We start from the raw sequence: 185,019 nt of genomic DNA on the forward strand, positions 1-185,019 counted from the left end.
ACAATTGTGGCATCGCTTTGAGCAAGGAGTTGATCAGAATTCTTAATTCAGGGACAATGGAAACCATCCGCAAAACCCTGAAAACACGAACCAGACGCCCGATCAGGGCCATTTCTGAGTCTTCAATGGGTATCAGGCTGACCACCACAATCAACGTATCGAATACATTCCAGCCACTTTTGAAAAACCGTTTTTTATCATCACATGCGATGAAACGCATGGTGATTTCAGCCAGGAAAAACAAGGTTACTGCCCAGTCAGCATAAGTCAGAAAGTGCACCAGTGTGGGAGGTAAGTGGTAGGTTTTAGCACCGATCAGCAGGGCGGACAGAATGATCACTGAGACCACAGACCATTCGAATATTTTGTTTTCAGTGATGTTTTTCAAGGTGTTTTTCATGCGCGCCAGTCATCCATAAAATCTTCACCTTTATAAGGGCAATTGCGCCAGATACAATCGATTTCGCTGAAATAGCGACACAAAAAAACCGGCCTGAGTCCAGACCGGTCTGTGTTGCTCAGCTGCTTAACGGTTCAATGGCTGTGATCGTGACCGTCGTGGCTGTGTTTGGATTTGGCCGACAAGCCGTTGAACATTTGCTTGGTCATGCGCTCTGTGGTGATGAAACCCCAGTTCCAGTCATCATGGTATTTTTGCAGCGGCCTGGCTTCGAGAATTTGTTCAACTGTGAGACCGTTCTCGATGTGCTTGCTGATGATGTTTTTGGCATCAATTAACATATCAACGGCTTTTTGCAGGTCCTGTTTACTGGCCAGTGGGCCATGGCCTGGAATGATCTTGGTGTCATCGTCAGACAAGCTGATGATTTTCATTTGTGCATGGATATAGCCATCTACAGAACCACCGGAATCCAGGTCAATGTATGGAAACAAGCCATTGAAAAACACATCACCGGCATGAATGACATTGGCGCTGCTGAAATGAATGATGGCATCGCCATCTGTATGTGCTGCTGGTACATGTATGGCCTTGGCTGGCTGACCGTTGAAATGGAAAGTCATTTGTTCAGCAAAAGTTATGACCGGTAAAGCTGCTTTGGGTGCCGGTACCATGCCTTCGGCAGACTGTACGCCTTTATCCACCATGTGTCGTCGCAGGTTTTCATGAGCCACAATGTGGGTTTTTTGCTCGCCAAAAGCCGCATTGTTTCCGGTGTGATCACCATGAACGTGGGTGTTGATCAGAAAATCGATGTTGTGGTCAGTTAAACCTTTGATGGCTTGATTCATGATGTCCAGGTATTGTGGCATGGAATCATCAATCAGCACCACACCATCATCGCCGGTCAGTAATCCCAGATTACCGCCGGTGAACCCACCCTGACCGGCCAGCATATAAATACCAGGGCCGACTTCAGTGCTGGCAAAACTGATTTTGGGTTCATCTTTAGCGACTGCCAGGCCGGCCGTCAGCAGTGCTGTCAGGCAACAGATTTTTTTCATTATGAGGTCCTCTTAGAATTGATTAGATACTATAATCATCATAAGTCGTAATAATGTGAAGTGCAATCATGAAGGTCAGAAAAGCCAGGCTTGAAGACGTGTCCGTATTGGCGCCCTTGTTCGATGCCTACCGTCAATTTTATCATCAGGCACCAGATATGGCCGGTGCCCGGGCGTTTTTACATCAGCGCCTCAATCAACAGGAATCGGTTATTTTCCTGGCTGAGGATGATTCCGCAGTGTTGGGCTTCACCCAACTGTTCCCCAGCTTTTCTTCTGTATCCATGCAGCGTCTGTGGATCCTGAATGATTTGTTTGTGGCGGCAGATGCCCGGCAACGGGGGGTGGCCAATGCGCTGATGGAGTGCGCCAGACAATGGGCTGAAGACACCGCTGCCAAAGGCATCATTCTGGAAACGGACTGGGATAATGTGCAGGCTCAGGCGTTGTATCAGAAGCTGGGCTATGAGCAGCAAAACAGCACATACCATTATGCGCTGATGACTGCTCAGCGCCAATGATCAACTGGTTTTGAAAAATTGTTTCAGGTGCTCAAATGGGCCGGTCACTTCATAAGTGATCCCTCGGGATTGTCCGGCAGAAGGGCCGCGCTGTGAATTGAAATACATACGCGTACCATCATCAGTGAACGCCACTCCGGTGATTTCTGATTTCTGTTGATTTTCAATGTGTAACAAAGGTATGGCCACACCGGCTTCATTGAGCATCACAATTTGCATATTGCCACCATCTTCGCAGACAAATAAGGTGCCGTGATTGTCTACGGTGATGTTGTCCACGCCTGAAAGCACCGGGTATGCGCTGGTTTTGAAATCATAAATGACTTTGATGGTTTGTGTTTCGGTGTTCAATGACCAGATGCGGTTGTCACCTTTGGTGGAAAAATACACATGTCCGGCATAAAACCACAAGCCTTCTCCGCCATTGAATTCAGTGGCTTTTTTGACCTGAAAACGGGTTTCCAATTCGGGTTTAACCGGGTTGGGATCGGGTACATCGTGCCAGCTGACTTTGGCTGGTCCCTGCATGGGATCGCCCTGAACTTCTGCCACTTGCAAGCGGCCACCTGTATAACTTGGATAATTCGGCAGAACCGTGCGGTAAAAACAGCCGTTCTTTTCATCTTCGGTCAGGTAGATCACCCGATGCACCGGATCCACGGCACAGGCTTCGTGCTCAAAGGAACCCAGACAGTCAATGCGTTTGGCTGGATTCAAGCCAAAGGGATCGGTCTCCCACACCATGCCATAGGGGGTTTCTTCGGCTGACAACCAGGTGTTCCAGGGGGTTTTGCCACCGGCACAGTTCCATAGGGTGTTGTCCAGAATGCGATAGGCATCAATCACGTCCCCTTGTGCGTTGAATTTCAAAGCGCCGACACCGCCGGTTTTGCTTTCTTCATTACAGGCATACACCCAACCACCGTGGTTGCTGCGGCTGCGGTCTTTGAAAACGGCACCGCCATCGGGCAATTGATGCCAACGGTAGGAACTGTTGCTGCTGGGTTGAACGCCGGCTTGAGCGACGATGCGGGATTTAAAGCCGTAAGGCAACCTGATGCCATTGTGATCGGCCGGTAACAGGTGCCGCATGGCCTGTTGTTCTTTTTGGCCCGCCAGGCTGACGGCCGGGTAGGTCAGGCTCAAAGCTGAAATTTTAAGCAGGTTACTGACAAAGGTGCGTCGGTTGGTCATGTTGCTGTGTTAAATGATCGGACAGTAATTGTACTGATTTATTGTGTCAATCACATCAAAAGTCAACGCGATCAAAGCAATTTTTGTAAGATTTCATCACTCATCAAAAAGCCTTGTTCGGTCAATTGCACGCCTTGATCATCCAACAGATACCAGTCTTCAGGCACCTGCTTGTTAAAAACTGATTGGATGGCAGCAGCCGGCAAACCGGTTGTGTCGGTGAAACGTTGCCAGGTCAGGGGTGTTTTGATGCGCAGGTGATTCAATAAAAACTCAAATGTCAGGTCTGCAGGCTCCAGCACACGGGTTTCCACAATGCGCTGTTCATTGTGCGCTTTTTGGAGGTATGTTTGCGGGTGTTTTTGTTTGATTTGTCGTTGCACCTGACCTGAATGTCCCATGGTCAGTTTGCTGTGAGCGCCCGCACCGATGCCAAGATAATCACCAAATTGCCAGTAATTCATGTTGTGCTCACTCTGATGGCCATTGCGGGCATATGCCGAGACCTCGTATTGAGTGAAGCCATGTTCGGTCAACAGTTGCTGACCCTGAGCGAACATGTCGTGCTGCAATTCAGTGTCTGGCAGGTGCCGGGGTGTTTTAACTGCAAACAGGGTATTGGGCTCGATGGTCAGCTGATAATAAGAAACGTGGCTTGGTTCCATGTCCAGTAATTGCAGCAAATCCTCTTTGGCCTGTTGCAAGGTTTGCCCCGGCAGGCCAAACATCAGGTCCAGGTTGTAATTGTCATAACCACTTTGCCTGGCCATTTGCACCGCCTTACGGGCCTGGTCAGCGTTGTGTATGCGGCCAAGTTTGTGAAGCTGGTCATCATCCAGAGACTGAATGCCGAATGACAGTCGGTTGATGCCGGCTGTCAGGTAACCGGAAAAGTCATCGAATTCCTGGCTGCCCGGGTTGACCTCCATGGTGACCTCGGCATCCGGCCGCAGTGGTAGCAAGGCCCGCACCTGATTCATCAGGGTTTGCATGCTGCCGGCACCGAATAAACTTGGGGTGCCGCCACCCATGAAAATGCTGTTGACTGTGCGGCCCCAGACCTGGGGCAGGTCCTGCTGCAGATCACTGACCAGTGCTTCGATATAGGCTTGCTGATCCAGCTGGTTTTTCAGTTCGTGGGAATTAAAATCACAGTAAGGACATTTGCGCACGCACCAGGGAAAATGGATGTACAGACTCAGTTTGGGTGGGATCAGCATGTTATAACAGACTGGCCAGTTGCGGATGCAGTTGCCGGATGGCCTGGCCACGGTGAGATAATTGTTTTTTTTGTTCCGGCTCGAGTTCTGCAGCGGTGCACTTCAGCGACGGAATGAAAAACACCGGGTCATAGCCAAACCCTCCCTCTCCACTGGCCACCGTGGATATTTCACCGTGCCACAAACCTTTGGCGATCAGCGGATCGGGATCCAGGTGGTGACGCATGAACACCAGGCAGCAATAAAAATGCGCCGACCGGACGTCACTGCCTGCCAGTTCAATCAGTAGTTTATCCACGTTTTGCTGATCGCTGGCGTCATCTCCTGCATAGCGAGCTGAGCGCACTCCGGGTTGCCCCTGCAAGACGGGGACAATCAATCCGGAATCATCTGCCAGTGCCGGTAACCCGCTGAGCTGACTGGCATGACGGGCTTTGATGATGGCATTCTCTATAAATGTGGTGCCGGTTTCCGCCACCTCATAGGCAACTGTTTTTGGCTGTGGCTGTAATGCAATCCCCAGATCAGCAAAAGCCTGGCTAAATTCCTTGAGTTTGCCGGCATTGCCACTGGCGAGGATGATGTTCATGGTTATTTGGCCAGGGCCTGATTCTGATGATCAATCAATTGCCTGATACCGGATTCTCCAAGGTCCAGTAATTCATTGAGTTCATCACGGCGGAACGCGTGGCCTTCAGCGGTGCCCTGGACTTCGATGAAATGGCCACCGTCGTTCATCACGATGTTCATGTCGGTTTCGGCATTGGAGTCTTCCGGGTAATCCAGGTCAAGTACGGCCTGGTTCTTGAATATGCCGACGGACACCGCAGCCACCTGTCCATGTATCGGGTTATGTTTAAGGGTACCGTCTTTGACCAATGAGTCGATCGCATCATACATCGCCACATAGGCACCGGTGATGGAGGCGGTGCGGGTGCCGCCATCGGCCTGGATGACATCACAGTCGACAGTGATGACACGTTCGCCCAGGGCTTTCAAATCTACCACTGCACGCAAGGAGCGCGCAATCAGGCGTTGGATCTCCAGTGTTCGGCCACCTTGTTTGCCACGCGCTGCTTCGCGGCCCATGCGGGAATTGGTGGAGCGTGGCAACATGCCATATTCGGCGGTCACCCAGCCCTGTTTGCTGCCCCTGAGCCATCCCGGCAGGCGGTCTTCAATACTGGCATTGCACAGCACCTTGGTGTTGCCACAGCTGATCAGGACTGAGCCTTCGGCATGCATGGTGTAATGACGCTCAATGGTCACGGGTCTGAGTTCGTTGGCTTCTCTGGCAGATGGTCTCATTTCAATATCAGGGTGAGGAAAAGCTGCATTTTAACATTGGCTGTGGGTGATCCGATAGCGGTTGATGCCGGACGAGCAACGAAACATGAATCAGCCGTGTGGCAAAAGTGTGAACAGTTACCCCAATTGCAAGATGTGCCAACTGGCATCATGCAATTTAAACCGAGGTTTGCTAAAATCATTGTTTTATCACATTAAGAGGAGTCACCATGTCTTGGGTATTTTTAATCACATTGATTGCCCTGGGGTTGATCGCAGCCGCCGGGAAAGTGGGGGAATTGATTCCAGCCAGTAAAAACCTGACTGATTTTTTGAAGGATTCATCAGGTTGGGTGGGATTGGTTGCCATCTTTTTGGGCCTGTGGTGGGTGATCCGCCTGTTCTGGTACATCGGACCGATGCTCAAATACGCCTTCCTGACCTGGTTGATTGCCATGGCCAGCGCTTTGGTGATGCTGGCGCTGGGCTTGGTGTTTGCCAAAGGTCAGCTCAGTGAATGGACCAGTTCTAATGAAAAGATCAATGGGCCATTGAATAAAATATGGGCGGCTCTTGAGCCAAAGCAGGAAATGTTGGGCCTGGTGGCGTTGATTCTGGCCCTGGTATATTTAGGCAGAATCATCTGATTCAGATGAATAAAGAGCATAAAAAAACCCGCCATCAGGCGGGTTTTTTTGTGGCCGTCCACCAGTGATTTCAAGTCCAGTTCTCGATCACCTGCTTGAAGTGACTGAGGAAGTCATTGGTCTGGTAGGCATCCAGCGAACGGTGGTCAATGGTCAGGCTGACAAAGCACATCGGCTTGATGACCATCATGTCCTGGCCGTTGTGTTCTTCGACCACCACCCGTTTTTCCATTTTGCCCAAGCCGAGGATGGCAGATTGGGGCTGGTTAATAATAATTGGTGTGGCCACCAGCGAGCCGGAAACACCGTGGTTGGAAATGGTGAAGGTGCCACCCTGGGTGTCTTTAGGGGTCAGTCTGTTGTTGCGGGCTTTGTCGGTCAGCTCAGTCAACTGTTCAGCGATTTGTTCCAGATGGAGGTTCTGGCATTGCTTTATCACTGGTACGATCAGACCGTCATCACCCAGTGCGGTGCCAAAACCCATGTTGACGTGCTTGAAGACCTCCAGACCGTGCTCATGAAAGCGACTGTTGACCTTGGGCTGGTGCTTGATGGCCTGTACGGCGGCGGCCATGAAGTAAGCGGTGAAAGTCAGTTTGATGCCGCGAGCCGCCAGGGTTTCTTTGTGGGCTTTGCGGTGGCGGATGATGGCCGTTAGATCCAGATCAAAAACCGAAGTCACATGTGGTGCGGTTTGCACACTCATCTGCATGTGTTCGGCAATGCGTTGACGCATTGGGGTATGTGGAATCAGTTCACTGCCAGCTTCAATCGGTGTGACCGGTGCCGCGCTGGCGGGTTTGCCGGCCAGATGAGCTTTGATGTCACGGGTGGTGACCCGGTTGTTTTTGCCGGTACCAGAGATTTGGTTGATGTCCAGCGGATGCTGTTGAAGTAAACGCCGAACTGCCGGACTTATGAAGGTAGAAGGAGGATCGGGTTGTCCGGCAGTCGGGTCTTTACGAGGTAACTCGGTTGAAACCTGATTTGGAGTAGCAGTTTCTTCTGTATTTGTTTCGTTCGCTGCTTTGGACACTGCCCCGGTTTGAATGGTTCCCAATATTTTATTTTCTTCTGCAGGTTCCCCTTCAGTGACCAGAATTTCGTGCAGTACACCATCGGCAGGGGCGATCACTTCCATCATTACTTTATCGGTTTCCAGTTCAATGATGGGCTCGTCTTTAACCACCTGTTCACCGACTTGTTTCAGCCATTGGGCCACGGTGGCCTGGGTGCCTTCGGTCTGATCGGCATTCAGTTTGATCTCTGTCAGTTGGTTCATACCTGGTCCAGCTCCATAATGCGCCTGGCGATGCGGTCCGGATTGGGCAGCGCGTGTTCCATCAATTGAGGATCATGGGGATTACCAATGTCAGCAGTGGCCAGGCGTTCAATCGGTGCATCCAGAAAGAAAAAGGCTTCTTTGGCCAGCACGGCGGCAATTTCTGCCCCGAACCCTGCGGAAACATTGTCTTCGTGAACAATCAGGCAGCGACCGGTGCGCTTAACCGATTCCAGCACCATGTCTTTGTCCCAGGGACGCAGGGTGCGCAGGTCAATCAGTTCTGCTTCGACGCCGGTTTGTTCGATGGCGCTTTGGCACATGTGTACCATGCCGCCCCAGCTGACCACCGTCAGACGATCGCCGGATAAGATTTTTTTGCCCTTGCCGAACGGGATGATGTACTGATCACCCGGATAGGGGCGCCTGGCCCACATGTGGTCGAGCATTTTGCGGTGTTCAAAAAAGATGGTGGGGTTATTGTTGCGCAATGCATAGCGTAACAGACCCACAGCATCTTCGGCATTGGAGGGCATGGCCACTTGCCAGCCAATGGCATGTACCCATTTGACTTCAGCACACTGTGAATGCCAGGGATCGCCACAGCCAAAATAACCACCGGCCATGCGCACCACCATGGGTGCGGCAAAACGGTTGTTGGTGCGCCAGCGCATGGAGCCGGTTTCATTCAGTTGTTCTTCAGCCGGATCAGCGTATTTGCGGAATTGAATCTCTGGTACCGGTAACAGCCCGGCAAGGGCCATTCCCAGTGAACGACCAATGATGCCTTCCTCTGACAGACTGGTGTCGAACACCTGCGCTTCGCCATGTTTTTCCTGTAAACCCAGGGTCACTGCATGTACCCCGCCTTTGGCGCCAACGTCTTCGCCAAAGACCAGCATTTTATTGTTGTGGCTCAGTTCAAAATCCAGGGTTTTGCGGATTGCGGTGACCATATTAATGCGGCCTGGTTCGGCGATGACTTCTTCTGAGGCCGGTGGAAAAATTGGGCGTTCCAGATGAATACCCCCTTGCTGTTGCAGGATGGGCTGGCCTTGCTCATCAAATTCTTCGAAGGCATGGGTTTCCACTTCTGCCGGATTGGCATATGGTTGTTGATCCACGGCCTCAGCTGCCTGACGGGTCAGGTCTTTGGCATCCTGCTCCCACTGTTGCCAATCCTGTTTGCTGGCCAGGCCATGAGAAAACAGGTATTTTTGCAGTTTGGGTAATGGGTCGTGCTGTTGTTCAAAAGCAATCCGTTCCTCAGATTTATAACTTTGTGTGTCTTGTGCTGAATGGCCGTTCAGGCGGGGTACCGTCAACCTCAGTAACACTGGTTTGCGCTGATCGCGAACATGATCGTTGGCTTGCTGAATGAGATTGGCTGCCTCTTCGGGATTGGTGCCATCACCGGACAACAGATGTATGCCTTTGAAAGAAGCCAGGTTTTTAACGATGTTACCGCCAGGAGTCTGAAAACTGGAGGGCACAGAAATGCCATAGCCGTTGTCTTCGATGTAAAACAACATGGGTAATTGCAGGGTGGTGGCCATGGTCAGCGCCGACCAAAAACCATTGGTTGCCACAGAACCGTCACCGCCAAGTACCAGGCCCATGGCATCATCCCAAGCGGGATTTTTCAATTCCTTGCGGTGGTATTCAATGGCTTGAGCCCAGCCGGCTACCGGGGTGTACTGAGCCCCCACGCCGCCAGACATGGGCAGCACGCAAGCGCCGTCGTGATTGGGTTGATTGAACACCACGCCAATGTCACGGCCATTGGAAAAGCCCCCCTGACGCATCATGGTGGCTTGCAGAAATTGTTCCACTGGCAGTCCGAGTGACATCAACAGAGGGCGGGAGCGGTAGTAACCTGAAACAGCATCCTTTTTGCGGTCCAGCATTTGTCCAAGCATGATTTGTGCCATGTCGTGCCCCCGGGCAGAAAATTGATACAGGACTTTCTTTTGTTTGACCAGTTCAAATTCTTCCAGGTCATCCAATGCGCGGGAGGTGAGCAAGGTTTGGGCCAGTTTTTGCCAGTCGATGGTACTGGCTGAGTTGTGTTGATCTTTGATCAGTTGCATGGACGGGCTCGGTATTCAAACCAACCATTATCGGTGATCAGGATTAAAATGTGCTTGCCAAACCATGCGTGAAACATCTAACTGAAGCATAAATATTTCTTGAAAATAGTTATATATGAATATAAATTGTTTGACATGGACACATATGACAAAAAGATTCTAGTGGCGCTGCAAAAAGACGGCCGCATCACCAACAAGGACCTGGCCAGTCTGGTGTCGCTGTCGCAGGCGCCGTGCTGGCGACGGGTGGATGCCCTGGAAAAGCAAGGCTTGATCACCGGTTACACCGCCATTGTCGACCAGCAAAAGCTTGGTCTTAATCTGACGGCATTTGCTCAGATTTCCCTGGATAACCACCATCCGGATACGGTGCGACAATTTGATGAAGGCATTCAGCAGTGGCCGGAGATTTTGGAATGTCATGCCACCAGTGGTGAATACGATTACCTGTTGAAAATCGTCGCCACCGACATGCAGGCCTACAACCAGCTGATCTACGAAAAAATCCTCCGTCTGCCGTCCATTCGTTCGGTGAATACCAGTTTCTCGATGCAGGAGAAAAAACGCACCTCGCAATTGCCGGTGGTTGATTGAAGCTGGGTCAGCCAGCCCCCTGTGAAGCCTCCGGGTTTTGCTATTGTGATGATGGTGTGTGATCCGGGAAATGATCTGATTTTCAGGGATGGCTTTAATCTGAATCCAGGCCCCTGAGGTGAATCATATCGGTCCCATCATCGGGGTTTTGATTTCACCTGATTTGTACCGCAGTTTAAACGGCACCGACACCAGTTTCAGGCCGGCATTCACCTGGATGGCGAAATGCAGGTGAGGCCCGCTGGTGAAACCAGTGTTGCCTGATTTGGCAATTGGTTGTTGTGCCTCTACCCGTTGCCCCCTGGCCACTTCGACTGATTCCAACTGTAAATGGGCATAAATGGCCATAGAGCCATCATCATGCAGGATGCGGATGTAATTGCCCCTTTGCATATTGCGGCTGTCGGTGCCGCCATCATAAAAGTCTTCAGCGATGTCCATGACCACGCCCTCACGGGCCGCCAATACCGGTGTACCTTCTGGTAAAGAAATGTCCAGTGCGTAGCGGTTTTGTTCATCCTTGTGGCTGAATGTACCGCCAAAACCCTGGGTGATGAAGTGGTGCTGGTTACCAGGAAAAGGCAAGTGATAGGGGTGTTGGTTATCATGCACTGCCCCTGGGTCTCCAAGGGTTGATGATATGTTGTATTGAAAGGCCCAAGACTGATACCGATCCAGGGGTTTGATGGTGGCCAGGTACATGTCACTGTTGGCAGGTACCACATAATTGGCTGGCCACGGAGGGTCTGCTTCAACATTCTGGCGGCTGATAAAAGTCATCGCGACTTCTACCGGACCATGGTATGGATTAACGGCATAGTAAACCGGTGACTGTTTGGTGCCCCGGTTGACCACCGTCACTTCAAATTCAGTGTCTTCAGGCCTGACTTGCCAGCTTTCGAATTCTTCGGTGTCAGCCGGTGGTTGGTCCGAATAATGAATGATGCCGTTATCGTCAACATGCTTGTAGTATTTTTTGGCCAGGCTGTGTTTGCAGGTCAATAACGCCAGACTGACCGACAGCATCAAAAGTGTTAGCTTCATCACAAAAATTTAGCAAAATCCGCACATTTTATCAAGTGGCCATGAAAAGACTTGTTGGTTTATTTAAATTGTAATAATATGTATTTATTGTGTGCGTAGAGGCAGTGAACCTGACCTTCACTGAGAGCGAATTTGACCTGTTATAGAGAGGCGCACAAACCATGTTAGAACAATCAATTGCCAGAAAATCCATCGCCAGCATCCGCAATAAAAAAATCAGACTGAATCCCAATACAGAACTGACCGAACGGATCAAACTGCTGCAAAGAGAGATGGTGAAATTGTCATTTCAAAAGAACCGCAAAGAAGACATTGACCTCATTGTTGGAGAAATCAACAGACTGAGGTCACTGGTTAATCAGGCCAGTTAACGTCCACAACGTTCATCCATAAAAACCGGCTGATGGCACTGCGGTGTTGTCAGTCGGTTTTTGAATGCGCCAGATAAAATTCGCACAAATTGCTGGAAGAGGGCTGCACACTGACCAATTGGTCGCCATTGTCTTTGTCATGCAGGTCGTCATTCAAACATACCCCGGACGATGACTGTTTGGCGCAATTGATCACTGCTTGATAATTCAGCGCAGAATGTCTGGCCAGCAAGTTGGCCTGATCAATGAAACCTTTCTCGTAGAATGCCAGCAACAAAGCCCAGGGCGTGTGGGCATAACCCATGTCCTCCAAAGGTACACAGGGAACAGCATCATAGGTATTTTGTACCCTGAGGGTGTTGTGTGGTTTCAGTGTCTGTTCAAATAAATCAACAAAAGCCTGGTTGCCGGTGCGTGGGCAGGCAAAATTGATGTTGGTGGCGCGAATGTCCGGACGTGACAGTCCTACATCCAGGGAGAACAGGGTGCTCAGTGAAGAGCCCAGGCTGTGACCGGTGATCCATAATTCAGCGATCGGTTTGTCTGATTGCTGGTATTGGTCGAGCAACTCAAATAACTGCTGTTGCATGGGCTTAACGGTTGCTGTTTGTTCGGTATAAATGTCATAAAAGCCCGCTTCAGCTTCGACTTCTGAAGAGACGTGTTGTTTGGCATCATAGGGCTTGAACGAGCGGTGCTCTGCGCCCAGATCATCAAGAATATCGAGGATGGAAGCGGTACCGCGAAAAGCGAAAATATAGGTGTAAGGTGCTTGTTTGGAGCGAAACACCACGCCAAATATTTCTTCGGTTTTGTCGTGAGTAAACAGTGAGTCAATACCTGTCCAGCAAGTTACACAGACAAACCCTGCCGGTGGTTTGATGGCAGCAGACTGACAAACCGCCGGATGCTTATCACTGAAGGCATTGTATGCCTGCAGGCTGGCCGTCATGAGGGTGCTGAGTTTGCTGGTGTTGACCTGATGGATGTCCGTGATGTAATTCATGTGATTCCCCGCCGTTGTTTACTGGCCATTAAAAAGACCAATTTAATTATGATTATAGGTACATCATAGGGGAGCCGAGTCTGCTGCGCAAGTGATCCATACAAAGAACGGGGGCAATCAGATAACAAACAAGAGGAGTGTGCTTTTTTGACTTGAAAGAAAAGTCAGGGTGTTACATAACAATGGTGCCCAGGAGAGGACTTGAACCTCCACGACCTTGCGGCCACCAGCACCTGAAGCTGGCGTGTCTACCAATTTCACCACCTGGGCATAGACATCAGCAGTGTGAACTGCTGAGGGGCGATATTCTACTTGATTTTCCCAGGAAGAAAAGGGTTTTTTTTAACAATTTTGAATTCTTGCTGTGGTCAGACTGTTCCATAACTTCATCAGGTCAGAGATCAGCGTTTTCAAGGGGATGATCCAGTCCGGGCGGGTGTCTTCGGGATACCAGCTTGACAAGTCGGCACCACTTTCCTGCTCCATGATCAACCAATCCAGAATGGCATGTCCCTGGCCGGCAAACTCCCAGTCAATCAGGTAAACCGGTTTATGGCCGAGTAAATTACCAGGGTTCAGGTCGTGGTGGCACAGCCAGCGGCAGGCTGTCCAGAATTGCAGTTGTTCCAGTGTGTCGATACCCTGAGTCAGTCGCCTTTGCAAGTCAGCAGCCACCTGGGTTTGTGACAGATAATACTGAATGCGCCTGTCCAGTCTGGTGGGAGCTTGATCACAGGGTTGTAGATGGATGAGACGCAATTGATCAGCCAATTGGGTGATCCGTTGTGGATTGCTGAAATCACTTTTTTGCCAAACAGACTGTTCAATGAATTCAGTGATCAGATAACCGGCGCCGGGATCACAGTCAATCATCGTCGGTAGCCAGGCAAGATGCTGCAGTTGTTGCAACAGTTGTTGTTCAACAAGGCGGTCCACGCCAGGTATGCTTTGATTGAAACGAACCACCCAATGTCCTTGGGTGGTTTCGATTTTGAAATTTTGGTTGCTGCCTGGTTGCAGTGCTTGCCAGCCAAGTAAGCCGGCTTTGGCCACCACAGGGATGCTCAGTAAACGATCATGCCAAACGCTGTTGTCGATCATAATGCCGGTTCCAGTTGATCAGGCCAACCACAGTCAGGACCACATACAATGCAAACAGCGCAGCAGTCAGGGACAAAGATTTGGCCGCGAACAGGTACACCGAAGTGAGGTTGATGATCAGCCAGTAATACCAGTTTTCCAGCACTTTGTGAGCGACCATCACGGTGGCCAGAACCGCAAAGCAGGTGGTGAAGGCGTCCAGGTAAGGCATGCTCGCCCCCAGTTGACTGGTGAGGTAGCCCAGAATGGGCACCATACCGGCAGTGATGACTATCAGGGCGAGGTGTTTTTTCATCGGCCAGCTGATGATCTGACGTTCATGGTGATGGTCACCAAATCGCCATTGGTACCACCCATAAACAGCCATCAGCAGGTAATAAACATTCAGCAATGATTCTGACAACAGTGAAACCTGGTGAAACAGATAGATGTAGATGGCAGTGCTGATAAAAGCGAACAGCCAGCACCAAATATTTTCCCGGATGGCCAGCACCAGATAGGCGATGGCAGCGAGGACAGCCACCACCTCAAGCATTGACTGCGCCTGCCAGGCTGTCAGGATGTCTGTCCAGATGTCATGCATCCGGAGACAGGTCTCCATTCAATACCTTCATCACAAAGGCGGCTTTGGGCGTGTTTTGGTGGGTGCGCTGCATTTCCTGGCTGACCACTTCCAGCACCCGGGTATAGTCTCCGTATACCTGGGTGCTCATGGTGTTGCCAATCACTTCCAGTTCATCATATGCCGACAACCGATCGATGAATTCCTGGATGGGTGGGATGTATTGCTGATCCAGCGGATACAGACTGATTTCGACAGATACCTTCATGATCATGGCCTTTAAAAGTCAAACAATGCAGTGATGCCAAAATGCTGTGGATCACCCAGGTGTTGATACAGTGTATCAGCATAATCAGGTGGCTCCAAACCAAAGTAAAAACCACGCACTGCATAGGATTCATCCAGTACATTACGTCCCCATGCATAGACCGACCAATGGTCAGACTGGTAGCCGACTTTGAGGTTCAGGATGTCGCGTTTTTGGGCTTGTTGGTCATGCGAATCAGAAAAGTAAAAACCATCTGAACCATTCAGGTCAGCACGGGCAAACCAGCCCTGATCACTCAGGTAACTCAAACCCAGGTGATAAGTGTAATCGGGTGCATGGGCCTGTTGTCGGCCATTGAAATCATCGTCCACAGTGACATAATCATCGAAAGTGGCATCCAATAAGCCGATCGAACCGAACATTGACCAGTTGCGGCTGAGTTGATACAGCCAGTCAATTTCGATGCCTTGATTGGTGCCTTCAGCCGCGTTGCCGGTGAAAAACACAAAAGTCAATGGGTCGGTTGGGTCTTCCTGGACGGAGGTGCTGACCTGCATGTCGGTGCGTTCGCTGTAAAACGCACTGATGTTCAGACTCAGGCTGTTGTCCAACAGCAGGCTTTTCAATCCGATTTCATAATTGAGCAGGTATTCAGGGTCGTAGGCCCGGCGACTTTCAGGCAATGATGGGCTGAGGTTGAAACCACCGGCTTTGTATCCTCTGGAAAGTGTGGCATAAACCGTTTGCCCCGGGTTCATTTGATGTTGTAGCGAGAGCTGCCCGCCCCACATGTCATCTTCAGGGGATAAATCAAGGCCGCCATTGTCAGTGTAATCTGATTTTCGTTGCTCAAAACGCAATCCGGTGGTCAGCTTGGTGTTCGCTGTCAGGTGGCTGTCCAGCTGGGCGAATAATGCCAGATTAGTGGCTTCAAATGAGCTGTAGAAATCACGGTAAACTTCATCATTGAAAAAATCATTGATGACATTGTCTTCATCCAGTTGTGCGGCATAAAAGCCCACCAACCAGTCGGTTGAATCATTGAAGATCCGGGCGTCGGTATGAGATACCAGGCGAAATTCCTGGGTCAGGTGGTTGCGCTCACGGTCATTGTTTGACGTGAAATCATAGGGTGCGAACTCCCCCCAATAAGCATCATTGCCCCAGTCACCATCGAAAAAGTATTGAATGTCGGCATCGGTATAACTGCTGATGCTGATGAAATCAAAAGCCGTTGCCTCAACGGTGTTGCGGATGCTGAATCCAGTTGACCTTTGGTTGTCAATGCCCAGGTCATCGGAATGTGTGGTGAAGGTGTTTTCCGGGTTCCAGACATCAAAGCCATTGTTGATGTCGACCAGTAACAGGGTCAGGTCGGCGGTCCAGTGGTCAGTCAGTTGCCAGTTGATTTTCCCCCGGGTCATGAATTCATCTTTCTGATCGGTGTCATCACGGTTGAAAAAGTCATTGAAGCGAAAGCCGTCACTTTGAAACTGGTGAATGGCAAAGCGATATGCCGCCTTGTCACCATCGCCCAATGCGCCGGTGGCACTGAAACCGGCGGCATAAGTACCCTGGTCGGCCAGGGTGGTTTCCAGGTGATACGCCTGGTTGTATTCAGGTGCCTGGCTGCGGATGTGGATCAGGCCGGCCAATGCATTGGCACCATAACGGGTGCCTTGTGGTCCGCGCAGCACTTCAATCTGCTGAAGATCAAATAAAGTGGCTGCGCCACCGATGGCAGTGAAGTCCATGTCATCAATGATGAAGCCAACTGAAGGGTTGGGCGCGCCCTCATACTGCGAGCGTTCACCGATGCCGCGGATCTGGAAATAGCGGGGGCGACTGGTGGAACCTGCCCAGTTGAGGTTGGGAACCAGGCCCAGAACATCCTGAAAATGTTGTACCCCTGCTTCAGACAAGGTGTCTTCATCCAACACAGAGACGCTGGAAGCAATTTCTCTGATGGTGGTGTCATCACGCAGGTCAGCAGTGACAGTGAGGTCGGTGAGTTGTTCGGTTTCGTTGGCCTGAGCGGCAACGGTGAAACCGGCGAGCAGCAGCCAGGTGGCCGTTGGATATGATTTAAAGTTCATGGGATCTCTCATTACAATAGTTAACTAGAGACCCGGTTGTGGCGTGATGAATACCCATTCCTACGCCGGCATTAACCGGATCAGGTTCAAAGGGTTTGTCAAAAAGACATCTCAGGCCTGCCGGCCACCCCTCGGATGGCGCGCATTGTAGCAAACGGTTTGCGCGGTCTCAAGCAAAGCCGGTAGAGATTTTCAGGAGAAAGTTGGCAGTGTGGCAGTGAAAAAACTGTTAACTGAATCACTATATCCAAAAAAACCAGTAAATAGCATCGAAATCAGTTTCATCAGAGTCAAATGTGTTGCTATCATAATTGGCTGTGAGTTTATTTTTTTTGACCGGGGAGGAATCCATGAAATACTTGTTAACCATCTTGGCTGTGCTGTTGTCATTCAACGGCCTGGCTCAACAATCATCAGCCGCTGAGTTTGAACTGGGAGTGCTTGAAGCGTTGCTGGAAGAGCGACGCATCACACAACTGGAATTCAATTTACGCAAAACGAAACTGGATAAACAGATTCAGCAGCACAAACTCAATGAATTCCGGCAGCAGATGCAGCCTTCCGTCATTGAAACCGTGGCAGGCGGAACCGCTTCTGTCAGTGGCCAGGTCCAGGTGGGGGCAGTACCCACGCAAAATGTCAGTGTGACTTTATATACTGAATTTGGGGGCTGGGTTGACAATCAAGTTACCGATGCATCCGGTAACTATACGTTCAGCGGTCTGGTGGGCGGCAATTACTACGTTGCCACTGTAGACAGCATTGATGCCTATGTTGATGCCGTCTGGACCAGTGGTGGCACCGTGCAGTGTAACAACTGCCGTGATGTGGCCAACAACACCGTGGTGGTGGCTGATGACAGCGCCGTGGTCAATGGCATTGATCTTGACCTGGTGGTTGGGGCATCAATCTCAGGTTTCGTGTTTGAAGGTTCTACCGGATTAAGCGGTTTGTGGGTGCAGCTCAGAAGTGTCGGCAACAACGGCTGGTACGCTTCAGCCAACACCGATGGCAGTGGCAACTACACCATTCCTGGATTGCCTGCAGATGACTATTATGTGGTTATCAGTGATGCCCAGGACATCTATATTGATGCCATGTACTCAACCACTGGCACCGTACAATGTTCAAACTGTGTGCCGGATGCCGACAGTACCCTGACCCTGGCGTTGGCAGATGTGGTCGGCGGCATCGATTTTGATTTGGTGATTGGCGCCACCATCACCGGACAAATCGTTGATGATGCCACGGCAGCAGCCGTCGAAAGTTTTGATGTGCGCTTGGTGGATTCCACCGACTTCAGTAATCAATGGTACATACAAACGGTTTATGATGGCTCAGGTAATTACACCCTTACTGGCGTACCGGCCGGCAGTTACCGCTTGTATCTGGATCCCAGTATTGAGGCCAACGAGCACATTCCTGAGGTGTACAACAACATCCAGTGTAATGCCTGTTCCAGTCTGATTTTTGAAGACATTGGTGATGTCATCAATCCAGTGAATGGTGCGACCACAGCTGGCATCGATTTTGCGGTTGAATTTGGTGCCAGTATTGCCGGTGCAATTTTGGATAACGACAATGCCCCAGATACCATAAAACAACTTGGCTTAATTTATATTTTCAGTGATGATAACCGGGTGATGGCGACACAAATAATTTATGGTACTGACTTTGATATATTAAATGAAGGCCGTTACAAAGTTGGCGGCTTGCTACCGGGTATGTACTTTGTTCAGGGTGGTGATCTGGGCCGTGAATTTTATCAACGGGAATTGTTTGAGAACATCGCCTGTCCCTGGAGTGGTTGTGACCGTGGAGCCGGAGGTGATCCAGTGGTACTGGGTGCTCAGGAACAACGTTTGGGGGTTAATTTCCTGTTGAATTATGGCGGCAAAATCGCCGGTACGGTGACTGATTTCACCACCGGTTTGCCGATCGACACTGGCGAAACTGAATACGTACAGTTTCATAATGCTGCTGGTGCAGTGGCCGGGGGTTCAGAGGTGCGCCCTGATGGCACTTACCTGGCCAGACGTGCTTTGCCACCGGGCAGTTATTCGGTCCGTACCGGCACCATGTTCACCGGTACGTTTTTCAATGGTGCCGATGCATCTCCACAAAACTATGTGATGGAAAAATACGCACCGGGTGGCAACATCGATTGCCCGGGAGTGACCTGTGATCTGACCGCTGGTAATGTCAATGTGTTTGCTTTTGATCCATTGAACGCAGATCCTGAAGATGCAGCTACGGTTACTGGCATCGATTTTGCCCTGTCGGCAGGGTTTACCTTCTCCGGCACCATCACAGAACTGGGCTCAGCCAATCCGATTGAAGACGTGCATGTGCTGGTATATGACGATGCCGGCGAGTTTGCCAACTGGGCCACCACCGATGTCAATGGTGATTTCACCGTGCGTGGTTTGCCTGCTGGTACGTACTATGCCTTGACCAACAACGGTTCAAACCTGCCATTTCTGGGTTTGCGACAAACCGAAGCCGGTGGCTGGATTGACATTTTGTTTGATGGCACCCCATGTCCGGGTTCGGCTTGTGATGTGACCACCGGTGATCCGATTGTCCTGGGTGGGCCGACGCCTCCGGGCATCGATTCCATCCATGGTGCAAATTATGATTTTGGACTGAATGCCGGTGGTACCATCACAGGCCAGGTGAGGAATTTTGAAACCCAGCTGCCCGCCGGCGGAGTAATGGTTAATGTGTACACCAGCGCCGGTGTTTACTATGGTAGTTATGAAACCGACACCAGTGGAAATTACATGACGGTTGGCTTCCCTCCTGGCACCTATTTCCTGACCACTTCAAACAATGGTGCGTTGATAGATGCCAGGTATGGTGGTGGTTATTGTGTGGATGGGTCCTGTGATCCACTCACTGCAGATCCCATCGAGATCATTGGCAGCCAATCGGTTACCGGGGCTGACTTCAACCTGAGACCAGACTTTCTGTTCAAGTCAGGGCTGGACGGCACCAATTGATGCACAATAGCATTGCAGGAAAGGCCACTTCGGTGGCCTTTTTTATGTGCGCTTAAAACAGCTGGCAGATATATTTACTGGTTTGGGTGAGCTGAAATTTGTACAATGCACCTACTTCAACTCTGACATTGACACATGGTGACGGGTATTCTGAACAACATTCATTTCAATAACCTCAAAGGCGATCTGTTTGGCGGTCTGACCGCGGCCATCGTTTCTTTGCCTCTGGCACTGGCTTTTGGCGTGGCCTCTGGTGCAGGTGCAGTAGCCGGGTTGTATGGAGCAGTGTTTGTCGGCTTGTTCGCCGCCTTGTTCGGTGGTACATCAACCCTGATTTCTGAACCCACCGGGCCGATGACGGTGGTGATGACTGCGGTATTGACGTCACTGATCGCCACCAACCCGGATCAGGGTCTGGCGATGGCATTCACTGTGGTGATGATTGCCGGGTTATTTCAGATATTACTGGGAGTAATGAAACTGGGTAAATACATCACACTGATGCCCTACAGTGTGATTTCAGGATTCATGTCAGGGATTGGGGTGATCCTCATTTTATTACAACTGGCCCCATTTTTGGGTCAGGATACCCCATCAGGCGGTGTCAGTGCCACTTTGTTTGCCTTGCCGGATTTATGGAATAACATTCAGCCGGTGGAAACATTCCTGGGTGTACTGACTTTATGTGTGTTGTTTTTTATGCCCAAAAAATGGGCGCGCTATGCACCACCGCAGTTATTGGCATTGATCCTGGGAACAGCGGTTTCATTGTGGTTTTTCAGTGATGTGGAGATTCGCCGGATCGGAGAGATTCCATTGGGGCTGCCTTCATTGGTGATGCCCACATTCACTGCAGATCAAATTACCCGAATGATCCTTGATGGCATCGTGCTGGGCACGCTGGGGTGTATCGATGCCTTATTGACTGCGGTTATTTCAGACAGCCTCACTCGTCAGGAACACCGCTCTGATAAGGAGCTGGTGGGACAAGGAATTGGGAACATGGTTTCGGGTTTATTCGGCGGCCTGCCAGGTGCTGGAGCCACCATGGGAACGGTGGTGAATATCCAGGCTGGAGCCCAATCGGCCCTGTCAGGAGTCATCAGAGCCCTGGTTTTATTGGTGGTGATACTCGGCGCTGCCAGGCTCACAGAAAACATCCCGCTGGCTGTCCTGGCCGGCATTGCACTTAAGGTGGGGTTGAACATCCTTGACTGGAGTTTCGTGAAACGGGCACATGTGGTTTCCTGGCAGGCTGCTGGAATCATGTATGGAGTGATGTTGCTGACCATTTTTGTTGACCTGATTGTGGCTGTTGGCATAGGGGTTTTCATCGCCAACATCATCACCATAGAACAACTCAGTGCCCTGCAATCCAAAAACGTCAAATCCATCACCGATTCTGATGACCGGATTTTACTTAACGAAGAAGAAAAGGGCTTGCTTAAATCGCTGAATAATCAGGTACTGCTGGTTTACTTCAGTGGACCAATGATTTTTGGGGTTTCCAAAGCCATTGCCAGAGAGCATCGGGCCATTGAACGGTATGCCGCGGTTTTGTTGGACTTGAGTGATGTGCCACACATGGACACCACGGTGTCATTGGCCATCGAAAACATGGTCAAAGAAGCCGTTGAGCGAAAACGTGAAGTGTATATGGTTCGGCCTGGTAAACAGGCATTCGATACCCTGGAGAAACTTGGGGTGTTCGAAATGATGCCATTGGAATATGTGAAAGGCAGCCGCCTGGAAGCGCTGAAGCTGGCGCAGTCCAGAACCGTTGTTCAGTCCAGTTGATCTTTCACTTGTAACAACTGAGCCGCAATGCTGATGGCGATTTCAGCAGGGATGTCCTGTCCAACTGACAGTCCGATGGGACAGTGAATGCCTTCAACCAGCTGCTCAGAAACACCGGATTGTCGTAACTGTTTACGAATTCTGGCGGCTTTCGAGTCACTGCCAATGATGCCCACATAAGGCGGTTTACGCTCCTTCAGCAGCTGCGACAAAATGGCCAGATCTTCACAATGTCCCTGGGTAACGGAAATCAAAAAACAGGCCGCTGATAAACCCGTGACCGGAGCTGACCAGTCAGACAGCAGGTGTTTATTCAGGCGAGGGCTGTCCGGCAGTTGGTTGAGCCATTCCGGACGGTCGTCAAAACAGTGCAATCTGCAATCGAGGGTCAGTAACACAGGGATCAGTGACTGCGCCACATGACCGGCACCGAACACCGCCACTTCCCAGGCATTGGCCAGGTGTTTTTCGAAAAATAATTGCACCACACCACCACAAGTCATTCCCAGGTCGGTCTGCAGGTTCAAGCTCACATGTAAAGTGCTTGGGTGATCTGGATCGTTGAGTAAACTGAGGGCTTGTTTCAAGGCAAACCATTCCAGTTTGCCACCACCGACGGTACCACTCAATGGCCGTTCTGAAGAGGCCTTGGTGACCAGCATTTTGGCCCCGGGTTCTTGTGGTGCACTGCCAGCCATACTGACCACAGTGACCAGCACAAAATCTTCAGCAGACGCTTGCAATTTGACAATTTGCCGGTAGATGTCCTGACTCATTGTGATCCATCACTGAGCATGGTCAGTACCGCTTCATTGGTGGCAGGGATGTTCAGGGCACTGGTCTCACTCAGTCCGGCCTGGTGCAATGCGTCTTTGATGGCGCAGAACACACTCAAGCCCAATAGCAATGGCGGTTCACCCACGGCTTTACTGCCACGGATGTTTTTCAGGTTGTTGTGGTTTTCAATGAAATCTATGTTGAACTGCCTTGGGGTGTCATGAATGGCTGGAATTTTATAGGTGGTTGGTGAATGAGATAACAATTTGCCTTGATCGTCATAGTACAGCTGTTCGGTGGTGACCCAGCCAGCTCCCTGTACAAAACCACCGGCCGTTTGTCCATGATCGATGCCATCGGCAATGCGTCTGCCCAGGTCCATCAGCACATCGCTGCGCAGGATTTTGACCTCACCACTGTATCTGTCGATGCTGACTTCACTGGCTGCCACGCCATTGGTGTAGTACAGAAATGGCCGGCCTTTGCCGGTGGCTTTATCAAAATAAATGTCCGGAGTGCGGTAATGGGCATATTCACTGAGACTGATGCGATTCAAGTAAGCGGTTTTGACCAATGTTTTGAATGGCAATTGCTGATCTTTTTGATTGTTGTTGATCACCAGACCGCCTCGGAAAGTCACGGCGGAGGTGTTCAGGTCAGGATCAATGCTCAATTCATGGGTGTCATCAGGGACAAACCCTTGCCATAACTGAATGGCGATGTTGGCCAGTCTGGCAGTGATTTTGCGACATGCCAGATCTGCCGCGGCTCCATTGAGGTCACTGCCACTTGAGGCTGCAGTGGCCGAGGTGTTGGCATTCTTTTCAGTCGAGGTGGCCATGATGCGCACATCATTTTCTTCAATGCCCAAGGTCTCTGCGACAATTTTACGGATTTTGCTGTTCACTCCCTGTCCCATCTCAGTGGCACCGGTGGAAACCTGTACGGTGCCATCGGTGTGTACATTGACCAGGGCATTGCCCTGATTCAGAAACCGGGTGGTAAAGGAAATGCCAAATTTTACTGCCGTCATGGCCAGTCCTTTGACTATGTGCTTTGCTTGTTTGTTGTGTGTTGTGATGCGCTGGCGTCGGTGGCGGTATTCGCAGCTGTTGATTAAGGTGTCAAATAAACGGGGTAACTGATTGTCTTCAACCTGTTGTCCATACGGGGTCTTTTGTTCATTGCCCTGATAGCAATTGGCCAATCTGACATCCAACGCATCCATTTTCAGGTGCTGCCCGATGGTTTCCATGATGTGTTCAATCACGGCTGCGCCCTGCGGTCCGCCAAAGCCACGAAAGGCGGTGTGTGGATGGGTATGGGTTTTGGCCAGTTTTCCGCTGATGCGGGCATTGGGTAAATGATAGGCATTGTCGATGTGAAACATGGCCCGCTGTAAAATGGCCGGACTGAGGTCGGTAAATGCACCGCCATCGGCCACCAGGGTGGCTTGCAATGCCAATATCCGGCCATGTTCATCAAACCCCACCTGGTAATTGGTTTTGAAAGGATGTCTTTTTCCGGTGGCAATCATGTCTTCATCTTTGCTCAGCACCAGGCGGGCTGGTTTGCCGGTGTGATGGGCCACCAGTGCCGCCAGGGCAGCATAATGAGCAGACTGGGATTCCTTGCCCCCAAAACCACCACCCATGCGCTTCACAGTACATACCACCTGATGTTGTTCCAGCCCCAGGGCATGCGCCACCACATGCTGTACTTCAGTGGGGTGCTGTGCCGAAGCATGCACATGCAGACACTGGTTTTCCTCTGGATATACAATGGTGGCTTGTGACTCCAGATAAAACTGTTCCTGACCACCGCTGTGAAAATCACCATTGATGAGGTGGGGTGACCGGTTCAACTCACCGTCAGGGTCACCAGTCATCAGGTGCAGCGTTTCTCCCATGAAATGATGCTGAGAAATGGCTTCCTCAAGATGCAGCACGGCAGGCAGCTCAGTGGTGCTGAGCTCAATGGCCTCACGGGCCTCAAGAGCACTGGCCATATTGGTGGCAGCGATCACTGCCAAAGGTTCACCCACGTAATTGATGTCATCCTCTGCCAGTAATGGCTGATCTTGAATGATTGACCCCCAGCGGTTGTGTTGCAGGTCCTGATGGGTGTAAATACCAACCACGCCGGGCAATGTACGGGCTGTTGCTGTGTCGAGTAGATCAATGCGGGCATGTGCCACAGGTGAGGCAAAAACCAAGACCACCAATTCACCGGCTTGGCGGGGGCGGTCATCAATGAATTCAGACGTACCGGTGACATGGCTGTGAGCGGCATCATGAGGGCGGTCTTTAAAGGCCATCAGCAACTCCCACAGAGGTGGCGAGTTCAGCCACGAAACGACGGTAAAAGTTAGCTGCTAACTGACGTCTGAAAGATGCACTGCCACGGACATCTGTGAGCGGTTGGATGTGTTCGTTCAAAATGCTGATCAATTGTTGTTGATGTTCGCTGTCAAACAAAGCATCCCGGTGCTGGCTCACCAATAATTGTTCAATGGCTGGCAACCGCAATGCGGTGGCAGCCACTCCACCCAGGGCCACCGCTGCGCTGTTGATGTATTGCTGATCATCAAACACCAGATAAAAAGCGGCCGCCACACAACTGATGTCCAGATCACGTCGCTGGGAGGCTTTGTACAGTCGCATAAAACTGTTGGCAGGTTTGTGATTGATGGTGACATGGCTGATCAATTCATCGTCCTGCAAATCATTCTGGCGATAACCCAAATAAAAATCATTGATGCTCATCTGGCGTTGCCGGTCGGGTCCCTGGATGTGAATAAGGGCATCCATGGCCAGTAAAAACGGCAGGTTGTCACCAATGGGTGAGCCATTGGCAATGTTACCAATCAGGGTGCCATTATTTTTGATTTGTGGTGAAGCAAACACATGCATGAAATCAGCCCATTCAGGAAAACTGTTTTCCAGTTGCTGTTCCAGAGTGGTCAGGGTAACCCGCGCGCCGATAATGATCTGTTCAGGATGAATGGTAATTTGGTGGGCTTCAGGTATCAGGTGCAGGCTGATGACCTGTTGGTCCTGCCAGTGTCCTTTGTTGTGCTGAACCCCAAGGTCGGTAGCAGCTGCAAATAGACGGTGGCCGCTGTGTTTAACCTGGTGTGCTGCCTGATTGAAGGTGGCCGGTGCCTGATACCGGTGTTTATCATGCCTCACATCGACCGGGATTTCCAACTGGTGTAACAAATCCTGATGAACGTCAGCATGATGCCATTTTTCATGCACACTGTTAAAATCTTTGGGGTTGATGTGCAACATGGCTTCGATGATGGATTGGTAACCGGTACAGCGGCACAGGTTGCCAGTGAGGTGATTTTTGGCTTGTTGGGCATTGCTGGCTGGTTGGCCGCCATTGCCCTCCATCATGCCCGCTGCGGCCATCACAAAGCCTGGTGTGCAAAAACCACATTGGGTGGCCTGGGCTTCCACCATGGCTTGTTGAACCGGATGTAATGAACCATCATCAGGGGTGATGCCCTCGATAGTGATCAGGTGACAACCATCCAGGCCATGCATGAACTGAATGCAGGCATTGACCGGAAGAAACTGTAGTTTACTGATGGGCATTCCGGGCTTCACCGCTCCAAGTAACACCGTGCAGGCTCCGCAATCGCCCTCTGCGCACACCACTTTGGTGCCGGTCAGCAATTGTTCCTGACGCAGGTATTCAGTGACCGTTAGAAAGGCCTGTGCACCCTTCAGTTTCCTGGGCTGCCCATTGAGGTATAAAAAAATGTAATCTCTGAAATGCTGCATGTGGTATCGCGATGAAGTTAACCAGTTATTGTAATAATTTTTCCTGTTAATGTGGGTGACTGTTGCAAAGAATTATGCAATCAGCTTTTGAAATACACGGCACTGACGGCATAAAAGATGGCCATACAGCCAGAAAATAACGAACTGGCCAAAAAACGGTGTTTGATGGCAATGTGGTTTTGAATCAGATAATTGAAAACCGCCGAAACCGGCATGCCGTAAAGGAATGACTGCCAGGCGGAGTGCAGCACCCCCAAATCAATGGTCTGACCATTGAGCCAGTAAATGAAGCACATGTGTCTGGCGATCCATAGGGGATTGAAATAGACCACTGCCATGCCAGTTTTGAACAAGGCTTTTTGTCGTTGGCTCATGTGTTGACTGCGTTGTTCCAGCCAGGCAAAGTAACTGGGGATTTCAATGGCGTAAAATGTACCACCGACAGCTGCCATGCCGAAGGTTCTGAGCCAACTGAATTCCCCAAGCATCAGCGCCGCTGCGGTATCAAACAAGCCAAACAGAAGGGCCCCTTTGATGAGTTCGGATTTGATCAGCAATAATTTGAAGGCCATAGGAAGAACAGGATTGTTGTTGACAGGAGCTTGGTCAGGGAATGACTCAGTGTATGCGTTCTTTCACGCAGAAACAAGTGGTTGGTTTTTCTAATCAGTCAAAGCCATTACTGAAGAGCAATGCCGGCAAATTCAGTGTCAGGATCTGGTCAGCAGCGACCTGTTGCCAGACACCGGTTTGTCCGCCGGACCAGATTGCTTTGAGTGCGTCCACAACTTGAGCACCACCAAGGATCTGATGAAGAATGTCAATTGGGGAGTTTCCATTGATGAGTTTTGCAGCAGATTGAATGCTCAACTGTCTGGTACCTGAGTTGATCCTGTTAGGTATTCACGGGAGTCTATAGAGTCAGCCAGGGTTTTGGGGTGGGGTTGGGATCTTCATTTCATTGTTTATTAACCCTCAGGTATTTTCTATGGTTCAGTGGTATGAGGCAGTTAAGCCAGTGATGATATATGCGGTGCACTCAATGAGTGAAATGGGCTGATTAATGATGTAACAATGGGTTGACGGGGGTGCGGTCGATGCAGAAAAGCGCTGGCAAAACAAAGGGTATCAAGTGAGCAGTTGGCTCACTTGTATTGATGACAAAACCAGTCATTTGAGTTTTTGACAAACTCAATATTGTGGTTTTTGTTTATTCTGTGGTTTCTGTTTCAGCGTTCATGTTAATCAGTCATGAGGGTTGTTTGATGACCTCATTCATTGTTGCCACTGCATTTTGAACCATCCACATAGTTATAGGTGGCAGCATACCTGGAACAGGCACCAAAGGCGCCCTTGTTTTCAGAACATGATGTGGATTCGGGCATCATCCGGGTTTCAAGAACCTTCAAGTCTCCCTGAGCCCGGGTTAATTCTGGCGCCGGCAGGAAAGTCACCTCAGAGCTGGCCTCGTAACAGGCGTTGGCTCCAGCTTCTACATATCCTTTGAATTTACCTTTGGCGTCCACGCAAACCTTGATCTGTTCACCCTTGACTGACCCCACATCCCGATAGACCAATTGGATGATGTTGGCTGGTGGAAAATTACCCCACAAGTCGGTGTGTGTTTCTTTTTTTACGCAGGCGCAGGCCCGAACGGCTTTTTTCACCAACGGCACAGCACCGGCAGCCATGTCATTGTGGTTATACAGCTCAAAATTAACGGGTTTTTCAGAATAATTACATAAAGTGGCATCAACTTTGATGTCGGCATTGACTGAAGTGGACAAAATTAATATCACCAGCATCAGCAGGTAATGTGATTTGCTATGGTTCACAGCCATTATCCCTCATTTGAAAATATAATTGTTCATTATCGTATCACAAAAAGGCATTTGATGTATTAATTAAAGTGCATTTGTTCTTGACGATCTAGAATCATTGGTTGGTTTTGCGGGGGATTGAGTTTGCTGTGCTACTCCAGGCTGGACGTCTGCATCAAGGTGGTTGAGCCACACAACTGATCACACCAAGGCATGATTTATAAGTTTGCATTAAGTTAAGTAGGTGTTCATCGTCAAGAGTGCTGTGCAAAAAGAAGTTTAGCGAAGGTTTTTGCCGGCTGTTTTTCAATAAACTAAAGGGCTGTTACCCATTGTACGCTCAGCGGAGCGGGGATTCAAAACCATGAAAAAAAATCATTATTTGATGTTGTTGCTGCTTGTGATCTGCCTCGCGAAATTGCAGACGGGAGGCGCTGAACCACAACGACTGTTGTTTGTTGGCAACAGCCTGACTTATGTAAATGACCTGCCATTGCTGGTAGAGCAGGTGGCCGGCAACCGGGGGATTGAGCTGGTAACCACTCAGTTGGCCAAACCCAATTATGCGATTGTTGATCATTGGGCCGATGGTCAGGTACAAAACCTCATCAGCACCGGCAACTACGATTACGTGATCATTCAACAAGGACCATCTTCACAATCTGATGGTCATCACATGCTGGTCAATGATGGCCGTTTGTACCGTGACCTGACTCATGCCCATGGAGCACAATTGGCTTACTATATGGTGTGGCCTTCATTGTTGTATTACCATACTTTTCCGGGAGTCATCGCCAATTATACAGCTGGTGCTGAGGCCAATGATGCCATCCTTTGTCCGGTGGGTGAAGTCTGGAAAGCTCACTTTGATGCCACCGGAGACTTTTCTTATTACGGTTCTGATGGGTTTCACCCTTCCCTGACCGGCAGTCGGGTGGCTGCTGAAGTCATTGTGGATTCATTGTTTGGCGAGGAGTCAGCAGAGCAATCATTTCAGCAAGCCTGGATAACCGGTGTCGGTCACATTGAAGAGAATCAGATCATTGTGCCTCAATTACACATCACCCGGCATGGTGCTTTTGGTAATGACCATGAACCGGCAGATGTGGCCAGGGTGCCTTGGGGTCAGGCAACAATCACTTTTCACAGCTGTCATGAAACAACCATGTCGTATGTGTCAAATCGTGCGGTTAATGGCATGGCATTTGGGTCCGGCAGTCAGCCAATGCAGCGACTGGTCATGAATCAGGCAGGACAGTTGTGTGATGATCTGTCTTTTCCTCAGTTAACCGACAAGGCCTTTTTTTCAGGTACTTTTTTTGGCGGAGCAGAGCGGGATGGTGAGGGTGTACACATTGATTACCTTAATTCTGAGCAGGTCATCGTTACCTGGTATACCTACCTGCCAGCCCGCAGATGAGCCACTTCATGACACATCTGAACCTGTGACATGTATCTCATCAGCGGGTAAAAACGGTGCTGTGATTCAGACGCCAGCTTCGTGAGCCTGTACATCTGCATGGTATGAGCTGCGGACCAACGGGCCGGCTGCAATGTGCTTAAAGCCCAGTTCATAACCATAGGTTTCAATGGCTTTAAACTCATCCGGGGTCCAGTAGTTCAACACCGGGTGATGTCCTTGTGTGGGTTGCAGGTATTGGCCAATGGTGATCATTTCAACATCGTGTTCGGCCAGGTGACGAAGGGTTTCCTGAACCTGTTCGTAGGTTTCTCCAAGACCAACCATGATGCCGGATTTGGTGGGAATATCGGGGTGTTGCGCTTTGAATTTTTTCAATAAATCCAGCGACCATTGGTAATCTGCACCAGGGCGAACTTCTTTGTACAAGGCGTAAGCGGTTTCCAGGTTGTGATTAAACACGTCCGGTGGGCTTTGCGCCAGAATTTCCAGGGCTCGGTCCATGCGGCCTTTGCCACGGAAATCCGGAGTGAGTATTTCGATTTTAATGTCCGGGTTTTGCGCCCTGACAGCACTGATGCAGTCGACAAAATGCTGGGCCCCTCCGTCTTTCAAATCGTCGCGGTCTACGGAAGTGATGACCACATAGGTAAGCCCCATGTCGGCAATGGTTTGGGCGAGGTTGTCGGCTTCTTTGGGGTCAGGTGGAAGTGGGCGGCCGTGTGCCACATCACAGAAAGAACATCGTCGGGTACACACTTCACCGAGGATCATGAAAGTGGCGGTACCCTTACCAAAACACTCGTGAATGTTGGGACATGACGCTTCTTCGCAAACCGTGACCAAGGAATTGGTTCTTAATTTGCTTTTCAATTTCTGTACCGCATTACCGGTGGGAATGCGTACCCTGATCCAATCAGGTTTTCTCAGCCTTGGGGCATCGGTGTCAAATCCTGCCCGGTTACGACTGGTTTTGTTGGCGCCCAGTTCTTTCACTCCGGCAGCCTTTTTGGGCATTTCAATTCTCAGGGGTTGTTTTTCACTCATGCTTTATCAGCTGGGTTAAGCAGCGTTCTCGGTCTGTGCGGAAAAATTCAGTTCGTGGCAAAAAGCAGTCACCAGCTGTTGTTCAACAATGCCGATATCTACCTGGTCTGCCAACTGTGACAATTGTATGACTTTCAATCCAGAAAAGCCACAAGGGTTGATTCTTTGGAAGGGTTCCAGGTCCATGTTGATGTTAAAAGCCAGGCCATGAAATGAGCAGGCTTTGCGAATGCGCAATCCAAGTGAGGCAATTTTATCCCCCTTAACATAAACACCAGGTGCGTTGTCCAACCTGTTGGCTGTAACGCCGTAGAGCCCAACGGTGTCAATGATGGCCTGTTCAATGCCATGGACCAGGGATTTAACCCCAATGCCATGTCGTCGCAGGTTGATCAAAGGATATGCCACAATCTGCCCCGGACCATGGTATGTGACTTGTCCGCCACGGTCGACCTGAATCACGGGTATGTCACCTGCAGCCAGGACATGTTCTGCCTTACCGGCCAGGCCCTGGGTAAACACCGGGGGGTGTTCAACAAGCCACAATTCATCGGTTGTATCTGCGTCCCGCTGATCGGTGAACGCCTGCATCTCCCGCCACACCGGTTCGTATTCACGACGTCCCAGGTGACGAACAATCAATGGTCGGTTTACAGGGTCCATACCACTTCTTCTACCTGTCGTATTTCCTGGTAGATGTTGATCAGATGGTCTTTGGAATGGGCATAAACCAGAACGGTAACTGACTGGTATTTGCCAGACGAGCTTTTACGGCTGTGGACTGAATTCCTGGAAACCTCGGGTGCATGTTGTTTAACAATTTCGGTTATCTTTACCACAAATTCTTCGGTGTTTGGCCCCATGGCTTTGACTGGGTATTCACAGGGAAACTCAAATCCCTTGGCGTCCTTTTCCTGTTCAGTCATTCATCATCTCCAAATGATTTAAACCACAGACCAATGCTGTCCATGCTGCGTGTCCACCAGCCAGCAGCAGGCGCATCCTGCAGTGCAACCAATGGTTTCTGATCAATCACATCGCCATTCAAGACAATGTTCAGGGTGCCCAGTTGAGTACCATTGGGAATCGGGGCGGTTAACAATGAAGGCAGGTCAACATTGGCCTCCAGTTCATCGTAAGTGCCTTTGGGGATGGTGATGAACAGGTCCTCCGCCAGGCCGACTGACAAGTCTTCCTGGGGGCTTTTCCAGATCTCAGGCCGGATGCGTTCTTCGCCGGCTTTGAATAATTTGTGGGTTTCAAAAAAGCGAAAGCCGTAATTCAGCAATTTTTGGGACTCGTCAGCACGGGCTTTTTCTGATGCAGTGCCCATCACTACATTGATCAGGCGCATGCCGTTGCGCATGGCTGAGGTGGCCAGGCAATAACCTGCTGCTTCAGTGTGACCGGTTTTAAAACCATCCACCGTTGGGTCACGGTACAGCAAGGTGTTGCGGTTGTGTTGTTTGATTTTATTGAAGGTGAACTCTTTCTCTGAATAAATGTGGTACAAGTCCGGAAATTCAGCGATCAGTGCACGGCCCAGAATGGCGACATCGTGGGCCGACATCATGTGGCCTTCATCTGGTAATCCAGTGGCATTTTTAAAAAAAGAGTCATTCATGCCCAGTTTTTTGGCATGTTGATTCATCATATTGGCAAACACCTCTTCGCTGCCTGCGATGTGTTCGGCAAGGGCCACACAGGCATCATTGCCGGATTGCACAATCATGCCACGAATCAGGTCTTCAACGCCTACCTGCTTATCCACTTCGATGAACATTTTCGAGCCGCCGGTTCGCCAGGCTTTTTCACTGACAGTGATGGTGTCAGTTAAGGACAAATGACCTGATTTGATTTCCGAAAAAACCACGTATGCAGTCATCATTTTGGTGATGCTGGCTGGTTCAACCCTGGCATGTGGGTTTTCGGCAGCCAGTACCTGGCCACTGTGATAGTCCATCAGGATAAAACTACTGGCATTGACATTAGGTGGCTCAGGGGTGGCGTTGATCTGCGCCAGACTGCTCATGCTGATGATCAGCAAGGTCAAAGAAAATAAGATGTGCTTGTGGTTCATCATGTTGGGTTTTATTCTGTGATTACTTTGGCATCAGGAATGCCGCTCGACGTGATTTTATTCAATAACGTGTTAACTTTTTGTTCGGAACTGATGGGGCCAATTCTGACCCGGTGTAATGCCCCGGCATGGGTGGTCAATATGGTGACAAATGTTTCAATTCCAAGTAGTTCGCTGGTTTTTTTTGCCAGGTTATAAGCTGCATTTTTATCTGAATAGGCTCCCAACTGCAAATAAGTCAGGCCTTGTTTGATGGGGTTTTCCACCAGGTCTTTGGGTGAGTGCACCACCCTGATGTGTACATCAGCAATGCCATCATTGACAAAATCCAGGGCTTTGGCCGCGGCATAGGATAAGTCAATGATGCGGTCGCCAACAAAAGGTCCGCGGTCATTGACCCGCACCACAATCTGACGGTCGTTTTTGAGGTTGGTGACTTCTACATAACTGGGTAACGGCAATGTTTTGTGAGCGGCGGTCAGCTTATACATATCAAAAACTTCCTGGTTAGATGTCGGCCGGCCATGGAATTTCTTGCCGTACCAGGAGGCTTTGCCGGTTTGGGCAAAACCCACCGGGTTGTTGTTGACCTGATAAACCTTGCCATGTACACGGTATGGACTGTGGTTGCCATATTGACTCAGTGGCTCGGCTTTTGGGACCCAGGGTTTGATCTTGTCAGGATCTATGTCGCGGTAATTGTCTTTGCGTCCACAAGCGCTCAATAAAAGCATGAAAAGCAGGGTTGATGAGATCAGCCGGGTCATGATGAAACCTCTTGCCTGGCTGCCTTAATGGCTTCGGCCAGTTGATAAACAGCCATCACGTACATGTGAGAATGGTTGTATCTGGAAATCACATAGAAATTGTGGAAGCCCTGCCAATACTGTTGGCTGCCATCCGCCATATCCAATTGCAATACAGTGTATTCTGCTTGAGTTTTGTGGTCTTTCTGATGGGGTTTGAGTTGATTGAATTTCATTTCCACGGAAGGTTTAGTGACCTGTCTGAGGACTGCTCCGCCGGATTTCCATTTGTGTTTGTTCAGGTAATTGGCGACACTGGCAATGGCATCCTGCGGGTTATTGATCAGGTCGATGACCTGATCCGCTTCATAATCTACGGCATAGGCCCGGTAGCTGGATGGCATGAACTGGCCATAACCCATGGCACCTGCATATGAGCCTTTGGCCTCCAGTGGGTTGATGTGTTGCTCATGCGCCAGTTGAATGAAGTTTTTCAGTTCTTTGGTAAAAAATTTGGAGCGTTTGGGGTAATCAAATGCCAGGGTGTACAGGGCATCCAGTACTTTGTGGTTACCCTTGATGCGACCATAAAATGTTTCCACACCAATGATGGCGACAATCACTTCGGCCGGCACGCCTGATTGTTCAACCACCTGGTCGATCACGGCTTCATGCTTGTTCCAGAAATCAACACCTTCCAAGGTGCGTTTATCAGTCAGAAAAATATTCCGGTAATCATGCCATTGCAAGACTTTTTCAGCAGGCCGGTTCATGGCATCTATGATGGATTGCTGATGTTTGGCCTGAGATACAATGCTTCTGACCCATTGCGGTTCAAGGTTCAGTTCAGCGGCGGTTTGGTCGATGAAAGCGTCTACTTGCCGCAGGTCAACTTTGGCCAGGGCATGATGGGAAACGGCGAGGATAAGGATAAAGAGGTAAGTTTTCATTGTTGTATGAGTTTTTTATGTGAGTGAACTGAAGTAATGATACCAAATGATGCCAGTAAAGTAAGCACCGAAGTACCGCCATAGCTGACCAGTGGCAGAGGTACACCCACCACCGGGAAAATCCCGGAAATCATGCCAGCATTAATCACTATGTAGACAAAGAAAATCAGGGTAAGTGCCCCACAAAGTAACCGATTGTAGGTGTTTTTTGCCTGTTGGGCGATGTACAGACAACGCAGGATGATCAGCAGATATAAAGAGAACAGTATCAGCACGCCAAAAAACCCAAATTCTTCTGACAGCACTGACAGGATGAAATCGGTGGAGTGTTCAGGCAGGAAGTCCAGCTGGGTTTGAGTGCCTTCGGTCCATCCTTTGCCCCAGAATCCCCCTGAACCGATGGCAATTTTAGATTGGATGATGTTCCAACCGTAATTCAGCGGATCTGCTTCGGGGTTCAGAAACATCAACACCCGTTGCTTTTGGTAGTCATGCATGAAATACCAGGCCAGCGGTGAACTGAGCACCGCCAACAAACCACAGCCGCCGATGAACTTCCAGGAAATGCCAGCCAAATAGATCACAAACAATCCACTGGTGGCGATCAGAATAGAGGTACCCAAATCAGGTTGCAGATAAATCAGACCGGCACACAGCCCGATGACTGTGAATGCCATGAAGATGTGTCGCCAATCCGGTGGCAGCGGACTGTGCCGGAATATCCAGGCAACCATCATCGGCAAGGTAATTTTACAAAGTTCTGAAGGTTGCAGGGTGATGCCCAGATCCAGCCAGCGTTGAGCGCCTTTAACGGTGATGCCCACCATCAGAACGGCGACCAAAAGCACCACAGTTCCGGTAAAAAACAAAGGCGTGAATTGTTCAAAGCGTTCTGGTCTGATTTGTGTGACCACCAGCAATACAGTCAGTCCGAGGGCGATTCTGACCGCCTGTCGTTCAACCAAAACGGGACCTCCTGCGCTGTAAAGCACCACCAGTCCGAAGCCCAGCAACAGCAGGATTAACGCCATCAGGATGCCATCAGGCAGGTGCTGAATCAAACGGTTATTCATGGTGTTTTTCCATGTAGCTGTCAATGATTTGCCGGGCTATGGGCGCTGCAGCACGGGTCCCACTGGCACCATGTTCGGCCACCACAACCACCGCCAGTTCAGGGGCGTCAGCTGGTGCAAAAGCGATGAACAGGGCATGATTCCTCAGGTGTTTCGGTAACTCTTCATCTTTTTTATAGATGTCTTCTTCATTTTTGCCATACACCTGTGATGTACCACTTTTGCCGGCGATGAGGTAGTCGGCAGAACGGATTGAAGTGCCAGTACCATTTGGTGCATTGATGACCTGAGTCATGCCTTCGTGTACCGTTTGCCAGTCTTCTTCGCGGATGTCCATCGGCAGGTTACTGATGATCGGCTCCTGCTGTACCAGGTGCAGCGGTGCCACCCGTCCTTTGCCGGCCAGAATGGTCAGCGCCTGGGCCATCTGTATCGGGGTGATAACAAAATAGCCCTGGCCAATTCCGGTGATCACAGTTTCACCGGGAAACCAGATCATGTTGCGGTTGGCTTCTTTCCAACTGCGGGAGGGGAGAATACCGCGTTTTTCTCCAGCAGTGTCAATGCCGGTGAGTTGGCCAAGTTTGAAGGGTTTGAGGAATTCGTGAATGCGATCTATGCCTAATCGATATGCCAGGTCATAGAAAAACACGTTGACTGATTCTGCCAGTGAGTCGATCACATCGACTTCGCCGTGACCGCCTTGTTTCCAGTCATGGTATTTGCGTTCCTGATTGGGTAGCTGGTAAACCCCCACAGAATACATGGTGTCGTCTTTATCAATCAGGTCATGGTAGAGACCAGCCAGGGCAATGTAAGGTTTGATGGTTGAACCCGGTTCATATCCGCCTTTCAGGCTGCGGTCAAACAGCGGTTTTTCCGGAGAACTGGTCAGGGCCTTGAAGTCCTTTTGTGAAATGCCGGTGATGAATTGGTTGGTGTCGTAGCCTGGTTTGGAGACCATGGCCAGAATGGCGCCGGTGTCGATGGCCACCGCTATGGCTGAGCCGGTTTCTTCAGCAAAGGCCTGATAAGCCGCCTGTTGCAGTTCAATGTCAATGGTCAGCTTCAGATTGGTGCCATTAACCGGTGGTTGGGCAATGTGTTGCGACATTTGTTTGCCCTGGGCATTGATTTCAGTGACCAGCTGGCCAGGAATGCCGTGGAGGGCTTTTTCATGGTATTTTTCCAGCCCTGTTTTGCCAAAATAATCATCGGCTGAATAAATGTCTTTGTTCTGGTTATTGAATTCAGCTTGGCTGATCTTACCCACGTAGCCCATCAGGTGTGAAAGCTCAGTTGGGTAAATGTATTTCCTGATCAGATACGGCTCACTTTCAAAGCCCTTCAGTTGGTGTTTTTGAACAGCAAACAGCGCCACTTCCTGTTCGGTGAGTTTTTCTTTGATGGTCAGGGGTTTGAATATGGGGTTAAACTTGAGACGTTCCCTGATGCTTTGTAACTGGACTTCATCCAAAGAAACGATCTGGCTGATCAGTTGCAAACCCTGTTCAAGATCAGGTACCCGCTCTTCCACCATGGTCAGGCGGTAAGCCGTTATGTTTTCCGCCAGTAAAACTCCGTTGCGGTCGTAAATCAACCCCCGGGTTGGATTGATGCGACTGTATTTGATGCGGTTTTGTTCGGCCTGCTGAAGGTAGGATTGATGACTGATCACCTGTAAATAAAAGTACCGGCTGATCAGTAATGCAAAAGTGATCAGAATGATTATGCCCGCGATCACTGTGCGCTCTGTAAATAACCGACGTTCCTGGAAAGGTTGTTTCAGGGTATGCCTCATGTCAGGAGTTGCGCACTGCCACCTGAAAGCGATCTAACAGGTATTTCAGCCAGGGCCAGATGAATGCTGCAGTCAACAGCGGCAACAAATCATAGACAACTGGTTTGTAACCATAACTGATCCAATCAATGAAAGCGCGGATGATGATGTCATTGAACAACAACACCAGTACCATGCCCAGCAACTGACCCATTGAAGTCATGCGCAATTGTCTGGCAGATTTGGTCACCAGGAATGACAACGCCACCAGTGACATGCCATGTTTACCCAGCAGGCTACCCATCAATACATCCAGCAACAAACCGTATGCAAATGCCACATACATGACCCGGCTACTGGCAGCATTCAATGACCAGTATGCCACCAGCATAGCCACCCAGTGGGGCTGCAATAACAACACGGCAGGAGGCCAGGGTATCAGGCTCAATAGCAGTGCCATCAGCATAGAGGCATGCATCAAGCGGTGGGAAGTTGAACGGTTACTCACGGTCATTCACCCGGCCAGACCAAAAACACTTCAGACAGCCGGTCAATGCGGGCCAGCGGTGCTGCCACTGCCGTTTGAAAGGTGCGGTCTGGACTCACCGCGGTGGATTCAATGGTGGCCACCTGCAGGCCGCGGGGAAACCGGTTGCCAAAACCAGAGGTCACCACCACATCGCCAGGCTGGATGTCAGCGCTGGTTGGGATTTCTGTGAGCGACAACTTCTGACCGTCGCCGTAGGCAATGGTTCTCAGTCCGGTGCGCAGAATTTCTACCGGCAAAGCATGTTCGGTGTCGGTGATCAGGATGACATGGGAAAAGGTCTGGCTGACCACATCAACCTGACCAATCACTCCCTCAAGGTTCAGCACAGCCTGGCCTGTAAAAACCTTGCTGGAACTGCCCTGGTCAATGATGATGTGTTGTCTTTTCTGATGCTGATTGATGTTCGATACAAAAGCCACGCTGGTGGCCAGTGGTGAATTGCCAGAGGCGTTCAACATGGCCCTTAAACGTTCATTTTCGGCTGCCAGGGTAACATTTTGCTGAACTTTGAAGCGGGCATCCAGTAACTGTTCTTTCAGGCGGGTATTTTCTTCAATCAGGCTGGCTTGCCGGGACAGAGCCACCTGGGTGATGTCAAACAATTCCTGAGGCCATTCGATGATTTTGATCAGTGGTATAACCGCCAGTGACAGGGTGTTTCTGACTGGCTGAGCCAATTGATGGTTTTTATCCGCAATCATCAGGGTCAGACAGATAAATTCCAGGACCAGAAATTTAAAAAGAGGTGATTGTGTGACTTTTTGATTGCTGGTGAGTGATTCCATCAAAGAACCCGGTCTCAGGTTGTCAGGTTATCTGAATGGCGCAAAAAAATCGCTGCCTTCCTCGTCAATGATTTCCAGGGCTTTACCACCACCTCGCGCAACACAGGTCAGGGGGTCTTCTGCCACAAATACCGGCAGGCCGGTTTCTTCCATCAACAGTTTATCCAGGTCTTTCAATAAAGCCCCGCCGCCGGTCAGGACAATGCCTTGTTCTGCGACATCGGCACACAACTCAGGAGGGGTTTGCTCCAGGGCGGTTTTGACCGCTGCCACAATGCCGGACAATGGTTCGTGCAAGGCTTCAAGGGCTTCGTTGTTGGTCATGGTGAATTTGCGTGGAACACCTTCGGCCAGGTTTCTGCCGGACACTTCAAGAGAGATTTCTTCGGCGGCCGGGTAAGCGCAGCCGATTTCGTGCTTGATGCGTTCAGCAGTGGACTCACCAATCAGCGTCCCATAGCTGCGCCGCACGTAACTGATGATGGAGTCATCAAATTTGTCACCACCGATTTTGACAGAAGCAGAATACACAATCCCATTCAGTGACAGCACCGCCACCTCAGAAGTACCGCCGCCAATGTCCAATACCATCGAACCGCGGGCTTCATGGATTGGAATGCCGGCTCCAATGGCTGCGGCCATCGGTTCTTCAATCAGGAAAACCTCAGCTGCGCCGGCCCCGGATGCCGATTCTTCGATGGCACGTCGTTCCACCTGAGTGGAGCCGCAGGGTACACAAATCAATACCCGGCAGGAGGGTTTAAGCCAGCGGTTGGAATGCACTTTACGAATGAAGTGCTGCAGCATGGCAGAGGTCATGTCAAAATCAGCAATCACGCCATCTTTCAGAGGCCTGATGGTCTGGATGTTGCCTGGCGTTCTGCCAAGCATCATTTTGGCGTCTACACCGACCGATGCAATGTTGGCATGACCACCCTTGCTTTGGTCCATTCTGACGGCCACAACCGATGGCTCATTAAGTACGATGCCATGATCGCGCATGTAAACCAGGGTGTTGGCGGTGCCTAAATCGATGGACAAATCGTTGGAAAACAGACTTCTGAATTTTTTAAACATGTGATAATTGTAGTAACAACTGATTGGTAAAAAATGGCATAATATCCCGCGGCCTGCCCAGATGCAGGCCAATCTGCGAATTATATATGAATCCAGCTAGATAAATGTCAATTAATCGTAAAGAATTAGAAGAAATTGCGACCCTTGCTCAGTTACATATTCCTGAGCAGCAAGTCAGCCAGATCACCGATTCACTGAACCAGGTGATGGGGATGATTGAGCACATCAATGGGGCCCAAACCAGTGGTGTCGAGCCCATGGCCCATCCGCATGAAGGCTGGCAGCAATGGCGTGAAGATGTGGTCACTGATCAGTCGCATAAAACCGCCTTGTTGAAGCTGGCTGCCCATGCCGATGAGGACCATTACCTGGTTCCGAAAGTCATTGAGTGAGGTTGGAATATGATCAATTTATCCATTCGTCAGATGGCAGATATGCTGACCACCAAACAAATCAGTGTGCAAGAGCTCAATGGTGTTTACCATGACCGTGCGAGGCAATTCAATGACCGCACCAATGCCCTGATTTCAGTGTATGAAGAATTGTGTGCCAGGGAAGTGATGCAGGCACAGGATTTACTGGGAAAAGCCGCGCATCCATTGGCGGGTATCCCGTTGATTCACAAAGATTTGTTCTGTACCCGTGGCCAAACCACCACTTGTGGCTCGAACATGCTGGAACACTTTATCCCACCTTATGATGCAACCGTTGTCAGTCGCCTGTCAGCAGCGGGGATGATCACCCATGGTAAAGCCAACATGGATGAGTTTGCCATGGGGTCTTCCAATGAACATTCAGCCTATGGTCCGGTGGCCAATCCTTGGGATCTGAGTCGCGTGCCTGGTGGTTCTTCCGGGGGTTCAGCAGCGGCGGTAGCCGCCCGCATGACACCGGTGGCAACAGGTACGGACACGGGTGGTTCGATCCGCCAACCGGCGGCACTGTGCGGTATCACCGGAATCAAGCCCAGTTATGGACGGGTCTCCCGCTATGGCATGGTGGCATTTGCATCTTCCCTCGATCAGGGTGGGGTGTTGGCCCCTGCTGCCGATGATTGTGGTTTGGTGTTGTCTGCCATGAGTGGCCATGATCCGCTGGACTCCACATCGGCCCGGCGACCAGGGTGGGCGTGGCAAAAACCTGAATCAGCAGACCTGACCGGAGTGAAGGTCGGTGTGATTCAGGATTGGGTTGACGGTTTGCAGGATGAAGCGATCAAACAACTGACACTACAGGCCATTGAAACCCTGAAAGCTCAGGGTGCATCCCTGATTGATATTCATCTGCCGCATGCAGATTTGGCTGTTTCAGCCTATTATGTCCTGGCCCCCGCCGAGTGTTCTTCCAACCTGTCCCGCTTTGACGGGGTGCGATTTGGACACCAGACCGCCCAGGCACAAAACCTGGAAGACCTGTACCGGCGCTCACGCAGTGAAGGGTTTGGAGAAGAAGTCAAACGCCGCATCATGATTGGTACCTGGGCGTTGTCTTCGGGGTACTACGATGCTTACTATCTGAAAGCACAAAAAATCCGCCGGCTGATCAGTGATGATTTCCGGCAGGCTTTTGACCAGTGTCATGTGTTGGCCTGTCCGGTTTCGCCTGAACTGGCCTTTAAGCACGGCGAGAAAGCCGATGGCGTGAGCATGTATCAGGCGGATCAATTCACCATTCCGGCCTCCCTGGCGGGCTTACCTTGTCTGTCCATGCCCATTGGACACGCGGCAGGCTTACCAGTTGGTTTACAGTTGATTGGCCGGTATTATGATGAACAAAGCATTCTGGCTGTGGCAGACCAGTATCAGCAATTAACCCGGCATCACCTGCAGGTACCGGAGGCATTTTTATGAGTGTCATCGGCGCAGACTGGGAAATGGTGATCGGCCTGGAGATTCATGTCCGGCTAGATACCAACAGTAAATTATTTTCCGGCATGAAAGCCAGCTACGGCGCTTCACCCAACAGTCAGGTAAGTTTTCTGGATGCCGGCCTGCCTGGAACGTTACCCGTGATCAACCAAAAAGCCCTGGATTATGCCATCCGTTTTGGCCTGTCGGTAGATGCAGATATTCCTGATGTGACGGTCTTCGCCCGTAAAAATTATTTTTACCCGGATTTGCCCAAAGGATATCAAATCAGTCAGATGGATGACCCGATTGTCGGCAAAGGTCATTTAGTCATCACCACTGAAGACGGTGAGAAGACCATTGAAATCACTCGTGCGCACCTCGAAGAGGATGCCGGTAAGTCCATCCATGACAAATACGATCAGTTCTCAGCCATCGACCTGAACCGTGCCGGCACACCGTTGATTGAGGTGGTGTCTGAACCGCAAATGTCCAATGCCAAAGAGGCGGTGGCTTATATGCGGGAGATTTACACCCGGGTGACTCACCTCGGTATTTGTGATGGTAATTTGCAGGAAGGGTCATTCCGCTGTGATGCCAATGTATCGGTTCGCCGCGCAGGTGAGACTGAACTGGGAACCCGGGCGGAAATCAAAAACCTGAATTCTTTCCGGTTCATTGAAAAAGCCATTAACCATGAAGCCAGGCGACAGGTGCAGATACTGGAGTCAGGTGGCACGGTGACTCAGGAGACCCGTTTATATGACGCTGACAAAGATCAGACCCGCTCGATGCGCAGCAAAGAAAACGCCAATGACTATCGTTACTTTCCTGATCCGGACCAATTACCAATCCGCATCACTGCAGAAATGATTTCGGCTCAAAAATCCCGCATGCCAGAATTTCCAGATGCCAAAGTGCGCCGGTTTGTGGCTGAACTTGGGTTGAAAAAAGATGACGCTGAATTGATTGCTCATGACCAGGCGATGGCGGCTTTCTTCGAATCCAGTCAACAAGCTTCACAAGCCAAAGCAGACCTGAATGCCAAGTTTTTACTCGGTGAGTTCAGTGCTCTATTGAATGTGCAGGGCGCGGTCATTGCCGACAGCCGTATTCTTCCTGAAGCCTACGCTGGGTTGCTTGATGCCATGGCAGATGGCACCATTTCCCGAAAAGTAGCCAAGCAGGTCCTCGACGAGATGTGGGGTACCGGACAATCCGCTGCGCAGGTGATCAAAGATCAGGGTCTGGGGCAGATTTCTGATGCATCTGCTTTAACCGGGCTGATCAAAAAATTGCTTGAGGATAATCCGGATCAGGTGGCCAGCTATCGCGGTGGTAACGAGAAAATGTTTAATTTTTTTGTTGGGCAAATCATGAAACAAACCAAAGGACAGGCCAACCCTGTGCAAACCAAACAACTATTAGAGGAATTTTTAAATGAGTAGAGCGTTAATCTGTGGGTCGTTGGCCTTTGACAACATCATGGTGTTCGAGGATGAATTTGCCAACCACATCCTGCCGGACCAGATTCATAAACTGAACATTTCGTTCATGGTACCAACACTCAGCCGGGTGTTTGGTGGGGTGGCCGGAAACATCGCCTACAATCTGAAAATGATCGGCGGTCAGCCGGTACCGATGGGTGTGGTCGGCAGTGATTTTGATGTCTATTATCAAAGGCTGAAAAGCCTGGGTATTTCGCTGGAAGCAGTGATGACCAAAGAGGGGCACTTTACCCCGCAAGCTTACATCACCACTGACATGAAAAACAATCAGATCACGGCTTTTCACCCTGGTGCAATGAACTTTTCTCACGAAAACAAAGTCAGTCAATATGAAGACATTGCCATCGGCATTGTTGGTCCGGATGGACGTGATGGGATGATTCAGCATGCCGAAGAATTTGCCGAAAATGGCATTCCTTTTATGTTTGATCCCGGTCAGGCCATGCCGTTGTTTGATGGTGAAGACCTGAAGACTTTCATTGATCAGGCCACGTGGATGGCGGTCAATGATTATGAGTATGAGCTGGTTCATAACCGCACCGGAATGGATGCCCGTGAAATTGCCACTCATCTGGAGGCCCTGGTTGTTACCCGTGGTGAGAAAGGTTCTGAGATTTATGCCGATGGCACCATGTATCACATTCCTGTGGTCAAGGCTGAACAGGTGGTTGATCCTACCGGCTGTGGTGATGCATACCGGGCTGGACTGCTTTATGGCTTAACCAATGGCCTGGATTTTCAAACCACCGGGCGCATTGCGTCTTTGCTGGGAAGCATCAAAATTGCCACTGCAGGCACGCAGAACCATTACATTTCGAAGAAAGATTTCAGACAGCGGTTCCTGGATGAATTTGGTTATGCATTCTGATCCGGAGCGGATCAATGAACCATTATACGAGCCCTGTTTATCAGGGCTTTTTTGGGTTTTCTGCACAAGCATCCCGGGTCGTGGTGCGGGATTTCATTTGACAGTTGCGTGACGCAAAAAATTGCAGATCATCCTCAGCCTCATGGGTTTTTCCTACCAGCAAATCCAACTGAAATTCAGTGGGTTTGAACGGTAATTCAACTTGTTTGGGCCGTTTGGATTTCATCGCTGAATTGTAACAATGATGATAACTGATGACCACTGATTAATCGATCATTCAATCAACTACCGGCTGGTAAATGGCGCAGAAACTGCCATCTCATCTAATTAAAAAACCACGGTGTGCAGTGCTAAAAATCTTGCTCAATTTTCATTTTTTTGAAACAATAGACTCAGTTTAAAAATTTTATGTCATCATGATTGACCGAGATGGTTTCAGGCCCAATGTGGGCATCATCTTGCTCGACAATGAAGGTCAGGTGTTTTGGGCCAAGCGAACCAGAGGAAATGGTTGGCAGTTTCCACAAGGCGGTATAAATAAAAACGAAACCGCGGAAGAGGCCATGTTCAGGGAATTGTATGAAGAGGTGGGGTTGAAACCTCATCACGTGGATGTATTGGGTTCCACCCCAGGCTGGTTGAAATACCAGTTACCCAGGAAATTCCACAAACGCGACTCAGACCCGTCATTTGTTGGGCAAAAACAAGTGTATTACTTGCTACGTCTACTGGAAGATGAATCCAAAGTGGACTTCAATAAAACCGCCAAGCCGGAATTTGAAGATTACCGATGGGTTAACTTTTGGTATCCGGCTGAGAATGTCATTCACTTCAAGAAAAACGTTTATAAAAGGGCGCTGAAGCACCTTGAATTTCTGACCAAACAAGCATGAGTATTGCGGTCGTCATCACAGACCGCAATACCGATGACCTGTGTGCTCATCTGCGTCGGCATTTACCCGACGTCAACATCCAGGTATTTCCTGACATCACCGATCCTCAAGCCGTAAGACTGGCTGTGCTCTGGGCCCATCCGCCAGGCATTACTGCGGGTATGAACAACTTGCAGGCCGTCACTTCCATGGGGGCGGGGATGGATCACATCGATGCCGATACCACCATCCTGCAGGAACTGCCCCGGTGGCGAATTGTCACTCCGGTATTGAAGCAGAACATGGCACAATATGTGCTGACTCATGTGCTTCACAGGCACCGTCACGTGGCGGCTTACCGGACACAACAATCGGCCGCTGTTTGGAAGGTGTTGGAAATCGAACAGCCAATGCCAACCATCGGTTTCCTGGGACTCGGTGAATTGGGTGCTTTTGTGGCCAACCAATGTGCAGCGCTGGGATTCAATACGGTGGCATGGACACGCAGCCAGCAACACCCTGTTCACCCTTGTTACCATGGTGAATCAGGATTGCAGCGAGTCTGCGCAGCCAGTGATTATCTGGTCGTTTTGTTGCCATTGAATACCCAAACGCGCCACATCATAAACCGACGTACATTGGCCTGGTGCCGAACCGGTGCCACCCTGATCAATGTCGCCAGAGGGGCCCATGTGCATGAGGAAGCTGTGTTACAGGCGTTGGATTCGGGATTGCTGAGCCATGCTGTACTGGATGTATTTGACAATGAACCATTGCCTGCCGGACATGCGTTTTGGACACATCCTGGAATAACCCTCACGCCACACAGCTCAGCCCGTTCAGATGTCGCTCAGACCGCAGAGACCATCATTGGTCAATACCGTTCCTTGCCAGAACCGGGCTGAACCGGAATGACCGGGAAGTCAATCAGCAGCTGGTTAATCGGTTGACCCGGATGCCAGTTGATGTCATGGTTCTTCCAGATAATCTGGCCGGATCCATGCACCAAAAATGCCGATGCTTGTTTTTGTTGTCCGCCATCCAGATAAACCTGGGTGTAATCTGACTGGCTGGAGACCGCCGCAGCCAACAAGAGGCTGCTGAGTTGCTTGATGATACCGGGTGCTGACTGGTCGATGTGTATGTACAAAACCGCCAGGTCTTCAGGTAACTGCAAGGCATCAAACTGATGCCCGACATGCATCCCACGCAGGCTGTCTGGTTGCTCTGGGTGGTGTCGTCTGGGGGCGGTATATTTCACCAGCAGTTGCAACACTTCCTGATGGACTGCAATGTGCTCCATGCCATCAACAGCCAACAAATATGGAGGGTACAGCGGTTCATGCTGCAATTCACTGTTGCGGTAGTGATCCACTGCCATGGGTTGGGCAAATAGCAGGCCACTGCTGAGCACGAATCGGTTGACCCTGGGGTAGCCTGATTGCTGCAGGGTCCGGTTGGTCTCAGCCAGCAGTCGATTGAGAACCATCTGGTGTTGTTCACTGGCAAAATCCCAATGGCCATCCAGATCGTCTTTGAGATTGAGGTAATCAATGATGACAACAATGTGTTCCCAATCCGGACGTTCATCGGCAGCAGCCTGATAAAGCCAGGTGCCTTTGGGCTGACAAGCTGTCAGCCCGACACACAGCAAACAGAAAAACAGTGCTTTACTGATGCTTGTGTACATGTCCGCCTTTCATCACGAACGTGATGTTTTTAAGGGCTGTGATGTCTTTGATGGGTGAAACTTTCATGGCGATGATGTCAGCTTGTTTGCCGGGTTCCAGGGTGCCCAGTTGGTCACTCATGCCAATCAGGTCTGCGGCATTGATGGTGGCGCTGACTAAAATCTCGGCATTGGGCATACCCGCCTGGCTCATCAGAACCGCTTCATCGGCATTGGTGCCGTGTTGCGAGATACCACTGTCGGTACCGAATGCAATGTTGACGCCGGCCCGGTATGCTTTGATGAAATTGCCTTGCATGTCACTGCCCACTTTGATGGCTTTGGCAGCCACTGCGGGAGGAAGGATATTGGTGTTTTTAGCGATCTTAACCACGGTATCTCCGGCCAGCAGTGTGGGCACCAGATACGCACCGGTCTTCTTGAACAAACGAATGGCTTCTTTACCGGTGTAAGTACCATGCTCAATGCTGTGAACCCCAGCTTCCAGAGCGGCAATGATGCCATCTTCATGATGGGCATGGGAAGCGACTTTTTTCCCCATCCGTTCGGCAGCCCGAACCACTTCTTTGAGTTCATCCATTTCCATTTGTTGACCAGTACCGGTGGCCCGGTCGGTCATCACTCCGCCGGTGGAGGTTATCTTAATCAGGTCAGCACCATATTTGATGGCATCTCTGGCAGCCCGGCGGCAGTCGTATGGACCATCACAAATCGATTTGTCGGTGTAAAACTCCATCAGTTCTGGTTTGATGCCACTGACATCGGCATGCCCCCCGGTGATGCCCACACCGCCGGCGGCAATCACTCTTGGGCCACTGACCCAACCGTTATTCACAGCATCCCGGTAAGCATACATGTATTGTGAGTCAGAACCCACATCTCGCACTGTGGTGAAGCCGGCCAGCAGGGTTTTCCTGCCAAAGTGAACGGTGCGCATGCCTTTAAGCTGGGCAGACATTTTCAATGCGTCTTTGTCATTGTCAGGGCCCAATTCGCCTTGCAGATGAACGTGCATGTCCATCAGTCCGGGCATCACAAATGCATCTCGCAATTGAATGAGGTTCATGTCATCGGCTTGTTTGAATTCGACAAAGCCATCAGTGATTTTTTCAATCACACCGTCTTTGATGAACACGGTCTGGTTCTTCAATGGGGTTTCGCCAGGCACTGCCAGCAATTGTCCGGCATAGATCACTGTGGTTTCGGCGTGAGCCAGGTGACTGAGCAGGCAGAGTGAAAGGATGCAGGCTATTTTGTTGATCATAAAAATGTACCATTTTGGGGATGAATACCATGATACCAAATCCTGCAAGGGAAGATCAGTTTTTTGAAAGTTGTCGATGTCTGTGGGTTTCGTTTTCATCTTTTGTTATATTAATCAATGTTGACCACCTGCAAATCCGATTATTGTTGTGCATACCGTAAAATTCCTGACTGTTGTGACTGGCTTGTTGTGCTGTCAGCTACTCTTTGCTGCACAATTCAACACCGGTAAAATCATTATTGAAAGTGGCACGGATGAAGCCTTGGCTGCCGATGAAGGTTATCTGTTGATCTCCCTGGATGTGGTCAAAGAGTTCAACAGAATGAGTTTCAAAGCCAACGGTTCACCGGGTCAGAAAATTGGCTTTAAAAACATCAAAGCTGGCAGAAACATGGCCCTGGTTAAACTCAAGGCCGGCCAGTACCACCTCAACGTGCTCAAAGACAAGAACATTCACCGGTATGTTTATGAGTATCTTGATGAGGGTGACTTTTCATTTGCGGTTCAGCCTGGCGTGGTTAATTATCCGGGAACCTGGCTGATTGATATCACGCCAATCAACCGCTATCGTCATCGGTTTGTTGTGACTATACAGAACCAACTCTCATACATTCACCCCTTTTTCCAAACTCATTATGCGGCTCTGGTCAAATTGTTGCCATTGGTCTACTCGGGCCAGGTCAACGACCGTTATATCTCACACCTGAGTGGTATGCGCGCAGAACGATTTGAAAAAGATCAGCCAGAGATGTATTTTGATCCATTGAATGATGCTCATCCCAGGGTCAGACTGATTACTGATACTGCCGACACCTCAGCCATAGAACAGCGCCATCCTTTGTTAAGAAAATACCTGTCATCAACGGACCAGCTCAATGGCGGAGTGAATCGTTCGGGCCGTTTTCTGTTGTTTGGAACCGTGATCAATGAACAAAGCATCATTGCCGTGGCAGACACCCGTGGATTTCAGGTTCAGGTGGTTTATCAGCAACAATTACCCGAGGGTTCAGCGCTCAGTGCATTGCAGTGGGTTGATGAGGATACCATCCATTATGCAATTACCCACCGGCAACAAAGGGAAAATCATGTGGCTCACATCACGCATGATGACCAGCTGAAGCTGACTGCCGTCAGTCACCTCAGGATTCCGGCCAGAGGAGAAGTAATCGCGGTGTTGAAAAAACAAGACAATGCTGTTTATTTTGCCACCGCGCAAAATGGCGCTGGTCGTTATTCAGGTCGGTTGTATCAACTGAATATCAAAGATAAAAAAAGCCTCAGAAAATCCTTTCGCCGGCCTTTTAAACTGACAAAAAAGCTGGAAAACGTGGTTGATTATGTGTTCGACGGGGATGACCAGATCAGAGCCGCAACCAGCGTGACCTACGATCAGGACAATGAGCAATATGTCTTTCACTACTGGTTTCTTGCCGATGTAGAACAAAAAAAGTGGCGCAAAATAGGTCGTATATTGGAAGAGGACAATCCGTTTTTTCTGAGCCGGCTATCTGCCGATGAAAGTTATTTCTATGTCATCACCGACCGTTACACAGATAAATCTGCGATCCATAAATACGCGACCGAAGACCTGAGTCATCAGGGTGTGTTGCATGAGGATCAGGATTTTGCCATCAGGGAACTGTTGTTTGATGATGACACTGATCAGCTGGTGGGCTATCGGTATGTTCGTGAAGGACTTTACCGGGTGAAGTATTTTAATCAACAGGACCACAGGGTCAAAGCCCTGGAAGCGTCCATGCCCGGGATGAACCTGTTCGTTCATCAAACCATTTCACAAGCCCAACAGTTGTTGATTTATGGGATTGGTCCGGCCAACAAAGGAGCCTGGTTTATTTTTGATGAAGAAAAGCAAAAACTCACCAGGATGTTTGATGTGGACCCCGAATATGAGGCTCTGCCCAAAGGCCAGTATCGGTTCATTAAGGCCGTTTCCGGGGATGGGTTTGATCTGGAAGGTTATTTGGTCACTCCAAAACAACAATCAGGAGTGACTTATCCTTTGGTGGTGATACCACACGGCGGTCCGGTCGGGGTTCGTGACTTTGCCTACAATGATTCTGTACAGCACTTTCTGGCAGCTCAGGGGGTGGCCACGTTGAAAGTGAATTTCAGAGGTTCGGCGGGTTTTGGCAAACAGTTTGAGCAGGCCGGCAATCGGCAATGGGGTGAAAAGATTGAACAGGACATTCATGATGTGGTGCTGAAAACCATTGCCACAGCACCCATTGACAAAGACCGGATATGTGCCATGGGAGGCAGTTACGGAGGCTATTCTGCAGTGATGCTGACGGTCCTCTATCCTGAGTATTACCAATGTGCAGTCTCCTGGGCAGGGATCATGGATTTACCTCTTTTGCTGTCCAATGCCATGCCTGAACAAGATCAGCAGGGTCGTGAGCGATTGAAACAAATGGTCGGAGATCCCGCCACAGAACTGGAACAACTGATCAATAAATCACCGGTTTATCTGACCAAACGGCTGACCAAACCCATGTTATTGATCCATGGACTGAAGGACAACAGGGTTGGTCATGAACACACCATGAGAATGGTGCAGACAGGTTTTCTGGCCGGCCTTGATGTGAACGCGGTGATGCTGGTCAATGAAGGGCATGCATTCACTGGTAATGATGCCAGAACTCAATTGCTGGCCTTGAGCACAGATTTTTTATTGAACACATTGGACAACAAATGAACAAAGAATCCCTGAAAGTCGGGTTGGCACAAATCGCTCCGGTTTGGCTGGACCGCATACAGACCACTGCCAAAATCATTGCATACATCAACCAGGCCGGGAGGCAGGGTTGTCAGCTGGTGGCATTTGGTGAAGGTGTTTTGCCGGGTTATCCATTCTGGATTGAGTTGACCCAGGGTGCACGCTTCAATGCTGCCGATCAGAAACAGATGCATGCCTTGTATTGTCAGCAGGCAGTGCAAATTGAACGGGGTGATCTCGATGACATCTGCAAGGCATTGAAAGAACACCAGATGGCCTGTTATCTGGGGATCATTGAAAGACCTGTTGACCGCGGCGGGCACAGCCTCTACTGTGCGATTGTCTACATCAATGAACAGGGTGTCATAAAATCTGTACACCGTAAACTACAACCCACTTATGAAGAACGACTGACCTGGTCCCCGGGTGATGGCAACGGTTTGGTAACGCATCGGCTGGGGCCATTCACGGTAGGTGGTTTGAATTGCTGGGAAAACTGGATGCCATTGGCAAGGACTTCTTTGTATGCACAAGGTGAAGATTTGCATGTGGCCAACTGGCCCGGCAGCATTCGCAACACCCATGACATAACGCCGATGATGGCCAAAGAGGGGCGCTCTTTTGTGATGTCAGTCAGCGGCTTGATGCGCCCTGCCGACTTTCCGGAGGATTTGCCCTGCTATGATCAACTGATGGCCAACAGTGCTGATGATTATCTCACCGATGGGGGTAGCTGTCTGTGTGCACCTGACGGGTCATTTGTGATTGAACCACAAGTGGGCGAGGAGGGATTATATGTGGCTGAGATTGCGCACCACAAGGTCTATGAAGAGCGACAGAATTTTGATCCGGTGGGGCATTATTCGAGACCTGATGTGTTGCAATTGTCAGTCAATCGCAAACGGTTGAATCACCTCGGTGAATTTGATTGATCGGTAAATGGGCAGATCAAGAGCAACCTCAAAAGGTTGCTCTTGTGCGGAACACGGTTCAGAATTGAAAGCGAAAACCCAGGCTCAGGCCCAGTTCGCCATCGTCACTTTCTGCTTCCGCTGAAATGGCGTGGTTCTCGTTCAATTTGAACAGGCCTTGTAAGCCAAAAGTGAAATATCCATCACTGGCTTTGTCAATGTGGGTGTAGCCGGCTTTGGTGATCAGCTCAAATTTTTCATTCACTGCAGTACGGGTACCCAGTTTCAGTCCATAAATGTCGCTGTCGTCAAAGCGCAGGTCCAGTCTACCCAGGCTGAGTTCAGAATAAAAATCAGTGTTGTTGGTACCATTGGTGTGAAAGCCGAAGTTCACGCCGTAACGATCCAAATCAAAAGGACCATTGGACTTGTTGTCATAATAGCCGCCCAGATAGAAACGGTCAGTCAGTTCGAAAGCGCCATCCAGGTAAAACCCATCGGCATGTTCTTCAGATAAATCCAGGTATCCGTAACCAATTTCCAGGAAGTTGTAATTGATCTGTTCTTCAGCCAGCACAGGGGTGCCAGCGGCCAGTAAAGCGGCCATGAGCCATTTGTTTTTCATATGAATACTCCATTTTAAGGTTGTGTTTTTTTTCCAGAACCGGACACCGTTGATCAGTGCGGTTCAGGGATGAATTATAGGGAAATTTAAATGAACCAAATATGAATGCTGACAAGCAGGAGCCAGATAGCCTGGCCAATGAAACAAGCACCGGTTCCATCCATATGGGATCAGCCGTCAGCAGTCAGTCAGACAGGTAATAAGCAATGGTCGATACCACCCGGACTTTTTTGATGTGTGGATTGTTCTGATCGCGGTCAGTGATGCTGAACTGACCTTGTCGGGCCAGTTTGATTTTGCCCAGTGTACTGCTGGAATCGGCAGCAAATTTTTCTGCCACCTCTCTGGCATTGCGGGTGGCCTCTTCAATCATCGCTGGTTTGATGTCATTCAATCCGGTGAACAGGTATTCAGTGCGGTTTTCATAGTCATTGCCTTTGATGACAATGCCTTGTTTGCCCAACTCCGATAGAGCGGTCATGGCCTGTCTGACGGTATCTATTTCGGTTGAGTAAACGGTGACAGTCTGATTACCCACAAAGCGGAAAGCTGAATTGTTGTCGGTGCCATAGTTTTGAGCAGATTTGTCGGTGATGGCTGGTGGGGCAAAGTTGATGGCCTGTGCATCAATGGCATTGTCCTGAAGGAAACCGGCGATCAACTGATTGTTGTTTTCAATGGAGGCATACAACTGAGGCAATTGATTATCGGCAACGGAGTAGGAAATGGGCCAGATCACCACATTGGCGGGAACCTCTCTTTCTGACAGGCCTTTGACGGTAACACTGCGATCCAGTTGTTTGTATTGAATGATGGCCTGAGACAGTAACCAACCCAATGTCGCCAGACCAAGAAAGATGAACAGCGACAGCACAGCAAAATGTTGTTTTCGTTGGGTCATCATGGATGGTTACCTGCAGCTAAAAAAACAGTCATTATAACGCCGATAATGGTGTTGTGATCAACGGACTTTTGATTTACTTTGATGCAAGGATTCGCGAATCCTGGTCAGTTGCCGGTTCAGGTGTGACATCAATGATTCTTGATTCACCCGACGACTGTAACGGGCATTGAGGTAGAGCCTGACAAACTGTCTGAGGTGTGGTTCGCAGGCCGGATACTGTTGTATCATCTGTTCGGCAAAATGTTCAATGCCCTGTTCACGGCTGGCGTACAACGTACGATCACGCCGCACCAGACGGGTGAGCTTCAGATAGGTTTTTTGCAAAGCATGGTATCGTTGCCTGCGGAACCACCACAATGGCAACAGGGTCAACAGGCCGGTAATGAGGAGAATGCCCGCCAATATCAGTGCCAGTGAGCTGCCATCACGGTGTTTGATGCCAATAGAACGAAACAGTGCATCTTGTTTGGACGTGTTGAAATTCCTGACCCACTGATTCCATTGAAAACGGTATTTATCGAGGCTTTCCTGGAGGTTAATCATCCATTCATAGTCCAGAAAACTGCGCTTTTCGTCCATGATTTGCCGGGCACCCTGTTCAACCCGTTCCGGAGCCACCATCGAGGTGGGATCAATCCGTAACCAATAGCCTTTACCTGGTTGTTGTTCTATGAATACTTCTGACCAGGCATGGGCGTCTGATTGTTTGACCAGCAGGTATCCGCCATTGTCTATACCTCCCTGGTAGCCGGTAACCACCCGTGCCGGGATGCCCGCCATGCGCATCATGATGGTAAAGGAGGATGCATAGTGTTCACAAAAGCCCCGCATGGAGTCAAACAAAAAGGCATCAATAACATCGCCTTCCAGGGCTGGTGGCGTGTATGAATAGAAAAAGGGGTCTTCGTTGAACCAGCGCAATGCCCGGTTAATGATGTCATCAACCTGTTTGCTTTCATTTAACCACTCGCTGATCATGGTTTGGGTCCGCAAGTTCTGGTCTGCCGGAAAGTCCAGCAACAGGTCTTTTTCAAATGGGCTCAGGTTACCATATAATCGGTCAACCATCAGTGAGCTGACATCATAATGCTTCAGTTGATTGATTTTGGTGGGCGAGTAGAGCATTGAATCAGGCAACAGAAATGCCGTTGACGGTGCACTGAGGACGTAATCAAGACCGAACATGTAGTTTTGCCCGGTGGCTTCCAGCTCAACCTGGTAATGAACCACGTCCTGTTGTTCAAAACTGTTGATCGCAGGTCTGATGTTGCGATGCCGCTGCAGGCTCCAGGTACGGCCATCAAAATTCCATAACACCGGTCCACGCCAATACAGTTGTTCATTGGCAGGTATCTTGTTGTCTTCAAATGTGACCCTGAATGCCGGCGAATCATCCATGAACAATTCCACAATGGAGCCCGGGCTCATGGTGTCGCTGATGCCGGTTTTGCCTTCTCCGAAAATATCTGGAGAACCCCAGATTGGTGAGCCCAGTCTTGGAAAAAACAGAAAAAACAGCACCGCGAACGGAACAGCCAGTCCCAATGAAGCCATGGTTTGTTTGATTTGTTTCCAGTCGACCCAGCGGGTGGATTTTTCATGGTTCAACACCGACAGGGCATGGGTGGTGACAAATGCTGAGCCCAGCAGGTAAAAAATCAGGGTCAGATCCTGGGAATACAGAAACCGGGTCATGGTCACAAAATAACACAACATCACCACCAGCAGCGCGTCGCGCATGACATAGGTCTCAAGCAGCTTCAGAACCGTCATGGTGATCAGTATGGTGACACTGATTTCTCTGGATAGCCCGAAACCCTGGCTGTAAATCACCAGTGTCAGGGCGGCCAGGGCAATGAACATCAGTACTGCATTCCAGGCCTTGGGCAGGTGATTGAGCTGGGCATAAAACCGATAGCCAATGACCATCACCATCATTGGAAAAAACCACAGTGGCAAACGATACAGCTGAGGAGAGACCGCCAGCACCACGGCCAGGGTGATCCAGAACAGCTGTTTGATCGAAAGTTGTGAATATACCCTGGCTATGAGAGGCCTCCATTGGGTTGTTCAGCCAAAGCCCTGAGACACAGGTGCTTGTGGCTTTCCCCACGGGATAACCCAGAATCAAAGCCCGGCAACAGCAGTTGGTAATGGGCTTGTTGGTCTTCGGCAGCGAGGATCCAGGCGGTCAGTCTGGAAAGTCTGAATTCAGTGTTACCTTCATGCATTTGCTGATAATCAAATACCAGGTGTTTGCCCTGAACCTGAAGAAACTCTTTGACCCAAGTTTGCTCGGTTTGTGCCGATTTCTTCCAGGCAATATCGCGAATTGGATCTCCATGCCTGTAGTCTCTGATGCTGCTCAGTTCATCCCCTTTGGAAATGGTGGTTTGCTCACCATCCAGGCCACCGTGGTTGGGAAAAGGAGGGCAGGGGCTTTCTGGTTTGGGGTATACCAGAAAATTGCTTTTGGGAATGCAATAAACCCAAACAGTGAACAGGCCTACCGGAAAGCGGGTAAATAGCTTGATACGTTCCAGAGGTTGCCAGCCGCGTATGGTGGTGGCAACGGGCAGTGCCAGGCGGCTTGAGCCTGAAGTGATATCAACCACGGTGCTGTGTTCGCCAATGGCGCCATGTATCTGCCATTTTTCATCATCAGAAGTCAATTGAATGGTCAGCCTGGCCTGCTCACCCAAAAACACCGGTTCGGCATTGATGTGGGTGAGTTTCAGGTTGCGCAGGTTAAAAAATGTTTTGTGCAGCAAAACCTGAGCCAGACCAAACAACAAAAATACCAGCATCAGGCTCATGTTGTTATTGAAATTCAGGCCGGCCATCATCATCAGAAACCAAATCGCGGCAAAAAACAACCCGGGTTTACTGGGTAACACGTAGATCCTGCGCCAATGAAATGTGATGGGCAGGGGTTCCCTGCCGCGGCGATTGATGAACTGGTTGAATTTTTGTTTAAATATGCGGGGTATCATGGATGATTTCATGCACCAGGTCACCGGCTGACTGGTTGTCATGGGTCACCAAACGGTGACGGCTGACGGGATAGAATGCCATTTGAACATCACCAGGGGTGATGAAATCACGGCCTTCCATAAAGGCGAGGCTTTGGGCGAGTTTAAACAGAGACAAACCAGCTCGTGGTGACAAGCCATGCAGAATTTCAGCATGATCACGGGTTTTCTGAACCAGTAATTGTAAGTAGTCCAGCACCTCATCACTGGCATGGACTGCAGTGATCTTTTCGCGCCAGGCGAGCAGTTGCTGTGGAGAGCTGATTGCCTCAACAGGTTTTCTGAATTGTTGCAGGTACGCTTTGGAATACAACCTGCGTTCACTTTGCTGATTGGGGTATCCCAGAGACAAACTTACCAGGAAACGATCCAGTTGCGACTGCGGCAGGGCATAAGTGCCTGCTTCGTCTATGGGGTTTTGTGTGGCCATCACAAAAAACACGTCATCCAGGGCATGTGTTTTTCCATCCATGCTGACCTGGTTTTCAGCCATCGCCTCCAATAACGCACTTTGGGTTTTGGGGGTGGCTCTGTTGAGTTCGTCAGCCAATAAAAATTGGGTGAATATGGGGCCTTTGTGGTAACTGAACTGCTGACTTTTGGCATCGTAAATGCTCACCCCCAGCACATCACTTGGCATCATGTCTGAGGTCAGCTGAATGCGGTTGAATTGCAGCCCGAATGACTGTGCTATGGCAGTGGCGAGGGTGGTTTTACCCAGACCTGGAAGGTCTTCCAGTAACACATGGCCATCTGCAAGTAAAGCGGCCAATATGATCCTGATGGGTTGTTCTTTATCGAGAATTTTCTGACCGACGTGATCAATGATGGCATGAATGCTTTCCACGTCACTGTGCATTTGTGCAGGAGATTTGCTGGCCTGATTTTCGTTCAACATAGTCAATTATTGTGATTGGGTTAAAACAGCACAGAGACCTGACACGCTGTAGCTGATGATGTGAGATCGCTCAACTGATGGGGCGCTAAAAGACCTGTGAAAAAACACAGTTTATCACCAATCCATGTCATTTGGTCGTGAAAGAACCGTCATTCAGTGTGGCTGTGGCTCACAGGGTCTCCACCCGGATCAGATTGGTGGTGCCTGATTGACCAAAGGGCACACCTGCAGTGACCACAAAGTGATCCCCTGCATTAGCCATGTGGTGATTCTTGATCACCTGACTGGCAATTTCTACCATTTCATCTGAGCTGGTGGCATCGTGGTTAAGTACGGGGTTGACGCCCCAGGAGACGGTTAACTGATGACAGGATTTGATGGAAGGAGAAATCGCGATGATGTCTGTATGTATGCGGTTTCTGGCCACCCTCAGGGCGGTCGCTCCGGAACTTGAAAAACAGCACATCACTGCAGCAGACAATGTGGTGGCGATGTTACAGGCCGCTGATGAAACCGCATCTGGGGTGTTTTTTTCAGCTTTGAATTTGCGTTCGCGCATGCGACGTTTGTAATCGGAGTCACTTTCCACGGTTTTGGCAATGCGGTCCATGGTGGCCACTGCCTGAACCGGGTGTTTTCCGGTGGCAGTTTCAGCAGACAGCATCACTGCGTCGGTGCCGTCAAAAATGGCATTGGCCACGTCATTGGCTTCAGCGCGGGTTGGAATGGGGTGTTCGGTCATGGTTTCCAACATCTGTGTGGCAGTAATCACCGGCTTACCTTTTTCACGGGCTTTACGGATCAGACGCTTTTGTAACATGGGAACTTTTTCAGCTGATAATTCGACGCCCAGGTCGCCCCTTGCTACCATGATGCCATCTGCGGCTTTGAGGATGTGTTTGTAATTACGGATGGCACCCGGCTTTTCGATCTTGGCCATCAGTTTGGCGGTCGAGTTGTTTTGTGCCAGGTACTTTCTGGCCAACAGCAGATCATCTTTGTTGCGCACAAAACTCAAAGCCACCCAGTCAACATCCAGCCTGGCACCTGTGGCAATGTCAGCGATGTCTTTTTCAGTAACCGCAGCAATACTCAGATCGGCGTCAGGAACGTTGATGCCTTTCTTATCACTCAACAGGCCGCCACGGATAATCCGGGTTTGAATGATCTGATCTGCCACTGCGGTCACTTCCAGGGTCAGTTTGCCGTCATCCAGCAACAAACGGTCACCTGACTGCACATCCTGGTACAAATTAGGGTAGCTGATGCCCACGCCTGTTTCATCACCGGCATGTGTGCCTTCAGGAAATAAATTGAATGCTGCGCCATCGCGCAGCATAACCGGTCCGCCGGGGAACTGGCCTACCCGGATTTTCGGGCCTTGCAGATCCTGCAGGATGCCGACCAACTCACCCAGTTCGGCAGCCACGGTTCGGATGTTACTGACGTGTTGCTGGTGGTCTTCTGCACTGCCGTGCGAAAAATTGAGCCGAAACACATTCACTCCAGCCTTGATCAGTGATTTGATGTTGTCCGGATCAGCACTGGCTGGGCCGAGGGTGGCCACAATTTTGGTTTTGCGTTTCATGTTTTATCTGATAGCTGCGGATGGGCCTATGATAAACATTATTGATTAATAATTCATGTCACAATTGCTATAATCTTGATTTTTAAACTTCAGGAGTCAACATGGCACTGGTCAATTGTCCGGCTTGCAGAACCAAAATTTCTTCATTGGCAAAAGTCTGTCCCAAATGTCAGTACAGCCGTGACCCCAATGCCGAAGTGGATGAAGAGCAGGTCAGGCTGTTTCAGAAGCGCTTGTTTCGCGACCGCATGTATAAACTCCGGATGTTCAGTTACGTGGCCATGACAATTACCATGATCGGAGCATTGCCGATGTTGTGGGATTACATCACCGGGATTGAGTCAGGCGAGCCCATTGAAATGCTGGAACATTGGGGTGTTTATGCGATCTCAGTCGGCTTTTTCCTGTATTTGGTGATCCGTGTGTTGATGGCATTGGTGCGCCGTTCCTACCGGGCCAATATGCCGCCTGTGTGAAATCAGGCCATTGCTGCTGAATCATTACAAGCAGCCTTGCTGTTCCATCACAAATTGTTCGACCTGATCGAGGATGTCCTGGCGGTCAGTGGTTTCGCGCAATTGATTCAGGTGATCAAACCACAACGAAAAGTCTTCGCCGAAACGTGCTGTCAGCCGGTGATCAACATCAGCCTGCCATTGCTGTTGTTGTTCAGGGCTCAGACTTTCCGGATAGTTTCTGGCCCGGTATCGTTGAAGTAGGGTGGCAGCCCTGGGATCTTCAAAATCATCGGCTTGCCAGGGAATGTCCTGGCCGGGCAATTGGCGGATGGCCTCAAGACGGGCACGTTCTTTGAAACTGAAAAATCCGCCATAAATCATTTCATCAACATCATCGCTGTTGGCATCAAAAGGCTGGTCAAAAACCGCTGATGCTTTTTTCTCCAGGCCAGCTTGCTGCTGCAGGCTTTGCCAATGGGTCTTACACCGTTCATAATCCATGCCAATGCGTTCCAGATCAACGCCTTTGAGTACCGACAAAGGTGCGACAAATGGCGATTTGTTCAGGTGAATGGTTTTCAGGTGGACCCGTTCCACTCCTTCAGGCAAATCGGCCAGTGGGGTGTACAGCCGATCCTGGATGTCGGCCACATCAAGGCTGATCAAATCAGCCGGGTCATGAAACAGGTCATAACAGATGACGCCATTTTTATTGTGCGGATGAATGGCCAGTGGCAGCATCAGGCTGAGACAGCCTCTTTCGGCAGGTATCTTGCTGGACACGTGCACAATGGGTCTGGGTACTTGCCAGTTGAGCAGGTTCCTCACCGCATCCTTGCTGCGCAGGCTCAGCGCGTATTCGAATAGTTTAGGTTGCTGTTGTTTGATCATTCTGGCCAGCTCGATGGTCGCTTCCACATCTGACAGTGCATCATGTGCAGCACGGTGAGTGAGGTTATTGGCTTTTGACAAGTCTTCCAGCCTGAAGCTGGGTTTGCCGCTGTCATGCAAAGGCCATTGTATGCCTTCAGGACGCAGGGCATGGGTGGCCCTGACCACATCTATCAGGTCCCACCTTGAATTGCCGTTGAGGTATTCGCGCTGGTAAGGATCATAGAGGTTGCGGTAAAACAACGAACGCACACATTCATCATCAAAGCGGATGCTGTTATAACCCACGCCACAGGTATGTTCTTCGCTGAGGATTTGGTGGACGCGGGCGGCAAATGCATGTTCAGCCAGACCATGTTGCTGACAATGTTGAGGGGTGATGCCGGTGACCAGGCAACTGCCTGGATCAGGCAGGTAATCCAGGGTGGGTTGACAATAAAACATGTCTGGTTCACCCAGTGGCTGTAGGTTTTCATCGGTTCGAATACCGGCAAACTGAGCGATTCGATCGTATTTGGTTTGCGTTCCGAAGGTCTCCAGGTCGTACCAATAAAATGTATTCACAGCTGATCCAAATGAACAGATTATAACGTCATTGATGGGTGCTGTCAGTGGTCTGGTGTGCGGTCGAGTTTAAACAGTACCACCACCAGCAGACTGGAACTGAGCATCATGAGCAGCATCATCAACCATTGTGGCTCCGGATGATGCCAGGGCATGACGTTACCGCCATCCAATTGCCAGGGCCAGACTTTGAATAAGGTGCCCAGCATCAGACCGGGCAGCACATACATTGTGGCTTGATAAAAATGCGCCAACAGCCATTTCAATAAACGGGAAAACACCATCAGGCCAATCACACAACCAGCGGCAAAAGTCAGTAGGGTCAACCACTGACGGTCTTCCACAGCCGCCAGAATTTGTTGATACTTACCCAGCAAAATGAGGATCAGTGATCCCGAGATGCCCGGCAGGATCATCGCTGAGATGGCTATCATGCCCGCCAGGAAGACGCCAGTAAATCCGCCTGGTAAGACGCCCAGATGTTGCGTGCTCAACGCATATCCCAGCAACATGCCAACCAGCAAAAACAACCAATTCAGTGGCTGTGTCGATAGGTTTTTGGCCAGTATCAGCACCGCGGCACTGATGATCAGACCGAAGAAAAAAGCCCAGGTGAGTTGCGGATAATGGCTCAGTAAATGGCTGAGCAAAGAAGCAAACACAAACACCGCTGTGAGGATACCGGCAAACAAAGTCAGCAAGAACCAGCCATCAATGGCTTGCCAGGCTTGTTTGAGCCGTCCACGGAAAAACATCCGAACCACCCGCCAGTTAAGCGCCGCAATGGCATTGATCAGTCGTTGATAAATGCCGGTGATCAGAGCAATGGTTCCTCCTGAAACACCGGGGATCAAATCAGCAATGCCCATCAGCATGCCTTTGAGGTAAGTCAGCACTGAATTCATAAGGTTAATCAGGTCCGGTTGAGGTCTTTGGGCAGCAAAGCTTCCACGCTTTGCATCAGTTCTATTTGATCAATCAGGTCATTCACATAATCCAGCCGATCGGTTTCGATGACCAGCAGTTTACTCTTGTCATAACCGGCAATCCAGTTCTGATAGAGTTTTTCCAGCCGTTTAAGGTAACTCAGCGGCATGTCCTGTTCCATCTTACGACCCCGCAATTTAATTCGTTTGCGGGTGGTGCGGATGGAGCATTTGAGGTAAATCATCAGATCAGGTGGTTTGATGGCCTGCTGAATGCTTTGGTAAAAACTCAGGTAGGTTTGCCAGTCGCGCTGGTTGATTTTACGGATCTGGTGCAAGGCGGTGGCAAAAATTTCCACATCTTCAAACAAAGTTCTGTCCTGGACCACCACCCCGGGAATTTGTTCCAGCTGTTGATGAATTTTAAATTTTGAAGCCAGAAAATACAATTGTGAGTGAAAGGCCCATTGCTTCATGTCACGATAAAAATCTGCCAGGTATGGATTGCTGTCATTGGGTTCATAAAACGGGGTGATTTGATAGGTGTTCTTTAGAAATTCCACCAATGATGTCTTTCCGGCGCCGATGTTACCGGCGATACCGATGATTTTTTGTTCGCTCATGGGGGGTATTTTATCGGCAAAACTGCGTTATGATGGCATTAAATGAAAAAACATCATCACCATTGCTGGATGATCATCGGTCTGCTGTTGTGGCCGGACATGTTACCGGCGGATGACTGGAAGTTACGGGTCGATGAAACCGGTATTCAGGTTTATCAGCAACACCGGCATCCTCAGTTCAGGCAATGGCACACCCTCGGGCTGGTGCGGTTGAATGTCAGTCCGGCTGCCGTGATGGCCTTGTTGCGTGATCTGTCTGCTTGTTCGCAGTGGCTATATGGTTGTTTATCGGCTCAAGAACTGCCTGGTGATCTGCTGCGGATGGTCTTTGAGGGACCATTATGGTTCAAAGACCGTGATGTGGTTTTTCGCACTGAATGGGTTTATTTACCTGGCACCCGCCAGTGGTTGATTCAGGTCATCAACCAGGCGGATCAACACCCCTCCAAAAACCGCCGGGTTGAACGACTCCATTCATTTTCAGCCAGCTGGCTGCTGACCGAAGTATCTGCCGGAGTGACTCATGTCAGTTATGAGTTATACATGGACCCAGGTCTGGCGGTCAGGGCAGGGGTGAATAGATACAACCGTGATGCCGTCTATTTGACTATAGCCGCGATGCGCGAACTGCTCAAGGATTCCACATACCAACAGGCCGGTGAATTACCCTGGGAAGACCATCAGTCTGTGAGGTCTGACAGAGACTGACCGGTCCAGGCTTTGAAGCGCCGTTGTTGTTCGCGGGTGGGTTTTTTTACCGGTTCAATGCTGAAGTCAGGATGGGGATCACTGGCTGGTGTCAGGGTGGTGGTTCGCAGCCGACCGGCAGAAAAATAATGAACCTCATGACTTTGGCCGATGGACAGTTCGCTGACCCGTTGAGACCAGTTTTTCTCATCCAGTCGCAAGTCATTGATGGCTATCAGTTGATCACCGGCGGTCAGGCCAGCCAGCCAGGCCGGACCATCGCGGTCAACGGTTTTGACCTGCAACAACCCGCCTTGGGTTTCCAGTTCAGCCCCCATCCAGCTTGCTGGTTCACTGTCACTTGCTGTGTTGACTTTGTGTAGGCCGTAAAAGGCCAGCAATTCATCAAAGTCAATGTCACCCGTGCCCTCAACATGGGTTGACCAAAATTTCTGCATGTCCTGGCCGGTGATGTCTTTGAGGACAGTCAACACATCGCGGGTGGTGTAGCCCTGATTGCTGTTGTGATGGTCCTGATAAAGGCGTCGTTGTAATTCATCCAGGCTGAATCTGTTGTCGGTCAGTTGTCTGATGCGCTGGTCCAGTAACCAGGCGGTCAGGCTGCCCTCCAGATAGATACTCACAGAAGCATTGTGGGTTCTCTGGGTATTGTCTTTCAGCCAGGTGTCAAAGCTGGTTTGCTGTAATGATTCAACGTGTCTGCCGGGTTTCTTCAGGTGTGATTTGATGTCTGTAGCCAGTTTGTCCAGGTATTCTTCTGGCGTGTAGATTCCTGCGCGCATCAGGAACAGGTCGTCATAATAGCTGGTGATGCCTTCAGCCATCCAAAACAGGTCAGAATAGTTTTCCTGACTGTAATCATAAGGTGCAATGCCGGCCGGCCGGTATGCTTTGACGTTCCAGGTATGGACAAATTCATGTGCGGTGGTGGCCAAAACTTTCAGATACGATGCCCGTGGTTTGAAGTTAAAGCGATCCTGCTGAATGATGGTGGAGTTCAGGTGTTCGGTGGCGCCACGGATGCCATCACCGGCATGGTACATGTATACATATCGTTCAAATGGCAGATTGCCCCACAATTCCTTGCCCACATGATGCAGGGCGGTGATGTGTTTTTGCAGATCATAGATGTCATGATTGCCTTCACCCCAGATGACAATTTCATAAGTCTGGTCATCCACCCTAAAACTCAGGAACTGGTGCAGACCGCTTTCAATGGGTGAATCCACCAGTATGTCGTAATCATCGGCCCTGAAACTGTGAAAACCAGTTTGAGTCATGCCAGATCTGGAGCGCCAGTCTTTGGGTACCTTTAATTCAACTGTCAGAGGCTGTTCACGGAATGCCGGGGAAAACATAAACACGCCACTGGCATCCAGAAAAGCATGAGTTGGATCGATGTGAGCCACCCGGTAACGCAGGGTGTTGGCATAGACCTGATAGCGGACGGTCACCGGCCCAGGCTGGTTCAGCATGAGTTTCCAGGTGTTTTTATTGGTTTTAATCCAATTGATTGGGGATCCATTGCCATGCTCTGCCGTAAAGTCGCTGATCGCTTTGCTCAGATTCAGAATTTCATAGCGCCCAGAACGCCAGACCGGTAATTTAACTTCCAGGGTTTTGGTGGTGACATTTGGAAATTCTATGCTCACTGTAGCCAGGTGGTGAGCCGGATCAGTGACTTCAATGTGGTAACTGATGTCTGCATGAAGCTGGATGGATGTCAACAAACACAGGTAACAGATGATTTTTTTCAGGATCTTCATGGGCAAGGGTCAGGTCAAAGCACAACATTCTAACCAATCCTCCAGTAAATGAACAACGACTTCCTTTGTATCAGGGGAGGGGATTATGGGTGTCTAATGGTTGGGTCCATCAGATCACGGGCCTGAAAAGCGATGATGTCAGCCGTATTCAGCTGTATTTTTAAGATGCCACCTGCATTGTCTGAAGTCAGGATGGTCAGGCATTCATGACCGTCATGGCTGCCGATATCAACCGGCAGTACATTGACATGGTCATGTTCCTCGCCGGCGGCATCACGGCAAGTGATCGACAACCGACGGCGTTGAATGATGGCGGCTTCCAGTTGATCTTGTGCACCGCAACTTAATGGCTTATTCATGAATGAATTATATCAACTCAGGCCAGGACTTACACGGTCCAGCTGCTGCAGCTGGGTTTGCAGGTCTGCGATGTGTTGTTCCCAGAACTGGTGTGTATCAAACCACGGAAAAGCCGGAGGAAAAGCCGGATCATCCCAACGCCGGGCCAGCCAGGCGGTGTGGTGAATCATGCGCAAGGTGCGCAGTGATTCCATGAGTTTCAGTTCTTTGAATGGAAAATCCCTGAACTCCTGATAAGCCGTAATGATTTTATCCAGCTGACGTTGCTGATCATCTTGATGACCCGATAGCAGCATCCAGATGTCCTGAATAGCCGGCGCCATTCGCGAATCATCAAAGTCCACCAGGTGAGGCACTTCATCGCGCCACAAGATATTGCCCACGTGTAAATCGCCATGTACGCGGATTGGTTGGGTGTTTTGTAACCGTTCATCGATGTGCTCCATGATGGACTGACAAATTGTCAGGTAAGGCCGCCTGAATTCCAGGGGGATGAATTGTTCACTGACAAATTCAATGGACGCGTGTCCAAAGGAGGTGGCATCCAATGTCGGACGGTGTTGGAATGGCTGCTGTGCACCGACCAGATGCAAACGGGCCAGGGTACGGCCCATAATGGCCAGGTTGTCCTGATGATCAAGCTCCGGCGCATGGCCACCCTTGCGGGGAAATAAGGCAAATAAAAATTCGTCATATTGGTGCAGCGTCTGACCAGTCACGTCAGCCAATGGCAACACCACCGGAATATCCACTTCTGCGGCTTGTTGACTGAATGCATGTTCTTCCCTGATTTGAGCAGCCTGCCATCGGCCTGGCCGATAAAATTTAACGATCAAGGGGTCTGCCTGATCAGTAATTCCCACCTGATACACCCGATTTTCAAAACTGTTCAGGGCGTACAGACTGCCTGTGGTGAAGTGGCCGCATTGCTCGACTGCACTCAGCACCTGTTCAGGGGTCAGGGCATCATAGGGGTGTGTACTGATGGTATTCATGGTTTGCATCATAGCAGATAATCGGCATTGCCCACCGATCATCAGATGTTAACTGAGATTTCATGAAACATGGCTTATAATCATTGTGATGAATACAGCGCTGCAAACAGATCATGACTATTAACTGGTTTACCCTGACTTATGCCGTTTATTGGGGTGTGGTGCTGTATGTGACGGTGCAGATCATTCATCAGTACACCATCAGCTCCAGGGCATCGGCCTGGCTGTTCACCATTTATGTTTTTCCAGTGGTGGGTGTGGGTTTGTATTTTATTTTTGGGGTAAAGCGCAGAAAGCGAAAAATTTACCAGCAGAAACTGAGCAGTGACCAAAAATCACTGGAACATTACCTGTCGCTGTTCCCAGATGAGACCAAGGGTGGCAACATGGAACTTCCGGAGGCTTTGCATCCTTTTTCCGGTCTCACCGAAATGATTGTCCGAGATGGCTGCTCGCGGCTGACGGCATACAATCAGGTGACATTGTTGGAAAATGGCGAGGAAAAATTCCCCCGGTTGCTCAAAGACATTCAGGCCGCCACCCAGAGTATACACCTGGAGTATTACATTTTCCGCTTTGATCAGGTGGGTAATGAACTGTTACAAGCTTTGATCTGCAAGGTCAAAGAGGGTGTCACAGTGCGCTTTATTTATGATGATTATGGCAGTCTCGGACTGAACCAGTCGGTGTTGAAACGGATGCGTGCTCATGGCATTGAAGCCTGGCCTTTTTCTGAGCTCAGTTTGTTTGCCTTTACCGATCGTCTGAACTACCGCAATCATCGGAAGATTGTGGTGATTGATGGACAAATTGCCTATATAGGTGGTATCAATGTGGGTAATGAATATCACAATGAATTGACAGAAGGCGCTTCAGATAATCAACCATTCTGGCGTGATTCGCACCTGCGAATAAAAGGACAGGCGGTGGCATACTTACAAAGCATTTTTATCAATGACTGGAATTTTTGTACCAGTCAACAGGTTGCCATCGATGACACCTTGGGTGTAGACGGCCAATTGCCGGAATCTGGTGATCAGAAACTGATACAGGTGTTGTCCAGTGGTCCTGATTCACCGCAACCGACCATTCTGTTTGCCATGTTACAGGCCATTCATGCTGCCAGAGATGAAATATTAATCACCACACCATATTTTCTGCCAAATCCGGCAATGACCAAGGCACTGAAAATTGCGGTACTCAGCGGGGTGACGGTTAAGGTTCTGGTGCCCCATAACTCAGATAACTGGGTGGTCAATGCCGCCGCCCAATCATATTATTATGAATTACTTGAGGTGGGTGTTGAGTTTTATAAGTACACCAACGGTTTTATCCATGCCAAGACCATGGTCATCGACGGCTACCTGAGTGTCATGGGTACTGCCAATTTTGATGAACGCAGTTTTGAATTGAATTTTGAGGTCAATGTGATGATTTACGATCATTCATTTGCTGAGCAGTTGCGGGATTCATTTGCCAGGGATTGTACACGAGCCAAGCAACTCAATGTAAATGCCTGGGAGTCCAGGTCAGCGGTCAAGATTTTTGTGGAAAAACTGGCCAGATTGATTTCACCAATTTTATGAACAGCCATGGAAAAACAAACGCAAAATACATCTGATGACACCTTGAAAGACCCCGGACAAGTCCGTGAAATGGGCCCCGCAGAACGCTTGCTCCGTTCTTTCGGACCATTGGCTGGAGGCGTTTTACTGGACCTGGTTGATTTGGCGACTTTTGGACCGGTTGGTTTATACCTGGGCCCGGTGATTGGCGGCTTGCTGGGCTGGTGGCTGGCCAGGGTTTATCGATTTGGCATCACAGGTCAATGTGTGCTTATTACCCTGACAGTGGTTTATTGTACCCTGCCGGGTACCGGCCTGGTCCCCCTGGCCACAATCATCTTTGGGTTGGTCAGGTTGGCTGAAACTCACCGTGTCAAACGGCATCATCAAGAAGACTGAGCTGTCTGTCGGGCCAACAAATATACATCAGTCACAGATTGCTCATGGTGGGTGTGAGGCATGGTTTCGATACATTGAATTTTGAGCCCAAGCTTTGACAAGTGCTGTTTCAGTTCCGGCAGGTCATGGTGGTATTGATACACCGCGCCGGCTGAACGTTTGGATGTTTGTTTGATAACCTGATCAGACGGTCCGGTGGTCAGGCTCAGGTACAACAGCCCATTGGGATGCAGCTTTTCTGATACATCAGACAGCCATTGCCTGGCATCAGCTGGATTCAGATAAGGCAGGCAAAAGCCGCAGAAAATGGCATCAAATCGCTGTTTTAGATCATTGATTTGCCGGGCATCCATGACCACAAATTGAGCATTGGGGTTCAGTTCTTTGGCCAGTTTGATCATGTTGGGTGCCAAATCAATGCCCATAATGTCGAGGTCCGGACAGCGTTTTAACAAGTAATGGCTGACCTGGCCAGGACCACAACCCACTTCCAGCAGCGAATACTGTTGCGGTTGAAGTGCGGCCAGGAACGCGTCGTATGATGGCTGGTAAGGCGCATAATCTTTAAAATGTGCCAGGTATGCATCGGCGGCGGCATCAAAGGTGGCCACTGTTGCCATGTATTGTTGTTCACTCATCAGTATAATCCTGTTTTACCGGCCGCCAGTAATTGTTGATGAATGAGGGGTATCAGTGCAGCTGTGTATGCCGGTGCATCTGCAGAATGCAGGTGAGACCATTCAGGAATGCGGAACCCTTGTAGCGATTCATGGTCTTCGAAATGGAGACCGATCGAATCGGTTTCTTTCAACAGGCGGTCCCAGTGCGTTTCTCTGGGCTGTAAGCGGTTTTCCCGTGGCCGGTAGTCACCACTGGAAGGTGGTCTTATGAACACCACTTCACCACCCCTGGCGCGGATGGTCTTCACGTCATTGACCACACCTGCCAGATAGGTATCAATGTCAAATGGAGCAGGTCCACGCAAGTCTCCCATTTTCATAAAACCCCGCCAGGTCATTTGTGCATGGTGCTGATATTCAGGCTGTTGTTCGACCTTCCAGAACATTTTGGTGTCCCGGTCCCGGTCTGATTGAGCTATTTTCCAAACCCCCATTCGCGGATCAAATACACCTTCGCGGTTAGGCAATTCAAGGCGTTCGATCAGGGTGAACAATGGCCAATTGCTTTGATCATAGAATGACAAGTGGGGCTCGATGAGCATGCTCAACTGCTGGCCCAACCACTGACTTGGACTCTCATTGGCATAGTATTCCGGGGCATCTGCTGACAAACCGCCTCGTTCACGGAAAAAACTACCTGGGGTGATACCCACCAGCAATAACCCTTTGAAATCTTGATCAGCGGCCAGATCGGCCAGTATGGGTTGGGGATTGGTGCCGGCCAGCGCCAGTTGTATAGGTCGCACACCGGTTGCAGTCTCAAAAGTATCCAGATCAAAGTCAAACAGGATGCGGCTGGCACCGATGATGACCACGGACTGTTCATCACTGTGATCAACCATGCTTCGTTGTATGGCCCACAGGCCATTGTTGTCAATGTAGGCTTCCGGTTCATAGCCCCAGATTACCCTCGCATTGTATTCCCAGGCCAGCAGCCCGGCGATGAACAGGGCCAATGCCAGCATCAGGGTAGCGGACCAGTTACCTTCCGGTATGGGTCGGTTTTCATGAAAGTAGTAATCAGAATTGGAAGTAGATGAAGGCATCGCCGCTCCCCTGTGTGATGATGATGAGAAACAACATGGTTCCCCAGATGAGTCCCAGCAGCGGCCATGGTGTGCGTGCCACCACAGTTTCAAGGCTGGTGTTGCGCATCCGCCAGTGGACCCATAACATGACCAGGGTGACCACGGATACTTCGATGATATAGATGGTTGCCAGCACAGGCTTTCCATCACCGTTCATACCAAACATGGATTTGATCAGGCCAAATGCCTGTGGGAACGATTGGGCTCGAAAAAATACCCAGGTGATGTTGATCAGTAGATAAGTCAGCAGGCCCAACAGCAATTGAACCAGTCGTTTTTTAACCCAGTCGGCCTGTCCCCAAGCGTTTTTGCATTTTCGTTCCATCGCCAGATAAATGCCATGCAACCCACCCCAAACCACGAAGGTCCAGCTGGCTCCATGCCACAGTCCTCCCAGCAACATGGTCAGCATCAGATTGATGTTGGTGCGCACCGGTCCTTGGCGGTTACCTCCCAGGGGAATGTACAGGTAGTCCCTCAGCCAGGTTGACAAAGAAATGTGCCAACGCCGCCAGAAATCAGAAAAGCCGATGGCCGCATACGGGTAATTGAAGTTACTGGGTAAAGAAAAGCCCAGCGTCAGCGCAATGCCAATGGCTGTGGTGGAGTACCCGGCAAAGTCAGAAAAAATCTGCCCGGCAAAAGCAAAGGTGCCCAACCAGGCATCCAGTGTGGTGACTGCATCCCTGGCACCATAAACGTCATCGGCAATGGTGGCCAGAATACCATCGGCAATCACCACTTTTTGAAACAAGCCAAGGGTCATCAGGCCAAGGCCCCAGATCAGCATCTTTTTGCTGGCTTTACGGACGGTTTCAAATTGTGGAATTAAGTGGGTTGGACGCACAATCGGACCCGCCACCAGTTGTGGAAAGAAAGTCACAAATAAGGCGAAATCAAGGAAGTGCTTACTGGGTTCAGCTCGTTTGAAGTACACATCCAGGGAATAGGCCATGGTCTGGAAGGTATAGAAAGATATACCGACCGGCAGAATGATGCTCCATTCTGGAACCACATAATCGATGCCCATGGTGGCCATCAATGATTGCCAGTTTTGCAGCAAAAAATCACCGTATTTGAAATACCCCAGAATACCCAGATTAACCATGATGCTGATCAGCAACAAACGTTTGCGCCTGGCCTGGTGTTCTGTGCGGTGCATTTGATGGGCCACATGCCAGTCGACCAGGGTCGATAACCAGATCAGAATGATGAATGGTGGATTCCAGGCAGCGTAAAACAAATAGCTGGCGATCAGCAGGTTTCTTTTTTTCGCCCGCCAGGAAAACGGCAGGTGGTGCAACAGCAGCACAATCGCAAAGAAGACGATGAACGTCAACGAATTGAATAGCATAAAGATTCCCCTTTAACACAGCTGTCGATCGCTGTTTCTTTCGATTGTAGCACAACCACAATAGACCTGGTCGCACCTACAGCATCTGCCCAATTGTTGTTTAAAGAGGCTGTCAAACAAAAACAGCCCGATGGGAACATCGGGCTGTGCTTGCTTCAGCTTAGATTTCGAGGTTTATTGAGATGAAATTTCAGAAAGCAAGGCCGGGTTGGTGACCAGTTCGCGAACACCATGAGCTTTGGACTCATTGAATGGATTGTTTTCACACCAATCACTCAAACTGTTGATGTCCAGTTTGGCGCATTGTGGTCTTACGCTCCAGGTCACTTGTAAAGGAGAACAGCTTTGTTCTGTGTAGCTTGGGCCGGTGGTTGAGCCGGCAAATACCACCGGGGTACCGGTGTTGTTGGGAATGTTTTTAGCCTGGTGGTAATCATCACTTTGTAAAGCCCCGCCGTAGCGCAATTCGTCAAAACTCAGGGCGTTGCTGTCATTGACCAGGGTAAACACCTGCGTTTCTACCCGCAAGGTAGGGTTGGCGCATGATTCGCTCAGGCAAGAGCCGAGGCCCTCGCCGGGTGATACATCACAAGAACTGTGAACCCAATGCATTTCTATGGTGTCACCAGGTTTTACACCCTGACACATGTTTTTGGCCGGTGTTTTCAATTCAGCTTTGCTCAGGTTTTGACTCATGCTGCATTGATAGCCATTGGGTTGCCCATCACTGGTTTTAGCAAGAATGGCGAAGTCGCTGGCTTTGTGTTCGGCATTCACATGAAAATGAATGTTACACAAGTTCATGTTCTGATAATCATCAGCCAGGGCAAATATGCGGTTGTTGGTACCTGCATGGCTGTCAATGTCTCGGGGTGTTTGTGGTCCGAAACCTTCACACACATCAGCGGCCATCAGGGTTGGGGACAAGGCTGTCAGGGAAGCCATCAACAAGTATTTTTTCATGATTCTCACAAGTCAGTTAATGATGATAATAATCATAATCATTCAGGGTGTAAAATGTGTGAAAATCAAACAATTGTTAAATGACCCTTAATGAATCTTCACATCCGCTTCATGGTGAAATCGTTAACATATTGATTTTTAAACATTTACAGGAGGCAACTTGAATATTTTTGATTCCATTGAACAGGACCACCACATCCAGCGTCAGTTGGCAGACAAGTTGATACAAACTTCAGGTGACTCAGCTGAACGCCGCGAGACATTTAATCAACTTAAGAAAGAACTCATGGCTCATGCCGATGCAGAAGAGCGGTATTTTTATGTTCCTTTGATCAAAATTGACGCCACCCAGGATCACGCCAGACATGGCATCGCTGAACACCACGAACTGGATGAGTTGGTTGGTCAGCTGGAAAACACAGATCCCAGCTCATCAGCCTGGTTGAAATACGCCAAAGAGCTTGCGCATTCAATCAAACATCACCTGGCAGAAGAAGAACAGGACTATTTTCCGGTTGTCAAAAAGATAATGAGTGATGAAAGGGCGTCCACATTGGGCAATGAATACCTGTCGGCCATGCTTAAGCACCGGCAGTCTGCCAAAGCGGCCTGATCTGAGCATAACTGTATTTTATGATTGAATATCTGAATAATCACTTTGGTGACCTGATCAATTGGCAATTGGTGAGTAAAAATCTGATTTTGATTTGTGTCGCCTTGTTGTTCTCACTGCCCATTGCTTACAACCGGGAAACCCGCTCTCAGGGAGCTGGCCTGCGTACCTATCCCCTGGTTGCTGTGGCCACTTGTTCATATACGCTTTTGGCGCTGGATGTACTCGGTGGCACGGATGGCATTGGTAAGTACATGGCTGGGATTGTGACTGGAATCGGTTTCATTGGCGGAGGTGCGATACTCAAGTCCAATGATGATTCCAAAATTACCGGGCTGGCAAACGCCGCCAGTATCTGGAACACCGGTGCCATTGGCATGGCTGTTGCCTGGCAAAGGTTTGAGATAGCTTTACTGATTGCCATACTGAACTTCCTCATCCTGAGGATTGGCTTTGAAGCCAAAAAAGTCGTTAATGACAACGACGAAGACCTGGATCAATGACCGGGTTTTTCAATCAACGAGAAGGAGAAAAATGAATGAAAACCAATCAATTAATCGGCATTATACTGCTGGTAACCGGGGCAATATTGATATTCTTTGGCTTAAATGCCACCGAATCACCCACCGAAGAAATCGCGGAAGCCGTGACCGGCAGATACACTGACAAAACCATGTATTACCTGATAGGAGGTGCTGTGTCGGCAGTCCTTGGGTTGGTATTGACGCTGAAAAAATAAGCCGTTGTTACCAAAAAAAAAGGGCCGTTTGAGGCCCTTTTTTCGTTGCATGACATGTCCGCTTATTTCAGGATGTCCAGCATCAGCTGATTCATTTTATGCACATGATCAGCGGGGTTTTTCAATTGACCGCCTTCGGCCAGCAAGGCTTGCTCAAACAACAACTCAGACCATTGCTTGAAATGATCCTCATTGTCAATGTGCTCGATGTGCTGTACCAACGGGTGGTCAAGGTTGACTTCCAGAGCCGGCAACTGACCTGGCATGGATTGTCCTGCCTGTTCCATGAGTTTTTGCATGTGAATGGCCATGGCGTCTTCATCCATGACCAGACAGCTGGCTGAATCAACCAATCGGCTTGAGGCCGTGACATCACTGACATGGGCTTCGAGGTGTTTCTTGATTTTTTCAAGGAAGGTTTTATCGGCTTCTGAGGGTTCATTCTTTGATTCATCCTCTTTTTTGCCCAAATCCAGTTTACCTTTGGCCACGGATTGAAATTTCTTGCCATCAAATTCCTGCACATGCCCCATCATCCATTCATCTATGCGGCTGTGCATCAACAATACCTCAACGCCTTCTTTTCTGAACAGTTCCAGGTGTGGGGAATTTTTTACCGCCTCATGTGATTCGCCGGTGATGTAATAGATTTTTTCTTGTTTGTCCTGCAGGCGACTCAGGTAATCTTCCAATGATACATTTTCTGTGTCATCACTGTTGTGGGTGGACGCAAAACGCAAGAGTTTCAATACCGCTTCACGGTTGGCAAAATCTTCAACCACGCCTTCTTTCAAGGTATCGCCAAATTCTTTCCAGAAGTTGGCATAGGCCTCGGTATCCAGGGATTGTTTCTTCAACAGGCCCAGTACTCGCTTAACCAATCCAGACTTGATTTTTTTCAGTAACGGGTTGTCTTGTAAAATTTCACGGGACACATTCAGGGGCAGGTCATTGGAGTCCACCACGCCTTTGACAAAACGCAGGTAATTAGGCAGCAGTTCTTTGGCCGCATCCATGATAAAAACCCGTTTGATGAACAGTTTCAGACCCTCACGATCTTCAGGGTTCTGGAACATGCCAAAGGGTGATTTCTGTGGTACGTATAAGAGGTTGCTGTAACTTTGGGTGCCCTCAATGTGGTTATGTGTCCAGAAAGCCGCTTCATTGAAGTCATTGCTGATTTGCTTGTAAAAGGCTTGATAATCTTCATCGCTGACATCAGCCGGGGCTTTTTTCCACAGTGCGGTGGCGTCGTTGACCACCTCATATTCTGGTGTTTTGGCTGGGATTTCGTTGCCCTCATCGTCTTTCTCGGGGTAAGTGACTTCCAGCATTTTGATTGGGAATGCCACATGCTCTGAGTATTTTTTGATCAGACTTCTGAGGCGGAAATTATCGGCGAATTCAGCTTCCTCATCACGTAAATGAAGGATGATTTCAGTGCCTTGTCCGGCTTTGTCAACCGGTTCCAGGGTGAACGCATTTTTGCCGTCTGATTTCCAGCAGACCGCCTCATCTTCACCGGCTTTCCGGGTGCGCAGCTCAACTTCTTTGGCGACGATGAATGATGCATAAAAGCCGACGCCGAACTGACCAATCAGATTGGCCTCACCACGGTCTTTTTTGGCGATGGATTCAAGGTATTTTTTGGTGCCTGAATTGGCGATGGTGCCAATGTTGCTGATCACTTCATCACGCGTCATGCCAATGCCATTGTCACTGATGGTGATGGTTTTGGCCTCACTGTCAAAGTCCACTTTGATGGTCAGTTCATCACCCAGCAGTGCAGGGTTTTTGATGGCTTCAAAACGCAATTTATCGCAGGCGTCAGAAGCATTGGAAATCAGTTCACGTAAAAAGATTTCTTTGTTGGAGTACAGCGAATGAATCACCAGGTCGAGAACCTGATTGACTTCCGCCTGAAATTCAAATTTTTCTGCAGTTTGTGTCATAACTCTCGTGTCAGATATTTAAGATGAAAGCAAAATAGGGTTGGTGATGCAGAATTCAAGTTATTGTGGACAATGACTGCTAAAATAGCGCTCTTTAAGATCAGCAGCACTGCCCATGAGTATCAATTGGTTTCCCGGACACATGCACAAAGCGCAAAAAGAAATCAGGCAATTACTTCCTGAAGTCGATTTGGTGATTGAGGTGCTTGATGCCCGTTTACCCTACAGTTCACAAAATCCTTTGCTGCAAAAATTGCGAGGTCAAACCCCCAGCATCAAATTGTTGAACAAATCTGATCTGGCTGACCCCAAACTGAATGAAGCATGGATTGCTGAATTGCAACAGGATCCGACCATCAAGGCCTATGCGGTGCATACCAGTGACACCGGACTGATCAAACAAATTCCAGGTTGGTGTCTGGATTGGTTTCCGCACCGGGAGATCAATAAAAAACCAATTCAAGTGATGATCATGGGTATTCCCAATGTTGGCAAATCGACATTGATCAACATCATGGCTGACCGCAGCATAGCCAAAACAGGCAATGAGGCAGCAGTGACTAAACGGCAACAGCGGATAAAATTACCCGGCAACGTGATCTTGCACGACACACCGGGCGTGTTATGGCCACGCTTTGACAATCAGAACAGTGCTTACCGGCTGGCCGTCACCGGTGGCATCAAAGATCACATTGTGGAAGCTGAAGACAAGGCTTTTTTTCTGGCAGAATATGTGTTGCAGACCTACCAGGATTTACTCAGAGAACGGTATCAAATTGATCAACTACCTGCCGAACCTTACGATCTGTTGGTCTTGATCGGGCAACGGCGTGGTGCACTGAAAGCGGGTGGGCGGGTTGATCTGACACGGATTTCCAACCTGTTTCTCAATGAATTCAGAGCAGGCACAGTGGGGCGGATCACCCTTGAAACGCCGGCCATGATGCACCATGAAGAGCAGCAAGTGGCTGCTGACCTGGCAGCCCGTGAAGCCAGGAAATCAGCCCGTAAAAATCGCCGCAAGTGAAGCCATACAACCCACCAAAAGAGCCCTTACTTGAGATCATCCACCTGGATGATGATGTGCTGGTATTGAATAAACCACCCGGACTGTTGTCGGTTCCAGGGCGCAGACCGGAACACCATGATTCCCTGCAAAGCCGCGCACAGCAAGCACACCCGAGTGCCACCACAGTGCACCGGCTGGACATGGAAACATCCGGATTGATGGTGATGGCCATGAATAAGGCCAGTCATGTGCACCTGAGCCGGCAGTTTGAGCTGAGGCAAGTGAAAAAACGCTACCGGGCCCGGGTGTTTGGCCGGTTGCCGGCACCCCAGGGCACCGTTGAGGCGCCATTGATATGTGACTGGCCGAACCGGCCCAGACAAATGGTTGATCTGAAGGTGGGCAAACCTGCGGTGACCCACTGGCAGGTTTTACAGGAGGATGCTGAAACCAGCTGGGTGTCATTGCAACCGGTGACCGGCCGCTCTCATCAGTTGCGGGTACACATGTTGCACCTGGGACACCCCATCCTTGGTGACTCGTTGTACGCCAGTGGTGCGGCACTTGACATGAGTGACCGGCTGGCTTTACAAAGTGAATACCTGAGCTTTAAGGCACCTGGTAATGAAGAGCCCTTGAGTTTTCAGTTGGATGCTGAGTTCTGACGTTCATCAAGGATTGCGCTGATTGCGTTTTTGTTGTCGTTTCAATTGTCTTTTCTTCATGGCTTGACGCTGTGCCGGAGTCATTTCATTGAACCGCTTGCGCAGCTTATTTTTCTGTTCTGGCGTCAGGTTTTGAAAGCGCTGATGCAATCTTCTTAAGTTTTGTCGCTGTCGGGGTGACAGCTTTTTGTAGGCCTGGTAACGTTTGCGGATTTTTTGTCGTTGCTGCGGGGTGAGGTTTTTCCAGCGGTTCAGGCGTTTGAGCACCTGACCTTTTTGTTGTTTGTCCAATGACTGCCAGCGTTCTGCGCCTTTGGCCAGTTGCTCACGTTGCTGCTGTGGCATGTCGTCCCAGTCAGCCTGGAATGGTGACAGTGTTTGCTGTTGAGATTCACTCAGGCTGTCCCAGTCTGAGGCCAATAATGGCCAGCTGAGTAACAGGTTAATTATGATCAGGCTTGTGTTCTTCATTGGGGTGCTCTTTGTCCAGTTCTCTGGTTAATTCGTTGTCTTCAATTAAGGTGGTGGGGTCCAGCCATTGGTCGCTGGCATCATCACTCCATTCGCCAAGAAACATCAGCAGTTCCAGGTCAGGCTGTGCTGTGGCGCTGATTGTCTCAACGGGTTGTGCAATGACAGCCTCTTCAGTCGGTTGATCACTGACGCCAGCCAGTAACAATGTCAGCCAACTCAGATTCATATGTCTGATTCCAGCAATTGGCTTTCTTCCAGCCAGGTGAGAAACTCGAGGTCTTCATAAAACTCAGTCTCAGCTTCAGCAGCCAGTAACTCCACATCGCTCAACCAATCATTCTGGCCGTTTTCAGGTACGTTCGGTTGACTGAATTGCCAAATCATGAACAGCCCCAGTACCAATGAGCTGGCAACAGTGGCTACTGGCATCCAACGCCTGCGGCGTTTGGGCTGAAACACCGCCTGATGACGAATGTCATGAAGTCTGGCTTGGGTAGGGCCATCGATGCCATCGGTCACTGCATTCAGCGAATTTTTGATGTCTTGTTTCAATTGATTTTCATTCATGATCGGCTCCACGGAGTTCATTGATTTTGTGCATGGCCCGGTGCAGGTGGGTTTTCACACTGCCTTCGCTGATTTGCATGATCCGGGCGGTTTCATTAACTGACAACTGTTGCCAGTGACGGTAAATGAGTACTTGTTTTTGTTTAACGGGTAACTGGCTGATGTATTCCACCAGGGCCTGGCCCTGTTCAGCGGTGATCAACCGAGAAGCGGGTGAGGGCATATCAGCCGCTTGTTCCACAGCCAGCTGATCTCCGTCATTGCCCTGGAAAAAATATTTAAACCAGTGTTTTTTCCTGCGGTGGTGGTCGTTCATTTTATTGTGCAGAATGCGGTAAAACAATGGTTTCCACTGGTCATCAGGTTTGTGTTGATAGGCTGTTACAAATGCAATCATGGCCTCCTGAACCACATCAAGGGAATCCTCTGGATGACGGGTATTGAGCAACGCAATGGCATATGCCTGTTTTTGCTGGGTGCGCAGAAACTGATCTAATCTGAGCTGTAATGTGTGCGCTGATACCACGGTGTCCTGAAGCTTTTGTTGTCGTGAAGGTTGTACAGAGTTCAGGTAAACATTATATCGTTGGCTGATGGCTGTTGTCGTCATGATTGAGTCTTTTCGTCTGATACAAGCAACAACGGATGACCGGCAATTACGTTGACAGCCCGATGAAAAAATTATTTTTCCGGTTGTTGTGTCAACCGACTGACCGGATTCGCGTTGGGATCAGTAACTGTCATGCTGGCAGTGCTTTTTAACCAATCAAAGGAGTAAACCATGAACATCAAAAACCTTAAATTAACCCTGATCATCACCTGCAGCCTGTTATCGGCAAGCGCCATGGCTGGTTTTGACATCACCCGCATGACCACAGTGGTCGATGATTTTTCTGGTTCATACACCGTGACCAGAAGTGGCCGTTTGGAAAACATGAATTTCAGTGGTAACACATTGACTGAGTTCAACCAGTTTCACCCCGGCACCAATGACAACAACGCTGCCCTTACCGGTGTCATCAGTAAAACCATCACCCGGGGTGGTGGCCAGTTAAATACTTCTGCAGATGGTGAGTTCACGGTGAGCACAGATGACAACAGCCATGCTGTGTCATTCACAGGTCTGGAGGTCTTTGCTGATGCCGATGGGGTGGTGCTGAGTGGCACGGTGACAGTCAATGGTACCGACTATGATGCGGCAGATTTACCAGAAGTACTGGCTGGTCTGTTGCGCCGCGTATTCTGGTTAACAAGACGTTGATGGTCAATCATCAGGTGATAACAAGGGCACTCAGTTGAGTGCCCTTGTTGTTGGTTCATTGTCTGGATTCAGTAAGAAACACATTGTTTTGAATTTCATCACCGATGTCGGTGTTTCTTCTGATGACATCGGACAGTCGGGTCCGTCTGATCTGTTCTGCTTGTCGCCGGTCCATGTGTGATTCGAAATAGAACCGGTCACCATCACGCAAGGCACTGAACTGTTCGGCCAGCACGGTTTGAATCAGTTCCCCTACCAGCGCTTCTGGTTCGATGTCTTCTGACAAGCCCCCAACCCACAAATCTATGTCATCTACTGAGTCATAAACGGCTGCCAAAGCTGCCTGCGTGTTGGTGTCAGATGACACTGCTGCAAAACTGTTTTTACGTGGCAGTCCATATGCTTCCCGAACAGCATTGTAGGCTGGTAAGCCATGATCCCGGCCACGTTGGATGTTCAATGAGGCCAGGTCAAATCCTCCAGAACCCGGAGCTCCGAATAAAAAGTTCCTGACATCATCAATGATTAAATTGTCCACTTGTTGACATACCTGTGCAGCCAAGCCACGTAATATGGGTTCAATACCCCCCTCTGCTGAGAGTCTGTGAGGGGCAAAAAAGGCCGATCTCAGAGGCAGGTGTCCAGCTTCAATGGGCTCACCGTCAACATCCAAACGCAACAATTGTGGGCTCAGCGCGCTGTGACCATAACGAAACACCGCACCGGAGAATAAATTCGCAATACCGGCATGAATGCGGTCATTGTACCCCCGGTAACGGGGCAACGCATCGCGCCCCAGCAGTGTGGGCAAATACTCATGATAAGTGATGGCCTGTATTTCTGCTGCCACGATGGCTCTGGCCTGTTGGTATATTTCTTCGCCATTCAGTTGCGGGTTGTTTTCCCGGATGCGGTCAGCTTGCCAGTTGTGTTCCCGCATAAACAAGGTATGCATTGCCGTGAGTCCGACCTGTTCATTGGCCCTGACATCACCGGCCAAAAACAACTCTTCACTACCACCGCCGGCATTGGCCAGGCCTTCAGTGTTGAAAGGTAGCAAGCGACCGGGTGATTCTTTTAACCGGCCGGTTCCATCCATGGTTCGCAATGCTGTGGCTCGCATGACGTCTGAACCATACACATTTGATGCATCCAGCCAAGCGGTGATTTCATTGATTTGTTGTCTTGGATTTTCAGTTGAGGTACCAGTGTCTGGGTCATAAATAGAGCGGTTAAAAGCCATGGTCTGGGTGCCGCTGGCATCAGGGTCAAACCAGGGGTCACCTACAGGAATTGAAATGGCAGCAGGTTCAGCAGGATCGACACCGTCGGTTAAATCAATGTCATGGTCAATGAATTGTCCCCATTGCCAGAGGTAATCGCTGGCGCCCCGGTGATTGGGTATGTCAGCTGACTGAGCGCTGACTGCCTGACTGATCTGACGGGCACTGACGCGGTGATTGCCGGCGAGGGCTTCCACTCCATCTGCATAGTCATGTTCCACCAGGCGCACCAGTTGGGTGTGTGCTGCTCCCATAGAAGGCAGCGAGCGGTTGTTGCCACTGCCATCAATGGACCGGTAGCGATCATCAGTTGGTGTGGGGTCCTGTGGTGGCCTGGGACCGCGTTCAATCCGCCTGGCTGGTGAGATCAGATTGTCTGGTTGATTGTCTGGCCGGGAACCGGGTCCACCGTTTTGAGCATTTTGAGCGATTGACTGGTTGCTCAGAAACAAGGTTGTCAGACAAAGTGTTTTGAAATTGAATTGTTTCATATGAAGACTCCGTAGTGTGGTGGCTTGATGCCACTCGTTATGGTGACTTTCAATCTAAGTCTGAAATATGAAAGAAATGAGCAAGAAATCAGCAAGCATCGTTAAGTAATGGTTAACCAATCGATGGGTTAATGAAAGCTTAACCATTGAATGCATTGAAAGAATGTTCCCGGGACTTCGGCCTCCGATCCAGTCTCCGCTCCAACTCCTGTAACCATGCAGCCAAGAAGGGAAAAGAAACTGAGGCCTGGCGTTCACTTTGACTGAGCAAGCGCTTGAGTCCCTGAATAGCTAACGCTCTGTCCATCAAGGCGTCCAGGCTGCGTTAAATCGCCGAACTTCGATGATCTGCCTAACCATTTCGGCGGGTCGAACTGACCATCAGCTCTCTTTTGAAGCACACAGGTTGTGGCTTGCACATCTTAGGAATGACCTTGGGACTTCATTCACTTTTGTTGCTGACAAAAGTGAAAGCCGACTCTTCGGATGGAGGAGTTAGGGTCTCGTCTGGAACAGAGGCCGAGGCCTCGGCGATCATGTCGTGTGATCAAGCGCTCGACGCTCTGATTCACTATCGCTCACGGCTTATCGATCATTCCATTATGGCTTCTTGACTTCGTCAAACCGCCATATCTGCATGATCTGCCTAACCAAGTCGGCGGGTCGAGCTGATCATCAGCTCTCTGTGGTGTATGAGTCTGGTGAGGGCATTCAATCATCAAATGAGTTGTTAAAAAGTGCATCGTTCTTAATGACGGTAAATAAGTCTTCAATTTGGCCATCTGCCCGCAAAAACTGAGCGGTCAGGCTGAGGCCATTGATTTCAACTACCATGGAGCCCAATTCACGCAATGCCTCGATGTTCCTCATAGCCGGATGGGCCACCCCCTGGGTGGAGCTGGTTTTACCTGAACTACCGGCCACCACATAGACCGTACCCTGATGTGACATTACACCGGCAGGTGGTTTTACATAGGCTGTATCGATGTGGGGGTTGCCGCTGCCATCATTCACGATGTGGTCGGTATCGAAGGTATTGGAATGGCCGTAATGTCCGTCAATCAACCAGGAACGTTCGTATGAATGACTGTGACCACCCAGCACCAGGTCCACTCCGTGACTTTCCAGCACAGGAAGAATGTGCTCACGCATGTGCAGGTGTCGCGACTCAATGTCAGAATCATGAGAGCCTTTGGTATAGGGCGGATGGTGCCACATGGCAATGGTCCAATCTGCCTGGTTCAGCATCAGGTCTGATTGCAGCCAATCCAGTTGTGCCTGACGGAATGACGGGAGGGTTTCATCTGAGTCCAGAATGATGAAATGTATGTTGGCGTAGTTAAAAGAATAATAAGCCTCTGTTCCTGAGTCAGCACCGATACCATGCCCTGTGCTGTTGGCCTGGTGGGGCAATGTGAATAACTCATAATACACGCCTGTTCCGGTCACAGAATCTGCATTGGCGGCATCATGATTGCCGATGGTTGGCCATAATGTTGATTGACGTAAGATTTGTGGATACATGTCAAACACGGCTGATTGATATTCTTCGTCGGTACCCAGCGGGTAGGCGTTGTCACCGAGCATGAACCACAGATGGGTTGGTTGCTGTGTGCTGTACTGCAGGTAAGCATCGCGCACTGCCAGGGCATCATTGTTACCGGTTCCGGAATCGCCGAGTACCCAGAATCTCACCGGACTGGTCTCACCGTGCATTGGAGGTGTTGTGAAAAAGTGTGTTGGATCATTGCCAGCCAGTAGGGTTTGATCATAGCCGATGGCATAGTGATAGACGGTTGCAGGTGTCAGACCGGTGATGGTCAGGCTGTGTTCGGTGGTCAGTGAATCAGCGCCTGACTGGTGGGTCAGTTCCCCTTGGTTTTTACCCCACCACAACCGTGAGTTGACTGCTTGGCTGGTGCGCCAGCGAATGGTCAGTTCTGAGGGGGATTGGTTTTGCAGGTAAGGTCCGCGAAGTAAATCGTTGGCTATGGCATGATTGATTGGCAGCATCTGCAAAGCCAACATCATCAGCGTGGTAAAGAGATTGAATTGAGCAGTGGGTCTCATCGGGTCGACCTGCCTGAGTTGTTCTGCCAGTTTGGGTGGCGTGGGTATTGCTTTAACAACTGTTCGATGGCCTGATCAATGATGCATGGGTCTGAGTACGTCATCGCCTGTTGAATATTCAACTCGAGCAGCGGCAGATAGCCAGGATGATGGATCAGGCCGGTTTTAAGCGTTTCGAATACTTCGGTTGCAGCGTAGTTTGCCATGCTCATGGCCCGGATGGTCAAGACATACAGGTGAGCTGGTAATTCAGGATTCAGCATCAGTGCCTGATTCAAGTGATTCACAGCCGTTTGTGGATGTTGTTGCCGGACGGCAATTTCAGCCAGTAGTATGTGCGTACTGATGGTAATGTCAGGCTGGGCATTTGGGAATTTTTTGAAATGGTTGAGTAAATATTTACGGGCCAGATCAGGCTGCTTCAGGCGTAGATACAGCCGGGCCATGCGAAAATTGGATTTGGGGTCTGTCACAGTTTTGTCTGTCAGGGTTTTCAGTACTTCCAATGCCAGCCCAGGATGGTCGCTGTCGGCATACAGCATTGCTTTGGCAAATATCCAGTCAGCCTGCCCGGTGGTCTGTTGGAGTTGTTCAAGGTGGTGTTGTCGTGAATTCAGGTCAGGGTGTGCGGATGCCAGAAGTGCACATGAACACATCCAGATGAGCAGCAAATACCTGAGAAAACCCAGCCTATAGTGTGGTTGATACACCAAAAAAATCCAGCTAAACAAGATTCATATTAACTGAATTGGTGATAAAACACACCCAATCCTGGTTTTTTTGCAGTGACCTGATTTTCACAGACAGGCACTATAATGAGGGTCTTTCACAAAGGACACAACACATGAAGATTGCAGGTATATCTGGCAGTTTACGTGCCCATTCAATGCATCGCGGTATCTTGAGAACCGTGGCAGGGCACCTGACAAAGCTAGACATTGAGTTTGTAGAAGTTGACATCAGTGAGTTCCCTCTTTACGACCAGGACCTCAATGCCAAAGGCATTCCCCGCGCGGTGCAGAAAGCCCATGATCAGCTGCAGTCAGCTGATGCCATTGTGTTGGCCTCACCAGAATACAATTACTCCATATCCGGTGTCCTGAAAAACGCCATTGATTGGTTTTCAAGGGTAGAGGACCAGGCGTTCAATGGCAAAGCGGTATCCATCATGGGTGCCAGTCCGGGTATGGGCACCGCCCGCAGCCAATATCATCTGCGGCAGATTTTGGTGTTCATGAATGCTTTTGTGGTGAACAAACCGGAAGTCATGATCGCTCAGGCCGCTGACAAATTTGATAAAGAAGGGAACCTGACTGATCAGCGAACCATTGATTTTCTTGAACGAGCCCTCAGTTCCCTGATCTCTCTCAGCAAACAATTGAAATCATGACACAAGCTTTATTTGAACCTTTTGAACTGGGTGGCCTGCGGTTAAAAAACCGCGTGGTGATGGCTCCCATGACCCGCAGCAGCTCGCCGGGACACGTGCCCAATGAGCATAACCTGGCTTATTATCAGCGTCGTGCTGCCAATGACGTGGGTCTGATCATTACCGAAGGCACCTGTGTAGGCCATCAGGCAGCCAATGGTTACCCTGATGTACCGTTTTTCAGCGGTGATGAAGCCCTGGCAGGTTGGCAAAAAGTGGTGGCTGCGGTGCATCAGGCAGGTGGACGCATCATGCCTCAGCTGTGGCATGTGGGTGGCGTCAGAAAAGACTGTCTGCAACCTGATGAAAGCGTACCAGCTTACAGCCCATCTGGATTACTGTCGCCCAACAAACCCAATGGCGTGGCCATGAGCCAACAAGACATCGACGAGGTCACTGAAGCCTTTGTGCAGGCTGCAGTGGATGCCCGGCAACTGGGGTTTGACGGGGTTGAATTGCATGGAGCCCACGGCTATCTGCTTGATCAGTTTTTCTGGAAAAAGACCAATTTACGGACCGATCGCTATGGTGGTGATATTGAGGCGCGCACCACATTCGCAGCAGACATCATTCGAGGCATCAAAAAACGCACGGGTGAAGAATTTCCTGTTGTGTTGCGATTTTCTCAGTGGAAATTACAGGACTACAATGCTCGCCTGGCTGACAATCCAAAAGAACTGAAACGGTTTCTGCAGCCATTGGTGGATGCCGGTGTTGATGTGTTCCATTGTTCTACCCGGCGATTCTGGGAACCGGAATTTGATGGTTCAGAGCTCAACCTGGCCGGCTGGACCAAAAAGTTAACCGGCAAACCGACCATCACGGTGGGCAGTGTGGGACTGGATGGGGGTTTTGTCGACGAAGACAAGCGGGGCATGGCTGCCGAATCAGGGGTTTCAACCGGGCAATTTGCGCGCATTGAACGTTCCCTGCAGGCTGCTGAATATGATTTGGTTGCAGTAGGTCGCTGTCTGCTGCAGGATCCTCAGTGGGTGCACAAAGTCCGTGATCAACAGTTTGATGACATGCAACCCTACTCTGCCGAAGCCCTCAAAACACTGTATTGAAAGTCCCAGGCCGCCAGCATAGAATGGAACCATGATGCGTGGATTAAAAAAACTGGCGGACCACCTGACCACCGATTTTCTCGGCGGGCCTAAGCCCTGGAAACTGGCTTGGGTGATTAATTTTCAGAAAGGGGCGACCTTGGTGTTTCTGGGATTGCTGATGTGGTGGTATGAGAACACCAGCACTGCAGCCTGGGTTTATCTGGCATTGCATGGCAGTTATGGGTTGGTTTGGTTATTGAAGGACGCACATTTTCCCGATCCGGGCTGGCAGAATAAAGTGACCATTGGTGGTGGATTGGTGGCTTTTTTTGGGGTGTTGTTCTGGTATTGGGTGATAGGCTGGTTGCTGATCAGTCAGCCACAAACGCCAATTTACCCATTGCCAGGGCCGATCTGGCTGGCCCTGTGTATCAGCCTGTGTGTGTTGGGATGTGTGATCATGATTGCCGCAGATGCACAGAAATTTTACACCCTCAAATACCGCAAAGGATTGATCAGTGAGGGTATTTACCGCCGCGTCAGGCACCCCAATTACCTGGGCGAAATTATGATATATGGTTCTTTTGGTCTGTTGGCCTGGCATTGGCTGGCTGCGGTTATCCTGGTGGCTGTCTGGTTGTTGGTGTTTGCACCCAATATGGTTGCCAAAGAACAGAGTCTCTCGCGGTATCCTGAGTGGCAGGACTATAAAAAACGCAGCGGTTGGCTGTTGCCTTTTCTTTGAAGTCTGGCGTCAATCGCCAATAGGGACGATGATGCCGATGGTGAATTGCCCGTCGCCAAAACCATCCTGACCTGGCAGGTCTGAATCATTGGTGTCCAGCCTGGAGCGGGCTTCGGCACGGATGCGTACGCCATTGCCAGTGAAATACCAGGAACCACCAACTGCGAGGTTAACCACCAGGTCATTTTCCTGAATATCCGGAAAACGGGCATCGGAACGGATGGCACCCACACCAAACAGAAAGTAAGGCTTCCACAAAGGATCATGGTTGGTGTACAGCACATTGAAAGCCGCTGAGTAATGCTTCAGGTCGAAGTCAATGTCAAAATCATATTCATCCCGCATGACTTCAAACTCCATGGCCCAGTTTTCGTTCAGGTGCTTACCCAACCGCAAGTCCAGTACCTGAGCTTCATTCAGTCGGATGTCATCATCCGGTACCACAATGCCCAGGTTGGCGTTCCAGTACCAGCGGTAATCCACGCCATCATAGAGGTGCTCTTCTTCAACCTGTGCCGATACCTGAGTGCTGAATAACATAAGCAGACAACAGCGAAGGAACCAGCGGGTGGAAGGTGGAGGTACAGGAGTGTCAAGGATTATTGAGTGACTGATCATTGATTGTTTTGTGGTTCTGTTGCTGTGGCTTTGATGCGGTTCATTTTAAACTCAAAATACAACCCGGTTAAGAAATGAGCCAATGGCATCATGAAATACACCACCCCTGACCAGCCCGGAAGTTTGGTCAGCCATAACACCAGCATGGAAATCACCGCTATGGTGACAGTGGCCAGGTGGTGAAAGTATGATTTTTGGGTCATCACCAGTTCCAGTTCGTCCAGTTCCAGTTGCTGTTTTTTCCATAAGGCATTCAGATGCATGAATAACAAACAGCCAAACACGCCAACCACCGCGGCGCTGTAGAAATACATCATATATGTGCGTTGCATGAATTCTGTGATGTTCAACACCACATCAGGTGGTGTGCTGAATAACTGATTGCTGGGAATTCCCAGTATCAAATACCACAAAAAAGTGGTCAGCAGTTTCAATGGATAGGCCAGGATCATGATAAGGAACAAGAACATGGTGTTGATCAGCAGGGTCAGGCCATCCTGCAGGCCATAGCGACGAAAAAACCGGTGATGTTCAAACCAGGCATACATCAGGAATGCAAAGCTCAACAGAAAGGCTGGTAAATCCCTCACCAGGATCCAGACGTCATAAAACCGTTCAATGCTGGCCGTTGAGACAATCAACAAGGTCACTGTGATGGCAAAGATACCATCCGAAAAAGCCTCAACCCGACTGACTTCGCCACCCCGCCACCTGAAATCAGGGTCAGCTGTGGGGGAACGATGAAACAGGTGTTCGCGAATCATCAGACTTGAATGGTTTTCAGCTTTTCCCAAACGGGTCGTTTCAGAGCAGGGCTGCTGATGATGTCAGTCAGGCTTGATAAGTTCATGTGCTGACTGTCATCTGCCTGATTGATGTCATTGAATACCAACGTCAGCTCATGTAACTGATAACGCACTTCGTGGCCATCGTATTTGATGTGGTCATACTGGCAATCGTGACCGATGGCTTTGAGCATGTTCACCAGCAACCTGAATTCATGTTTATCGAGTTGCGGTGTGTCAGCTGATGTGGCAACAGGTTTGTCCTGTGGTTGAGTGGTCATGGCTGACTGTGTTGGTTGTTCAGTTGGATTGCTAACCACAACCGCTTGTCCTTTGCGCTGCATGGGGATCAGTCCCAGTGCATCAATCAATCGTGCAGAGAACATGTCAGAGCTCATGAGCCAATTCCTTCAGTACCTGTTCTAAGGCCTGTCCAATGGCCCTGGCAAAGGCCCGGTATCCTTCACCATCAATGACCTGGTTGTGGGATAACTGACGACTGAACAGTAACAAACGGTCCTGGTCATACAGCTGAAACTCGATACTCAGCCTGGCAGATTGTTGTTGCTTTTCGAATGCCAGGATGCGGCTTTCCAGTACCTGATAGGCTTCATTGGCCGGCTCCTGATAACTGACTTTGTGCCAATGACCCGATGCCCATTGATTAAAAATGTCCTGCAACAATACCTTGGGTGACTCCAGCCAGAAATGATGGCTCAATTGTACCAATGAATCATCATCGCGGGTGGCAACCATGGGCCTCCCGCCGAGAATGCTCAGGGCTTTGGGTCGTTTGACCACCAGCGTGAGGTTGCGTTTTTCAGCGGCTTCATTGAATTCAATGGTCTTAATTCTGAAGTACTTTTTGGATTGTGCCACTTGATTGCTACAGCCGGTGAGGACCAGCAGAGACACCATCAGGATGAGCATCCATGGTTTTGCTGTTTTCATAAGTCAGCATCCTCCACTTCAGCATCCTGTGAAAAAATCAATGAGGACGGGTTCTTGCGAATTTGATTGGTGGCTTCATTGAGGTTCATGGAAGCACTTTCTATTTCATTGGTGATGCTGTCCAGTTTGTTGGACAACGCCAGCATGCTCTTGGCAGCAGTTTTCAGTATGTCAGCCATGTCAGAATCATCGGCGGTGATCATCCCCCGGGCATCAGCAACCAGACCGTTGATGTTATTTAATCCCTGATCCAGGGCTTCAACTGATTGCTGCATTTCTGCGCTCAATTTGGCCAGGTTGGCGATGAATGCTTCGACATTTTCGGTGTTGTCTTTGCTCAGGAGTTCATTGGCGGACTTCATCAACCGGTCAAGTTCAGCTGTTGATTGATTGACGTTTGCCATGATGCCCGGCAACCCATCATCAATTTGTTTGGTGATGCTGTCCAGCCGTTCATACAACATATCGAGCATCGGTTTGACCTTTTCTTCGGTGATGTCGGTGATGTTGTCGGAGACATCGGCCAGTTGTGCGAACAAATCAGCAGGTGGCATCCCGGGAATGATCGCGCCGGGAATGAAGTGCTGATCTGATTCTCCACCTCTGATGTTGATGGACATATCGGCCAGCAGACCTGCCGAATTAATTTGGGCTGATGAATCAACCGGTATTTTCCATTCTTTCAGCACCGAGTAGGTGACTTTGAAATCCAATTTGGTTTGTTTGTACTCTGGTTGAATGGATTCAACCTGGCCAATTCTGTATCCTTCAAAATAGACCGGTGTACCGTAACCCAGGCCTGTTACATTGGCATAATAACTGCTGTATTCAACGGCGTCGGCTTGTTTACCGGTCATCTTAACCAACAGCCATAGCGTGGCGACGGAGATCACCAGGGTAAACATCCCAACCAAAAAGTAATTGCTGACCTGTCTTTTCATGATAATGTGTAATTTTCCTGTGTAAGTCGCTTGAGGTAATCTGCGGGGTCAAGTTTGTCATGTCTTGAACGGCGCTGAAGTAAATCCATCACCCTTTTATTTGTAGACGCTTTGATTTCCTCTACCGTTCCGGTGAGCAAATTCTTGCCATTATCCAGTACTGTGATTTTGTCAGCGATTTTAAATGCACTGTCCAGTTCATGGGTCACCACCACCATACTCATTCCCATGGTGTCACGCAATGACAAGATCAAATCATCAATCTCGGAAGCCACGACCGGGTCCAATCCGGCTGAGGGTTCGTCAAAAAACAATAATTTCGGGTCCATGACAATGGACCTGGCCAACGCTGCCCGTTTAATCATACCACCAGAAAGCTGAGATGGCATCAGTTTATGGAATCCGCCAAGATTGACCACTTCGAGTTTCATTCTTGAGATGATGCGGATCGTGTTTTCATCCAGATCGGTGAACTCCCGCAATGGTAACGCAACGTTTTCGCCCACAGACATGGAGGAAAACAAAGCGCCACTTTGGAAGGACACTCCGATGTCCTGTTTCAATTTCAGCATGTCATTGAAACTGATTTCATGGATGTCCTGACCCAGCAGGTGAATTCGTCCTTTGGTGGGTTGATACAGACCCAAAATGTGCCACAACAACGTAGATTTCCCTGATCCGGAACCGCCCATGATGACCCGGATTTCACCACGTTTGATGTTCAGATCTACCCCGTCCAGGATTTTTCGCTGGCCATAATGGGTGACCAGTTGGTTCACTTCGATGACGGTGTCTTGTTGTTCCAGGTCCTTTTTCATGGTTTATTGGGTGAGGAAGTAACTGGCGATCATGTCAGCCAGTACAATGAAAGAAATGGAGATCACCACGGCACTGGTGGTGGCTTTACCCACACCTTCGGCACCGCCGGTTACATAAAAGCCGGTGGTGGCTCCAACCAGCACAATGATGATGCCAAACACCACTGATTTGATCAATCCCTGTAAGACATCACCCACCACCAGTACATTGAATGATTCCAGCATGTATGCACTGATCGACATGTCCAGTTTTTGAACACTGAACAAGGCGCCGCCAAATATGGCCATCACATCGGCACAGATGATCAGCAATGGCATAGAAATCATCAGTCCCAGCAGCGGTGGCAGCACCAGGTACCTGACTGGCACAATGCCTATGACTTTAAGGGCGTCGATTTCCTGGGACACCACTTGTGAACCGATGCGGGCAGCGATCGCGGCACCAGACCTGCCAGCCACAATGACACCGGTGATCAGTGGTGAAAATTCCCGGGTCACTGATTTGGCTATGGCCAATAATACCTGAGATTCGGCCCCAAAGTCAGACAAGGCATACAGCAGTTGAATGGATAACATCATGCCCACCACAAAGGACAGTGCCATGACGATGGGTAGGGCATCAAAGCCATTGACCCTGACTTGCTCAATCACTTGAGCCAGGCGCACCCGCTGTTTGTAACGGCGGCCAATGATCAGCCAGTAAAAACTGTCCCAAAATAAACGCATGGCGAATCCGAGGCGCTCTATGGCCTGGTAGGACCACATGCCCAAAGACTCGATCCGACTGATGAGGAATTTAGTCAATGTCAAACACCTGGTCCAGGCGGGCCAGTTCGAGTATCGAACGCACCTGAGGGCTGGGATCACAGAGATAGAATGATTTGCTGTGACTGTTGGCAAATTGCAAACCTTCCACCATGGCGGCTATGCCGGATGAATCGATGTATTCGACTCCGGACAGGTTGACCTTGACGGCGGGCGTGGTTTTCAACGCGCCTAAAATGGTTTTTCTTAACTCTCCTGAATTGGACAGGTCAACTTCACCACTGATGAATATCTGGCACAATTCGGGGTCTTTCTCAAAGCGAATGAATTCTTCGGTCATTGGTTCAGCCTCACGGATTTGATGATGATGGGCTCAACGGGTACGTCCTGGGCGTCCAGTTCAGCATTGAATGCGGTTTTATGTTCTGCCATTTGGTCAATCACTTCCATGCCCGATATCACATAGCCAAATACGGTATAGCCCCAGGATTTCGGATTGGGGTCGAGGTTTTTGTTGTCACCGATATTGATGTAAAAACTGCTCCCTGCCGAATGTGGGTCATCATAACGAGCCATGGCGATGGTGCCTCGCTGGTTGCTCAATCCATTGCCGGATTCGTTGAACACTGTACCACAACTGTAAGCTTCACTGAGGTCAGCATTGAATGCACCGGTCTGAATCACATAGCCTGGGACCACCCGATGCACCAGGTTATTGTCATAAGCTTTGCGTTTCACATGATGCAAAAAATGATTGACAGTCAGGGGTGCCCGGTTGGGGTCGAGTTCAACCACCACATTACCCAATGTGGTTTCAATGGTGAGTTCAGGAAAATATATATCAGGGTAAGCCTGCTCAGTTGGGCAGGCAGCTTTCAGGACAAAACTGCTGGCCAGCAGTCCCAGAATGAGGATCAACTTCATAACTCAGGTGAATGACTAATAACAACCATTTTACCCAAGGCGGGTCCTGATTGGTAGTGTCTATGGGAATTGGGCAACAGCTGAAGACTGTTGCCCATCATTTCACAGCTCCTGGAGTTTGTTTAATTGCTCCTCAAGTTCTTTCAGGGCAGTGGTGTTTTGTTGAAGTTTTTGTTGTTCTGCTGCTACCAAATGATCCGGTGCTTTACTGACAAATTTTTCATTGTTCAACTTGCCTTGTGCCCGTTTGATTTCCTGATTAATCTTGTCGATTTGTTTGTTAATGCGTTGGCTTTCTTCGGCCACATCGATCAATCCAGCCAGTGGAATAAGGATTTTCATCTCACCCAACAAAGCCGTAGCCGCGGGTGGTTCTTCCTGATCAGCAGACAACAGGCTGACTTCGTCAAGCCGGGCCATGGTGCTCAGCAGGGCGCCGTGTTCATTCAGTAATGCACGGTCGGCATCGTTGGTCTGAGACAGCATCACTGTCAGTGCTTTGGATGGTGGTATGTTCATCTCACCACGAATTTGTCGCACCGCAAGGGTGACCCCCTTGATCCACTTGATGGCGGCATCTGCCTGGTCATTGATCAGCTGGTCATTCGCTTCAGGGAAATGACTGATCATGATTGATTTGTGAGACAACTGTAGGCGTGTTTTGACTTCCTGCCAGATTTCTTCAGTGACAAATGGCATGATGGGATGCAACAACCGCAGGGCCTGGTCAAGTACCCTGATCAAGGTGTTTTGCACCTGGTTTCGCAATGCTGTTTTCAACAAGGGTTTGGACAGTTCCAGGAACCAGTCACAGTATTCATTCCAGAAGAAGTCATAAATGGTCTGACTGGCCAGATCCAGGCGATATCGGTCCATTTGTTTGCGGTACTCAGCAATGCAGTGTTGTAACCTCGAAATGATCCACAGCTCAACCGTTGAGGCCTGTTCACTGTCAGCCGGTTGCAGCGTGAAGTCTTCGGTGTTCATGAAGACAAAACGGGAGGCGTTGAAAATTTTATTGCAGAAATTCCGGTAGCCTTCGACCCGACCCATGTCGAAGTTAATGTCTCGACCGGTGCTGGCCAGAGAGGCAAAGGTAAATCGCATGGCATCGCAACCATAGGGTTTGATGCCTTCAGGAAATTCTTCTTCTGTGGCTTGTTTGATTTTGGCGATTTTCTCAGGTTGATCTTGCATCAGTCCCTGGGTTCGTTTTTTCAACAGCGCTTCCAGGCTGATGCCATCGATCAGGTCGATGGGGTCCAGAACATTGCCTTTTGACTTGGACATTTTCTGACCGTGTGAGTCTCGCACCAGGCCATGGATATAAACTTCTTTGAATGGGATGTTATCCATGAATTTGATACCCATCATAATCATTCTGGCCACCCAGAAAAAGATGATATCAAAACCGGTCACCAATACGTTGGTGGGATAATAAGTGGCCAGTTCCCTGGATTGTGCCGGCCAGTCCAGGGTGGCAAATGGCCACAGTGCAGATGAAAACCAGGTGTCCAGTACATCGTTGTCCTGAGTCAGTCGAACCTCATCCCCCAATTGATGACGGGTTCGTACGTCGGTCTCATCAAGCCCCACATAGATATTGTCTTGTTCGTCATACCAGGCTGGGATTCTGTGTCCCCACCACAGTTGCCTGGAAATGCACCAGTCCTGGATGTCATTCATCCAGGCGTAGTAGGTGTTTTTCCAGTTGTCAGGAACAAATTTAATGTCGCCGTTATCAACCGCTTCAATCGCCGGTTTGGCCAGGGTTTTGGCATCCACATACCACTGATTGGTCAGTAAAGGTTCGATCACATCACCTGAGCGATCGCCCCTTGGCACCATCAGCACATGGGGTTTGGTTTCAACCAGTAAGCCCATTTTTTCCATGGCGCTGACCACGGCTTTTCTGGCCTCATAACGCGGCATGCCACGAAATGCTTCCGGGGCATTGTGATTGATGGTGGCGTCTTTGTTCAGCACATTGATCATCGGCAAGTTGTGGCGTTGACCGACTTCATAGTCATTGAAATCGTGTGCAGGGGTGATTTTCACACAACCCGTGCCTTTTTCCGGATCGGCATGCTCGTCTCCAACGACTGGGATCAGGCGATCACAGATTGGCAACAGCACGTGTTGGCCAATCAAGTGTTTGAACCGTTCATCGTCAGGATGAACCGCGACAGCCGTGTCACCCAACAGGGTTTCAGGGCGGGTAGTGGCAATCGTCAAAAATGTGTCAGTGGCTTGCCCCTGATCATCCGCAACCGGGTAATTGAAGTGCCACATGAAGCCGTTTTCTTCAATTGATTCGACCTCCAGATCGCTCAATGCGGTGTTCAGTGTCGGGTCCCAGTTGACCAGTCGCTGGCCACGGTAAATCAGCCCTTCATCATAGAGATCAACGAATACCTTGAGCACAGCTGCAGACAGACCATCATCCATGGTGAAGCGTTGTCTGCTCCAGTCAGGGGAAGCCCCCATACGGCGCAGTTGTTGGGTGATGGTATTTCCCGATTGTTCCTTCCATTCCCAAACTTTTTCAACAAAGGCTTCACGACCCATTTCAACCCGTGAGGTCCCCTGTGCATTCAGTTGCCGTTCCACCACCATTTGTGTGGCGATGCCAGCGTGATCCGTACCAGGTTGCCACAAGGTGTTTTTGCCCTGCATTCGCTGGTACCTGATCAGGGTGTCCATTATGGTGTCCTGAAAGGCGTGTCCCATGTGCAACGTGCCCGTCACATTGGGAGGTGGGATCATGATGCAATAGGTTTCCTGGCCTTCGGCGTTGGGTTTGAACAGGCCTTGCTCTTCCCATGACTGGTACCATTTAGTTTCAATCAGGGATGGGTCGTATTTGTCAATCATTTCGGTTTGGTCAGCTCGGTTGAGGTTATTTCTGGCTTTCGTTGATCAGGTATTGCACCAACATCGCGACCGGTCTTCCGGTTGCTCCTGCTTTCTTGTTATTCCAGGCAGTGCCGGCGATGTCTACATGGGCCCATTTTTGGCCTTCGGTGAAACGTGAGAGGAAGCAGCCTGCGGTGATGGTACCGGCTGGAAATCCGCCGATGTTTTGCATGTCTGCAAAACTGGTGTCCAGTTGTTTTTGGTATTCATCCCACAGTGGCAATTCCCAAACCCGGTCGTGGGCCTGCAACCCTGCTTGTTTCAGGTCTTCTGCCAGTCCTTCAGTTTTGGTCATTACTGCTGAAGCCTGATGTCCCAGGGCCACAACACAAGCCCCTGTTAAGGTGGCAAAATCAAGCAACACAGCAGGTTTGAATTCCTGGGCATAGGTCAGTGTGTCACACAGAATCATGCGACCTTCTGCATCGGTGTTTAGCACTTCAATGGTCTTGCCGGAATAAGAGGTGATCACATCGCCAGGCCGGTAGGCTTTGCCATCAGGCATGTTTTCCACAGCCGGAACAAAAGTCATCAGATTGATAGGCAGCCCCAGTTCGACTGCAGCCACAAAGCCGCCGATCACGGTGGCCGCGCCACACATGTCGTATTTCATTTCGTCCATGTTGGGACCCGGCTTCAGTGAGATGCCGCCGGTATCAAAGGTAATGCCTTTACCAACCAAAGCGATGGGTGCCTGATCCTGATCTGCCCCACGGTAGGTCAATACCACCATTTTGGGTTTGTTATGGCTGCCCTGGCCTACTGCCAGCAGTGCACCCATGCCCATTTTTTTCATTTGTTTGTGGCTCAGTACATCAATCTCACAGTCGTCATGTGCATTGGCAATGTTGGTGGCGTATTCGGCAATGTAAGCTGGATTGCAAATGTTGGGAGGATTGTTGCCCAGGTGCCTGGCAGCATGAACTCCTGCCGCCATGGCTTTGGCTTCAGTGAAAGCCTGTTGCTGGGTATCGGTAATGCCCATTTCCATTTCTTTCAGTGCGTGTTTGTTATCTTTTTTGAATGACTTGGTGTCTTCATAGCGGTACTCCGCATGGGCGGAAGACAATGTCAACAGTTTGGCAATCAATTCGCTGTTGATGTTGGTGGCGTCAATCAATGGCAGGAAGTTGCCAACCTTGCTGGCTCTGGATTTGGCCAATGTTTGGGTCGCTTTGTGGCTGGCGTCGTACAAGGCTGTGGGCGTCAGTTTGTCACTTTTTCCCAATCCAACGACAATGATGACCTGTCCATTGTCTGCATACAAAGCCTGTTGTTGACCTGGTTTCCCGGTGAAATCCTTATTGGCTTGCCGGGCTTCGAATTGTTGCTGTACGGTGGAGCTTAATTGGCCGATGAGTTCATTGTTATCCTGGTCTGCAAAATGGCCGATGATCAGATGATCAGCAGTTGACTGATTGACTGATTGGGTGGTTGATTTTAATTTCATGTGTGAGCTCCAAAATTGATCGAACTGGGCATTTTAATCAACCTGCAGGATATAAACCAGTCTATTTGATGAATAAACCAGTATCATTGAACCACAGTGATCAATGGACTCATCTGTCATGATGACGGACAGTGACACAGGGGGACGTGTGTTTGTCGCTCAATGAGGTTTTGTTGTCTTTTGCAAACAAACAATTGCTGACCCTATATAATAAGGTCAAAAAAAACCATTAAAATGATCGGACAGATGCGATCTGTTGATATCTTCTGTTAAAATGCCTGACCACTCAAATCGTCAACCATGCATGCAGATACTTGCCCGATACCTCAGGAAACAAGCCATCAAAACCACAGGTGTGGTATTGATGCTGTTGTTTTTGCTGATGATTGGTACGCTGTTTACTTCGACGTTGCGGGCCATTGCCCGGGGTGTGCTGCCACCGGAGCTGTTGTTTATAGAGCTCAGTCTGAGATCCGTTGAGGTGCTCAGTATATTGATTCCGTTGTCATTTTATTTGGGCGTGTTGGCCTCACTGTCACAGTTGTACCGGAATCAGGAAGCGGTGATGCTACATGCTTTTGGATGGTCAACCCAAAAAATTGCCAAAGCTTTACTGCCATTGGTGGCCGTGGTGTTTTTGCTGATGCTGGTGATTTCTTTGGTGGTGGCACCCAATGCCGCCAGGATTTCCAAAGAGTTGACTACCCAGGCCAATGAGCAAATATCTCTGATGGGATTAACCGAAGGAAAATTCCAAAAGTTTTTCTCTGATGAGGGGGTGATTTTTGTCGAAAAAATTGAACCTGAAACCCAGCGGGTAGAAAATGTATTTGCCAACATCTACCATCCGGACAGAATTGATACCGTGACTGCCGAGTATGGTTACCAGTTTGAGGAGGATGGTCATAAGTACATTGCTTTGTTCAATGGCTACCGCAATGAAGGTATTCCAGGCACCAACGAATACCAGATGATGCAGTTTGAACGCAATGACATTAAATTGCCAGATCTTGATGAGCAGATCGCGCGGTTGGATGAACAATCAAAACCCACGCTAGACCTGCTGTCTTCAGATGATGTGATTGAGCAGGCTCAGTTGCACTGGCGGTTGACCCCGGCCTGCTCGGTGTTGGTGCTTTTTATGGTGGCCATGGCCTTGTCAAAAACGTCTCACCGGGAAGCCAAATTCATTAATCTGGTGATCGGCATTCTGGCTTATGCGTTCATGGTGAACCTGCTGACCATTGGCCATTCATTGTTGGAGCAGGGGGAAATCATGATGCCGGTTGGTTTATGGTGGGTATACCTGTTGTTCATTGTATATGCTGTTTGGCGCATTCGCGCGCTGGATGGACCGCGGTTGCCAGCCACAGCCTCAGAGTTGTTGTGATGATGGGCATACTCAATCGATATATCTTTAAAAGCTTTTCTTTTGGATTGTTGCTCGCGGTGATGTTGCTGTTGTCCATTGATGTGTTGTTCAATCTGATCAAAGAATTGAATGACATCACTGCAGTCTACACCATTGGTGATGTGTTCTTCTATGTCATGCTGACCGTACCCAGTAAAATTTATGAGTTGTTCCCGGTCAGTGTGGTGGTGGCTGTGGTGGTCAGTCTTGGGGCGTTGGCCAGTGGCTCTGAGCTGGTGGTCATGATGGCATCGGGTGTGGGCAAACTGAAAATTGCTGCTGTGGTATTGTTGGCAGTGCTGATTTGGCTCAGTGGTGTGGTTTGGATGGGCGAATTTGTGGCCCCCAAAGGTGACCAGATGGCGCAACAATTTCGTAATGAACAAATTTCTCAGGGAAAGGCGACTTCGGTGACCAATGCCATCTGGCTGAGGGACGGTGATGTGATTTTCCGTACCAACCAAATGAAGGCGGGCGATACTGAAGGCAGTTACGAATTGACCGGAGTAACGGTGTTTGAATTGGAAGACAAGAAATTGATTCGGGTTTCTGAGGCAGATCAGGCTTTGTACCAGAACAGGCAATGGAGTTTGCTCAATCTCAAGGTGTCGGTCTTTGCTGATGACGGGGTGCAGGTTAAAACCCTTGGGCAGCAGTTTTGGGATTCCCGCATTGAGCCGGAAATCCTCAACATCAGTACCACGCGGCCCAAATACCTGAGCATTCGCGACATCAGCAAATTTCAGCAGTTCAATGACCAGCAACGTGAGCTGCAGTCTTCGTACCGGATTGCCCTGTGGTCAAAGTTTGCATTTCCATTGTTGGTCATGGCCACTGCCTTGTGTGGGGTGGTGGTGTTGTTCGGCCAAACCCGTTCGGGTGGCTTTGCGCAACGGTTGGTGATCGGTATCGTTATTGGTATTGTTGTATACCTGATTAACAAGACCTTATTGAACTTTGGCGAAGTGTATCATGTGCATCCGTTTTGGGTGACCACCATGCCGGCGATGTTGCTGATTGTGGCACTGCTGTTGCAGCTTTCCGGACGCATGCGTTGGCTCACTGGTTGACGCTGAGGTCCACCACCCGTTGCTGGCAGGCCAGGTCCATCCAGGTCTTCTGATCTTTTTGCCAGATTCTGTGCCACAGGCCCATGCCCAGCAACAAGGTGGAAATAACCCCTGCCATAAATCTCAGACTGACCTGTGGCCAGGATAGTTCCCGGTGATGTTCAATACCCAGTTTCCAAGCCCTCATGCCCAGCGTCTGGCCGCCGGTTTTCCACGAATAAGCGAAATAGAAATAAACTTCAGCGAGCAGAATTATCTGGAACCACAGGGTTTCGGGTTTGATTTCTTCACCGCCACGAAACATGACAAATATCAGTGACGTAATCAGCCATATGGCCAAAATAGGAAAAATGTCGTAGACAAGTGCTGCCAGGTGTTTCCAAAGTTGACTGTGACGGTGATTTGACATTTGATCTCTAAAGCATTGAGGTGCATGGATTTTAAAGAATTTGTCTGACAATGGCGATGAAAAAAAATGATAAATTTATGTAATTATTACTTTAATTTTTCAAAAAAGGCAGTTATTCTTGTTCCCCACTAAGTCGAGTGCGGACTTAATTTTGTTGTTCTATGGGCCTTTTCTGGTACGCATGATGACATCAGTCCTCACATTTTCTTAATAATTAATTATGGAAGGGAAGGTATGTTGATATCTCAAATTTCTAAAGCTCGATTGACCAAAGGTTTGGTTGTTTTGGCTTTATTGGTAACTTCAGTTGCAAGTTTTGCACAGTTACAAACTGCCGTACAAGTGGTAACCAACACCAACAATGCAGCAGCAAATTCACAAAACAATATTGATCGCCTCAGTGATCAGACTGAGGAGTTATTGGTTCAATACCGAACAGTGCTCTCAGAAATTGAAAGTTTAACGGTATACAACCAACAGCTCGAAGCCGTTGTCAACGACCAAAACGCCACCATTCAGTCCATGAATGAGCAAATGGCTGAATTGGAATCTACCAACCGTGCTGTGGTTCCCATGGTCATCGAAATGGTTGATATGCTGAGAAAAATCATCGAAGCTGACATCCCCTTCTACATCGACACCCGATTGCAACGTGTGGTTCAGCTGGAAAACATGCTGGATGCGTCCAATGTAACCACTTCTGAAAAATACCGTAAAGTGACTGAGGCCTACCAGATTGAACTGGATTATGGTCGCTCTGTGTCGACTTACTCGGCTGAAATTGAAGGTGGTGTGAAAGTTAACTTCTTGCAAATCGGTCGTACGGCACTGTTGTACCAAACCCTGGATGAGAAAAAATCGGGATGGTGGAATACCCAGACTAAACGCTTTGAAGAACTGCCTGAGCAGTATAACTCTTCCATCAAAGAAGGCATCAGAATTGCAGCCAAGCAAGCGGCTCCTAATCTGGTCGGTCTGCCCATTCTTTTTCAGGCTTCAGGAGAATAAACAATGAAAAAACAAATCATCACTTTATTGACTCTTGGCTTGATGTCGTTCGCATCACAAGCTCAAGACATGTCTCTGGATCAATTGTTGAATGTGGTACAGCGTGCAGCAACAGAAAGTTCACAGGAAAACCAACGCCGTGAAGCAGAATTCAGACAGCAAAGAGATCAGCAGCGCAATCTGTTGGCTCAGGCCAGAAATCAACTGGCTGCTCTGGAAAGACGCACCGAGGAGTTGAAAACTGCTTTTGACGAAAATGAAATCACCCTGGCTGATCTGGAAACCACTTTGGCTGAACGGGCTGGTAATCTGGGTGAAATGGCAGGTACTGTTAAGGTTCTGGCTGGCGACTTAAGAGGTGCCATTGAAGAGTCCATGACATCTGCTGAAATTGACAACAGTCGATTGGACTTCCTGACTCAGTTGGCTTCACAGGCAAAACTGCCAAACATCCAGGAGCTGAGACAGCTGTGGGTTGAGACTCAACGTGAAATCATTGAGGAAGGTAAAATTTCTCGATTCACCACCAGTGTTCGTGATGAGCAAGGTGAAGTTGAAGAAAATGTGCAGGTAACCCGTGTAGGTACTTTCAATGCATTTGACTCAGATGGTAAATTCCTGGTTTGGAAATCAGCCGCTGATGCGGGCACCGGAACCGGTGAAGGTGAGTTGCTGCGTTTGCCTAAACAGCCAGGCGCTCAATACGCCAGTATGGCCAGAAGCTTTGTCAACGCACAACAAGGCAGTTTGGCTCAGGTCCCTGTTGATTATACCCGAGGCACCATTTTGCAGTTGGTCGTACAAACCCCAAGTATCCAGGAAAAAATCAATCAGGGTGGACCCGTTGGTTATGTGATCCTGTCACTGGGTGCGTTTGGTTTGATCATCGCGATCATCAAATTCTTTATGCTGTTCTTCTCAGGCAGCAAGATCAAGTCTCAATTGAAGAGAAAACAGCCTAACCAGAATAACGCATTGGGTCGAATCATGTCTGTGTACACAGAGAATCCTGATTCCGACATTGAAACCATGGAGCTGAAACTGGATGAAGCCATTTTGCGTGAAACCGGTCCACTGGAATCTGGTTTGTCATTCATCAAAGTGCTTTACGTTATCGCGCCGTTACTGGGTCTGCTGGGTACCGTAGTTGGTATGATTCAAACCTTCCAGATGATTACCCTGATGGGCACCGGTGATCCGAAATCTATGGCTGGTGGTATTTCCATGGCACTGGTAACCACAGTATTGGGTCTGGTTGTGGCCATTCCACTGACTGTGTTGCATTCCGTATTGCAATCTATGGCACGCAAACAGACTCAGGTTCTTGAAGAACAGAGTGCTGGCATTGTTGCCAAGATGGCGGAGAAATAAATATGTTTTGGCTCAAAGAGCGATGGTATGACATATTGGCATTTATTGACATGGGTGGCCCGGTACTCTGGGCCATCCTGGTCTTGCTGTTTGTCATGTGGTTGATGATTCTTGAGCGATCCTGGTTTTACTTCATAACCTACCCAAAACTGAGAAATAAAATCATTGCAGACTGGGATGCCAGAGAGGATACCACCACGTGGTATGCCAAGCGCATCAAAGAAGCCAAGGTGTCTGAAGCCTCCATTGAGTTGCGTTCAGGTCTGGGTTTTCTTGAGGCACTGGTGGCCATCAGTCCGCTGTTTGGTCTGTTCGGCACGGTTTACGGTATGTTACAGGTATTCGACATCATGGCCATTGCTGGTACCAGTAATGCCAGAGCCATGGCCGGTGGTGTATCTAAAGCCACCATCCCCACCATGGCGGGAATGGTTGCGGCGCTTTCAGGGGTGTTTTTCACCACTTATTTCAAGCACAAAGCCATTGTTGAAACCGATAAATTAGAAGATCGCATGCAATCACACTAATAAATTTGAACCAATGAATGTTCATTGGGTCAGATTTATGTAACGAGAGAAATGATATGAAAAAAAGACATTTTCATGAAGACGAAGCAGAAATTAACATCACGCCCATGTTGGACGTGGTATTCATTATGTTGATTTTCTTCATCGTAACCACTTCGTTTGTGAAGGAAACCGGGGTTGATATTTCCCGGCCGTCCAGTTCACAAGCCAAGCAGGTGAAAAAAGGTAATATTTTGGTGGCCATCAAAGATGACGGTGCGATCTGGATCAACAAGCAGGAAGTCGACTTGCGGGCTGTTCGCTCAAGGGTAGAAAAAATGCATGCTGAAAATCCCGAAGCCAGTGCTGTGATCATTGCAGACCAGGGTTCACGTACAGGTGACCTGGTAGAAGTCATGGATCAGATCAAGTCAGCAGGAGTGGCCAGTATTTCTATTGCGGCTGAAAAAGGCCAGGGGTCATAAAAATGAGTCTGCCACGCTACATCTTAGTTGGATTTGCTGCAGCAGTGATCACAGTGGTGTTGTATCTGGTGATGCACACCCTGGTGAATCAGGCTGCGAAGAACCTGAACGCTGACGATGATTTGCCCAACATTGATTTCACCAAAGTCAAGTTGGAAGATGAGGTCAAGCAACGTTCACGACGCATTCCTAAAAAGCCACCTCCACCAAAGGAGCCACCTCCACCGCCAAAAATGAATGTTCAACAAAACCAACAGGTTGTGAACAACATGCCAACACCAAACATTCCAAATTTGAGTTTGGGTTTGGGTGGTGATGGTCCGTTTCTTGGCGCAGTGGGGCAGGTCAATATGAATGAAGAGGGTGGAGTGATTCCGATTGTAAGAATTGCACCTCAATACCCCAGAAAAGCTTTGATGGCGAAAATTGAAGGTTGGGTGAAAGTTAAATTCACCATCACACCAACGGGTACGGTTGCCAATCCTGAAGTGGTTGATTCTAAACCACGCAGAATTTTTGACCGTGAAGCCATTCGCGCTATTCTGAAATTTAAATTCAAGCCCAAAGTTGTCAACGGTCAGGGTGTGGAACAAATAGCCACGCAAACCATTGAGTTTGATTTGCCTGATAACTAACCGGAGAATCACTATGTTTAAAAAAACTGGTTTAATGTTGCTTTGTATGGTCATATCTACTGTTCATGCAGGTGCGCTCAAAACTGATAATCCAATCAGAAAACCTTCTGGTTCTGTGGGATTGATGAGTGAACCACAGAGCAAAAAGATCACCAGGTACAGTGAAATGCTGGCTGATGAACAATACGCTGAAGCCAAAGCTGGCTTAACGGCCATGACTGCCAAACTGAATGAACGTGATGCCTATGTGTTGGGTGTTATTTATCAGTTGTTGGGTCACATTGAATCTTCTCAGGGCAACTATGCGGCTGCTGCCAATAACTTCAAAAAAGCCATTGGTTACGATTCACTGCCAAACACCACGCATTTTCAAATGATGCTCAGCTATGCACAGTTGCTGATGCTCAATGAAGATCACCGTGGTGGTTTGAAAGCCCTGGAAGATTACATGGCCATGGTGGATGAGATTCCTGACAGTGCATTCGCAATCAAAGCCAATGCCCATGCTCAGTTGGAACAGTTTCGTGAGGGCAAAGCGGCCATCAAGCAAGCCATTCAGTTGTCAGACAAACCCAAAGAGTCCTGGTATCAGTTGTTGCTGGCCATGCATTCTGAGTTATCTGAATACAAAGAAATGGCTGATGTTCTGAGAACTTTGATTGCCATGTCGCCCAACAAGAAAACATATTGGATGCAATTGCACTCAGTGTTGTTTACTTTAAAGGAAGACAAACAGTCATTGGCAGTTTGGGAAATGGCTTTCCGTAAGAACCTGTTTGATAAAGAAAGCGACTATTTGCAATTGTTTAAACTTTATTCATACAATGACTTGCCTTACAAAGCTGCTGCGACCTTACAAGCTGCACTGGATGGCGGTAAAGTTGAGTCCAATTTCAAAAATTGGAAACAGGCAGGAGCTGTTTGGTATGAATCACGTGAGTTGCAAAAAGCACTCAAGGCTTATGAAAAAGCCAGTGAATTTGCTACTGACGGTGAAATGGATTTGACCCGTTCATACTTGTACCTTGATCTTGAGCAGTGGGCCAATGCGGTTGAATCAATCACTTCAGCGCTGGAAAAAGGCGGTTTGGATGAGAATAAAACCGGTAATGCATGGTTGATGTTGGGTATGAGTCAGGCATCATTGAAAAACTATGGCAGAGCACGTACTGCATTCAACAACGCGATTAAATTCGAAAAATCACGTAATAATGCACAACAATGGTTGTCTCATTTAACCACATTGGAGCGAAAAGCCGAAGCCGAAGCCACGGCTCAAACACAGCCCTGATCTGGGATGATTATAAAGGATGATCTGCTCGATCAATTCCTGATGTATCTGCGGTTGGAAAAAGGATTTTCCAACCATTCCATTACCAGCTACCGAACAGACATTCGTCAATTATTTCATTATTGTGAAAATGCCAATGATGGTTCATTTTTGCTGAGCAATGAACAAGCTCAGGCGTACAGCAGTCACTTGTCAGCACGGGGGCTTAACGCCAGAAGTATGGCCAGAAAAATTTCATCAGCCAGGCATTTTTATGTCTTTCTACAACACTCCAGACACATTGAAACAAACCCATTTACCAGGGTGGTGATGCCTAGGTCAGGGCGTTCTATTCCAAAACCCATGTCTGAGGAACAGATTGAGCAGTTGCTTAATCAGCCTGACACCGCATGTTTTCTTGGTCTGCGGGATAAAACCATGTTGGAAGTCATGTATGCCACTGGAATGCGGGTTTCTGAACTGACTCAATTAGAGACCAATCATTTGAATTTAAACCAGGGGGTGGTCAGAGTAACGGGTAAAGGTGGTAAAGAGCGGTTAATCCCTTTGGGTGAAGAGTCTGTTTACTGGCTGGAAAAATACCTCAGGGAAAAACAACATGTCCCTTATGCGTCTGCCGGAAAGTATGTGTTTTATAACCAAAAGGGCAGTGTCATCAGTCGTCAGGCTTTTTGGTACAGAATTAAGAAACACGCCGGTGATGCCGGTATTTTGCCTTTGCCTTCACCTCACGTCCTGAGGCATTCATTTGCCACGCACTTACTTAACCATTCCGCAGACCTACGGGTGGTACAAATGCTGTTGGGACACAGTGATTTATCAACCACGCAGATTTACACCCTCGTGGCCAAAGAAAAACTCAAGCAACTTCATCATCAACATCACCCGCGTGGTTGATGCCATTTAAATAATAATTATTTTTGATGGTATATTTCATCAGCTTGGTTAGAATGTGATGGTTTTTAAAACTATTGAACCCATCTGCGGTCCAATTGGCAAATTTATGAAGGAAAACCCATGAAACCATTATTATTTATTTTAGCTACCCTGTTAACCACGCAACTGATGGCCAATGAAGACCAGGCTGTCATTGAAGAAGCTTTGAAGAAGATCACCAGTTCAGCAGTCAAAATTGTTGAAGTGAATTCAACTCCAATTGGAGACATCAAAGAGGTCATGGTTGATGCGGGTCGGGGCAGTGAGATTTTATACATCAGTGCAGATGGTAAATACATCATCAACGGATCACTGTTTGATATCGAGAACAGAATCGATTTAACTGATCAGAAAAAATCATTGATCCGTAAAGACCTCATTGAAGGCATTGGTGCTGCACAACGCATTAACTTCTATCCTGAAGATATGAAATACCACGTCACAGTTTTTACTGACATCGATTGTGGATATTGTCGAAAATTACATGCTGAGATGGCACAATACAATGAATTGGGTATCGGTGTATCGTATCTGTTTTTCCCCAGAGCTGGCTTACAAAGCGCATCCTTTGACAAAGCCGTCAATGTGTGGTGTGCCAAAGATCAGCAAAATGCCATGACCATGGCCAAGGCTGGTGAGCCGGTTGATCCGCAACAATGTGACAACCCCATCGCCTCACACTATCAGGCGGGTCAAACAGCGGGTGTTACAGGAACCCCGGCGCTGGTGCTGGATAATGGCACACTGATGCCAGGTTACTTGCCTCCTGCACAATTGAAGCAACGGTTAGATGCCATGCTGGCTGCCAAGTAAGCCAATGACAAATAAATCGGGGCTGGTTATTCTGTACCAGCCTTTTTTTTGCTTACTTCGTAGCGGTTTTTAGTAGGCATTGAAGCAGTCAGTGTCCGGTTCATGTAAAATAGCCGTTTTTTTGCCGCCTAAAGCATGAATTTTCAATTGTATTCATTCATTGGAAGTGAATTGTATTCCGCTTTCAGAATTCAAAAAATCAACCAGCAACTGGCCAGTAAGCCAGGAGCTCCTGAGCTGGTTACCGCCAAAAACTATTTTGTGGTTGAGGCCAGTGAGCCGCTCACCAGTGAACAACTTTCGATCATCGAAAGCCTGCTGGCAGCCCAACGTTATGAACATGCCTGGCAGGAGCAAAATCATTTGGTCCTGCCAAGACCAGGTACCATTTCTCCCTGGTCAACCAAAGCCACTGACATCTTTCATCATTGTGGCCTTGAATCAGTTAATCGGGTTGAAACGGGACGATTGCTGACATTGAATAATGATCAAAGTTTGCCGGCAGAAGAACTGCTGGACCGGATGACTGAAGCCGAATACCACTCTGCTACTGATTTCTCTGGTTTGTTTGATCATCACCAGCCACAGCCAGTCAAACATATAGACATCAAACAGACAGGTGTGACAGCACTTGAAGAATTAAATCAAAGCATGGGACTGGCTTTGTCTTCTGAAGAAATCGATTATTTGTATGCGCAATACACCCAATTGGATCAGCTGCCAACCGATGTCGAGCTGATGATGTTTGCACAGGCAAATTCGGAGCATTGCCGCCATAAAATCTTCAATGCCAGCTGGCACATCAATGAGCAGGCACAAACCCATTCATTGTTCCAAATGATCAGGAACACCGAGGCCCATACCAGTCAGCAAGCATTAAGTGCATACAAAGACAATGCAGCCGTATTTGCCGGCGGCTCAGGGCAACGCCTGATCAGTACGAGTGATCATCAATACAGCAGTGAAACTCAGGACATTGATGTCTTGATCAAAGTGGAAACCCATAACCATCCGACTGGCATTGAACCTTTTGCTGGTGCAGCCACCGGATCAGGTGGAGAAATCAGGGACGAAGCAGCCACCGGGCAAGGGGCCAAACCGAAAGCTGGTTTGTGTGGATTTTCTGTCAGCCATCTTCATATACCTGGTGCAGAACAGCTCTGGGAAACTCAATCACCGGGCACACCAGAACGCATGGCCACTGCTTTTGAAATCATGCAAAAAGGACCGATCGGTGCAGCAGCATTCAACAACGAATTTGGGCGGCCTAATATTTGTGGATACTTTCGTAATTTTGAAATGCCTGCCCAGGAATTGAGCCTCTGGCGGGGTTATCACAAACCCATTATGTTGGCGGGTGGAATGGGCCACATCAACCACATTCATACCACCAAACAAGACACCCAGGCGGGAGATTACGTGGTGGTGCTTGGCGGACCGGCAATGCTGATCGGTCTGGGGGGTGGTGCAGCCAGTTCAATCAGCAGTGCTGATGGACAAGAGGCATTGGATTTTGCTTCTGTTCAGCGGGGTAACCCGGAGATGCAACGGCGTTGTCAGGAAGTGATTGATCGCTGTTGGTATCAGAAAACCGAAAGCCCAATTCGCTCGATTCATGACGTGGGTGCCGGCGGATTATCCAATGCCATACCTGAAATCCTGGATGATGCGGCTTTGGGAGGGGACATCGAGTTGCGTCGCTTGCAAATTGATCATGTCTTCATGTCGCCCATGGAAATCTGGTGCAACGAATCGCAGGAAAGATATGTGTTGTCGATCAAACCTGAGAAGATTGAAGCCTTTAAGGATTTGTGCGCCAGAGAACGTTGTCCTTATGCGATCATGGGACAGGCAACTGCTGAACAGACTTTGACGGTTAATGATGAGTTGTTTGGCAACAGCCCGGTAGATATACCCATGGATCTGTTGTTCGGGAATACCCCTAAGACCATGATCAACATCGCCAGAAAACCAATTGAATTTCAGCCATTTGAAGCACGCCTGAAAACCATCAAAGAACAGGTTGAACAGGTGTTGCGGTTTCCTGCTGTGGCCAGTAAAAAATACCTGATCACCATTGGCGACCGAACAGTTTCAGGTCTCATTCACCGCGATCAAATGGTCGGTCCCTGGCAAGTGCCGGTGGCAGACTGTGGCCTGACATTAAGGGATTATGAAGGGTATGCTGGTGAAGCCATGGCTGTGGGTGAGCGCACCCCTGTGGCATTATTGGATCCTGCTGCTTCAGCCAGATTGGCGGTGACCGAAGCCATCACCAATTTAATGGGTGTCGGCTTATCCTCTCTCAGTGGCATTAAACTGTCTGCCAACTGGATGGCTGCCAGTGCCCATGAAGGCGAGTACCAGGCCTTGTTCGATGCCGTCAAAGCTGTGGGCATGGAGTTATGTCCACAGCTGGACATTGGCATTCCAGTTGGTAAAGACTCCATGTCGATGCAAACCAGTTGGACTGATGAGGAAGGTGACAAAACCGTCACTTCACCCATGTCATTAATCATTTCCGCATTTGCTGCAGTCGGCGATGTGCGACAACACCTGACCCCACAGCTGTCAGGTCAAGCCGGTAGCCGGCTGACCCTGATTGATCTGTCAGGCGGAAAAAACCGCATGGGAGCTTCGGTGTTGTATCAGGTGCAACAACAACTGGGGAAAGCGCCTGCGGATCTGGATAATCCGGAGTCATTGAAAAAACTGTTTACCTTCATGCATCAGGCTGTTACTCAACAATTGCTCCAGGCATGTCATGACAAATCTGACGGAGGTTTGTTAACCACCTTGGCTGAAATGGCTTTTGCCGGTCATTGCGGGGTCACCCTTGATGTTGGTGGTTACGACACAATTGATGAACTATCAGCTTATCTGTTCAATGAAGAACCGGGGCTGGTGATTGAAGCCAAACCCGGCAAGCAGGCGGCAGTGGATGAATTGCTCAGGGAACATGGATTGCTGGACCTGGCATCCACTGTGGCTGAGATCAATGACCAAAGTCGTTTTGTCATTGATCCGTCTGATGCCAATGGTCAGTGGGAACTTGCAGAATTGGAAAAAATTTGGGCAGAACCCAGTTACCAAATGGCCAGGCACCGGGATAACCCGGAATCGGTTGACCAGGAGCATCAGTTAATCAGAACAGATAACCCAGGAATGCAACCTGAAATTGACTTTGTGTTCGATGATTCACTGCTGACCCCGATGCTGAACCTGAGTAAACCGCGGGTGGCAATTCTGCGGGAACAAGGTGTCAATGGACAAATTGAAATGGCGGCGGCTTTCATGCGTGCCGGATTTGATTGTTTTGACGTTCATATGCAGGACCTGATAGATGGCAACACTGAATTGGCTGATTACAATGGATTGGTTGCTTGTGGCGGATTTTCCTACGGTGATGTGTTGGGCGCCGGACAAGGCTGGGCCAAGTCAATCATATATAATGACTCATTGAAACAGACCTTCGCTGACTTTTTTGCTGATGCGAATAAATTTGCGCTTGGGGTTTGTAATGGTTGTCAGATGCTGTCTGCCTTGCGGTCCATTATTCCTGGAACTGCACACTGGCCTGATTTTGTGCGCAATCAGAGCGAACAGTTTGAAGCCCGTTATTCACAGCTGAAAATTGCAGCAGGCAACAATTTATTTTTCCAGGGCATGGCGGGTGCAGTGATACCAGTGGCCATAGCTCACGGTGAAGGCCGTGCCTCATTTGCCACAGATACCATGCCGGGAGCGGTGGCGGCAGCGCGTTATGTCGACCACACCGGAAAAGCCACCAATCAATACCCGCTGAACCCCAACGGTTCGCAGGATGCAGTTGCTGCAGTCAGCAATGAGCAGGGTAATGTGTTGGCCATGATGCCACATCCGGAACGGGTTTTTCGAACGGCACAAATGTCCTGGGCGCCGGATCATTGGGGTGAAAATTCACCGTGGATGAGAATGTTTTATAATGCCAGATTATTTGTGAATTAGTTCAGAAGATGAAATCACCTATCAGAGAATTATTGGTCAGTTCAGTTTTGTATCTGCCGTTGTGCTTTTTTCTGTGGTTTTACTCAGCCACACTATTGGTGCTGCCGGTTAAATGGCTGGCAGAGTTTTTGTTGTTGCTTTGGCAGCCTGATCTGTTCAATGGCATCACGCAAAGCAGCTTTTTGTTCCAGGTTGAGACGCTGATTTTCCCCAAAGACCAGATGGGCGCTGTGGGTACCCAGGTGGCGGTGCTGGATGTCAGTGTGAATCCCATGAAGTATGGTTATGGTCTGGCGGTTTTTGCCGGCTTGGTACTGTCTTTGCCCAATGCCAGCACGCGCAACAGAATCTTGCAAATTTTGGTGGGCTATGTGTTGGTGGTTCTGGTACAGACCAGTGGCGTGTTCTGGGAAACCTGCAAATCGCTGTTGTTCTCCGGCAGTGAGGCGGCGTTTACCGCAATCAACGACACCGGCATCAGTCACAATCTGGTGGCTGTGATGTATCAAATGTCTTATTTAATTCTGCCTGCCATCGTGCCGGTTGTGGCCTGGGTGCTGCTGAATCGCCGGTTTGTGGAACAAATCACCAACTACAACGCCTTTATCAACCAGCACAAAAGGTGAGAAACTTTGCTGACTCAGCGCTGTCTGAGAGAAGCATCATTGAATACAGAAATCTATGACCAGTCAACAAGTACAAGAAAACATCGAAGAGGCCGCAGCAGAACCCACTGATTTTGAAACGCAGTTGTGTGAATACCTGGTTGATCAGGGCAGGCTGAAAGAGGAAGATCTGAAAAGAGGTCTGCGCCTGAACAAGGAAAGTTTTGGGGTGTCTCTGGTGCCTTTGATGGTGCGTCTGGGACTGGCTTCAGAGCGTGACGTGGTGCAATCCATGCATGAACTGTTGGAATACCCAATCATCAACGACAAAGACTTTCCGGAAACCAACAGTGTTGATGCTGAATTTCCCATTCGTTACATGCGGGAAAGCCAGTTTGTACCCATCGAGGAAACCGATGACAAACTGACTGTGGTGATGGTTTATCCCTACGAAACGTATCTGACCAAAGCCATCGAGATGGTGGCACAAAAGCAGCTGGACATCAAAATTGGTTTGCCTTCAGATGTGGAAAATGCCATTGAACGTTACTATGGTGGTGGTAAATCAGCCATGGGTCAATTGGTTGAAGGGCTGTCAGATGAAGGCGGTGAAATTGAAGATGTGGAACACCTCAAGGACCTGGCCAGTGAAGCTCCGGTGATCCGCCTGGTGAATATGATCATGCAACGTGCGGTTGAATCCAGGGCGTCAGATATTCACATTGAGCCTTTTGAAAACCGGCTCAAAGTGCGGTACCGTCTTGATGGTGTATTGCATGAGGTGGAGTCTCCACCAGCCCGGTCAACTGCGGCAGTGATCAGCCGAATCAAAATCATGGCCAAGTTAAACATTGCAGAAAGGCGTTTGCCCCAGGACGGGCGGATCATGCTGAGGGTGCAAGGCAAAGAATTGGATTTACGGGTTTCCACAGTACCTACATCGTATGGTGAAAGTGTGGTGATGAGGATCCTGGACCGGGAAAGTATTGTCTTTGATTTTAATCAGCTGGGTTTCCGAAAACACACCCTTGACCCTTTCCTGAAAGTATTGGAAATGCCACATGGTATTTTGCTGGTGACTGGTCCAACCGGTAGTGGTAAAACGACCACCCTGTATACCGCTTTGCAAAGATTGAACACAGAGGATCGGAAAATCATCACTGTTGAGGATCCGGTGGAATATCAGTTGACCGGGATTAATCAGATTCAGGCCAAAGCATCAATTGGACTGGACTTCTCCTCCGCCCTGAGGGCCATCGTGAGGCAGGATCCGGACATCATTATGATTGGAGAGATGCGTGATCTTGAAACAGCTAAAATCGCCATTCAATCAGCACTGACTGGCCATCTGGTGTTGTCAACCATTCACACCAATTCAGCAGCCGGTGGCATTACCCGTATGATTGACATGGGAGTGGAGGATTACTTGCTGACCTCGACAGTGAATGGCTTGCTGGCCCAACGACTGGTCCGTAAGCTGGATCAGAGCAGTATGGAAAAATATCAGGTGATGCCGGAAATGGTGAATGAGCTGGGTCTGGATCAACTGGCTGGTAGCAACGAACATTTTTTCTATCGCCCCAGGCCTTCTGAAGAAAATCCCACCGGATATGCTGGCAGGATGTCTATTCTCGAATGTCTGACCATGACCGAAGAGCTCAGAAGAATGGTGATGAAAGGCGCCACCGCAGGCGAATTACAGGTGCAGGCACAACAGGAAGGGATGCTGACCATGTATCAGGACGGTCTGCTTAAATGCTTGGCCGGTGAAACCAGTTTTGAAGAAGTGATCAGGGTCTCACACGAATAATGGCACAGTTTATCTACAAGGCAATTACGCCAACCGGTGAGCAGCTCGAAGGTCAACTGGAAGCGGCTTCACAAGCGGAAGTGATCGCCAAAATACAAGAGGCCGGCAACATGCCGGTGTCGGCCAAAGAACTTAAGCCGGGGTTTTCGGTGGAAAACCTGTTGGCCAGACGCAGTAAGGTAACCCACAAACAAGTGGGGTTTTTCACTGAGCAGTTAGCGACTTTATTGAATTCAGGCATGCCGCTGGACCGGTCCTTATCAGTGATGATCGACCTCAGTGATGATGAACGGATTGTCACCATGATTGAACAGATCCGTGACAAAGTACGTGGCGGAGGAACGTTGTCAGATGCCCTGGAAGAACAGCACGGGGTGTTTTCAACAATGTACACCAACATGGTAAGAGCCGGTGAAATGGGTGGTACTTTGGAATTGTCATTGCAGCGTTTGAGTGACTACCTGAAGAGCTCAAAGGAATTGAGAGATTCTGTGGTCTCAGCGATGATCTATCCTGCCATTTTGTTGGTTCTGGCAGTGGGTTCCTTATTCATATTGCTGGCCAAAGTGGTGCCTAAATTCAAGCCACTGTTTGAAGACGCCAACATTGAATTGCCACTGATTACCCAGGTGGTGTTCGCCGCCGCTGCAGTGATTCAAAGTTTCTGGTGGGTGCTGGTATTGTTTTTGGTGGTGTTGGTGGTGCTATTCAAGCAAAAACTCAAAGAGCCTGAATTCCGCTTTAACTGGGACCAAAGAATGCTGAAATTGCCCTTATTTGGGGAGCTGATCACCCGCGTGGAAACAGCCAAGTTTACCCGAACATTGGGAACCCTGGCAGACAGTGGTGTACCGCTGTTATCGGGTTTGTCGGTGGCCAAAAACGTGATCAATAACACCGTAATTGCCAAGGCCATTGCCGAGGCCACTGAAAAAGTCAAACATGGTGCGCCATTGTCAGACGCGTTGGCCCATGAAGAGGCCTTTCCCAAATTGGCGCAACAGTTGATGAGTGTTGGCGAAGAAACCGGTAACCTTGATGAAATGCTTGTCAGAGCTTCCGATACGTATGATGGTGAAGTGAAAAACACCATTGATCGCATGCTGTCAGTTTTGGTGCCGGTGTTGGTACTGATTCTGGCAGGTTTTATTTTTACCATTGTGTTTGCCATCCTTATGCCGATGATGAACATGAGTGAACTAGTAGGATAAATTATGAAAATGAGAAAACAACAAAGTGGTTTCAGTTTGATTGAAGTGCTGGTGGTGATGACCATCCTGGCAGTGATTTTTGGATTGGTGGTTTCCAATGTAACTGGTGGACAAGATAAAGCCAGATACAAAGAAGCCCAGATCATGGTACAAAAGCTGACACAATCGGTGGCTGAATTTAACCTTGATACCGGTAATTACCCTGACAGCCTGGAAGATCTGGTGCGTGACAACGGTGATTCAATGTGGATGGGTCCATACATCAAAGAAAAAGACCTGAAAGACCCTTGGGGGGAACCTTATCAGTTTTCTGCCAACAGCCAGCATGGTCAAAGTTTTGATATTTACTCCTATGGCAAAGACAAATCGCCGGGTGGAGATAAATTGGCTGCTGACATTGGTAACTGGCAGTAATTGATGCAAAAGAACCACGGATTCACTCTGATTGAGGTCATCGTTGTGTTGGTGATGCTGGCTGTGTTGGCCGGTACCCTTGCATACAACATGTCCGGGGCCTTAAAGGCCAGTCAGATCCGTGGTGCCAGTAAAGAATTGGTGGCAGCCCTGCGTTACACCCGGTCACAGGCAGTGATTAAGCATGAAGAACAACGGCTGATGCTGAATGTTACGGAGAAATCCTATCAAATGCCTGGTCGTCCTAAAGTGGTGTTGCCTGAGGGCATGGAGCTCAAAGTGTTTGCTGCCGAATCTGAAGTGCCAAGTGAGGAACAGGCTGGCTTTCGGTTTTTCTCTGATGGCTCATCAACTGGTGGGCGTATCACATTGATTTATGAAGACCGGTTCTGGCGCATCAACATTGCCTGGTTAACCGGTGAAGTCAGGTTGTTTAAGGACACCGAAGTATGAGGCGCCGTCATGTTCCAGGCAAACGGCGAAGCCATCAGGGCTTCACGCTGATTGAAGTGATCGCTGCTTTCACCATATTGTCGATGACATTCATGGTCATTCTGGAAATTCTGTCAAATTCATCGGCCAACACCATCAAGTCTTCGGAACGCAGTCAGGTTGCCATGCTCGCTCAGAGTTTAATGGATGAAGTGGGTATTCTGATCCCAGTTGAAGAAGGTACCGTGTCCGGACAATTTGATGAGCGATACAAATGGGACATCTCCATACAGCCTTACGAAGTCTCTTACGAGGGAAATGTGGCCATGGATTTTGCCCCAGTGGAATTATTCATGGTGCAACTGAACATCAGTTGGCAAGACAATCGTGACAAACGCCGCTCCATTGTTTTTTCGACCCTCAGGGCTATGACTCCTGATTTTCAGGATACTGGGGTGGGGCGATGAAACGTCAGCAGGGTTTTACGTTGTTGGAAGTGATCGTGGTATTCACTTTACTGGCGATGATCATGGCAATGATTTTTTCCGGCATTGATTCTGGTAGGAGAACGGCAGAAAAAGGTGAAAAAAGAATCACGGCAATCAATGAAATCAGAGTGGTACAAAACATCCTGCGCCACCAGTTATCACGAGCCATGGGCATTGGAGTGACTGAATCTGAGGAAGGTGAACTGTTGAAGTTTGTTGGTGATGACCGTTCTATGATGTTCGTTTCGCAAATGCCAGGCTATTTGGGGACTGGCGGACCTCATATTCAAAAATTGGAATTGGTCAGCGCAGACGGAGGCCAGGTTTTACAATACAGCCACGGATTGATCAGCAATTATGATGATGAAAATGAAATGTCGGCATTCGATGAGGCTGAGCCGATTGTGTTGCTTGAAAACATCCGTGAGGGTGCTTTTGCTTTTGTTGAACTGGATGAAGAAGGGCTGCCAACCGATTGGGTGAGCGAGATTGAAAACCCTGCCAATATGCCGCTGATGGTGCAAATGGATCTGACCATGAATAATCAGGCCAGGGAATCCTGGCCGCTGTTTCAGGTGGCCGTTCAGCTGGATGGCTCAGGTGGATCATCCAGAAGACGCACCAGTACCATGAACTTGTTGCAAAACCGCAATCAGGGGAATGAGCAATGATCAGGCAGCGGGGTATCGCCCTGGTATTGGTTTTGTGGGTGACATTGTTGATGAGTGTCATTGCCGGCAGTTTTGCTTTGTCTGCCCGTACCGAAAGCATTCAGTCCAGGATCTTGCTCAACAAAGCTCAGGCCAGGTTCCTGGCAGAGGCCGGGCTGCACAGGGCGGTTTACGAATTACGTAACCCAGACCCAGAGACCCGATGGATTGCTGATGGCAGACCCTATGAAATGGAGCTTGACGGAGCCCTGGTTGAAATTAAAATCACTGATGAATCAGGTAAAATTGATTTGAATCAGGCCAATGAGGAACTTTTGATCGGCTTGTTTGCCTCAGTAGGCGTTGAGTTTGATGAAGCCATCGGCATGGTGGATAAAATACTTGATTGGAAAGACGCAGATGAAGAACCCAGGCTGGCAGGAGCCGAAGATGGGGATTATTTTGCAGCAGGTTACACGTATGGCGCCAAAGATGCGCCGTTTGATACGGTACCCGAATTGATCCAGGTGATGGACATCAGTTATGAGATGTATCGCAAAATTGAACCGGCGCTGACCATTTATTCCGGCAGGAGGAATGTCAATCTGGCTTTTTCTCCAAGGGAAGTGTTGATGGCCATCGATGGCATTGACGGACAGATGGCAGATGATTTCATTGCCCAACGGCAACAGATTGAAGATGTCAACACGGCATTACCTGTATTGGCAGAGGGTTTTTCTGGTCAACTCAGGGGCGGTGGGACCACATTCAGCGTGGTCAGCAAAGCGATTTTGCCTAATCAACAATATACAGAGCTGGATGCCACCGTCAGAATGGGTGGCAATTTACAGGGACGACCCTTCAGGATAGTAAGGTGGAGAGACAACGAGCACAAATGACAAGTTATGTTGAAAAAATAACAGAACCACTCAGCCAGTGGTATCAGACATCAAGCATTCATGCGTTTTTTGAATGGTGGGTTGGTGAGCTTAAATCTTTTGTGCCAGAAAGGCACCGCAAAAAGATATTTGCCAACACCAATGAGCTGTTCATTTATCAATCAGGTGAAGAGGTTGAGTTGTGGCAACAAACCGAGCAGCAGATGCAGCGGTTACAGCCGGATGGTTCGGTTGCAGATAAAGAATGGTGGCACCAGTTGAATCATCAGGTGGCCGGCTCTGATCAGGAAGCCAGGGTGACTTATCTGGTGTCAGAAAAACTGGTGTTGGGACGGGAAATTGCTTTACCAACAGCCGTGATGAGCGACATAGAATCGGTGTTGACCTTCGAGCTGGACAAATACATTCCTTTCAAAGCGGATGATGTGGATTTTGCCTTTCGCAAAGGTCCGGTGGAAGAGGGCAGTGAAAAATTTCCAGTGATGCTGACAGCGATCAGAAAACAAAACATGCGTGAAATCATCGAGTTGACTGAGTCCAAAGGGATCCGGTTGTCTGCCGTTGATGTGAATACCGGTACCGCCGAACAGCCAGTTGCACTGGGCATGAATTTATTGCCTCGGGAATGGCGAAAAAAGAAAGACTGGACTGCCATCAAATGGTATGCCGGTTTACTGCTGGTTGCTGTGTTGCTGCTGGCCTTTGTGATGTATGGTTCACTGGAGAACAAAACATCGAAGATTGCCTCTCTGGAGGCGCAAGTCACTGAATTGCGTAAAGACGCCCGTCGCGCCAAAATGATAGAAACACAATTAAATGAATCGGTTCAGGCGGCGAACTTTTTGGGTGACCTGAAAATTAAAATACCCAGTCGGGTCATGATGGTAGCTGAGTTGACGGAAAAAATTCCGCAAAACACCTACCTGACCCGAATTGTGATTGATGAGGAAAAAATGGAAGTGGTTGGTCAGTCCACAAATGCCAATGCACTGGTGCCGATTCTGAACCAGTCTGAGTTGTGGTATGAGCCGCAGATCATTGGCAATGTGACTCAGGATCCGAGAACCGGCAAAGAAAAATTCACCATTCGTTCTGCTCTGAAACTGGAAGTGCAGGAGGAGGCTGATAATGAGTCTTGAGTCTAAAGCCAGTCAATGGTCGGCAGTACTGGTGTTGTTGATGGTGCTGTTCATTATCTACTTCTTGTTTTTTCATTGGTTCTTTGTGGCCCATGCGGCACACAATGAAACCATTGAATCATTGGATCAAACGCGCCAAAAACTGATCAACGAAGCGGCCAAAACGCCACAGTTAACTGAGATGTTGCAGGAAGTGAAGTCCAGGGTTGGTTCCAACAATGAATTTTTGCAGGCTGATTCGAAAAACCTCGGGAATGCTGAGATTACCTCAATCTTTAAAAACATTGTGAACCAGCAAACCGATGATCCAGCCAATTGCCAGATCATCAGCCAGTCACCCACTCAGGACCGGAATCCGGAGCAGTTTGAAAAAATCATCCTGAGTGTTAGAATGCGCTGCCAGTATGAAGTATTGGTCAACGTCATTGATGCGATGGAAGCCAACACCCCGTCATTGTTTGTGAATGATTTGAGGATCGAGTCTAGAAACCGCAATCGTTACCGCCGCAACAGCGGAGAAGAACAGCAACAGGCACCGGATAATCTGGAAGTGAGGTTTGATTTGTTTGCCTACCTGAAGATACCGGTTGAGAAAGAAGATGAAAAATAATGCGTTTTCCAATGGTTTGATGATTGTGATTGGGGTGCTGATGGTGGTGGCTGCCTTGCAATTAATGGGCTGGGGTCAGGGCACTTCTTCCCTGGAGCCAGAGCCTTTTGATGTGTCGCAACTCAGTCAGCTGGCTGCCACCGCCAGTCAGGGTCAGGATGTGAGGGATGATGACATGCTTGATACCATCACCGGAGCCCCTTTGTTCAGCATCAGCAGAACGCCCTTTGTGCCCGAAGAAATTGATTTGGTTGAAGGGGATGATGATCCTGTTGAAGCAGCCGAACCGCTGAAAGCCAGAGTGACCAGCATCATGATCCTTGGTGAAGCGAAGTATGCCATGATTTTGGACGAACTGACCAATGAACAGGTCACCCTTGAAATGGGGATGCCCCTGCCTGGCGAACAAGGCTTGTGGGTGGTGGATCACATTGAGCCCAGGAAGGTGGTTTTCAGCTCCGAGGGTGAAGAACCGGTTGAATTGGAGCTGGATGTGTTTGACGGACAGTTGAATGCCAGTGCTGCCAAAGCTGCCAGGCCAAGTTCAAGAACAAGAGACATCCAGGAAGAGGTTGCGGAAAACAGTGATGCAACCAAACAAAAAAACAGTGCCGAAGAAATCAGAAGAAAAATCGCGGAACGCAGGGCTCAGATGAGGGCCAATGCAGCCAAAGGAAATAAAAATGACAATTAAAACTTTCAAAACATGGTGTTTGTACCTTTCTCTGCTTAGTCTGGCCGGTTGTGTAACACAGCCAAAGGATTTGAGTGGTGAGTTAAATAATTCAGATTACCTCAAAGGTGTCAAGTCAACGGTATATTCTGGAGAAGTGTTCAACAGTGGTGAGGTGTCAGAGCAGGAATTGACAGGAACTGAATATTATCCGGGTACGGGTGAATTCATCAACTTTGAAGCAGCTGCCCGCGGAGAGCAGGTGGTTTCTGAAGAAGGTGAAATCACTTTCAACTTCGAAGGTGAGTCACTGCAAGCAGTGGTGCATTTTATATTGGGCGTGGTGCTGAAAGAAAACTACGTGCTGGCACCAGGCGTGAAAGGCAAGGTGACCTTTGCCACGGCCAGACCCATTTCAAAGTCACAAATTATTCCCATCCTGGAAATGATGCTGGGTTGGAACAATGCCGCTTTGGTGATGGTTGATGATCGCTACCATGTGTTGCCAGAGAAACAAGCCATCAAAGGCTTGTTAACGCCGCAATTTGGTCAGGCTGCTGAGCGGGCCGGTTATCAGGTACTGGCTGTGCCCCTGACGTTTGTTTCTCCCACGGAAATGGAAAAAATACTGGAGCCCTATGCCAAAGAGGGCGCGGTGGTAAAGGCCGATAATGCCAGAAATATATTGTTCTTGTCCGGAACCCAAAGTGAATTGAGTAATTACCTGCAAACAGTGGAAATTTTTGATGTGGACTGGTTGGCTGGTATGTCTACCGGTATATTCTATCTGCAACGGGTTGATGCCAATGACATCATTGTGGAGTTGGAAGCCCTGTTTGGTGAGGGTGCTGAAAATCCATTGGCTGGCATGTTCCGTTTTTTACCGTTGGAACGACTGAATGCAGTGATGGTCATCACCCCACAGGAAGAATACCTGTACAAGGCCAAACAGTGGGTTGACCGATTAGACCGTGCCGATGCCGATGGTGCATCCAATTTGTATGTATACAGCGTGAAAAACATCAAGGCCGATGACCTGGCGGGTTATCTGAATGATGTGTTTGGTGGCAGTGGCTCATCCCGCTCATCGGCCAAAGCCAGTGGTGGGACAGTGGTGCCAGGTCAGGGTGGTAAAGAAGTCAGCTCATCTGGAGCGAGCAGCACCAACACCAACCGCAGGCGAAACACCAACAATTCCGGCTCTGGCATCAATGACATCTTTATCTCTGCGATTGAAGATTCAAACCAGTTGCTGATCAAAGCCGGGGTCAGTGATTATGAGAAAATACTGTCAGCCATTGAGCGTCTTGATATCGAGCCTTTACAGGTGCTGGTTGAACTCAAAATCATTGAGGTCACCCTGTTTGACTCCATCACTCATGGCATGGATTTGTTGTTTGGTGATGGTGCACCTGAGATAGGTACTTCTGCGACCACTGCAGGTAAGACGCCTTATGATTTCGGTACCTCAGGAGCGCGGATCAATGGCGGCGGAATTGCATACCGTTTTCTTGGCACAGATGCCGAAGCCAGGCTGACAGCCCTGGAAAAAGAAGACCGCATAGCCGTGCTGTCAACCCCGACGTTATTGGTGTTGAACAATAAGAATGCCACCATCAATGTGGGAGATCAGATACCCATTACCAATGTGGGCTCTATCAACAATGGCGGTGGATTGAACAATGGCACCATTTCCAGTACCCGTTTCATACAAACCGGTGTGCAGGTTGATATCACGCCGCGGGTTAATCCGGGCGGTCTGGTTTACATGGAAATCAGTCAGGATGTAAGTAATCCCGGGCCGATCCCTGAAAATGGTGCGCCATCAATTGCCAGCAGGCAGTTGAACACAGAAATTGCTGTACAAAGTGGCAACACCATCGTGATGGGGGGATTGATCAGAGAAAATGACAATCTTTCTAAATCCGGATTTCCGGTGTTGAGCAAGATCCCTGTGCTCGGAAACGTATTTGGTTCGAAAACCAAAACTTCTGATCGCACAGAGCTGATGTTGCTGATTACCCCGACGGTGATTGAAAACCCAGAGCAAGCCAGAAAAGTTACCGAAGAATATGCCCGTAAATTCCAGGGCTTGAAACCCATTAAATCCAAAAATGAAAATGAAAATGATGAATAAAATAAAACCCCTGCTGCTGCTCAGTGTTGTGCTGCTGCTGTCGGCGTGTCAGACCAATGAAGATTTGCCAACCAGTGTCAATAATCGCTGGGCAGCGATTGTATCCCAGGATTTAAACACCGCTTATGAGTATTTTTCTCCAGGTTATAAAGAACTGGAAACCCTGGATGCGTTCAGACTCAGAATGGCCACGGCCCGGCTTAATGTGAAGTGGAAAAAAGCCGCTTATGAAAGTCAGGAGTGCAGTGATGAAAACGTGTGTGAAGTGAAGTTAAACATCACTTATGAATATTCGTTTCCCAAGCGCAGTATGGGCGGTATGGAAGTGGACACCACCATCACAGAAAACTGGATCAGAACCGACGGCAAGTGGCATTTTGTACCGAAGAATAAATGACCTCAATATCAAGCACTTTTTAAGCAAATTCAATTTGAAAAATTCATAAAAAGTGCTTGTTTCTTAACAACAGATAAACTATCATTCACTTTGCTATCTTGTATAGCTTCGTTCATATGAGCGGGGATATTTTAAAATAGCCCTGATATTTTTATTAAATTTGGAGTTAGAAATGAAAAAAAATAAACTAACTATGGCTGTTGTTGCTGGTATCGCAGGTGTTGCGGGCATGGCAAATGCAGCACAGTATGTCAACCCAGAAGGCCACGGCCAGGTGTTGATCTACCCTTACTACTCAGTAAACAATGGCTTGAACACTTTGTACTCAGTTGTCAACACCACAGCTGATACCAAAGCGGTTAAAGTACGTTTCCTGGAAGGTGAGAACACTTTAGAGGTACTTGACTTTAACGTTTACCTGTCTGCTTACGACGTGTGGACTGGTGCTCTGGGCCCATTCACTTCGACCATCGCTGGTCACGTAGGTGAGCCTTCAGGCGTTCACGTATCTAGTGACACTTCTTGTGCACCTTTCCTGAACAAAGCGGGTCAAGAGTTCCTGCCTTACACCATTGATGAAGATGATGCCACTGGTAACACCAGCATGCGTCGCTCTACTGATGGTCACTTTGAAGTTCTGGAAATGGCTACATTCATCGGTCCTACCATTGGTTGGGCTGATCACGGTGCAACTGGTGTTCCAGCTAACTGTGGTGCCATCCAAGCTGATTGGGATGACAACAACTTCTACGACACTGCTGATGAAGATTTGGTAACCGGCGGTCTGTTCGGTTCTGCTTCTATCGTTAACGTTGCTGAAGGTCTGGCCATGACTTACGATGCGATTGCCATCGACGAGTTCTGGACTGGCGGCGTTGGTTCTCACTCAGAGCCAGGTAGCTTGCTGCCTTCATTGGCTCAAGGTGATCTGGAAGCCATCGTATTCCAAAACGGTGCAGCTGTAAGCTCAACGTTCCTGTCTGGTGCTGAAGCAGTTTCTGCTTTGTTCACCAAGCAAGCGATCTACAATGAGTATGCACTGGATTCAATTGTTAACGGTAAAACTGAGTGGGTTATCACTTTCCCAACTAAAAACTTCCACGTTGATGAAGTTGTAAGTGCGATTCCTCCTTTTGTTAACACCTGGAATGGTTCTGCTTCATGTCATGAGTTCCAACTGACTATGTGGGATCGTGAAGAGCAAGAAGAAACTGTAAGTACTGGTGGCGTATCTCCACGTCCTCCTGCTGGTGAAAACCCACAACTGTGTCTGGAAGTCAACGTTGTTGAATTCATCCTGCCTGGTGGTGTAGCTGGCGCTGAGTCTTCAATCATGGGTTCTGACAACCTGGTAACTGTAACCACTCCTTCAATTGCTCACGCAACTGAGAATGGTTGGGCCAGAATGGAATTCAATGATGACGACGGTACTGCTTACGTTACTTCAGCGATTGCTGGTGCTGACTATGTTGGTCTGCCTGTTGTTGGTTTTGCTGCTCAGCAGTTCTCCAACGGTGGTGCTGGCGCAGGTCTGTTGGCTCAGTACGCAGGTCTGTTCGTACACAAAGGTCGCGTTGTTTCTCAATAAGACCTTCCGTTACGGAAAACAAAAAGGACAAGATTTATTCTTGTCCTTTTTTTTTGAATAAAATATTAACAATATATCGAGTATAATCGGCGTTTTAGACCTGAAATGAGAATCCAATGAAAAATGTCTACACAATATTGTTGCTGTTAAGTGCGATGACAGTACACGCGGAAAAAATAATTTTCAATGATGACATCACAAACTCGGCAGACATCACCGGTGATGCAGAGATTGATTTTGTAAACGGTGACATCAGAGTAACCACGTTGGGTGACTACTCAATCATAGACAACGAAGATGAACCTGTTATTCTGGGCTTTTATCCCAGTGACTTTGACATTGCCATTGGTGGTAGTATTTCGGTTAACTGGACAGTGGCATTTGCCAGTTCCTGTACAGCACAAACCACATCAGGTGCTTCGACCTGGAGTGGCAACAAGACATCAGTCAATGGTTCTCACAGTCAGTCAGGGGTAACGGTTACTCAATTACCGGCACAACTCAGACTGGAATGTTTCAACGCCGGAGGCGCGTCTCAAGTACGTACCATCAGCCTGACCCAACAATCTACCGGTGGAGGTGGTGGCTCTCCAGTTATTAACTTCTTCACTGTTGATAATCAATCAAACAGTGCAGTGGTTTCTCCTCCTGGTACGGCAACCATAGCCTGGGATGCAGACAATGTGACTTCATGTACAGCTGGCTCATCACCTACAGTGACTGGATGGACAGGATCTAAAAATGCATCAGGTTCACAGCAGGTTACGTTCAGTCAAGATGCAACAGTTACTTTGACATGTGGTACGGCATCAAGAAATGTGAATGTTGATTTCAATGAGAATTCATCATGCAGCAGTTCAGTCTATCCTCCAGGTTTGAATCGAGTCAGTGGTACTTACGCTGAATACAATGATGGGTTGAATTTTGGTGAAGACACCAATGTGACTTTCGAGCTCTCCATAAATAACGATCAATTTGCAGCGCTTTCAGGGGTTAACATGAATTCTAATACCCGCAGGAGAATTACCTTCACAGCACCGCCAACACAACAGTTCTTTGATCAGGCAATGATTGCTGTGAGTGAGTGTCCGGGTGACTTTACTGACTCAGGCACTGTATGTACCCGGGTAGTGACCAACAACAGTGGTTTGTTTTTCTCAACCAGACCAGCTGATGTGGACAGTCCGTTTAACTTCTGTGTACTGGATCCAACGAAAACATATTACTTCAACTATGTGACTTCACCCTCACCCTATACCACCGCACCGACCTGTCAGGATGGTTCACGGTGTACCTTCTTCTACTCAGAGGGGGTGATGAACTGATGATGATCATTGGTTTGTTATTGACCAGCTTGTTTAGCCAGGATACATTCCTGGTTAAACAGGGCGAGGTGGAAGTTCCTTTGTCAGACCTCGATGCTTATGTTTATTTACTGCATGAGTCAACCCGTGGTGGTTTTGCTGATCAGCATGATCAGATTGAAAAAAACATTTACACCATACTGAATGTCAATATTGTGTACCACTACATCAACCAGTCAGAACTCAAAAACCTGGATGTTTTTCAGGAAGTCATTGAAAGCATTAACCAGGAAACCCTCAGTACAGATCAGGCTTTCATAGATAAGCTGGATTTGGATGAACAGGAAATGCTTAATAATGTCAGGCAATATAAAACCAAAATTGAATTTTACAGGACCATGCTCCAACACCTGAACAATACCGTGGATGAACAGGCTGTTCTGACGTTGGCCAAAGAACAATACATGGTTAACAAGGCTCAATATGAAGTGCCGGAAATTCGGGATCTGTCGGTAATTGTTTTGCCAGCTGATCAAAGTGAACTTGCTCAGCAGCTGTTATCAGAAGTCAAAGGCCAGGATATTGATGGTTTCCATCAACAAGCTGCTAAACATTCTGTAGATCCGAGTACACAGATCAATCAGGGTAATTGGGGCGAATTCAAAAAAATGCATTTCAATTATGCCTTTGCTGATGATGTATACAGTTCACCTGAAGGTGTGGTTCCACAGTTACTTGAAGACAAGGACTATGTTTACATTGTCAGGGTTAATGACATACAGGCAGGATATACCCAAGCCTTTGAAGATGTGAAAGAACAGCTGATCAAGAAAGTCAAAGGCAACACCGTGGTTCGCCAGTTTCAAAACATCATCAACACCCAGGCTGTTAATCAGCTTGAAGTCAATCCTGAGTTGGTGGCGCACGTATTCGACCGATACAAAGTATTTGCTGATTGAATGTTCTTTTTCTTTTTGAAGAAGGAAATAACGGATCGTTATTTAGGTAATTCTTCGGCATTGGTTTGGATTGTGGTCCATCCAGTCATCACCTTACTGATCTATAATTTCGTTTTTGGTACCATCTTCAAAGCCCGTGTTGATGCTTTGCCTGATGGTGCCTTCATTACTTATCTTGCCATAGGATTGTGGCCCTGGATGGCATTTTCGGAATCGGTATTGAATGCCATCACTGCAGTGGTCTCAAGGAAAGATTTGTTGGGTAAAGTGAAATTTGATTTACGTCATGTGGTACTTGCCGGTACCACAGCAAACTTTATTTTACATGGCATTGGCTTTTTCACCATCATTGTCATTCTTTGCCTGATGGGTAAGCTCAGCTTGGAATGGAGTCTGTTGCTGATCCTTATCCCATTGCTGGTGATGTATTTGATGGCCATGGCATTGAGTTTACTGTTTGCGGCATTTTATGTCTTTTACCGTGATTTAAAACTCATCGTTTCGGCATTATTGCCACTGTTGTTCTTCTGCACGCCGATTATATACTCATGGGACCTGATTCCTGTTCAAGGTCAACAGATTTTGCAGTACAACCCATTGCTACCGGTCATTTCATTCATTCATAACGTGGTTTTTGGACTGAATCCAGTAAGCTGGAGTGGTCTGATCTGGGTATTCATAGGTGCTGTCATTCTGCTGTATTTGTCGAATCGTTTTTTTCAGAAACTGGCGCCCCGGTTTGATGACTTTGCCTGATGAAATTATTACAGCTGAAACACATCAATAAAATTTATCCACACGTTGCGAACAATAAACAGCGGGTCCGGGGGATGCTGAACATTTTGTTCAATCGCCAGGAAGCATCCGGAGCTCATGTGCTTAAAGACATTGATCTCACGGTTAACCAGGGTGAATCATTGGCCATCATCGGTCACAATGGTGCAGGAAAAAGCACTTTGCTGAAAATCATTTCTGGGGTGATTCAACCCACATCAGGGAAACTGTCAATTGACTGTGGAATTGGGGCTTTACTGGAACTTGGCTCTGGATTTGATCCTGAATATTCAGGTATAGACAACCTTAAAATGGCAGCTGCCATGGCTGGATTGACAGGTGAGGTTGCCAAAACAAAAATACATCGGATGATTGAATTTGCTGACATTGGTGATTACATCAATGAGCCGGTAAAAAACTATTCGTCTGGTATGGTGGTTAGGTTGGGTTTTTCAGTGATCACTGAAACCAAACCCGAGTTATTGATCACTGATGAAATTCTGGCTGTGGGTGACGAAGGTTTTCAATTGAAATGTCTGAACTGGATAGATCAGTATTTATCTGACGGCGGAACATTGCTGTTGGTATCACACAGCATTTATCATGTCCAGAAGCTTTGTCGAAAAGCCATTTGGCTGGATCATGGTGCAGTGAAATTGGCCGGTGATGTTTTTACCGTCAGCCAGGCCTATCAGGCTTCTATCACAGATCCTGCAAAGCTGCCATCTGGTGCAGAAGTGAATCGCAGCACTTATCACATTTATGATGCCCATATACTGGTTAATGATGAGCAGCATGAGCGGTTACCATTCAACAGCGATGTGGAATTGCTGGTTCAGGTTTATACCCCGGATGAACAAATCCCAGGCATCTGTTTTGGTATCGCCACTCAACAGGACCAGCCGGTTTACGGCACTTATTCAGAATTGCATCAGGCCAGGCCTGTCAGGAATACAGATGGTTTACTTGAATACCGGATCAGCTTACCGGGTCTTAAACTGTTGCCAGGTCACTATGAATTCAAGTTTCATTGTATGACACCTGAGAACATTCAAATGATTGATACCTTCAAAAAAATGGTCCAGATTACTGGTGAATCCAGAGAACATGGTCCGGTCCAAATTGAAACCAGGTGGCAATGAAATGAGCATTCAGATTGTGGTGCCAGTCTATAATGCCTTCGAGGTAACTGCACAAGCACTGCAAGCGTTAAAAAAGCACAACCTTCAGGATGATGTATTGATCCTGGACGACGCGTCGTCTGATCCAAGAATGACAGCCTTATATCTGGATTTGCCAGAGTCCTGGCAATTGCGGGTGAACCCGCAAAATCTGGGATTTGTGAAAACAGCCAACATCGGCTTAAAACACAATCCAGGTCATAGTCTGCTTTTAAATTCCGACACCATCGTCAGTGTCGGGTGGCTGGATCGATTCAAGGATGCTTTACTGGCCGTCGACGCAGTGGGAACAGCCACACCCTGGTCAAACAATGCGGAAATTTGTTCATTGCCAGAAACATTAAAGGTCAATCCAATGCCAGAGGACATCGATCTGCTGGCAGCAGAATTGGTTGACTGCCATCAACCTGTTTATCCTCAACTGCCAACTGCAGTCGGCTTCGCCATGTTGATTTCAAAACAAGCCAAGGCACAAGTAGGTTATTTTGATGAGCCAACTTTTGGGCACGGTTATGGTGAAGAAAATGACTATTCGCTGCGGGTCACATCAGCTGGCTTAAAAAACATTTTGGTTGATCATGCATATGTGGCACACGTTGGTAACCAATCATTTCAGGCTTTGAATCTGAAACCCAATGAGCAGACCATGCACAGGCTACTCAATAAACACCCGGACTATTTGACATTGATCCAAAATTTCATTGAAAAAGACCCTTTATGCCCAATAAGAGAATCAATCATTGCTAAAATAAGCGGTTTTTGAATCAGTGTGACATGTCAGAGCAGGAATTAGTATTTACCGGGGAACGGTTTTTACCCGATTGTGAACGGGAAATTTGGTATGAACATTACCACCGTTATGCCATGGCTTCGCATTGGGTTGAAGGTAAGGATGTGTTGGATGCCGCTTGTGGCGAGGGATATGGCAGTCATTTGCTGGCCCAACAGGCCAACTCGGTCACCGGTGTTGACATTGACCCTCAGGCGATTGCGCATGCCCAAAAAACCTATCAACAGGATCATTTAACATTCATCACATCAGATGTGTTGACGCTGCCACTGGAGAGTGACACTTATGATGTGATTGTGTCGTTTGAAACACTGGAACACCTCAGCGAGCATCAGCAGTTACTGGCAGAATTTAAACGGGTTCTGAAACCCGGTGGGGTGTTGTTAATATCCACTCCGGATAAACGCGAATATTCAGACAAGACCGGTTTTGACAATGAGTACCATGTTCGTGAGTTATATCGCGAAGAATTTGAGCAATTGATCAATTCGAACTTTTCACACAGTCAGTGGTTTGGTCAGAAACTGATGTTTTCATCGAACATCTGGCGCCTGGACCAGCCAGCCAATAGGTTGCAGCAGGATCATATGGTGAATCAACAGTTGACCGATGGAGCGGGTTTTGCGCCAATGTATTATGTGGTGGCCGCGTCTGATCAGCCGATGACTGAGGCGAATCATCCGGATGCATATCAATTCACTGAGCAGGACGAAACGGTGTACGGTCATTACAATGCAGTTATTCGGGCTCACATCAAAGCTGAACAGGATTGCATGGCTTTGCAAAACAGGCAGGAACGCTGGCTATCTCACCCACTCATCGGTCGATTGATCAAATGGTTTGGTAAGGAATAATTATGGAATTTGAATTTAATTTTGGCGAACAAACAATACGTACCGGTCAACCCATGGATCCAACTTTGTATGCATCCGTGTCCGGGACTGTACAGCAGTTGTCTAAGGAAGAACTGGTTTTTCTGGAGCATCATTCAGGCACCAATCACATCATGACCTTGCAAGTGTTACAGGCAATGGGGCTGACGCAACAGTTTAAACCCATGCATGAACACATCAATGCCATAGAGCAAAACATACCTGCCCTTAAAGGCCAGGCGCAAGCCATTGAAAAAGTACTGGGTTTTTTAAAGAATAAATCTTTGATCATCAGTGAAGAACAATGGTTGGAGCGCATCAAAACCGGCCATCAGCGATCCCGTGATATTCCCACTGCCGGTGTGGTGATCAGGACTTGTCAGCGTCCTGATAACCTGCAGCGATTGTTGGAGTCCATGACCACCTACGTGAATCGCCATGACAACCAGGAAACCACTGTGTTGGTGTTTGATGATTCGCCGGATAATCCTTCGCAGGAAGCCAATCAAAAGGTCTGCCAGGCGGCTAAAATCAATGTCAAATACCATGGTGCGTCATGGCAATCGCAGTTCATTGCCATGCTCAACCAACAATTTCCAGATGATCAACAGGAAATCAATTGGTTGCTGGGTGAAAAAAATGGCTTCACCGGAGGACGGGTCTGGAATCTGGCATTATTGGCATTGGCCGGTAAGAAATTTGCTTTTTTTGATGACGATTACCTGATTCAGCCCAGAAAGGCTGAGCAATATTCTGAACAGCTCATCAACCTGGCTGAAGATGCCCCGCTGAATGTTGGTTTCGGATTGAACATCAGAGACATCAAAGCCAAGAGTGAAGATGTTGAAACTGATGTGCTGGAACAAATGATGAATGCCTGCGGTGATCATTTTGGTCACTGGTTGAGTAGCCATGATGAGATGCAACATCAATCCTTGTATGGCTGGCGTCTGATGGATCTGGAACGGTTAAACAATCGTTCACTGATCAAATCCACTGGTAACGGTACCTGGGGCAGCCCCCGTGCTGAGAGTAATTATTGGTTGTATTTGTTGACCGGTGAACAGCGGGAAGCCTTTTGGCAGGACAGGGAAACCTACCTCGATAACATTGAAGCATCACATTTATTGCATTATTCGCCAGAGTTCATGGCCATGTCCTGTTCTAATTTTGCTCCTTCTACCATTGATAACAGTACCTTGACGCCATTTGTGATGCCCATCAATAAAAATGAGGATCATTTCTTCAACTGCATGATGAAGGCCTGTTATCCTGATCAGGTGTCATTGCATTTTCCTTACATGATGGGCCACATCCAAACCAGTAAGCGTGATCGCAGCAGTTTCAATCACATCGCCCGCCGACCGAATTTCAATAATTTCGTTGCAGACTATGTGCTGTCAATTTTGAATAACATCCACTCGCTGGATGAAAACGTGCGTTATGAAAGCATCCGTGCGGCCATCAATGATTTACGTACTTCTACCGATAAGGACCTTGCAAATCGCTTAACTGAGTACATGACCAAGACCCGCTCAGACCTTGTATGTTCGTTGCAAAACATCCTTGATGAAGTGCCAGATGCGCCGATATACTGGCAAGCTGATGTGCGGGAAATTATTCAGGCCAATGGCAAAGCAGTGAAATCCAATCAGGCTCCGGTACTCACAGACTGGGATGAAAGCATGGATCATGAGGCGTGTCTGGCCAAAGCCCGGCATGACCTGAGAGAAGTGGTGGATGCCATGCAAGTTTGGCCTAAGCTGTGGGCTTTTTGCCAGGGTCAATGAGCCAACAGCCTGTCACAGATGTGGTGATCGTCAACCACAATTCAGGTCAGGCTTTACAACAGTGTCTGCAGGGTTTACTCAATGCGGGCTCGCCTGATGTACAGTTGATATTGGTTGATAATGCATCGAGTGATGACTCGCTTGACCGCTTGCCGTCATCAGCCAACATCCGACTCATCCGCAACAGCCAAAATGTGGGTTTTGCCAAAGCTTGCAACCAGGGACTGAATTCGGGACAAGCCGATTGTGTGGTGTTTCTTAACCCTGATTGCTTCACATCAGTAGCACAACTGGAGCAACTGCGCCAACAACTCTGGAAACACCCTGAAGCGGTGTTGATCGGCTGTCGTGTCTTGAATGAGGATGGCAGTATGCAAGCCGCATCACGCCGTCGTCTACCCACTTTCTGGCGCATCGTCTGGCAGTTGACTGGCTGCAGTCGATTTCGATTATTCAAAGGCATCAACATCCGTGATGATGGCCGGTTCAAGCAGACCATTGAGGTAGAGGCCATCAATGGAGCGCTGATGATGGGGCGGCGGGAAAAGCTTGAACAGCTGGGTGGGTTCGATGAGCAGTACCCTTTGCATTTTGAAGATCTCGACTTATTTGCCAGGGTGGCAAAAGCCAGCAAAACAATTTTGTATGACCCATCAGTTGAAGTCATTCATTTAAAAGGACATTCACGGCAGGACAGTGGGTTGATAAAACGCTGGAAACGTCAGGGTCTGAAGCGATTCATGCAATTACACCGACCGGCGTGGGAAGCCCGACTGGTCAACTGGCTGACAGGCTCAAAATAAATTCATACACTTTTTTCTTATTGACCTGATAATGCTCTGCCACAAGTTTGGCGGCTTTTCTGGGGGGGAGATGAGGTGTCAGTGCGACAGCCAGTGACTGAATCTGCTCATCCAGTTGTGCTGTGACCAAGGGCTTCTCTGCCTGAATAGCGAGCACAAATTCGCCTTTCAGTTGATTGGAATCGCTGTTCATTAAATCCAGTAACTGACCGGCTGTGCCACGAAAAATATGTTCAAATTTTTTGGTCAGTTCGCGACCCATTCCTACCACAGCATCAGCACCAAACACAGTCACAATCTGAGTCACTGAATTAAGGACGCGGTGAGAAGATTCATAAAATACATGAGTGGCAGTTAATGGCTTGAGGCTTTCATAAAATTTCTGGCGTTGAGCACTTTTGGCCGGAATGAAGCCATGAAATGTGAAAGGCTGGGTATTGAGTGCAACCACCGACAGAAATGCAGTCAATGCCGAAGGGCCCGGGATAGGGGAGACCGTGATGCCGGCTTCATGCGCCAGTTGTAACAAGGTAAATCCCGGATCACTGATCAACGGTGTACCGGCATCAGACACCAGTGCCACATGCTGACCTGACTGCAGAAAACCAATGAGCCTGGCTGATTCCTGGTGTTCATTGTGCTGATGCAGTGCAATGGTTCTGGCCTGTATGCCATATTCTTGAAACACGCGTTGTGAGTGACGCGTGTCCTCGCAGGCCACCCAGTCACAATCCCGTAACACGGTGACCGCACGGTGGGTGAGGTCGGCCAGATTGCCTATGGGTGTGGCGACCACGAACAGGGTGCCACTTGAAGAAGGAAGAGTTTGATTCATCATCAGGCATTTTAATGAATTCTGGGTTAAAATCCCATTCATGAATAAACATTTGATGCAATGGACCTATTTGGTGCTGATGGTTTTGGCTTTGGCTTCCTGCAGCAGCACGCAAGGACCGGGCACCCAGCCCACAGACAGTCGCGAAAAACGTCAGGGCCTGATGAGTTATGCACAACAGGATTTTTTTAATGCGGCCAATTTGTTGAGTCGTGCTAACGAGTTACATCCCCGGGATCCTGAGGTATTCAATGCCTTGCTCGATGCCTGGTATCAAATGGGTGAATATGTGCGGATCTGGCAATTGCTCAACCAGGACCCATGGCGTACGCCGCAAAGCAGTCTCATTGAAGCCGAATTAATGGTCATACAAAACCAATGCGATCAGGCAACTGTTGTCACCGCTTCAGTACAACCTGAGCTGCTGACCGCTGAATGGCAAATCCGGTATTGGGATATTCAAACCAGTTGTCATGCATCCAATAAGGCCTGGCTCGAAGCTGCTGTTGCGTTGATTAAAGTCAATCAGTTGGTCACTGATCCGGCCACCAGACAATTGAATGACGACCAGATTGTTCGTTATCTGATTCAGGTGCCACAGGAACAGCTGATCATGATGATCGGAGCATCAGAAGATGAATTGATTGAGGGCTGGATCGAAGCGGCTTACATTAATTTTGGCGCCGATGGAACCTCAGGAGCCGGGTGGTTAAACCAATGGCAAGGTCACCCGGCCAGTTATTATTTCCTTGATTTCAATCGGGTCAATAATCAACAGAAAGTGGCGGTGCTGTTGCCGCTTTCCGGGCGTTTTGAAGAAGTGGCGCAGGCCATTCAAGAGGGCATGCTGGCTGCTGTTTTGAGCGATGCCGGTAATCAAAATGAATTGTTGTTTTTTGACACCGGTAGTCAGGGGGAAAACCTGGCCAATGCCTGGTTTTCTGCACAAGAGCAACAAGTGGACCTGATCATTGGTCCAGTGGACAAAAATTCCATTGAGCAGGCGGTTCAGCTACCGGAAGCCACCACCCCTGTGGTGTTGTTGAATCAGGCTGATTCAAATTATTTTCAATTTACCTTGTCACCGGAGACTGAGGCTGAAGAAGTCGCGGAGCAGATGATTGCTGATGGACACAAAAACGTGATCATCATGGCGCCTAACGATGCTTGGGGTGAGCGGATGACCAAAGCATTTGCCCAGCGCTTCGTTGATTTGGGTGGGCAGATTACGTACAACAGTTATTTTCAGCCGGCACAAAATGATTATTCTGCACAGCTCAGACAGGTGCTGGGTCTGGTTGAAAGTCAGCTTCGTGCCAGAAACCTGCAACAATTTCTGAAGCTCAACCTCAATGCCGAAGAGGTGGTGAGAGCCGACGTTGATGCCATATTCCTGGCAGCCAGGCCGGCTTTTGCCCGACTGATGATTCCGCAATTAAAGTTCCACCGGGCAGCAGACATACCGGTTTACGCCACTTCCCATGTTTTTGACGGGCTCAATAATGAGCAACACAACAAAGATCTGGAAGGTGTCATCTTTGCCATCAGTCCAATTGAAATTGAAGCTCCCTATTTATTTGAAATATTGTCTTTTGATCTGAATAAAATCAACAGCGATAAAAAATTGTTTGCCTTCGGTTTTGATGCTTATCAATTGATCGCCAGGCTGGAATGGATGAGCCGGGTTAACACCGGTATGATTGAAGGCCTCACCGGAGACATCCGGCTTGGCCTGACAAAAACCTTCAGGAGGTCACTGCTGTGGGCAGTATACCGAAATGGCTTGGTCAGATCATTGCAGGATTAACCATTGTGCCGGACAGTAAGGGGCACCAGGCTGAACAATTGGCTGCCAGGTACCTGCAAGATCATGGGTTGTCCCTGGAGGCCAGTAATTACCGCACTCCATTGGGTGAAATTGACTTGATTTGCAAAGACCAGGATCAGCTGGTGTTTGTTGAGGTGAGGTACAAAGCGAATCAGGCCTGGGCCAGCCCGGCTGAATCCGTGACCCGCAGCAAGCAGTTGAAGCTGATCAAAGCGGCCAGGCAGTATTTGCAACAACATGATCCGGCCGGGCATTTATCCTGCCGTTTTGATGTGGTGGCCATGACTGGTGACATCAAAGCCCCAGTCATTGACTGGTTGCCGAATGCTTTTTATTGAATGAATGGCCGTGACTATGGTCTACACAACACACACAATTACCAGAGGAACTCATGAAAAACATTTTATTACTCATCCTGATCACTGCCACGCTGTCTGCTTGTGCTCCTGTGTTGATTGGCAGTGCGATTGTCACTGGGGTGAACATCGCTCATGACAGGCGTTCAGCTGGACAGGTGCTGGATGACAAAATCATCACCGCCAGTGTCAAGAATGAAATCAGAAAATCTCTGGAAGATGACAGCAGGATCAAGGTCGAGTCATACAATGGCGTGGTATTACTGGCCGGTGAGGTGAAAACCACCGATGATCGCATCCATGCCGAAGATGCGGCCGCCATCAAAGATGGCGTGGTCAAAGTGGTAAATGAACTCAAACTGGTTGATGAAATTTCCAAACTGGGACGGCGCAGCAAAGACAGTTACCTTGGCTCCAAGGCAAAAGCTTCGCTGCTGAAAATTGATTTGGCAGGGTTTGACCCCACCCGGGTACACATCACCACAGCCAACCGAGAAGTTTATCTGATGGGTCTGGTCAGTCGAAATGAGGCCGATGCTGTGGTAGAGCGCATCAGGCATTTGCGAGGCGTAGAGCGGGTGGTTAAAATTTTTGAGTACACCGATTGAAAATCCTGGTTGGGGCGATTTTACTGGCGGTATTGACGGCCTGTCAGCATCGTCAGCTGGTACCTGAATCGGCAGATAATGCGGCTGTGCGCTTTGTACAGGCCTTCAATGATCAGGATGTAGAAGCCATGCTGCGTGCGGTTCATGAGGATGTGCGATATATGTTTGTAGAGGCCGATCAGATTCATGTTGAAACCAAAAACAAACAAGCCCTGGCAGCGTACCTGCCAACTTTTTTTCAGCAAACACCTGCCACACAGTCATCGATCCTCTATTCACAGCAACAGGGTTACCATATCAGTCAGGTTGAACGTGCCACCTGGCGTGATCAGCAAGGACAGCTGCGCACCCAGTGCAGTTGGTCTGTGTATCAATTACAGGATGGACTGATCATAAACATTTGGTATCACAGTTCATTTGTTTGTTCAGCCGATTGAATAAAATTCTTTGAATCATTGCGATGCCCTGATGTCTGAACACTGGCGTTCGGGGGATCAACCCACACAATCTGGCCCATGAAAAAGATCACAGTACTGGTTGGCTTATTGGTTTGGCAGACATCCTTACAAGCCCAATCATCCAACATCACCATTGACCTGAATGAGGGACTCAGGCAACTCGAAGTTCGTCATTGTTTTGTTCGGGCACCAGCAGCCTTGCAGGTGCAATATACCCTGCGACGGCACATCAGATTCATTACCTGGGAAGACCACGATGATACCAGGAACCTGGCTGTTTCTGGAAACAGCCTGCGATTGCCTGAAGGACATTCAGGTTGCCTTGCCTATGTCGTTGACCATGTTGAACGGAATGTAAGGGGTCATCAGAAAGCCATCAACAAGCAACATCCCGAAACCCGGATATTGGATATTGACCGTCTGTTGCTGAGAACCATTGAAGTTCCCGGCCAAATGCCCATCATTGAAATCAGGCACCCATCTGCTGTGAAGCTCTCAGCGCCTTGGCAATTATTGCAAAGATCTGCCTTAAATACCCGCTACCGGATGAAACCCACGCCGACTTACTCGCGAGGTTTTTTGGCCATTGGCAAATTGAGTTTGCGAACTGTTTATCTGGGCTCCTCGAGGTTAAGACTGGCGGTGATGTCCACCAATCCAATGGCCCCTGAGCGACTTGAGCAATGGGTTAGAACCATGGCAGGAACGGTGGCCCTGACTGGTGGCTCATTTCCTTTGCCGGACATTCAGGTGTTGATCATAGACATGCCAGGGTCATCGGAACCGGTTCCCTGGGGACAGGTTAACCGGGCCGGAGGTCAGGGTGTACTGTTTGTGGTCAACACTGAATTTGGTGATGATCAATTGTATGCAGACTGGACCGCGGCGCATGAATTCAGCCACTTATTGACGCCGTACACGCCCAATGATCGCTGGTTGTCTGAAGGTTTTGCCAGTTACCACCAAAACATCACCCGCCTGAGATCTGGTTTGCTTGATGAGCGTACTGCCTGGAAAAAATTATTGGCAGGGTTCAGGCGGGGGCAAAAGGCAGCGGAAAAAACCGATGCCAGCGTGCTGAAACACGCCGGTCGCAGACACAGCATGCAAATGTATTGGGGTGGTGCGGTGATTGCCCTGAAGGCAGAAGTGGCGCTGCAACAGGCCACCGGTGGTCGGATGAATCTAACCCTGGCTTTGCGCGGTTTGCAGGAGTGTTGTTTGAACACCGGTCAATCCTGGTCAGCTGCTGCCATGTTCACTGAACTGGACCGCATCAGCGGTACCCAGGTGTTCAGCACTTTGTATGAAGAAGAAGTCAAACGACAGCGGTTTCCGGAGTTCACTTCTTTATTGGAACAATTGGGCGTGGTGCAAACCCGCTGGGGCTCGTTACGCTTCGAAGAACAGGCACCATTGGCACACATCAGAAAACGCATTGCCAGTGGCTGATTTACCGTCCCCCCCCAGTGGCAATTTTTGGCAATTATGATGTTGTTTAGGACAATGAACAGGCCGCTTCCAAACGGTCTGTTCATTGTTCCAGCCAGTTGCACAATGTTTCACAGTCGGGTTGTTGTTTGATGATCTGGTGCTTGGTTTTGGCTGGCAATTTTTTGATGAGGTATTCAATTTTAGAAGCAGCTGACCGGTCACCTGCAATGGTGTGATATACCAGTTCAATGTTTTTGAACCGACGGGTGAATTTGGCGCCCAATGGAGCGCCCTGCTGGTGTTGGCTTAATCTCAGCTGAGGATCTTTGGCGATGCCGGTGTAGATCACCTTGCGGTCACACAGTAACAAATACACCGACCAGCTTTCAGGTATTGGGTGCTCTGGTATTTTCATGTTGTTGCTGTGGTTTTTGTTCATTGGCCAAATGCAAATCCCTTTTGTTTTTGGCAGCGACCAACAGGGCCAGCGCGAAAAACGCACCTGGCGGTAAGACCGCCACCAAAAATCCTGCGTAGTCAGGAATAACGGTCAATTCCAGGTGGTGTCCCCATTCACCGAACAACAAGTGAGCCTGGCTGAACAAAGTGCCTTGACCCAATAGTTCACGCATGATTCCTATGGCCATCATCACCAGGGCAAATCCCAGCCCAACAAAGCATCCATCTTTGGCAGAAATCCACCAGTTGTTTTTTGAGGCAAAAGCTTCAGCCCGTGCCATGATCAGACAATTGGTGACGATCAATGGAATAAAAATACCCAGCGTGAGGTACAGTTCGTGGAAATAAGCATTCATGGTCATCTCCAGGGTGGTGACCACACTGGCGATCAGCAGCACGAACAGAGGTATGCGGATTTCTTTGCGGGTGATGGGCCTGATCAGTGACACCAATACATTGGTGATGACCACCACACTGATGGTTGCCAAGCCCATGCCCATGGCATTGATGGCGGTGTTTGATACTGCCAGCAGCGGGCATAAACCCAGCATTTGTACCAGGGCTGCGTTGTTGTCCAGTAACCGACTTCTGATGAATTCACTCATTGTTCTGAGCTCCGGTGGGTATTGGTTCAGTGGCGATGTGTTGATGATACAACAAGACCCTTTTGATGGCAGCCACCACAGCTCTGGGAGTGATGGTGGCTGCGGTGATCTGATCAAAAGCGCCCTGGTCCTTTTTCACAGCCCATTGTTGAGGCAACGGATCATCCAACGAGGTTTCAGGGAATTGTTCAAGCCAGTCACTTTTGCGTCTTTCAATCAAGTCACCCAACCCGGGTGTTTCTTTGTGACTGATGATTTCCACGGCTGTGATCTGACCGTCAGCACGTACCCCAACCAACAGTTCGATGTCACCTGAATAACCATTGCGGGCCACCACCGGGATGGCCCTGGCTGTCACTTTACCAGCGATTGTGCCGATGTACATCAATTTGGCTTGCCGATGGCCGAGCAGATCGGGTTCATTGATGGCAACGGCATCAGTTAATAAATCATTGTCATGCCATTCAGCCGGGATCAGGCGTTGAAGCGAGGCCAGTTTTTTGGCTTGTTGCTGTGCTGCAATCTGTGGTGCTGTCAGTTCGTTGCCGATCATCAATAGTCCACTGGTCAGCAAAGTCATTCCCGCCAGAATCACCGGTAATAACCAGGGTGCTGTTTTTTTGCTGTCAGTCAGTGGCATTTGTATTCCCCTTCTTGCCATAAGGATCCGGGATGGTGATGCGGTCTATCAACGGTGCTGCCATGTTCATCAGCAAAATGGCAAAGGCCACGCCATCGGGATAGCTGCCAAAATTCCTGATCAGTACCGTGAGGATGGCTACCCCAGCACCAAAAATGATTTTTCCTTTGAACGATGAACAACCGGAAGTTGGATCGGTGGCGATGAAAAAAGCGGCCAGCATGATCCCGCCGGAAAAGACGTGCTGCTGAGGAGACATGAACAGGTCGTTATTAAACAGGTAAAAGGGCGTCGCAGCAGCGATGGTGGTCATCAAAACTGCTGCCGGTACATGCCAGGTGATGATGCGTTTATACAGCAGTATGGCTCCACCAATGAACAACCAATTGGCAATCCATTCCCAGCCCAATCCACCCATTTCTCCAAATACCGGTAAGCTGACAATCTCACTCAGACTGTAGTTTTGTTGCAATCCGGTCTGAATGGCTGTCAGTGGTGTGGCTGCAGTGACTGCGTCAACCGCATCCTGAGGGTGTCCGGCGAATATCCAGCTGAACAGTTCAGTCAGTGAGAAATGAATGCTGTGTTCCGCCATCAGTCCACCAGGTGGCAACCACAATGACATGGATTGTGGGAAAGCAATGAGGATCACCGCAAATCCCACCATGGCCGGATTGAATATGTTGTTGCCCAATCCTCCATACAGGTGCTTGGCCACCACGATGGCAAAAAACATTCCGACTACGGACACATACCAGGGCGCTACCGGAGAAATACACAGCACAAAGAGCCAGGCAGTTACCACAGCACTGAGATCAGTTATGAATAACCTGACCGGTTGCTTGCGCCATCCCAGACACCACCACTCAAAAACCAGTGCGCTGACCACTGCGATGCACCAATGAACCAGTATGCCAAAACCAAAATAATAAACATGAGCCAGCGTGGCTGGGAGCAGGGTAAGACAAACCCACAACATGACCTGTTGAACACTGATCCTTGATGGGATGTGTGGCGCGCTGCTGGTATTCAAAGCATCAGTCATCGGTTTTGTCTGCAGTTTGTTGTTTAATCCTGGCCAGCACCGCTGAGATTTCTTGTTGAGCGGTTTTTTTGTCAGTCAGTCTGGCGGTTTTTTGACGCCTTTTGGCTTGTCTTTCGGCTTTGATGCGAGCTATTCTGGCATCCCTTTCTTCGTGTCTGGCTTTGGCATGTTGCGCTTTGGCACGCTTGATATCCAGATAGGTCAATTCCGATTTGGCGTATCGGTAAAAGTCCACCAGTCGGATGTGACTTGGACAGACCCATGAGCAGGCACCACACTCGATACAGTCAAACACGTGATGTTCTCTGGCCTTTTCAAGATCATTGTTTTGGTCATTGCCATTGATGTACCACAGCAGTTGTTGAGGCAATAATTCCTGGGGACAGACTTTAACGCAGTCACCACAACGGATGCATGGCATGGCAGGAATTTCAGGTTTGGTGGCAGTGGCTGGTAAAGCCAGCAGGCAGTTGGTGGTTTTTTCCACCCCTATCTGATCATGGGGCATGGCATAGCCCATCATGGGGCCGCCAACCACCAGTTTATCGATGTCATCTCGACAACCTGCCAGTTTCAGTAAATGGCTGAATGGGGTGCCGATCAGAGCCGTGTAATTTCCCGGTTTGCTGACCGAGTCTCCGGTCACAGTTACCACCCTTTCCAGCAAAGGTCGTCTATGTTCAATGGCATCACACACCGCTTTAGCAGTTGCCACATTTTGCATGATGATGCCCAATGACAGGGGCGTCTGACCACTGGGGACTTCTTTCCCAGTCAGGACTTTAATCAATTGTTTTTCTCCACCTGTGGGGTAAATGGTGGGAACCCTGGTTACTCCGATGTTGCTGATGCCGAGTGCATTGATGTGTTGGTCAAGCTGAGATTTAACCCCGCCGATGTTATCCTCGATGGCGATGATGCCGTGATCAGCTTCGGCGGCTTTCATCAACCATTGAGTACCGCGAATAATTGCTTCTGGCTCGTCGAGCATCAGGCGTTCGTCGCAGGAGATGTAAGGTTCACATTCTGCCCCGTTGATGATCAATGTGGTGGCTTGTGTCAGGCTTTGGTGGTCGTATTTAATGTGGGTTGGGAATCCTGCTCCTCCCAGACCGATGATACCGGCTTCCCGGATGGTATTGATGATGTCGTGACGGGATTGCGGTGAATCAGCATTGTCCTTGCTGAGCCACTGATCATTGCCATCTGTTTGAATGATGATGCAGTTGGTTGGACTGGCATCAGGGCCTGCGGTTGGATGAGTCCTGATGTCTTTGATGGTGCCTGATGTGGGCGCATGAAAGACCGCGCCATAAGGGTGGGCCGGATAGGCGATGACCTGACCTTTGAAGACCTGTTCGCCAGTTTTTACCACTGGCTCAGCGCTGTGCCCCTTATTGGACCGCAGGGCTATGATCAGTTCGTCAGGTATCCCTGCGTTCTGCAAGGGTTGTTCGCAAGAGTTTTGTTTGTGGTGGCGCAACACCAGTCCGCCGTGAAAATGTGCCAGGGGTTCAATCACCATGAGCTGGCCTCCTCTATGGTGTGCAGCAAAGCCGGTTTGGTCTGGCGGTGTAATTGTGCCGGTATTGGGGCAGGTATTTGAATGATACAATCCACCGGACATGCAGGAATGCACAGGTCGCATCCGGTGCATTCATCAAGGATCACGGTGTGCATCTGTTTGGCGGCACCAACAATGGCATCCACAGGACAAACCTGAATGCACTTGGTACAACCGATGCAGTCGGCTTCCACAATCTCCACCACCTGATCTGCAGCTTCCTGTCCATTTTCGGGGTTCAGTTCCAGCACTTCCATATCCAGCAGTTCAGCCAGTTTTTTGATGCCTTCCTGACCACCAGGGGGACATTGGTTGATTGGTGCATCGCCGTTGGCAATGGCCTCTGCATAGGGCTTGCAACCGGGGTAGTTGCACTGACCACATTGGGTCTGTGGCAAGATGTTGTTGATTTGTTCAACGATGGGGTTGCCTTCTACTTTGAATTTTTTTGAAACCCAGACAATCAGAAATCCAAAAACCACCGCCAGGCTAACCATACCAGCAAGCGCCCAGAATGTATGTGGCAGTTCAGGTATCATCAGCTGGCCATCCCTGCGAAGCCCATGAAGGCCAGGGCCATGATACCGGCAGTCATCAGGGCGATGGGTAACCCCCGAAAGGCCGCTGGTACCTGAGCCATTTCCAGACGTTCCCTGATGGCCGAAAACAAAACCAGCACCAGGCCAAATCCAAAGGCGGCACCGAATCCAAACACCGCCGATTCAACCAGACTGTTTTGTTGCTGAACGTTGAGTAAGGCCACGCCAAGCACCGCACAATTGGTGGTGATTAACGGTAAAAACAAACCCAGAACCTGATACAGCAGGGGGGATGACTTGTGCAAAATCATTTCGGTGATCTGTACCGTGACAGCGATCACCAGAATAAAGCTCAGGGTTTTCAGGTACTCCAGTTCCAGTGGCACCAACAGGTATGCATTGACCAGATAGCTGACAATGGATGACAGCGTCAGCACAAAGGCGGTGGCAAAACTCATGCCCATGGCTGATTTGTACTGTGTGGATACCCCCATAAACGGACACAGCCCCAGAAAACGCACCAACACAAAGTTGTTAACGAAAGCCGCGCTGATGAAAATGAGGAACCAATCGCCCATATTGTCTGCCGGTTATTTCACCCTCATGCCTGGTTGAGCACCTGCGTGCGGCTCGAGAATGAAAATGTCTTCTCCTCCCGGCCCGGCTGCCAGAACCATGCCTTCAGACAAGCCGAAACGCATTTTCCTTGGTGCCAGATTGGCCACCATGATGGTGTGTTTGCCGATCAGGTCTTCGGGCTGGTAGGCGGCTTTGATGCCAGCAAAAACATTGCGCTGCTCGCCTCCCAGGTCAAGGGTCAGTTGCAGCAATTTATCCGCACCATCCACATGCTGTGCATCAGCGATCAGCGCCACCCGCAGATCCACCTGGGCAAAGGCATTGAAATCAATTTCCTTGCTGATGGGGTCAGCTTCGAGTTGGCCATTGGACTGGCTCAACGGTTGGCTGGCTTCCAGGTCCTGTTTGCTTTGTTCGATGATGCGCTCCAGGGTTTCTTCCTCAATTCGGCTGATCAGAGGCTTGAATTGATTGATACCATGGTTGTGCAGAGGTTGATCTATGCCAAACCAGTCATCCAATTCGGTGTTCAGAAAATCAGCGGCTTTGCGCGCGGTGAATGGAATCACTGGTGCCAGCCAGGTCATCAGCACCCGAAACAGGTTGATGCCAGTTGAACACACCTGGTGGACTTCTTCCAGCTTGTCTTCTTTTTTGACAGCGACCCAGGGAGCCATGTCTGCAATGTATTGATTGGCTTTATCAGCAAGTGCCATGATTTGACGGATTGCGGCGTTGTATTTGCGTGCCTGGAATAAGCCGGCAATGTCATCAGACTGACTGATAAATTCATCATACAATCCCGGGTTATGCAATTGAGCGGACAAGGTGGAGTTGAACTTCTTTTTAATGAAGCCAGCACAGCGCGAAGCGATGTTGACCACTTTGCCCACCAGATCTGCATTCACCCGTTGTCTGAAATCATCCATGTTAAGGTCAATGTCTACCAGGCCATCAGATAATTTGGCGGCAAAATAATAGCGCAAATAGTCCGGATTCAGGTGCTCAAGGTATGTAGCGGCTTTGATGAACGTACCTCTTGATTTACTCATTTTGGTGCCGTTGACAGTCAGGAAGCCGTGTACGTAGACCGCATTGGGTAATTTCATTCCGGCGCCGTGCAGCATGGCCGGCCAGAACAGTGAATGAAAATAGAGGATGTCTTTGCCAATGAAGTGATACATTTCATGGTCACTTTGTGGGTCTACCCAAGGTGCAAAGTCCTCGCCTCGTTGATCACAGACATGCTTCAGGCAGGCCAGGTAACCCACCGGGGCATCCATCCAGACATAGAAATATTTGTTGTCCTCTTCAGGAATCTGAAAGCCGAAATAAGGTGCGTCACGGGAAATGTCCCATGATTGAAGTCCGGCTTCGAACCATTCGGCCAGCTTGTTGGTGACTTCTTCCTGCAGGGAGCCGGAAGCCCCCCATTCCTTGAGCATGGTCTCAAAGTTTTTCAGATTGACAAACAAATGCTTGGATTCTTTCATCACCGGCGTTGCACCACTGACCACTGATTTGGGGTTGATGATATCGGTGGTGTCATAGGTTGAGCCACAATCTTCGCAGCCATCACTGTATTGGTCCTCAGCACCACATTTCGGACAGGTTCCTTTGACAAAACGGTCTGGCAAGAACATGTTCTTTTCCGGGTCATAGTATTGTTCCACGACTTTGGATTCAATGTGTCCGGCGGCTTTGAGTTTCAGGTAAATCTCAGAGACCAATTCTTCATTTTCAGGGGAATGGGTGGAATGATAATGATCATAAGAAACCCCAAAAGCCTGCAAGTCACGCCAGTGTTCCTCACGAATACCATCGACCAGGGCTTCGGGAGTCATGCCTTGTTTTTCGGCATTGAGCATGATCGGAGTGCCATGGGCATCGTCGGCACACAGGTATTTGACTTCGTGACCCAACGAACGCATCAGGCGTGCCCAGATGTCTGATTGACTGTGTTCGACAAAGTGGCCTAAATGCAGTGAGCCACTGGCATAGGGCAGGGCCGAAGTGATGAGTATTTTTCTGACGTTTTGCTCGTTCTTTTCCATGGAATGACGCAGGATTTGGTTAAACGTCCTATTATCTCATGGGACCAACGCCACGTCTATGTTTGTCAGGGGCAACAGCCCATAGATTGAAGAGGGTTCGGGAAGGGTCAGCTGGTCAGAAACAGATGGGCTCCATAGCCACTGGCTATGCCCAGTAATAACCAGAAAAAAATCCTGAGTTCAGCCCACCAGTCGCGTTCCCATTCGCCCCGGAAAATGGATATGATTTCTGGCGTGAACCAAAAGCGCACACATTCGGTGAAATCATCCAGGTTCTGAAAAAAGAAGCCAAAGCTGTATCGCAACACCACCAGGGTGGCCATCAATGATAAAAAAACCTCCATCAGGAAAAAAGCCCTGTTGAGGTCAACAGGGCTTGGCTGGATCAGCTGCCGATGTGTTGTTCCAGGAAACTGAGCATTTTTTCATACAGCTCAATGCGGTACGGAATTTTTTGGAAGCCATGGCCGTCTTTCTTGTACATGGTTTCATACTTGATGCCTTTTTCTTTGAGTTTTTCTTCCAGTAAATAGGCGTTACCAATTGGTACCCGAACGTCCTCTGAACCGTGAACAATCAGCAGTGGCGCTTTGAGTTTGTCCAGGTGGTAGACCGGTGATCGTTCTTTCACCCGGGCTTCATCCGTTGAGCCAATCATGCGGGCCAAAAACCATTCTCTTGCTTTCTTGTTCTGTTTGAAAGAATCGGCTTTTTTCCATTGATATTCCAGCTCATAAGGACCGGCATCGGGAATAGAGCACTTGTACAGATCAGGTTCTTTGACCACGGCCTGCATAGAGGCATAACCACCATAACTCACCCCGTGAATACAAATACGGTCTTTGTCGGCATAGCCTTTTTCTATGGCCCACAGGGTGGCATCGGTGATGTCGTCCTGCATTTTGGCACCCCATTCATGGTAACCGGCATCCTGGAAACCGGATCCATAACCACCAGAACCTCTGAAGTTAAGTTGCAACACCAAATAACCACGGTTGGCTAATAACTGGGGACGTTCACGCCAGGCCCAAAAGTCTCTTGGTCCGTAAGGGCCGCCATGTGGATAAACCACCATGGGTAGATTCTTCAGCTCTTTTCCAGGTGGTAGGGTCAACTGACCATACATTTCAAGCCCATCTCTGGCGGCCATTTTGAATGGTTCAATTTTGGCCATTTCACTGGGTTTGATGTGAGGCATGGAACTGGCCAGGTAATTGACTTTGGTGTTTTTGCGGTCAAAGATATAGAAATCGCCTGGATTCTGGTCACTGCGTACACGTAATGTGGTCAGTTCTTTGTTCTTTGTATAACGGCCGATCGACAGGTCTGAGTTGGGGAATGTGGCGCGCAATGATTTATGAAAGGCCACTTCTTTTTGTAGTGACTCATCTTCCAGGTAGTAATAATCTGGATAACCAGCTTCATAAGAGACCCCAATCAAGTCATTATCGGCACTGTAAACTCCACCGAGTACATCGGCATCTTCATGGCGAAAAACAAGTTCAATTTTGTTGTTGTTGAAGTCATAGGAGAACAGACCATGGGCACCCATGTCTTCGAGGTCAAAATCAGAAATAAAATAAAATTTGCTGTTGTCTTTATTGAACCCAAGGTCCTGAATCACTGGCCGGACGCCACGTTTATTGTCAAAAGGAACCTGCTTCCATTCACCACCTGATTTTTTGGCGTGAAAATAAATTTGATCGTCATCAAAGTTATCTTCGTCGACAGGATCAAATTCCACGGCGACCCTTGGTTCATCATTGTGGTCGACAACAATGTCCACGATTCGTGAGTCATTGGTACCAACGGTCGATGGTTCATCGGCCAGGTAATTGGTTTTCAGGTTTTTTACATTCATTTTATGAACTTTGACCCCGTCCCGTTGGTTTTTTAAAATCAGTACATAATCATCGTCATCTTCCATCAATGACACAATACGTGAGTATTGGATGGGAATGCCCTCCCGTTTTTTACCGTCAAGGTTAGCAAAATAGGCACGGTATTCTTTGGGCGCGCCGTCCAGCCAGCCGGTGATGTTGCCACCGACAAAATACAGCCGTTTGTTGGTGATCCACTGAAATTGGATGATTTCGCGATTGGCGCCCACATCAAATGAGTAAATGCCTTTCTTGGTTTTCAGGTTCATGGTGCCCAGTTTGACCCGGTCACCTTCTTCATAGGTGTAAGCAATGTGTTTGCCATCGGGTGAAATCTGAACGCTTTTAAATTGTGATTTTTGGGCGAAATCTTCCAAAGGGATGGTTCGGCCAAAAGCTGTGGTCGCCAATAAGAGCGTCAGCAGGAGTGTGGTTTTCATGTCAATTCCTAATTTGTGAGTATAAAAAATTTCAGTGTCAGCGGTACACAGGTGTGCGCTGCTGACGCGGTGAATCTTGGATTGTATATAACAGCTTAAGGATCAATCAATTTCTTTTTTCATTATCAACAGATTGCCATAACCGTCTTTGGGGGTGGCGAACTCCCAGGAGTCCATCACACTGTCAATGAAGTTAATGCCCATCTGACCAGGCAATGGATTTGACAGATCGCGTGGACGAATGGAGCTGTCATAGACTTCTGGAGCAAAATCCCGCAGGTAAAAAACCAGCGTCTTGTTTTGTTTTTTGATTTCCAGTTCTATTTCACCATCGCTCACGTTTTTATATGCATGTCGGATGATGTTGGTCACTGCTTCATCAAGGCTGAGGATGATTTCCTGACAACATTTTTCATCAAAGCCAACGGCTTCGACCACCGCCATGACCTGATGACGGATGTGTTTGAGCTGGCAGGCGCTTGCTTTGACAGTTTCGGCCAGCAATACCTCTTCCTGCAGGTGATCCCGCTTTTCTATCAACAGTACCGTGGCATCGTCATTCAGTTTATGTCTTCTGGCGGAAGTGATCAGTTTGCCTATCCTTACTTCGGGTGATTCAGATTCGGTGTGTTTGATGGCTTCAATGATACCGTCCAGTTCGCGCCGCTGATTGTGTTCGTTGCGTGCATCGGTGAGTCCGTCAGTGAGAAAATACAATCCGCCATCGTTAAGCTTGGTGGTTTGCTGGTCAAAAGACAAGTCACTGGCTTTGATGCCAAGAGGCGGAGCGTCAGCCGTCCAGGTTTTGATGTTGCCTTTAGGGCACTTATAGATCACCGGAGGTAAGCCGGCGTTGGACCACATGGCCACATCTGTTTTTGGGTTGTAATAACCCACTGCTGCGCAAACAAATAAACCTCGAGAGGCTTTCTCACACAATTCTTTGTTGGCTTTGGCAAGCCATTGTCCGGGGGGTAAGTGGTCTTTGCCGATCCAGCGCAGCAAGCTGCTGGCCCTGACCATCAGCATGGAGGCATCCAGCCCCTTGCCGGAAACATCGCCGATGATGAAACCCACCGTACCGTCATTGAGCTCAAAGTAATCATAAAAATCACCAGAGACTTCATTGGCTGAGATGTTGGTGCCGACCACCGGAAATGGTGGCTTCAGGCGGCCAGGAAGTAGTGAGCGCTGCAACTTTCTGGCCAGTGTCAGTTCTTTTTTGATGCGTTTTTGTTCGACAAAATTCAGGGTGTAGCGGGCATTCTGAACCGCCAGGGCGATTGGTGTGGCTAACAATCTAAGGATGTCACTGTCTCGTTTTTGAAACAACTTGTTGTCCAGTTTGTTCAATACCTGGATCACGCCAATGGTTTTATCCTGGATGATCAGTGGTGTGCACAACACTGATCGGGTTTGAAACCCAGTGAGGGTGTCCACATGACAAACAAAATCAGCGTCTTTGCGGGCATCTCTGATCATTTGACTTTCGCCACTGGTGAAAGTGCGGCCAATGATTCCGGAATCAACTTTGATGGCCATGGATGTGACATCAACTGGTCCGGCACTGGCCCGGCAAATCAGGTTGTTGAGCTGGTGATCCACCAAAAAAACACTGGCGGCCTCAGCATCCATGTAAGATTTGATGCGGGTGACCGCCCTTCTGAGGATGTCATTGATGTTCATTGAGCGGACAAAGTCCTGGCTCAGGTCTGCCAGTAATGTCAGTTGCTGTAATGTACCAGCAGATTGCTGAGAGGGGTCTTCGTTGAAAAAATGATCACTCGCTTTCATCGGTCTCCAGGGTGGTTTCGCCTTTGTTTTTTGCCCGCTTTTTTTGCGCTCGTTTTTGTTTGATTGAAACGGTGGTCAGGATGATGCCTGACAGTGCATAACAACCAAACACAACAAACAATACCCAGGCTGTTTTGATGGTCAGTAAGACAAATACCAGGACCAGCAAAAGGATCCAGATGAAAGACACGTTTTCCTTGAAAGGGATGGTTTTGAATGAATAATAACGAATGCGGGAAACCATCAGTAACCCGGCGATGATGGTTAATGGCAGGACGAAGTATTTGAGGGTTTCACCACTGATTTCGAGGTCCACACTGATCCATACGAATGAACTGAGTACAGCAGCAGCTGCCGGCGAGGGTAAACCCTGGAAATAGGCTTTATCGGTGACCCCAATCTGGGTGTTAAAACGGGCCAGCCTGAGGGCACCGCAGACGGCATAAATAAAGGCTGCCAGCCAACCGATTTTGCCCATCACCGGAGACACGGCTGTGAGGTGATACAATGACCAGTTAAACATCAGTAACGAAGGAGCCACCCCAAAGGAAACCAGATCACTGAGCGAATCATATTGCTCACCGAATTCAGACTGGGTGTTGGTCAGGCGTGCCACCCGGCCATCCAGAGCGTCAAGCAGTGCGGCAATGAAAATGCTCAGACAAGCCATCTCGAACTTACCCTGTATGGCTGCAATGATGGAGTAGTAACCGGCAAACAGCGCACCGGTGGTGAACAGGTTGGGCAGCAAATAAATGCCTTTTCTTTTGGCGTTATCGAGTTTTGACATACCTGAATTTTGCGATTTCTGGTCTGATATTGTAACTGATTTGCTGTTCAGCCCGCTTGATTAATGGCGTCATTATTTTTATGATGCTTAAAAACGTTGGAGATAACCATGTTAAAAATACATTCATTATTGTGCCTGCTGTTGTTTGCTGGTCTGTTGCAGGCCGGAAAAATATACAAATGGGTCGATGAAAACGGTCAGATCCACTACTCTTCTCAAAAACCTGCCGGCGAGGAAGTGGAAACTGTTAAAGTCCGCAAAGGTCCCAAAGTGGCTCCCCCTGCGGAAGCCGCCTCAGCTGACCCCAATCAACCGGTTGATCCCAATGAGCCGGTAGATCCGGAAGCAGATGCCGAAGCAGAAGCGGCGGCCAGGGCACAATTGGCCAGGGCAGATGCTGCCAATCGCAAACGGATGTGTGAACAGGCCAGACAGAACCTGGCCGCGTTGAATGCTTCAGTCCGTGTCCAGCGGGTTGATGAAGCCACTGGGCAGGCCGTGCGCATGACCGATGACCAAAGGGTCACTGCCATGAAAAATGCCAACCAGGCCATCAGCGAATACTGTAATTAAATCATGAAAAGAAGACAACTGATTAAGGCTGGCGCCATTGGAGCTGCCGTCATGGGTGCGGCCGGATGCCGTCAACAGCCGGCTGCCAATTGCGAGCAGGGTGATCGGGCAAATGACCGGTATGAATGGAAAATGGTCACCGCCTGGCCTAAAAATTTCCCAGGGTTGGGCGCCGGAGCACAATTCCTTGCCGATGCCATCACGCAAATGTCTGGCGGTCGTCTGACGGTCAAAGTATATGGTGGTGGTGAGTTGGTTCCGGCGTTTGAGGTCTTCGATGCGGTGTCTGCTGGAACTGCGCAGATCGGACATTCGGCAGCCTATTACTGGAAAGGCAAATTGCCTGAAGCGCAGTTTTTTGGAGCTGTGCCTTTTGGCATGAATGCCAATGAAATGAACGCCTGGCTCTACCATGGAGGAGGGCTTGAATTGTGGCAGGAAGCCTATCGTCCTTTTGGCCTGAGGCCGATGCCAGCTGGTCAATCCGGTGTACAAATGGGGGGCTGGTTCAACAAGGAAATCAACAGTAAAGAAGACATCAAAGGCCTGGTCATGCGAATCCCGGGCATGGGAGGTGACGTGTTGTCCAGAGCCGGCGGAACTCCACAGGCTTTACCTGGCGCTGAGTTATTTACTGCTTTGCAAACCGGCACCATTGATGCCACTGAATGGGTCGGGCCATACAATGATTTGGCTTTTGGCCTGTACCAGGCCGCCCAGTTTTATTATTATCCGGGTTGGCATGAACCCACGGCTTGTATTGAGGCGATCATCAACCAACAGGCCTATGATGACCTGCCGGAAGATCTGCAACAGGTGGTGGACATGGCTGCCATGGCCGCCAATCAGAACATGCTCAGTGAATACCTGGCAAATAATCAGCGCGCCTTGGAAGTGCTGCAATCAGAGCATCAGGTGCAACTGCGGGCTTTTCCAGCCGAAGTGCTAGAGGAGTTCAAAGGTTATGCAGCCGAAGTACTGACTGAGTTGTCTCAGGTTTCTCCACTATCCGCCCGAATTTATGATTCATACCAGACGTTTGCTCAGCAAACCAATCGCTGGCTGGAAGTCTCAGAGTTAGCTTACCTGCAAGCCAGATGATCACCCGGCCGTCCTGGTTGTGTGCTTTCCCGTTCATTGAACGCAACTGGCTGGAAATCAACCAACTTCAGGAAAAGTGGAACTCCATCGATGGGTATGATCTGGCCACTGACTGGACGGCATTCAAAGCCGCCCATCCATCATGGGATGTGTTCAAATTATTGCGCCGTTTCAGAACATCAAGACTGGCCTGGTTGTCCTGGCAGGACATTGGCCTGCCAGTTGAGCAGCATATTCGGGTGCTTCATGCGGTGTCACAACTGGCAGACTGGCTGATCACTCAAGCCTGTGACGAGGCTGCAGAGTGGATCAAAGAACGCCATGGTCAGGTGCTCAATGCGCAGGGTAAACCCATGAAGCTGATGGTTTTTGCGCTCGGCAAGCTGGGTACGTTTGAATTAAATTATTCCTCAGATATCGATCTGGTTTTTGTTTATCCGGAGCAGGGTGTTTCCAATGGGGCCAGACCATTGGAAGCAGAGCAGTATTTCATGCGACAGGGGCGGCGCATCATTAAATTGCTGGATCATGTGACTGCAGAAGGGCGGGTCTATCAGGTGGATATGCGCTTGCGGCCGTTTGGGTCAGCGGCACCATTGGTGTGCAGTGCCGCAGGTTTGCACCATTACCTGGTGAATGAAGGTCGTACCTGGGAACGTTTTGCCTGGATGCGTGGCAGGGCGGTTTACGGAGAACAGTCGGATTGTGACCAGGTTCAGCGCGACCTCAGTGGTTTTATTTACCGCAAACACCTGGATTACACGGTGTTTGATGCCTTGCTTAAAATCAAAGCCGACATCACCCGTGAAATGTACATTGCAGTTGATGATCTGAAAATGGGGGATGGGGGTATACGTTACATTGAGTTTATTATACAAAGCCTGCAAATGGTCTTTGGGGGCAGAAACCAGGATTTACGGGGGACTGCGGTTTATCCGCAGTTTGCCAGGCTGCAAGCCGCCGGCAAATTGACCCCGGAAGACCAGGCTCATTTGTCTTTTGCCTGGTTGTGGTTGCGCAAAGCAGAAAATGGCTGTCAGATGATGAGCGATCAGGCCAGTCATCAATTGCCAGAAGATCCGGTTCTGCGTCGTCACCTGGCCCAAGCCATGGGATTGGAAGGCGCCAGCGAACTGAAAGTGCTGCTGGATGGTGTCAGAAAACAGGTCAGTCAGATATTCAGTCAGATGTTCCAGGAACCTGGTCATGGAGAAGATCTGGATGCCAATCAACAACAGCAGTTGTCGGTTTTATTCAAAGAATTGAACTGGTCGCGGATGACCAGAGATACGGCGTTGAAAGTCAGGGAGTTGCTGGAGAAAACGGTGCTCATGACTCATGAAGAGGTCCAATTGGAGTTTGTCAGGCTGGTCAGAGCGATCAGCAAAAGACCAGGTTATTTGATGATGCTGCTCAAAGAGCCCATGATCCATGAGCAGGTTTTGAATTTGTTGTCGGCTGGCAGTTATTTCAGAACCACATTGGTTCAATATCCGGTGTTGCTCGAACAATTGTTTGAACAGCAACCAAAAATTGGGCTACAGCCTGAGGATTTTGCCCGCCATTGGCAGTTCGATGAAGGTGCTGATGAAGAACAATGGATGGAGCAATGCCGGTATTTTAAATTGCAACAACAATTCAATCTGCAACGGGCTCACACGGAAGAGTTGCTGTCAGGAACTGACTTACAACAAGGATTTGCCGGACTGGCGGAATTTATATTGGGCCAGGTTTTACAGCGGTCATGGCAGGAAACCCGGCAGAAAGTTGCTTGTCAGTCGATCGGGGTCAGCGACCTGATGGTGATTGCCTATGGTTCCCTGGCGACTCGGCAGATGCATATCCAGTCTGATCTGGATTTGGTGTTTGTGTTAGATCATAATCAACCCGGGCCCAATGAGCGGCAATTCATGCAGCGTTGGGTCAGGCGCCTGACTCATCATCTGATAAGTCCGATGTACCATGGTTTGCTTTATGAAATTGATTTGCAACTCAGGCCCAATGGCAAATCAGGTACCCTGGTTACCACCAGAAAAGAGTTTGCCAGGTATCAGCGGGAGGATGCCTGGATCTGGGAGCATGCCGCAATGATCAAATCCAGATTGGTGATTGGAGACCGTGAACAAAAGCACTGGCATGCCAGTTTGCGGGCAGAAATACTCACCAGAAAAAGGAATCCGTCAGTGGTTGATCAGGCGATGAATGAAATGGCTGAGAAGCTCGAACAACTGGGTGGCAAACCCCATCACCAGGAATTTAAGGTACTGGCGGGTGTGCTAAAACACGCGAATGATCATCCTGAACTGGTGAAGCTGATTGATCTGGTTTCCATGCGTAATGCCTTGCGATCGTTTGATCTGCTGGAAGCATAAAAAAACCGGACCTGCCAGAATGGCGGGCCCGGTTGAGCAGGTGGCTGATCAGGCAACCTTGGTTTCTGTAGTGGTGTTTTGCGCGATGGTGCGATCAAAGGCATCAAACGGGAAGTCATCAGTGGCGACAATCTCTGCCACTTGCTGACGAACTTTGGTCAAGGAATTGAATTCATTTTTGTTGATGATTTCTTTGTCCAAAGCCTGAGCCAGTTGTTTGACCGGATCAATTTCATTGATTTCACCATTTTTGATGGCTTTCAGGATGCGCCTTTCCAGTGGCTCGGTATCAATGACTTTGGCCAGCACGTGATTCATCTTGGCCACGAAATGATGCTCTGATTCTTCTTTGTCAATGCCGTCAGTCAGACGCTGTCTTGTCTCATTCGGGGATAACAGCAGGCTGGCTGCTTTGTGACCCAGTCGGTCGCCTGGAGGCAACTCATGGGTGCCCAATGGGAAGATGACTCTGCGCAGGAACATGCCCACTCCTTTGCTCGGAAAATTGTAAGACAGCATTTTCAGGGCTTGCTCAATTTCATAGAAATGATGGTGCATGGCCCAGGCAACGACCGGTTGGTCGGCACTGTTCTCACCTTGATCCAGATAGCGTTTCAGTACCGCTGAAGCCATGTACAGATGACTCAGTACATCACCCAGTCTGGCCGAAGTTTTTTCACGCTTTTTCAGAGAACCACCCAGGGTCAACATGGATACATCAGCAGCAAATCCAAATGCGGCGCTGTAGCGGGTGATTTTTGAATAAAACTGTTTGGTGAATTTATCACCAGGAGAACGTTCCAGTCGCCATGTTCCCAAACCCTGGAAGAAAGACCTGACGCCGTTCTGGAAAGAGTATCCCATGTGCTGGAACAACAATTTGTCAAATGCTTTCAATGCCTCGTCTGCATCCGGCAGGCGGGCAGCTTCCATCTCTTTCAATACATAGGGGTGACACCTGATGGCACCCTGGCCAAAGATGATCATACTGCGGGTCAGGATGTTGGCACCTTCTACAGTGATCCAGATGGGCGCGCCCATCCAGGCCCTGCCAAGGTAGTTACTGGGTCCCATAATGATGCCTTTGCCACCATGAATATCCATGGCGTCACTGATCATGCTGCGGGCCATGTCAGTGGTGTGCATTTTGGCAATGGCTGAAGGCACCGCAGGACGTTCGCCGCGATCAACAGACAGCGCGGTCATGGTTGATACGGCTGCACAAGAATAGGTTTTGCCAGCAATGCGACACATGGCCTCTTCAATGCCCTCAAATCGTCCGATGGGCAGGTTGAATTGTTTTCTGATGCGAGCGTATGCTCCGGTCGCAAAAGCCACCATCTTGGCGCCGCCGGTAGAACACGATGGCAAAGATATGGCACGACCTACAGACAGACACTCAACCAGCATGCGCCAGCCATGTCCAATCATGTCTTGTCCACCGATGATGTAATCCATGGGTATGAAGACGTCTTTGCCACGGATCGGACCGTTCATAAACATCACATCAAGGGGCAGGTGACGCCGGCCAATTTCCATGCCTTTGGTGTCCCTCGGAATCAGTGCCAGGGTGATGCCCAATTGTTTCTTGTCACCCAACAGGCCATCAGGATCCATCATTTGAAATGCCAGGCCGACCACGGTTGCCACTGGGGCAAGGGTGATGTAGCGTTTGTCAAAATTCAGGTTGATGCCCAGCACTTCTTTGCCATTGACCTTTTTCTTACAGACCACGCCGGTATCAGGAATTGATGTGGCATCAGATCCCGCAGAAGGGCCAGTCAAGCCGAAACATGGAATTTCCTTGCCCTGAGATAACCTTGGCAGGTAGTGGTTTTTTTGTTCTTCTGTGCCATATTCCAACAGCAGCTCTGCCGGTCCCAATGAGTTGGGAACCGCTACGGTGGCAGCCGCCACCGCACTTCTGGAAGAGACTTTTTGTAAGACTGCGGAATGACCCAGGGCGGAGAAACCCAAACCGCCGTATTGTTTGGGGATGATCATGGCGAAAAACTTGTTTTTCATCATAAAGTCCCAGACCTTCTTAGGCATGTCACCTTTGTCGTGATTGTATTCATGTTCATTGAGCATGCGACACAATTCTGCGACCGGGCCGTCCAGGAACTCTTGTTCTTCACTGCTCAGTTCTGGTTTCTTGATGTCATGCAATTTCTTGAAATTGGGTTTGCCACTGAACAGCTCTGCATCCCAGTATACCGTGCCGGCTTCCAGGGCTACTTTTTCAGTTTCTGAGAGTTCCGGTAGTGCCTTTTGATAGAATTTCAGGAATGGTTTGGTGAATTGCTGTTGCCTGAGGTTTTTGTTGTTAAGAAAAACCGCTGGGATGGCAAACACAGCAATGGCGAACAGTGAAGCCAGGAAACCGGCTTCGTTAACCCAGATGCCCCAGACCAGGGCGACTGCAGTTAACACGGTCCATTGCTTGATGTTCAGCCTGAAATATCCAGCGATCAGGGTGGCGGCTACAATGATGCCGAAGAGAGCTAAAAATGTCATGGTCATATCCTGTTTATAGTAACATACGGTATAGTATGGTGCTGCCGGTTAAAAAAGTCAATACGCATGCGTATGGAAATATGAAAAATATCATTGACCCGGCCGGATTACTGGCTAAGATGAATAAAGCCCGGAAGCGCTGTAAGATCAGCCAGACACACCGACTCCTTTGATGAGTCAGGGTGCAGCAAAAAGCCGAGCACAGTTCTTAAGCAACTGTTTTCATGCGTTTTGCTGAAGAGAGCCGGCATGAATTACATTGTTCATGCTTAAACACATGCAATGATCCCCAGGGTCATTCCTTATTTTATGACGATATGAAAACCAGCTCCAAGAAAAAATCATTGAATCCAGCTGACTGGGAAGCCGCTACCCTTGATGTCATCGCCCACCAGGGTGTCAGTGCAGTGGCTGTAGAGAACATCGCAAAAGATCTGGGGGTGACCAAAGGCAGCTTTTACTGGCATTTTGCCAATCGCAAAGACCTGATCATCAGTGCACTGAAAAGTTGGCAACGCGATGACAGGGCGGTGATTAAAGAAAAAATCTGGTCCATAAAAGATCCACAGGAACGGCTGAATGCCTGGTTTTCACTGAGTGCGCAACCGTTGCAGAGTCATTTGATCTATGCCACTTTACTGGCGGACCGGCAACATGATTATGTGGCCAAGTTGCTCAAAGAGGTGACCATGGAACGTCTGGCTTATCTGCAAAAATCGTACCAGGCCATTGGTTACCCGGAAGACCAGGCAAAACAACAGGCCTTGTTGGCTTATTCTGTCTATGTGGGCTATCTGCATATGGCAAAAACCCTGCATGGAAAGTTCAAGGACACCGACAACATTGAAAGTTATGCCAGGTATGTGGCCGGGCAATTGATCCCGTCTGGTAAAAAGCCGGCCGCTGAGGGTTGAGGACAGGCCGGGTAGCAGCACATGCCAGCGATCTGTAAGATCAGGAGTAAGTGTCTGAAGAATGGACTGAATTGGAGCAGGAAAGTTGCTCAAATGAGGTAAAAAGAGGCTTGTTAATCACTGGCTTATTTGCTAACATCGGCACAGATACGATATGAATCCTGCACATAAATAATAAAAACATCATGATGCGCCACCTGACAACACTGTTTTTGATCGCCTTTGCTGCCAATGCGGCTGCGCAGGTTATGGCTTATTCTGTGGCGGATGATAACTTTGAATTTCCTGACCATCTGGTAGCAATCAACCTGGAAACCGGCGAGTTTACCAGTATGGGTCAAATCAGTGATCCTTACATTGCACTTGAGGGATTGGCGATTTCCGAGAACGGCACACTCTATGGTGCCGATGACAACACCAAAACCCTGGTGCAGATTGCCATCAATGAAGCACAGGCTTTTCCAGTGGCTAATGTCAACCAGAACTTCGGTTTTGGGTCGGTGCCGGAAAGCTATGATTTTGGCATGACTTTTTCTTGTGGTAACAAACTCAACATGGTGGTTAAACACACGGGAGAATTGTACTCGGTGAATGTCATGACAGGAGCGGCCACTCTGGTGGGCGACACTGGCCACAACTTTACGTCATTGGCTGCCTGGGGCGAAGATCTGTATGCAGTGGCATCTGGTGATTTTAATCTCTATCAAATCAACCCCACCACAGCTGAAGCCACATTGGTTGGTCCATTGGGTGACCTTGGTGGTGACATTGAACTGAATGGATCCGGATTGGCATTTGATGAAAACGGCCAATTGTGGATGGCGATCAATTTGCGCCTCTCAGATCCACTGAATCCCTTCCCGTCAAGAATATTTCAGGTCAATACCGAGTCTGGTGCGGCTGAACTGATTTCAGAAACCCTGGTTGGCATTGAGTCACTGGCCATTACCGGACCAGTGGGTTGTGAAAATGTCAGGGGTCCGCAAGACATTCCGGTCAATACCTTGAGCTATCCAGCGTTGCTGACCATGTTACTGGCCATGCTGGCCTTCGGTGGTTTGGCGTTCAACAGACCATCCAGCTGATAATCGCGTGCTGTCACTGGCACGATCTGCAGTTGAATTTTTGAGTCACGACCCCCTTTTTGACAATCACTGATTGTCTGTAATTTCTTGAACAGGTTCTTTTTATTTACTGTGAATCCAAGTTAAAATAAACGGTTCACATCACGCGAACGAGGCACTTATGGGATTTGGTTTAAAAGAGTTAGTTGTAATTTTGATCATTGTGGCATTGCTGTTTGGCACCAAGAAGCTGAAGAACATTGGCAGTGACCTTGGCGGTGCCATCAAAGGCTTCAAAAAGGGTATCGCTGAAGAAGAGCCTCAAGAATTGGATGATCAATCCAAAACAGATGAGGTAAAAGCGACTCAGGCCGAAGAAAAGGTCAGTAAGTAATCACCCATGTTCGATATTGGCTTCACAGAACTGCTGGTGATTTTTGTGGTTGCATTGTTGGTCGTTGGTCCGGAGCAACTGCCTGTGGTGGCCAAGAAAGTTGGCTTGTATCTGGGTAAAATGCGCCGCTCATTTCAGGCCATAAAGGATGAAGTGGAACAGGAGCTGGAGATTGAAGCTGTCAAAGCACAGTTGAAGGAAAAAGCCATGCTGGCAGAAGCCAAAGAAATTGAGGAAGAACTCACCAAAACCATTGAGGTCATCAAGCAGACCGATGAAGAAACCAGAAAAGTAACCCATGAATCCACCAATCAACAGGATAAAGTTTAATTCATGACAGACCAGGAACAATCATTGGTTTCTCACCTGGTTGAATTGAGAAGTCGTCTTATCAAAGCGGTGATGACGATGTTGATACTCATTGTGGTCATGTTTCCTTTTGCTGGAGAAATCTATACCCTGATTGCCAGTCCGGTGATCAACAATCTGGCTCAAGGGACTGAGATGATTGCAACCGGAGTGTTGTCTCCGTTTTTAACACCTTTTAAAATGGTTATCATATTGGCAGTGATCATCAGTATGCCAATGATCATTTACCAAATGTGGGCCTTTGTCGCTCCTGGTTTATACAAAAGTGAAAAACGGGTGGCCACACCCATATTGATCTCCTCTATTGTGCTGTTTTATATGGGCTGTGCTTTCGCCTATTTCGTGGTGTTTCCGATCATCTTTGTTTTTTTGCCAGGGATTGCTCCTGAAGGTGTGGCATACATGCCTGACATCAATTCTTACCTCGATATCGTGGTGCGCCTGTTTTTCGCATTCGGCCTGGCATTTGAAATTCCAGTGGCTGTGATCATCCTGATTATGCTGGGTGTGACATCTGCAGAAAAACTGGCCAAATCACGGCCTTATGTCATTGTGGGTATTTTCGTTGTTGCCATGTTACTCACACCACCTGACCCCAGTACACAAATCTTACTGGCCATTCCCATGTGGCTGCTTTTTGAGTTCGGCCTGCTGATGGGCCAGGCATTGAAAAAAAAATCACAAAAGGCAAATCAATGATCAGCCTGGCACACCGCATAACCCAATGAACTGAATTATGAATCCCTCAAAACAAGTCATCTACAGAAAAGATTATCAACCCCCACATTATTGGGTTCGTTCAGTGGACCTTGCCTTTCTGGTCAATCAGCAGGACACCATAGTCAAAGCCAGGATGGTGTTCGAACAAAATCATGAGGCCAGCGGCAATGATTTATTCCTCAATGGCGTTGATTTGGATTTAATCCACCTGGCAATTGATGGAACAGAGTTACCAGAAAAAGCCTATGAAAAGACCAATCAAGGCATACTGCTGACAGATTTGCCTGCAGATTTCACCCTGACCACCGAGGTCAGGATTTTCCCGGCCAGTAACACGGCACTGGAAGGCTTGTATCAGTCTGGTGCTTTTTTTCTGACTCAATGTGAAGCAGAAGGGTTTCGAAAAATCACCTACTATCCAGATCGTCCAGATGTATTGGCACCATTCACAGTGACCATCATTGCGGATAAGGAGAAGTACCCTGTACTGCTGTCCAATGGTAATCAGATCAGTTCAGGTGACCTGGCGGATGGCAGACACTATACCAAATGGTTGGATCCACATCCCAAACCCAGTTATCTGTTTGCTCTGGTGGCAGGTACACTGGCTCACATTGAACAATCATTCACCACTTCAGAAGGCCGTGAAGTTGCACTGCGGATATTTACAGAAAAAAACAACATCGATGCCTGTGATTTTGCCATGCAATCATTGATCAATTCAATGCGCTGGGATGAAGAACGTTTTGGTTTGGCTTACGATCTGGATGAATACAACATTGTGGCAACAGATGATTTCAACATGGGTGCCATGGAAAACAAAGGCCTCAATATTTTTAATACCAAATATGTGTTGGCCAAACAGGACACGGCAACCGATCAGGATTTCATCAACGTTGAAGCCGTGATCGGTCATGAATACTTTCATAACTGGACTGGAAACAGGGTGACTTGCAGGGATTGGTTTCAGTTATCTCTCAAAGAGGGGTTAACGGTTTTTCGTGATCAGGAATTCACAGCTGACTTGCAATCACGGGCAGTTAAGCGAATTGAGGATGTGCGTTATTTGCGGGCTGCTCAGTTTGCTGAAGATGCTTCGCCTATGTCACATTCGGTGCGCCCGGATTCATACATGGAAATCAACAACTTTTATACCTTGACGGTATACGAAAAAGGCGCTGAAGTGGTGAGGTTGTACCACACTTTGTTGGGTGAGGAAGGGTTTCAGAAGGGCATGCAACTTTATTTCAAAAGACATGACGGATCAGCGGCCAGTTGTAATGATTTTCGCAGAGCCATGGCTGATGCCAATGACGTCGATTTACAGCAGTTTGAGTTGTGGTATTCACAAAATGGAACCCCACAAGTATACGTGAATGAAATTTATGATGCCAAAGCCAAAACCCATAGCATAGAGTTCCGACAGCTGGCACCACCCAATCATCAGGGTGATGGGCCATGGCAAGCCATGCACATTCCGGTCAAACTGGCTTTGTATGATCCATCTGGCCAGCCATTGAGTCTGAATGAGCAGGGTGATGAACAGTTGATTTACGAATTACGGGAAGCGCAGCAAATCCTGGTGATCAGAGGTGTTGAACAAGAACCGGTATCGTCCTTGTTGCAGTCTTTTTCGGCGCCGGTGATGTTGTTCAGACAGATCACGCCACAACAACTGGCCTTTCTCATGAAGCATGATCGTGATGAGTTCAATCGATGGGATGCGGCGCATCAGATGCAGGCTCAGATCATCATGGCCAGGTATAAGGCGATGTTGCAGGAAAAGAGCTATTCATGTCCGGATTATTTTCTCGAGTCATTCAGGCATTTGTTGCTCGATCAGCACAGTGATCCTGCGCTGATTGCTGAGGCACTGACCCTACCCTCATTGAAATCAATGACCAATCAGCTCAAAGATGTGAACATCCTGTTGCTGCATGAAGCCAAAGAATGGTTAGTTAAACACATTGTTCAATCCCTTGAAGTTGAGCTACTGTCTGTTTATAACCAAAATTTCAGCACCGAACCTTACGCTGTCAATTCCACCCAGGTGGCCAAAAGGTCCCTGAAAAATCGTTGTTTGTGGTACCTGATGCAAGGTGGTAAAAAAGACATGGCCAGGCTGGCCATGGAACAGTATCATCAGGCCAACAATTATACCGATCGGATGACAGCTTTGACCCTGATCACCCATCAACAGGTTCCGGGTTTTGAAGACTTATTGGGTGAATACTTTACCGAATGGCAGAACAATGCCCTGGTGATCAATAAGTGGTTGTCTGTACAAGCCACCATTCCATCAGAAGATACGCTTCATCGTGTCAAACAGTTGATGGAGTTACCTGTCTTTTCATTGAAAAACCCCAATGCCGTACGCAGTTTAATTGGGGCATTCTGTGGTGCCAATGTCACCCGGTTTCATGCCAGTGATGGATCCGGGTATCAATTCCTGGCTGATCAGGTCATTGCCCTGGATCAGTTGAATCCACAAATCGCAGCCAGGTTGGTGAGCTTGTTCAATGATTTCAAGCAATTTCATAGTGAAACCCAGGAAGCGATGCGTGAAGCCATGCAACGGATCCATTCAGTACAGGGGTTGTCGGCCAATGTGTTTGAAATTGTAAATAAAGCTTTGAATCAAGCCTGAGAAGACAATGTGATCATGACTTGTTTGTGGCTGTAAGTGGTTGCTTAATCCAAAATACGGGATAAAATAAGCATAATATTCCAATTAATAAATCATTGTATGCACTTTCCTACCATCAAACAGCTTCGATATTTCAATGCCCTGGTTGAGCACAACCATTTTGGTAAAGCCGCTGAAAGTTGTTTTGTTTCACAATCAGCCTTCAGTGTGGCCATCAAAGAACTGGAAAATTCGCTTGGTGGCCAGCTGGTTGACCGCACCAATAAAAACGTCACCGTGAGTAATCTGGGACGAGAAATCTATCAGCAGTCACAGGTTGTAATGTCAGAAATGAAAAAACTGGTGGACATGGCTCATGGTAACCTGTCTCCACTGTCCGGTCAGTTGTCAGTGGGCATGATACCTACCATAGGTCCATTTGTTATGCCCGAGTTACTGCCATACCTGAACACGCATTATCCGCAACTGGACCTGGAGATTCATGAAGGCAAATCATCAGACATTTATGATCAGTTGATGCGCGGTCAACTCGATGTTATTTTGCTGGCATTGCCTTATGAAATGCGCAGTGTGGAAACCCTGACACTCTTCAAGGATAAATTCCGCCTGATCAGTTCAGTTGGAAACCAATGGCTCAAAGGCCGGACATTTAATATTGAAGATGTTGGTGATGGATCGGTGCTTTTACTCGACGATGGTCATTGCTTAAGGGATCATGCCATCAGTGCCTGCCACATCAAAAACGTCGACAAAGTCAGTCATTTTACGGCCAGCAGTTTGTTGACCCTGGTGGAAATGGTCAAGCAGGACCTGGGTGTCAGTTTCATTCCTGAAATGGCCTTGAAGCTGCCGCTTTTCAGCAATGATGAAATACAAGTGGATGCGTTGGAGTTTGATGCTTATCGGGAAATCGGTCTGGCCTGGAGAAAAGGCAGCATGCGCAGCAAAGAATTTGCCATGCTTGGTGACTGTTTGATGGCTTCGATTTCAGATAAAATCAAATTGTATTAACATCTGTTCCACGGAAACTTCATGAGGTCTTGATATAATTATCAGCTCTTTATTTTTGGAGAATAAATCATGAACTGGGACAGAATTGAAGGCCAATGGGAACAATTCAAAGCAGATGCCCGCATTGAATGGGGGCAATTCACTGATGATGAATTGGAAGTGATCGCCGGAAAAAAAGACAAACTGGCAGGTATGATCCAGGAAAAATACGGCCTCGGTAAGGACAAAGCCGAACAGGCTGTTGAGGAGTGGAAGGAAAAGCTCACCAGTTGATTCAACGGCAAAGGTTGGCCAAATCATAAACCACCGCAATCGCGGTGGTTTATTTCATTCTAAGATGATGACATTTTGTTGGTCACGCAACCGCTCATTACCCCTTGTGACCACCAGGTCTCCAGGCTCGACGGCACCAGTTACGGTAATCAAGTCACCTTCTGCCAAGCCTGTCGATACAGCAATTTTGATGGCTGCGTTGTCCCTGATGATAAAAATGTGTGCACCTTGCCTGCGGAGCACCAGTGCGTCTCTCGGCACAGCGGTGACTGTTTGTGGCAAACTTTCAGGTACTTTCAGTTGAATGGGCTCGCCTGGTAACAATTGGTCTGAATGATCTTTCAGGTGAACCTGAATTTGTCTGCTGTCAGAAGTGGCTGCGGGAATGAATCGTTCAACAGTTGCCTGATAAGTCTTACCCCGGCTGTCCACGTATTGCCATTGATTACCAATCTGGATGACTTCTTTCATTTTGAAAGGCAGCTGGGCAATGATCTCAAGGTCATCTGAGGACATGATTTCGAGTAAATTCTGTCCTGCATTCAGGTACTGCCCTGGTTGGGCAATTTGTTGGGTCACGAAGCCATTAAATGGCGCTTTGGGAGTGAGTTTACTGATGTCATTCTGTAGCTGTTCCAGGCGGGACCTGGCTTGATTGAGGTCAGCTTTGGCGGTTTTCAGATCAGCATTGTTTTTATCCAGGGCGGTGCCTGAAGTCAGATTTTTGGTTTCCAATGATTGCAGACGAACAGCCTCAGACTGCAAAAACTCCACTTGTGCCAGTTGACTGTCAATGGCACCCTTCAGCTCAGCCACACGCAGGGCATACTCTTCATCTGCGATCAGTCCGAGGGGTTCGCCGGCGTTGACAATCTGACCCACATTGGCGATTTCAATCACCCGACCGCTTGATTCGGCTTGAATGGTGGTGATGAATCTGGCTTTTGAGTAAGCGGCCACCAATCGGGTAGGGGCCATTTCCATTGCCACGACCTCTGTGACTTGTACCGTGGCAGGCGGTGGCCCCTGTTGAGCATGCAGAGAAGCGACAGCGAACAAGAAAAAGAGGGACATCCATATGTTATTTTTAAACGGTTGCACGGTTTGGCTCCTGTTGATTTTTTCCGGTGATTTTCAATAAGCTGGGTAACAACACCAGGGTAAAAAGAGTGCTGACCAGCATACCGCCGACAATCACTGAAGCCAGGCCCCGGTAAAGTTCAGTCCCGGCGCCAGGCATGATCAGTAATGGCAGCATTCCAAAGATACTGGTGAAGGTGCTCATGAATATGGGTCTGAGTCTGAGTCTGACGGCATTCGAGACAGCTTCCTGTGTGCTCATGCCAGATCGTTCTGCATCACGGGCCCTGAGAACCAGCAAGATGGCATTGTTCACCACCAGTCCAAGGAGGATGACGAAGCCAATCATGGTCAATAAATCCATGGATTGGCTGGATTCGCCAAAGGTTCGTAAAGTCCAATCCAGCGTGCGCAGACCCAGGATGCCGCCAATGGTGGCCATGGGTAAAGTGGTCACCACCAGTAGAGCGTCTTTAAAAGACTGAAACATCGCGCTGATCAGCAGGTACAGAATCACAATGGCCAGCAAGAATGAACCTGATAAACTTGAGAGTGCTGAATCCAATGCTTCGGCAGTGCCCCGGTAGGACACACTGCTGCCGCCTGGTAAGCGATCCAGGATGAAAGGAGTCAGTTCTTTTTTCAGCAGAGCAATGGCTGTTTCCAATGGCATATCACCTGGTGGGGTGACTTGTAAAGTCAATGTTCTGGCCCGGTCAACCCGCAGTATTTGTGTGGGCCCGGCAGTGCGTTCGATAAAGGTTAATTCATCCAGTGGCACCACATCACCATTGGCGGTGTATAAAGGTGTGGCAGAAAGTTCTTCGGGGGTGCTCCAGTGATCTGCTCTAAGGATGACGTTCATGCGTTTGTTGCCATCAAAATATTCGCCGACAAAAGCACCTGTTCCCAATGACCTGAGAACAGTGTTCAATTGGTTGCGAGACCAACCAGCCTCGGCAATGGCCCGGTCGTTGGGTTTGATGTTGATTTCCGGGGCACCCAGTTCAAGGCCGGGTGTGGTGTTTAAGCGAACTTGCGGGATCAACTCCTGGACCTTGTCATAGGCTTCCTGGCCCACTGTGAGTAATTGATTGAAGTCATCGGTTTGAATGTCAACATTGATACTGCGACCGGTTCTGGAACCGCCACCAAAGACCCCTCTACGGCCAGCAAACCCCCGGGCATCGGGGATCCCTGTGAGTATTTGTGAATTAACAATCCTCAGCATGTTGTCCACTTCATCTGGGTCTTCCATACGGAAACCCATAAAACCACCGCCACCAAAGACGCCAAAGAAAAAACTTTCAATCTTGGGCGACTGGGTTCCGTCATAATAGGGTTTCAGTCGCTCAGCGATGACCCCGGCCAATTCATCTCTGGCCACGGCATATGACATTCCGGGTGGCGCCTGTATGCCGCCGAAGCTGAAGTTTCTTTTCCCCTCCGGTAAATAATCAGCCGGAGGGCGCAGAAAGTAAGCCAGCGTGAGTGGAACAATGACCAATCCGGCTATCCAGCTGATTTGTCGGATTCGGGTTTGGGTCAGGCGGTCAAGAAAATTGGTGATGGTGCGCCACAATGTGGTGTGCTTGTCATCGAAGTCATTGCGATGGATCAGTTTCACCGTGGCAGCAGGCAACACAGTGATGGCCACCAGGAGGGAAAAAATAACAGAGATTGAAATGGTCAATGCCAGGTCGGTAAATAGCTGACCAGCCTCGTCTTTGAGAAACACCACAGGTAGGAAAATAGCCACAGTGGTGGCCGTAGATGCCAGTAATGCACCCCAAACCTGCTGAGAGCCAATGCGAGCCGCTTCGTTGGCTGACTTACCCATCTCCCGATGTCTGACGATGTTTTCAAGTACCACAATAGCAGCATCCAAAACCATTCCAGTGGCAAACGCCAGACCTGCCAATGAGATGATGTTCAGGGTGCGGCCAAATACATCCAGCATGATAAAAGCACCCATCAAACAGATTGGAATGGCCACTGCAACAATCAGTGCCGGGGTTTTTTTACGCAGGAATGCCCAGAGTATAAAGACAGCCAGCAACATGCCCAGTATCAGGTTGTTTCGTACCATATCAACCGATCCATTGGTGTAAATGGATTCATCATAGACCTGGGTGATGTTCAGCCCGGCAGGTTTGAGCACGGTTTCCTCGACTTCGGCCACCCTGGATTTGATGTCTGCCATCAAATCCAGCAGGTTGACACCGGCTTCAGGAATGATGTTGGCTGCAATGGACGGGCCGCCATTTTGTAGTATGAGTCCGCCTGGGTCCTGCAAACGCACATCGATGTCGGCGATGTCTTTCAGGTAGATGGGCAGACCGTCGCGCCAGTCAATCACATAATCTGCCAAAGCCTGGTAATCGTATTTACTTTCAAAACGCATGGTGTATTTACGTTTGCCCACGTCTTTGGTACCCATCGAGGTGTTGCTGAAGTTGCCTCCAACTGCACCAAGCCTGGTCAAATCAACGCCCAGTGCAGCGGCCTGATAAGGGTCATAACTGATTCTGACTTCATAGGCCCGACCGCCAAAAGCATTGGCAGAAGACACCCCGTTGATTTGCTCAAATTTGGGCAGCACGCTGTCATTGATAAAATCCTGGTAGGTCACGATGTCACGGCTGTTATCCGCATTTGGACGAATGGCAAACCAGGCAATGACCTTGCTGAAATTATTGCCTCCGATCTGCAGGGTGGGTTCGTTGGCGTCAACCGGGTATGCGGGCACCTGATTGAGGCGGTTGATGACTTCAATCAAAGACCTTTGCATGTCAACATCCGCATCAAACTCCATGTCAATGCTCGCAGATGAATAGCTGGCTGTGGCAGCCATGCGTTCAACTCCAGGCATGCCTCTGAAGACATTTTCCTGGAGCTCAAGAATTTCAGATTCTACTTCTTCGGGAGCAGCGCCGGGCCAGGTGGTGGTGATGTTGATGGTGGGTCTTTCGACATTCGGTGCCATTTGTACCGGAAGCCGGTTGAGACTGATGGCGCCGAAGATCATGACCAGAATAATGGCGACCATCACAGCAACGCGGTTAGACAAAGAAGCTTCAGTCAGTTTCACAGGTACGCTCAGGATCAAATAAGGCGTCTAATTTTAACAATTGGCCTGTGGCATTGTTTGTGCCGAAAGTCATAGCGGCTGATTGTTTGGTTTGAGCCAGATCAGACTGGCCATTCGCTGTGGAGTATTGTCCCGACGCCATGAATACAGCTGATCATCGGAGTATGTGCAACGTCCATCCTGATCAATCAAACTGATGCCCAGGGCATTTAGCTGGCGGATGGCCATGATTGGCAAGCTGGCATAACAATGATCATTCTGCACTGGGGTGAATGCCGAGGATGCATCCGGATGAGTCTTTAAATAATTTTTCATGAATGCCCCGTCAACTTCATAGTTGGGTTGTTGAATGCAGGGTCCCAGCCAAGCCAAAACTTCGGCTCTGGGTTGAATGGTTTTGATCAATTGTTGCAGTATACCCGCATAAAGGCTTCGCCAGCCACAGTGCACTGCAGCCACAAAAGAGCCGGCTTCATCGGTCAACAAAACAGGCAAGCAATCAGCAGTCATGATCGCACAGATGATGCCGGGTTGACGGGTAAAACAGGCGTCTGCAGTCTGGACAAAATGAGCCTGGGGCGGGTGCATGTATTCAACCACCTCCGCACCATGTACCTGCTGTAGAAAAAACACCGGTTGAGGCAATTCAATGTCAACAGCCGACAACAACGGTCTGATGTCCTGATTGGATGATGGATGCGCGTCAAAATCCAACGTCTGGGCGCTTCGCCGGGTGGTTTGAATGGCGTTAACCACTGAAGGTCGGTGCCACTGAGTGATGGGGTGAGTCATAAAAAAGAAGGGTCAATCGAATTAAATATGTGGAAGAGGGAGTAAAGCCACAAGTATCTAGGAATTGAGTAATTGACCCCTTAGATAATCTTTCCAATGAATTTATAATACCCAAAAATGCGAGCAAATGCTCATATTTTTTCTTTTATTCAACATATTCCACTTCAAAATCATCATAATCAGCTGATTTTTGATCTAAAAATTGCAAATCATCCAAAAGTTGACACAAATCGTCAGGTAAATTAGCTTTTGCTGATATGTGCTGGGTTGTTATCGGGTGCACAAACTCAAGCTTTTCCGCATGCAGAGCCTGTCGGGGAAATGCCCTGATGATGGTTTTTAATTCGTTATCAACTTGTGGGTCCACGCGTTTGGGGTTGCCATACAGTGGGTCACCGACCAGGGGGTGGCCCAGGTGATGCATGTGTACCCTGATTTGATGGGTTCTTCCGGTTTCCAGATTCACCTGTAAGCTGGTGTAATGGTCAAAAACCTCCAGCGGCTCATAATGAGTAACGGCTGTTTTACCGTTCATGACCACCGCCATTTTGATGCGTTGGGTTTTGTGCCTGCCCATTTGGTTTTCAATGCGACCCGGCTGGCTGATGATGCCCCTGACAACACAAAAATACTGTCGTTCAATGTCGTGGGTCTTCAGCATTTCGATGAGTTGTAGCTGGCAGGCAGGTGTTTTTGCAACCACCATCAGCCCTGAGGTGTCTTTGTCCAGGCGATGCACAATGCCGGCTCTGGGCAGCATGGATTGCGCATTACTCAATGCCAGTAAGCCATTGAGGAGCGTGCCATCCGGATTGCCGCTACCGGGATGGACCACCAAACCTGCTGGTTTATTGACGATTAACAAGTGGTCGTCTTCATAACAGATGTCCAGATCCATTTTTTCAGGCAGGTCTTCCACTGCTTGGTGTAGCTCGATATTCAGATCGATGACTTCAAAGCCTTTCAAAAGGGTTTTGCTTTTGGTATTATGGCCGTTGATTTTGACATCACCTTGTTTGATCCATTGCTGAATGGTGGCTCTGGAGTGATCAGGGAAATGTTGAGTCAGATATTGATCGATGCGCAGGCCACTGTGTTCAGCAGTGACATTTAATTGTTGAATGATGTGATTGTCCTGTGTCATGGGTGTATTTTACCTTGAGCCTTAATAATCTGGGTGATTTAACTGAAAATTACACAGCTAAAGGTTATGGTAGCGGATTTTTTATTGAGCAGTTGTTGCTGGTCAATGCAGGGGAACAGACATGTTGCTAACTCATAAATCACAATTGATTAATACCGCTTTGGTGTTGTTATTTTCTGTGCTGATGCTACAGGGTTGTGGCAAGAAGGACGAAGTCAGGGAAGTGGAAGTCACAAGACTCTCTGCCCTGGAAATGTATCTGGCAGCCAAACGTGCACTTGACGCCGGTGTGTGGTCTACAGCGGCAGATAAATACCGGGCATTGCGGTCACATTATCCATTTGGGCATTACACTGAGCAGGGGTACCTGGAGTTGGCTTATGCACAGTACAAGCTTTATCAGATGGAACAGGCAGTGTCGACGGTTGACCGGTTCATCAAAAATTATCCGGCCCACAAAAACCTGGATTATGCATATTATCTGAAAGGCCTGATTTATTTTGACAGTGACCGTGGATTGATGCAGCGCATTAACCCTGACCGGTCGGCAGACCGGAATCAGGACAACATCCGCAATGCTTTTACTTCGTTCAAAAATTTCATTGAACGTTATCCAGAAAGTTCATATGCTCCGGACGCCCGTAAACGGATGGTTTATCTGAAGAATCAATTGGCGGCTTATGAAGTTCAGGTGGCTTCGTATTATTTACGTCGAGGAGCACCGATTGCTGCGGTCAACCGTGCTAAGTTCGTTCTGGAGTCATTCCAGGACACCCCTGCTGTGGCCAACGCCTTGGCCTTGATGGTTGAGTCCTATACCAAACTTGATGAGCCAGAACTGGCTGAACAAAGCAAAGCGATGTTGGCAGCTAATTATCCCAACCACCGGTACCTGGAAGAGGGAGAATTGGACTTAAAAAGTGATGTATTAACATGGAGTGACATCTGGCCGTTTTAACCCAGTCACCAAACTGAACACAACAGGCCAGTTACCGCCAGCGGTGTACTGGCCTTTTTTATAGAGGTATATTCTGATGGATATTTTATCTGCCACCATATTGTTATTTCTGATTCTGGACCCGCTGGGCAACATTCCTATATTTTTGTCGCAGCTGGAGAAAGTTGAACATCGTTTCCGGGTGTTAGTCAGGGAATTATTGCTGGCTTTGGCGATCTTGTTTTTGTTTCTGTTTTTCGGCAAACAAATGCTGGATTTCTTACATCTTGAGCAAGTGTCCGTCTCTTTGGCAGGAGCCATCATTTTGTTCATCATTGCTTTGCGAATGATTTTTCCAGCCAGCAAACAATATGGCGATGAGGAAGAAGCCTCGCAGGAGGCTCCGTTTCTTGTGCCAATGGCCATTCCTTTGGTGGCCGGGCCTTCGATCCTGGCTACTTTAATCTTGCTGGCCAGTAAGCACCCGGATCAGTTTGATGTTTTAGCCATTGCATTGTTCATTGCCTGGTTGTTATCAGCGGTGATTTTGTTATCAGCGACGGCCATGCAAAAATATTTGGGTAAGAACGGAATGATTGCCATCGAAAGGCTGATGGGGATGATTTTAATTGCCATTGCTGTGCAAATGTTTCTGGATGGTATCAGAACATTTTTAGCTTCAGTCTGAACCATTGGGCCGTGAACTGATGCCTGTGGTGTTCATTCACGATACGCATTCACTTGAAATTCAGGTAAACCATCCTATAATGCACTCAGCACTGATTCATTGAGAACAGTGACTTGATAACTCAGGCATTATCTTTGCTGCCTGCATTGAATGAGGACTTGATCTGTGAATCGACAGGTACCTGAAACAATTGCCATTATTGGAAATGGTAAAGTAGCGCGCCATCTGGTCAGATATTGTGACCTGGTAGGCCAACCCCATGTGCAGTGGTTTCGTCACGCTCATCCTGAGGCGCGAGCCTTTGGTCAAAAACCCGCTTCCCGTCTGGCCAGGTTCCGGAATTCTCTGCGGAAGTTGTTCAGCACAACAGCAGTCAAGGATCTTGCCACCACCGTAGCAGCGGTCAAAACGGTATTGATTCTGCTTCCTGATGATCAGATTGAATCGTTCATTACAAGAAACCCGGTTCTGCAACACAAGAACTGCATTCATTTTTCAGGTTCTTTACAAACATCACTGGCTTCAGGTTGTCATCCTTTGATGACTTTTGGTGGTCAACCTTATGACCTGGACCAATACCAAAAAATTCCATTTGTGATCGACCTGGATGTGGATTTTCAGCAATTATTCCCATTGTTCAATAACCCAACTCACGTCATCGACGCAGAACACAAGGTGTTGTACCACGCACTGTGCGTCATGGCTGGTAATTTCAGCCAAACCCTGTGGCGTTTGGTGGGGCAGGAGCTGGCAGGCATGAATTTGCCGGCTGATCTGATGTCCTCCTATCTTAAGCAAAACACCCAAAACTTCATCAATCATCCGGAGACAGCGGCGACAGGCCCCTTTGTGCGTGGTGATCTGCAAACCATTGACAAGCATATTCAAGCCCTGACAGGTCACCCGCTGGGAGAGGTCTATCAGGCATTTTATAAGCTACATCAACAACATAATCCCACCCAACTAAGGAGCCAGTCATCATGATCACCATCAATCACCTGCTGGCCAAACAGAGTGCCGGTGAAAAACTCACCATGCTGACCTGCTATGATTATGCATCAGCCCGTATCATGAGTCAGTCTGACGTGGAAATGATTTTGGTTGGTGATTCTGCGGCGATGGTCATGCATGGTGAGCAATCCACCCTGCCAATCGACGTTGAAACCATGGCCATGCATGTTCGGGCTGTGGCCAAGGGGGCGCCAGGAAAATTCATCATTGGTGACATGCCTTTTTTGTCGTATCGTAAATCACTGGATGAAAACATGCGGGCGGTTGAACTGCTGATGAAAGCCGGTGCTCATGCCATTAAACTGGAAGGCGTGAAAGGCAACGAAGAATTGATCGGACACATTGTTGATTCAGGTGTCCCGGTGATGGGGCATTTGGGTTTAACTCCGCAGTCGGTCAACCAATTTGGTGGATTTAAGGTACAGGGAAAATCAGAAGAGGCACAGCGACAAATCATCAAGGACACACTGACACTTCAGAGGTTGGGTTGTTTTGCTGTGGTACTTGAATGTGTGCCGGATGCGCTGACCAGGGAGCTGGTGTCTCAGACTGATCTGATCACCATAGGTATTGGTGCCGGGCCAGCTGTCGATGGCCAGGTTTTGGTGATGCAGGACATGCTGGGTTATTCTTCTGGTTTCAGCCCTAAGTTTCTGCGCCGTTATCTGAATGCAGAAGCGTTGTTTCTGGATGCCTTCAACGCCTATGCCAAAGACGTCAAATCAGGTGAGTTTCCAGATCAGTCGGAGCTTTACTGATGCAGCGACTCACACAAATCACTGATGTACAAACATACCGTCAGGCCCTGGCCGGTTCGGTGGGTTTTGTGCCAACCATGGGTGCCTTGCATGAGGGGCATGCTTCTTTGGTCAGACAATCGGTTAATGACAACAGTCATACACTGGTCAGTATTTTTGTCAACCCAACACAGTTCGATCAGTCCACTGATCTGGCCGCTTATCCCAACACCCTGGAAACAGATCTGAACACCCTGGAAATGCTGGGTGTGGATGCGGTATTTCTTCCGGATTTCAACAGCATGTATCCCGATGATTATGCCTATCAACTCAGTGAGGACCGGCTCAGCCGGAAATATTGTGGCGCTCATCGACCTGGTCATTTCGACGGGGTGTTGTCAGTGGTGATGAAACTGTTCAACATCACCCAACCGGACAAAGCCTATTTTGGTGAAAAAGATCATCAACAGCTGACTCTGATCAAGGGTCTGGTTGAGGCCTTCTTTGTGCCTGTTGAAGTGGTTTCATGTCCGATCGTCAGAGAGCCCGATGGTTTGGCCATGAGTTCCAGAAACCTGCGGTTATCAGCAGCGCAAAGAAAACTGGCGCCGATGCTTTACCAGGTGCTCAGCCAGGCCACATCGTTGACCGCTAAACACCAGCGCCTAGAAAAATTGGGATTTGACGTTGATTACCTGGAAGTCATGGGAAACCGGTTGTTGGCAGCCGCTTCACTGGGCGAGATCAGGTTAATTGATAATGTGCCTTATCAGCCAGGTGGTGGTGCATGAAAAGGTTGTTACTGATGACCGGCTCAATTGCCTGTGCCAAAGCCACTGGACTCATCTCGGCATGGATCAAACAAGGTGATGAGGTGCAGGTGGTGTGCACACCCGGGACGTTAAATTTTATTGGCCTGGCCACGTTGGAAGGACTGAGTCAACGACCTGTGATGTCCTCAGTATATGAGTCAGGACGTATGATGGATCACATCAATATCAGTCGCTGGGCCGATCAAATTATTTTATGCCCGGCGACAGCCAATGTGATCAATAAGCTGGCTGTTGGTATCGCCGATGATGCGGTCACCACAGTCTGGGTGGCGGCCCACAATTTGGGTAAGCCCTTGCTGATTGTGCCGGCGATGAACACCATGATGTGGACCTATCCGGCGACCCAGGCAGCCGTCAAAACTTTGGGTGATTGGGGGGCGCAAATCATGCCACCTCAGGCTGGAGAGCTGGCCTGCGGAGAACAGGGTGCCGGGCGCATGCCTGAAGTAGAAACCATCCTCAAAACTGTGGAGGAATTATCATGAACATATTGATTACAGCAGGTGGAACCCGCGAATACATTGACGGGGTGCGCTACATTGGCAATTGCAGCAGCGGACAAACCGGAGCGCAGCTGGCCGATCATTTAGATGCTTTAGGTCATCAAGTGACCTGGCTAGGAGCCCGTTGTGCCATTGAACCAGGCTCACCAGTGGCCAAAGCTCATTATGAGACTTTTGATGAGTTATCTCAGCAACTGCAAAGCCTGTTGTCTGAGCAATGCTTTGATTTGGTTTTTCAGGCCGCTGCGGTCAGTGATTTCAAAGTGGCTGCGGTGGTGCTGGATGGCGAGAAGTACGAGGCCGGACGAGGTGTCAAATTACCGACTGCGGATGAAGTTGAGTTGCAACTGACCAAACAACCCAAACTCGTTTCAGCCATCAAGGATTGGTCAGCCAACCCTGACATCACTGTGGTGGCATTCAAACTGACCAACTCCAATGACTCAAAAATCCGTCAGCTGGCCGTGGATAAGTTGCTCAACCAAAGCGCAGCAATTGATTGGGTGGCGCACAATGACCTCAATGAATTTTGCGCGAATGAACATGGATTTTGTTTACATCAGCTTGATCAGGAAGTGACCAGTTGTGCTGATGTAATGGCGATGGCCGATGCGGTGTTGGCCCGGCTGGAGGTGGCGGCATGATCCTTTGTCTCGATATTGGCAACAGCCATATGCATGGAGGGGTGTTTGACAACGATGAATTACAGGTGCAATTTCGCATGGCTTCGAAAACCGGCGCTTCATCGGATGAATATGGCGTTTTTCTGCGCAGTGTGCTGCGGGAAAATGATGTGGATCATCAGGCGATTGAAGCCATTGCCTTGTGCTCGGTGGTTCCTGAGGTGTTGTATCCCATCAACGCCTGTTGTCAGAAATATTTTAATCTGGAGCCATTTATCCTGCAGGCAGGCGTCAGGACTGGTTTGAAGATTGGTTATCGCAATCCCATAGAAGTAGGGGCAGATCGCATCGCCAATGCCATCGCAGTGACACATTTATTTCCCCGTCAGGATGTCATCATCATTGACCTGGGAACCGCCACCACTTTTTGTGCGATCTCAGCCAGTAAAGAATACATGGGTGGAGTGATCATGCCTGGCATGAAAATGTCGATGAAAGCCCTGGAGGCCGGCGCTTCAAAACTTGGCTCAGTTGAAATCATTGAACGCGAAGACGTGCTGGGTAAATCGACCAATGAAAGTATTCAATCTGGATTGTTTTATGGAGCCAGGGGAGCCATGAAAGAGATCATCGCTGGTTTAACAGCCAAATCGTTCAATGGTCAAAAACCATTGATCATTGGCACCGGAGGTTTTACTTCGGTGTTCAGAAACGCTCACATTTTTAATGAAATCATTCCGGATCTGGTGCTCAAAGGCCTGTATCTGGCAGAAAAACTCAATCAGGAGAGAAACCCATGAACTTAACCATGTTGCACAGCAAGATACACCGTGCCACGGTCACTGATGCCAATTTGAATTATGAAGGTTCGGTGTCGATTTGCCCCAAACTGATTGCCGCTGCAGGTTTGCTGATCAATCAGCAAATTGATGTGCTCAATTGTAACAGTGGCTCCAGATTAACCACTTATGTGATTGAAGGCGGTCCGGGTGAAATTTGCTTGAATGGTGCCGCAGCCAGACATAATCAGCCTGGCGATTTGGTGATTCTGGCGGCCTATTGTTCTGTTGAAGCAGAAGAAGCCAAAACCCATCAACCCAATCTGGTATTTGTCGACAGTGACAATAATGTGAGCAGCCTGAAAAAAGCCGAAACCCACCAAAAGGAAAATTTCGAACACGCAGCTTAAGGCTCTGAGACCTGATAAACAAATGCTGAACAATGGGAACAGAAAAAAGTTTGATCAGGTATGAAATGTAAAATCCACAAGGGGGTCACGTGGCGATCAGTGTTATGGACGCTGTTGTTCATGATCCCTTTTTCTGTGGTGCAGGCAGGACGCTGGAAATGCCCGTGCTGCGAAGATAATCAACTGATCGAATTTCACTGAACAGTCTTGTCACCCAACCCCGGTAGATCCGGTTGTTGAAGACCTGGAATACCAGGGTCGCCATGATTTGGTGGTTGTTGCAATGGTTACTGCAAAAGTGCCTTACTTTGAAGGGATTGATGGTCTGCGCATCGACAAGAGACAATACGAGAGCGGCCTCTCTGAGTTAAAAAACCTGGTTTATGAAAGGCGTGACGGGATGACCTGTGAGGATTTTCAGCTTGGAGCAACGAAGGTTTTGAAATATGAAGAATTTAGCTGTGCCTTGATTCATGAGAACAATTTCAACGCCGATGCCGTTTGTTATTTTGGTGGGCATAAAATCGATCGATTGCCCCTCAGGGTGGCCAAAGCCCTCAGCAATCAACTTGCTGTAACGGTACCTTTGCCATGAATCTTGCCCTACAGGCTGTATTCCCGTTGGTGTTTCAGTTAGAATGAGCGACCTCTCAATCAGGCAAATCAATCATGGCAGAATTCGGACAGGCATTCACATCCCAAATGGTGGTTTCATCTTTCGAAAATGATCAATGGTCAACAGCAGATGTAAAGCCCATTGGTCCTTTCAGTTTTCATCCTGCCACCCATGTATTGCATTATTCCAGCACCTGTTTTGAAGGGTTGAAGGCTTATCGTTGGGTTGATGGCAGCATTCACCTGTTTCGCCACCATGATAACATCAGCCGATTGCGGGCTTCAGCGGCATCGCTGTGTTTGCCGGTACCTCCAGCTGAGTTAATTGAGGAGGCCATCATCAATGCGGTTAAGGCTGTGACTGATGAAATACCTGATTTGCCGGGTGCCCTTTACATCAGGCCGACCCTGATTGGAACGGAATTGAACATTGGTGCCGCTGGTCGCGGGTCAAAAAATGCTTTGTTGTATGTTATTACATCGCCAGTAGGTGATTATTTTTCCGGAGGCGTCAGGCCTTTGAAGTTATTGATTGATGATGAAAACATGCGCTCTACACCTAAATTTGGCCAGGTGAAAACCGGTGGAAATTACGCTGCATCATTGGGCTCTGTGACCAGTGCCAGGGCTGAGTATCAGGCAGATCAGGTGTTGTTCTGTCCTGGTGGTCAGGTACAGGAAACCGGTGCTGCCAATTTCATGATTCTCCGGGGTAATGATTTGATTACCAAAAAGCTGGATGGCTCCATTTTGCCAGGTATCACGCGCAACTCCATTCTTAAATTGGGCGCAGATATGGGTTATCAGGTGCATGAAATTGATTTCACTGTCGACGAATTACTGAACTGGTTACCTGATTCTGAAGCATTTCTTTCAGGCACTGCTGCGGTGTTGTCTCCGGTAGGTTCTGTGGTTTACCAGGGTGTGGGACATACCGTTGGCAATGGCGAAGTGGGTGAGCGTTCCATGCAATTGAAACAGGCCCTGACCAGTATTCAACACGGTAAACAGGAAGACCGCTGGCATTGGACCAGCCTGATCGCCTGATCAGGCCTGTTGCTGAATGGCTGAGTGATGAACGCTGAAAACAGTCAGTTGATTGCGGCCGGCATTTTTGGAATGGTATAAAGCCCGGTCAGCTTTCTTAAGTAATGAGCGGGTGGTTTCGTGCATTCTTGAATCAGCCATACCAATGGATGAGGTCAGCACAATGTTGTGTTCAGAGATGTTTTCTTCAGACAAGCTCTGCAGGAAACCATTCATCAGCTGCTCACATCTGTCCAGGCTGTGAGCGGTAAAAACCACCACAAATTCATCCCCACCGATGCGCCCGATGCGGGCAAAAGGCCCGACTTGATCAGACAACAACCGGGCAAACTCGATGATGCATTGATCTCCCGTGTCGTGACCATATTGGTCGTTGATTTGTTTGAGGTTATCAAGATCCACGTAAGCGATGGTGGTCAGTTGTTTGCTGGCCAGTGACTGATCAATGATGCATTCTATGCTGTGCCTGTTGTGGCAATGCGTCATGCTGTCAGAATTGGCTGCAAGGGCCACTTGATACATTTCTCTTGCTTGCAGCAGTTCTGCATATGCACTGTCACAGAATGACAGGATGTCCTTTTGCATGGCCGGTTTCAAGGGATCATCTTTCTTTAGTCCAAGAATAAAAACAATGCCCCGATGCTCATGCTGCCGTAAAGGCACAAACAACATGTGCTTGAGGCCTCCGTGTTGAGTGCTGACGGTCAACTGAACCAGTCCGGCCTTTGCTTCTGGTTGTAAGGCTTTCATTTTCAAAAGTTCCATGTCATGTTGGTTGAAACCAGTTGAACAGATGGGTGTGATTCCATTGTCCTCAATGATAAAAGAGTTTTTGATGGGAAAAGCACGGTTCAGCAACAAATGGAATTTAATGTGGGCTTTTTCAACCAATTCCTTGCTGCTGAGTGTGGCATCTTTAACCACTTCCTGCATGTCATGGTGAAATTGTGCGAGTAACTCATGTTTATGAACTGCATGTGTGGCTTTTTCTGCTTTATGCACGGCCCTGTCACGCTGAATGCGAAATTGCATGGTCCGGTTGGCAATGGCCAGTGCCAGAATTAACCCCTCCACCATGACTGCCCATTCATAGCTGCGAGCCATCCAAGTGAGATCAGGGTGTGGGTGGGTGGCAAAGTAAATCCTCAAGAAAACCGCACCAATCAAAACCACCCATGCCGCCAGCAGATAATCGGCCTGAGGTGTTCTTTTGGTTACTTGCTGAATGATGATGGTCAGCGCCAGCAAGCTGGAAGCCACAATGCTGAGGTTGAACAGGCTGCTGATGAATGGGTAATTTAATGCATCTGTAAAATGAAACTGAATCATCGCCGTGCAGACCAATAAAACCCTGAAGCCCATGCAAACCAGAAGCAGCTTAACCAGCCAGCTTTTGCGATGCTCCAGCTTCATGAAGTGATACAAAAAGGCCACTGCAAAAACATCTGAAATGGCCAGGTAAACCAGCCCGCTGTGTGCGCCCATCAGTGAAATCGCCAGCACAGGTAAGTCATTGATTTTTCCTTCTTGCCACAACAAGGCCCATAAAGTGCTGGCCATATATAAGGAATAGAGCAGGTAAGAACGGTCATGACTGTACAGATAAAAAATCATGTTGACCATCACCAGGGTAAAAATCATACTGTAGATGAAGGTGAAAAGTTCACTGAGTTGTCGGTCATGTTTGATGAATGAGTCTGTTGGCACCAAAGCCACAGACAGTATCCTTGGAACTTCAGACTCAATGACCAGATAATGAATGTGGTTGAGATTTTGTTGATCAATGTTGAACGCAAATTGTTGGCTTGACCAGGCGTTTCTGTTACCTGGATCAATGCGCGACAAGGATTGTTTGTCGCTTAACTGATTGTCATGATTAACTGAGAAGTGCGTAACGGAGCTGATGTATTTAGGTTGCACCACCAGCATGGCTTCACTGGGTGAAAAGTTTTTGTCTTGTAAACTGATGCGTAACAACAGAGCGTTTTGTGTTGGGTCAAACGCCACCAGTTCACCGTCATCCAGTGCTTTAAAATGTAGCTGGCTGAGGTAGTTGGCGTTGTGACGTTCCGGCAGTTCTGTCATCACCTGAGCAACTTGGATATTGGCTTTTTGCTGGCCATCCATATTGAGTTGACAGGCCGTTAGCAGCTGGCAAATGATCGCCAGCACGATAACCCGCATTGATTGAGACGCCAAGGATTTAAAATACATCGCACACACCTCTGACCCTTGTCAGCACACTGAGCAGTGTCATACCTTTCCCCACTTGTTACACATCATTTATGTTACCACAAGTTCAACGCTCCCACAGTATCACGCTTTCACAGGCAGTCTGATGGGATGGAATGATGAAAAATGAAGGTGGATGTGGAGTGATTTATTTAATGGCGAGTGTCAGGTGTCAAATTTTGGGCATAAAAAAGGCGAAACATGGGTTTCGCCTCGGTGATTACTGTGTGTTTTAATTATTCCAGGTGAGCAGCCATGAATTCAACGGTGGCTTTAACCTGATCATCACTCAGGTCAACGCGACCACCTCTGGCGGGCATCATGCCATTTTCACCCATATAACCATTGATGGCGTTGGCAATCACTGCATCCATGCCTTTGTCCAAGCGGCCTTCCCATTCGGCAGCAAGCAGTTTGGGTGCGCCGCCGGCACCACTGGTGTGACAAGCGCCACACACATTGTTATAGATCATTTCACCATCCAGTGATCCTTCGAAAGCCGCCGCCACAACAGCCGGGGCGATTTCCATTACGGCATTGGGGTCAGTGTTCACAGCAGCGACTGGTTTGATGGCGTTCTGAATGGAGCTTCGATCAGCCTGTCCCTGGACATTGGCAACCAATTGGTTTTGCATGGAAAGCCCGATCAAAGCCAAGACAACGGTCATCACAACCAGTGCGCCCAGTAAGATAGAAAAATTTCTAAAAAATATCGAATCTTGATCACTCATGAATTATCCTGTGTTCTGTAAATAAATTTAACCGACGCATTATAATTGCTAACACCCGCTTTGCCAAATGTTTAATCAAGTCATCAGTGATTGGTTTGCCAGCCGGTTCAGGCGTCCTACTCCTATACAGGACGCGGCCTGGAAGCAGATCGATACGGGTGCGGATGTGCTGTTGTCCGCGCCAACCGGTTCCGGCAAAACCCTGGCTGCTTTTCTCAGTGCCATCAATCGCCTGTATGAATCTGCAGCCAACAAAAATACCGGATTGAAAGTCATTTATGTGTCACCACTGAAGGCTTTATCCAATGACATCAATATCAATCTGCAAACGCCAATCAGTGAAATCAATGCCTTGAGCACGGATCAGCTGACCATCTCTTCGGCAGTCTGGACAGGTGATACACCTTCTCATAGCCGGGCTAAAATCAAAAAACAACCACCCCATATTTTGGTCACCACGCCAGAATCTCTGTATAACATCCTGACATCAAGTGCTGGCCGGGCAATGATGGTGGATGTAGAAACCGTGATCATTGATGAAGTGCATGCCCTGGCGCCCAACAAAAGGGGCGCGCATTTGTTGCTGACCCTGATGCGCCTGGAGGCGCTGAATCTTCGGCGACCGCAAAGAATCGCCATTTCCGCTACCCAGCGACCCATTGAAAAAATGCAGCAATACATTTTGCATCCAGAGCATTCAGTAGTGGTTGATCTGGGACATAAAAGGACCATGGATTTATCGCTGCAGTTGCCGAAAAGTCCGTTGACTGCGGTGATGGCCAATGAGCAATGGAGCGAGGTTTATCAACAACTGGCTGAAGTCATTGAAACCCACCGAACCACCCTGGTGTTTGTCAACAACCGTCGGCTGGCCGAACGAGTGGCTAAACATCTGGCTGAACGGGTGGGTGAAGACGCGGTCACGGCACACCATGGGTCTTTGGCCAAAGAACACCGTTTATTGGCTGAACAGGCATTGAAAGCCGGCCAGCTTAAAGCCATCGTGGCCACAGCATCGCTTGAACTGGGAATTGATATCGGCGATGTTGATTTGGTCTGTCAATTGGGTTCGCCTGGCAGTATTCAAGCCTTTTTGCAACGGGTTGGGCGTTCCGGCCATGGCGTTGATCGCACACCCAAAGGGATGTTGTTCCCACTGACCATTGATGATTTACTGGAAGGCACTGCTTTGTTTCAGGCCATTGAGGAAGATCAGCTTGAACTCACTGAGTTTCCCTGTCAGCCGTTGGATGTTTTGGCTCAACAAATAGTGGCTGAAGTTTCGCAGCAAAACTGGTCAGCAAGCCAGCTGTATCATTTATTCAATCAGGCATCCTTATATAAGGACCTGACAGAAGCCCAGTTCTGCCAGGTCGTACAGATGCTGGCCGATGGCTATTCTGGCCGGTCTACTTACCAAAAAGCCCTGGTTTTTTATGATGGGCATGACGGAGAGATTCGACCACGTAAAGCAGCATCACTCACCGCGTTGCTGAATGGTGGCACCATTCCGGATCAGTTTGATTATGATGTACGTCTGATGCCTGAGGATCTGAAAATCGGTACATTGAATGAGGATTTCTCATTTGAGAGTATACCGGGTGACATTTTTCAATTGGGTAACCATTCTTACCGCATCTTAAAAGTCAAAACCGGTACGGTTTTTGTCGAAGATGCCGCTGGCCAACCGCCCAACATTCCTTTTTGGTTTGGGGTGCAGATGTGGCGATCGGATGAATTGAGTCAGGCGGTTTCATTGCTCCGTGTTGCTTTGAACGATCTGTCTGAAGATGCCAGTCTTAATGACATCCGCAAATTGGCTTTGCCCGTGCCGGATACTGCTGCAGAACAGTTGTTGAACTACACCTTAAAAACCAAACAGGTCCTGCCGGTATTCCCTTCCCAATCTGACATTGTGGTGGAACGTTTTTTTGATGGCAATGATGACATGCACCTGGTCATCCATTCGGTCTTTGGTTCACGGGTTAACCGGGCCTGGGGGCTGGCCCTGCGAAAGAAATTTTGCCGGCAGTTCAATTTCGAATTGCAGGCTGCTGCATTGGAGGATGCGCTGATCTTGTCCCTGAGTTCTACCCACAGCTTTGCCCTGGAAAGCATTCAGCAATACCTCAGACCGGATACCGTTAAGGAGGTGTTGATCCAGGCATTACTCGATACTCCGTTCTTTGTCACCCAATGGCGTTGGAATGCGTCAGTGGCATTAGCAGTCAAGCGCCGCAGGGCCGGTCAGCGGGTGCTGCCGCAGTTTCAGCGCAATGAGGCAGAAGACTTGGTGGCGGAGATTTTCCCGGAACAAATTGCCTGTGCAGAAAACATTGCAGGTAACCGGACAGTGCCAGACCATCCATTGGTTGAGCAAACTTTGCGTGATTGTACAGACGGCATCATGGACGTTGGACAGTTGGCGCAGATCCTCAGCCGCATAGAAAAGGGTGGTATTGGCATACATTATGTTGATAGTCATACCCCTTCACCCACATCATTGGCCATAGTCAACGCCAGGAATTATGCCTTTTTGGATGAAGCCCCGGCAGAAGAGCGTCGAACTCTGGCAGTGCAGTCACAAAGATTGGATGAATCGTTTGCGGCCTCTGCCATCAGTGAGTCCGACATTATTGCATTCAATCAGCGCCTTCAGCCTCCGGCACGGGATTCTGATGAGTTGCTGGAATGGGTCTACTACCATGGTGTGGTCTGGCCTGATGAGCAAGTGCCTCATCAACAGGCGCTGGAGCAATTGTTGACTGCAGATAAGATTGCAGAGGTTGAGCTGAAGGGAGTCCGGGTTTTGTATAGCCTGAAACACCAGTCATTGATGCAACTTTGGGCCGGACAACCCGCATCATTGACCATTGATGATTTGGAAATCCTGGTGGCTAATCGGCTGAACATCAGTGGTTTGGTGGCATTCGGAGAATTGCATCAAAGGTTTCCTGTGGCTGCCAGTTTGTTGCAACAGGTGTTGATGCAACTTGAAGTCAAAGGCGTGGCTTTTCAGTTTGGGCAGGATCAATGGATCGAGCGGCACCATTTGGCGCACTTTCGCAGGATGCAACTCACTCAGGCGCGTCGGGCAGTCAGGACCTGGTCTCCAGATGCTTTCCAGGACTTTCTGACTGACTGGCAATTCATCCGTTCCCCCGCGGAAGGGATAGAGGGCTTGCAACGGGTTTTGTATCAATGGCAGGGCTTTGCAGCTGATGCAACAGCCTGGGAAGCTGAAGTGATTAAGCCGAGGGTCAGGGACTACCATGGCATGATGCTGGACATGCTGTGTCAAAGTGGACAGTTCATTTGGAAACGAGCAAAAGCCAGGTTTGTTTCCGGTGATCTCAATCAAATGAGTTTGCAAAAAACTCAGTTTACCTTTTTGCAAAACAGTCTGGCTCATTTGTTCCCAGCCAATGAAGTGGTTTCAATACTGACTCCCAAACCACGCATGGTGTTTGATTTACTCACCGAACGAGGTGCCATGTTCTATCGCGAGATACTGGCTCACACAGAAGTGTTGCCGGTCGAGTTAGAGCAGGTGCTTATTCAATTAATCAAACAAGGTTTGATCGTGGCTGATGGTTATCAGGCATTGCGGGTATTTTCACAGACGCCGGCTGAACGCCGTAAACAATTACTCAAAGCCAAGAGGTTGGCTGGAAACCTGGGTTATCTGGAAATGATGGGTCGGTGGAGCGTGATCACTCAAAAACAGGCCGAAGCCAAAGATTATGTGACGATGATGATCAATCGTTATGGGGTGTTGAGTTATGATTTGTGGCAGCAGGAAGACATGCCCCTGACGTGGCGCCAGGCTGCTTTTGAGCTTCAGCGCATGGAAGCCAGGGGCGAAGTGCTGGCAGGTCGTTTCATTGAACAGATGTCGGGGATGCAATATACCTTGCCTCAGGTGTACCAGAAGATACTGGATAAACAGCCGGTCAAATAGTTCAGCGGCCTCACCAATGCAGAGGCCATCACCAACTTGATATCAATTCAAATGATCAGTTAAGCACGCAAACCCATACATACTGCGTTCTGCACCATGGGTGTTTTGAATGCAGCCAAATTAATTTAACTAATTTGTCACAAAGGGGTTTACAGAACGGAAAGTAGGGCTATAATTCGCATCCTCTTGTACGAGCTGAGACGGAAATCGGCCAGAGAGATCAGGGTCATAAAATTAATTTGAAAGAATTAAAAAAAAGGCTTGCAAAGGAAAGATTATGAGCGATAATACGCAGCCCTCAGAGATGAGGAGACAAGGACGGAAAAGCAAGACGTGGAGTTGATTGAAAAATTACTCAAAAAAAGGCTTGCAAAAGGATTTAAAAAAGCGATAATATCGCACCCTTCCGCACGAAATGTTCGGGAGTTAATTTAAAGCAAATTAAAAAGTAAT

180 protein-coding genes, 1 tRNA gene and 1 riboswitch (1 of these 182 cut by a window edge) are annotated in these 185,019 nt (G+C 48.8%); of the genes, 89 read left to right on the forward strand and 92 right to left on the reverse strand.

The annotated features are described in order from the left end of the window. Positions 1-400 carry the 5' portion of an ion transporter gene (locus B0475_RS01655; RefSeq protein ID WP_077409668.1) on the reverse strand. It extends 395 nt beyond the left edge of the window, so only the first 400 of its 795 coding nucleotides appear in the window; its start codon is at positions 398-400; its stop codon lies beyond the left edge, outside the window. Positions 401-534: 134 nt separating this feature from the next. Beyond that, on the reverse strand, positions 535-1,464 hold the full coding sequence (locus B0475_RS01660) for an MBL fold metallo-hydrolase (RefSeq protein ID WP_077409669.1): 930 nt from the start codon (positions 1,462-1,464) through the stop codon (positions 535-537). Between the two features lie 68 nt (positions 1,465-1,532). Between B0475_RS01660 and B0475_RS01665 the strand changes: the two genes are divergently transcribed. Further along, on the forward strand, positions 1,533-1,985 hold the full coding sequence (locus B0475_RS01665; protein ID WP_077409670.1) for a GNAT family N-acetyltransferase: 453 nt from the start codon (positions 1,533-1,535) through the stop codon (positions 1,983-1,985). On the opposite strand, the gene B0475_RS01670 is transcribed toward B0475_RS01665, so the two are convergent. The 4 genes from B0475_RS01670 to rph form a co-directional block, all read right to left on the reverse strand. Then, entirely contained in the window at positions 1,986-3,179 is a 1,194-nt protein-coding gene (locus tag B0475_RS01670) for an alkaline phosphatase PhoX (RefSeq protein ID WP_077409671.1), read from the reverse strand. It lies immediately after the preceding gene. Positions 3,180-3,250: 71 nt separating this feature from the next. Further along, positions 3,251-4,399 carry a radical SAM family heme chaperone HemW gene (hemW, locus tag B0475_RS01675; RefSeq protein ID WP_077409672.1) on the reverse strand — a complete coding sequence of 383 codons (1,149 nt, stop codon included), beginning with the start codon at positions 4,397-4,399 and terminating at the stop codon, positions 3,251-3,253. A 1-nt stretch (position 4,400) separates the two neighbouring features. After that, positions 4,401-4,988 (reverse strand): RdgB/HAM1 family non-canonical purine NTP pyrophosphatase, encoded by a 588-nt coding sequence (gene rdgB, locus B0475_RS01680; RefSeq protein ID WP_077409673.1) that lies wholly within the window; start codon positions 4,986-4,988, stop codon positions 4,401-4,403. A gap of 2 nt (positions 4,989-4,990) precedes the next feature. Then, positions 4,991-5,707: a ribonuclease PH gene (rph, locus tag B0475_RS01685; protein ID WP_077409674.1), complete on the reverse strand. Its 717-nt coding sequence runs from the start codon at positions 5,705-5,707 to the stop codon at positions 4,991-4,993. A gap of 209 nt (positions 5,708-5,916) precedes the next feature. On the opposite strand from rph, the gene B0475_RS01690 reads away from it, so the two are divergent. Beyond that, on the forward strand, positions 5,917-6,333 hold the full coding sequence (locus tag B0475_RS01690) for a hypothetical protein (RefSeq protein ID WP_077409675.1): 417 nt from the start codon (positions 5,917-5,919) through the stop codon (positions 6,331-6,333). 70 nt (positions 6,334-6,403) lie between these two features. Here the strand turns inward: B0475_RS01690 and B0475_RS01695 are convergent, their stop codons facing one another. Then, the gene (locus tag B0475_RS01695; protein ID WP_077409676.1) at positions 6,404-7,615 is read right to left on the reverse strand and encodes a dihydrolipoamide acetyltransferase family protein; all 1,212 of its coding nucleotides are present in this window, start codon (positions 7,613-7,615) and stop codon (positions 6,404-6,406) included. Further along, complete coding sequence (locus B0475_RS01700; RefSeq protein WP_077409677.1) at positions 7,612-9,705, reverse strand: alpha-ketoacid dehydrogenase subunit alpha/beta; 2,094 nt, start codon at positions 9,703-9,705, stop codon at positions 7,612-7,614. The genes B0475_RS01695 and B0475_RS01700 overlap by 4 nt, the downstream gene beginning before the upstream one ends. A 135-nt stretch (positions 9,706-9,840) precedes the next feature. On the opposite strand from B0475_RS01700, the gene B0475_RS01705 reads away from it, so the two are divergent. Beyond that, positions 9,841-10,299 (forward strand): Lrp/AsnC family transcriptional regulator, encoded by a 459-nt coding sequence (locus B0475_RS01705; protein ID WP_077409678.1) that lies wholly within the window; start codon positions 9,841-9,843, stop codon positions 10,297-10,299. A 123-nt stretch (positions 10,300-10,422) separates the two neighbouring features. Here B0475_RS01705 and B0475_RS01710 read toward each other — a convergent pair whose 3' ends face one another. Then, positions 10,423-11,343, reverse strand: coding sequence for a peptidoglycan DD-metalloendopeptidase family protein (locus B0475_RS01710; protein WP_077409679.1), 921 nt, complete (start codon positions 11,341-11,343; stop codon positions 10,423-10,425). Positions 11,344-11,504: 161 nt separating this feature from the next. Here B0475_RS01710 and B0475_RS01715 point away from each other — a divergent pair, with 161 nt between their 5' ends. Further along, entirely contained in the window at positions 11,505-11,714 is a 210-nt protein-coding gene (locus B0475_RS01715) for a hypothetical protein (protein WP_077409680.1), read from the forward strand. A 49-nt stretch (positions 11,715-11,763) separates the two neighbouring features. Here B0475_RS01715 and B0475_RS01720 read toward each other — a convergent pair whose 3' ends face one another. The 6 genes from B0475_RS01720 to B0475_RS01745 all read right to left on the reverse strand — a co-directional run bounded on the left by B0475_RS01720 (position 11,764) and on the right by B0475_RS01745 (position 16,747). Then, positions 11,764-12,720, reverse strand: coding sequence for a lipase family protein (locus B0475_RS01720; RefSeq protein WP_077409681.1), 957 nt, complete (start codon positions 12,718-12,720; stop codon positions 11,764-11,766). A gap of 183 nt (positions 12,721-12,903) precedes the next feature. Next, a tRNA-Leu gene (locus B0475_RS01725) sits at positions 12,904-12,990 on the reverse strand. Between the two features lie 72 nt (positions 12,991-13,062). Continuing rightward, positions 13,063-13,821, reverse strand: a complete 759-nt coding sequence (locus tag B0475_RS01730) for a phosphotransferase (protein WP_077409682.1) — start codon at positions 13,819-13,821, stop codon at positions 13,063-13,065. Beyond that, entirely contained in the window at positions 13,796-14,422 is a 627-nt protein-coding gene (gene pnuC, locus B0475_RS01735) for a nicotinamide riboside transporter PnuC (RefSeq protein ID WP_232781823.1), read from the reverse strand. The genes B0475_RS01730 and pnuC overlap by 26 nt, the downstream gene beginning before the upstream one ends. After that, the gene (locus B0475_RS01740; RefSeq protein WP_077409866.1) at positions 14,397-14,651 is read right to left on the reverse strand and encodes a YkoF family thiamine/hydroxymethylpyrimidine-binding protein; all 255 of its coding nucleotides are present in this window, start codon (positions 14,649-14,651) and stop codon (positions 14,397-14,399) included. Before B0475_RS01740 ends, pnuC begins: the two co-directional genes overlap by 26 nt. Before the next feature lie 11 nt (positions 14,652-14,662). Beyond that, positions 14,663-16,747 (reverse strand): TonB-dependent receptor, encoded by a 2,085-nt coding sequence (locus B0475_RS01745; RefSeq protein WP_198538067.1) that lies wholly within the window; start codon positions 16,745-16,747, stop codon positions 14,663-14,665. A 40-nt stretch (positions 16,748-16,787) separates the two neighbouring features. Further along, positions 16,788-16,889: riboswitch (TPP riboswitch) on the reverse strand. Between the two features lie 208 nt (positions 16,890-17,097). Here B0475_RS01745 and B0475_RS01750 point away from each other — a divergent pair. Continuing rightward, a complete protein-coding gene (locus tag B0475_RS01750) occupies positions 17,098-19,749 on the forward strand; it encodes a carboxypeptidase regulatory-like domain-containing protein (protein WP_077409685.1) in 2,652 nt (883 codons plus the stop codon). A 135-nt stretch (positions 19,750-19,884) separates the two neighbouring features. After that, positions 19,885-21,546 (forward strand): bicarbonate transporter BicA, encoded by a 1,662-nt coding sequence (bicA, locus tag B0475_RS01755; protein ID WP_077409686.1) that lies wholly within the window; start codon positions 19,885-19,887, stop codon positions 21,544-21,546. Here the strand turns inward: bicA and xdhC are convergent. The 6 genes from xdhC to B0475_RS01785 all read right to left on the reverse strand — a co-directional run bounded on the left by xdhC (position 21,534) and on the right by B0475_RS01785 (position 27,955). Continuing rightward, positions 21,534-22,322: a xanthine dehydrogenase accessory protein XdhC gene (gene xdhC, locus B0475_RS01760; protein ID WP_077409687.1), complete on the reverse strand. Its 789-nt coding sequence runs from the start codon at positions 22,320-22,322 to the stop codon at positions 21,534-21,536. The genes bicA and xdhC overlap by 13 nt on opposite strands. Further along, entirely contained in the window at positions 22,319-24,640 is a 2,322-nt protein-coding gene (xdhB, locus tag B0475_RS01765) for a xanthine dehydrogenase molybdopterin binding subunit (protein ID WP_077409688.1), read from the reverse strand. The genes xdhC and xdhB overlap by 4 nt, the downstream gene beginning before the upstream one ends. Beyond that, positions 24,630-26,114, reverse strand: a complete 1,485-nt coding sequence (locus tag B0475_RS01770) for a xanthine dehydrogenase small subunit (protein ID WP_077409689.1) — start codon at positions 26,112-26,114, stop codon at positions 24,630-24,632. Before B0475_RS01770 ends, xdhB begins: the two co-directional genes overlap by 11 nt. An 80-nt stretch (positions 26,115-26,194) precedes the next feature. Next, complete coding sequence (locus tag B0475_RS01775) at positions 26,195-26,686, reverse strand: hypothetical protein (RefSeq protein ID WP_077409690.1); 492 nt, start codon at positions 26,684-26,686, stop codon at positions 26,195-26,197. A 94-nt stretch (positions 26,687-26,780) separates the two neighbouring features. Then, positions 26,781-26,984, reverse strand: a complete 204-nt coding sequence (locus B0475_RS01780) for a hypothetical protein (protein ID WP_077409691.1) — start codon at positions 26,982-26,984, stop codon at positions 26,781-26,783. A gap of 401 nt (positions 26,985-27,385) precedes the next feature. Beyond that, entirely contained in the window at positions 27,386-27,955 is a 570-nt protein-coding gene (locus B0475_RS01785; protein ID WP_077409692.1) for a hypothetical protein, read from the reverse strand. Positions 27,956-28,298: 343 nt separating this feature from the next. Between B0475_RS01785 and B0475_RS17775 the strand changes: the two genes are divergently transcribed. Further along, positions 28,299-29,354, forward strand: a complete 1,056-nt coding sequence (locus tag B0475_RS17775) for a hypothetical protein (protein ID WP_198538068.1) — start codon at positions 28,299-28,301, stop codon at positions 29,352-29,354. A gap of 66 nt (positions 29,355-29,420) precedes the next feature. On the opposite strand, the gene lipA is transcribed toward B0475_RS17775, so the two are convergent. Genes lipA through B0475_RS01845 form a run of 11 tightly spaced genes read right to left on the reverse strand, consistent with a single transcriptional unit; the run spans position 29,421 to position 39,442 of the window. Next, positions 29,421-30,401 carry a lipoyl synthase gene (lipA, locus tag B0475_RS01795; protein ID WP_077409693.1) on the reverse strand — a complete coding sequence of 327 codons (981 nt, stop codon included), beginning with the start codon at positions 30,399-30,401 and terminating at the stop codon, positions 29,421-29,423. A 15-nt stretch (positions 30,402-30,416) separates the two neighbouring features. After that, on the reverse strand, positions 30,417-31,064 hold the full coding sequence (gene lipB / locus B0475_RS01800; RefSeq protein ID WP_077409694.1) for a lipoyl(octanoyl) transferase LipB: 648 nt from the start codon (positions 31,062-31,064) through the stop codon (positions 30,417-30,419). Then, positions 31,052-31,327, reverse strand: coding sequence for a YbeD family protein (locus B0475_RS01805; RefSeq protein WP_077409695.1), 276 nt, complete (start codon positions 31,325-31,327; stop codon positions 31,052-31,054). The genes lipB and B0475_RS01805 overlap by 13 nt, the downstream gene beginning before the upstream one ends. Then, positions 31,324-32,484, reverse strand: coding sequence for a D-alanyl-D-alanine carboxypeptidase family protein (locus tag B0475_RS01810; protein WP_109862322.1), 1,161 nt, complete (start codon positions 32,482-32,484; stop codon positions 31,324-31,326). Before B0475_RS01810 ends, B0475_RS01805 begins: the two co-directional genes overlap by 4 nt. An 8-nt stretch (positions 32,485-32,492) precedes the next feature. Further along, positions 32,493-33,248: a septal ring lytic transglycosylase RlpA family protein gene (locus tag B0475_RS01815; protein WP_077409697.1), complete on the reverse strand. Its 756-nt coding sequence runs from the start codon at positions 33,246-33,248 to the stop codon at positions 32,493-32,495. Continuing rightward, complete coding sequence (gene mltB / locus B0475_RS01820) at positions 33,245-34,177, reverse strand: lytic murein transglycosylase B (RefSeq protein ID WP_077409698.1); 933 nt, start codon at positions 34,175-34,177, stop codon at positions 33,245-33,247. Before mltB ends, B0475_RS01815 begins: the two co-directional genes overlap by 4 nt. Continuing rightward, complete coding sequence (rodA, locus tag B0475_RS01825) at positions 34,174-35,250, reverse strand: rod shape-determining protein RodA (protein ID WP_077409699.1); 1,077 nt, start codon at positions 35,248-35,250, stop codon at positions 34,174-34,176. The genes mltB and rodA overlap by 4 nt, the downstream gene beginning before the upstream one ends. Further along, positions 35,243-37,051 carry a penicillin-binding protein 2 gene (gene mrdA / locus B0475_RS01830; protein ID WP_077409700.1) on the reverse strand — a complete coding sequence of 603 codons (1,809 nt, stop codon included), beginning with the start codon at positions 37,049-37,051 and terminating at the stop codon, positions 35,243-35,245. The genes rodA and mrdA overlap by 8 nt, the downstream gene beginning before the upstream one ends. Position 37,052: 1 nt before the next feature. Beyond that, entirely contained in the window at positions 37,053-37,538 is a 486-nt protein-coding gene (gene mreD, locus B0475_RS01835; protein WP_157892626.1) for a rod shape-determining protein MreD, read from the reverse strand. Between the two features lie 2 nt (positions 37,539-37,540). Continuing rightward, a complete protein-coding gene (gene mreC / locus B0475_RS01840) occupies positions 37,541-38,365 on the reverse strand; it encodes a rod shape-determining protein MreC (RefSeq protein WP_077409702.1) in 825 nt (274 codons plus the stop codon). 27 nt (positions 38,366-38,392) lie between these two features. Continuing rightward, positions 38,393-39,442, reverse strand: coding sequence for a rod shape-determining protein (locus tag B0475_RS01845; protein ID WP_077409703.1), 1,050 nt, complete (start codon positions 39,440-39,442; stop codon positions 38,393-38,395). Positions 39,443-39,546: 104 nt separating this feature from the next. Here B0475_RS01845 and gatC point away from each other — a divergent pair, with 104 nt between their 5' ends. Genes gatC through B0475_RS01865 form a run of 4 tightly spaced genes read left to right on the forward strand, consistent with a single transcriptional unit; the run spans position 39,547 to position 43,665 of the window. Then, positions 39,547-39,834 (forward strand): Asp-tRNA(Asn)/Glu-tRNA(Gln) amidotransferase subunit GatC, encoded by a 288-nt coding sequence (gene gatC / locus B0475_RS01850; RefSeq protein ID WP_077409704.1) that lies wholly within the window; start codon positions 39,547-39,549, stop codon positions 39,832-39,834. 9 nt (positions 39,835-39,843) lie between these two features. Next, positions 39,844-41,292, forward strand: coding sequence for an Asp-tRNA(Asn)/Glu-tRNA(Gln) amidotransferase subunit GatA (gatA, locus tag B0475_RS01855; RefSeq protein WP_077409705.1), 1,449 nt, complete (start codon positions 39,844-39,846; stop codon positions 41,290-41,292). Further along, complete coding sequence (gene gatB, locus B0475_RS01860) at positions 41,289-42,737, forward strand: Asp-tRNA(Asn)/Glu-tRNA(Gln) amidotransferase subunit GatB (RefSeq protein WP_077409706.1); 1,449 nt, start codon at positions 41,289-41,291, stop codon at positions 42,735-42,737. Before gatA ends, gatB begins: the two co-directional genes overlap by 4 nt. Continuing rightward, positions 42,730-43,665 carry a carbohydrate kinase family protein gene (locus B0475_RS01865; protein ID WP_077409707.1) on the forward strand — a complete coding sequence of 312 codons (936 nt, stop codon included), beginning with the start codon at positions 42,730-42,732 and terminating at the stop codon, positions 43,663-43,665. Before gatB ends, B0475_RS01865 begins: the two co-directional genes overlap by 8 nt. A gap of 40 nt (positions 43,666-43,705) precedes the next feature. Here B0475_RS01865 and B0475_RS01870 read toward each other — a convergent pair whose 3' ends face one another. Beyond that, positions 43,706-43,891 (reverse strand): hypothetical protein, encoded by a 186-nt coding sequence (locus B0475_RS01870; RefSeq protein WP_157892628.1) that lies wholly within the window; start codon positions 43,889-43,891, stop codon positions 43,706-43,708. A 190-nt stretch (positions 43,892-44,081) separates the two neighbouring features. On the opposite strand from B0475_RS01870, the gene B0475_RS01875 reads away from it, so the two are divergent. Beyond that, positions 44,082-44,558 (forward strand): RNA pyrophosphohydrolase, encoded by a 477-nt coding sequence (locus B0475_RS01875; protein ID WP_077409709.1) that lies wholly within the window; start codon positions 44,082-44,084, stop codon positions 44,556-44,558. Next, the gene (locus B0475_RS01880) at positions 44,555-45,442 is read left to right on the forward strand and encodes a 2-hydroxyacid dehydrogenase (RefSeq protein WP_077409710.1); all 888 of its coding nucleotides are present in this window, start codon (positions 44,555-44,557) and stop codon (positions 45,440-45,442) included. The genes B0475_RS01875 and B0475_RS01880 overlap by 4 nt, the downstream gene beginning before the upstream one ends. Here B0475_RS01880 and B0475_RS01885 read toward each other — a convergent pair. Both B0475_RS01885 and B0475_RS01890 read right to left on the reverse strand, forming a co-directional pair. After that, positions 45,412-46,227, reverse strand: a complete 816-nt coding sequence (locus B0475_RS01885) for a hypothetical protein (RefSeq protein WP_077409711.1) — start codon at positions 46,225-46,227, stop codon at positions 45,412-45,414. The genes B0475_RS01880 and B0475_RS01885 overlap by 31 nt on opposite strands. After that, positions 46,208-47,491, reverse strand: coding sequence for a metal-dependent hydrolase family protein (locus tag B0475_RS01890; RefSeq protein WP_077409867.1), 1,284 nt, complete (start codon positions 47,489-47,491; stop codon positions 46,208-46,210). Before B0475_RS01890 ends, B0475_RS01885 begins: the two co-directional genes overlap by 20 nt. Before the next feature lie 148 nt (positions 47,492-47,639). On the opposite strand from B0475_RS01890, the gene B0475_RS01895 reads away from it, so the two are divergent. Continuing rightward, positions 47,640-50,207 (forward strand): alpha/beta hydrolase family protein, encoded by a 2,568-nt coding sequence (locus B0475_RS01895; protein WP_157892629.1) that lies wholly within the window; start codon positions 47,640-47,642, stop codon positions 50,205-50,207. Next, positions 50,204-51,160 carry a carbon-nitrogen hydrolase family protein gene (locus B0475_RS01900; RefSeq protein ID WP_077409713.1) on the forward strand — a complete coding sequence of 319 codons (957 nt, stop codon included), beginning with the start codon at positions 50,204-50,206 and terminating at the stop codon, positions 51,158-51,160. The genes B0475_RS01895 and B0475_RS01900 overlap by 4 nt, the downstream gene beginning before the upstream one ends. Positions 51,161-51,218: 58 nt before the next feature. Here B0475_RS01900 and B0475_RS01905 read toward each other — a convergent pair whose 3' ends face one another. From B0475_RS01905 to pyk, 6 genes are all read right to left on the reverse strand, one after another. Next, on the reverse strand, positions 51,219-51,764 hold the full coding sequence (locus tag B0475_RS01905; protein ID WP_077409714.1) for a hypothetical protein: 546 nt from the start codon (positions 51,762-51,764) through the stop codon (positions 51,219-51,221). 184 nt (positions 51,765-51,948) lie between these two features. Further along, positions 51,949-52,668: an SIMPL domain-containing protein gene (locus B0475_RS01910; RefSeq protein ID WP_077409715.1), complete on the reverse strand. Its 720-nt coding sequence runs from the start codon at positions 52,666-52,668 to the stop codon at positions 51,949-51,951. Positions 52,669-52,725: 57 nt separating this feature from the next. Next, entirely contained in the window at positions 52,726-54,717 is a 1,992-nt protein-coding gene (locus B0475_RS01915) for a transglutaminase family protein (RefSeq protein WP_332835494.1), read from the reverse strand. Beyond that, positions 54,714-55,673: a DUF58 domain-containing protein gene (locus tag B0475_RS01920; RefSeq protein WP_157892631.1), complete on the reverse strand. Its 960-nt coding sequence runs from the start codon at positions 55,671-55,673 to the stop codon at positions 54,714-54,716. Before B0475_RS01920 ends, B0475_RS01915 begins: the two co-directional genes overlap by 4 nt. Next, positions 55,642-56,598 carry an AAA family ATPase gene (locus tag B0475_RS01925; RefSeq protein WP_077409718.1) on the reverse strand — a complete coding sequence of 319 codons (957 nt, stop codon included), beginning with the start codon at positions 56,596-56,598 and terminating at the stop codon, positions 55,642-55,644. The genes B0475_RS01920 and B0475_RS01925 overlap by 32 nt, the downstream gene beginning before the upstream one ends. Before the next feature lie 169 nt (positions 56,599-56,767). After that, positions 56,768-58,186: a pyruvate kinase gene (pyk, locus tag B0475_RS01930; RefSeq protein ID WP_077409719.1), complete on the reverse strand. Its 1,419-nt coding sequence runs from the start codon at positions 58,184-58,186 to the stop codon at positions 56,768-56,770. Between the two features lie 101 nt (positions 58,187-58,287). On the opposite strand from pyk, the gene B0475_RS01935 reads away from it, so the two are divergent. Next, the gene (locus B0475_RS01935; RefSeq protein WP_077409720.1) at positions 58,288-58,662 is read left to right on the forward strand and encodes a zinc ribbon domain-containing protein; all 375 of its coding nucleotides are present in this window, start codon (positions 58,288-58,290) and stop codon (positions 58,660-58,662) included. Positions 58,663-58,686: 24 nt separating this feature from the next. Here the strand turns inward: B0475_RS01935 and sbcB are convergent, their stop codons facing one another. The 3 genes from sbcB to B0475_RS01950 are packed head-to-tail and all read right to left on the reverse strand — an operon-like array spanning position 58,687 to position 61,648. Next, on the reverse strand, positions 58,687-60,099 hold the full coding sequence (sbcB, locus tag B0475_RS01940) for an exodeoxyribonuclease I (protein WP_077409721.1): 1,413 nt from the start codon (positions 60,097-60,099) through the stop codon (positions 58,687-58,689). A gap of 44 nt (positions 60,100-60,143) precedes the next feature. Continuing rightward, entirely contained in the window at positions 60,144-61,004 is an 861-nt protein-coding gene (locus B0475_RS01945; RefSeq protein WP_077409722.1) for a DUF368 domain-containing protein, read from the reverse strand. An 8-nt stretch (positions 61,005-61,012) separates the two neighbouring features. Next, positions 61,013-61,648, reverse strand: coding sequence for a deoxynucleoside kinase (locus B0475_RS01950; RefSeq protein ID WP_077409723.1), 636 nt, complete (start codon positions 61,646-61,648; stop codon positions 61,013-61,015). Positions 61,649-61,690: 42 nt separating this feature from the next. Here B0475_RS01950 and B0475_RS01955 point away from each other — a divergent pair, with 42 nt between their 5' ends. After that, positions 61,691-62,356 (forward strand): SRPBCC family protein, encoded by a 666-nt coding sequence (locus tag B0475_RS01955; protein ID WP_077409724.1) that lies wholly within the window; start codon positions 61,691-61,693, stop codon positions 62,354-62,356. Here the strand turns inward: B0475_RS01955 and B0475_RS01960 are convergent. The 3 genes from B0475_RS01960 to B0475_RS01970 form a co-directional block, all read right to left on the reverse strand. Further along, positions 62,329-64,122 carry a M61 family metallopeptidase gene (locus B0475_RS01960; RefSeq protein WP_077409725.1) on the reverse strand — a complete coding sequence of 598 codons (1,794 nt, stop codon included), beginning with the start codon at positions 64,120-64,122 and terminating at the stop codon, positions 62,329-62,331. The genes B0475_RS01955 and B0475_RS01960 overlap by 28 nt on opposite strands. An 83-nt stretch (positions 64,123-64,205) precedes the next feature. Further along, on the reverse strand, positions 64,206-64,481 hold the full coding sequence (locus B0475_RS01965) for a hypothetical protein (RefSeq protein ID WP_077409726.1): 276 nt from the start codon (positions 64,479-64,481) through the stop codon (positions 64,206-64,208). A gap of 12 nt (positions 64,482-64,493) precedes the next feature. After that, positions 64,494-65,477 carry a serine/threonine protein kinase gene (locus B0475_RS01970; RefSeq protein WP_109862334.1) on the reverse strand — a complete coding sequence of 328 codons (984 nt, stop codon included), beginning with the start codon at positions 65,475-65,477 and terminating at the stop codon, positions 64,494-64,496. Between the two features lie 113 nt (positions 65,478-65,590). Between B0475_RS01970 and cls the strand changes: the two genes are divergently transcribed. Further along, positions 65,591-67,063, forward strand: a complete 1,473-nt coding sequence (cls, locus tag B0475_RS01975; RefSeq protein WP_077409728.1) for a cardiolipin synthase — start codon at positions 65,591-65,593, stop codon at positions 67,061-67,063. Positions 67,064-67,069: 6 nt separating this feature from the next. Continuing rightward, the gene (locus B0475_RS01980; RefSeq protein WP_077409729.1) at positions 67,070-67,441 is read left to right on the forward strand and encodes a hypothetical protein; all 372 of its coding nucleotides are present in this window, start codon (positions 67,070-67,072) and stop codon (positions 67,439-67,441) included. On the opposite strand, the gene B0475_RS01985 is transcribed toward B0475_RS01980, so the two are convergent. The 4 genes from B0475_RS01985 to B0475_RS02000 all read right to left on the reverse strand — a co-directional run bounded on the left by B0475_RS01985 (position 67,429) and on the right by B0475_RS02000 (position 71,526). Further along, positions 67,429-68,079 (reverse strand): class I SAM-dependent methyltransferase, encoded by a 651-nt coding sequence (locus B0475_RS01985; protein ID WP_077409730.1) that lies wholly within the window; start codon positions 68,077-68,079, stop codon positions 67,429-67,431. The genes B0475_RS01980 and B0475_RS01985 overlap by 13 nt on opposite strands. Then, on the reverse strand, positions 68,079-69,167 hold the full coding sequence (locus B0475_RS01990) for a hypothetical protein (RefSeq protein WP_077409731.1): 1,089 nt from the start codon (positions 69,165-69,167) through the stop codon (positions 68,079-68,081). The genes B0475_RS01985 and B0475_RS01990 overlap by 1 nt, the downstream gene beginning before the upstream one ends. Continuing rightward, on the reverse strand, positions 69,142-70,563 hold the full coding sequence (locus B0475_RS01995) for an MBOAT family O-acyltransferase (RefSeq protein ID WP_077409732.1): 1,422 nt from the start codon (positions 70,561-70,563) through the stop codon (positions 69,142-69,144). The genes B0475_RS01990 and B0475_RS01995 overlap by 26 nt, the downstream gene beginning before the upstream one ends. Positions 70,564-70,737: 174 nt before the next feature. Further along, entirely contained in the window at positions 70,738-71,526 is a 789-nt protein-coding gene (locus B0475_RS02000; RefSeq protein WP_077409733.1) for a delta-class carbonic anhydrase, read from the reverse strand. Positions 71,527-71,686: 160 nt separating this feature from the next. On the opposite strand from B0475_RS02000, the gene B0475_RS02005 reads away from it, so the two are divergent. Genes B0475_RS02005 through B0475_RS02015 form a run of 3 tightly spaced genes read left to right on the forward strand, consistent with a single transcriptional unit; the run spans position 71,687 to position 72,878 of the window. Beyond that, a complete protein-coding gene (locus B0475_RS02005; protein ID WP_077409734.1) occupies positions 71,687-72,139 on the forward strand; it encodes a hemerythrin domain-containing protein in 453 nt (150 codons plus the stop codon). 20 nt (positions 72,140-72,159) lie between these two features. After that, positions 72,160-72,642, forward strand: coding sequence for an MgtC/SapB family protein (locus B0475_RS02010; protein ID WP_077409735.1), 483 nt, complete (start codon positions 72,160-72,162; stop codon positions 72,640-72,642). Positions 72,643-72,677: 35 nt separating this feature from the next. Continuing rightward, complete coding sequence (locus B0475_RS02015) at positions 72,678-72,878, forward strand: DUF3185 family protein (RefSeq protein ID WP_077409736.1); 201 nt, start codon at positions 72,678-72,680, stop codon at positions 72,876-72,878. Between the two features lie 62 nt (positions 72,879-72,940). On the opposite strand, the gene htpG is transcribed toward B0475_RS02015, so the two are convergent. Then, positions 72,941-74,830 carry a molecular chaperone HtpG gene (htpG, locus tag B0475_RS02020; RefSeq protein ID WP_077409737.1) on the reverse strand — a complete coding sequence of 630 codons (1,890 nt, stop codon included), beginning with the start codon at positions 74,828-74,830 and terminating at the stop codon, positions 72,941-72,943. A 115-nt stretch (positions 74,831-74,945) separates the two neighbouring features. Here htpG and ylqF point away from each other — a divergent pair, with 115 nt between their 5' ends. Both ylqF and B0475_RS02030 read left to right on the forward strand, forming a co-directional pair. Then, positions 74,946-75,857, forward strand: a complete 912-nt coding sequence (ylqF, locus tag B0475_RS02025) for a ribosome biogenesis GTPase YlqF (protein ID WP_077409738.1) — start codon at positions 74,946-74,948, stop codon at positions 75,855-75,857. Then, positions 75,854-76,504 carry a pseudouridine synthase gene (locus B0475_RS02030; RefSeq protein WP_077409739.1) on the forward strand — a complete coding sequence of 217 codons (651 nt, stop codon included), beginning with the start codon at positions 75,854-75,856 and terminating at the stop codon, positions 76,502-76,504. Before ylqF ends, B0475_RS02030 begins: the two co-directional genes overlap by 4 nt. A 6-nt stretch (positions 76,505-76,510) precedes the next feature. On the opposite strand, the gene B0475_RS02035 is transcribed toward B0475_RS02030, so the two are convergent. From B0475_RS02035 to B0475_RS02050, 4 genes are read right to left on the reverse strand one after another with little or no spacing between them, the layout of a single operon-like run. Then, on the reverse strand, positions 76,511-76,975 hold the full coding sequence (locus tag B0475_RS02035; protein WP_077409740.1) for a DUF3106 domain-containing protein: 465 nt from the start codon (positions 76,973-76,975) through the stop codon (positions 76,511-76,513). Then, on the reverse strand, positions 76,947-77,204 hold the full coding sequence (locus B0475_RS02040; RefSeq protein ID WP_077409741.1) for a hypothetical protein: 258 nt from the start codon (positions 77,202-77,204) through the stop codon (positions 76,947-76,949). Before B0475_RS02040 ends, B0475_RS02035 begins: the two co-directional genes overlap by 29 nt. Continuing rightward, positions 77,201-77,545, reverse strand: a complete 345-nt coding sequence (locus B0475_RS02045; protein ID WP_077409742.1) for a hypothetical protein — start codon at positions 77,543-77,545, stop codon at positions 77,201-77,203. The genes B0475_RS02040 and B0475_RS02045 overlap by 4 nt, the downstream gene beginning before the upstream one ends. Then, positions 77,538-78,155 carry a sigma-70 family RNA polymerase sigma factor gene (locus B0475_RS02050; RefSeq protein WP_077409743.1) on the reverse strand — a complete coding sequence of 206 codons (618 nt, stop codon included), beginning with the start codon at positions 78,153-78,155 and terminating at the stop codon, positions 77,538-77,540. Before B0475_RS02050 ends, B0475_RS02045 begins: the two co-directional genes overlap by 8 nt. A gap of 171 nt (positions 78,156-78,326) precedes the next feature. On the opposite strand from B0475_RS02050, the gene B0475_RS02055 reads away from it, so the two are divergent. Continuing rightward, complete coding sequence (locus B0475_RS02055) at positions 78,327-78,806, forward strand: hypothetical protein (protein ID WP_077409744.1); 480 nt, start codon at positions 78,327-78,329, stop codon at positions 78,804-78,806. Between the two features lie 55 nt (positions 78,807-78,861). Here B0475_RS02055 and B0475_RS02060 read toward each other — a convergent pair whose 3' ends face one another. From B0475_RS02060 to B0475_RS02070, 4 genes are all read right to left on the reverse strand, one after another. Continuing rightward, the gene (locus B0475_RS02060) at positions 78,862-80,580 is read right to left on the reverse strand and encodes a peroxidase family protein (RefSeq protein ID WP_077409745.1); all 1,719 of its coding nucleotides are present in this window, start codon (positions 80,578-80,580) and stop codon (positions 78,862-78,864) included. A gap of 139 nt (positions 80,581-80,719) precedes the next feature. Next, the gene (locus tag B0475_RS17590) at positions 80,720-80,887 is read right to left on the reverse strand and encodes a hypothetical protein (RefSeq protein ID WP_157892633.1); all 168 of its coding nucleotides are present in this window, start codon (positions 80,885-80,887) and stop codon (positions 80,720-80,722) included. 404 nt (positions 80,888-81,291) lie between these two features. Further along, positions 81,292-82,650, reverse strand: coding sequence for a purple acid phosphatase family protein (locus B0475_RS02065; RefSeq protein WP_198538069.1), 1,359 nt, complete (start codon positions 82,648-82,650; stop codon positions 81,292-81,294). Then, the gene (locus tag B0475_RS02070) at positions 82,647-83,360 is read right to left on the reverse strand and encodes a tetratricopeptide repeat protein (RefSeq protein ID WP_077409747.1); all 714 of its coding nucleotides are present in this window, start codon (positions 83,358-83,360) and stop codon (positions 82,647-82,649) included. Before B0475_RS02070 ends, B0475_RS02065 begins: the two co-directional genes overlap by 4 nt. Positions 83,361-83,494: 134 nt before the next feature. On the opposite strand from B0475_RS02070, the gene B0475_RS02075 reads away from it, so the two are divergent. From B0475_RS02075 to B0475_RS02085, 3 genes are read left to right on the forward strand one after another with little or no spacing between them, the layout of a single operon-like run. Next, the gene (locus B0475_RS02075; protein WP_077409868.1) at positions 83,495-84,040 is read left to right on the forward strand and encodes an NADPH-dependent FMN reductase; all 546 of its coding nucleotides are present in this window, start codon (positions 83,495-83,497) and stop codon (positions 84,038-84,040) included. After that, positions 84,037-85,146, forward strand: a complete 1,110-nt coding sequence (locus tag B0475_RS02080) for an NADH:flavin oxidoreductase (protein WP_077409748.1) — start codon at positions 84,037-84,039, stop codon at positions 85,144-85,146. The genes B0475_RS02075 and B0475_RS02080 overlap by 4 nt, the downstream gene beginning before the upstream one ends. A gap of 31 nt (positions 85,147-85,177) precedes the next feature. Next, positions 85,178-85,873, forward strand: a complete 696-nt coding sequence (locus tag B0475_RS02085; RefSeq protein ID WP_198538070.1) for a methyltransferase family protein — start codon at positions 85,178-85,180, stop codon at positions 85,871-85,873. Positions 85,874-85,882: 9 nt separating this feature from the next. On the opposite strand, the gene B0475_RS02090 is transcribed toward B0475_RS02085, so the two are convergent. The 11 genes from B0475_RS02090 to B0475_RS02140 form a co-directional block, all read right to left on the reverse strand. After that, positions 85,883-86,413, reverse strand: a complete 531-nt coding sequence (locus tag B0475_RS02090; RefSeq protein WP_157892635.1) for an outer membrane beta-barrel protein — start codon at positions 86,411-86,413, stop codon at positions 85,883-85,885. A gap of 74 nt (positions 86,414-86,487) precedes the next feature. Then, entirely contained in the window at positions 86,488-87,255 is a 768-nt protein-coding gene (locus B0475_RS02095) for a TMEM175 family protein (RefSeq protein WP_077409750.1), read from the reverse strand. After that, a complete protein-coding gene (locus tag B0475_RS02100) occupies positions 87,255-87,674 on the reverse strand; it encodes a hypothetical protein (RefSeq protein ID WP_077409751.1) in 420 nt (139 codons plus the stop codon). Before B0475_RS02100 ends, B0475_RS02095 begins: the two co-directional genes overlap by 1 nt. Then, the gene (locus tag B0475_RS02105) at positions 87,664-88,227 is read right to left on the reverse strand and encodes an ABC-type transport auxiliary lipoprotein family protein (protein WP_077409752.1); all 564 of its coding nucleotides are present in this window, start codon (positions 88,225-88,227) and stop codon (positions 87,664-87,666) included. The genes B0475_RS02100 and B0475_RS02105 overlap by 11 nt, the downstream gene beginning before the upstream one ends. Then, complete coding sequence (locus tag B0475_RS02110; protein WP_077409753.1) at positions 88,224-89,168, reverse strand: MlaD family protein; 945 nt, start codon at positions 89,166-89,168, stop codon at positions 88,224-88,226. The genes B0475_RS02105 and B0475_RS02110 overlap by 4 nt, the downstream gene beginning before the upstream one ends. Beyond that, positions 89,165-89,986 (reverse strand): ABC transporter ATP-binding protein, encoded by an 822-nt coding sequence (locus B0475_RS02115; protein ID WP_077409754.1) that lies wholly within the window; start codon positions 89,984-89,986, stop codon positions 89,165-89,167. Before B0475_RS02115 ends, B0475_RS02110 begins: the two co-directional genes overlap by 4 nt. 3 nt (positions 89,987-89,989) lie before the next feature. Then, entirely contained in the window at positions 89,990-90,790 is an 801-nt protein-coding gene (locus tag B0475_RS02120) for an MlaE family ABC transporter permease (RefSeq protein WP_198538071.1), read from the reverse strand. After that, complete coding sequence (locus B0475_RS02125; protein ID WP_077409756.1) at positions 90,783-91,091, reverse strand: STAS domain-containing protein; 309 nt, start codon at positions 91,089-91,091, stop codon at positions 90,783-90,785. The genes B0475_RS02120 and B0475_RS02125 overlap by 8 nt, the downstream gene beginning before the upstream one ends. After that, a complete protein-coding gene (locus B0475_RS02130) occupies positions 91,088-91,675 on the reverse strand; it encodes a peptidylprolyl isomerase (RefSeq protein WP_077409757.1) in 588 nt (195 codons plus the stop codon). Before B0475_RS02130 ends, B0475_RS02125 begins: the two co-directional genes overlap by 4 nt. Positions 91,676-91,777: 102 nt before the next feature. Next, positions 91,778-94,549: a valine--tRNA ligase gene (locus B0475_RS02135; RefSeq protein ID WP_077409758.1), complete on the reverse strand. Its 2,772-nt coding sequence runs from the start codon at positions 94,547-94,549 to the stop codon at positions 91,778-91,780. 25 nt (positions 94,550-94,574) lie between these two features. Further along, complete coding sequence (locus B0475_RS02140) at positions 94,575-96,041, reverse strand: leucyl aminopeptidase (RefSeq protein ID WP_077409759.1); 1,467 nt, start codon at positions 96,039-96,041, stop codon at positions 94,575-94,577. A gap of 304 nt (positions 96,042-96,345) precedes the next feature. On the opposite strand from B0475_RS02140, the gene lptF reads away from it, so the two are divergent. Together lptF and lptG are read left to right on the forward strand one after the other, a co-directional pair. After that, positions 96,346-97,431, forward strand: coding sequence for an LPS export ABC transporter permease LptF (lptF, locus tag B0475_RS02145; protein ID WP_157892637.1), 1,086 nt, complete (start codon positions 96,346-96,348; stop codon positions 97,429-97,431). After that, the gene (lptG, locus tag B0475_RS02150; protein ID WP_157892638.1) at positions 97,431-98,522 is read left to right on the forward strand and encodes an LPS export ABC transporter permease LptG; all 1,092 of its coding nucleotides are present in this window, start codon (positions 97,431-97,433) and stop codon (positions 98,520-98,522) included. Before lptF ends, lptG begins: the two co-directional genes overlap by 1 nt. Here lptG and B0475_RS02155 read toward each other — a convergent pair. Next, positions 98,512-98,931 (reverse strand): RDD family protein, encoded by a 420-nt coding sequence (locus tag B0475_RS02155; RefSeq protein ID WP_077409762.1) that lies wholly within the window; start codon positions 98,929-98,931, stop codon positions 98,512-98,514. The two genes, lptG and B0475_RS02155, sit on opposite strands and share 11 nt — an antisense overlap. 234 nt (positions 98,932-99,165) lie before the next feature. Between B0475_RS02155 and B0475_RS02160 the strand changes: the two genes are divergently transcribed. The 31 genes from B0475_RS02160 to B0475_RS02310 all read left to right on the forward strand — a co-directional run bounded on the left by B0475_RS02160 (position 99,166) and on the right by B0475_RS02310 (position 131,489). Continuing rightward, positions 99,166-99,939 carry a DUF3450 domain-containing protein gene (locus B0475_RS02160; protein WP_077409763.1) on the forward strand — a complete coding sequence of 258 codons (774 nt, stop codon included), beginning with the start codon at positions 99,166-99,168 and terminating at the stop codon, positions 99,937-99,939. Between the two features lie 3 nt (positions 99,940-99,942). Beyond that, the gene (locus B0475_RS02165) at positions 99,943-101,310 is read left to right on the forward strand and encodes a MotA/TolQ/ExbB proton channel family protein (RefSeq protein ID WP_077409764.1); all 1,368 of its coding nucleotides are present in this window, start codon (positions 99,943-99,945) and stop codon (positions 101,308-101,310) included. A 2-nt stretch (positions 101,311-101,312) separates the two neighbouring features. Next, entirely contained in the window at positions 101,313-101,837 is a 525-nt protein-coding gene (locus tag B0475_RS02170; protein ID WP_077409765.1) for a MotA/TolQ/ExbB proton channel family protein, read from the forward strand. A 56-nt stretch (positions 101,838-101,893) separates the two neighbouring features. Further along, positions 101,894-102,301 carry an ExbD/TolR family protein gene (locus B0475_RS02175; protein WP_077409766.1) on the forward strand — a complete coding sequence of 136 codons (408 nt, stop codon included), beginning with the start codon at positions 101,894-101,896 and terminating at the stop codon, positions 102,299-102,301. 2 nt (positions 102,302-102,303) lie between these two features. Next, entirely contained in the window at positions 102,304-102,936 is a 633-nt protein-coding gene (locus B0475_RS02180; RefSeq protein ID WP_077409767.1) for an energy transducer TonB, read from the forward strand. A gap of 124 nt (positions 102,937-103,060) precedes the next feature. Continuing rightward, on the forward strand, positions 103,061-104,227 hold the full coding sequence (locus B0475_RS02185; protein WP_198538072.1) for a tetratricopeptide repeat protein: 1,167 nt from the start codon (positions 103,061-103,063) through the stop codon (positions 104,225-104,227). A gap of 6 nt (positions 104,228-104,233) precedes the next feature. After that, on the forward strand, positions 104,234-105,124 hold the full coding sequence (gene xerD, locus B0475_RS02190) for a site-specific tyrosine recombinase XerD (protein WP_077409769.1): 891 nt from the start codon (positions 104,234-104,236) through the stop codon (positions 105,122-105,124). A gap of 120 nt (positions 105,125-105,244) precedes the next feature. Next, on the forward strand, positions 105,245-105,976 hold the full coding sequence (locus B0475_RS02195) for a thioredoxin fold domain-containing protein (RefSeq protein WP_077409770.1): 732 nt from the start codon (positions 105,245-105,247) through the stop codon (positions 105,974-105,976). A gap of 135 nt (positions 105,977-106,111) precedes the next feature. Next, positions 106,112-109,963, forward strand: a complete 3,852-nt coding sequence (gene purL / locus B0475_RS02200; RefSeq protein WP_077409771.1) for a phosphoribosylformylglycinamidine synthase — start codon at positions 106,112-106,114, stop codon at positions 109,961-109,963. A gap of 8 nt (positions 109,964-109,971) precedes the next feature. After that, positions 109,972-110,589 carry an exosortase H-associated membrane protein gene (locus B0475_RS02205; protein WP_077409772.1) on the forward strand — a complete coding sequence of 206 codons (618 nt, stop codon included), beginning with the start codon at positions 109,972-109,974 and terminating at the stop codon, positions 110,587-110,589. An 82-nt stretch (positions 110,590-110,671) separates the two neighbouring features. Next, entirely contained in the window at positions 110,672-112,378 is a 1,707-nt protein-coding gene (gene gspE, locus B0475_RS02210) for a type II secretion system ATPase GspE (RefSeq protein WP_449288540.1), read from the forward strand. Beyond that, positions 112,378-113,589 carry a type II secretion system F family protein gene (locus B0475_RS02215; protein ID WP_077409774.1) on the forward strand — a complete coding sequence of 404 codons (1,212 nt, stop codon included), beginning with the start codon at positions 112,378-112,380 and terminating at the stop codon, positions 113,587-113,589. Before gspE ends, B0475_RS02215 begins: the two co-directional genes overlap by 1 nt. A 3-nt stretch (positions 113,590-113,592) precedes the next feature. Then, complete coding sequence (gene gspG / locus B0475_RS02220) at positions 113,593-114,003, forward strand: type II secretion system major pseudopilin GspG (protein WP_077409775.1); 411 nt, start codon at positions 113,593-113,595, stop codon at positions 114,001-114,003. Positions 114,004-114,006: 3 nt separating this feature from the next. Continuing rightward, positions 114,007-114,456: a GspH/FimT family pseudopilin gene (locus B0475_RS02225; protein ID WP_077409776.1), complete on the forward strand. Its 450-nt coding sequence runs from the start codon at positions 114,007-114,009 to the stop codon at positions 114,454-114,456. Then, complete coding sequence (locus tag B0475_RS02230) at positions 114,453-114,902, forward strand: type IV pilus modification PilV family protein (RefSeq protein ID WP_077409777.1); 450 nt, start codon at positions 114,453-114,455, stop codon at positions 114,900-114,902. The genes B0475_RS02225 and B0475_RS02230 overlap by 4 nt, the downstream gene beginning before the upstream one ends. Continuing rightward, the gene (locus tag B0475_RS02235; protein ID WP_077409778.1) at positions 114,899-115,594 is read left to right on the forward strand and encodes a prepilin-type N-terminal cleavage/methylation domain-containing protein; all 696 of its coding nucleotides are present in this window, start codon (positions 114,899-114,901) and stop codon (positions 115,592-115,594) included. Before B0475_RS02230 ends, B0475_RS02235 begins: the two co-directional genes overlap by 4 nt. Continuing rightward, the gene (locus B0475_RS02240) at positions 115,591-116,472 is read left to right on the forward strand and encodes a type II secretion system minor pseudopilin (protein WP_077409779.1); all 882 of its coding nucleotides are present in this window, start codon (positions 115,591-115,593) and stop codon (positions 116,470-116,472) included. The genes B0475_RS02235 and B0475_RS02240 overlap by 4 nt, the downstream gene beginning before the upstream one ends. Next, the gene (gene pilM, locus B0475_RS02245) at positions 116,469-117,611 is read left to right on the forward strand and encodes a pilus assembly protein PilM (protein WP_077409780.1); all 1,143 of its coding nucleotides are present in this window, start codon (positions 116,469-116,471) and stop codon (positions 117,609-117,611) included. Before B0475_RS02240 ends, pilM begins: the two co-directional genes overlap by 4 nt. Next, a complete protein-coding gene (gene gspM, locus B0475_RS02250) occupies positions 117,601-118,221 on the forward strand; it encodes a type II secretion system protein GspM (RefSeq protein ID WP_077409781.1) in 621 nt (206 codons plus the stop codon). Before pilM ends, gspM begins: the two co-directional genes overlap by 11 nt. Next, complete coding sequence (locus tag B0475_RS02255) at positions 118,211-118,915, forward strand: hypothetical protein (RefSeq protein ID WP_077409782.1); 705 nt, start codon at positions 118,211-118,213, stop codon at positions 118,913-118,915. Before gspM ends, B0475_RS02255 begins: the two co-directional genes overlap by 11 nt. Continuing rightward, positions 118,905-121,031: a type II secretion system secretin GspD gene (gspD, locus tag B0475_RS02260; protein ID WP_157892640.1), complete on the forward strand. Its 2,127-nt coding sequence runs from the start codon at positions 118,905-118,907 to the stop codon at positions 121,029-121,031. The genes B0475_RS02255 and gspD overlap by 11 nt, the downstream gene beginning before the upstream one ends. Further along, entirely contained in the window at positions 121,021-121,428 is a 408-nt protein-coding gene (locus B0475_RS02265) for a hypothetical protein (RefSeq protein ID WP_157892641.1), read from the forward strand. The genes gspD and B0475_RS02265 overlap by 11 nt, the downstream gene beginning before the upstream one ends. A gap of 172 nt (positions 121,429-121,600) precedes the next feature. Next, positions 121,601-123,016: a hypothetical protein gene (locus B0475_RS02270; protein ID WP_157892642.1), complete on the forward strand. Its 1,416-nt coding sequence runs from the start codon at positions 121,601-121,603 to the stop codon at positions 123,014-123,016. Positions 123,017-123,132: 116 nt separating this feature from the next. Then, positions 123,133-124,341, forward strand: a complete 1,209-nt coding sequence (locus B0475_RS02275; protein ID WP_157892643.1) for a hypothetical protein — start codon at positions 123,133-123,135, stop codon at positions 124,339-124,341. Beyond that, positions 124,341-125,279, forward strand: a complete 939-nt coding sequence (locus B0475_RS02280) for a peptidylprolyl isomerase (RefSeq protein ID WP_077409787.1) — start codon at positions 124,341-124,343, stop codon at positions 125,277-125,279. The genes B0475_RS02275 and B0475_RS02280 overlap by 1 nt, the downstream gene beginning before the upstream one ends. Positions 125,280-125,294: 15 nt before the next feature. Continuing rightward, positions 125,295-126,035, forward strand: coding sequence for an ABC transporter permease (locus tag B0475_RS02285; RefSeq protein WP_157892644.1), 741 nt, complete (start codon positions 125,295-125,297; stop codon positions 126,033-126,035). Next, entirely contained in the window at positions 126,035-127,195 is a 1,161-nt protein-coding gene (locus B0475_RS02290) for an ABC transporter ATP-binding protein (RefSeq protein WP_077409789.1), read from the forward strand. The genes B0475_RS02285 and B0475_RS02290 overlap by 1 nt, the downstream gene beginning before the upstream one ends. Position 127,196: 1 nt before the next feature. Continuing rightward, complete coding sequence (locus tag B0475_RS02295; protein ID WP_157892645.1) at positions 127,197-127,997, forward strand: glycosyltransferase family 2 protein; 801 nt, start codon at positions 127,197-127,199, stop codon at positions 127,995-127,997. Between the two features lie 11 nt (positions 127,998-128,008). Continuing rightward, the gene (locus tag B0475_RS02300) at positions 128,009-128,878 is read left to right on the forward strand and encodes a class I SAM-dependent methyltransferase (protein WP_077409791.1); all 870 of its coding nucleotides are present in this window, start codon (positions 128,009-128,011) and stop codon (positions 128,876-128,878) included. Between the two features lie 2 nt (positions 128,879-128,880). Further along, the gene (locus B0475_RS02305) at positions 128,881-130,686 is read left to right on the forward strand and encodes a glycosyltransferase family 2 protein (RefSeq protein WP_077409792.1); all 1,806 of its coding nucleotides are present in this window, start codon (positions 128,881-128,883) and stop codon (positions 130,684-130,686) included. Then, positions 130,683-131,489, forward strand: a complete 807-nt coding sequence (locus tag B0475_RS02310; RefSeq protein ID WP_077409793.1) for a glycosyltransferase family 2 protein — start codon at positions 130,683-130,685, stop codon at positions 131,487-131,489. The genes B0475_RS02305 and B0475_RS02310 overlap by 4 nt, the downstream gene beginning before the upstream one ends. On the opposite strand, the gene rsmI is transcribed toward B0475_RS02310, so the two are convergent. Beyond that, positions 131,464-132,327, reverse strand: a complete 864-nt coding sequence (gene rsmI / locus B0475_RS02315; protein WP_198538073.1) for a 16S rRNA (cytidine(1402)-2'-O)-methyltransferase — start codon at positions 132,325-132,327, stop codon at positions 131,464-131,466. The genes B0475_RS02310 and rsmI overlap by 26 nt on opposite strands. A gap of 37 nt (positions 132,328-132,364) precedes the next feature. Between rsmI and B0475_RS02320 the strand changes: the two genes are divergently transcribed. From B0475_RS02320 to B0475_RS02340, 5 genes are all read left to right on the forward strand, one after another. After that, a complete protein-coding gene (locus B0475_RS02320; protein ID WP_077409795.1) occupies positions 132,365-134,131 on the forward strand; it encodes a penicillin-binding protein activator in 1,767 nt (588 codons plus the stop codon). A 5-nt stretch (positions 134,132-134,136) separates the two neighbouring features. After that, positions 134,137-134,490, forward strand: a complete 354-nt coding sequence (locus B0475_RS02325; protein ID WP_232781824.1) for a YraN family protein — start codon at positions 134,137-134,139, stop codon at positions 134,488-134,490. Positions 134,491-134,543: 53 nt separating this feature from the next. After that, entirely contained in the window at positions 134,544-135,116 is a 573-nt protein-coding gene (locus B0475_RS02330; protein WP_077409796.1) for a BON domain-containing protein, read from the forward strand. Beyond that, complete coding sequence (locus B0475_RS02335) at positions 135,113-135,553, forward strand: nuclear transport factor 2 family protein (protein WP_077409797.1); 441 nt, start codon at positions 135,113-135,115, stop codon at positions 135,551-135,553. Before B0475_RS02330 ends, B0475_RS02335 begins: the two co-directional genes overlap by 4 nt. A 78-nt stretch (positions 135,554-135,631) precedes the next feature. After that, positions 135,632-137,026 carry a hypothetical protein gene (locus tag B0475_RS02340; protein ID WP_077409798.1) on the forward strand — a complete coding sequence of 465 codons (1,395 nt, stop codon included), beginning with the start codon at positions 135,632-135,634 and terminating at the stop codon, positions 137,024-137,026. An 82-nt stretch (positions 137,027-137,108) separates the two neighbouring features. On the opposite strand, the gene B0475_RS02345 is transcribed toward B0475_RS02340, so the two are convergent. The 12 genes from B0475_RS02345 to pssA all read right to left on the reverse strand — a co-directional run bounded on the left by B0475_RS02345 (position 137,109) and on the right by pssA (position 149,397). Then, positions 137,109-137,423 carry a GIY-YIG nuclease family protein gene (locus tag B0475_RS02345; RefSeq protein WP_198538074.1) on the reverse strand — a complete coding sequence of 105 codons (315 nt, stop codon included), beginning with the start codon at positions 137,421-137,423 and terminating at the stop codon, positions 137,109-137,111. After that, positions 137,395-138,072, reverse strand: coding sequence for an electron transport complex subunit E (locus B0475_RS02350; protein ID WP_077409800.1), 678 nt, complete (start codon positions 138,070-138,072; stop codon positions 137,395-137,397). The genes B0475_RS02345 and B0475_RS02350 overlap by 29 nt, the downstream gene beginning before the upstream one ends. Next, complete coding sequence (gene rsxG / locus B0475_RS02355) at positions 138,065-138,712, reverse strand: electron transport complex subunit RsxG (protein ID WP_157892646.1); 648 nt, start codon at positions 138,710-138,712, stop codon at positions 138,065-138,067. The genes B0475_RS02350 and rsxG overlap by 8 nt, the downstream gene beginning before the upstream one ends. Next, entirely contained in the window at positions 138,699-139,757 is a 1,059-nt protein-coding gene (locus tag B0475_RS02360; RefSeq protein WP_077409802.1) for an RnfABCDGE type electron transport complex subunit D, read from the reverse strand. The genes rsxG and B0475_RS02360 overlap by 14 nt, the downstream gene beginning before the upstream one ends. After that, positions 139,750-141,282 carry an electron transport complex subunit RsxC gene (gene rsxC, locus B0475_RS02365; protein WP_157892647.1) on the reverse strand — a complete coding sequence of 511 codons (1,533 nt, stop codon included), beginning with the start codon at positions 141,280-141,282 and terminating at the stop codon, positions 139,750-139,752. The genes B0475_RS02360 and rsxC overlap by 8 nt, the downstream gene beginning before the upstream one ends. Beyond that, positions 141,276-141,860 (reverse strand): electron transport complex subunit RsxB, encoded by a 585-nt coding sequence (gene rsxB, locus B0475_RS02370; RefSeq protein ID WP_077409804.1) that lies wholly within the window; start codon positions 141,858-141,860, stop codon positions 141,276-141,278. Before rsxB ends, rsxC begins: the two co-directional genes overlap by 7 nt. Continuing rightward, positions 141,860-142,438: an electron transport complex subunit RsxA gene (rsxA, locus tag B0475_RS02375; protein WP_077409805.1), complete on the reverse strand. Its 579-nt coding sequence runs from the start codon at positions 142,436-142,438 to the stop codon at positions 141,860-141,862. Before rsxA ends, rsxB begins: the two co-directional genes overlap by 1 nt. Positions 142,439-142,450: 12 nt before the next feature. Beyond that, positions 142,451-144,493 carry a methionine--tRNA ligase gene (gene metG, locus B0475_RS02380; protein ID WP_077409806.1) on the reverse strand — a complete coding sequence of 681 codons (2,043 nt, stop codon included), beginning with the start codon at positions 144,491-144,493 and terminating at the stop codon, positions 142,451-142,453. A 107-nt stretch (positions 144,494-144,600) separates the two neighbouring features. Beyond that, on the reverse strand, positions 144,601-144,837 hold the full coding sequence (locus tag B0475_RS02385) for a hypothetical protein (RefSeq protein ID WP_198538075.1): 237 nt from the start codon (positions 144,835-144,837) through the stop codon (positions 144,601-144,603). Positions 144,838-144,878: 41 nt separating this feature from the next. Next, positions 144,879-146,813: an alpha/beta hydrolase family protein gene (locus B0475_RS02390; protein WP_077409807.1), complete on the reverse strand. Its 1,935-nt coding sequence runs from the start codon at positions 146,811-146,813 to the stop codon at positions 144,879-144,881. Positions 146,814-146,915: 102 nt separating this feature from the next. Further along, positions 146,916-148,607, reverse strand: a complete 1,692-nt coding sequence (locus B0475_RS02395; protein ID WP_077409808.1) for an ATP-binding SpoIIE family protein phosphatase — start codon at positions 148,605-148,607, stop codon at positions 146,916-146,918. Then, positions 148,594-149,397 carry a CDP-diacylglycerol--serine O-phosphatidyltransferase gene (pssA, locus tag B0475_RS02400; RefSeq protein ID WP_077409809.1) on the reverse strand — a complete coding sequence of 268 codons (804 nt, stop codon included), beginning with the start codon at positions 149,395-149,397 and terminating at the stop codon, positions 148,594-148,596. Before pssA ends, B0475_RS02395 begins: the two co-directional genes overlap by 14 nt. Positions 149,398-149,505: 108 nt before the next feature. Between pssA and B0475_RS02405 the strand changes: the two genes are divergently transcribed. From B0475_RS02405 to B0475_RS02415, 3 genes are read left to right on the forward strand one after another with little or no spacing between them, the layout of a single operon-like run. Next, positions 149,506-149,970, forward strand: coding sequence for a DUF4124 domain-containing protein (locus tag B0475_RS02405; protein WP_077409810.1), 465 nt, complete (start codon positions 149,506-149,508; stop codon positions 149,968-149,970). A 3-nt stretch (positions 149,971-149,973) separates the two neighbouring features. Next, on the forward strand, positions 149,974-151,071 hold the full coding sequence (locus B0475_RS02410; protein WP_109862324.1) for a TRAP transporter substrate-binding protein: 1,098 nt from the start codon (positions 149,974-149,976) through the stop codon (positions 151,069-151,071). Then, positions 151,068-153,443, forward strand: a complete 2,376-nt coding sequence (locus B0475_RS02415; RefSeq protein ID WP_077409812.1) for a [protein-PII] uridylyltransferase family protein — start codon at positions 151,068-151,070, stop codon at positions 153,441-153,443. The genes B0475_RS02410 and B0475_RS02415 overlap by 4 nt, the downstream gene beginning before the upstream one ends. A 48-nt stretch (positions 153,444-153,491) precedes the next feature. Here B0475_RS02415 and B0475_RS02420 read toward each other — a convergent pair whose 3' ends face one another. After that, positions 153,492-155,960 carry an acyl-CoA dehydrogenase gene (locus B0475_RS02420; protein WP_077409872.1) on the reverse strand — a complete coding sequence of 823 codons (2,469 nt, stop codon included), beginning with the start codon at positions 155,958-155,960 and terminating at the stop codon, positions 153,492-153,494. Between the two features lie 317 nt (positions 155,961-156,277). Here B0475_RS02420 and B0475_RS02425 point away from each other — a divergent pair, with 317 nt between their 5' ends. From B0475_RS02425 to B0475_RS02460, 8 genes are all read left to right on the forward strand, one after another. After that, complete coding sequence (locus B0475_RS02425) at positions 156,278-156,874, forward strand: TetR/AcrR family transcriptional regulator (RefSeq protein ID WP_157892648.1); 597 nt, start codon at positions 156,278-156,280, stop codon at positions 156,872-156,874. 185 nt (positions 156,875-157,059) lie between these two features. Continuing rightward, positions 157,060-157,959, forward strand: a complete 900-nt coding sequence (locus B0475_RS02430; RefSeq protein WP_077409814.1) for a DUF6923 family protein — start codon at positions 157,060-157,062, stop codon at positions 157,957-157,959. Between the two features lie 160 nt (positions 157,960-158,119). Then, positions 158,120-158,332: a Sec-independent protein translocase subunit TatA gene (locus tag B0475_RS02435; protein ID WP_077409815.1), complete on the forward strand. Its 213-nt coding sequence runs from the start codon at positions 158,120-158,122 to the stop codon at positions 158,330-158,332. 6 nt (positions 158,333-158,338) lie between these two features. After that, positions 158,339-158,662, forward strand: coding sequence for a Sec-independent protein translocase protein TatB (tatB, locus tag B0475_RS02440; protein WP_077409816.1), 324 nt, complete (start codon positions 158,339-158,341; stop codon positions 158,660-158,662). Positions 158,663-158,665: 3 nt separating this feature from the next. Continuing rightward, a complete protein-coding gene (gene tatC / locus B0475_RS02445) occupies positions 158,666-159,400 on the forward strand; it encodes a twin-arginine translocase subunit TatC (protein ID WP_077409817.1) in 735 nt (244 codons plus the stop codon). Positions 159,401-159,437: 37 nt separating this feature from the next. Then, positions 159,438-162,068, forward strand: coding sequence for an aminopeptidase N (gene pepN, locus B0475_RS02450; RefSeq protein ID WP_077409818.1), 2,631 nt, complete (start codon positions 159,438-159,440; stop codon positions 162,066-162,068). Positions 162,069-162,167: 99 nt separating this feature from the next. Then, positions 162,168-163,079 (forward strand): hydrogen peroxide-inducible genes activator, encoded by a 912-nt coding sequence (locus tag B0475_RS02455; protein ID WP_077409819.1) that lies wholly within the window; start codon positions 162,168-162,170, stop codon positions 163,077-163,079. Positions 163,080-163,148: 69 nt separating this feature from the next. Further along, entirely contained in the window at positions 163,149-163,352 is a 204-nt protein-coding gene (locus B0475_RS02460; protein ID WP_077409820.1) for a CsbD family protein, read from the forward strand. 54 nt (positions 163,353-163,406) lie between these two features. Here the strand turns inward: B0475_RS02460 and B0475_RS02465 are convergent, their stop codons facing one another. The 4 genes from B0475_RS02465 to rluD all read right to left on the reverse strand — a co-directional run bounded on the left by B0475_RS02465 (position 163,407) and on the right by rluD (position 169,459). After that, on the reverse strand, positions 163,407-164,453 hold the full coding sequence (locus tag B0475_RS02465; protein WP_157892649.1) for an efflux RND transporter periplasmic adaptor subunit: 1,047 nt from the start codon (positions 164,451-164,453) through the stop codon (positions 163,407-163,409). Then, positions 164,440-167,523: an efflux RND transporter permease subunit gene (locus tag B0475_RS02470; protein WP_077409822.1), complete on the reverse strand. Its 3,084-nt coding sequence runs from the start codon at positions 167,521-167,523 to the stop codon at positions 164,440-164,442. The genes B0475_RS02465 and B0475_RS02470 overlap by 14 nt, the downstream gene beginning before the upstream one ends. 69 nt (positions 167,524-167,592) lie before the next feature. Further along, the gene (gene pgeF / locus B0475_RS02475; protein WP_077409823.1) at positions 167,593-168,315 is read right to left on the reverse strand and encodes a peptidoglycan editing factor PgeF; all 723 of its coding nucleotides are present in this window, start codon (positions 168,313-168,315) and stop codon (positions 167,593-167,595) included. A gap of 145 nt (positions 168,316-168,460) precedes the next feature. After that, the gene (gene rluD / locus B0475_RS02480) at positions 168,461-169,459 is read right to left on the reverse strand and encodes a 23S rRNA pseudouridine(1911/1915/1917) synthase RluD (RefSeq protein ID WP_077409824.1); all 999 of its coding nucleotides are present in this window, start codon (positions 169,457-169,459) and stop codon (positions 168,461-168,463) included. Positions 169,460-169,580: 121 nt separating this feature from the next. Between rluD and B0475_RS02485 the strand changes: the two genes are divergently transcribed. From B0475_RS02485 to B0475_RS02535, 11 genes are all read left to right on the forward strand, one after another. After that, positions 169,581-170,417: an outer membrane protein assembly factor BamD gene (locus tag B0475_RS02485; RefSeq protein WP_077409825.1), complete on the forward strand. Its 837-nt coding sequence runs from the start codon at positions 169,581-169,583 to the stop codon at positions 170,415-170,417. A gap of 76 nt (positions 170,418-170,493) precedes the next feature. Then, complete coding sequence (locus B0475_RS02490) at positions 170,494-171,084, forward strand: YhgN family NAAT transporter (protein ID WP_077409826.1); 591 nt, start codon at positions 170,494-170,496, stop codon at positions 171,082-171,084. Positions 171,085-171,249: 165 nt separating this feature from the next. After that, on the forward strand, positions 171,250-172,068 hold the full coding sequence (locus B0475_RS02495; protein WP_077409827.1) for a Rossmann-like and DUF2520 domain-containing protein: 819 nt from the start codon (positions 171,250-171,252) through the stop codon (positions 172,066-172,068). After that, entirely contained in the window at positions 172,065-172,853 is a 789-nt protein-coding gene (gene panB / locus B0475_RS02500) for a 3-methyl-2-oxobutanoate hydroxymethyltransferase (protein WP_077409828.1), read from the forward strand. Before B0475_RS02495 ends, panB begins: the two co-directional genes overlap by 4 nt. Then, complete coding sequence (panC, locus tag B0475_RS02505) at positions 172,853-173,623, forward strand: pantoate--beta-alanine ligase (protein ID WP_077409829.1); 771 nt, start codon at positions 172,853-172,855, stop codon at positions 173,621-173,623. The genes panB and panC overlap by 1 nt, the downstream gene beginning before the upstream one ends. Then, entirely contained in the window at positions 173,620-174,150 is a 531-nt protein-coding gene (locus B0475_RS02510) for a flavoprotein (protein WP_077409830.1), read from the forward strand. The genes panC and B0475_RS02510 overlap by 4 nt, the downstream gene beginning before the upstream one ends. Next, positions 174,147-174,812, forward strand: coding sequence for a phosphopantothenoylcysteine decarboxylase domain-containing protein (locus B0475_RS02515; protein ID WP_077409831.1), 666 nt, complete (start codon positions 174,147-174,149; stop codon positions 174,810-174,812). Before B0475_RS02510 ends, B0475_RS02515 begins: the two co-directional genes overlap by 4 nt. Then, positions 174,809-175,591 carry a type III pantothenate kinase gene (locus tag B0475_RS02520; RefSeq protein WP_077409832.1) on the forward strand — a complete coding sequence of 261 codons (783 nt, stop codon included), beginning with the start codon at positions 174,809-174,811 and terminating at the stop codon, positions 175,589-175,591. The genes B0475_RS02515 and B0475_RS02520 overlap by 4 nt, the downstream gene beginning before the upstream one ends. After that, positions 175,588-175,980 carry an aspartate 1-decarboxylase gene (panD, locus tag B0475_RS02525; RefSeq protein WP_077409833.1) on the forward strand — a complete coding sequence of 131 codons (393 nt, stop codon included), beginning with the start codon at positions 175,588-175,590 and terminating at the stop codon, positions 175,978-175,980. The genes B0475_RS02520 and panD overlap by 4 nt, the downstream gene beginning before the upstream one ends. Before the next feature lie 271 nt (positions 175,981-176,251). Further along, positions 176,252-176,575 (forward strand): hypothetical protein, encoded by a 324-nt coding sequence (locus B0475_RS02530; protein ID WP_157892650.1) that lies wholly within the window; start codon positions 176,252-176,254, stop codon positions 176,573-176,575. A 74-nt stretch (positions 176,576-176,649) separates the two neighbouring features. After that, entirely contained in the window at positions 176,650-177,642 is a 993-nt protein-coding gene (locus B0475_RS02535) for a branched-chain amino acid aminotransferase (RefSeq protein ID WP_077409835.1), read from the forward strand. Here B0475_RS02535 and B0475_RS02540 read toward each other — a convergent pair whose 3' ends face one another. Together B0475_RS02540 and B0475_RS02545 are read right to left on the reverse strand one after the other, a co-directional pair. Then, positions 177,643-179,856 (reverse strand): diguanylate cyclase, encoded by a 2,214-nt coding sequence (locus B0475_RS02540; RefSeq protein ID WP_077409836.1) that lies wholly within the window; start codon positions 179,854-179,856, stop codon positions 177,643-177,645. Between the two features lie 254 nt (positions 179,857-180,110). After that, positions 180,111-180,605 (reverse strand): c-type cytochrome, encoded by a 495-nt coding sequence (locus tag B0475_RS02545; RefSeq protein ID WP_077409837.1) that lies wholly within the window; start codon positions 180,603-180,605, stop codon positions 180,111-180,113. A 67-nt stretch (positions 180,606-180,672) separates the two neighbouring features. Between B0475_RS02545 and B0475_RS02550 the strand changes: the two genes are divergently transcribed. Further along, positions 180,673-184,566: a DEAD/DEAH box helicase gene (locus B0475_RS02550; RefSeq protein WP_077409838.1), complete on the forward strand. Its 3,894-nt coding sequence runs from the start codon at positions 180,673-180,675 to the stop codon at positions 184,564-184,566. Positions 184,567-185,019: the final 453 nt, after the last annotated feature.

The sequence above is a fragment of the Marinicella sediminis genome, assembly GCF_002000055.1.
Taxonomy (GTDB): Bacteria; Pseudomonadota; Gammaproteobacteria; order Xanthomonadales; family Marinicellaceae; genus Marinicella; species Marinicella sediminis.

Excerpts from the sequence above, each read along its gene's own strand:
- B0475_RS01660 (WP_077409669.1), bottom strand. The coding sequence starts at position 1,464 with ATGAAAAAAATCTGTTGCCTGACAGCACTGCTGACGGCCGGCCTGGCA.
- B0475_RS01665 (WP_077409670.1), top strand. The coding sequence starts at position 1,533 with ATGAAGGTCAGAAAAGCCAGGCTTGAAGACGTGTCCGTATTGGCGCCC.
- B0475_RS01670 (WP_077409671.1), bottom strand. The coding sequence starts at position 3,179 with ATGACCAACCGACGCACCTTTGTCAGTAACCTGCTTAAAATTTCAGCT.
- hemW (WP_077409672.1), bottom strand. The coding sequence starts at position 4,399 with ATGCTGATCCCACCCAAACTGAGTCTGTACATCCATTTTCCCTGGTGC.
- rdgB (WP_077409673.1), bottom strand. The coding sequence starts at position 4,988 with ATGAACATCATCCTCGCCAGTGGCAATGCCGGCAAACTCAAGGAATTT.
- rph (WP_077409674.1), bottom strand. The coding sequence starts at position 5,707 with ATGAGACCATCTGCCAGAGAAGCCAACGAACTCAGACCCGTGACCATT.
- B0475_RS01690 (WP_077409675.1), top strand. The coding sequence starts at position 5,917 with ATGTCTTGGGTATTTTTAATCACATTGATTGCCCTGGGGTTGATCGCA.
- B0475_RS01695 (WP_077409676.1), bottom strand. The coding sequence starts at position 7,615 with ATGAACCAACTGACAGAGATCAAACTGAATGCCGATCAGACCGAAGGC.
- B0475_RS01700 (WP_077409677.1), bottom strand. The coding sequence starts at position 9,705 with ATGCAACTGATCAAAGATCAACACAACTCAGCCAGTACCATCGACTGG.
- B0475_RS01705 (WP_077409678.1), top strand. The coding sequence starts at position 9,841 with ATGGACACATATGACAAAAAGATTCTAGTGGCGCTGCAAAAAGACGGC.
- B0475_RS01710 (WP_077409679.1), bottom strand. The coding sequence starts at position 11,343 with ATGAAGCTAACACTTTTGATGCTGTCGGTCAGTCTGGCGTTATTGACC.
- B0475_RS01715 (WP_077409680.1), top strand. The coding sequence starts at position 11,505 with ATGTTAGAACAATCAATTGCCAGAAAATCCATCGCCAGCATCCGCAAT.
- B0475_RS01720 (WP_077409681.1), bottom strand. The coding sequence starts at position 12,720 with ATGAATTACATCACGGACATCCATCAGGTCAACACCAGCAAACTCAGC.
- B0475_RS01730 (WP_077409682.1), bottom strand. The coding sequence starts at position 13,821 with ATGATCGACAACAGCGTTTGGCATGATCGTTTACTGAGCATCCCTGTG.
- pnuC (WP_232781823.1), bottom strand. The coding sequence starts at position 14,422 with ATGGAGACCTGTCTCCGGATGCATGACATCTGGACAGACATCCTGACA.
- B0475_RS01740 (WP_077409866.1), bottom strand. The coding sequence starts at position 14,651 with ATGAAGGTATCTGTCGAAATCAGTCTGTATCCGCTGGATCAGCAATAC.
- B0475_RS01745 (WP_198538067.1), bottom strand. The coding sequence starts at position 16,747 with ATGAACTTTAAATCATATCCAACGGCCACCTGGCTGCTGCTCGCCGGT.
- B0475_RS01750 (WP_077409685.1), top strand. The coding sequence starts at position 17,098 with ATGAAATACTTGTTAACCATCTTGGCTGTGCTGTTGTCATTCAACGGC.
- bicA (WP_077409686.1), top strand. The coding sequence starts at position 19,885 with ATGGTGACGGGTATTCTGAACAACATTCATTTCAATAACCTCAAAGGC.
- xdhC (WP_077409687.1), bottom strand. The coding sequence starts at position 22,322 with ATGAGTCAGGACATCTACCGGCAAATTGTCAAATTGCAAGCGTCTGCT.
- xdhB (WP_077409688.1), bottom strand. The coding sequence starts at position 24,640 with ATGGCCTTTAAAGACCGCCCTCATGATGCCGCTCACAGCCATGTCACC.
- B0475_RS01770 (WP_077409689.1), bottom strand. The coding sequence starts at position 26,114 with ATGCAGCATTTCAGAGATTACATTTTTTTATACCTCAATGGGCAGCCC.
- B0475_RS01775 (WP_077409690.1), bottom strand. The coding sequence starts at position 26,686 with ATGGCCTTCAAATTATTGCTGATCAAATCCGAACTCATCAAAGGGGCC.
- B0475_RS01785 (WP_077409692.1), bottom strand. The coding sequence starts at position 27,955 with ATGGCTGTGAACCATAGCAAATCACATTACCTGCTGATGCTGGTGATA.
- B0475_RS17775 (WP_198538068.1), top strand. The coding sequence starts at position 28,299 with ATGAAAAAAAATCATTATTTGATGTTGTTGCTGCTTGTGATCTGCCTC.
- lipA (WP_077409693.1), bottom strand. The coding sequence starts at position 30,401 with ATGAGTGAAAAACAACCCCTGAGAATTGAAATGCCCAAAAAGGCTGCC.
- lipB (WP_077409694.1), bottom strand. The coding sequence starts at position 31,064 with ATGGACCCTGTAAACCGACCATTGATTGTTCGTCACCTGGGACGTCGT.
- B0475_RS01805 (WP_077409695.1), bottom strand. The coding sequence starts at position 31,327 with ATGACTGAACAGGAAAAGGACGCCAAGGGATTTGAGTTTCCCTGTGAA.
- B0475_RS01810 (WP_109862322.1), bottom strand. The coding sequence starts at position 32,484 with ATGATGAACCACAAGCACATCTTATTTTCTTTGACCTTGCTGATCATC.
- B0475_RS01815 (WP_077409697.1), bottom strand. The coding sequence starts at position 33,248 with ATGACCCGGCTGATCTCATCAACCCTGCTTTTCATGCTTTTATTGAGC.
- mltB (WP_077409698.1), bottom strand. The coding sequence starts at position 34,177 with ATGAAAACTTACCTCTTTATCCTTATCCTCGCCGTTTCCCATCATGCC.
- rodA (WP_077409699.1), bottom strand. The coding sequence starts at position 35,250 with ATGAATAACCGTTTGATTCAGCACCTGCCTGATGGCATCCTGATGGCG.
- mrdA (WP_077409700.1), bottom strand. The coding sequence starts at position 37,051 with ATGAGGCATACCCTGAAACAACCTTTCCAGGAACGTCGGTTATTTACA.
- mreC (WP_077409702.1), bottom strand. The coding sequence starts at position 38,365 with ATGGAATCACTCACCAGCAATCAAAAAGTCACACAATCACCTCTTTTT.
- B0475_RS01845 (WP_077409703.1), bottom strand. The coding sequence starts at position 39,442 with ATGTTTAAAAAATTCAGAAGTCTGTTTTCCAACGATTTGTCCATCGAT.
- gatC (WP_077409704.1), top strand. The coding sequence starts at position 39,547 with ATGTCAATTAATCGTAAAGAATTAGAAGAAATTGCGACCCTTGCTCAG.
- gatA (WP_077409705.1), top strand. The coding sequence starts at position 39,844 with ATGATCAATTTATCCATTCGTCAGATGGCAGATATGCTGACCACCAAA.
- gatB (WP_077409706.1), top strand. The coding sequence starts at position 41,289 with ATGAGTGTCATCGGCGCAGACTGGGAAATGGTGATCGGCCTGGAGATT.
- B0475_RS01865 (WP_077409707.1), top strand. The coding sequence starts at position 42,730 with ATGAGTAGAGCGTTAATCTGTGGGTCGTTGGCCTTTGACAACATCATG.
- B0475_RS01870 (WP_157892628.1), bottom strand. The coding sequence starts at position 43,891 with ATGAAATCCAAACGGCCCAAACAAGTTGAATTACCGTTCAAACCCACT.
- B0475_RS01875 (WP_077409709.1), top strand. The coding sequence starts at position 44,082 with ATGATTGACCGAGATGGTTTCAGGCCCAATGTGGGCATCATCTTGCTC.
- B0475_RS01880 (WP_077409710.1), top strand. The coding sequence starts at position 44,555 with ATGAGTATTGCGGTCGTCATCACAGACCGCAATACCGATGACCTGTGT.
- B0475_RS01885 (WP_077409711.1), bottom strand. The coding sequence starts at position 46,227 with ATGTACACAAGCATCAGTAAAGCACTGTTTTTCTGTTTGCTGTGTGTC.
- B0475_RS01890 (WP_077409867.1), bottom strand. The coding sequence starts at position 47,491 with ATGATCAACAAAATAGCCTGCATCCTTTCACTCTGCCTGCTCAGTCAC.
- B0475_RS01900 (WP_077409713.1), top strand. The coding sequence starts at position 50,204 with ATGAACAAAGAATCCCTGAAAGTCGGGTTGGCACAAATCGCTCCGGTT.
- B0475_RS01905 (WP_077409714.1), bottom strand. The coding sequence starts at position 51,764 with ATGAAAAACAAATGGCTCATGGCCGCTTTACTGGCCGCTGGCACCCCT.
- B0475_RS01910 (WP_077409715.1), bottom strand. The coding sequence starts at position 52,668 with ATGATGACCCAACGAAAACAACATTTTGCTGTGCTGTCGCTGTTCATC.
- B0475_RS01920 (WP_157892631.1), bottom strand. The coding sequence starts at position 55,673 with ATGAAATCATCCATGATACCCCGCATATTTAAACAAAAATTCAACCAG.
- B0475_RS01925 (WP_077409718.1), bottom strand. The coding sequence starts at position 56,598 with ATGTTGAACGAAAATCAGGCCAGCAAATCTCCTGCACAAATGCACAGT.
- pyk (WP_077409719.1), bottom strand. The coding sequence starts at position 58,186 with ATGAAACGCAAAACCAAAATTGTGGCCACCCTCGGCCCAGCCAGTGCT.
- B0475_RS01935 (WP_077409720.1), top strand. The coding sequence starts at position 58,288 with ATGGCACTGGTCAATTGTCCGGCTTGCAGAACCAAAATTTCTTCATTG.
- B0475_RS01945 (WP_077409722.1), bottom strand. The coding sequence starts at position 61,004 with ATGAATTCAGTGCTGACTTACCTCAAAGGCATGCTGATGGGCATTGCT.
- B0475_RS01950 (WP_077409723.1), bottom strand. The coding sequence starts at position 61,648 with ATGAGCGAACAAAAAATCATCGGTATCGCCGGTAACATCGGCGCCGGA.
- B0475_RS01955 (WP_077409724.1), top strand. The coding sequence starts at position 61,691 with ATGAAAAAACATCATCACCATTGCTGGATGATCATCGGTCTGCTGTTG.
- B0475_RS01960 (WP_077409725.1), bottom strand. The coding sequence starts at position 64,122 with ATGAAGATCCTGAAAAAAATCATCTGTTACCTGTGTTTGTTGACATCC.
- B0475_RS01965 (WP_077409726.1), bottom strand. The coding sequence starts at position 64,481 with ATGAATAAGCCATTAAGTTGCGGTGCACAAGATCAACTGGAAGCCGCC.
- B0475_RS01970 (WP_109862334.1), bottom strand. The coding sequence starts at position 65,477 with ATGAATACCATCAGTACACACCCCTATGATGCCCTGACCCCTGAACAG.
- cls (WP_077409728.1), top strand. The coding sequence starts at position 65,591 with ATGACTATTAACTGGTTTACCCTGACTTATGCCGTTTATTGGGGTGTG.
- B0475_RS01980 (WP_077409729.1), top strand. The coding sequence starts at position 67,070 with ATGGAAAAACAAACGCAAAATACATCTGATGACACCTTGAAAGACCCC.
- B0475_RS01985 (WP_077409730.1), bottom strand. The coding sequence starts at position 68,079 with ATGAGTGAACAACAATACATGGCAACAGTGGCCACCTTTGATGCCGCC.
- B0475_RS01990 (WP_077409731.1), bottom strand. The coding sequence starts at position 69,167 with ATGCCTTCATCTACTTCCAATTCTGATTACTACTTTCATGAAAACCGA.
- B0475_RS01995 (WP_077409732.1), bottom strand. The coding sequence starts at position 70,563 with ATGCTATTCAATTCGTTGACGTTCATCGTCTTCTTTGCGATTGTGCTG.
- B0475_RS02000 (WP_077409733.1), bottom strand. The coding sequence starts at position 71,526 with ATGAAAAAATACTTGTTGATGGCTTCCCTGACAGCCTTGTCCCCAACC.
- B0475_RS02010 (WP_077409735.1), top strand. The coding sequence starts at position 72,160 with ATGATTGAATATCTGAATAATCACTTTGGTGACCTGATCAATTGGCAA.
- B0475_RS02015 (WP_077409736.1), top strand. The coding sequence starts at position 72,678 with ATGAAAACCAATCAATTAATCGGCATTATACTGCTGGTAACCGGGGCA.
- htpG (WP_077409737.1), bottom strand. The coding sequence starts at position 74,830 with ATGACACAAACTGCAGAAAAATTTGAATTTCAGGCGGAAGTCAATCAG.
- ylqF (WP_077409738.1), top strand. The coding sequence starts at position 74,946 with ATGAGTATCAATTGGTTTCCCGGACACATGCACAAAGCGCAAAAAGAA.
- B0475_RS02035 (WP_077409740.1), bottom strand. The coding sequence starts at position 76,975 with ATGAAGAACACAAGCCTGATCATAATTAACCTGTTACTCAGCTGGCCA.
- B0475_RS02040 (WP_077409741.1), bottom strand. The coding sequence starts at position 77,204 with ATGAATCTGAGTTGGCTGACATTGTTACTGGCTGGCGTCAGTGATCAA.
- B0475_RS02045 (WP_077409742.1), bottom strand. The coding sequence starts at position 77,545 with ATGAATGAAAATCAATTGAAACAAGACATCAAAAATTCGCTGAATGCA.
- B0475_RS02050 (WP_077409743.1), bottom strand. The coding sequence starts at position 78,155 with ATGACGACAACAGCCATCAGCCAACGATATAATGTTTACCTGAACTCT.
- B0475_RS02055 (WP_077409744.1), top strand. The coding sequence starts at position 78,327 with ATGAACATCAAAAACCTTAAATTAACCCTGATCATCACCTGCAGCCTG.
- B0475_RS02060 (WP_077409745.1), bottom strand. The coding sequence starts at position 80,580 with ATGAAACAATTCAATTTCAAAACACTTTGTCTGACAACCTTGTTTCTG.
- B0475_RS17590 (WP_157892633.1), bottom strand. The coding sequence starts at position 80,887 with ATGGACAGAGCGTTAGCTATTCAGGGACTCAAGCGCTTGCTCAGTCAA.
- B0475_RS02065 (WP_198538069.1), bottom strand. The coding sequence starts at position 82,650 with ATGAGACCCACTGCTCAATTCAATCTCTTTACCACGCTGATGATGTTG.
- B0475_RS02075 (WP_077409868.1), top strand. The coding sequence starts at position 83,495 with ATGAAGATTGCAGGTATATCTGGCAGTTTACGTGCCCATTCAATGCAT.
- B0475_RS02080 (WP_077409748.1), top strand. The coding sequence starts at position 84,037 with ATGACACAAGCTTTATTTGAACCTTTTGAACTGGGTGGCCTGCGGTTA.
- B0475_RS02085 (WP_198538070.1), top strand. The coding sequence starts at position 85,178 with ATGATGCGTGGATTAAAAAAACTGGCGGACCACCTGACCACCGATTTT.
- B0475_RS02090 (WP_157892635.1), bottom strand. The coding sequence starts at position 86,413 with ATGTTATTCAGCACTCAGGTATCGGCACAGGTTGAAGAAGAGCACCTC.
- B0475_RS02095 (WP_077409750.1), bottom strand. The coding sequence starts at position 87,255 with ATGATTCGCGAACACCTGTTTCATCGTTCCCCCACAGCTGACCCTGAT.
- B0475_RS02100 (WP_077409751.1), bottom strand. The coding sequence starts at position 87,674 with ATGAGCTCTGACATGTTCTCTGCACGATTGATTGATGCACTGGGACTG.
- B0475_RS02105 (WP_077409752.1), bottom strand. The coding sequence starts at position 88,227 with ATGAAAACAGCAAAACCATGGATGCTCATCCTGATGGTGTCTCTGCTG.
- B0475_RS02110 (WP_077409753.1), bottom strand. The coding sequence starts at position 89,168 with ATGAAAAGACAGGTCAGCAATTACTTTTTGGTTGGGATGTTTACCCTG.
- B0475_RS02115 (WP_077409754.1), bottom strand. The coding sequence starts at position 89,986 with ATGAAAAAGGACCTGGAACAACAAGACACCGTCATCGAAGTGAACCAA.
- B0475_RS02125 (WP_077409756.1), bottom strand. The coding sequence starts at position 91,091 with ATGACCGAAGAATTCATTCGCTTTGAGAAAGACCCCGAATTGTGCCAG.
- B0475_RS02130 (WP_077409757.1), bottom strand. The coding sequence starts at position 91,675 with ATGAAGTTGATCCTCATTCTGGGACTGCTGGCCAGCAGTTTTGTCCTG.
- B0475_RS02135 (WP_077409758.1), bottom strand. The coding sequence starts at position 94,549 with ATGATTGACAAATACGACCCATCCCTGATTGAAACTAAATGGTACCAG.
- B0475_RS02140 (WP_077409759.1), bottom strand. The coding sequence starts at position 96,041 with ATGAAATTAAAATCAACCACCCAATCAGTCAATCAGTCAACTGCTGAT.
- lptF (WP_157892637.1), top strand. The coding sequence starts at position 96,346 with ATGCAGATACTTGCCCGATACCTCAGGAAACAAGCCATCAAAACCACA.
- lptG (WP_157892638.1), top strand. The coding sequence starts at position 97,431 with ATGATGGGCATACTCAATCGATATATCTTTAAAAGCTTTTCTTTTGGA.
- B0475_RS02155 (WP_077409762.1), bottom strand. The coding sequence starts at position 98,931 with ATGTCAAATCACCGTCACAGTCAACTTTGGAAACACCTGGCAGCACTT.
- B0475_RS02160 (WP_077409763.1), top strand. The coding sequence starts at position 99,166 with ATGTTGATATCTCAAATTTCTAAAGCTCGATTGACCAAAGGTTTGGTT.
- B0475_RS02165 (WP_077409764.1), top strand. The coding sequence starts at position 99,943 with ATGAAAAAACAAATCATCACTTTATTGACTCTTGGCTTGATGTCGTTC.
- B0475_RS02170 (WP_077409765.1), top strand. The coding sequence starts at position 101,313 with ATGTTTTGGCTCAAAGAGCGATGGTATGACATATTGGCATTTATTGAC.
- B0475_RS02175 (WP_077409766.1), top strand. The coding sequence starts at position 101,894 with ATGAAAAAAAGACATTTTCATGAAGACGAAGCAGAAATTAACATCACG.
- B0475_RS02180 (WP_077409767.1), top strand. The coding sequence starts at position 102,304 with ATGAGTCTGCCACGCTACATCTTAGTTGGATTTGCTGCAGCAGTGATC.
- B0475_RS02185 (WP_198538072.1), top strand. The coding sequence starts at position 103,061 with ATGAGTGAACCACAGAGCAAAAAGATCACCAGGTACAGTGAAATGCTG.
- xerD (WP_077409769.1), top strand. The coding sequence starts at position 104,234 with ATGATTATAAAGGATGATCTGCTCGATCAATTCCTGATGTATCTGCGG.
- B0475_RS02195 (WP_077409770.1), top strand. The coding sequence starts at position 105,245 with ATGAAACCATTATTATTTATTTTAGCTACCCTGTTAACCACGCAACTG.
- purL (WP_077409771.1), top strand. The coding sequence starts at position 106,112 with ATGAATTTTCAATTGTATTCATTCATTGGAAGTGAATTGTATTCCGCT.
- B0475_RS02205 (WP_077409772.1), top strand. The coding sequence starts at position 109,972 with ATGAAATCACCTATCAGAGAATTATTGGTCAGTTCAGTTTTGTATCTG.
- B0475_RS02215 (WP_077409774.1), top strand. The coding sequence starts at position 112,378 with ATGGCACAGTTTATCTACAAGGCAATTACGCCAACCGGTGAGCAGCTC.
- gspG (WP_077409775.1), top strand. The coding sequence starts at position 113,593 with ATGAAAATGAGAAAACAACAAAGTGGTTTCAGTTTGATTGAAGTGCTG.
- B0475_RS02225 (WP_077409776.1), top strand. The coding sequence starts at position 114,007 with ATGCAAAAGAACCACGGATTCACTCTGATTGAGGTCATCGTTGTGTTG.
- B0475_RS02230 (WP_077409777.1), top strand. The coding sequence starts at position 114,453 with ATGAGGCGCCGTCATGTTCCAGGCAAACGGCGAAGCCATCAGGGCTTC.
- B0475_RS02235 (WP_077409778.1), top strand. The coding sequence starts at position 114,899 with ATGAAACGTCAGCAGGGTTTTACGTTGTTGGAAGTGATCGTGGTATTC.
- B0475_RS02240 (WP_077409779.1), top strand. The coding sequence starts at position 115,591 with ATGATCAGGCAGCGGGGTATCGCCCTGGTATTGGTTTTGTGGGTGACA.
- pilM (WP_077409780.1), top strand. The coding sequence starts at position 116,469 with ATGACAAGTTATGTTGAAAAAATAACAGAACCACTCAGCCAGTGGTAT.
- gspM (WP_077409781.1), top strand. The coding sequence starts at position 117,601 with ATGAGTCTTGAGTCTAAAGCCAGTCAATGGTCGGCAGTACTGGTGTTG.
- B0475_RS02255 (WP_077409782.1), top strand. The coding sequence starts at position 118,211 with ATGAAAAATAATGCGTTTTCCAATGGTTTGATGATTGTGATTGGGGTG.
- gspD (WP_157892640.1), top strand. The coding sequence starts at position 118,905 with ATGACAATTAAAACTTTCAAAACATGGTGTTTGTACCTTTCTCTGCTT.
- B0475_RS02265 (WP_157892641.1), top strand. The coding sequence starts at position 121,021 with ATGATGAATAAAATAAAACCCCTGCTGCTGCTCAGTGTTGTGCTGCTG.
- B0475_RS02270 (WP_157892642.1), top strand. The coding sequence starts at position 121,601 with ATGAAAAAAAATAAACTAACTATGGCTGTTGTTGCTGGTATCGCAGGT.
- B0475_RS02275 (WP_157892643.1), top strand. The coding sequence starts at position 123,133 with ATGAAAAATGTCTACACAATATTGTTGCTGTTAAGTGCGATGACAGTA.
- B0475_RS02280 (WP_077409787.1), top strand. The coding sequence starts at position 124,341 with ATGATGATCATTGGTTTGTTATTGACCAGCTTGTTTAGCCAGGATACA.
- B0475_RS02290 (WP_077409789.1), top strand. The coding sequence starts at position 126,035 with ATGAAATTATTACAGCTGAAACACATCAATAAAATTTATCCACACGTT.
- B0475_RS02295 (WP_157892645.1), top strand. The coding sequence starts at position 127,197 with ATGAGCATTCAGATTGTGGTGCCAGTCTATAATGCCTTCGAGGTAACT.
- B0475_RS02300 (WP_077409791.1), top strand. The coding sequence starts at position 128,009 with ATGTCAGAGCAGGAATTAGTATTTACCGGGGAACGGTTTTTACCCGAT.
- B0475_RS02305 (WP_077409792.1), top strand. The coding sequence starts at position 128,881 with ATGGAATTTGAATTTAATTTTGGCGAACAAACAATACGTACCGGTCAA.
- B0475_RS02310 (WP_077409793.1), top strand. The coding sequence starts at position 130,683 with ATGAGCCAACAGCCTGTCACAGATGTGGTGATCGTCAACCACAATTCA.
- rsmI (WP_198538073.1), bottom strand. The coding sequence starts at position 132,327 with ATGATGAATCAAACTCTTCCTTCTTCAAGTGGCACCCTGTTCGTGGTC.
- B0475_RS02320 (WP_077409795.1), top strand. The coding sequence starts at position 132,365 with ATGAATAAACATTTGATGCAATGGACCTATTTGGTGCTGATGGTTTTG.
- B0475_RS02330 (WP_077409796.1), top strand. The coding sequence starts at position 134,544 with ATGAAAAACATTTTATTACTCATCCTGATCACTGCCACGCTGTCTGCT.
- B0475_RS02340 (WP_077409798.1), top strand. The coding sequence starts at position 135,632 with ATGAAAAAGATCACAGTACTGGTTGGCTTATTGGTTTGGCAGACATCC.
- B0475_RS02345 (WP_198538074.1), bottom strand. The coding sequence starts at position 137,423 with ATGAAAATACCAGAGCACCCAATACCTGAAAGCTGGTCGGTGTATTTG.
- B0475_RS02350 (WP_077409800.1), bottom strand. The coding sequence starts at position 138,072 with ATGAGTGAATTCATCAGAAGTCGGTTACTGGACAACAACGCAGCCCTG.
- rsxG (WP_157892646.1), bottom strand. The coding sequence starts at position 138,712 with ATGCCACTGACTGACAGCAAAAAAACAGCACCCTGGTTATTACCGGTG.
- B0475_RS02360 (WP_077409802.1), bottom strand. The coding sequence starts at position 139,757 with ATGACTGATGCTTTGAATACCAGCAGCGCGCCACACATCCCATCAAGG.
- rsxC (WP_157892647.1), bottom strand. The coding sequence starts at position 141,282 with ATGGTGATTGAACCCCTGGCACATTTTCACGGCGGACTGGTGTTGCGC.
- rsxB (WP_077409804.1), bottom strand. The coding sequence starts at position 141,860 with ATGATACCTGAACTGCCACATACATTCTGGGCGCTTGCTGGTATGGTT.
- rsxA (WP_077409805.1), bottom strand. The coding sequence starts at position 142,438 with ATGGGCGATTGGTTCCTCATTTTCATCAGCGCGGCTTTCGTTAACAAC.
- metG (WP_077409806.1), bottom strand. The coding sequence starts at position 144,493 with ATGGAAAAGAACGAGCAAAACGTCAGAAAAATACTCATCACTTCGGCC.
- B0475_RS02385 (WP_198538075.1), bottom strand. The coding sequence starts at position 144,837 with ATGGAGGTTTTTTTATCATTGATGGCCACCCTGGTGGTGTTGCGATAC.
- B0475_RS02390 (WP_077409807.1), bottom strand. The coding sequence starts at position 146,813 with ATGAAAACCACACTCCTGCTGACGCTCTTATTGGCGACCACAGCTTTT.
- B0475_RS02395 (WP_077409808.1), bottom strand. The coding sequence starts at position 148,607 with ATGAAAGCGAGTGATCATTTTTTCAACGAAGACCCCTCTCAGCAATCT.
- pssA (WP_077409809.1), bottom strand. The coding sequence starts at position 149,397 with ATGTCAAAACTCGATAACGCCAAAAGAAAAGGCATTTATTTGCTGCCC.
- B0475_RS02405 (WP_077409810.1), top strand. The coding sequence starts at position 149,506 with ATGTTAAAAATACATTCATTATTGTGCCTGCTGTTGTTTGCTGGTCTG.
- B0475_RS02410 (WP_109862324.1), top strand. The coding sequence starts at position 149,974 with ATGAAAAGAAGACAACTGATTAAGGCTGGCGCCATTGGAGCTGCCGTC.
- B0475_RS02415 (WP_077409812.1), top strand. The coding sequence starts at position 151,068 with ATGATCACCCGGCCGTCCTGGTTGTGTGCTTTCCCGTTCATTGAACGC.
- B0475_RS02420 (WP_077409872.1), bottom strand. The coding sequence starts at position 155,960 with ATGACATTTTTAGCTCTCTTCGGCATCATTGTAGCCGCCACCCTGATC.
- B0475_RS02425 (WP_157892648.1), top strand. The coding sequence starts at position 156,278 with ATGAAAACCAGCTCCAAGAAAAAATCATTGAATCCAGCTGACTGGGAA.
- B0475_RS02430 (WP_077409814.1), top strand. The coding sequence starts at position 157,060 with ATGATGCGCCACCTGACAACACTGTTTTTGATCGCCTTTGCTGCCAAT.
- B0475_RS02435 (WP_077409815.1), top strand. The coding sequence starts at position 158,120 with ATGGGATTTGGTTTAAAAGAGTTAGTTGTAATTTTGATCATTGTGGCA.
- tatB (WP_077409816.1), top strand. The coding sequence starts at position 158,339 with ATGTTCGATATTGGCTTCACAGAACTGCTGGTGATTTTTGTGGTTGCA.
- tatC (WP_077409817.1), top strand. The coding sequence starts at position 158,666 with ATGACAGACCAGGAACAATCATTGGTTTCTCACCTGGTTGAATTGAGA.
- pepN (WP_077409818.1), top strand. The coding sequence starts at position 159,438 with ATGAATCCCTCAAAACAAGTCATCTACAGAAAAGATTATCAACCCCCA.
- B0475_RS02455 (WP_077409819.1), top strand. The coding sequence starts at position 162,168 with ATGCACTTTCCTACCATCAAACAGCTTCGATATTTCAATGCCCTGGTT.
- B0475_RS02460 (WP_077409820.1), top strand. The coding sequence starts at position 163,149 with ATGAACTGGGACAGAATTGAAGGCCAATGGGAACAATTCAAAGCAGAT.
- pgeF (WP_077409823.1), bottom strand. The coding sequence starts at position 168,315 with ATGACTCACCCCATCACTCAGTGGCACCGACCTTCAGTGGTTAACGCC.
- rluD (WP_077409824.1), bottom strand. The coding sequence starts at position 169,459 with ATGACACAGGACAATCACATCATTCAACAATTAAATGTCACTGCTGAA.
- B0475_RS02485 (WP_077409825.1), top strand. The coding sequence starts at position 169,581 with ATGTTGCTAACTCATAAATCACAATTGATTAATACCGCTTTGGTGTTG.
- B0475_RS02490 (WP_077409826.1), top strand. The coding sequence starts at position 170,494 with ATGGATATTTTATCTGCCACCATATTGTTATTTCTGATTCTGGACCCG.
- panB (WP_077409828.1), top strand. The coding sequence starts at position 172,065 with ATGATCACCATCAATCACCTGCTGGCCAAACAGAGTGCCGGTGAAAAA.
- panC (WP_077409829.1), top strand. The coding sequence starts at position 172,853 with ATGCAGCGACTCACACAAATCACTGATGTACAAACATACCGTCAGGCC.
- B0475_RS02510 (WP_077409830.1), top strand. The coding sequence starts at position 173,620 with ATGAAAAGGTTGTTACTGATGACCGGCTCAATTGCCTGTGCCAAAGCC.
- B0475_RS02515 (WP_077409831.1), top strand. The coding sequence starts at position 174,147 with ATGAACATATTGATTACAGCAGGTGGAACCCGCGAATACATTGACGGG.
- B0475_RS02520 (WP_077409832.1), top strand. The coding sequence starts at position 174,809 with ATGATCCTTTGTCTCGATATTGGCAACAGCCATATGCATGGAGGGGTG.
- panD (WP_077409833.1), top strand. The coding sequence starts at position 175,588 with ATGAACTTAACCATGTTGCACAGCAAGATACACCGTGCCACGGTCACT.
- B0475_RS02535 (WP_077409835.1), top strand. The coding sequence starts at position 176,650 with ATGGCAGAATTCGGACAGGCATTCACATCCCAAATGGTGGTTTCATCT.
- B0475_RS02540 (WP_077409836.1), bottom strand. The coding sequence starts at position 179,856 with ATGTATTTTAAATCCTTGGCGTCTCAATCAATGCGGGTTATCGTGCTG.
- B0475_RS02545 (WP_077409837.1), bottom strand. The coding sequence starts at position 180,605 with ATGAGTGATCAAGATTCGATATTTTTTAGAAATTTTTCTATCTTACTG.
- B0475_RS02550 (WP_077409838.1), top strand. The coding sequence starts at position 180,673 with ATGTTTAATCAAGTCATCAGTGATTGGTTTGCCAGCCGGTTCAGGCGT.